The following is a 230,686-nucleotide window of genomic DNA, read 5'->3' as shown; positions in this document are numbered from 1 at the left end:
AAGGTATCTACCCAGTATGCCGGAAGCCTTTTCGAACAATTTCTGCTCCTGCTTAATGATGCCGTTTTTCAGTCACTTTGGAAATTAAGCGGTCAACCTGCAGAAGAACTCTGGAAAAGACACGCCAATCTCGAATAACAATTTAGTTAATTATTATATATCAATACCATCATGGCAAAATTACAAGTAGCAATAGATTTATTAACAACGGAAGAAGCACTGGCATTAGCAGCAAAAGTTGCGCCTTATGTAGATATTATTGAATTGGGAACTCCTTTGATCAAAAATATGGGTTCGACGGTGATTACCGCAATGAAAGCAGCTCATCCTGACAAACTGGTTTTTGCAGATTTAAAAACTGCCGATGCGGGTGAACTGGAAGCTGATATCGCATTTAAAGCAGGTGCTGATTTAGTAACCGTAATGGGTGCTGCAGGAAATGCAACCATTATTGGAGCCGTTAAAGCCGCAAAAGCACATGGCAAAGGCGTGGTTGTAGATACAATTGGTTATCCTGACCGGGTTAAAAGAGCACAGGAAGTGACTGCATTAGGTGTAGAATTTGTAGAACTGCACGCGGGTTTAGATGAACAGTGGACGGCTGGTTATTCTATCCAGGTTTTAATTGATGAGGCTGCAAGAGCTGGTGTTCCGGTTTCAATTGCAGGTGGGGTAAATATCGAAAATGTTGCTGCTGTTATAAAAGCAGGAGCAATGGTAGCCGTTGCAGGTGCTGCCATTTATGGCGCTGAAGATCCGGCTGCAGCCGCCAAAGCACTTCGCGAGGCAATTGATGCTGCATAGCACAAGTTCATGAAGTAAAGGTTTTAACCACAGATGCGCCTAGATAAATACGGATTTTTATAACAGTATTTATCTAGGTGCATTTTTTTTATCTCGCTAAAATCGGGTAAGTTTTGGTTAATTGATATTTAAAATTTGTGTTAATCTTGTTTGGTACAAACCAATAGCAGTATCATCTCCCGAAAAAAAGTTAATATGATATAGTTTAGGTTGAATTAACTTTCGGTTCTTAAAATCTTTAATGGTGGCTGGTTCAAAATACTTCTTGTACTTAACACACCTGTAACCACTACGAGCAATACAATTGAACCGAACAACAATAGGGTTGGCACAAGAGGAGGTATAAAGGCCGCATCGAAAGTATAGTTAGCCAATGCCCAGCTCCCGCCTATGGCCAGAATTAAACCGGCACCTGCCGCAAAAGCACCTAAAAAGAAATATTCGATCGCATTTATTGCTAAAATCTGCTTTCTGCTTGCACCCATGGTTCGCAATAAAATGCTTTCCTTTATCCGCTGGTTTTTACTGGTTAATACCGAAGATATTAAAACAATCCATCCGGTTACCATACTAAAGCCAGCCATAAACTGAATTACGAAACCAATCTTACTCAGCAATTCATCCAGTAATTTCAACACAAGGTCTAAATCAATCACAGAAATATTGGGGAATTTTTGAACCACTTCTCCCTGAAAACGGGCCGAAACTTCGCCCGATGGCACTCTGGTCATCAATACGTGAAACTGTGGTGCCTCTTCTAGCACTCCGGCAGGAAAAACGACCCTGAAATTGGTCTGCATCCTGCTCCAGTTTACTTCCCTTAAACTTCCAACAACTGTAGGGATCATCATGCCCTGAACGTTAAAAAGGATTTTATCATTCAGGCCAACATGAATAGATTGGGCATAACGCTGATCCAGCGAAATATAAACCGTTTCATTAGGTTTTATTTTTCCGGTCCATTTGCCTGCTGTAATTTTCTCTGCTGCCGTTAAAGTATCCTGGTAAGTCGCTCTAATCTCGTTGCGGTAAGCTCTCCTGTTATTGGTGTCTGCACTGGCTTTCTTCCCGTTAATCTCCTCAATGCGCATGGTAATTACCGGTACCTGGTTCATTAATGGTAGTTTGAAAGCTTTGGTTAAACTGTCCAATCCTTCTTTTTGTGTATTCTGGATATCGAACATCACCATGTTGGGCTGGTTGTTGCCAGATGACAGTGTAACACGACTCATTAATATGCCCTGCACAAAAAATAGGGTGCAGATAAATGCAGTTGATAAACCTATAGAAACCGTAAGCATTAAGGTTTGGTTATTTGGACGATAGAGGTTGGCAAATCCCTGCCGCCATAAATAACTGGATGAGTTGGGCAAAAGCTTTCGCACCAGAAACATCAGAATTTTAGATAGTAAAATCAACAGTAAAAAAGCAACGGCAATACTGGCGGCAAATACCAGTGTCTGCAGCCATGTTTTCATCTGCAAATGTGTAAAAGCCATAATAAAGGACGCCATTAGCAGATACACTACCCAGGTTAGCGGATCTCTTTTTCCGCCTGCTTTTTCGAAAGATATCCGGATGGCATTTAATGGCGAAATTTTTCTAACGGATAAAAGTGAGGGAAGGGCGAAGAGTACCGAGATGATCAAACCCAACAAAATACCCTGGCCTACAGCAGGCCACGAAACTTGCATGGTAATCTCGATCGGTAGAAAATCTTTTAATACTAATGGAAGCAAAAACTGTATGCCCGTACCTAAAGCCGACCCTAGTACAGCAGCAATTAAGCCAATAAAAAAGACCTGTATCAAATAGATTAAAAAGGCATGACGGGATTTTAATCCTAAACACCTTAGCGTAGCAATGGCACTTAATTTTTCCTGGATGTATACATGGATAGCACTACCCACACCAACACAACCCAGTAGCAAAGCAATAAAACCAGATAAGGCCAGAAAGCGGTTTACATCTTTAAACGATCTTCCGGTCTGTTCTTTTCGTGATTCTACCGTATCTGCATCAAATCCTTCCTGCTCTAATTTACTATCGTTCTTTTTTACCCACTCATCTATTCCGGACGGGTCATTGTACCTGAAATAAAATTTGTTATTGATCCGGCTTCCGGTTTTAATCAGGTTGGTTTTGTCGAGCGTTTGTAGTGGGATATAAACCGTAGGGGCTATACTGGCACCAATACCGGTTTGGCCTGGTGCCTTGGTTAATGTGCCCAGGATTTTAAAATTAAGATCACCCACTTTAACTGAATCGCCAACTTTTGCATTAAACTGCAGCATCAGGGTTTGATCTACCAAAGCATTTCTTCCGGTTTGAAAGTGCTTGGCTGCCGCCCGCGGAATGGTTTCTATGGTACCATAGTAAGGGTAATTTCCCTCCAGAGCTTTCATTTGTACCAAACGGCTGCCTCCACCTTTCTGAAAATAAATCATGGAGGCGAAAGTTTTCTCCTGAGATCGCTCATCACCAAGCGTATCGAGCATTTTTTGCATGGCTTTGCTTACCCCCTTACGGCTGTCTAAAACCAGATCAGCTCCTGTAAGTTCTTTCGCCTGCGCATCAATATCTTTTTGCAGATTATCTTTAAACGAATAAACGGCAACAAGAGCCGCAATGCCCAAAATGATTGATGAGATGAAAAGAAACAAACGTGCACGGTTTTTCCGGCTATCGCGCCAGGCCATTTTAAACAGCCAGGAAAACGGAACAGATTGTTTTGGAAGGCTATTGGACATAAGTAGAATTTTCGTCTGAAATGATGATGCCACCTTTAATTTTAATGTTTCTTTCCGTTCTGGCAGCCAACTCAAGGTCATGCGTTACGATGATCAAAGTGGTTCCCGCGTCTTTGTTTAAATCAAAAAGCAATTTGATTACTTTTTCACTGGTTTCGGCATCGAGGTTTCCCGTAGGTTCATCTGCGAAGAGCACGGCGGGTTGGTTCGAAAATGCCCTTGCTAGCGAAATGCGCTGCTGTTCTCCACCCGATAACTGGATGGGATAATGATGCGAACGATCGGCCAGCCCAACTTTATCCAGTAGTTCTAAGGCATGTGAACGGATATTTTTTGCACCTCTTAATTCTAAAGGAACCATTACATTTTCTAAGGCGGTTAAAGTAGGTAGCAACTGAAAATTCTGAAAAATAAATCCTATATATTGATTTCTAACGGCGGCGCGCTGGTCTTCGTTTAATTTTTCGAGTGCAATTCCGTTCAGTTCAACTGTTCCGCTGCTGGCCCTGTCCAACCCTGCGCATAAACCTAGCAAAGTGGTTTTTCCGCTTCCCGATGGACCTGTAATGGCTACCGTTGAACCCGCTGTTATCGAGAAATTAATATGATCCAGAACGGTGAGTTGCCGTCCGGCACTTTGGTAAATTTTGCTTACATTTCGGATGTTCAATATGCTTTCCAATAGCTGAATTTTTAGGGTTTGCGTATAGGTGTAGCCAAACATAACAGGGCACTGCCTGTTAAGATAATTAGATACAGATTAATTAGATATGTTACGAAAACGATTAATGGGGCTATTTGTTTTGAGCCTTGTGGTGATAAGCTGCGGAAACCCGAAAAGTAAAAACAATGCGGATAAAACTTTAGATTCAACTGACCAAAAGACTGCTATGGCAACCGAGCAAAAGAATATCCTTTTTTTTGGTACCAGTTTAACTGCGGGTTATGGGCTCGACCCGACAGAAGCTTATCCTGCGTTGATCCAAAATCGGATTGATTCTTTAAAAATGCCTTATAACGTAATTAACGGTGGTTTAAGTGGTGAAACTTCTGCTGGTGGAAAAGCGCGGATTGACTGGTTGCTTAAACAGCGGGTAGATATTTTTGTGCTCGAACTTGGCGCTAATGATGGGCTTAGGGGATTGCCCGTTGCGCAAACCACTCAGAATCTTCAGGCCATTATCGATCGGGTAAAAGCTAAATACCCGGATGTTAAAATGGTATTGGCAGGGATGCAGGTTCCGCCCAATATGGGGGCGAAATATGCTGATGATTTTAAAAACATGTTTCCTGAATTGGCAAAGAAAAACCAAATGGCTTTGATTCCATTTTTATTGGATAAAGTTGGAGGCGTTCCAAAATTAAACCAGGCCGATGGCATTCATCCAACGGCAGAAGGGGATAAGATTTTGGCAGAAAATGTTTGGGTGGTGTTGAAGGGTTTGTTGTAGTTTTTAACCGCAAAGGACGCAAAGAGCAAACGCAAAGGCGCTAAGTAGGATGTATGTTTAAGGAATGTTTTGTGGCTTCAGTGTGTTCGTCGCAAAAAAAAAAGCTGCAAATTATTTAACCAGAGCGGACACGAAGAGAAAGCATGGGGCACAAAGTTACGAGTTACTGTTTGATTTTTAGTAGATATATTTAACTGACTATTTTTTATCCGCAGCCAAAATTATATATTTGATGTATATTTTGGCTGCGGATACATTTTTATCAACAGCCAAAATTATATTTTTTAACTATATTTTGGCTGCGGATGATTAATCTATCCGCTAACTTATAAAAGGACAATGGAATTGCTCATCGGAAGAATTGCTGAAAGAAAAATACTCGAAGAAGTACTCGAATCACCTTCATCAGAACTTTTAGCCATCTTTGGCAGACGAAGGGTTGGAAAAACCTTTCTAATCCGCTCGTTCTTTAAAAAACAACTTATCTTCGAACTTTCGGGCGTTCATAATGCAAATGCTACGGAGCAGCTACTTAATTTTAGCAGATCAATGGCAGAGGCTTTAGGTTCCCGATTGGCAATCGCAACACCAAAAAACTGGACGGAAGCCTTCTGGCAACTCAGGGAATTTGCAACTCCTGTACTCAAAAAAAGAAAAGCAGTAATTTTCTTTGATGAATTCCCTTGGCTAAGCTCACATAAATCAGGTTTTCTTTCTGCATTTGAATATTTCTGGAATCAATGGGCATCACAACAGCCAAATTTAATTGTTGCCATCTGTGGATCTGCTGCCACATGGATGATTAAAAAAGTTGTGAACAGTAAAGGAGGTTTACATAACCGGCTGACGCGAAAAATACGTCTTTTGCCTTTTACATTGCATGAAACGGAGCAGTACCTTAAAAAAAATAATATCCATCTTGACCGTTACCAGATCTTGAATATTTTTATGGCGATGGGCGGTGTGCCACATTATTTAAAGGAACTTAAAAAAGGTGAAAGTGCTATTCAGGCTATCGATAGGCTTTGCTTTACTAAAGACGGCCTGCTATCAACAGAATTTGCAAACCTTTACCGCTCTCTTTTCGAAGCCGCAGACAGGCACATTGCTGTAGTTAAATCGCTTGCCGACAAACCATCGGGATTGACGAGGAACGAAATTATCGCTGCTTGTAACCTAAAAAGCGGGGGAACTACGAGTATCTTACTTGAAGAATTGGTAGAGTCTGGTTTTATTACGCCATATCTGCCTCTCCATAAAAATGCCAATAAAAGCATTTATAAACTTAGTGACGAATACAGCCTTTTTTACCTCAAATTTATCGAACATTCCAGATCTACCGGCGCAGGTACCTGGCTAAAAAAATCATCTACATCTTCCTGGAAAAGTTGGAGTGGCTATGCTTTTGAAGGAATCTGTATGAAACATGTAAGTCATATTAAACAAGCACTGGGCATTTCTGGCGTGTTTACCGAAACTTCAGCCTGGCGACATGCACCAAAAACAGGAAACGGCGCGCAGATTGATCTATTGCTGGATCGACAGGATAATGTGATCAGCATATGTGAAATGAAATTCTCCAATACCGAATTTGCAATAGACAAAGCCTATGCTGCCGAATTACAATACAAACTTGATGCATTCCGCCGGGAGAGTAAAACTAAAAAAGCACTGTTTTTAGCCATGGTTACCACATATGGTGTTAAAAGCAATATGTATACTGTTGGTTTGGTACAGAATGAGGTTACCATGGATGATTTATTCGACTTGTAAGGGAAAGATATCAGAACTCCTGCCTAAAACTTTTAAGTGTATCATCACTGAACTGGATATCGAAAACGCTCACGGGTACCGTTAATACTTCTGGGGAACCAGCGCATATCATTATCCCAGATAGAAATGTAGACTGAATTAGTTGGTACAGCCCCTTCAATCTGAGCTACTTTTTCGTTATAGATTTTAATTACCTGCCATGCATCTTCAAAATGCATTCTGCTTAAAGAGAAGGTTCTGCCTTCGATATCTCTCTACAGCTCGAACCGAATAAGCTCAGCAGCACAACCAGACCATAAAGTTTTCTGAAATTTTTCATTAAAATTCTCCTTTAAGTTCGTTAAGATCGCTTTCAAAGGCAATTTTTTGTGGATTTTCGTTCAGGTAAAAAATAGAAAAATACGGCTGTCTAACACTATCCAGGTCTAGCAGATCTACAATTTTTTTGATGTTTGCCCGGTGCTTCCGGTCAAACTGATCGGTAAATTCGAGTTCAAAATCAACCATCGGTTGCTCGTTGATATACGTGCCGGTCTGGCTGACTTTGATCAGCCTGGCAGTAGTCTGCGTACCTTTAAATTTAATCAGGAATAATTGATCAGGTTTGCCGATAAACTTTTTGGCAATAAAAGCGCCGAAAGCGCGATAAAGAAGCAGCATAAAAGCACAGGTTAATAAAGGGTGGCCAATACCCATAAAACGCCAGCCCATGCCATTGCTTTCTACACTATAAGAATAAACATAATACCAAACAACAAGGCAGGCAAAAGCAAGCCAGGCCAGACTAGTGAGAAATATGGTCATTTTTTTAATGCTGACTTCTGTAGAGGCAAAAATAAAATAAGGAACTTTTTTTACTTCTTTGTCGAGCAAAATGCCAACCGTTTTGCCACCTTCGTAACGGCGTTCATAAGGTTTTGCATCATTTACCATGGCTTTTTGCATAACCATGCTACCCGATAGATTTTTAAACTGCAAGGTGAGTTCATAGGTATCGTAAGCAGCGCCTTTTTGATGTATTCTTGTCGATTCAAATATTTTGGCTTCTCGTGGTTCGCCAGTGGTTTTAAGTTTTTCTATATTATGTTTAATCGAAAAATTACGGATGACCCATTTCTGAAAATAACCGATTAATAATATGGCCCAAAATAGCATGGATATTACAAGTATAGAAAGCGAATACCATGGATTGTCGCTCACCAGGTTAGGTATGCTGTCGTCTTTGGTGTTGTAATAGATGAACATGGGGAACGGAATAGCGAAAAACAGCATGTAAATTATCCAGAATATCGAAAGTCCTTTGTTCATGTTTTTAGGCTGGTCAGGTTAATGTTTTGTCGTATTGTTAAGATGTTTGAGGTTCTGGGTTGATCATCTGCTTGTATAGATGATTTTTTCAATTTCCGCTAAAACTTCTGTTTCAAATGTTGCTTGCCTGTTCTGGCTTTTGCGACTGCTACTAAAGGCCTGGCTGATGGCAAAGCTTTTGCCGAATTTATTCTTTTTATGCGATAAGGCATAGTGTAATAGTCCATCTTCCTGTACATGGAGGATATATACATCCTCAAAAGCCATAATTTTGCGGGTAAATAACCCAGGGATCTTTTTATATACCTGACCTGTGTACTGGTCAAAAATATAGGTGACGTTAAAATGGAATATAAAATCGTAAAGTGCTGTTAGCACCGATACAAACCCAATGGCCATTACACTCCAGTACGTATCCCGATAGAGGTGAAGCATAGGCGTTACCACAAATATTCCTGCCGCGAGGACTACAAAAAATAAAATTTTGCTTTTATAATCCCGTTCAGGCTGAAAACTGAGTTTTCCATTTTCTATTTCTACATTATATGCTGGCATATCTGTTTGTTTCTAATCTTGTGGCAAGCCCATGATCATACTGATTTCTTCACTAAGTCTTTGAAGGGGTTTTGTGGAAAATAAGGTTTGTGCCAATAAAATATGCCTGGTTTTATTATCTTTTCTCATGACCATTACCGCCTGAACCATAACGGTGACGAAATAGCTTTTTTGTTTTGCGATAAGAAAATGGTCAAAATCATCAAAGCTATAGTATGCCGGAGCACTGAAGAAAAAGCGCTTACGCTGTATCTCACGGTTTTGACTGTTGAAAGTGAGAGCACCTGTGGTACGCAGAATGCACATCAGGCCTATAAAAGCAAATAAAGCCACATAAAAAAATGTCGCCTTGCTGGTGCTATACATCAATATGGCTATTATGGCTGCAACACAACCAACAGCTAGGGTATATAATAGTCCCTTTTGTACTTTTAGGTTATAAGTATCTCCTTCTTGTTCAAAATATTTAAATGTTTGCATTTTTTATGATATCTACATTATGAAATGTGCTTCATCACGATCACATTTGCTTTTAGTTATAACTTGAAGTTTAATCTTTGGCTACCCTCAAAAACATGCGGTGATGGCATTTGCCATCACCATTTGCATGACATTTTAAATTTTGAGGCGCATAACTTCATCTTAGTATTTGCCAACAAATGAAGACTTGTCTTCAAACCATTTACCAATAAATGGAACAGGCTTTAATGCACCATTGGCCGCATTGATGATTCCAATGATCCAAAGAATAATAAATGCATAACCCACAAATCCTAAAAAGGATAAACTGGGTACTATGCCAGCAATGATAGTAAAGGCTATGTTGAAAATAATACTTACAATAGCAAGGCCTAAGGATTGTCTTAAGTGATATTTAAGCAAAGTATCAGCTTTATCTTTTCCGACAAAGTAAGCGACTAACCAACCAATAAGGGTGATGTAAGAAACGATTGAAAGGGTTTTGTTGTCCATGATTTCTGTTTTTTAGGTTGAAAATTATTTAGGTCAAATTTGGGATAAACCATCATCATCTAAAAGAATCTGACGCCTACAGAGCATCTACAACGTTTCTGCAAAACGTCTACAATACATCTACAATTTTGTTTAAATAGCTGTATTTCAATTATTTGTGTGGTTTTCTGTTTTTCGGATTTTGTCTACAATTATCATCCAGATCAATCTTTATGTTAATTTTACCCTATGAAACATCAACATGTTAAAAAGATATTTCTATTAATTAGCATTTGCACCAATTGTTTTATAACAAGTGCGCAAACTTTATTGGATAGTACTGTACTTAATCAGTTGAGCGATAAAGATAAACCGGCATTACTAACGCAACTTGCCGAGCGAAATAGAATTAATGGCGATTATAAAACAGCGATACGAAAGGCTCAACAAAGCGCAGCTTTAGCTTTAAAATTTAAAAACCTAACAGAAGTTACGAAGTCCTATACCATACAGGCGAGCATATACGCCACAACCAAAGCTTTTGTGCTATCAAAAAAAGCTAGTGATAGTGCATTGTTTGTAGCGCAGCAATCTCGGCAGTCCATCGCAATGGCCTACGCTTATTATGCACAGGCTTTGTTCTATAATGCGATTGATAATTCGGAGCAGATTACCAAATATTGTGGACTTGCGCTGAAGTTGTTGGAAAAAACAGCCGACCCTTACCTAAGCGCCAAAATATATTACTTGCTTTACATGGTTAATACCCATTGGGATGACGTTAAAAATGTAAATAAATATGCGAGGGCCGCTACCGAAAATGCACTAAAAACTACCGATTATAATCTGTTGGGCAATTGTTATACTGCTTTATCTGTTGCTGCAGATTATAATTACGCCAGCACTAAAAATGAAGTGTTTCGAGACAGTATTATTTACTATTTAAATAAAGCTCAAAACCTTTATCAGCAGTATCCTAAATACGTTGCCCGCAAAACTTATGGTATTGCCTGTATCAATAGTGCAGATTATTACCTGCGTTATTTTTCTGATACCGATCAGGTTGCAAAAGCCAATGCCGTTCGTTATGCTGGCTTGGCCAATGAAGTTATGAAAGGTGCCATTAACGGTGAAGAAATCAGGGCAAGCAGTTTGGGGATTTTAAGTGAGTATGCGAAGAGAAATAAAAATTTTGTGATGGCTGAAGCCTATCTGCAAGAAGCCTATAGCATTTTAAAAACTCAAAAAGTACCTTCCTATTACACTTTAATCAATATTGTAACCGCTCTGTCTAAGTTTTATGAACAACAGGGAAACTATGAAAAGGCCTTGGGATTTCAGAAACGGGTAACCGAATACAATAGCAAATATTTTGATGAAAAACGGACTTTAAATGCTCAAAAATTAGAGGTACAGTACGAGGCCGAAAAAAGAAACAATGAGGTAAAGCTATTAAAGCAGCGCGAACAATATGCGCGACAACAAAAGTATCTCTACATCGGTATTGCTATTGCCTCCATTTTAGGCCTTATATTTATGTTCCGTTCATACCACTTCAGGTTAAGGTACTCTTTGCAGCGCGAAAGGCAATTGCATTTAGAAAAACAGGATGCCGAACTGCAGATGAAATTCGAAAAAGAAGAGCAGGCCAGATTAAAAGCGGAGCAGCTTTTGCTGGAAAGTCAGCAGCAGCAATTGCAGAAAGAGGTAATGGCGAGTCAGTTACAGCTGGAGCATAAAAAGGAAGTGCTGTTTCAGCTTAAGGAAAAACTGAGTGATAACCAAAAGCTCAACATCAATAAAATCTGGAATGAAGAATTGCTGTTGGATAATGATTTCGAAGAAGCCAAATTCCAGATTCAGCAAGTTCATCCGGAGTTTTTTTCTTTGTTAAATCAAAAAGCACAGCAGAGGCTTACCCCTCTTGATTTGAAACTCTGTGCCTACCTTCATTTAAAAATGGATACCAAAAAAATTGCACAGTTGATGCATATTGAAGCCAAAAGTGTACGCATGAGCCGTTACCGGATAAAGCAAAAATTGGGTTTGGGTAAGGATGAAGACCTGAAACTGTTTTTACAGGATATGGGATAGTATGTTCACCTTAATTCAGGTGGTTAACGGAGTTAAACTGTTTTTGTATTTCGGCGAATTTGTTTTCCTTTTTACTAATGAGCTGACGCATTTCCTGTTTTTTATTCAGTAATTGATGCTGTTTTGCCATCGCGCTATCGCGCACCTTTACGGTATTTGTTTTATCCTGGCTTAGCTGCTGAAGGACGATTTCCTGTCTGTCTGAAATTTCCACCTGTTTAACTGCATCATAATAGCTAATTGCAGCTTTCTTTAAAGCATTTCCATATTTAATATCGTTTATTTCCACCGAGTTTATCTCATTAATTACCGCATTAAAAGCCTGTTCCTTATCATCAATCGCCTGCAGGGCGCACTTAAAATTGCCATCGATTAGGCATTGGAGTTTCTTTTCATTAGGCCCGTTTTTACCCACCATTATATTAAATACAGTCCTTTCTGCACGTACAAGGACTGTATTTAAATGAATTGCCTTTTTTGACTGGCAAGAGGTTAAACCAAAAATGAGTAGTATAAAAAGAATATTTCGCATAGCTTTTTTTATTTCCTGTTCAGGTCGGTAATCAATAAAGGGTTATTCTTTTTTAGGTTTTCAATCAGTTCTTCAACAGCTCCAACGGAGGGATTTTTTTTCAGTTCTTCTACTTCGGTATCGGTAATGCCCACCAACTGAAGAAAACTAACTTCGCCATGAGGGGTTTTAATTTTTCCCAATTCCGGATCCAATGCAAATACAAAACCTGTGATCTGCGTATCGGTATTCAGTCTTATTGGTCCATTAGCCGGAATGAAGTGATTTTCCTCGAACCATTTACCACTCGAAAATACATATCTCGCTAAATTATTCATGATCTGAATAGCCCAGATAGGATCTTTTTCATCATCTTGAAATGGTGCTAACCTAAAGGTAAATTCAAAACCCCACTTGCTAAATTCTCCGCCGGCTTTTTCATCATCGTAATAAAGCTCGCTCATGCCATAGCTTACAATATGCCGATGAAAGCTTTGGTGGTTACTATCATAAATACTGGCACCATCTATTGGGTCTGTTCCGCCAGCTACATAATGGATTCCGCACAATGGTGGATAATGCCGGGCTTCGGTAGTACCATAAATTTTTTCCAGTTGATCATCTATCGCCTGCCATCCGGGGCTATCATCTGGTTTAAAATGTTGTTTATATTGCTCAGTAGTCATAATCAGGTTAATTAAGTTTAAAATGCTTTCAAAGATTCTGCCATTTTACAATGTGAGCTATTACATTTTTCACATCTGTAAAACCATAACAAACTCAATTAGAGAAATTGAATTTTCTTTCAAATAGCCGTCCGATTAAAGGAACTGGTTTTTCTAAACCATTATTGGCTGTTACCATACCCAGTAGCATCAATATAAATGGAATTAATAAAATGAGATAAAATACAAAGCCTAATGAAGGGATCATGGTCAGGATAATACTGCTTAAGATACTTAAAAGAATAGCGGTAATGATAATGCCGAGTGATTGCCCCAAATGGTAATTGGCCAATGCACTTTTTTCTTTCGATTTTTTAAATTCGAGATAAGAAATAATCCATCCGATGAGCGTGATGTAGGCAACTACTGCGATTGTTTTCTGTTTCATAAGTTTAAAATTTAATAAATTGAACAATACAAAGTTACCTGTACCTGTATGTTCCGCCAAGAAATGAGAACCTACACTACGACTACCAATTTATCAAATTCCGTCTACAAGGAGACTACAAAAGCCTTTAAGATGGCTTATTTTCGATTAATTGTTGTAATTCTGCCCTTGTAAATGTTTCTTTTCTATTTTTGATTATGCCGCTACCACTGAAAAAATTACCCATTTTACTTTGTCTTTTACTTTTTTTTAAAAGTGCCGAAGCACAAAAGATCTATATCGATTCGTTAAATCATTTGCTGGCCCAGAATAGCATTTCAAAGGAAGAAAAAGCAAATATATACTGCAGACTAGCGAAGGCTAATTTTGAACAAAATCTTCCGCTTTCCTTTCAACAGGCTAACAAAGCACTGAAAATTGCTGAAGGGTTAAAAGATGGGAAAAGTAAAGCCATGGCCTATGCTACACTGGTACATTTATACGTATGGAAAAAAGACCTTAAAAGCGCTTATTCAAGTTTAGATAGTGCACAACATTATGCTCAAAAAACAAAAGACCGTATTGCACTGGGCTTCGTTTGGTTTAGAAGTGGTTGGTTAGACCTGGTAAATGACGAGAATGATAAGTCGGTGCCCAAACTGCTTAAAGCCCTCGATTTTTTTAAAGATCAGCATGCTGATGATTACGAAAGTACCATATATCACTATCTGGCCAGTTTTTATGGCTATGGCAATGATCCATCAAAACAACAGAAATATGCCAGATTATGTTACTTAAGTGCTTTGCAAAGTAAACAGGTTGATCTGTTAAATAATGCTTATTTTACCATCGGACAAAGTTATTTCGACCGTTTTAAAGTAGATACATTAAAACGTAATTTGCTCGACTCGGCTTTATTAATGTATAAAAAGTCACTTCTGCTCTCGAAAGAGCAGGCGGGGCGTATGCTCACCTATAGCAATACGGCAGCAGCATCTTTAAATACCGCTAACATCTATTTTCAGTATTTTCCGGCATCATATCGCGATAGTGCTGAAAAATATGTCGATATCGCCATGGGAATTGCAGTTAAAACAAATTTACTGGAGGTTTTGCTTAACTGCTATGGATTAAAGAGCGAATATGCATTGCGCGACGGTAATTACGACGAAGCAGAAAAAATACTTCTCACGGGACTGGATAAAATTTCCGGTGTGGTGGTAAAAATGCCACTAACGCAGGCCAGAATATATCAGGGACTTGCTAATATTGCTGAAAAAAAGGGTAATCAGCAGGCAGCCTTAAATTATTTAAAGCAGTATTTCAATTATTATAAAAAAGCTTTTGATGAAGAAAAAATAAACAGCACCGTTAGGATAGAAGCGCAGTATCAATCTCAAAAAAAAGAGCAGGAGATTGCCTATTTGCAGCAGCAAACCAAGTATACCAAAAAATTGAATGTTTTTTATATTATTTCGGGATTAACAGGCATTGCCTCATTGCTTTTATTGCTGATGTCTTATAATTATAAGCTCAAAGCATCGATCAGGAAGCAGGAGCTGATTGATCAGGAAAAAAAAGCGGTAGAATTGAGAGCGCAGCTGAAAGAGGCAGAAGCTATGCAGCTTCAAACCGAGCAGGTTTTGCTTAAAGAGCGTCAGGAGCGGTTAGAGAAGGAAGTATTGGCGGGTAATTTACAGATTGAGGAAAAGAATGAACTGCTGGAGCTGATCACTGAAAAGGTAAATCCTGAAAGCCACCTTTCGCTTGATGAGCAGATTAAACGGATTGTGAATCACCAGAAAAAGATGGATAAAGTGTTTGAGGAACATAAGGTAGATTTTTTTGATACCAATCCTGCTTTTTTTGAACGCCTGCAGGAAAAAGCAAACCAGACACTTACCCGGCTCGATTTAAAATATTGTTCTTATATGTTGATGGGGTTGAGCAATAAAGAGGTTTCTGTTCGTTTAGGTATCGAGCCCAAAAGTGTTCGCATGAGCCGTTACCGCATTAAACAAAAGTTAGGTCTGGGTAAAGAAGAAGATTTGAATCTATTTTTACAGCAATTGGGATAATATGGTTATATTCCATAAATAATATTCAATTTTTTTGTTGTAAAACGTCGCATGCCTGAAATATTTATCGGTAGTCTCTTTAACCTGTTTAAAAAAGACTACACTTTTACTGGCTTGCAGCAAGACAGTAATTATTTTTATTAAGTCAAACTATAGAATTTATAGTCTGACTCTTTTAATAATTATTATCCTAAACAAACTTAAAATTTATCAGGCTAAGATTTTGTAAATGATTACTCTATGTTTCTAAACTGCGGTGCAGATGACGAAATTCTTACGTTTTTATGCTCTTCGGGAGAGGAGAACTTATAAAACAAAAGCCAATAAGTGACGGCCATAATCAACATACCTAAGAGCGCACTGATTACATCATTCCTTTTCATACCGCCATTGTAACAAAAATAATGCCGAGCAACAGAAGCTCATGAAATAAATCATTTTTTTTGATCGTGCTTAAATGGAACTTTTTATTTCAAAAAAATGGATGAAAAGTACTCAGTATCAGTTTCAGGCAGTATTGTGCTTCAAATTGTTTGGTAATATGCTGATGCAGAATCGGTGGATGTAGCTTCAGTTGGATAAACCTTCTTTTCTAACTACAAAATTTTGAAAGCTCCCAATTACTTCAGGTACCAAAAAATTGGAAAGCTTAGTTACGATCAATAGCTTCGATAACACACTTTAACCGCTCCGCTACTGTAATATCTCCTTCAATTTTTATAACGGGACAGTTTACGCCTGCCAGCCAGGTTTCATGAATGCCAATATTTCGACCTGCAAAAGAGCGGTCATCATATTTTGATGCCCAATCTATAAACTCCAGAAACAATTTGTTCCGCTGTGGATTATCATAAATATCGTTTCCGTAACGTTCTACTTCTCTTTTCACCAAACGCTCCAACCTGATTTCTTTGGGCAGATAAAGGAAAACGGCAAGGCTGAACATCTGTTTCCATTCCTCGCCCCAGCTTACCAGCGAGCCGCTAACAATGTAGCTTTCTGTTTCGTTTAATTCATCCTTAAGCATTTGGTTACGTAATAGAGGATCTCTTTTTATGGTATAGGGAATAGTCGATTTCTCCCAGAAAAAGTGGTCAGTATCAAAGAAGGGGATATTTAGCGCTGCAGATAAAGCTTCTCCCAAAGTGGTAGCACCTGCACAGGATGCACCTAGGATATGGATTTTCATCGCATAAAGATATTGCAAATTGTTTTATCTGTTGTTAAACCTGTAAATGTTGTGAGAACTAATCGATTTTAAGTGCATTTACCTCAGGTGCGGGTATGTAAAAAATGCTTTTTTATTTACAATACTTCAATAGTAGTTCATTGGCTGTATTCTTTCCCATCTGTTGCAGCTTGGTCCAATCTTCACATGCACCTTTAATGTTGCCGAGTTTCTGTTTACATATGCCCCGGCGATAAAGGCTTTCTTCATCATCTGGTTTTACTTCCAATGCTTTGTCGTAATGATAAAGGGCCAGTTCATAATCCTCTTGATAATAGGCATCATTTGCTTTTTTCGAACTGAAATAGGAGGGTAAGGCAACGGCAGAGCTTAGGTACTGTAGTTTTAAGTTCGTCAACACTTTTACGTTCCGCCCATTGTGCTGCGCAGGTAACCACATGTTTCGTGCAGAATTAAAAGCTTTGATGTATTCTGCATCGAATTTAGCACTTATTCCCTGCAGTATTCTCAAACTGTCAGGCCTTCCTTTTTCATTGATGATAAAGGTTGATATCAATTCGACATCCTTAGGCTCTAATTTCTTTTTACCAACTTCTGTATAGATATACTGTTGAAAAGACGGACCTTGAAACTCAGCATAAATTTTTTGTCCTGATTTATAAATGGTATCACTGCCTGTAATCTTAAAGATATCATCAGGTGTTAAAGGCATCTGCTTTTGGATAAACTTCTCATTAAAAAGGGTATATTTAATGGATTTTGGATCATCGAGTGCGCCTGTTTGCGAACCGCTTATCAGTACAAGTTTATCCTCACTGTTTCCCATAATCCTCAGCGTATTAATCGGCGATCCTGCTTCAGTTCTAATAATGAGCCTATTACCATTCAGCGTAAAAAAGTATCCCATTTCCCGATTTTCATAAGTGCCCGAAATTCCAATCTGGCCATCAGGTGAAAACGTATATTTTACATACTTATATTTTAAGATATTATCGTCGGGTAGGTCTTCGCCACTCAGATAATTTACCTTGGTTGCCACATAAGAACCCACAATCTTGGTTTGTGCGTAGATCGTTACAGATAGCGTAAGAAATAGAAGTGTTAGGAAAAAGGTGTTCGTTGTTGTTTTCATCAGAGCGTATAATAATGCTAAATATAGTGTATCACTTTTTAAATGGATATAAAAAACAACAAATTTTGATTTTTCTTGCAAAGAATCGGGGGCGACTGTCCGTTATATGGAATTGTAATACAGTCGGGTGAGGTTTTTTTATGCTTTAATTGATAGATTATAAACTTGTCATAGCAAAACTCAGCCTGTACAGGTGGGCAAGATCAAATGGTAGATTTAGATGCAAAAGATCCTCCGGCTATATTCCGGTTGAAAACCTGAAGCCCTTTTGTTTCAAGCAAAGGAAATGTAATCCAACCGTATTTTCTTTATAATTTTTTTTTATCAAAAGCTGGTTGTAGGGGAATACTGTTCCTTTTAGCATTTGCTTGAAAATCATTTAAATAGCTGATGCTGATCATATTTTCATCATGGTTTTTTTACAAACTTTATGCTTAATAAACAGTGCGCAATATGAAAAAAATCCTGGTGCCTGTTGATTTCTCTCCAACAGCAGAGAACGCAGCAAATTATGCAACTGATTTAGCCTATAATATCGGGGCAAGGTTAGAACTATTCCATGTTTTTCAGCTTCCTGTAGTATCTCCCGTAGCAGCGTCACTGGTATGGCCTTCCGAAGAATATAAGCAGATGGAAGACGATGCTAAAAAAGCATTGGAGAAACTGCTTCATGAGGTCGAAAAGAAATATGAAGCCACTGATCATGATTATAGCCTTAAACCAGAGCTGTATGTTAAATTCGTTCGTGGAGAAGTAGATGATGAGGTGTATAAATACTTTACTGAATGTAAAATGAACCTTGTTATAATGGGATTGAACAGTGCAAGTAAGTTTTCCAAAATTTTGGTCGGTAGTAATGCCAGAAAAATGATTGAGCGTAGCATACCACTTTTGCTCATTCCTGAAGGCTATCCGTTTAAAAAGCCAAAAAAGATTGCTTTCGCTACCGATTTTAGCCATACAGACATCCCTGTTTTATGTGCGCTTGCCGAATTTGCAAAACCTTTTAATGCTGATATACTCATTATGCATACCAGTCATCCGGCATCAATAGGTTACAAACAAAAAGCCGAAGAATTTTTAAATCGGGTGTCCGATAGGGTCAACTATAAAAATATCTACCACAGGCATGTAAATAGTGAGCAGGTTAAAGATGGACTGGATTGGATCGTAGAAAATGGTCAGATCGACATGCTGGTGATGGTACACCGGAAACAAGGATTTTTTTATCGCCTGTTTAATGGTAGCTATACGCTGACCATGTCTGATCATATTCAGATCCCCCTTCTGGTTTTACCGCCTGAACACCGCATCCCGATGTAAAGCCAGGCTTCTATTTCATAAAAATTATTGTACAATCTATTTCAAATAAAAAACATGTATCCTAAAACAATGAAAGCCGCTGTTGTCCATCAATATGGAGGACCTCTGGCCATAGAAGAACTTAAGGTAAGACCGCTCAATCAATATGAGATTCTGGTAAAAGTAATTTCATGTGGGATATGCCACACCGACCTGCACGCCTGTAACGGAGATTGGCCGGTAAAATCAAAAATGCCATTGGTGCCTGGTCACGAAGCCATCGGCTTGGTAGCCGCAATGGGGCATGATGTTAAAAGTGTTAAAGAAGGCGATGTAGTTGGCGTTCCATGGTTGTACAGTGCCTGTGGTTGTTGCGAATTTTGCTTAACAGGCTGGGAAACATTATGCTATGAGCAGCAAAATGGCGGTTATAGTGTTGATGGCGGTTTTGCAGAATATGTAATTGCGGATTCGAGGTATGTTGCACACTTCCCTTCGTACGTCAATTTTGCAGAAATGGCACCGATTATTTGTGCCGGAGTTACTGTTTACAAAGGCTTAAAAGAAACCGAAGTGAAAGCAGGCGAATGGGTTGCCATATCGGGTATTGGCGGATTAGGCCATTTAGGGGTTCAATATTCAAAAGCCATGGGTTTACAGGTTGCTGCGATTGATGTTTCGAACGATAAGTTGGAAATGGCCAGAAAACTGGGCGCCGACATTGTAGTTAATGCGCTTGAACAGGATCCGGGGGAATTTCTTAAAAAACAAACGGGGGGAATGCATGGCGTATTGGTCACTGCAGTATCGCCTGTTGCTTTCAGTCAGGGGCTTTCCGCATTGCGAAGAAAAGGTACTTTGTCACTAAATGGATTACCTCCAGGCAGTTTCGACCTTCCTATATTTGATACCGTTTTAAACAGAATTACGATCAGGGGATCTATTGTTGGTACGAGAAAAGATATGCAGGAGGCTATCGAATTCGCTGTAGATGGCAAGGTGAGGGCGCAGATTAAATCGGCAAAACTGGAAGACATCAACGCAGTATTTGACCAGATGAAAATGGGAGAGATTGAGGGAAGGGTTGTTTTAGATATTTCTGACACACGGTAACATAAATATTCGATATTAATTTTTTAAAATGTTAGGAAAATTAGAAGAAGAGGATGTTGAAAAGCTCCTTAAAGAACAGTATATCGGTCGTTTAGGCTGCCACGACGAGGGTATGAGTTATATTGTGCCTATTAATTATGTGTATAACAACGACATAGTTTATGCCCATTCCGCTCCCGGAAAAAAAATCAGGATGATGAGAAGCAACCCGAAGGTCTGCTTCCAGGCCGACCAGATCCGTGATACTTTTAACTGGAAAAGCGTGGTGTGCTGGGGCAAATTTGAAGAAATTACCGATATTTCAGAAAAACAAAATGTTTTGCAGGGAATTATTCACCGCATGATGCCTTTAACCAATACGCCATCCGAGCAGCCGTCGCATGGCACAGGCAAAACAGATGCACATGATGATGAAATCATCGTGTTTAAAATTGTACTGAACCTAAAAACGGGCAGATTTGAAGTGAATGACAGGAGTAATTAACAAGTTGACGGAATATGAACCGTATTCGGATTTAGCACAGCATGTTTTAAACGAAAAAAGCCTGAAATCTCTCGATTTCAGGCTTTTTTATGCTGCGGAGAGCGAGGGATTCGAACCCCCGGACCTGTTACAGTCAACAGTTTTCAAGACTGCCGCATTCGACCACTCTGCCAGCTCTCCGCTGCAAAAGTAGGAATTTGGAGCTAATCTGCAAACCTTTTACGATCAAATATTTTAATTAATATTTTAAGTCTTGCTAATCATTTAGTTAGGTTGAAAAAAAAATGCAAAAGCATCCATAAACGGCTATTTCATGCTGTTAATAGTCACAATCGGTTACCATTAATTCTAGCTAAAGTGCCTCTTCAGGGTGAATTTTCTGTCGTTCAACCGATAAATATCCATTCCCTTCAATGGCGAAACAGATTAATCCGGCCAGTACCGAAATCGAAATCCAGAATTCGGAGTAGGGTTTAAAAATTCCTCCGGACATATTGATGAAGAATACGGCACCGATCAAGATCGGTAAATTAATCAGGCAGAATGTGCGTGTATAGGTACCTAACGCAATAGCCAAACCACCAATAATATGTAAAACGATAATAAAGTGTGCCAGCAAGCTGATGCTAATGGCTGTTCCCAGAAAAGCGCCTCTCATTAAATTACTAAAGGCATGCATATTGATATAAAAATCAATCCCCTTCCACATTAAAACGAGCCCTAATAAGATTCTGAAAAAATCAAGCCATTTTGGGTGGTGATGATCGCCCCAGTTTTCGATTTTCTTAATCATGTTCATAACTTCTATATTTAGTTATAACAATTTACGAAAAATAAAGAAAACCAACAATAGTTAACTATTTGATTTTAAGGCTTCTTTTTGTCTGTATTCCTGCCGTTTAAATAATCGGTAGGCGACATGCCAAACTGTTTGGCAAAGTTTCGTCCGAAATGCGATTGCGAACTATAGCCCACCATTTCTGAGATTTCGTAAATTTTCAACAGACCTTCATTTAAAAGTTCAGCAGCTTTTTTTAACCTAGTCAAATTAATCAGTTCATTCGGACTCAGATTAGAAATGGATTTGATTTTCCGGTATAAGGTTGGCCGGCTCATGTTCATCTTTTCGGCCAGGTGTTCCACATCAAGATCCTGATTGTTGATGTTTTGGTTAATGGTATCCTGTAATTTTTCCAAAAACAACTCATCTGCCTTAGAATAGCCCATACTTTTTAGATGTAAGAGCGGTGAACTGGAGAAATATTCTTTGATCTTATTCCTGTTCTTAAGCAGACTGGAAATCTGAACCTGTAAAAACTCGGGTGAAAAAGGTTTTTCTACATATGCGTCGGCGCCGAGTTCTAGACCTTCAATTTTAGATTGCAATGAATTTTTTGCAGTGAGCAAGATCACCGGGATGTGACTAAATTCCATAGTCGATTTTACTTTTTCACAAAATTCGAAACCGTCCATTTCGGGCATCATTACATCGCTAATAATGAGTTGCACAATTTCTCGATTCAAAATTTCCATAGCTTCAATGCCATTTCTGGCCTGTAAAACATGGTATTTTTCTTCAAGATCATCCGTAATGAAATCAAGAATATCTTCATTGTCATCAACCAGTAATACAACAGCTTTTTCTGTATCTTCTGCCGTAAACTTGCCTACAATTTCTTCCATTTTCCGTTCAGGTTAAATTCTATTAATTGATGGATAGGCAATTCCAATACAAAGGTATTAAAGTCGCCATCATCGAAACTTAAATAAAGCTCCCCACTATGCAGTTGCGCAAGCGATTTTGAAATCGATAAACCTATTCCAGTTCCCGCTTTTATTTCTGTTTCCTTCGCCCTAAAAAAAGGCTCAAAGATCTTATCTTCAATTTCTTTCGGAATTCTCTTTCCGTCATTTTTAACCTTCACCACAAACCGATCACTTTCCTGCAATGCTAAGTGAATCTGTACGCTAGCTTTACCGTATTTAATTGCATTATCTACCAAGTTGCTGATTATTTTGTAAAAAGCTTCCACATCAATATACGCATGGAGTTTTTGTTCGGGTAAATGAAGCGTGTACTTGATATTTTGCTGTTCTGCTGCCGGCTGGAACTGTATAAATATATCTTTCAAGATTTCAGAAATATCGGCTTTTACAAAGTTTAATGAAAATTCGCTGGTTTCGGCTTTTCTGAAATCCAATAATTGGTTGGTTAATTTGAGCAAACGATCGGTATTTCGCCCCATAATCCGTAAATTTTTTTCTATTGCAGGAACGGCATCAGCCTGTTTAATCAGTTTCTCCATCGGTCCGATAATTAAAGTAAGCGGTGTTCTGATTTCATGGGCAACATTAGTAAAAAATTCGATCTTCGCCTGATAAACTTCTTTTTGTTTTTCGTGCTCAAAAACTTCCATCCTCCGGCTGTTTTTTGCCGCAATTTTTCTATGATAACTTCGCACCAGGAAGAAAATAATTCCACCAATCGCGATCAGGTAAAGCAAATAAGCCAGAGGGCTTAAATAAAAAGGAGGACGTATTTTAATCAGCAGTTTAGCATTTTTGATGCTCCAGTTGTTACTCCCCTCAACCAATGCTTTTACCTCAAAAATGTAATTGCCAGGAGCAAGTTTGGTAAAGTAAACCTTCCGGTTGGTTTTTAAATATTCCCAGTTTTTATAAAGTCCCGTCATTTTATAAGCATACTCGGTCATTTCTGGCGATAGATAGCTTAATGCCGCAAAATCGATACTGAAAGATGATTGGTTGTAGTTAAGTTCGATGGTGTCAGCATAAACGATCGATTTGTTGGTAATAGAATCTTTTCCGTTTAAACCTATCTCCGAACCATTAACCTGAAATCCGGTTAAAAGTACTGGCGGATTATATTTTGTGGTCTTTAAATTAGCCGGGTTAAAGCTTACTAGTCCTTTTACGCTGCCAAAATAGGTTTGTCCATCTTTGTCCTTGTAGGCAGAACTGTAGTTGAACTGGTCGGTGAGTAATCCGTTGGCTTTAGAATACGTTTTGCTCAAACCCGTAGCGGGATCGAAATGGATAAGCCCTCTGGTACTGCTAATCCAAAATTTATTCAAGGCATCCTCTTCAATGCGGAACAGGTAATTGCTGGGGAAGCCATTTTTTATTCCGTAACGTTTAAATTGATGTGTTTTCTGGTCAAACCTGCAAAGCCCTCCGCCATCGGTAGTTATCCAAATACGGTGTTTACTATCTTCAAAAATACTATTTACGGAGTTATGGCTTAAACTCTTTGCATCCTTAGCGATATTCCTGTAATTTACGTAACCTGGTTTGGATAAATTAAACTGAAATATCCCATCGTTAAAGCTACCTGCCCAAATATTGCCCTTGCTATCTTCCATAACCGAATCATAAAAAATAAAGGGGAGGCCAGCAATAGGGTCGAAATCATCTTTTTTCCGGTTATAACGGTAAATTCCATTAATGGTTCCAACTAAAATTTCACCCGAACGCGTTTTACAAAAAGTAACAATAAAATTGGTCCGTAAGGAGTTTCCAGCACCTGCCTGATAATGTTTAACTACCTTTTCTGTTTTCAGGTCTAAAATATCCAATCCATGTTCAAAAGTACCAATCCAGAGTTTGTCGCCATCAACCAATAAACCGTGGATATTGGAATAAGCAATGCTCCCAGGTTTTCCATCTGGCAAAAAATGCTTAAATATGCCTGTTCTGATGTCCAGTTTATTTAGTCCGGCATCTTCCGTCCCGATCCATAAATTACTGGCCCCATCTTTCGTAATTTCCCTTACATCGCTTCCGCTGATTGAATTCGTGCCATTTTGCGGAAAGTATTTGGTAAATAATGAAGTATGGCTTGAGTAATAATTTACGCCTCCAAAGTAGGTGCCGGCCCAAACGCCTCCTTCACGGTCTGCAAAAATGGTGTAAACCGCATTATCGCTTAAAGAATAATCGTTATTGTATTGCTTTTTGAGGTGGATAATTGCTCCACTCTTGTTATTATAAATGTAAATACCCGATTCTGTGGCAATCCAAAACTCGTGTGGGCCTGTTTTTTTGATATCCCGAACAAAAATTGGCGTTTGGTCATCGTTTAACCTCAGTATATTTTTTGAGGTTAAGGTAACAGGGTTGAAAAGTTTAACGCCTTGATTGGTGGTGCCGACCAATAAATTCCCATCTTCAGTTTCTGCAATTCTGGATACCCAGCCATATTCACTTTTGGCATTTTTTCCATTAATATTAAATTGCTGAAAATGATTCGTTCTGGGATTATACTTCTCCAGCGTTCCCTTTCCGGTACTGATCCATACGCTACCATCTTTTAAAACAGTTACCAGCGAGGCATCAAATGGCGCATTATGGGCAAACGCCTGTATTTTCTTGCTACGCATCTGATACAAGTATATTTTAAATGCAGAAAGGATCCATAAATTCCCCTGCTGATCGCTGGCCAGGTCTGTAATCCGCATTCCTTTAGTCGCCTTAATCATGGCGAAGCTTTCCTTTGCAGGATCGTATTGGTATACACCATTGTTTGTACCTACCCAAAGGGTATGTTGCTGATCGTGGTGGAGGGCAGAAATCAGATCGTTGCCCAAACTACCAGCCTTTTCGGCATCGTGGCGGTAGGTTTTAAAAGTATAACCGTCGAACCGGTTTAAGCCATCTTTTGTGCCAAACCACATAAAGCCATTTCCATCCTGCACACTGCAAAAGGCCGTGTTATTAGACAGCCCGTTTTCTACCTGGTAATGTCTGAAATAGTAAGGCTGTGCCAAAAGCAGGTTAGCCAAAAATAACAGATATAAAAGAATAATGAGTTTTTTCAAGATATATTGGTCGGTAGCTTCAAATATATTAAAGAAATGCTTTGCTTTCAGGCTAAATTGAATTTGAGTGGATCCGTAGAAAGATTGAGACAGATTCTATTTCTATTGTGAAAGCCTTAAAGATCGAAATTCAGTTTTTAGAGATCTGAAACTGCCAACCGCAAACTGTCAACTGAAAACTGCCAACTGATTTGGGCGTTCCCTAAGCTGCGCAAAGGTCGGGCTTTACAGGGCTGCGCTGCGCTCCGGTACCGAGAAGGACCGGTACTGAACCCTTACAATCCGTAACGCAAAACCCACGGCTTTATAAACCTCTAGCTAAACTTGATAAAACGTAAAACTAGGATCCCAATTTTTCATCCAATCGTGTGGACATATCTTTTTTGAAAATAGCTAGGCATTTTGCTAACTGACTTTAATAAAGCACAGGTTTTAGCGAAGTACGCCGTCAATCCCAAGTGGCAGAAGAATCAAAAAAACAGGTGCAATACAGAACAAATGGCACCACCAAACCTGAAACGCAGTGGTTTTGTGTTCATAAACGATAATTAAAAGTATAAAGGAATTGAACACAAAACAAAGTGCCTCTGTTTTTTTGATGAGCATGGGGTAGTGTGAAGCCACCTTGTTGGATTGACAAAGCGCTTTGGGTACTTTGGCGCTCAAAGTACCATGCCCCTGCGGCATAGAGCAGTAGAAGAATGTTATGAATTATATCAAAATGATAGGGTTTTTCATCAGGGGAGGACTTGAAGAGATAGCAGGGCTTCCCTAACCGAAATGTGCCAGCCCTATCATTTCCAAAAAACAATGACCACTTCAGCAACATATCGGTAATGCGACAAAACTGCCAACTGCGAACTGAAAACTGATTTGGGCGTTCCCTAAGCTGCGCAAAGGTCGGGCTTTGCAGGGCTGCGCTTCGCTCCGGTACCGATGAAGGATCGGTACTGAACCCTTACAATCCCTAACGCAAAACCCACGGCTTTATAAACCTCTAGCTAAACTTGATAAAACGTAAAACCGGTGTGCATCTTTTTTATTTGTAGCTAATTTATTGCAAAACGTTACCCTAAGTAAATTATCTGTGTGTATCCTGCTTATCTGTGGTTAATTATATTTCTGTAATCCCTCCACACAAATCGAGACAAAATGGAGAAATATTGATACAAATCCGTATCCAGCACTAATGCTAAAAACCGAATCTTTGGAAAGAATTAAATAGAACTAAAACCATTTACTTCTAGTATTTAACCAAATCCTTAACCAAATATGAAAAGAAGTTTATTCTACTATGAAGGCTTTGTAAGCCCGGATTGGTACTTGCTTCAAAAGCTGTTTTTGAAAAGCAAAATCCTCTCCGCTATTTTTACCTCAATTATCTTACTCTTATTTTCATTTCAGCTTATAGCACAAGAACAAAGTACCGTTACAGGTACCGTGACTGATGAAAAAGGCGAAACAGTTGTGGGTGCCAGCATTAAAATTAAGGGCACCAGCACGGGAGCAACAACTGATGCTGACGGAAAATTTAAAATTCAGGTGGCGGATAAAAATGCGACCCTGATTTTTATTTATGTAGGTTACGTCAATCAGGAAATCGCCCTTGCAGGCCGTTCGCAGGTTAATGTTAAACTTAAACCCTCCAACAACGATCTTTCGGAGGTGGTGGTTGTGGGTTACAACACACAGAAAAAGGAAGCCATAACTGGGGCTATTTCCTCCATCAGCAGTAAAGACCTCGAGAAAGTACATGGCGGTTCAACCGTAAGTACAGGCCTTGCCGGTAAACTGCCTGGCGTATCATTCAGGATGCCCGATGGCAGACCGGGATCGAGTGCCAACATCCAGATCCGTAACATGGGTAATCCGTTATATGTTATAGACGGGATTCAGCAGGATGCTGGTCAGTTTAATAATATTTCTCCCAATGATATCGAAACCATTAGTGTACTAAAAGATGCTTCGGCCGCTATTTATGGTAGCAGGGCTGCCAATGGAGTAATTTTGGTGACTACCAAAAGAGGTAAAAACAGTACGCGCAATACCTTTAGTGTTGATGCTTATACCGGATGGCAGAATTGGGTACGTTTCCCTGAAACTACCGATGCTTACCAATGGATGTTGGGAAAGGCTACCGCAGAATTGAATCAAAACGGCAAAACTGATATTACCCAGGCCGAACTGGATAAATGGAAAGCGGGAACAGAATATGGTTATCAGAGCCAGAACTGGAAAGATATCATCATTGCGCCCAACGCCCCACAATCATCGATTAATTTAAGTGCTTCTGGTGGCAGCGATAAGGTAAATTATTACTTTTCAGGCACACATTTAGATCAGAAGGGGGTGTATGGAAAGGATAGGGAGTTCGATTTTAAAAGAACCAATATCCAGAGTAATATCGAGGCTAAAATAACCGACCGTTTTAAAGTGGGGATGCTCATAAATGGCCGTATAGAAAGCCGCGATCAGCCGGGTGTACCGGGCGGTGACGATTATTTTGCCGCACGTTTTGCGCTTTTGAGAAACAGGCCAACTGAGCAGGCTTATGCCAATGGCAACCCCAATTACCCTAATGATATCGGGCACAATACCGAACAGTTTGCCGTACAGAGTAAAGCCTTAACAGGTTACTGGAAATCAGACTGGAGGGTTCTACAAACCAATTTATCAGCCAGTTATGATACGCCTATTAAAGGGTTGGAAATTAAAGGTTTGTATTCTTATTATATCGCCGATAATGTGATTAATGGCCATGAGTATACCTACAATGTATATGCTTATCACCCGGAAACTGGTGTTTATGAAGAAAAAGTAGGAAGCTCTAATCCTTACAGGGAACGCAGAAACGAAAAGATATACACCAATACCTATCAGGTACAGGCTAACTATAACCGTACTTTCGGTAAGCACACTATTGGAGGTGTTTTGGTAGCGGAGCGTTTAGATCGTTTTAGAACCTATACTTTCCAGCATGCCGTACCACAAACCAATATTTTGCCTGTTTTGCAGTTCGCTGATATGGACGGTCAGGATTTTGCAGACATTCAGGAAGAAGAGGCCCGTATTGGCTACGTAGCCAGGTTAAACTATAATTATGACAACAAATATTACCTGGAATTATCTGGTCGTAGAGATGCCTCATGGAAGTTTGCGCCCGACAGGCGTGTAGGTTATTTCCCTTCAGCATCCATCGGTTGGAGAATTACCCAGGAGAAATTTATAAAATCGCTTTTAGGTGAAAGTACCATCTTAAATGATCTGAAACTTCGGGCTTCGTATGGCGTACTTGGTGATGATGATCTGGGGATCGATCCTTTTGCTTACATTCCGGGATACCGCTACAATCAAGGTACTGTAATTTTGGATGGAAAAAATATTACTACTTCGAGGGATAAGGGACCCGTTATCAATAACCTTACCTGGTTTAAGAGCAAAATTACCGATATAGGTCTGGATTTCTCCTTATTCAATAGCAAACTTAGCGGAACTGCAGATTATTTCTACAGAAAACGTACCGGTTTAAAGCAGGTTAAAAATGATGTATTGGTACCAATTGAACTGGGGTATCCACTGGCCGCAGAAAACCTGGAAAGCGATGCGCAGTTCGGAGCCGAATTTGCGTTGAATTACAGGGATAAGATCGGAGAATTCAACTACAACGTTGGTGGAAATATCTCCATCAGTCGCAGGAAATTTTTAGATCAGTATAAACCGCGTTATGGCAACTCATGGGACAATTACAGAAACAGCTATAATCAGCGTTATACCGATATTTTTTGGGGATATGAAGTAACCGGACAGTTCCAAAACATTGACGAGATCAATAATTATAAAGTAAACATCGATGGACAGGGAAACCGCTCTTTATTGCCAGGTGATTTAATTTATAAGGATCAAAACGGCGACGGTGTGATTAATGACCTGGATCAAAGACCGATCGGATATACCACACAAGGTCAGCCGAACATCGGCTTCGGTTTTACCATAGGCGGTTCTTACAAAAACTTTGATTTTACGGCAGATTTTTCAGGTGGAGCGATGTATTCCTGGAACCAGAACTGGGAACAGCGTTGGGCATTCCAGAATACAGGAGCCTTATTGCAGAATTTTGCTGATGACAGCTGGCACCGTAGCAATCCATACGACCTGAATAGCGCATGGATCCCTGGGAAATATCCTGCATTACGTTTTAACGATGGTGGCCACAGCAATTACAACAAAAATTCTACTTTTTGGCTGCATAATGTGAGGTATTTACGTGCCCGTACGCTTGAGATCGGTTATACCATACCAAAAAGATGGGCCGAAAAAATCAAGATCCAGAATGCCAGGGTTTATGTAAATGGATATAATCTGTTTTCGCTTGATAACCTGAGTGATTATGGGGTGGATCCGGAAATTGCAGACGATAACGGTTTACAGTATCCACAGAACAAGTTTTTTAACATCGGACTTAAATTAACGCTGTAACATGAAAAAGACTAATCAGATGAAAAAAATTATATATGCTTTTGCTGCCATCGCTTTTTTGAGTTTTGCGCAGTCGTGTAAAAAAGATTCAGCATTCTTAGATAAACAACCTACCAGTACCCTGCCCATTGATGCCGTATGGAAAGATCCTAATCTGGTATTAACCGTTGTGGGCGATCTTTACGATCGTTACCCGGATTACCAGACCATTGAAGCCTGGTATACTTTTACCGATTTTGACGAAGGTTTTGCCTCTGCCAGCGGTGATTATTTTCGCCACCAGAATTTAGAGTACGGTTATGATGCTTGGAGATATTGGGATATGGGCGCCTATGGTTACATCCGCGACTTAAATATGTTTATTAAACGCGGACAGGAATCTACCGCTTTAAAAGCAGAAGACCGCGACCGTTTCCTGGCCGAAGCACGTTTTATCAGAGCGGGGGTATATTTCGAAATGGTAAAAAGAATGGGTGGCGTACCGTTGATCACAACCGTTTTAGATTACGATTACAGCGGCGACCCAAGTTACCTTCAGTATCCAAGGGCAAAAGAAACCGAAATTTATGATTTTGTGATTGCTGAATTGGAAGCCGTAAAAACCATACTGCCTGATAATCCATCTGTACAGAGCAGGGCTACAAAAGCTGCAGCACTTGCTATGGAATCAAGAGCAGCCTTATATGCGGGTTCAATTGCCAAATACAGCAATTCGCAGTTAACCTTGCCGGGTGGAGAGGTGGGCATATCATCAAGCCTGGCCAACGGTTATTTTACGAAGGCCTTAGCTGCTGCAAAAGAGATTATTGATGGAGGTAAATATTCGCTATATAAAAAGAACCCTAATTTATCTGAAAATTTTGCTGCGCTTTTTACTGATAAAGGCAGTAATCCGGAAGTGATTTTTGCAAAAGATTTTAAATTAAAAACCAATAAAGCTCATGGTTTTACCATTGATAACCAACCGCGTTCTTCTGCTGAAGAAGCGCAGGGCGGGCGTTTAAATCCATCCTTAAATCTGGTTCAGTCTTTCGAGAAACTGGATAATACCTATGCATCTATGGCTTCTGTAGATGGAAGTGGTAACCCGTTATATTATACCAATATCACGGATATTTTTGCAGGCAGAGATGCACGTTTGGCTGGGACTGTTATTCTTCCCGGAACACAATTTAAAGGTAAAACGGTTGATATATGGGCAGGCTATCAATTGGCCGATGGCTCTATCATAACGGGCGATAATTTCGGACAGAACAAAACAAATGTACTTCCTGGCAATGCGGGTTCAGTACAGGTGGTAGGTGCCGATGGTCCGGTTGATGGATTGGAATTCAGTGCACAATCAGGATTTTATGTCCGCAAATATTTAGATCCGGCAACAGGTTCCGGACAGATTGGTACCCGTAGTGATGTTTGGTGGATCCGCTACCGTTACGCCGAGGTATTGTTAAATGCAGCCGAAGCAGCCTTCGAACTGGGTGATGCCGCTACAGCAGCCAACTACATTAAACAGGTAAGAGACCGTGCCGGTTTAACTACAGCCTTAACGCCTGCGCAAATCACTTTTGACCGTATCGTACACGAGCGTAAGGTGGAATTCGCTTTTGAAGGACATGAACTTTGGGACATGAAACGCTGGAGACTGGCTGATAAAGTTTGGAATGGCAGTAATATGTCGGCAGCTGATTTTATTAATTCAAACAATATTGGTAGCGCAACACGTACCAGTACGCAGGTATTTGGTTTGTGGCCCTACAAATATTACAATCCCGGCAATGCCAACCATTTAAAATATATTTTTAAAGTGATTAAACCAAGCCGCGTAACCGCTGCACACCGTTTCCGTATCGGTAATTATTACTCTTCTATTGGGCAGGATGTGCTTAACGGAAACCCTAAAATTGTAAGAAACCCTAACCAATAAGCAGATATAGATATGAAAATGAGATTTTATTTCATGATAGGGGCACTTATTGCCGTACTTTTTGCTTCATGTAAAAAAGATAATTATGATGCACCCGAAGCTGATTTTAACGGACGGATCGTGTATAAAGGAGAACCCATCAATGTTCAGTATGGTCAGGTGAACTTCGAACTCTGGCAGGCAGGTTTTGGGAACTACTCCGCGTTGAATGTTAACGTGAGCCAGGAGGGGACCTATTCTGCCAAATTATTTAACGGAGATTATAAACTGGTTTTTTCACCAAATCAGGGACCTTTTTTATGGAAAAAGAATGCTGCTGGTAAACAGGATACCATTGTGGTAAACATCAACGGCAGTAAAACCATGGATATCGAGGTGATGCCTTACTACATGATCCGCGGAGCGACGCTCAGCGCTGCAGCAGGCAAAGTAAATGCTTTTTGCAAACTCGAAAAAATCATTACCAATGCAGATGGCAGGGATATAGAAAATGTATCGCTTTATATTAACAAAACACAGTTTGTGGATGGCAGCAATAATATCGCTACTCAACAGATCAGCGGTGCAGCTATCGCCGACCTCAATAACCTGAATATGAGTGTAACGATCCCTGGTATTACGCCTACCCAAAATTATGTTTTTGCAAGGATAGGTGTTAAAATTGCCGGTGTTGACGATTTGATTTTTACTCCGGTAAGCAAAATAAGTTTTTAATTTTTTTAATTGTATCGTCATTCCCGCGCAGGCGGGAATCTTAATGAGCATGTAGCCAATCTTCATTATGCATTAAGATTCCCAATCAGGTTGGGAATGACGATCAATCGAGGTGTGATTGATAATCAGTATCTTACTTTTCAGGTCATATTAAATGAAATATATTTACGCCCTTTTTTTATGCTTTTTACTATGTTTCATTGGCAAAAAAATAGTTGCCAAACCGCTAAACGATACCCTATACCTTGCCGACCCTACCATTTTCGTAGATAAAGGCAGTTATTATTTATACGGTACCAGCAGTGATGAAGGGTTTTTGGTTTATGTTTCAACAGATCTTAAAAACTGGAAGAGAAAGTCAGAAAATAATGGTTTTGCTTTAAAAAAGGGCGATGCTTTTGGGAGCAAAGGTTTTTGGGCACCGCAGGTATTTAAAAGGGCAAATACTTATTATATGGCTTATACCGCTGATGAACAGATTGCCATTGCGCAAAGCAAAAGCCCATCGGGTCCATTTAAACAAGAAACCTTAAAAGCCATTTCAGGCAGTGGAAAACAGATCGATCCTTTCGTATTTACAGATGCTGATGGGAAAAATTACCTCTATCATGTCAAACTCGATCATGGCAACCGGATTTTTGTAACGGAACTGCAGGCTGATTTTTCCGATATCATCCCCAACACGTCCAGACTATGTTTATCCGGTACCGAAAATTGGGAAAACACCGCAAAAACGGATTGGCCGGTAACCGAAGGACCGACGGTTTTTAAAAAGAACAATCTTTATTATCTTTTTTACTCAGCAAATGATTTCAGGAACCCTGATTATGCGGTAGGTTATGCCACTTCAAGCTCGCCAACCGGGCCGTGGAAAAAATATGCCGGGAACCCCATCATCAGTAAAAAATTATTAAAAATAAACGGCACTGGTCATGGCGATTTTTTTACCGGTAAAGACGGGACTTTGCAGTATGTATTCCACACCCATCATAACAATTTAAAAGTGTCGCCAAGAGCTACAGCAATTATAAAAGCAGCTTTTGTGAAAGATATAGATGGTATTGATGAGTTGCAGATAAACCCGGAAAGTTTCCGCTTTTTAATGCAGGACGTAAATTGATTGCTTTTGTAGAAATTTTGAAACAAAAGAAGGCTGGTTTCAGAAAATAAATCACTTTTTTTAAAGATTGAAAAAATGCAATAACCTGGAAAAATAGCAGGTGTAAAGCTTTAGAAATGAATAGATTGAAACTAAAATTACTTTTCGCACTTTGCTTATTGGTAATTGGAGGGTTAAATGCACAGACATTTACCAATCCCCTGTTGCCATCTGGTGCCGATCCTTATAGTTATTATAAAGATGGCTATTACTATTATACCCATACCACAGGTAATCGTGTAGACCTTTGGAAAACCAAAACCTTAGATGGTTTAAAAGATGCCGAACGGAAAACCATTTGGAAAGCACCAACCGCAACGATGTATAGTAAAGAAATCTGGGCACCTGAGGTGATGTTTTTAAGGGGAAAATGGTATGCCTATTTTGCTGCCGATGATGGAAGAAACGAACACCATCGGATGTATGTGTTAGAAAATGCTTCGGCCGATCCGATGAAGGGAGAGTGGGTATTTAAAGGCAAAATTGCCGACCCTACCGACAAATGGGCTATTGATGGCGATGTAATTGATTTTAAAGGTCAACTGTATATGATTTGGTCTGGATGGGAGGGGGATAAAAATGGTAAACAGGAGATATTCATTGCCAAACTTAAAAATCCCTGGACAGTAGATGGGCAACGTGTAAAAATTTCTACTCCAAAATTCGACTGGGAAAAAAACGGGGATTTAGGCGGAGGGGAACATGTTGATGTAAATGAAGGTCCCCAGTTTTTGGTGCATGGCGATAAAGTTTTCATCATTTATTCGGCCAGTGGCTGCTGGACAGATTTTTATGCCTTGGGTATGCTATCAGCATCAGCAAAAAGTAACCTGCTTGATCCTGCTTCGTGGAAAAAGTTTAATCAGCCTGTTTTTCAACAGTCGCCAAAAAATGGTGTTTATGCACCAGGTCATAACTCATTTTTTAAATCGCCAGATGGCAGAGAAGATTGGATCCTATATCACGCCAATGATAAACCGGGCCAGGGCTGCGGAGGTTTTCGCTCGCCACGTGCCCAAAAGTTCTCCTGGAATAGCGATGGTACACCAAATTTTGGGACTCCGGTAAAACCTGGCGAAAGTTTAGCTTCACCATCTAACCGCAATATTAACTAATCAGATACAACCGATATGAACCTAAAAAACTATGTTCTACTTGCTGCAATGAGCCTAAGCATCAGCACGGGCTTTGCACAAAAAACAAAGAAAAGCGCAGAGCCTGCAAAAGTATGGCCGGTAGAGAAAGCAAATGCCTGGTATAGCGAGCACAAATGGCTAACCGGCGCAAATTACATTCCATCTAATGCTATCAACCAGTTGGAAATGTGGCAGGCAGATACCTTTTCGCCCGATCTGATAGATAAAGAACTCGGGTGGGCCGAAGGAATCGGTTTTAATACATTACGTGTATTCTTGTTCAGTAAGGCCTGGAGCCAGGATCCGGCGGGTTTTAAAAAGAGAGTGGACCAATTTTTAACCATTACTCAAAAACATGGTATTAAACCTATGTTTGTTTTTTTTGACGATTGCTGGAATAACACCTCAGCCATTGGCAAACAACCTGAACCGAAAACAGGTATCCACAATTCAGGCTGGTTACAGGATCCCGGTGATCCGGCATTTAAAGAAGAAGCCAATTTTGCCGAGCTTGAAAAATATGTAAAAGACGTGCTCACCCATTTTGCGCATGATAAACGGATTTTGCTTTGGGACTTGTATAATGAACCTGGAAACAGCGGAAAGTTAGAAGCTTCGATCCCTTTGTTAACCAAAACTATCGGTTGGGCGCGTGCCGTTAATCCAGATCAACCCATTTCAATTGGATTATGGAGCTGGGGTTTCGAAAAATTAAATGCCATACAACTGGCCAATTCGGATATTGTAACCTACCATAACTATGAGGCGCCAGAATGGCACCAGCGAACTATTGATCTGCTAAAAGCCAGCGGCCGACCATTAATCTGTACAGAATATATGGCCAGATCGAGGAACAGCCGATTCGCTAATATTCTGCCGATGTTAAAAGAAGAAAATGTTGGTGCTATAAATTGGGGATTTGCTGCGGGTAAAACCAATACGAAATATGCCTGGGATACCCCGCTTGCCGATGGATCTGAACCAATTGAATGGTTCCACGAAATTTTTCAGCCCGATGGTACACCATACCGCCAGGATGAAGTTAACCTGATCAAAAAACTTAATAATAAGTAACGTGTGATTTCGTCATTTCGACCGTAGTGCCTGCCCGTACAGGCGGGGAGAAATCTTTTTTTCTTCATAAAGATCTCTCCATTTCGCTGCGCTACAGTCGAGATGACGACCATTTCTGTCAGAATCTGCGTGTATTATTAGCATGCCGAAAGACAACTATTTTTTTCTCCTTGATTAGCAATACACATCCCCAACCTCAACACTCAAATTTAAACCAATGAATAAAAAAGTATTAATTACCTTATCACTGCTAGGGCTTTCGCTTTCCCTTTTCGCGCAGCAGCAAGACAAATCATGGTCGATGGTAAAAGGCAAAATCTCATCACCATGGGCACAGGAGGTTAACCCTAAAAATGTATTGCCAGAGTACCCACGTCCTCAGCTTGAGCGTATGGGTAACTGGAAAAACCTGAACGGACTTTGGGATTACGCTATTTCTGAAAAATCGCAGCGTCCGGCCATTAACCAGGGGAAAATTTTGGTTCCTTTTGCGGTAGAATCTGCACTTTCTGGTGTGGGCAAAACCGTTGGTAAAGATAGCCTTTTGTGGTATAAAACCGTATTCACGGTTCCGGCGAACATGAAGGGAAAAGAAATTTTACTTCACTTTGGTGCTGTTGACTGGAGATCGACCGTTAGCATCAATGGCAAAGAAGTAGGTAAACATGAGGGTGGTTTTGATCCTTTTAGTTTTAACATTACACCATTTTTAAATAAAAGCGGCAACCAGACCTTAACCGTAGAAGTTTGGGATCCGACTGATGAAGGTCCTCAGCCAAGAGGCAAACAGGTGAAAAGACCCGAAGGCATCTGGTATACGCCGGTAACGGGTATCTGGCAAACAGTGTGGATCGAAGCGGTAAACAAAGCACATATCGATCACATTAAAATCACACCTGATATTGATCAGCAAACAGTATCCGTTACGCCGTTTTTAACAGGTACTGGCGCAGATGAGGTTAAGGTTACCGCATGGGATGGCAAGACTAAAGTGGCTGAACAGGTTGCTGTTGTTAACGGCGCAATCACTTTAAAAATAGCCAGTCCCAAGCTGTGGAGTCCTAAAAATCCGTTTTTATATGATTTAAAGGTAGAATTACTTACCAAAAATAAAAAGGTAGATGAGGTGAAAAGTTATTTCGCCATGCGTAAAAGTTCCATGGGCAAAGATCAGAATGGCATTCAGCGTATGCTGTTAAACAATGAGTTTGTTTTTCAGTATGGCCCGCTTGATCAGGGATGGTGGCCTGATGGTTTGTACACCGCACCAACAGATGCCGCCTTGAAATTCGACATAGATAAAACTAAGGAAATGGGTTTCAATATGATCAGAAAACACATTAAGGTAGAACCAGCCCGTTGGTATTACTATTGCGATAAAGCGGGAATGTTGGTTTGGCAGGATATGCCAAGCGGCGATTTGGGTAACGGCTGGGAAAACCGTCCGGGTGTTTTAGACCACGGTTCGGATCAAAAGAGGACTGCAGAATCAGAAGGATATTACAAAAAAGAATGGAATGCCATTATTGATGCACTTTATAATGTACCTTCAATTGTGGTTTGGACACCTTTCAACGAAGCATGGGGCCAGTTTAAAACCGTAGAAATTGCCAAATGGACCAAGGAAAAAGATCCGTCAAGGTTGGTCAATACGGCCAGCGGTGGTAACTTCCATCCGGTAGGCGATATTATCGATCTGCATAACTATCCGCACCCGGCTATGCCAAGCCCCGATTATTTTGGAAAAGATTATGCCCTGGTATTGGGTGAATTTGGTGGACTCGGATTGCCTATTGATGGCCATGTTTGGCAACAGAAGAATAACTGGGGTTACCAAAGCTTTAAAAACAAAACAGATCTGTTTAACAAATACGCCCAGTTTACGAAACGTTTGCAAGAATTAATTCCGTTGGGGCTTTCTGCCGGAGTATACACCCAAACTACCGATGTTGAAGTAGAGACCAATGGATTGATGACTTACGACAGAAAAGATATCAAGTTTTCAGAAGCACAGATGAAAGCTTTGCATGAGAAATTATATCAGGTTAACGTACCGGTGCAGAAATAAAACGCTATAAAATCGATCTCGACTGTGCTGCTCTTCGCTATCAGACGGCGAAATGGAGAAATCTTTGAACTATTTTAAAAGATTTCTCCACTGCGGTCGAAATGACGCCCCTTGTATATCTGTCATCTATGCTCCGATATATTTGAAAATTCTAGCCTCTATCAATGACAGATTACACTAGTGTGATCGTCATTCTCGCGCATGCGGGAACCACGAAGTGCTCAGCGAAGCTAATCTTAAAGCTTGCATTACGATTCCCATCCGATCTATCGGATCAAGTTGGGAATGACGATTTATAGTAGGGTAAGATTCTGATAAAGAAGCTATTACTCGTGTTGGTTTTATACAATAAATTACACCTCGAAATGAATATTTTCACTTGCATAAATCTATTAATGAGAAAAAAGGTAAAGTTTTCGCAGTATGCTACCTTAGCGGTAATCGCTAAGCTTCTTCTGATTACGAATATGTTATCGGCACAAACCGTAATAGAACCTATAATTGCCGGAGATTTTGCCGATCCTTCCATTATCCGGGCCAACAACCAGTATTATGCAGTGGGCACGTCATCAGAGTGGGCACCTCATTTCCCTATTTATAGTTCAAAAGACCTGCTGAACTGGAAACAAACAGGTTATGTTTTCGAACAGGCACCAGAATGGACATCAGGTTCATTTTGGGCACCAGAATACGATTATCATGATCAAACTTATTTTATATACTATACAGCAAGAAGGAAAAAGGACAATATATCGTGCATTGGAGTAGCTACCTCAAAATATCCGGATAAGGGCTTTGTTGATCAGGGTATTATCATCGATTATGGAAAAGAAGCTATCGATGCTTTTATTTACCTGGATGGTGGCACACGTTACATTACTTTTAAAGCTTATGGTTTAGATAAGCGTCCAATTGAGATTTTAGCGTACAAACTTGCTCAAAACGGACTCAAAGTAGAGGGGGAGCCTTTCTCCTTATTTAAAGATGATGCACATATTGGTTTGGAAGGGCAGAGCATCCTCAAAAAAGATAGTTATTATTATCTTTTTTACTCTGCGGGTAACTGTTGTGGTGTACAATGTGATTACAACGTAAGGGTGGCCAGATCAACATCTTTTGCCGGACCATACGAACCTTATGCTGCCAATCCGCTCTTAATGGAAAATGAATATTGGAAATGTTCAGGGCATGGCACATTTGTTAATGCAGCAGATGGGAAGGATTATTACCTCTACCATGCTTACAATAAAAAAACCAATGTTTTTTCAGGCAGGCAGGGAATGTTGGCGCAATTAAGCTGGCCCCAGAAGGGTGGTTGGCCAGTACTTAAAGAACAGTCAGGCCCAAAGCTTAACCAGGATTTAAAAATAACATTTACCAAACCCGAAATTGATAAAAGATGGCAATGGGATTTCAGGAATTCATCGCCGACAATTAAACAGCAAAACGGTCAGCTTCATTTATCAGGAGAGATGAAAAATAATAACGTTACCGGTATAGCACTAACCATTAGACCTGTATCGGCAACATTTGAAGCAACCACAGCAGTTACCAATAGCACTAGTGCTTTAAAAGGCCTGGTATATTACGGTGATGCAGGGTCGGCCCTGGGCATTGGTATAGCTGGAGATGAAATCGTGTTCTGGAAAGTCGAAAATAAAATAAAAACAATACTTTCAACGCGCAAAGTACCAGCAACAGTTCCTGTAGAGCTTAAAATGAAAACGGCTGATGATTTAAGTGTAATGGTATTTTTTAAGCAGGAAAACCAGGAATGGCAAAATATGCCAGCTAAGGAGAAAATGAAGACTAACTTTTTACCACAATGGGATAGAAGCCCGCGTATTGGTATTCTTTTTAATGGACTTGTTAATCAAGATGCTGATTTTTCTTTTTTTGAATTGAAGTATTGATTGATGTAAAAGCTGCCGACAAGCTAATTTATTTCCGTTCTAATTTTTGTGGAAATGAGCATGTAGTGGTGCTTCGGGAATAGCAGCCCCGTTAATCGCTTTATCCCGATAGAAAGAACCGGGATGCCCGCTACTACCGGGTTTATCAAACGGGGGTTGCTGCACAAAATCCTCAACACTTATTCATCTTTCCCTTCGGAAGAACGAATGAGCGCTAATTGATTGCCAGGAAATTTACCCTATGCCCTGGCCAGCCTAAACTCATTATAACACATAATGATATTAAACCCGAGGAAAATAATGGCTTCCGAACTCACCTTCAATTTATTGATATCAACGCCTAAAATTGAAGAAATAAACAGGGTTGCAAAAACGAGTATCGCACTTAAAAATATACTGATAAAGGCCGACTGCAGCAACATCGTGATTCTGAAAAGATTGTTTTGAAAAAAATATTCAGGACTACGAATCATCTGTGCGAGATTAACGATAATAAAAAAGCCAATAAGCAACACATAAACATTCATATAGGGCGTGGCATTATCCCAGGCCAACAGGTTAAAATAGCCTTTCGAAGCGAAGTAAAGAATAATGGAGATGCAAATTAGGGCTTTGAAAATTATCCAGAATTTTTTATCCGCAAGCAGGAGATACAGTTTAGGGTATTTTATGCTGTCTACACGGTTAGCAATTCCCAGTAACTTAGCAGACGGAGATACGAAAGGATTAAATATACCTAACAGTATCAGCATAATGGTACTCGTAAACTGAAAAATAGCGTCACTGATTAACCGATCCATGTTTTCCTGATTAAGGACTGTATTGTTCGAATAGGTAAATATTGATAAAGAGATCAGTATAATAACCACAAGATGGAATAATACACCAACATAATTGCTTAAACCAGGTTTGTTTAGTTGCAGCCTTTCGGTATGCTGTGGCTTGCTACCTGTGGAGAATTTAGCAGATAGCGCTTTAAGCGAATCGGCCGCGCCTCTTGCCATCAGGGCAATGGCAAGTACAAAAATTCCGATGCCGATAATAAAACAGGCTATACCTGCGGCCTCAAAGCTATGTAGCCCAAGAAGAAAAATAACTGTACCAATGCTAAGTGCTACATGTTTGTACTTGATTTTGGTGAAACCATGCATGTTGAGCAAGAGCGTATAAAACAGTCCAAATGCAGCGCCAATTGCCACTGCCATTAATAGTTTACCTGTAATGTTTTCGAGCATGATGTAGACAAAAATCGGTGGTAGCAGTTGTTAATTTTTTACGCCTTTAATTCCATAGAAAGTACAGGAAAAGGTTTTCCTGCTGCATCCACTTCACTCCGTTCGACGGTTACGAAACCAAGTTTTTGATAAAAGCCTACTGCCTGTTCATTCTGCTCATTTACATCAACCATATAGACATGATGTTCTTGTTTCGCAAAATCAATCAATCTTTGGCCAAGTCCTTTTCCCCTTACATCTGGATGGATAAAAAGCATCTGGATTGATTTTTCGTTAATGCCTATAAAACCCATCATCTCTTCTTCAACCTTAACAGTGTATAACCGTACCTGATCAAAATACTCATTTAAAATTAGCCAACGGTAAGTGATAAGATCTTTTTCAGAAAGAAAATGGTGCGTGGCTCTAACGGAGCTTTCCCAAACTGCAATCAGTTTTTCATAATCTTTTCTAACTGCAGCTACAATTGTTGCTTCTTTCATTCAATAGATATTAAATCATTTGGTTTCCAATACTTATTAGGAAATTTATTTTTTAAACGTTAAATGCCGTGAAAAGTTTGCTAACGAAGATAAAGCAATACGGTTCATGATCTTGGCTTAGCGATCTCAGGTTGTCTAAAGCGGTTTATATCATATGGAATAATTAAAGCCTTAACAGGTTAGCATACTCAATGATTTTTATTGTAATATCAATGCCACATCCATATTCCATTTCACATCTTCCATTTTACGTCTTCCATCTCATCACCTTCAGTTCATCGCCCACACGGATGATCCCGGTTTGTTGATGCAGTAAATTCTGCCCGAACATGATTTTTTTACCTACTGTGCGGTAGCTGGCCAGTGTTCTTAAAGGTTCTGGCCCTTTCTCCCCAGTTTGTTGATCAATTGTAATGAGTACGCATCGCGAGCATGGCTTTACAGCCGAAAATAAGACCTCACCAATATAAAAGTCCTTAAAACTATCCTCAACATGAGGTTCACCTCCGGTAAAAACAAAATTTGGGCGGAAACGGTCCATCCTGATCGGGCTTTGAATCTTTTCATTCAATCCATCCAGAGAAGATTGACCGATAAGAAGGCAAGGGTAACCATCAGCAAAACTCACAACTTCATCATTTAAGGCATATCTGGGATCAACCATTCGTCTTTCCCTTTCCGGCATTTTTACCAGTTTTACTTTAAATTTTAAAAAATCAGAAAACCAGTTGCTTACCTGTACATTTACCTCGAGCGCGGTAGCCGTATCGTTCCAGATTACAACAGGAATTTGTTTTCCAGTATCTTCATCCAAAGAAAAGGATATATGTTGTGCTGGCGATTTTTTATGAGAAACCTTTAGTTTACCATCCAAAATACTTACCTGTAAAAGTGCCAGTTCAAAATGCTTCCGCTGGGTAATAAATATACCTTCCTCATCCGCAAGCATCCATCTTCTATCATATTGTAAACCTCTTTCTTCGAGTTTTGCCTCCTGTAAACTTATTCCTCCCAATGACTTGATGGGATAAATATTCATTTCAGAAAGGACAAATTTGCTCATGTGATCTACAGTTATAAAATTTCAATCCCTTTTTGTTCAAATGCTTCAAAAATCTGTGCATTAATCATACTTTTGGTTAGGTCGGCTTTTGAGATATCCTTACACCAAAAATAAATATTAATCTTACTGTTCAGTTTAGTCACCGGACTGATCATAATTACCGGCTCTTTGCTGATAAATACGTTGTTATTTTCGGCAATGATTTCCCTGATCAGGTTAACCACATCTGTGGTATTAAATGGCTTGGCAATGGATAAGGATATATTAACCCGCATCTGGTTATTGCTCAGTGTCCAGTTAATGATGTTATTAGACAGAATAGCACCATTTGGAATGATGATTTCTGCACCCTCATCGCTCAGTAAGGTACTCGCACGCACACCAATCTCCTTTACACGTCCTTTTTTATCACTGATTTCCACAATATCTCCAATGCGGATTGTTTTGTCAAAAATAAGGATGATTCCCGAAACAAAATTGCTTACAATGTTCTGTAAGCCCAATCCAATTCCAACACCCAGTGCCCCAAGGATCACCGTGATTTTATCAATTGGCAATCCGGAAGCTGCAATAGCAAGGAGAAAACCTCCAATCAATAACAATAAGCGGGTAACCAGTAATTTAGATCGCTCTCCTTTATTATCCTCAAAACTGTCATCACCCGTATCACCAAAGAAATAAGCAATGTATTTTTGCAAAAAGTTAGCAATCCAGATAATGCCTAAAAATAATACAATGCCCCCAAGCGTAAAAGAGAAACTGCCTATGGTTCTTTTTTCAGTTAAGACTTCCATCACCGACTCGTAGAGACCATTAAATATATTCAGATTGGTGGTAAATATGACAAACCATATTATGGTTGCACCAATACCTGTAAGCCTTTTAAGGCCTGCAATTACAGGTTGCCAATCAAAATATTCCGGAAATCCTTTACGGATTCTGCTGCTTTTCATCTGTAGTAAAAAGGCTTCTACCAATACTTTGGCCAGGATGGTTAATGATATGGCATTTAAAAGCGAACTTACCCCGGTTGAATAAAAAATCTGCGTGAGGGTAAAGCGTCCAAATAGATTACAAAACGTGGCGATAATGGCAAAACCAACATAAATAAACCCCGTGATAAGAATCATTCTGTATCTTTTGGTTTTTTCATCAAGTATTTTCCATACCATCATACCATAGGCAACTGAACTGGTGGTGAGGAATAAGAGGAGCCAGCGCTGGTATCTGGGCGGCATACCCAATAGGCGTAAGAATACTGGAGCAAGAAGCAGTATTGCAAATATGCACCAGTAGTAAAACAACTTTGAGTTTAGCTTTTTGCGGAAATATATAGTGAGCAGGATGGCGAGGACAATCTCTACGGCTTCTATATAGAGCGCGGGCGCCCTCAGATCGAAAATAGGCGCCAGTGCAAAGAGCATGATCAAGGTAATTAAATAGGGGTACGGGCTGATGAGCGAAAAACCATCAATTGTTTCTAAACGGCCCCGTTGTTTTACACTTCTAAAGTTGAAGAATACCCAGAAGAAAAATATGGTACAGGTAAAAAGTAATAATAGTCGGCTGCTTCTGGTGTATATAAAATAGTAGCCAGATATTTCTTGCTCTCCCTTAATAAACTTGCGGAAGCCCATGCTTTTATTAGCCTGTTTATTAATCGATTCCCATAAATAACGGCGTTCTTTACCAAAAGCTTTAATGCTAACCGCATCAAGCTGGTTGTCAGTAATATATATCAACTCCTTGATGTTGATGAGGTTGGAAGAGGTTCTGGCCTGTAGGTTATTGATGGATAAAGTTGCTGTTTTCAGCAGGCTATCCATCACTATACGTTTCTTTTTTAGCTCTGCAAATTCACTTTTAAACATCATCTGTACGGCAGGTACTGTAAACATTTTGATCAGTACGGAGTCTTTGCGGAGGTTAAGAATTTCGGTTTTTAAAGCCCGCAATTCCTTTTCATAATCATCAAGGTCTGATAAACAATCTTTGTTGTTGCTTTCTAGTTCTGCCAAAAGCGTCTCGTCCATCAACAGGTTTTGAAGATTTGGAGCTCTGTCGTGCTGTGTTAGGCGGCTTTTAAGTAGTGCCAGTGCAGCCTCGTCCTGGGTTAAATGTGCTGCTATAGGCTTGAGTTTTTTAAATGAACCTACAGTTACCGGAACTTTGTTAATGATTTCAAATACTTTTTCCAGGTGTGCAAGATAATCGCTCTTTGTCAATATTGCAGAATCCGAAAGAATAGCTACATCCTGCCCCTTATACATAGGTTTATCTTTCTGTGCAAATACATGGACAGAAAAAAATAAGAAGAGGATTAATGATATGGCATTCCGGATGGTTGAGTTAAAAGAATTTCTTGTAATCATCTAGCTTAAGCAGTATTGAATATATCTTTTATGAGGCATTTAGTTTTTCAAAAATAGGGATTAGAATTGACTTCTTTATGGCTAATATAATAGCGAATACATGCAGATGGCGAATGTCTAATTTACATTCAACAGGTTACATTTTAGCTGATGACAGTACTGTAGAAAGCTGTTATATTGAGCAGAGCTAAGAAAATATATAGCGCCTAACTTTTGCCAATACATTGAACAAAAAAAAGCGGCAAAATTATTTTTGCCGCCTTTTTCAATTTTATTAAGTAATTATTTTGCTAACGAAGCAGTTTGTGTTGTTTCGGCTGCTGGTGAGCTCATTTGCGTTTTCAGCGCAGCAAATCTGTCTAGATTAAGTTTTGGCGTGCTTCCCATTACCAGGATATGTTCTTGAGTTGCACCACTTAATTTTAAATCTGCACGCCCTTCAATTACAGTATATAAACTTTCTGTATTGGAGTTTATCTCTGCCACAGCATTTCCTTTTAAGAATAATTGCAGGTATTTTGTATCCAGTTTGCCTGTAGTTTTTACTACTGCATTTTCGGAAGCCTGCACTCTATAGATATTCTTTACATACACGGTAATCTTTGCTACATTCCCATCAACTGAAGTGATTTTTAGTGCATGTCCGTCCTGCATCACTTTAACGCTACCGGTGTTATCATCATTATAGCTTACACTTTCTTTTTGTCCTTGTATTAATGTAATTTCTACATTTCCACTAACAATAACCTTGCTGATATTTTTAGGTGCCGACATTTTGATTGGCTGTTTCTCGCCTGCCATTACATTTGTTGAAAAAATAGCAGAAGTTAAAATGATTGCTGCTAACACTGATTTTGTTAAAGTTTTGATGGAGGTTTTCATAATGCTGTTATTTATATTTTTGTATATTTTGTTGTTGTTTTGTAGATAAGACGTCGTTATATACAAAACGTTGCAGCAGAAAATCCTTAATTATACCAACACAGCTTAATTCTCGACGAACGGGTTTAAAAATCGGGCCAACGATGGTCTTTTTTTGAAGGGGTGTTATGATCACGATTAGCCACGGTTAAATAATTAAACTTTATTATAGGAAGGGGCGAATAAATAAATTTAAAACAAAACGGGAGCTTTCTGATCGAAAGCTCCCGTTTTGTTAGATGATAAGTCTGTTATCGATGCATCTACATCAATTCCGATCTAATTGTTAAATTAATGGATCAGTATCCTGATTGCGAGGATTTTGATCAGGAAAACTATTCCGATCAAAATGGTGATGACGATAAAAGTTTGCACGGTCTATCTCTACAATTTCATCTTCCATTCGCAATGCCGCCGGGCTTCCGATGATGTAGCGAATCTCATTTTCCATTTGAGGAGTAACCTCACCAATAATATATCTTGGCATTGCCCTGAATTGATCTAGGTGAATATCCGGTAAAATAACCTCTTTTTTATCTTCACCTAAATTTGCAAGACCAATAGGTATCAGTACAGCTTTTTCATCCAAATCTTCCCCCATATCAACAAGCTCCACAATTACGTAGCGAATTGCATTTTGCTCGGGATCAAACAGGAGATCGCGCACCTTTCCAACTGAATTACCTGCTTCATTTCTTACTGGCCATCCTTTAATGTCGGCCTCGCCGTCTGTTAATTGATAATTACTTTTTGAGAGCTCTTCTAAATTGCTGTATACAATAGTTCCTGAATCCATAATTGCTTTTTTTAAAGGGGCCATTCGTAACCTGAGCCCATTTTTACAACAAGTTTATCAGAAGATGGTTTTTTAAATTGGGGAGGCAGATTACAAAAATAGGACATTAATTGAACATCATAAAGTGATTTTCTATTATTTAAGTGATTGTTATTCAAGATTTTGTGTTATTAATTCTAAGTGTGGAAGGCCACAAAATATTAATTAAAAAAAACAGATGCCTAATAGGAGTTTTACGTTTATTTTGTATAATTTTTAAAAACAAATCAGAAGATAATGAAGAATATAGCTGAATTTAAAAAGTCATTAGAAAAAGACAGTCCGGATAGCCATTTTTCTGTTCAGCTTCGGGCACTCTGGTACGATGCTAAAGGAGATTGGAATGCTGCCCATAACCAGGTTGACCATTTAAGCGATACTTCCTCTGCCCGCATTCATGCCTACCTATACCGTAAAGAAGGCGATTTATGGAATGCAGATTATTGGTACGCCAAAGCAGGAGAGAAAAGGCCGCAATTATCATTGGAGCAGGAATGGGAGGAATTGGTACAGCGTTTTTTCATTAGATAGTATAAACACTTTTCTTTAATCAAAAAGCTGCTAAATTGTATTTTTCTGGCTTGATTCCTAAAATATAGAGACTAGAATTTTATGGATAGTTTTTCTGAAACCAGAACGTTGTTTTTATAATATTCGAAAAACCATGTTCCATTCTTTTTTATAACGATGCCGTTAGCGTTTCCGTTGTTCGAAATATAGCAATCCTCAACTGAGGTTTTGAGTAAGGTCATTACAATTTTTGGTGTTGCATCGATCAGTTGGTAGCCATTACTTATTGCTTGCGCATATAATAGCGCTTCTTGTTTTTCTGTTTTGGTAGCCAAAGGCTGATCAGCAGGTACAGGTATTGTTTTGGTCTCCGTGTTCGTATTGGATGGTACTGCGCTGGTGGTCGGGGTGGGGCTACCTGCTACATACTTCAAATCGTTAAAAGATGTAAAAGCGTCTCTTAAGGCATCATTATAAGAAGTTGCATATTCTTTTTCCCTGCTTTTACCTTCCTTGCTCTTTAGCACTACAGCGCCTTTACAATCTTTAAGTAACAGGCTGACATTGGTCACAAACATGCTGTTTTTTTCCTGCAGGTCTACTACCAGTGCTTTACATCTGTCAGCTGCAATTTCTTCGGGTATTTCAGTATTGTCAAAATATACCCTAAAACCTTTATCTTCAAAAAAAGCTTTCGTAAGGGTATTTAAGCCATATTGGTTAATCTGTTTGAGAAAACTGAATTTCTCTGGTACAATAATATATTTGTAATTCGCGGCGTTAGGCTGTGCATGAACAGAAAAAGAGATTGCTAAAAGGATAATAAAAAGATATCTTTTCATAACGATTAAAGGAGTTGTAAGATTCCGCCTCAATTTATAGATTAACACGGAGAAAATCAAATTTATCGTTCCGTAACACCATCGTATTTTCAATCCGCTAACTGATCAGATCTCACAGGCAAAAGAACAAAGTTTATCGTTAGCCATTGCATTAATCGATTCAATTGTTTATTATTATGGCGTTTAACGATCATCATCTAATGATAACATTGCTTTTTTGCGTGTTACAAAACCAAATATTCCAATAAAAATGGAGGAGCGCCAACTCACTAAATTAGCAGACTGGTTTAAAAAACTGGGTTCCTATTAAAATAGCAGGACATAGTATTTGTAGATGAGATTTTTTGCTAAAAATCTTACTTTATTCTAAAATTTAAACCAATTATAAACTAAATCTGAGCTTATGCTTAACATTCAAACCTCAAAACTATTCTGGGCAAGTTGCCTTGCCTTACTCGTCACCTCCCTTTCTTTCGGTATCCGCGCCGGAATCATGAACCAACTGGGAGTCGATTTTCAATTAAGTACTGCCCAATTGGGCACCATTACGGCTGCTGCCTTTTGGGGTTTCCCACTCGCCATTGTGGTCGGAGGATTTGTAGTTGATATGATCGGCATGAAACGTTTGCTGGTCATGGCCTTTATCTTTCACCTGGCCGGGATTATCCTTACCATTTTTGCGCAGGGTTACTGGAGCCTGTTTTTATCCACGCTGCTTGTTGGTATTGCCAATGGTACTGTAGAGGCTGCCTGTAATCCATTGGTTGCCTCTTTATACCCGGAGAATAAAACAACTAAGTTAAATCATTTCCACTTATGGTTTCCTGGAGGCATTGTAATCGGTACATTGCTGGTTACCCTGTTTGTTCATCTCGGGTTAGGCTGGAAGGTGCAGGTGGCAATGATGATTATCCCTACCTTAATTTACGGATACTTGTTTTCAAAACTGGATTTTCCTGTTACCGAAAGGGTATCATCTGGTTATTCCAGTTCAGATATGTATAAAGCAGTACTTTCTCCCTTGTTTATTTTTATGTTTATCTGCATGTTCGGTACGGCCATTACGGAGTTATTTACAGGGCAATGGATAGGCTTACTGCTTAAAAATGTGACAGACAATGCCATTTTATTACTTACGCTTACAACGGGTATCATGGTAATTGGACGAGGTTTTGCCGAGCCTGTGGTACACCGTCTTGCTCCTCAGGGTGTACTGCTTTTATCTGCCATATTTGCTGCGGCCGGACTTTATATGCTGAGCACTTTTACAGGAAATTCAGTTTTTTTCGCCGCAATTGTTTTCGGTATCGGCGTGTGTTATTTCTGGCCAACTATGATCGGTTTTGTGGCTGAAAATGTTCCTAAATCGGGCGCACTTGGCTTAAACCTAATGGGCGGTGCCGGGATGTTTGCGGTTTCTGTTTATACGATGTTTATGGGTAGTTTTTATGATAGCCTGATTGTTAAACATCTACCAGCTGGTGCCTCGTTTGATGCTTATTTAAAAGCGCCTGAAAATTCTGAATATGCGCTGGCGCTGGCGAATGCCAAAAATCTGGCGGGTCCTGAAATTCTGCGGGCTACATTAATTATCCCCATCATATTAATTGTAGCTTTTGGCGGATTGGTGATATACCTGCGTTCGCGAAAAAAGACCAATGCTGTGGTAGCATAATTAAAAATATTTTAGGATCGTCCTTTCTAAACACAGTATAAAAATAATTGCTACAAGTTGATGATGTTAAGTTTATCATAACTTGTAGCAATTTGTGTTTATTTATAGCTGGCCGTATAATAAATTACAATAGCGAACTGCCGGGCGGACATTCATATGGGGCTTTTTCTGCTTCAAAAATCCTGGTATTTTCACTGCCTTCTGTAGTGATTTTGTCACCCAATATTCTGATCCAGTTGCCTTCGCGTAAGCCTATTACTTTGACGTTATTCTGTGTAAGAAATTCCATAATCCTGGTTTCCCTGGTTTCTCCGTTATGTTTTAATTCCGGATTTGGGTCCAGATAGTGAGGATTAAGGTTAAAAGGAACCAAACCCATACAATCAAAAGAAGAAGGATAAACAATAGGCATGTCATTGGTGGTTTTCATATTTAGTCCGCCGATGTTGCTTCCTGCACTACAGCCCAAATAAGGTTTGCCCTTTCTGATATTGTCACTCAGATGCGCCATTATACCCAGATCATGAAGTGTTTTTACCAGCAAAAAGGTATTTCCCCCACCTGTAAAATATCCATTGGCTTCATTGATTGCGCTAACGGGATTATCAAATTCATGCAGGCCTTTAACGCCAATATTAAGTTGAGCGAAAAAATCTCGTGCTTTAATCGTATATTCTTCATGCGAAATACCTCCTGGCCTTGCAAAAGGGATAAAAATAATTTCATTTATTCCGGCAAAGAGTGTAATTAACTCATCTTTTAGGTATTCGAGGTAATTGCCGCCGAAGAGTGTGGAGGTAGAGGCGAGGATGACATTCATGTTATTTGCTTTATAGGCAATTATAGGCTTTTTCGCTGAAATAAAGTAGTTGGGGCGGTTTAGGATACCATTTTTCATTAAATATGATCGATTTAATGTTGCTCACCATGCTTGATTAAAGATAAATCAGCAATAAATCGGTCAGCATGTTTTGCTTGATCGCGTAGATTCTGGTAAGAAATAGAACAAACTAATGTTGTGGATTTGTTACTGTATTTGGAGAAAAATATTTTCTTCTATCATTCATCCACTCTTTCATTTTCGGAAAAATAAACAGGAGTGCAAAAGCCATTATGGACAACACTAATTGCAATATCAGGTTTATTTTGGTTACCTGGCTGGCATCTACAGCTGAAAACACAATAAATAAACGATGGATGCCTCTTAAAATAATAAGTACTAAAAGATATTTGCTCCATTCAAACCGCCTTTTAATAAGGATAAAGAGCACATAGCGCATGATGAGGATTAAGATAAGTACTACAAATTCTTGCGTACTCTCATAATCATAGAAAAACAAGTTTACTATCCCAATTAAAAATGTAATTAAGATAAGTTTGGAGGATAAGGAATACTTATTCTTCATTAATTTGAACTTTACTAACTTAAAAAGGTTTGATGCGACTAACTATGCAAATGTCTTGATAATTTTTTAAATAAAGTACTTTTGAAGGTTAAAGAATTCTTCAGCTATTGATATAAATCAACTTATGGAAATCGCAAAAAACCAAGCGGATTGCTGTTTGGCAATCCGCTTGGTTTTTTAATTATGAATATGCTATTAAGCTTCCATTACACGGTCTTTAACCTTTATTGCAGGGTTACCCTTGTAAATGCTATAGGGCATTAAGTTTTTCGTTGCAACACTTCCCATCGTTAAAATCGCATGGCTACGGAAGGTTACACCAGGGCCAACTTTGGCGCTGGCACCAAGCCAGGCACCGTCTTCAAGCACAATGGGGCCAGTTATTAAGTCAAAATCGGTACTGGTATAATTGTGATTTCCTGTGATGAGCACGGCTTGTTGTGAAATGCAGCAGTTTTTACCGATTTTGATCTGATCCAGGTTATCTATATAACAATCTGCCAGCCAGCTATAATCACCAATTTCCAGTTTCCATGGATATTTAATATAAATACCAGGTTTTATGCGGACCTCTTGCCCTATTTTTGCTCCGAATAACCGTAATATAAGTACGAGTATTGGACTGATTGGCATTAGCCCACTTTTAAAGAAAAAAATGTTGGTAAAATACCACAAGAATTGCTTCAGTTTGCTGGCGCCAATTTTAAAATTGCCCGTATTAAAGTTTTTATGAAGTTGTGTTTTTAACAAAATATTTTTTTAGCGGTGCAGCTTATGGCTGAACTGTTTTTGATTTATTGTTCCTTTTAATCCAAAAATAAAGCATGGTAAATACACATATATACACAATGATATTAAAAATTTCGTGATGGTAGGTGAAATTGTTCCGCTGCGATTTAAAAACTGCCAATAAAATACCTAATCCTGCAATGCGTAATATATTGAGTATGTAAATGGTTAAGATGCCGATAAACAGCATTTTAAGGGTTGATTTCCATGAAGTTGGAAATGCGAGTACAAATGCAGCTAAAAAACTCATTACACCAAGTCCTAGACAAGAATAGTTAATTCGGAGGTAAGGTCCGGCAACCACCATTACATCCATTTCGTTATAGATGGCATAAAAGCCAAACGCTTTAATAATCCATACGGCGGGTACGATTAATGCTGTTTTTAAACCCTGGATATAGTTAAAGTGGTCGGCAATATAGGCATTGTAGAATTTTGAACCAGGTGTCATTACACTATGCATGAACAAATTGCCCTGGCTAAACAGGATGTACAATATAAAGAGTATAACCAAAAATTTAATGGCCTTTTTATTCGCTTCTTTTTTGGCTTGTCCTTGGATCATATCTAATCGGCATTTACAAGTGTAATTTCTGCTTTTTTATTGCTTTGATTTTTCTATCTACTGTTTTCCTGAACCAGAAACCCTGAAGATAATGAAATTTAATCCCGGTGCGGCCTTCAAATATACCGAGTTTAAAAAACATCCGGTAGCCAAAGTAAAGATAAGGACGGAATCCGAGTGGAAGTTTCCACCACAATTGTTTTAACCAGGCCCGCTTTTCATCAGGACTTCCCCATACATCAGGCTTTAAACTTTGCATACGCAGCTTTAACATCCTTTCGACCTCCTCTTGCGCTACCAGATTACTATAACGTTCATGTTTGGCTTTCCAAAAGGAAATATCGTTTTCTTTTAGGTTTTCTTCCAAAATCCAGCCTTTTTTCCAGATTTCGGTTTTTCCCGGAACAATAAACCTGTGGTCCATATTCTCGTTAAGATCAGAGAAACCAATTCCCGTTCTGAACATCTTTAAAAGATAAAAAGGATAATAAGTGCCAAATCTGATCCATTTCCCCTGGAAAAAGTTTTTCCGGTTAAAATAAATACCATTGATATCACGATGTTCATTATCATTAAAATTAGCGAGCATTTCAAAAAGTTCAGGGGTAACCATCTGATCCGCATCAAGGCCAATTGTCCAGGGTGTTTCTATTTTAAAGTTTTTTAAGGCGAAATCCCACTGTTTCGGGTGGTTTATAAAATGATTTTGTTTTACTTCTGCCCCATAACTTTCTGCAATTTTCAAGGTTTCATCAGTACTTCCGCTATCCAGAATGAATATTTGTGCATTTAATGCTTTAATAGAAGCTAACAATCTGGGCAGGTGAATCTGCTCATTAAAAGTTAAAATGACAAAGCTAAAATTTGGGTTCATTTTAGGTTAAAGGAAATGGAGTAAAAAGAACATTTTTATAGTATTCCACGTATTGTTCAGCCAGGGCACCATCGTTAAAATCAGTATTCACTAATATAGCTGCATTGATTCTGATTTCTTTTCTTTTTTCAATATCATGATATGCCGAAAGGATTCCCGTTTTAATTTCTTCAATATTTAGTCCGGTAATCCATCCCAGGTTTTTATCAGCAACATAATCAGCCAAACCAATAAATTTACTGATCAGTACAGGCGTACCTACGCTTAAACTTTCTACTACAACATTGGCAAAGTTTTCATTATAAGAGGTGAGGGCTGTTAAATCATGTTTGGCCAATAAATTAAATTTATCCTCATTACTTACCTGTCCAATCCAGGTAATCTGTTCATGAATTCCTAATTCCTTTGCTTTACGCTTTAAACTTTGTACATATTCTGATTTTCCTGTACCTGCAATGGTTAATAGCCAGGGTATATTTACGATTGCCAAAGCCTCAAAAAGTAATTCGAGTCCTTTTTTCTCTTCAATGCGGGAGAGGAAGAGCAGATGAAATGTATCGTTAATAAGTTTATGAATATTGGAAACGGGAAATTGAAAACTGACCAGATTAGGAATAACAGTAATGCTTTTTGGTGTAATTATTTTAAGGATATCTTTCTTTTCCTGTTCGCTGGTGGCGTGGATGTGGCAATATTTTAACAACTGTTTGCCGAGTAGGGCATGAATGATTTTTTTTGATAAGGAATTGCGATTACCGAGCGTGTAGGAGGTAAGCATGCCGCGGGGGGAAAGTACTACAGGAACGCGATACCACTTTGCAACGAAGCAACTCAATACCGAAACTAAATTCCACCAGGCATGGATGTGTATAAGGAGTTTAGCGTTTGGCGTTTGGCGTTTGGACATTTCGTTATTGCTGTCATCCTGATGGTTACGAAGGATCCTTTTCCTGAGCCCGAATAACAACCCAAGCGAGAAATGGCTGTGATCTTTTGTTTGGCGCTTAAAATAAGTAACGCTTACACCATTGATCAAAATGGGAGCGCCAATTTTTACATCTAACTCCTTTGTCCCGTTAGCTGTAGTAGTTAATACCTGCAAATCATCGGTCCCTAACCCTTTATCGCTAACCCCTAAACTAACCAATGCCTCACACAATTTTCCAACACTTTGTATTGGCCCACCATAAATGTAGGCTGGCTTATAAGAAGCTGTAATATGAATTACTTTCAATTTTTCGTCTAAAATGCTATTCAAATAACCCTAACCGTTAAACCAATTCAAATAGCTAATCAAACACCGGCTTTAATACTTTTATTGTCCTCAGCAAAGCAAACAGAAACCACATGATCACATAACCCCAAAAAATGTTATTGAACATAAATTCGAAATTATTGCCCCGCCAAAGTCCCTGGAAAATACTATTGAACATGATTACACAGCCCAGTTCGTAACCACCAAATATTTCTTCAGCTTTATCTGATAAATGTTGTACCAACATGCCATAAAGGAACATAAAAAAGAAAACGCCAGGGATACCGAAACTTAAATAGGCATCTACAACAGGTCGTGTTTTTGCGGAGACAGATGACATTTGATGCGCCACACCAGCATCGTAAACCCTTTGCATAGAAACAGTTTCCATATTGGGCTTTCCGGTCCAGAAAATTCTAGGAATCAATCCTTCCAAAGAACTTTCTATTATTTCCCAGTCGTAATATGGGCGGTGGCTGGGCACATAATCTACAAATTGTGTAAACATTTCTATTTCACTTAACCTTCTGGTTAAGAAACTCCAATTCGTTTCTTCAATTTGTTCCTTATTTTTCGAATTCAGGTTTTCAAATGCTTGATCTTGTGCTTCCTCTGCGCTTACCTCACCGCTCCAACTCTGCCGAACGGTATTGTTGTAGGTGGGTAAAAAATAAAGTAATGCATAAGCGGCCGGGATAGCTAAATAAAGGATGAGTTTTTTATAATAGGGAAAAAATACACACGCAATTACAATCATGTTGATGATAATAGGTTCTTTATAACCTGACAGGGAGGCATGTAAAAAGTTAATGATAAAAATGCTGGCACCAATGCCCAGGTATTTCATGTTTTTGGTATTAACCCCCTTAACAAATAGCACTGCTGCGCATGAGATACCAACTATAGTAAGCGGAATGGCAATTTGGTTAAGGCTAGGGAAACGTTGTGTTAATGACCCAATACCAAATACAATGATACTAAGCCAGATGAGGAAATCATCACTTTCAAAAGTTTTCGCGCTTTTAAGCCTAATGCTGTTTTTTTGAACCAACAGCATACCCGTAACCAATGCGGCATGTGCGAGCAAACTCATCCGCTGACAGCTGGCTATCAAGATGGTTTGTTCATTTTCTTTAAATTGGGCGCCGTAATTAATTTCTGTCAAATACCGGTACCCCAAGTGATCCATAAAATAAAATATAGAAGTAACACACATAAAACCGGCAAAAATTAGTTGCAGCAGAAATATGGGCCGCATAATTTGTTTATAGATCGGTAGATCGGTTTTAATAATCGCTGCCGGAGATAATATCGTGGTATAAAAAATAAAAAGAGAACCAAACCAGGCCACAAAATACGAGATGATCGGGCTATTGATCAACATATAAGAGATCAAAACCGGAAAATATAACGTTAATATCAGTTTAGTAGGATTATTATTTTGCATGTTCATTTTGGATGGCATCAACAATCTGGTCCACTTGTTTTTTGAAGGACCAATCTTTAATTATTTCCTGTGAAGCCAATCCCATTTGGGCTAATTTAGTTTTATTTTCAGTTAGTACTTTAAGTTTTTGTTTCAGATCAGTTAAATCACCTGATTTAAATACTTGTCCATTAACTCCCGGGTTGACAAGATCAGCCGCGCAGCCAACCTTATCCGAAAACAATACTGCCTTTCCGGCAGCCATAGCTTCGTTTACGGCCAATCCCCAGGTTTCTCCAGGGCCTTGTGAAGGCAGACAGCATAAATCGCAGGCTTGATACACCATAGGCATTTGACTTTGATTCTGAAAATCCATAAAATGGATTCTTTTTTTTACACTATCCTCCCAACTCATAGCCCTCAACTCCGAACTTCTATCGCCGTCATCCTGTTTTTTAGTTAGATGATCATCATGAGCGTAGTCGAAAGACCTACCACCTGCTAACCCCTCAACTTTTCCCTTTAATATCCCTTCCAAAACCCCGTTTCCAACCAAAAGTAAATGGGTGTGTTCTAAATTAAGATCTATAAAAGCATTCAGCAAAAGTTCAGGATTTTTTTTAGGTGCTAATTTGCCGGCGAAAAGTATTAAAATTTCATCGCTTTGGATATGAAGTTTTGTCCTAAGCGCTTCTGCTGCTACGATATTTTCTTTTGCAAATCTATCGTTATCAACGGCATGTGGTGCAAAAATCAATTGATTTTCTTTTAGACCAAAATGTTTAAAATAGGCTTTGTTGGCTGTACCAACGTAAAAAGCTTTATCAACGTGATTGTAAATCCATTTAAGAAAATATTTCCTCAATAAACGCTTAAACCTTCTTTGTTGATCAATCAAAGTAGAATCTCCTCTAAAGTAAACGGGGATTTTACCTTTGAAAAAACGTAAGATCTTTAAGTGGCTTTTCCACGCCCATCCATAAATTAAAATAGCCTCTGGTTTAAAATCCTGCACCACTTCACAAATCTCAGGGTTGACGATGCCATTGAAATGATGGGTGCCGGGACTTTTTGAAATATTTTCCAAAAACTGATAATCATAACCCGCTAACAAAGGGATATCCCATTCAATTTGCTGACCAAAGCCATGATCATATTGTGATACTGATTGTTCGCCCAAAGTATAAAATACCCGCAGCTGTATTTTTTGAGCGAGCAGTTTAAATACTGGCGCATAATATTGTATGGGGTGCGTGGTAATGATCGCTAGTTTGCTCACTATCGCTTTTGTTGATAAAGATTGATAACCTGTTCGAAAACTGCTGTTTGTTTTGCTGTTAAATAAGAGGCAGTAAAAGGTTTAAAGGCTTCCCAGTTTGTTAATGGCTGCTTCGAAACAGTAACGTCTTCAATGTAAGACCTGAAAGTTTGATAGACAGCCTCCGATCCTTGAGTGATACCAATTACCTGACCAGCCCGACAGTCAGAAAGAATTTTATAGGCGTTGCTCTCCTGATGGAAGATCCCTAGAAGGGGTTTCTTTGCCAATATATATGGATAGAGCTTAGATGCGGTGTAAGAAGCCTGCTCGGATCCGATAATTATTAAACCGTGGGCATGCTGGAGGTGTTTAATACTGTCATAAAAACCGATTCTATCCGTATGCTCTTGGATATAATTAGCTAAACCCATTTGGGTGGCCAAAGGCATAATGGTTTTTACACCTTTTCCTTTAGGAGCATAACTGGTACCAATAAAATGCATTCTAAACTGGTTAAATAATATCGGTTCATGTTTTAGTCCTTGTGCGAAGGCCTTAAAAAGAAGATTTAAACTTAAACTCATGTCATTGCCACCTCTGCCTATATATACCAAGTGTTTAAATCCATCGTCTTTGTTGTATACAATAGTCAAATCATCTTCTTTGGATTTGGCAATGTCGAAATCTGCCTCATAGGCGCCGAACATAATAATTGATGCTGGCTTTTCCTTCAACACCGGATACCTTTCGTGTAGGGTATCTATATAGGCTTCAGAAACGCTGATTAGTCCATCTGCATCTTTTAATGCTTTTGGTTCCAGGTATTTGTTGAGGCGATAAGAAAACCAATATTTTTTTGGGCGCTCTGCCTTTGGTTTGGACTGATAATATTCGGAATGCCAGGGATCTTGTATATCAACGATGTAAGGAATATTAAATCTACGTTTCCAATAAGGACCTAATATACAAACAGGAAACTGAGTAGTTGAGAAATAAATCAGGTCAAAATTTTTGTGTTTTAATAATTGATTCCCCTTTTTCCGGATGGACCATAAAGACCGTAAGGCAATACTACCCAAACCAAATTTGCTAGTCCATTTTTTAGGTAAAGCCTTAACTTTATGTATAGGTACGTCATTCGGTATACACGCTAAAAGCAAAGGATCCTTAACCATGTCTACATAGTTTTCATGTACCATTATTACTTCCGCTTCCCAGCCAGAGGCCTTAAAATAAGGCAGGCTCATTCTAATGCGTTGCATATCTGCAGCATTAACAGGAGGGAAGTAGGGAGAAATAATTAAAAGTCTTTTATTTGCCAATAGTATCTACAATTTTTTTTAGAAATTTCTTCCCTTCGTGCTCCCAGTTTAACTCATTCTGGGCATACTTTAGAGCTTTGGCCTGATGTTCCTCCAATAATTCTGAATTTGATAAATAATTTTGAATGATATTGGTTAACTGGTTAATCTTTGTCTTTTTATATATAAAGCCCATATCTGGATAGCTTTCTAAGAGCCATTTTTGCGCAGAAGTATCAGATGCAATTATAGCTTGACCCGCTTGTATGCAGGTAAATATCTTGTTTGTTAAGCAGATATCCCGATTTAAGGGAAATCCAGTTTCTGTAGCCAAACCAATATCAAATTGAGAAGCAAATTTTATGATTTCATTTGACGGAATAGGGGCATAGTAATAAATGTTTTCGGAACGAAAAGCGCTTTGTTCTGACAGTTTCTTGAAATACTCCTTGATTGATGGCATGCTAAAACCAAGCAAGTGCAGCTCAACATTTTCCTGATAGGCTAAGGAACTAATTACTTCTTCTAAACCTCTGTTTTTTCCAATGTTTTGAGAGAACCAGAATAACTTGAGATTTTTTTTCGTCATTTTTAAGCGTTCTCTTTCAGATGGAAAAACATTCAAAATCGTTTCTGGATGAATTGCCGGGTATAATTTCTTATAATTTTCACTGATTAAGGGGCTAGCGGTAGTTAGATAATCTACCTTTGGCAGATATTTGTCCTCAATAACTTTTTTAAGCTTAAATTCTCGTGAATTTTGATCGTTAGTAACTTCTTGCCTATGGAAATCTTCTGCATCAAAACCGCATTTAGCATGATTGCTTTTAGCAGCTATTATGGCTGCAGGTAGTGCACCCAGATTATGTGCTATATATAAATCTGCCTTTAAACCCTTAACCTTACGCATAAGATTTAGGCTGCCTCTCGCAATGCTTAATTCGGGTAGGCCAAAACGATAGCCAAATTTCGATACGAATATATTCGCTAATTTATGCCTTATTCTACTTGGCCAATATATCCATTTTTCATTCTTTGGATCGCCTGCAACGCGGATTGACTTCCATTTTTTTTGGGGTAGTAATTGCTTATCTAAATCAGTCCCCCAATCGTTCCAATATAAATAGACAACCGTAACGTCGTAACCTGCTTCAAACAAACTATCTGCTTCTTTCACCAAACGAGGGTTAAGTGACGGTTGACCAGAGGTAACCAATACTATTTTTTGCGTTAGGCCCACCTAGTTGAAGACCTTAAATGAAAATCCTTTTGTAAAAAAAGCAAATCTGATTGAAATAATGCCTTATCATAAGGTCTTCTCATCAACGAGCAAATGTCGTAGATCAAGAAATTGTTTTTTTCCATAAATGCGATCACTTCGGCAGCCAATGGTGCACCGTTGTAGATATGTAGAAATGAAACTTCTAATAGAACAGCATTTGCTGATTGAAGCGTTTTTGTAGCGCCTTTAAGTATCTCCAGCTCAAAACCTTGGGTATCTATCTTGATAAAATCTGGCTTACAAAAAGCAGTAGCTGATAAAATATCATCAAGCAATTGCAGTTGCATTTCTTCGATCGACGCTCCCGTTTCGTTATCTTCCTTATAAACCGAACTGGCCGTATTATAAATATTGAATTCAACTGTTTTATTTTCGGCCCCTAACAACGCAATTTTGACTTCAGAATCGGGAAGCAGTTTTTTCTTTTGCAGTAATATCTCTTGTTTTTGCGGTTGACCTTCAATCATCATGATTTTAGACTTGGGGAATGTTTGATTGAAATCTATTGCCCAATTTCCTTCATAAGCACCGATATCAAGTACATAATTAGGATAAAAACCCAATTTTTTGAGTGACTCCAAACTTTTCCTTTGTGAGGGTACGCCTAACTCATCTTTTAGCTTTTGAATAAATTTGGCAGGTATAAATCTGGATACGAGCTTTTTTAACATCTTATAGATTTAGATATTGTTTGGCAATAATTGATACATCGAATTTTTCAAAAGCAAATGCCCTGCAGGCAGTTCGATCAATAGTTGTAATTTCTTGTAGAGACTGAATCATGGCTTCTTTATTTTTAACAATGAAACCATTTTTGCCATTGGCAATTACTTCTGGTACCGAACCGCGTCTAAACCCAATTACTGGTGTTCCGCAGGCCATAGCTTCTACCATTACCATACCAAAGGGCTCATCCCACTCAATGGGAAATAGCAGGGCTTTTGCTTTGCCCAGGTAATGATTTTTTTGCTCATCGTTTAAAGCCCCTAAATAGATGATCTGCTCACCATCAAATTGGGGTTCTAATGTTTCTTTATAATATTGATAATTATCTGCTGTATCAGGAATATTTCCGCCAATCCATAGTTTATTATCGGTTGCTTTGGCAACCTGTATTGCGGTATGTAAACCTTTAATTTTATCTAATCTGCCCAAGAACATGAGTGGGGCATTGGCTTCAACGTTTTTCTGGAGCTTATATTTTGAGAAATCAATGGCATTGTAGACTGTTTCCCATCTTCCGGCCACATTGCCAGTACCTACACAATAGTTGCTGCAAGCCGTAAATATCAAATGCTGATTGGCCATAGCAGTTATATTTTTAATTCCTGCTTGTGCAACAGGTCTACCATAGGTCATTATTTTTTTAACAGAACCGTTTAATATTGGAATTAGATAGGCCAATCGGCCGAAGTTATGAATAAGGTCAAATTGTTTACGTTTTTGATATAAAAACTTCCAAACAAAGAGCAATTCCTTTGTTTTTTGCCATTTTGACCTTTGTAGATTATTTACACCAAAAGTATATACTTTCCCAGATATGACTGAATTTGGCCCAGCCAATAAAGTCACTTCATGCCCCAACTTAATATACTCTTCTGCAAACATGTATACCAATCTCTCATGGCCGCCGTAATTAGGTGGAGGCACTGCAATTCCAGGATCCATGATTAGAAGAATTTTCATGTATTTACTGAATCAAAAATATCAAGATATTTCCTTGCACAGATTTCTAATGTTAGGTTATGAAGAATGTATGATCTTGGTGCAAAATATTCGGCTTTAGTTTTTTTGATAAAGGCATCTAGCACAACTTCAAAAAGCGCCACATTTTCAAACTTTAGGCCACATTTGTCATTCCAATACGGAACAGCACTTACAGGGCCAAACATTACTTTATTGGGAAAATAAGAAGGATCTTGCCAAAAACCACCCCTGTCCCAAGCTAAAATTGGCGTATCGGTTGATAACATTTGTTGGTAGGCGAGACCTTGAGTTTCATGTTCACATAAAAATATTACGGCCTTACACCTTGATAGTTTATCTTTCAGTTCCTCATGATCGTAATAACCGTACCTAATCGTTTCGTAAGACAATCCTTTACCTGATAATTTTGTTTTTATAGGTTCAATTAAATTTTTTTCGAATTCATCATGTAACCATCTCACCTTATCGTAAATTAAAAAATCTGTACTCAATTTATTTGCCTTTATGCTGGGATTCCATTGTTCCGTATCAATTCCAACTGGCCAGGCTACTACCTTATTTTGACCATAGAAAGGATCAAATGCTTCTTTCATCCACTGCCCAGGTACAACTATTTTCTTTATGTTAGGATAAAGTTCCAGCAGATTCGGACAATCAACAGGGTGTGAAAAAATACCAGCGCCAAATATAATTGGATTCTTCCATTCGAATTTTTCTAAAACTTGAGGCTTACCAATTATACAGGCAATTTCTTTAGGGTGTTTTTTAATGTAGCTAAAATCATTGAATCTATATGGAATTCCTATTTTATCCAATCCTTTCATTAATTGGAGCGCTACCATCATAACGCCACCAGGTTGATGTTTACCTCTAAAAATCCTTCGTATAAACTTTCTGGGGTAGCGATCGTATTTAATCCATCTGTCAGGATCAGGTTCCTGGTAAAAAATATTTAACGGTTTAGCTTGTCGCATCATGTATTAACAAGTTTCCATTGGCAAAAGTATCTTGGGCCACAATTTCACTGAAATCTTTTAGATTGATTGGTTCCTCTGGATGTTTAATGAACTTTAGTGGTACTTTTCCATAATAAGAAGCCCACATAGAATAAGTACTCGGCGGGCCGATTATATAGTTGCAGCAACTTAAGGCATAAAGATCTGAGATTGAATTCGGTTCTGAAATCTGGAAAATATCAAAATTACTATAAAAACTTAAGTCTAACTTCTCGTTAGAGCATAATAAAAAAACTACCTTTTTAGCTAATTGATTTTTAATTGTTTCGATAGCTTTTAAGTACACTTTATTATCAAAGTAATAAATTCCATCCAAAAAGTTTTTATAATCACCACGCCTGATATGCACCCCAACAACTGTATCGAATTTTTTAAGTTTTTCGCTAAATTCGTGATCAACCTTTTGCTTATATATTTTTTTTGGCTCAAAAATTTGGATAATTTCTGAATGATATTTTGTTAGAAACAAATTATTTTTTTTGTGGCAGCCGGCTCCAAGAAAAACGATGCTATTTTTTTTATTGATTAAATTATCTCCCCAGTTTTCAGCTTTCCAATTCACTTTATCTACATGAATATTGAAGATTTTAAGAACGCCATCAGGGATAACCCGGATATACCTTAAAAGGACTTTCCTAAAATAAACATCAATTTTGCCTTTTCTGAACCAACCGAATTTTATATTTTCAAAACGATTCAAATTTTCAAACAAATAAAAATTATCTTCAAAGTAAAGTGTAACAAAGGTATTCTGATGTTCTAAACTGGAAGCTATAAATGGCGCATAAGACCATAGCTGGTTACAAAGTTGCCCGGGTTTATCATTAATTATAATCACTTACTCAGATATAAAGGTTAAATTTTTTGCACCGGCCACAAAACCTTCGATATTTATTTTTTCTACAAGCTTGTAATTAGTTTTTGCGCTTAGAATATTTGCCAATGCACTTTCTATTGAGATTTGAAATGGTGTGCCAACTTGTGGTCTAAACATTGTTTTTAATAACTTAATCAAGCCCTTATAACCATTAATACCTCTTCCATAGGCAATCATTTCTTCTACAGCTGATACTAGGATAGCTTCTAAAGTTCTTTTGTTGTTTACAAGATAAGCTCTTGTATTAAAATAAGAGTTAATGCTTTTTTTAATATTGCCCACACCTAAGATTTCTTTCTCTGCCAGAGCTGATAAAAGTATTGCCCTATTGAAATGTTCTGTAGGAGAGTAGCGGCCACTTATTTTGAATACAGGTTGATTATCTGGAAGATGAGATAAATGATTCAAAATAAGCAGCGCTTCGTTTAGCCCCTTATTTCTAAAATTATATTGCGGAGTGTGGATAATATTTAATTTATGAAATGAATTTAATTTTATTCTGTCCGTATCAATTACATCAACAGAATTATCGATTAAATAAATATCCTCAAAACCAACTCGTTTTAGATTGTTTATGGTATCAATTGTTTGTTGATAACGCTCTTCTATATTGAAGAAAGAATAAGCTTCTGGAATTATTGTGCTGGTAATCAGCGCGATCATTTAATTGTTGATTTAATGTTCTGGAGATGTCTGGCTAATTTCCAGCTGATGTTGTTCGCAATATAATTAGAAATTCTACCGCCTATGTATTGTTTGTTGTGTTTATACTTTTGATCTAAGTATTTAGCCCTTTCGATACATTGGCTACTTAATGTATTGTATTTTGGGTAACACTGTATGCCGAGTTTATAATAAGATGCGGCAAATGTTTTTGCATAAAAATCTTTTCCTTTATACTTTTTAAAATGTTCCTCCTTTAAGTTCAATGTTTTGTAGGCACTTTGGAAAGCTTTAAAATTATTTTGAGCAGAAAGGCTTTTATTTGATTTGTATTTTCTATAATAGGCATTAGTATGCTGAACAAATACAACCTCTTCAGATGCTAAAACAACCCGACAAAAATATTCCCCATCATCATCAAGGCTTAGGCTTTCGTTCCAATAGCCTGCTTTATCTAATAAGCCTCTGTGCATAAGCCAGGCGTGAATGGGTACAATGCCTCCATTACCCTTTCTACCATATAAATTCAGTAAAAAATCAGCTGGTTCTTTGGTGCTTTTAAACAAATCCACATCAGTCTTAGATGGTGAGCAGGTGAGTGGATCTGAATCTTCAAAAAAATGTATAGAATTGGACAAAGAAATTTTTCCTGTAAATGCAGAAATCTCTTTCATTTGTAACTCGATTTTGTTGGGACTTAATAGGTCATCGGCATCTAAAAATTGAAAGAAATTGCCTTTTGCCTTTTTTATACCTAGGTTTCTGGCCGCTGCTGCACCTTTGTTTTTTTGCGAAATGATGATTAGACCGTTCTCTGAAAATTGATTGGCTATAGTTAAAGAACGATCAGTTGATCCATCATCTACTAAAATAATTTCCTTGTTCTTCCAGGTCTGATTAATTGCAGATTTAATGGTTTCTGCTAAATTTTTTTCAGCGTTATAGGTTGGAATAATAATCGAAACCAAATCTTGATGCATTATAAACTAATCTTGATTTTCTTTGAGCATTTAATTGATGGTTTTTCAATCAGAAGATAAAAAACATAGGCAATTGCAATTGAAAATAGCACCTGTATAAAAAGTGCAACTAATTGATCATGCATTAGCCATGGCAAAAATCTTTTGAAGATCCCACTTAGATAAAGCAATACCAATGGATGTATTAGATACAGCGAATAAGAAATATTTCCTAGAAAATTCAGCACTAAATATTTTTTGTTGTTTAAAATGATCACCGCAGATGAGGCAATAACGAATCCCAGGGTTAATAAATCAAAATGCACAAAGGTAAAAATTGCACAAATGCCATAGCACAAAATGTAAACATTCTTTTTTGATAGTTGATATTCAATCAGGCTGATGCCCATTGCAAATATCGACGCATAATTAGTTACCAGATAATAAGAATTCGGCAAGTCACTAAAACAACTCAAACTGAAAGCCAATATTAGAATTGCTTTAAACAGCCATTTATTGCTTATAAAATATACTATCCCAATTAAGATATAGAACTGAAACTCTATGCAGAGGGTCCAAAATACATGATTATAAAAAGGCCATTTTGTAAATGGGATTATATAAAACATATGAGCTATAAATTGTTCGAAGATAAATGGGATTACCTTACCTTTAAACGATGTAAAATGGCTAAATAACCAGAAGCTGGTTAATGTTAAAACAATTGTAGTAATATATAATGGGTCTATTCTAATACTTCTCTTAGCTAAAAAAGTGAAAAAATGCCTGACCGCATATTTATTTTTTATCAGAGAGTAGATTATTATATAACCACTAATAAAGAAGAAAACATGTACGCCTAATTGTCCATATATCAGAATGTTCGCAATTTTAGGATGAGAACTTAGGGTAAAAGAGGCATGACAAAGTAATACGGCTAAAGCTGCCAGACCTCTTAAGATCTGCACTCCGGTAATTTCTTTTCTATTTTCCAAGTTCAATTAAAAATTTCTAACCAGCGGTTTTTTAATGTCAAATTCGTTGAAACAGTATTGTTGTTAAGCCATGGCTGTTGTAGGTATTTGACATATAAATCCTGATTTTGATCTATCTCTATAATTTTTTCAATAATAGGAGTGAAATCCAGGTTGTTAAATTGGAGACGCATTTTCAGATTTCTTCCAATTGATTTAACTTTTCTTGTAACTCTATGCCTCATATTGTTATGGAACTGGGGAAGAATATCCGTGAGTGTCATCTGGGCATTTTTTTCTAAAAATTTAATTAGAACTCCATCCGATACATTCACATCATCAGGCACATTTACAAAACTATCTGTATTAAAAATCTGACCAACGAAAGGATCACCACAGTAAATAGGCAAGCTATTACAAAGCATAGAATCATATAACTTTTCTGTCTGGTAGCCAGGATAAACATAGTTTTCGAATGCTATGGTAAACTTATATTCATTTAAAAACTGCCTTTTGCGCTCCCATATGTTTCCCGTATACTTTTCATCGATGGAAGACATATTATTCATCGATTTTCCAGGAGCATCAATCTTTTTGTATTTAGAAAGCAGCTTAAAAAAATGCGCTCTATAAGGAACAGGATTGGAATAAAAGAAGTTACAAAAGCGTTTCTTCTGGTTAATGATATAGTCGATGTCGTTGTCTGATAGATTCTTGATCAGGTTTTTGGGGTTGAGCCCATGCCACTGGATACGCTTATATTTATAATGGTTAATTTCTTCTTCTAAGGGTATTCCAAATGCCCATTCACAAATTGTGAGGTCTGGGATTATATTTTCGCAGAAGTAACCAATCCTGACGTAATCACCTTTTGGTGGAAAATCGTTACCATATGGTCCGAAAAGAATAAAATCTGGCTTACTACTTTCTATAAACTCAAAGGCACCTGTCAATTCATCAAAAATTTCGATGATTGCTGTATTAAAGCTTATTCCGTTCTGGCATTTGATGTAAATTTTCTTTTTGTTTTGCGCTGTCATCTGGCCTTATGCTTCAGCTTTAGGCTGATTAATTCCTTTAAAAAGTTGAAGTGCTTAGAGATCGAAAAATTTTTGAAATACCCCCATTTTATAAATTGCGATAAAATTGAACTTAACGGATATTTTAGAATGTTCATCCGAAAAAAGAAAACTTTTTTGTTTTTCCATTCAATATCTATTAATTTTTTTCTGTCTATATCGCCCAGAGGCAAAATATGCTTCCACTTTTCAGTGAGTCGGATAGAAGCTTCGGCCCAATCCTTACTTAGGCTTCCGGTAGAATAATGCTCTAAAAGCACATCATAGCTTACATAGATTTTGAATTTTTGCCCGATCTGAAAGCAGAGATCCAAGTCGTAACAATGAAATTTGCTTAGCTTTTCGTCAAACTGATGTTGTTTCAAAACATCTTTCCTGGTAAAGAGAAAAACACCATCTAACGTTTTAACTTCCTTATAATTTTCAGGTCCCTCTTTGAATCGGAGGTGCGCCGAAACATGATCTTTTTTATAGTATTGGATGAGGTTATAATAATCAGTATCATATAGGCCATTTGCCCATATGCTTGGCGTTAATGTCTTTACTGTTGAACCCGCAATACCAACAAGTCCGGCTTGAGGATTTTTTTCGAAGAAACTAATTAACTTTGACCCCCATTTATCATTTTTAAATACCACATCTTCATGTACGAAACATAAGAAAGGGAACTTCGCTTTCTCCGCGCCCATATTATAGGCTGTACTTAGTGAATAATTTGAAATGGAATTTTCAATTTTAATAATCTCATAGTCAGTACCCACAGTGGCTTTCAGGCTTTTTTCAAACAAAGAGAATTGAATGTCGTTGATAGAGCAGGTTACAAATGAGATCATGCTAAGAAAGCGTTTTAAGAATGGGTTTTTTAGCTAAATCGTATTTTTTAGTTAATCGTTCCTTTATTCTTAGAAAAGGCTTTTCCCAATAATTATAAGAGATAAAAGAAACGAAGTAGATGGTAGCTAGTTTGTAAAGGGGGACGTTTAAGAGGGAAATATTCTGAAAAATAAAAAATTGTTGCCAAATATAGATGCTGTAAGAGAGCAGCCCGATATGTATAAACAGCTTGCTATTTAGGAGCTTAAAAAAATAATTATTCTGGTATGTAGTGTAACTTAATATGATGTACATAATTGCACTAGCTATTATAGTATTTCCAAAAGGAAGCGCTATAATGCCAAATTTGCCATGTGCAGTGCAATAAGTGAAGAAAATTATCAGTGCAAATGCAATAATTTGGAGGGTGTAGTTGACTAGTCTTTTTTTATTTCTAAAAATCGCAGTGTTTTGAATATTAAATAACGCAGCTAATGCTCCCACCATGATCGGGTCAGATTTAGAAAAAAAACCATACAGGCCCGTGTTGAGATGAAATTTATAGTGTAATACACGTATAACGCACGAATATGCTATCAAAAATATAATTATTGCTTTTAGTCTTTTTTGAAATAAAATGAACAACAATGGCCAAAAAATATAGAATTGTTCTTCAATGGAAAGTGACCATAAATGGCCTAAATACCAATTCGGCGATGAATCAAAATTAGCAGTAAATGTTAGTGCATGAAGGAAATTGCTTGGATTAACCTCTAGATTAAGCTTTTGGTTGATAAGCAGAATAAAGAGAAAATAAATACAGCATACAGGCAAAATTCGAAGAGCCCTTTTTATAAAAAAAAGCTTAATGTTGATCGGATCTGCTTCCTGATATTCGCGTTGTAAAATTTTGGTAATCAGGTAACCACTTATCACAAAGAAAATAGTAACGCCCACGTCGCATTGCCTGGCAAAATCAAATAGAAAACCTGGAAATTGTGGTAGGAACCTAAAATGGCTAAAAACGACTAAAATGATTGAAATAGCTCTAAATCCATCCAGGGAAGCTATTCTATTCACGAATTAGGATAGTTAGGTTCAATATTAACGGCTACACATTTATTTGACCTATATAAAAGCCCTCATCACTAGGTAAGATAATTGGCTGCTCGTTTTTATACCTATGTAAAACATCATTAACGAGCATATCATCCAAATGTTCTTCATAAATGATTTCAAGAAAGTATAAATCGCTGCCATATCGGTTTTGCATATTATACCTTAACATTTTGTTTTTGATACCATAGTTAGGTTTATGCCTTTTCATTCCCCAAATTCCACCCATTATTTTAAAACAGTGTAACTCATGATCTCTGATGATGTGAAGATTCTTATCAGATTCTATCCATAAATCGACCATCTTTTTCTCTCTTAACGAAGCTAGAGAATCAATATCTCTGATTATAACATGAGACACATTTTCGTCATCTAATGGCAAAAATCGCCAGTACATATACCTGAAATCTATTCCACTTCTTTCCATGGTTATAACCTCACAATGATAACCTTTAAGCGTATTTATTACCCTAGCGGGTAAATCAGATGCTACATATATTCTTACAGTCCAATCTGGAAATATTTCATTATAACCTTCTATGCACAATGCCAGGTTGTCAAAATACCTTCTATCATGGCCGTATAAAGAAAAGGAGATAATTTTTTTATCAACACCAGGTGATACAGAAGCCTTAATTTCAGAAAATAAAGACTTGCGGATTAGAAAATTAGATGCTTTCCAATATACATAATTCAATAACTTTCTAATACTATTTTTGAGATTGACCACGTTAAATTATAAATATGCCTGGATTTTGATTGTTGATTTCATCAATCTTTAAATAAAAATAGGAGTATGCTTCAGTGATATCTTCTTTGTATGTTGTATTAGTAGGGATTTTATTTTTAGAATATAAAATTTTGCCAATGTTGATTTTCAATCTCGACCATAGTGTAATTTCTGCGGCATCACCGGGGTAGTTATACATTAACCTGGCCCTTTCTCCTTGATGATGTACGAGTTTCGCATTTTTATTAGCCGATACAGACCCGGCATGTCCAACTGATAGTGCATTGTACCCCGTGAAATAGACGATTTTAGCTCTGAGAAAGCTCATTCTGAGTGCATATTCCCAATCCATCATCACAAAATCTGTATGATACAAGCCTATATAAGAAAGTGCCGATTTCCTAATCAGGATATGAACATCACTAAAGGTAAATGATGCTGTCCTTTTTTGCTTCCAACTTTCGAATTGTGAAAGTCTGCTCGATTTTGAAATTTGTTCCTGATTATTTAACGATGCATTCAATTCATTTGAGATCACCACATCAACCTCAGAATTCGCTAACATAAAATCAGCGCATTTCCGAATGGCTGAATAGTGAAAGACATCGTCATCAATTATTTTTTTTATTATCAATCCTCTTGCCATTAACATAGCCTTATTCCAGCCATGTGCCTGATTGCGATCTGGTTCACTAATAAACTGGTGGATTTTTCCTTCGTTAAAAAGTTGAAGGAGATAATCCTTCGAACCGTCATTACTATCCCCGTCAACAACTACAATTTCTTCTCCTGGATTAAGATTTTGAATAAGTATAGTTAAAGTGATTTTCAGAAAGTTTAGACGATTTCGTGTAGATATAATAAATGAAAGATTAATGTCTAATTTCCCCATGTTTTACGGATCGGTATAATCTTTAAAAGTGTTTTTTCCAGGCATCTCATTGCATTATCAATATTAAAAGTCTGCAAATGATATTCTCGTGCTTTGGGTTCCTCTATAGCCATAATCATTTTATGCGTTAGCGCTTCAACATCATCGGCTTTAAAGTATTCTGCATAATCACCCATAATTTCCCTATGGCCTTCAAGGTCACTTATAATAACAGGGCAACCTAAGTTAGCGGCTTCTAGTGGGGGCATATTAGATGGGCCCAAATAGGTTGGCATAACCAACGCAGCTGCATGTTTATACAAGGTATATAACTCTTCATTTGTTACAAAACCTAAAAAAATAACAGCATCCTGCAAGTTTAGTGCCTTAATATGCTTTTTTATATATGGAAGGTTACCCTTGTCGCTACCTGTTAGAACTAATTTAATACCATGTTCTTCAAAAGGGATTTTGCTAAAAGCATCAATCAAGAGTATGTGGTTTTTGTGTGCCCAAAATTGGGCAGGATAAAGGAAAAATTTTTGTCGAGATACTGATATTTTGCTTAAAAATTGTTCTTGAATTTCTATGTCTACTATTACATCTATTACTGAGCTTGGAAACATTGGCATAACCCCAATTTTATATTCATTCAGGTTGGTGTACCGCATCAATTCCTTTTTTCCACATTCAGTCTCTGTTAAGATATAGAGGGCCTTTTTTAGGGATTTTTCGTAAAATAGTTCTCTTGAATCAAATGAGTTAATAAATTCTGGAAACATAAATGTTGATCGATGACCAATATCCCAGTGAATAGTTATAAAGGGAAAATCGTAATCATTCCCTCCGGGAGTTATATTAAATAGAATGTGAATGTTATTTTCTTCTAACTTTTTTTTAACATTCTTATTTCTAATAAAAGAATGTTTCTCTTCGGTTTTTAGCAATAATGCATTAAAAATTTTAAGCTTCTTAAGCATTTCCAATAATAACTTTCTGGAAAAATCTCTAAACTTAGGTTTTTTAAAAGGGTGAAAGCTTAAGAATTTTTTCTTAAATGGATTTTCTTCTTTGTTCTTAAAGTCAATAAAAACAATTTCTATCTGAGCGTTGAATTCATAGCTGTCTATTGCATCAATCAGTTGAGTAGGATATGAAAAGCTTCCTCCACCATGTAAATCATAGTCTGCTATCGGGATCCCAACCGTTAATTTATACATTCAATTATCATATTTTGATCTTCGATACTTAAACCCAAACCACTAGGTAGATAAAATCCATTTCTGGCCAGTTTTTCAGCTATAGGATATCTCTCATCTTTAAATAACCCCATTTTCTGAAACACGGGTTGCTCATGCATACACCAAAAGAAAGGGCGGGTGCCAATTTTGCTTTTGGTTAAGTGAGTTACTATTTTTTCTTTTTCTTCCGAATTAGGTGCTACTAGGCCAAAAACCCAATAGATATTTTCGCTAAAATCAGTTTTTTCCATTGGTAGCTGGTAACCTTTATCTTTTAAAAAGGAAAGGCCTTTCTGATAAGTTATACCCATGGCTCTTTTTTTTTCAATAAAACTTTCTAACTGTTCCAATTGTGCCACACCTAATGCGGCTTGTAGGTTGGTCATCCGGTAGTTCCAACCTAATTCATAATGTACAAAACGAGGTCCGTTAGGTTCAAAGCAAAGATTGCGAAGCTTTTTGCACCTTTCGGCTAATTCTTTATCGTTGCATAGCAGCATCCCACCTTCGCCTGTAGTAATATGTTTATTCGGATAAAAACTAAAAATGCTGATGTCGCCAAAACTACCACACATTTTGCCTTTATAAGTTTGGCCATGCATTTCTGCAGCATCTTCGATTATTTTAAGCTGACATTTTTTAGCGAGTTCAATTACTGGATCCATATCTACTGGCAGTCCATAAATGTGTACCACCAAAATAGCTTTGGTTTTAGGTGTTATTTTAGCCTCTATCTGGCTAACATCCATATTCCAGGTTAGTGGATCACTATCTACCAATACGGGCAACGCACCGGCAGTAACCACCGATTGAGCTGGAGAGATAATCGTGAAAGCAGGCATAATGACCTCGTCTCCAGGGCCTATGTTTAAAGCTTTAATTGCAATGTCCAATGCGGCAGAACCATTACTCACGGCTATGCCATAATCACAACCGATGTAAGCACTAACTTGCTCTTCGAATTTACTAATAAATGGGCCTTCACTACTAATCCAGCCGGTTTCAATACATTCAGTCAAATATTTTAACTCATTGCCATTAAGTAGGGGCGTATTAACGGGAATTGGGTTCATTATAACTTTTTTAAAATATAGCACACTCCCCAGGTTTCAACAGAAGGTATAGTTTTGCTTAAGAACTCCTCGCTATGGATTACTTCAAATCCTGTAGCATAAGCTAATAATTCGATTTCTGGTCTGGAAAAATAGCGCATTGGGTGCGATTCATCAATATTGGTTATTTTACCATCCTTTAAGTCTTTTACTTCTATGCTGTAATTAACCTCTACTATATTCTGTTCGGTATTAATTATAGGATTTGCGTGCCTGGTAACATGAATGATTTCATTCTGAAGTGTTTTGGTTCGTTTTTCTGGTACCTGAAAATTTACTGCAGAACTATGCCAAACATCGAAAATAAATAGGCCTTTTTCATTTAAATGGCGGTGAACATTTTGGAACGTACTAATTAAGCTTTGATTATCTACAAGATAGCTGATCACATGGAAAAGTGATAGTGCTACATCAAAAGATTGGTTTATCTGAAAATCTGTAATATCTGCTACTTTAAAAGTAATATTTTCAGCTTTCGCTCTATTTGCAATTGCAACCATTTCTGCACTACGCTCCAGACCATACATATTATAGCCTTTATTAACCAACAAATTGGCATGTTTGCCAGTACCAGAGCCTAATTCAAGTATGCTAATATTATTAGGACAATATTGATTGATTAGTTGATGCAGGTAATCCACTTCCGCTTGATAATCTTTATCCTGATACAATAGATCATAATATTGACTATAAAGTTTAAAATTCTGGCTCATTGTTTTTTGGAAATAAGGTTTATTTTTTCAGGACTGTGATCAAATCTAACTTTATCCTCGTCGCCACAGTAGGGACCTTGTTTAATTTCAATAATTTCCGTATCCTCTAAAATTTCGAACCCGTGGCCACCTGCTGCTAATAAAATTACATCTCCTGTTTCCACAATTCTACTTTCTAGATAAGTACGCTCATCACTATAGAAATCTACTCTCACTTTTCCTGATTTAATATATAGGACCTCCTGTGTTAAGGTAACTTTGCGTTCAACTAAATTATGAACATGAGGTTCTATGATATATCCTTTTGCTCGGTTCATATAGCCTAACTGTTGAGAAAAATCGCCAGGAGTGAAAAAGGATATGCCTTCTTTTTTGTAGTTAGCCTTTATTATGATAGCCAATAATAACCCGTGATTTTCAATATTATCGATCATTTAGTGGTAATTTATAATCCCAATAATTTTCTTTTAACACCCAATCTTTTACGTGTCTATTATTATTGAAATGTAGCTGATGAAAATTGTAACCGTCTGCTTCTATTTGTGCTAGATTGTCGAATAATATCTTTATGTCTTTGGGTAACCGTTTTTTTTTGGATGGTGCAAGAAGTTTAATCCATCTATAAAATGGATGCAATCTATCTCTCAGTTTTTTCTTTATTGTCTTTACCTCTTTCCTCTTTTTTTGGATATTTTCTTGAGGATTGTTAGTTATTCTTAAACTTGTGAATGAATTGCATACGCCCTGATAAAAAGCTCTTCTTTTAAAATATTCAAAAGTTAATCTGTTCTTCGCTACGTAATGCTTTAACATTAAGCCAGGGATGTATTTTGTAGATATGCCATTTTTAATTGCCTTCGATGCAAGTCCCGTTTCACCGTCTCCTTGGAATTGCTGTAAATGATCAGGTATACAATCTGGATGAAAGCCTCCAAGATCAATTAAAGTACTTTTTCGGATACAGAAGTTAAGACCCCACATAAACATTGGACTGATATCTATTTCAATATTTCCAAAATCCAATAAACTTAACCACGAACAACATTTACCATACAATGTTTTGTCCCAGAAATATTCAAGCCATTTTGGTGGAGTTATTTCAAATTTAGGAAGACATGGACCTGTAGCGAGATGTATTGATGGATTGTTTGAAAAGGTATTCGCTAGATGTTTTAAATAGTTGGGATTTAAACCTACATCGTCATCCAAAAAACAAAGAATTTCGCCAGACGCTATTTCTGCGCCAAGGTGTCTACCCGTTAATAAGCCAGGCATATCATCAAATTTGTATATTAGATTTGGAATCCGTTTTACAAAATGAATTACCATATCTTTTGTATTGTCATTCGATCCGTTATCAATCACAATAACTTCTATATTATTATTTAATTGCTGGATAGCGATACTCTCCAGTGTTTCGGCTAATTGTAAAGCTCTATTACGAGTTGGTATTATTATCGAGATATTCAAAACATGCTCTAGTTAGCGTGTGTAATCTTAAAAGTTGTAGGTGCAGAAATAAAACCATCACTTTTATAGTAAGGGAATACTCTGTTTTTAGTAGGACTTTGTGTAATCTCAAATACTAATGCATCTTCTTGTCTATCAAAGGTAACTGTATTTTGTGGACCTACCCAAGGACTTACAGAGTAAAAGCCTGGAACTAATCCTGTAAGTTCAATACTTAGGTCAATTTTAATTACTCCTTTTTGGATGTCAATAAACGGAGAAGCTGATGGCATTGATTGAATAATCGTTTTGCCTTGGTCATCTTTTATATCAAAAGTAATGAATGCAGGGGTATAATTATGATCTGCGATTATTTGGACAGCTACATTTAACAAAAGATAAGGTTGTTCCCCTGTAATGTTTATAGCTGCAGATTCAAATCTTGGGAAGTAATTACTTTTCGGATTATCCCACCTTAGTATGTTAGCTTGATTAAATTGTTGATAAATTTTAACTGCATCCTCAACTTTCGAATAAGTTTTCTTCAGACCATTTTCAAGTACAATACCTTTCTTACAAAGCGATGAAATAGCATCCATATTATGGCTCACAAAAAGTACCGTCCGGCCTTCACCCTTGCTCACTTCACCCATTTTGCCCAAACATTTTTTCTGAAACTCGGCATCGCCAACAGCTAACACCTCATCAACAATCAATATTTCACTTTCCAAATGAGCGGCTACAGCGAAAGCCAGGCGGACATACATCCCGGAGCTGTATCGTTTTACCGGTGTATCCAAATATCTCTCTATCCCGGCAAAATCAACAATTTCATCCAGCTTGCGTTGGATTTCTTTTTTGCGCATGCCCAAAATGGCGCCATTTAAAAAGATGTTTTCACGGCCGCTCAATTCGGGATGGAAACCTGTACCTACCTCTAACAGACTGGCTATGCGGCCATGACCAGAAATTTTACCGGTTGTAGGGGCAGTAACCTTGCTGAGTATTTTAAGCAAAGTGCTTTTGCCAGCCCCATTTCTCCCAATAATTCCTACCGCATCACCTTGTTCGATTTCGAAATTAATGTCTTTCAGACTCCATACCACATCGCTTTCACTTTTGGTATTTTGATCATTGCTTTCACCAATACGTAAAAAAGGGTCATCCTTACCACGAATCCTCGCAAACCAGCGCTCCAGATCGCGACTGATTGTACCAGTACCAATCTGCCCCAGTTGATAGGCTTTACTCAGATTTTCTACTTTTATAGCAATATTTTTTGACAACGTTTAAAGATTAGGGTTTAGAGGTTAGGTTTGAGCGTTTAGTTTTTGAAAAACGATTAAGTAAGCTGTGACTTTCTCAATGCACTAAGTTTAGCTGTAATCGTTTCGATCTTACTCCGTGTTGTTAAATAGTCCTGTTCAGAAATATAATCTAAATCCAATGCTGCGATTAAATGGTTTAGTGTTTCCAGTGTTGTGGTGTAAGCCATATTGGTATAATGCGCTTTGTCTTTCGGTGTAATTTTTCCGGAACCTTCAGCTAGACAAGCACCAATGCTGCTTACCGATCTCTTCATCTGGCTAACTAATCCAAATGTTTCTTCTTTTGGAAAATTACTTGTTAAGTGATAGATGTCTTTTCTAAAAGATCTAGATAATAGCCAAACTTCTAATCTTTCAAATGAGTAGGTGTGCATATTCCTTATTTTTTATAGATAAATAAATAAGGGATGATTGGTATAAATATATAAAATTTTGTTAAAATTCAATAACGCCATCTATACATCCTGCACACTAAACCCTACCTCTAACCTTCTTAAACCGTATCAACAAAATTCCGTTCTACCTTATTAAAAACCAACGTACCAAACAATAGTAAAGCTAAAGTTACCATTGTGGCGTAGCCCAAACTAAACCAGCTAAAACTTCCTTCGCCGAGAAAGCCATACCGGAATGTTTCAATAATGGGCGTCATCGGATTATATTCAATGATCCAGGCATATGCCGGATATTTTTTTATGGCTTCAGAAAGCGGATAGATTACTGTAGTGGCATACATCAATAACTGCACCCCAAAACTGATGAGAAAAGCAAGGTCCCTGTATTTTGTAGTCATGGCCGAAATGATCATTCCGGCACCTAAACCCAATAACGCCATTAATATAACAATAACAGGGAAGAGGCAAATGGCCCAGCTCATGCCAAAATGAGCACCAGAGAAATAATAATAAGCCATTAAAATCAGAAACAACACCATCTGTACCCCAAAACGAACCAAATTACTGACTACAATACTCAGCGGCATAATTAATCTGGGGAAATATACCTTTCCAAAAATGGCTGCATTATCCTTAAAAACTGATGAGGTTTTAGTTAAACAATCTGCAAAGTAGTTCCACGCAGTAATGCCGGCCATGTAGAACAGAGGCTTTGGTAAGCTATCAGTTGAGATACCTGCCAAATTGCCAAAAATAAAGGTGAAAATGATGGTGGTAAATAAGGGTTGAATAAAAAACCAAAGCGGACCTAAAATAGTCTGTTTATAGAATGAAACAAAATCTCTCCTGACCAATAACACCAAAAGATCGCGATAAGCCCAAACTTCATGAAGTTTTAGATCAAATAAAGAAGATTTTGCTTCAATCGTCCACTCTTGCTCTTCTTTAAGCATCATGTTGTATTGGTTGTATGTGTTTTATTGTGCTCACGACTTTATTGCTAACACCTAATTCTCTAAACGCTAACCTAAACATTTATACTAAATCGCTACCAATACTATTAAATGATTTCAATCTGATTAATACTGATTTTCCCGTTAAGCAGCAGGTTTCTCAGAGATTTTAGGTATTGTTTATATCCAAAAGCTTGCACGCATTTTTCTTGAAGGTCTTTTTTCTCCTTTTCGGTTTGTGAATGTTTTAGCAGCATAGCCAGGCTGTTTAATATGCCATCTTGATCATCAGGATCAACCAATAAACCAAGTGCTCCGCTCTGAAGGGCATCTACACTGCCATCTTTATTGCCTGCAATTACCCTAAGGCCGCTGGCAAGGGCTTCGATAAATACAATTCCAAATCCTTCTTTTTTACTCGGCAGTATAAACAGATCAGATAGTAAAAAGTGCTCGGTAAGTTCGGCTTCATCAATAAAACCAACCAGCCTGATATGTTCCTGAAGGTGATTTACAGCAATTAGATCATCCAGCCGTTTTTTTTCTACAGTATCCCATTTGCCACCTAACAGGTAAACCAGATTCGGGTACTCCTTCAGTAGTTGTGGCAGTAACTCAATGGTATGGTCATATCCTTTATATTTCTCTGAGGAAGACAATCGGGATAGGGAGAACAGAATTAAATTTTCACGATTTAAATCATATCGATCTAATAAAACCTGTGGTTTATCGAACTCGCTGGGTATATAATAAAAAGGATCGAGGCAATTGTTTAATACTTCAAGCTGAGAAGAAGGAATATGATGCATGTCCATAATCTTATTTGCTGTAAACTGACTTACACAAATAATTTTATCCAACTGATTTAACATCTTAAGTTTAGTGTCTGAAAGCTTTTTCCAAATTTCTATTCCATGGGCCAATAAATAGATTTTTTTACGAGGATGTATTTTTTTGATGAAATAAACAATATTGATCAGATGGATATGACTTAATAAAATCACGTCTGCTTTTAACCCGCTTAAAAAAGATTGTATCACGAATTTTTCTCTGTTTCCATTAAAACCATGAAACTGGCTTTTACTCAAGTATCTGGAATCGCGGTCGGTATTTTTATCATACATGGAATATACCGTTGATTGAATAAGTTCCTCCTCACTTAAATCGTATAACACACGCGATAAACTCCTGCAAACCTTTTCAATGCCGCCCGTAAAACTAAAAGTTTTAAGCGTTAAAAATAGTACCTTAGTTGGCATGATATATTCTATATAAGGCTAAGGCAGAACTCCAGTGTAATTTATTTTCTCTAAAGTTTTGTATAAGCGACTTTGCCCTTTTATTTGCATATCGTGAGGGATCGGCAATTTCGCTGCTTTTTCTCATCCATTCCTGAAACGGAAAGGTAAAACCCATTTTAGATCTTTTCCAGGTTTCTACCGGCAGATCGTCTTTATAAGCTTCTACCAGGATCCGTTTTTTCTGTTCGTAATTAAATTTGATATCATTGGAGATGGAAAGCACGAGATTGATAAAATTCTGGTCCAGAAATGGGACCCTTACCTCAACGCCATGGCTCATGCTCATAAAATCGGTATCCTTTAACAACTGATTTTGCATATACATATTAAACTCAAACCAGCTTGCCCGGGTTTCGTTACTGATTTTTTTGATGCCCGGGAGAAGGGGAATCTCTTCGAGACTGTCGATAACGGTTCTCATATCGATGTCTAGTAAATCTGCAATCACATCTGGCGAGTAAACACCTCTTAAACAAAGGTATTCACCTATAGGAGAATTTAAACTTAGATAATATAGCCGTTTAAACTTAATGTTATTGGAGAAACGCATACTTCTTAATACACTTTTACTCAACCAGTTTAGGTTTTGTATTTTATGTATCCTGTCAAATGACGGGTAACCGCCAAAAAGTTCATCGGCACCTAAACCCGAAAGCACCACTTTTATCCCATGCGCTTTTGCTGTTTTGCAAACAAACCAGGTATTGATCCCATCGTTTGTTGGTTGGTCCATATTAGCCAAAACGGTTTCGAAATTCTGTACAAAATCGCGATAGGTAATAAGCTGTTCAATTTTTTGAATATTTATTTTCTGAAGCAGGCTATTCCGCTGTTTTTTTTCTGAAAAATCTATTTCATTAAAATTGGCCGAAATACTCGATAAGTGATGGTGATTGTACTGATTGGCCAGTATGGTGATGATACTCGAATCGAGACCACCACTGAATAGTACACCAATATCAACATCAGAAATCATTTGCTGTTTAATCGAAGAAGCAAGCTGTTCGCGGATTCTCTCTATAGCGTAGCTTTCATTTTTAATGCTAATGTTGCTTTCAAACTCATGGTACGATTGAATAATATATGCCTTGCTTCCGATGTTGTGTTTCAGAAAACAGCCTTTGCCCAAACTATAAACATTTTTAAGGGTAGTGTAAGGTTCTGGGATATGGCCAAAAGCAAGATAATAGATTCGCCACTTGTCATTTTCTTGCGAGATATCCGCATGCGCGAAGGCTTTTACTTCTGATGCAAAGGTTAAAGTTTCATGGTCAAAATGATAGTAAAGTGGCTTTATTCCGTTTTGATCCCGAACGAGGTACACAGACTGTTTCCGTTTATCGAAAATACAGAAGGCAAAAATACCGTCTAATTTTCCAAAAGCAGCTTCTCCCCAATGCTGGTATGCGTATATGATTACCTCAGTATCTGTTTGTGTTTTAAATAGATAACCTAAATTGATTAATTCGGTTCTAATTTGGAGGTAATTGTAGATTTCTCCATTATAGGTAATCACCAGGTCTTCTTTATGGCTCAACATCGGTTGATGACCGCCTGAACTTAAATCTAGAATAGCTAATCTGCGGTTACCTAAACATAGGGGCATATTTTCAGCAGCATAAAGGCCATGGTCGTCAGGTCCGCCATGTTTCATACTATCGCACATGGCCTGTACCTGTTGATTAACGCTTTCGAAGGATTTTTTACTGTTGATAATGCCTGCTATGCGACACATTCGGTTGTACGGATTTAAACTGCCTGTTCTGTACTTGGTACAGCTTCGCCTCTTCAGTCACATTTTGTTTTTAAAATACGACCAATTAAGCTGTTTTTATAAATTAAGCTGAGCATTATACATCAGCTTATGATGATCTGTTATTCTTACTGTTAACCTATCTCACAACTTCAATCTTCCGTCACTAAAGTGGCGCTATGAAAGCTATAGATGTATTAATATTTATCGAATAACCCATATCCTGTAAACGTAAAATAATACGTTGTTTATTATGTACCGATACCAACTCGGCCCTAATCCCTTTAAAGGGGCCGGCCTTAATTAAAACGCTTTCCCCTGGTTTAATGTCATAATCTATCAGTTCCAGATCAGCTTCTGTAGCGAGCAAGAGCTTAAGGTCATGGATTTGTTGTTCGGGAATAGAAGCAATTCGGTTAGCGAAATAAATAAATCTGGCAACACCATTGGTCATCAAAACTTCCGCATATTCTCTCGCCGAAATATACACAAATAGATAAGATTTAATCAAGGGCTCCTCAACGATTTTTTTACGGTCGCTCCATTGCTTAACTGCCTTTTTAAGTGGTAAATAAGTTTGAATTCCCTTCCTGTTCAGTTCTCCATTCGCTTTTTTTTCTGCTCTTGAATGTGTATAAACCGGATACCACCTGTAATTTTGATCTATCATTTGGCTTAACCTTATCCTAAATCTTTTTAATATTTGCGCCTTTTAACTGTTAATGCACTAAATAATTTGCCATCTAACCCTTTTTCTTCCAAAATTCCCACCACCTTTTCTCATCATCATAATAGCCACTGTTCCCATATCCTGTATAATTGGAATAATAGTATGTTCCGGTATTGCTATGTGCGTAATTGGTGGTATAAATATTTGCATGTAATTTTTCATCACCAAATGAATTTAGGATAATAGCAATATTGTTAAGGCCATATTCTTTTGATAAACGATCGGGAATGGTAGCTGCCCTGAATTTGGAAACGCCCGAACGGATAATAAAGAGATTGATATCAGCTTTTCGGATGAGTGGTACAGAATCTGAAACCAAGCCAACCGGAGCAGTATCAATAATGATGTACTCGTAACTTTCCCTAAGTTTTTCGATCAGCGTTGCCATTGATTTGTGATGGAGCAGTTCTGAAGGATTTGGAGGTACAGGCCCAGAAGTGATATAATCGATATTGTGCCTTTCATCTGTAAATATAATATCAGATAAATTGGCCTGTTTTGAAAGATAATTACTTAAACCAATATGATTGTCAGAACCAAAGGCATAGTGAAGTTTGGATTTTCGCAAATCTGCTGCAATCAGAATCACTTTTTTATCTATAATGGATAGCGTGCCAGCGAGATTTAAACTGACGAATGATTTTCCTTCTCCTGAAACTTCAGAAGTAACACAGATTACCTTGGTATCCTGATCGCTGGCCATAAAACTCAGATTTGTCCTTACAGACCTGACCGATTCGGCAAATATAGATTTGGGACGTTCTATTGATAAAACACTCTCGCCCAGCTGCACTTTCTTAGGATATTTTAAAATTACCCCTATAATAGGTGTTGCCGTTAGGCCCTCAATCGTTTCGATGTCATACAGATAAGGGTTTAATATTCTAACCAATAGGATTAAACCTAAGCCGATAAACAGGCCCATAAACAGGTAAGAAGAATAAATTTTCTTTGGTACCGGAGAAATAGGAAAAAAAGATGGCTGTGCTAAACTGATAATAGTGGCACCTGAAATTACTGCTGCGGAACTAATCTGAGCGGAGAGTTTTCGTTCAAATAACATCGAAAACATCCGTTGGTTGATGTCGAAATTACTCTGCAGTTTGGTGAAATCATTTTGTTTGGCAGGAATACTACCCAAAGCTTGGTTAGCCTGGCCAATTTGCCCTTTAACGTAACTGATTGTTTTTTGATTACGCTCGTGTAGTAAACGAATGTTAGTTACAATGGCCTGCTTTACTTCAGTAATTTGCCGGTTAATATCTTTTATGGGTTGAGCATCAGTATTAAAGTTCTGTAATTTATTTTCCCGACTAATAATAAGCTCGTTAAGTTGTGTAATTAAACCAGTTAGCAGTGTACTGTTTGTACCCTCTAAATTTAGGTTAAGCTGTATCCGTTCTTTATTATTTTTAACCTGGGTTTCTAATTGTTGGATGCCAAGTTCCTGAAGTTGTAATTCTGCAATCTGGTTTTGTAGGTTGCTCAGTTTAGAACTTCCCAATTGCTTATCGGTATTGGGGTCAATGAGTTTATTGTCACTTTGAAAAGTAGAAAGCTTGTTGCCTGCTTTATGTACCTGTGCATCTAAAAATTCGATCTGGCTATCCAGATAATCTATTGTTTGTTTGGCCGATCGTTTTTTAAGCGTGGCATCATTCTTAACATATTGTTTAATGATCTCGTTGAGTACATCAGCAGAAAAAACAGGATTGCTATCGGTATGGGTAACACCCATAATATTGGTGTTTTTCTCTTGCTCAAATACATTTAACCCGCCGGCAGCCCTGCCATATAAATCCCTGATTCCGTTAAATTTGAAACTATAATTTCCCTTTGCAGGGATTTCGGTTTTAACGGTAAATATCATATTTCCTGCATTGATCGCTTGTCCATAACGGTATTTTTTGATATTCTTATTATTGTCATCGCTACTTGATAACTCAAAGGTTTGGCGGTCTATATGCTTAACAGAATAGGTAGCTCTACTGAAATTGACCGAATCTTGGGCAAGAATATCAACCTGAAAAGGCTGTTTCGGGTAAAGTTCTGTTACCCGTACCCTTCCTTCTGAATAGTAACTGATTTTATAATTCAGGTTTTTTAAAGCATTCATAATCACATCTTCCGAGCGCATAATAATGCCTTCGGTTTGGATCTGATTTTGATTAAAGGGACTGTAATTTGTTGCAGATCCGGGTAATGAGGCCATTTGCTGCTGCTGGCCGCCATCTAACTTCAAGGACGCTGAAGTGATATAGATTGGGGTAATGCTTCGTACATACAACCAGGCCAGTACAAAACTGATCAGCACTGTGCCGGCTACCCAATACCACCTACTTAGAAAAATCAATAAAATTTTCCAATAGTTAATGGTCTGGCTCGCTAACTTTCTATTTTCGATTGGTGTAGTTTGATCCATTAGCGGGTAAGGGTAAAGATTAATACGGCCAGGTTAACTACTACAAGAAAAGGTTGCACAATGTTATTTACGCTTGTTAACTTTTCGCTCAATGCCGCGCCCTTGGTTTGTTGTAGTACAATAATATCATTATTCTGCAGCACCAATTTTTTGCTTGCTAAGCTGTTAATGTCGTTCAGATTAACATAGATGATTTCTGGGTGGCTTCGATCACCGCGAATAATTTTAAGGGTTTTAGGGTCTGCTGTTTTGTTAATGCCTCCAGCTTCGCCGATGATATCAATTAAGGTAGTATTTTCGCGTTCCAATAAAAAATTTCCCTGTCTGCTAAATTCTCCCAATAAAGTAACTTTCAAATTTACCACACTGAGCTCTATTATAGGATCACGAAGTAATTTTTTGGCATATAAGTCCTGTATTTTTATAGCGGCTTCCCGTCTGCTAAGGCCTAATACCTCAACTTTTCCGATAGCAGGAAGATTAACTTTACCATCTACATCAACTAAATAAGAAAGGGTGTTGTTAATAGAGCCACTTGCCGCCTGGTTACTGATTGTACTACTGTTGGCTGTAGCCGTTGCCCCAAATTCCTTATTTTGCAAGTTTCGGATGGCCAATTGGTCATTCACCTTTATTTTATAATAGGCATCACTAATCCCCTGATCATTTACTACATAAACCTGTTTAATGGTATCAGTAACTACATCGGTTGGCGCGTTAAACAGACTATGCTCTTTTCTGGCGGCACAGCTGGTAAGCACAATGCCAATAGATAAAAAACAGAGAAATTTTAAAATTATTTTTGTTGAGATCATCGTTTTAATCAGAATGTAAATGAAGCTTGGGAGCACACAAGCAAAAATAAATGTTAAAGATGCTTAAAAAAAATCAATATAGAACTAAAGGCTTCTCATTACATGATAAAAGCAGTGGAGCAAAGTATTTGATTTTTTTAACCGTATAAGTCATTATCTTCCTCATCAACAATATCTTTCGTTTTTTATCTTTCAATATGAAAAATTTATTAATGTACTGAATCGACTCTAAAGCAGTTTTTAAATTGACATAGATCAACCTGAAAGTATTTCTGCGTATCATTTGTGAATGATGTATAACTGATGTCAATTTTAAAACCGGTTATGATTCTTCGAGTAGATAGTTGCATACTGGTTAACTATTATTAACACAAACCCGACTAATAAACCCGCTATTTAAAGATATCTATTTATTCGGTCATTTGCGTTAAATCCGATGCATCTTGCTTCATTCGTTTTAAATAAAAAGGTATTAATGCAATTGAGGACAATAACAAAAAGCCGATAGAATCATCTAACGGGCAGTTTACGGTGAAATTTTCGTAAGATGGGTTATGCACTGTAGATGCATAATCTGTTTTATCCAGGTCACATCCAATCTGAACGTTCCCGGAACCACTTGGGCCAGGTCCGGAAAATACGTTTCCCCCACTGATACATGATTGTGGAACGGAATAGTCTGAACCGAAGATATAGCGGTACTCATTCACATTATTGGCGTTGTTGGCATCATATACATATACATTACGTAAATAGCGTGTGTACATCCTTGATCCGACTAAACAGCCTTGAGGTGGGGGCGGTACTGAAGAAACGGGTATTGAAGCAAAACAAATAGAGACGTGTAAAAAAGATAAAAAGAGGGATATAAGAGCTAGATTAAAAAAAATACGCATCTGAAATTAATAATAGGTGTACGGCTGATTGATGTTTGCACGCAAAGCTATCTTGAAATTTGATATAAAAATTTTTTCGCTTCGATTAGGAGGTATTTTTTGACCCAGGTCAACTACATTATGAAATCAAAATATCTATAAGTGCTCATCCAATTGAGATTAAAATGGCAGTACTGTTGTGCAATTTTATACCGACTGTTTATTTAGTTGATGATAAATGTCAATATATCAATCACAGGTCGTGCCATCGATTCATTTTTCAAAATATCCCTTTAAACACCCCATAGCCAGGATTTTTGTAACAATTTGCACGGGTAAGTAACTTTATTGTCTATCTTTTTAATGTCTGATCATAAAATCAGACTATTTAACGCAATATTTATCACGGATTAATTTACAATATTTGCGGAATATTGTAGTATAAAAAATACTACATAATGTTTTTATGAAGTTTTTATTGTCCGTTTCGATCCTTGTTTCAGGATCTTTTTTTAATCCGTTATTAGCTCAAATTACGGGAAAAGGCTGCAATTTGGGGAATTCTGTGGCTACACAGTTTTTAGGAACAGCAACTTATAATGGTGATCCAAATCTATCTGTAAGGGTTTATAGTTCCAACTCTTCTACCATGGTACCAATCATTACAGGAAATGGCTACGCCGGTTATAGGTGTGGCTATATCAATGTATATCCCGCGGGTAGCCGATACGTTGCCGCATCTAATTCCAGCGTACCTTATAATGCCGCTAATGAGATTACAGCAACTTATAGTGGCAGGTGTGGAACAGCGTCTTCCTTTTCTGCTAATTATGTTAGTAATAGCGGTGGTGCCGAAGGTAGTGAGGAGGTAGCCTACAGATATAACGATCCTGCATATTATGCTGATGCAGATCCAAATTATTCGTGTAATGCACCTACCAACAATCTCCCGGTTGATCAGAATATTATATTTATGCTTTTCCCACTTGGCCTTTTTGGCTTTTGGAAAGTTAAACAGCAACTTGACCACTAATATTGAACCAACGAATGTAGTTATAGTTATCTGCGATAGTAACTTCATGTATCATAATTGCTGATATAGTAGCATGCACTATTAATAACAATACAGCTTTTTATCCAAATAATCTTGGAGATTTTTGTGATGCTCGTTACTTTTGTAGAGTTAGGTTTTTCAATGGCACTTACGTCAATGAGCAACTGGGCTGATCGTTCTGGTTTGGTTTTTGAAACCCATTTGCTTTTGTTTTTTGGCGTTTCCTTAGGAGATATTTACACATTGTTCATTTTATTCGGTGCTTAAAAATAATAATTTTGTAGTTGTAGTTAGATTGATTTCTGTGGGTTCTGAACCTCTTTTTTTCAATTAAGCAATTCATTTATATATTATTTAATTAACCAGCGAAAAAAGTTTTTTACGTTAGTTTTTTATCTGTTCCTTTAATCTGTTTGCTGGCAATCCGGGTCCCAATTACGCGTGTTTTTAGGTATTTGAATAATAAGTTTTATACACACTATTTGAAAGATGCTACCTACCTCGGTAGGGGTTGGGGTTTAAAATTTCCTTATTATGACAATGTTGCTGGTGTAATTAATGGCACATACCAAAATGCCGATGTAATGAAATTAACCCTAATAATCCCTTTGTATGGACTCCCCGTGGAGGTACTTGCTTTATTAATATGGGTGGTAGAATATATCAGGGTAATTTAGGAACTATCAATTATAGTAATTTTAAGCAATGTAATGTTGCTTTGGATGATTCAATTGGGATACTATATCTCGCATCAGTATTACTTGTTCTTATTGTTTTACGAAACAAATAATTGGTTCTTTAGAATTAGATAATTCTAATCTTCAAATTAATACAGTTGTAATATTCAATTCTTACGGTTCCTTTGCTGAACTAAATGAATGTTTGATTACTTATGCTGTTGTTTGGACTTTATTCAACAAATATTTTGTATAAACAGCGTCATTTAAAAATGGCGTAGCTTAGCGGCATATCTTGAACAAAAGGAACAACGAATCCACAATAGAAGCTTACTAATTTTATATCGAATCTATATCGATATGAAATGAAAAGATGCCTGTTTGTCATATTATTGTTTTCTTTAAATGCCCTGAATGTATTTGCTCAGGGGTCTGCTTCTGGTTGCTTACTTCCTGATAATAAAGTTTATACAAATTATTCTTCATTAGCAGGATTTAGACTTTATAGTAGTTCTTCCTCGGCAGTACTTTCTAATAACTATTGCAGTTGGACATCTGCTTCAACTGCACCCTGCACAGTCTGTTTCGGAACTATAAATGTAGCTGGGCTAATGTGTACAGGGGCGGGAGCAGCAACTGTTACAGGACAAGAGGGAATATTCACAATGGTTCAATGCGACCTCGACCGGTATAGCTGGTTTTTTGGTGCAGCTGCCAGTCTCTTCGGTATATTCATGATTAGAAAAAGAGATATACTTTAAGCTAATTTATTAGCATTTTCTTTACAGATCTCTTCTGCGTATCGTTCCTTAATTTTTATATTTACCCAGGTTTCGGCTTTGTGATATTAAAAGCTGCAAATCCCGGTTAACAATGAAAATATCCCTCATCACAGTCGTTTATAATGGTGACACCTTTTTGCAAGAGTGTTTTAATTCTGTAAGGGCACAAACTTATGCTGATATAGAATATATTGTAATCGACGGGGGCTCGACAGACAGAACGTTGGAAATTATTCAAGAAAACCGATCTATCATTGATTATTTTGTTTCAGAAAAAGATAAAGGTTTATATGATGCCCTAAATAAAGGCATTGGAAAAGCGACAGGAGAAGTGGTAGGGATTTTAAACGCTGACGATCTGTTTGCAGGAACTGATGTGCTGGCTGCGGTAGCTAAAACCTTTATCAACCGGCCAGAAATAAATGGGCTTTATGGCGACCTCAATTACATTCATCCTACAGCGCATCATATTATCCGAACGTGGAAATCAAAGCAGCATGTATACGCAGATCTTAAAAAAGGTTGGATGCCTGCACACCCTACGCTGTATTTGAAAAGATCGTTGTTTGAAAAAAACGGTGATTATTCCCTGGATTTAGGTACCGTTGCAGATTATGAATTGGTATTGCGTTACTTTTATACCCATAAAATAGAAGCGATACATATGCCTGTATTAATGGTAAATATGCGTACGGGGGGTGTAAGTAATGGCTCTTTAATTAGCAGAATAGCTGCCTTTGTTAATGATTATAAAGCCCTGAAAAGAAATGGTGTATCTTACCCGCTTTACGTAGTGATAAGGAAAAAGCTGAGTAAACTCCGCCAGTTTTAATGCTTTACTAAGTTTCCTGCCATAGAAAAATTTTCCTTAAGATTGGGTCAAGCCGTCGGCTGAAAATTCCTTTTTGCAACGATGATTTACCGGGGAGATGCGACAGTATCACGATAAGGGCTATCTAATTGACTTATGTCATATTAAAGATATATCAACACTGATTTATGGGTACATTACCTATATTTGTATCTTAAGTCATCATGCTTTGCTTAACGATATTCTAAATACCGATCCACACTATTTCTATATTGTCATATTTATTCTGGCCTTTTCCGCCGTGATCATCAGTATTCCAAGTGTAATTTATACTTCGTTAAAATATGGTCTTTTTGATAAAAACGATCTTTACCGTAAAAACCATAAACGTAATGTTTCCCGTTTAGGTGGCTTGGCTATTGTAGGCAGTTTTACCGTGAGCATCCTGCTTTTTTCTGCCATAATCAATTTTAAAGAGGCTAATGCTTTAATTGCATCCTGTATTATCCTTTCAGCACTTGGGCTAAAAGATGATGTTTACGGTACCAATACCAAAACAAAATTTACCCTGCAGATTGTAGTGGCCTTTATTCTGGTAATTTTTGGCGCTTTTCGTTTAACCAGTCTATATGGTGTATTGGGCATAGGCGATATGGCGCCACTATGGGGAAGTCTTTTTTCGATCGCATTGATTATTTTCTTGAATAATGCTTTCAATTTGATTGACGGTATAGATGGTTTGGCTGGCGGCATTGGCATATTAACAAGTCTGATATTTGGTATTTTATTTTCCTGGATGGGCCAGGTTCCTTATGCACTCATTTCCTTTGCCCTGGCAGGCGCTATTGCAGGCTTTTTAAAGTATAATTGGTTTCCGGCTAAAATATTTATGGGCGATACCGGTGCTCTTATCATTGGGCTTATTTCTGCTGCACTGGCCATTAAATTTATCGAGCTCAATAAATTTACACCGGGAAGTAAACCTGCCTTTTATTCTGCACCTGCAATAGCAGTATCCATATTAATTGTGCCAATTTTCGACTCTCTGAGGGTGTTTACCATCCGTATTTTAAAAGGGCATTCTCCTTTTAAAGGAGACCGCAACCATATCCATCACCGTTTAGAGCGGTTAGGTCTTAAAGCCAGCCTGATTGTAGTTTCTACTGCCGGATTTAACCTTGCCGTAATCGCAGCAACCATTTTGCTTCAGCATTTCGGAAATTTCATGCTCATTTTTCTTATAATCGGTCTTTGTGTGATGTTAAATACATCGCTTACCTTGATCCTGCTGAAAAGGAGAAGACATTAATTTGGTTATTTATTAAAAACAGGCCTTAAATCGCTACGGTTTTGATTGAAAGCATCTGATCTTTTTATCATCGCATCTCCATCTTCTGGTTTCCTCTTTCATTATGGCAAATTAATACTAATTTTGCGCTCTAATTTTTATAATCATGAGGCTGGCAATAAATGGTTTTGGTAGAATAGGAAGAACATTTTTACGCTTGGCATTAGCTGAAGGCTTCGATGTGGTGGCCATTAACGATCTTGCAGAGGCAAAAACAATGGCACATTTGTTTAAATATGATAGTGTTCATGGTGTTTTTTCCGGTAATGTTGCGGCTAAGCCCGATGCATTGGTGATTGATAACCTTTCGATTCCGGTTTTTGCTATTGCAGCAGCTGATGAGTTGCCATGGTCTGCATTACGTGTAGATTTAGTGGTTGATTGTACCGGCAGAAATCTAACAAGAGTGTCAGCCGAAAAACACCTGGCTTCGGGCGCAAAACAGGTCTTGATTTCTGCTCCGGCTGCCGAAGATATTCCCATGGTGGTATTGGGCGTAAATGACAATCAGATTGATTTAAAAAGTCCTGTGTTATCTAATGCCAGCTGTACAACGAATAATATTGCGCCCATGATTAAAATTTTGAATGATCATTGGGGCGTTGAGGAAGGTTATATTACCACCATCCATTCCATGACCGGAGATCAGAATTTGCATGATGCCAACCATAAAGATCTGCGTAGGGCAAGGGCAGCTTCATCTTCCATCATTCCTACAACAACGGGAGCAGCAAAAGCCATTACACATATTTTTCCCGAATTGGATGGCCGTTTGGGTGGGGCAGGCATCAGGGTTCCGGTTTTAAACGGATCTTTAACCGATTTTACCTGCCTGTTAAAAAGGAAAACCACCATCGAAGAAATTAATTCGGCTTTTAAATATGCGGCCGAAAATGAATTGAAAGACCTTATTCAGTATACTGAAGATCCCATTGTTTCGATTGATATTATCAATAATCCACATTCGTGTATATTCGATTCGCTATTAACATCAATTGTTGGCGATCTCGTTAAAGTAGTGGGTTGGTACGATAACGAATATGGTTATAGTAGCCGTTTAATCGATGTAGTGAAAAAAATAGACGCGCTTACTGCAAATTAATTTAGGGCTTTTGGGTTGATTTTAATGCCCAATAAACCAGCGCAGGCTGAAAAAACAGGCGCAATAGGCGTTTACTATCTGTATTAAGGCCAAAAGCACTTCTTTTATTGGTGTATTGGGCAATGTTTCCCGGGAAAACACTAACAAATAAGCCTGCGGCAATTTTGCCTATCAAAGCTTCATGTTTCTTAGGTGCTAATACCAATGCGGTGCCTAATGCAATTTCAACAAAACCCGAATAGACAACGGTATCGTCTTTTTTTAAAGGTACCCAATTTGGTACCTGTGCCTGGAAAGGTTTGCGCGCAAAAGTTAAGTGTCCAATTCCGGCAGTTATTAAACCTGCGCCCAATAATATCCTGGCTGCTGTTTTTATATTTTCTTCTTTCACTTTGTCTATATTAAATTTACAATTCAATCTGTTACTTATTGAACTCTTTCTTTAGTAAGCAACAAGTAAATCGGAAGTCTGTTTGATGTGATATGCATTTAATGGCCGCATCAGCTATGAAAGTCAGTTAAATCGTGTTCACATCAAATTTGCAGTACTTTCTATCCATTAATATTAGCGTGTTTCAATTGCTTTATTAACTTTGCAAACGTTCTCGGTGCAAGTAGTGGCAATATCCCGTTTTGGGTGTCATCTGATGATAATTAAAATATGGTCAAATTTATTCTTCCTGAAGAAGTTCTACCTTTAAGAAGCCTGGTTTTGCGGAATGGCAAACCATTCGAAGTCTGCGTTTTTGAAGGCGACCTGTCCTACGATACCTTTCACCTGGGTTTTTTAAAAGATGGCGGAATAAAATCTATTGCCACATTTATGCGTAACGATTTTTTCCCGGATGAAGGTGAAGGCTATCAGTTACGCGGCATGGCTACGCATCCCGATGAAGGCGGCAGGGGATACGGTGCAGCACTGGTTACCTTTGCTATCGAATACTTAAAAGAATATAAAACCGATTATTTATGGTGCAACGCCCGCTCAACAGCGGCGGCATTTTATAAAAAAATAGGCTTCACTACCGAATCGCCGGAATTTGATATCCCCGGCATCGGTTTCCATTACGAAATGAAATTAAACTTAAATCAAAAATAATTGAACATGAACACCATTGACCAATTTGACTTTAAAGATAAAAAAGCATTAATCAGGGTAGATTTTAACGTGCCTTTGGATGATGAATTTAAAATTACCGACGATAAAAGAATCAGGGCAGCATTACCTACCATTACCAAAATTTTAAAAGATGGCGGTGCCGTTATTTTAATGTCGCACTTAGGTCGCCCAAAAGACGGCCCTACAGATAAATATTCTTTAAAACATATCTTATCTGATTTATCTGCCCTTGTTGGTGTAGACGTTAAGTTTGCTGACGATTGTATTGGCGAAAGTGCAGTAAAACAAGCAGCTGACTTAAAACCAGGTGAAGTTTTGTTGTTAGAAAACCTTCGTTTTTACAAAGAAGAAGAAAAAGGCGATGTGGCCTTTGCAGAAAAGTTGTCAAAATTAGGCGATGTTTATGTAAACGATGCATTTGGAACGGCGCACCGTGCACATGCTTCCACTTCAATTATTGCCCAGTTTTTTCCAGATGCCAAATATTTCGGTTATTTAATGGCCTCGGAAGTAGAAAATGCAGAAAAAATTCTAAATCACGCAGAAAGACCTTTCACAGCCATTATGGGCGGTGCTAAAGTATCTGACAAAATTCTTTTGATCGAGAAATTGTTAGATAAGGTAGATAACTTGATTATTGGTGGTGGTATGGCTTACACTTTTGCTAAAGCACAAGGTGGAGAGATCGGCACATCATTGTTAGAAGCTGATAAACAAGAACTTTCTTTAGAACTGATTGAGAAAGCGAAAGCAAAAGGAGTAAACCTGATTTTACCTGTAGATACCGTAATTGCAGATAAATTTGCAAATGATGCCGATAAGAAAGATGTTACTTCAGGACAGATTCCTGCAGACTGGATGGGATTAGACATCGGTCCGAAAACGGCTGAATTATTCCAGGATGTAATTAAAAACTCTAAAACTTTATTATGGAATGGACCTATGGGTGTTTTCGAAATGGAAAGTTTCCAGGTAGGAACTAAAGCTGTGGCTGATGCAGTTGTAGCAGCTACTAAAGATAACGGTGCTTTTTCATTGATCGGTGGTGGCGATTCGGCTGCGGCGATTGCTAAATTTGGTATGGAAGATGAAGTAAGTTATGTTTCTACCGGTGGCGGTGCTTTACTCGAATATATGGAGGGTAAAGAATTACCAGGCGTTAAAGCCATTAATGGATAAGCGATAATCATACGTTTTAAAGGCCTTGCGAAATCATTTGCAAGGCCTTTTTGTTTAAATGGTGTATTTTCTACTTGAGGTAGGTTGTTCTATATTGCCTAAAAAACTTCCAATCCTGTATTGAGTAATACAATATATACAGCTAAATAACAGACTAAAAACGCGGTTGACAGTGCAAAATATCGTGTTACCTTATGGCTTCCCTTTTTAAAAGGAAGTAAAAATAGAATATTGAACATTTCAGATAACAAAGCGCAAATAAAATTTAAACAGACCATCACGCAGCTAAAAGCCACTACAAAAACGGCTGGCTGAATAATAATTCCAGAAGGCAGACCATATAGCGCGCCCATCACAAAACTAATCGGAAGGATAATCAAAGCATATTTTAGTCCCGATTTAAAATTGATTGCAAAATATTTGCCTGGTTTAGGAAGTGGCATTTTAATTTTCGCAGGTTTTAATTCTTTTTCAGTTAACGAAGTTTCCGATGCTTCCTCTAAAGCTGGCTGATGTTTTTTATGCTTTTTACCTCTTTTTTGCTTTTGATAACGCGGCCACCAGATGATAAATCCGGTAATAAAAAGCGCCAAAGGCATTAACCCGGCAATAAGTGCAATAACCTGTGTTGGCCGGCCACCGAAACTGCCATAATGGATCGGTGTTAGCCAACCCAGGTAGGCATTGCCAACATTTGGAAAATCCCTGCGGCTATTCAACAGAACTTTACCCGTATATTGATCAATAACCAACATTTCTCTTTTTCCCTGTTTAGGCAGGTTTCCGCTCAGGATATCTAAACGGTAAGTCCCTGTTTTATTCGCTGGAAAGGCTATTCCGCCAATATAACCTTCAGGCATTTTTTCCTTTACTGCAGCAACAATCTGGGTTAACGGAAGGGGTATTGCCTGTGCATGCCATGCTGATTTGGCACCTAAGAGTTGGGCAACTCCCTGAGGCGATTTTCCGCTGAGTAAAAACAGCAATGGAATAACGAGCGTAGAAAAAGTAATAGAAAACCCGGTAAGGCTCAATATTGCCACAATAGGAGAGGAATAAAAGCCCAGCGAATTGTGCCAATCGAAATTTTGCCGCTTAAATGATCCGCTAAACCTTACTGTGAGCGCTGATTTTAATTGCTTCCATTTTTTCGGAATCCATAAACGCAGACCCGAAATGGTCAGGATCAAAAGGCAGAGTGAGGCAAGTCCGCAGATATACCTACCGGCTACCGGAATCAGCAATGTTCGGTGCAACTCGGTAACCACATGAATAAAAGAACTGGTATGAATTCTTTTGCCGCCTATTTTTCCGGTATAGGGATTAATAAAAGTTTCTTCATTACTTGTTAAATTCAGCACGCTATAAGCTTCATTAGGATTTTTGAAGTTATTTAGCATCAGGTAATCAATTTTTAGCTTAGGGTAGTTTTTTTTTATAAGTGGCATAATATCTTCCACCGGTATCTTTTGCATTTGCGCGGTCACCTTAAATAAATCCGGATTCAGGGCCCTGTCAATCTCATCCTGAAAAACTAGAATACTACCTGTAAGACCAACAAATGCAACAATTGCCCCAGCAATAATGCCAAGGTAAAGATGCCATTTACCAAACCATCTTTTTTGGTGCTTAGCCCAGTTCAGTTTTTTAGAATTCGGTTCTGATTTCATTTTTGAGCGCTTTATGCTTCTATAATTAGTTAGCTTGTATATATCACAAAGAAATCATTTTAATCGTTGCTGTGCAAATTATATTTAATAAGTCTAAATAATAAATAAGTCAGGTAAGCGAATAAGTTAAACCAGGCAATAGCTCTCTTCTTCTGTTTACCTAATTTCTCGAAATGCTTTTTGTTTATTGGGTTTAATTGTAAGCGTGCGAATGAGGGATCAAATTTGATACACCTAGCGAATAATATCAATTATTAAGGCGCTCATTTTTAGTGTTGTTTGGGTTTTATTTGAAAAATGGGCGAACGTAACACTTTGATATAATTATTTTTTAACCTGCTTATTATCAGTTGTTAGTGGTTTTTGTATTGCATACCTAAGCTTATTGTAGCTATATTGAGAGGCCATAATTGTAACAAAAAAGATGTGGAAAACTTTTTTGTGGTAAAAAGTGGTAAAAAGTGGTAGAACTATTTACTTTTACACTAGATAAAAAGTGTAGATACCACTATGACCCAACTTTTAGGAGAATTCGATTGTAAACTTGACGCAAAGGGCCGCCTTATGGTGCCTGCTGCGCTTAAGAAGCAATTGCCTGAATCTGAGAAAGAAGGGTTGATCATTAACCGTGGATTTGAAAAAAACCTGGTCATCTATCCAAAAAAAGTTTGGGATGCTGTTGTAGCCGATCTGTCTAAGCTTAATATTTACGATCAGGAAAACCGCGCTTTTGTAAGGGCTTTTACGCGTGGCGCAACTGAGATTTCGCTTGATGCTGCTGGCAGGGTGCTTTTACCGAAATCACTGGTTGATTATGCAGGTATTGGTAGTGATCTGGTTTTGGCCTGTCAGTTAGATCGTATTGAGGTTTGGGATAAAAAATCTTACGAAGATATTTTTGATGATGTGCCGGCTAATTTTGCCAGCCTTGCCCAAAAGGTAATGGGTGATAAAAAAGGAGGGGGCGATGGAGAGTAATTATCATGTGCCTGTGATGTTGCAGCCTTGTATTGATGGTTTAAATATTAAGCCTGATGGGGTTTATGTTGATGTAACCTTTGGTGGTGGCGGTCATTCTAAAGAAATTTTAAAACATCTGGGTCCAAATGGAAGGTTAATCGCTTTCGATCAGGATCCTGACGCACAGGCAAATGTTCCTGCTGATGATCGTTTTATTTTTATCGACCAGAATTTTGGTTTTCTAAGAAATAATCTCCGTTTAAAAGGTTTTAGGCGGGTTGATGGTATTCTGGCTGATTTGGGGGTTTCTTCTCATCAGTTTGATGTGCCGGAACGTGGATTTTCAATCCGTCATAACGCCGATTTGGATATGCGCATGGATCAGCACCGCAATTTAACTGCTGCCGAAATATTGAATACCTATTCTGAAGATAAGCTGCATAAAATATTTGGAATTTACGGTGAGGTTAAAAATGCGAAATCATTAGCGCGTGCTATTGTAACTGCGCGTTTAGAGCAGCCTTTTACTGATATCAACAGCCTTAAATCAGCTATATCTGGTTATATCCCCAAAGGAAAAGAAAATAAATACCTGGCGCAGGTTTTCCAGGCGCTTAGGATAGAGGTTAACGCAGAAATTCAGGTGCTTGAAGATTTTTTACAACAAGCTGCAGAGGTGTTAAAGCCTGGCGGTCATTTGGTGGTCATGTCTTATCATTCATTAGAAGACAGGCCAGTAAAAAACTTCATGGCGAAAGGAAAATTTCAGGGTGAAGTAGAAAAAGATTTCTTCGGAAATCAACAAAAGCCATTTAATGTAATTACACGTAAAGCGATTGTGGCAACTGATGAGGAGATTGCGCAAAACAATCGTGCCCGCAGTGCGAAACTTAGGATTGCAGAAAAAATATGAACAGGTTTAGGGAGGAGATAGAAGAGGAGGAAGTTGGACCTGAGCCAGAGTTAAAAGCTGCGCCCAAAAGGCCAAAAACTGCTGAAGAGAAAATGGATAGTAACTCCTTCATTAGTAAGCTTTTTAATGATGGGTTGGTAAGTAAAGAGGCGGCAACCGATGCTTTGCCTTATTTGTGCTTCCTGGCTTTTTTAGGGATGATTTATATCGCCAATAGCCATTTTGCTGTAAACAATGTACGCCGTATTGATAAATTAAATAAAGAAGTAAAAGAATTAAGATGGGAGTATAAGTCCCTTAAAGCCGACCTGATGTTCAAGAGTAAATTGACGGAGGTTGCTAAAAAGGTTGATACCCTTGGAATAAAAGAACTGATTGAACCACCAAAAAAAATAATTGTTAAAAGCGATGAATATTAGAGCAAACATCTTGCTTCGTGTATATCTGGCATTTGGCTTAATTGTGCTTTTTGCTTTCGCGGTGTTTTTACGCCTCGGTCAGGTGCAGTTTGTACAAGGAAAAAAATGGAAAGCTATGGCAGATAGTCTTTCTACGCGTTATGTAAATGTGGAAGCTACCCGTGGGAATATTTATTCTAACGATGGTAGTTTGCTGGCTACATCTATACCAGAGTACGAGCTGCGTATGGATATGTTCGCCGGCGGTATTGCAGATGATAAGGTGTTTAATGAAAAAGTAGATTCGCTGGGATATAAATTATCGCAGATTTTTCAGGATAAAACCGCTAAAGAATATGCCCGTTACTTGCGTAAAGGTCGCCAGGATAGCGCACGTTATTTATTAATTCACCGTAAAGTAGGTTATGCTGATCTTAAAACGATCAGAACTTTTCCGCTTTATAATATTGGTAAGTTCAGTGGTGGTTTAATCGCTGTGCAACAAAATAAAAGGATTCTTCCTTTTCAGGCTTTGGCTGCCCGTACCATCGGTTATAAAAACGAAAATGTGGCAAACGGGGTAGGTTTAGAAGGTGCTTATAAAGAATATATCAATGGCGAAACCGGAAAAAGACTTATGCAGCGCATTGCCGGCGGGGTTTATATTCCGGTGAATGAAGAAGCAGAGGTTGCGCCAAAAGATGGTGCTGATATTATCTCGACTATTGATGTAAATATGCAGGATCTGGCGCAGAGCGCGCTAGAAAAGCAGCTGATCAAATCGCAAGCCGATCACGGTACTGTGATATTGATGGAGGTTGCAACCGGCGAAATCCGTGCAGTAGCCAATTTCTCTAAGGTAGAAGAAGGGGTATATAAAGAAAAGTTTAATTATGCTATCGCCGGTAATCAGGATCCGGGTTCAACTTTTAAACTGGCTTCTTATATGGCGCTTTTAGAAGATAAACTGATCGATACCAATACGATGATCGGAACTGGTTATTACCAGATTCCAGGAAAATTGATCACAGATTCACATCCAAAAATTGAAACGGTTACCGCAAAAAAAGCCTTTGAAACGTCTTCCAATGCTGCAATTGCAAAGCTGATCAATATGCATTATGGTGGCGATCCGATAAAATTTACCGATCACTTGTATGATTGGCATCTGAATAAAAAAATGGATCTACAGATTCCTGGTGAGGCAATGCCAGTGGTTAAAAATCCTAAAACAAACAAAAGCTGGAACAAAAACATGACCCTTCCTCAAATGGCTTATGGTTATGAAATGCAGCTAACGCCATTAAAAATGCTGACCCTGTATAATGCAGTAGCTAATAATGGCAAGATGGTGCAGCCGATTTTCGTAAAAGAGATCAGACGGTTAGGCAACCCGATCGAGCAGTTCAAAGCAAGGGTGATTAATGATAAAATCTGTTCGGATGTTACGCTGAGTAAAATTAAGAAAATGCTTGAAGGAGTGGTAACAGAAGGTAGTGGAAAGCAGGTGGTTTATAATCCATTATATCCGATTGCTGGTAAAACGGGTACCGCCCAGGTGGCTGATGCGAACAAAGGCTATAAAGCTAATAAGCAATATCAGGCTTCTTTTGTAGGGTATTTTCCGGCTGATAAGCCTAAGTATTCCTTGATCGTAGTAATTAACGATCCAAAGGGCGCTTATTATGGCGCTACGGTTTCGGGGCCGGTGTTTAGGGAAATTTCTGACCGGATTTACGCCAGCGACATGCAGATGTATAATGATGTGCCTACGCGTTTGGTTGGTAACACCGGAACGCCGCCAACAAAAGCCGGACAGAGTAAAGCAACTCAGAAAGTATATAAAGCACTTGGATTCAAACCGCTTTTCGCTTCTAAATCCGAGTATTACAATATTATAGATACCAGTGCGGGAACAATTTTTCAGGAAAATAACGAGCGCAAAGGTGTAATGCCGAATGTTGCAGGGATGGGGCTGAAAGATGCCTTATATCTTTTAGGTAATGCTGGTTTAAAAACAAAAGTTTTAGGATCTGGCAAAGTAATCAGTCAGTCTATAGCTGCTGGTACAAAAGTGGGCAAAGGATTAGGTGTACAGATAGAGTTGAATTAAGGTAGAAGGTTTTGGGAGTAGGGTTTAAGGTCTTGATACTTGATTCTAAATACCTGATACTAAAAATAAATAAATGATAAATGAGAGAATTTGAATGATAAATGTTACAGGCTTTAGCCGCATTCTATCATGCTCTAATTCAATCATTCAATAATTAAAAGGAATGCAATTACAAGATTTACTTTACGGCGTAACGATTAAAGAATTGGTTGGTAAAACCGATAGGCAAATCAATGGCCTGAATTTCGATTCGCGTAAGGTAGGTAAAGATGATATCTTTTTTGCGATAGTGGGTACTTTGGCTGACGGGCATCAGTTTATTGAGCAGACCGTTCAGCAAGGCGCAGGGGTAATTGTGTGTGAGAACCTGCCAGAGATTGATGATTATATCGTAACCTATGTTAAAGTAGAAAATACTTCGGTGGCTTTAGGGATCATGGCCGGTAATTATTTTGGAAATCCATCAGCAGATTTAAAACTGATCGGTATTACCGGAACAAACGGAAAGACCACCATCGCGACCATTCTTTTTAAATTATTTAAAGATTTAGGTTATAAAACAGGTCTTTTATCAACCGTAGAGAATTATATTCATGATACTGTTGTACCTGCTACACATACTACACCGAACCCAATTGCCTTAAATCAACTTTTAAGGGATATGGTAAATGCAGGTTGTGATTATTGTTTCATGGAAGTGAGTTCGCATGCAGTAGCACAACACCGGATTGAAGGCTTAGCTTTCTCGGGTGGAGTGTTTTCGAATTTAACGCATGACCATTTAGATTTTCATAAAACTTTTGATGCTTATCTGAAAGCCAAAAAGGCATTTTTTGATATGTTGCCTAAAACGGCATTTGCACTGACCAATATCGACGATAAAAACGGCATGGTGATGTTGCAGAATACCAAGGCACATAAAAAGAGCTATGCCCTTAAACAACTCGCCGATTTCAAAGCGAAAATTATTGAAAACCAGTTTAGTGGCTTGCACTTAGATATCGATAATGAGGATGTTTACTTTAAGTTGGTAGGCTCTTTTAATGCCTATAACTTATTGGCTGTTTATGGAACTGCAATTTTATTGGAGCAGGATAAATTAAAGGTGCTGACGATGCTGAGCCGCTTATCAGGTGCTGAAGGAAGGTTTGATTACATCACTTCTGCTGATAAGATTATTGGTATTGTAGATTATGCGCATACGCCGGATGCTGTTCAGAATGTATTAAGTACCATTGCCAATATCCGCAAAGGAACCGAGCAGGTAATTACCGTAATTGGCTGTGGTGGAGACCGCGACAAAACCAAGCGTCCAATTATGGCGCAGGTAGCCTGCGATTGGAGCGACAAGGTGATCCTAACTTCCGATAATCCACGTACAGAAGATGCCCAAACCATCATTAACGATATGGAAGCCGGCGTTTCGCCCACAAATAAGCGTAAAACATTATCCATTTTAGACAGAAAAGAAGCTATAAAAACGGCCTTTCATTTAGCGCAACCAGGAGATATTATTCTTGTAGCGGGTAAAGGACATGAAAAATACCAGGAGATTAATGGCGTAAGGAACCATTTTGATGATAAAGAGATTTTACTTGAACAATTAAAACCAATCAGCTAATGTTATATTTATTATTCGAATACCTGCATAAGCATTATGATATACCTGGGTTAAGGTTGTTTCAGTACATCACTTTCCGTGCATCCATCTCCATTATTCTTTCTTTGGTCATCACCACCGTCTACGGTCGTAGGTTAATTGATTATTTACATCAAAAACAGGTTGGAGAAACCGTAAGGAATTTGGGTTTAGAAGGCCAGATGCAAAAACAAGGTACGCCAACAATGGGTGGTATCATTATTTTACTGGGTATTCTTATCCCTACCTTGTTGTTTGCCAATATTTCCAATATCTACGTCATCCTGATGATTATTACGACCATCTGGATGGGGGCAATCGGGTTTTTGGATGATTATATTAAAGTATTCAAAAAAAATAAGGAAGGTTTAGCAGGTCGTTTCAAAGTTGTCGGTCAGGTTGGTTTGGGCTTAATTGTCGGCACCACCATGTATTTTCATCCCAATATTGTGGTAAGAGAAACCGTGCAGGATAATGTTAAAAGCACTTCTACAGTTCCGATGGTATTGCGCCAGAAAGGAGAAACCTTTTATTATACACAAGATGTAAAATCGACTAAAACCAATATACCTTTTTATAAGAACAATGAGTTCGATTATGCAAAGGTATTGAAGTTTTTGGGGGCTGATTACCAGAAATATGCATTTTTCATCTTCCTGATTGTAACGGTGTTTATCATTACAGCGGTATCGAACGGGGCAAACATTACCGATGGGATTGATGGTCTAGCTACCGGAACTTCGGCAGTAATAGGGATCACTCTCGGTATTTTGGCTTATGTATCGGGTAATACCATTATGGCCGATTACCTCAATATTATGTATATCCCAAACTCTGCCGAGCTGATGATTTTTGCCGGATCCTTTGTTGGTGCGTGTGTAGGTTTTCTTTGGTACAACTCTTACCCAGCACAGATTTTTATGGGTGATACCGGAAGTTTGGCTATTGGGGGAATCATTGCCTCATTTGCCATCATGATTCGCAAAGAGCTGTTGATTCCGATTTTATGTGGAATCTTCCTGGTAGAACTGGTGTCGGTGATTATGCAGGTTTCTTACTTCAAATATACCAAGAAGAAATTTGGAGAAGGGCGCAGGATCTTCCTGATGTCGCCCTTGCACCACCACTACCAGAAAAAAGGATATCACGAAGCTAAAATTGTTACCCGCTTCTGGATTATCGGAATTATGCTAGCGATTATGACTATAGTAACATTGAAATTGAGGTAAGTTGAAGGTAGAGGGTTCGCAGGCTGAAGGTTTAATGGCCAAATGCCGAAATACTGAAGAAAAAAATAGAATAATAAATAAAAATAAAAAGTGATGGTATTCCTGTCTTGATACTTGATACTCACCACCTGATACTAAAAAAATAAAATGAGCACAAATAATATCACATCTAGCAATTCTAAGTCAGCAATGACCGGGCAGGGCCGTGTGGTTATTCTTGGTGCCGGCGAAAGTGGTGTAGGTGCAGCAAAGCTGGCACAAGCCAAAGGTTTCGAAGTATTTGTTTCAGATTATGGATTAATTGCTGATCAGTATAAAGCTGCATTAGAAAAGCTTGGCGTACCCTTCGAATCCGAAAAGCATACCGAAGAATTAATTCTGAATGCAACGGAGGTAATTAAAAGTCCGGGTATTCCGCCAACAGCGCCAATTGTTAAGAAACTGGCCGCTCAAGGTACTCCCGTAATTTCGGAAATTGAGTTTGCCAAACGATACACCAACGCCAAAACCATTTGTATTACAGGCTCCAACGGTAAATCAACAACAAGCTTATTAACCTATCATATCTTAAAAAATGCGGGTTTAAATGTAGGTTTGGCCGGTAACGTTGGGCAGAGTTTTGCTGCACAGGTGGCTACAGAAGATTATGAATATTATGTGCTGGAAATCTCAAGTTTTATGCTCGATGATATGTTTCAGTTTAAGGCAGACATTGCCGTTCTGTTAAACATTACACCCGATCATTTAGATCGATACGATTACAAACTGGAGAATTATGCAGCATCAAAAATGCGTATCGTTCAAAACCAGACGGCAGATGATGTTTTCATTTATTGTGCAGACGATGAAGAAAGCCTGACAGCCATGGCTATAACTAAACCTCTTGCCAAAACCTATCCTTTTTCTATTGTTAAGCCAGTGGAAAGAGGTGCCTATTTAGAAGCGAATACTTTACATATCCTTACAGAACCTAATAAACAACTAACCATGTCTATTTCAGATTTAGCCTTACAAGGCAAGCACAACATTTACAATTCTATGGCCTCAGGCATTGTGTCTAAAGTTTTAGAATTAAGAAATGAGACCATTCGCGAGAGCATGGGTAATTTCAAGAATATTGAGCACAGGTTAGAGCATGTGGCTAAAATTTCGGGTATCGATTTTATCAACGATAGTAAAGCCACCAACGTAAATTCTACCTGGTATGCTTTGGAGAGTATGACCAGCGATGTTGTGCTGATTATGGGCGGTGTTGATAAAGGTAACGATTATAATATGCTTAAGGATCTGGTTAAAAGCAAAGTAAAAGCCATTGTGTGCCTGGGTAAAGATAATAAACGTATTCACGATGCCTTTGAGGATGATGTGGAGATTATTGTAAATACATTTTCTGCAGAAGAAGCGGCACAGATTGCTTTCCATTTGGCTAAACGTGGTGATGCAGTATTATTATCGCCTGCATGTGCAAGTTTTGATTTGTTTAAAAATTACGAAGACCGCGGTAATCAGTTTAAAGCGGCAGTTAGAGAATTATAATAGGAGACTCCATATATGTTGCAGGCGCTACTTAATAAAACAAAAGGGGATAGATGGATCTGGTTGATCATCATCCTGCTTTCGCTTATATCTGTAATGGCGGTGTATAGCGCAACGGGTACTTTGGCCTATAAAAAAGGAGAAGCTGTAGAAAAACTTTTGCTTACCAAACACCTCATTTTTGTATTGCTCGGTATCGGTATGATTTATATTGCCCACCTGCTCGATTACCGCTATTATGCAGGTATTTCGAAGGTGCTAATGATTGTAACCATTCCTTTGCTGTTTTATACCTTAATATTTGGTACCAACTTAAACGATGCTTCGAGGTGGGTTAAAATACCGGTTATCGGATTAACCTTTCAAACATCCGATTTGGCAAAATTGGCATTAATTACTTTTTTAGCGCGGATGCTCACCAAAAAGCAAGAAAATATTAAAAACGTTAAAGAATCCTTTATACCAATTATGGGATCGGTTTGTGTGGTATTTGTTTTAATCGCACTGGCCAATTTATCTACCGCATTAATGTTGTTTGGTGTAAGTATATTGCTGTTAATTATCGGTAGGATCAGTATTAAACAGATCGCGATTGTTTGTGCAGGCGGTTTTGTCCTGTTGTTGTTCGTTTTCTTTTTGGGGCCAAGGAGAAAAACCTACATGTCGCGTATCAATACGTTTATGCATCCCGAAATGCAGCATTCAGATAAAACTTTCCAGGCAGATCAGGCAAAAATTGCCTTGGCTACTGGTGGTGTTTTTGGTAAAGGACCAGGTAATAGTACACAACGCAATTTCCTACCACACCCGTATTCCGATTTTATTTTCGCCATTATTATTGAAGAATGGGGAACTGTGGGAGGAATTGTAATTATGATACTATACCTGGTGCTTTTATACCGATGTATCAAGATTGTAACGCGGGCACCCAAGGCTTTCGGCGCGCTGCTGGCGGCCGGGCTGAGTTTCAGTCTAACCATTCAGGCTTTTGCAAATATGGCAGTAGCGGTTGGTTTAGGTCCTGTAACCGGGGTTCCGTTACCATTGGTAAGCATGGGGGGTACATCAATGATCTTTACGAGTGTGGCTTTCGGTATTATTCTGAGTGTAAGCCGCGATGTAGAAGAAAATGCTAATGCAGCAACAAAAGAGGATAAAGAAAAAGTTAAAAATAAAGTGATAATAGGTGAAATACCTGCAATAGCTTAAGATTGGTCGTCATTGCGAGGAAGAATGACGAAGCAATCTATTTAAAAATAATAAAGTAAAAAAAAGGTTTAACCACAGAGCACACGGAGGAAAGCACCGAGAACACGCAGAAATATTTTAAGCGCTTGGCTTAGTGTTTTTTGTGGTTAAAAGAAAAGAATAAAAGCTCAGTGCGCTCTGTGAGAACTCAGTGCACTCAGTGGTAAAAAATAGATAAAAAATAAAAATGAATAATTCCCCAAAAATTATCATATCAGGTGGTGGCACCGGTGGGCATATTTTTCCCGCCGTAGCCATAGCCAATGCGCTAAAACGCATGGTGCCAACCTGTGAAATCTTGTTTGTGGGTGCAATAGGCCGCATGGAAATGGAAAAAGTTCCTGCAGCCGGATATAAAATTATAGGCTTAAACATTAGCGGGATGCAACGTGGCTCGATTATTAAAAATCTGGCACTTCCGCTCAAGGTTATCGGTAGTGTGCGTAAAGCCATGCAGATTATTAATGATTTTAAGCCCGATGCCGTAGTTGGTGTTGGTGGTTATGCTTCAGGGCCGCTTTTGTATGCGGCTTCTTTAAAGGGAATTCCTTACCTCATTCAGGAACAGAATTCTTATGCAGGGATAACCAATAAATGGTTAGGTAAAAAGGCTTCGAAAATCTGTGTCGCTTTTGATGACATGGACCAGTTTTTTCCGGCCGATAGGATCTTGAAAACAGGAAATCCGGTACGCCAGGAAGTGGTTGATATTAAAGGCAAGCACTATGCAGGAGCGGAGCTCTTAAAACTAGATCCATTAAAAAAGACCATTATGGTTACCGGTGGAAGTTTAGGTGCGGGAACACTGAACAAGGCAATTGAAAAACACCTTCCTGAGATTCTTGCACAAGATGTGCAGGTAATCTGGCAAACAGGCAAGTATTACTATAAAGGGATTATAGAAAGATTGGGTTTAGCATATCACCCCAATGTTCGGATCCTGGAGTTTTTAAATAAAATGGATCTGGCTTATGCTGCTGCAGATATAATCATTAGCCGCGCAGGAGCTGGAACCATAGCAGAACTTTGCTTAATTAAAAAACCGGTGATATTGGTGCCTTCACCAAACGTGGCAGAAGACCATCAAACCAAAAATGCGGTGGCACTGGTTAAAAATGGCGCTGCAATATTAATTAACGATCGCTCTGCAGAAGATACGCTGGTAAAGGAAGCGCTGGCATTGTTAACCAATAAAGAACAGTGCGAAACGTTAGCTCAGAACCTGGCAAAGATGGCATTGCCAAAGGCAGATGAAATGATTGCGAATGAAGTATTAAAATTGATTAAATAAGAGACATGAGAAACTAGATGTGAAATATGAGATTAGACTATTTGTCTAGTATCTCATATCTCACATCTCAAATCTAATAAAAATGGAATTAAGTAAAATAAATAGGGTTTTCTTTGTTGGTATCGGTGGTATCGGCATGAGTGCGCTTGCCCGTTATTTTGCTAAACGCGGACAGGTAGTTTGCGGTTATGATAAAACCAAAACAAAACTGACCGAAACCTTAACGCAGGAAGGGATTTTGATCACCTATCTTGATGAAACCGCTACATTGCCTAATGAATTTTTAGATCATCAGGATGATACCTTAGTAGTTTATACACCAGCAATTCCAAAAGATTCGAAAATTTTAAACCACTTTTTAGAAAAAGGTTTTGCGCTTAAAAAACGTTCAGAAGTTTTAGGCATTATCAGTAAAGGAATGTTCTGTATTGCTATTGCAGGCACACATGGCAAAACCACAACATCATCTATTGTTGCGCATCTTTTAAAAGATACCGGTTACGATTGTACCGCTTTTTTAGGTGGAATAACCAGCAACTATAACAGTAATGTGCTTTTTGGAGAAAATAATGTGGTAGTGGTAGAGGCTGATGAATACGATCGTTCTTTTCTGACGCTACATCCGGATATAGCAGTAGTTACCTCTATGGATGCCGATCATTTGGATATTTACGGAGATAAAAGTCATCTCGAAGAATCTTTCCGTTTGTTTGCTGGCCAGCTCAAAGCCGAAGGTACACTTTATGCACATGAAGGATTGCCACTTGAAAAAAGCATTAGTTATGCAGCAAGTTCAACGGCAATAGCAAAAGCAGAAAATTTAAGGGTAGAAGGTTCGAAATTTGTTTTTGATTATACCGATAGCATCCATAGCATAAAAGATATCAGTTTAATGCTTCCTGGTAAGCACAATGTCGAAAATACAACCGTGGCCATTGCTATTGCTTTACAACTGGGTATTGATGCAGAGAAAATAAAGCAGGCCATTGCAAATTTTAAGGGAGTTAAACGTCGCTTCGAATATATTGTAAATAATGGCAATCAGATTTATATCGATGATTATGCACACCATCCTGAAGAGCTGAGGGCATGCTTTGATGCCGTGAGGCAATTGTATCCCGATAAAAAACTGACGGTAATTTTTCAGCCGCACCTGTTCACGCGGACAAGGGATTTTGCCGATGAATTTGCAAAAGTTTTAAGCACTGTTGATGAACTGATTTTATTGGAGATTTACCCGGCAAGAGAATTGCCTATTGACGGGGTAAATTCACAGTTTTTATTGGACAAAATCACTTTAGCAGATAAAAAAATATGTGGAAAAGATTTTGTGGTTCAGTATGTTAACGATACCAAGCCTGAATTAATTTTAACCGTAGGAGCGGGAGATATCGACACGATTATCGATCCCCTAAAAAATACTTTGAACAATGCTTAAAAGGATAAACTGGAGCGCAATTTTTACCGGCTTCGCCTGGCTGATTAGCCTGGCCGGAGTGGTGATGCTTTTGAGTTTTATCAATGTGAAAAAACAGACGGTTAAATGTACTGATGTTAAAATCCTGATTCCAGGGGCAGATAATTTTATAGAACGCGAAGAGATCGATGCTATTTTGAAGGAAGATCAGGGTGTGCTTTTAGACCGTAACATCGAAAATATCAATATTCATGAAATAGAGAAAAAGCTGCAGTCTAACCCTTACATCGGTTTTGCCAAAGTATATGTAGAAATGGACGGGGTATTGCACATCGAGGTAAAACAGCGTCAGCCTGTTCTCCGCATATTAAGTGAGAATGGACAAGACTTTTACATTGATAACGATGGACGGAAAATGCCTGTTTCATCAAACTTCACCGCTAATGTGCTGGTGGCAACTGGTCATATTACAGAAGTTTTTGGTAGTAGAGTAGATACGCTACATACGCAATTGGCAAGAGATTTATATAAAACTGCACAATATATTAAGCAAGATACCCTTTGGGATTCTCAGATCGAACAGATTGTGGTGGATCAGAAAAATGATATCGAATTGATACCAAGAGTGGGTAATCAGCGTATTATTTTGGGTAATGCCGATTCGCTTGAAAAGAAAATGAAAAACCTGTTGCTGTTTTATAAAAAGGCCATGCCACAGGTAGGATGGGACACTTATATAACGATCAATATTAAGTATACGAACCAGATTGTTTGTGAAAGAAGAGATTCGACAGAATTAAGGAAAAAAGCTAAAACAATTTCTGCAGCAGATAGTTTGAGGATACAACGAACTGTAGCCGATTCATTAATCAGAAGTACAATCGTAGCCTCAATGGATGATCGCCCTGAAGCCGGTCAGGAAAAAAAAGAAGAACCAAAAAAAACTGAAGTTCGAAAGGTCGAACCAAAAAAGGCTGAGCCTAAAAAAGTAGCGCCGAAAAAAACAGCACCAGTTAAAAAGGAAGTAAAAAAGCCGACAGTTACGTCAGCTACAAAACCAAAGGAAACGAAACCTGCGGATAAAAAAGAAAAGCCGAAGCAAACGGCAACAACACAGCCAAAGCCGGCAAAATCTGAGGCTCAATTGAAAAAAGAGAAAGAAGCGAGAGAGAAAGAAATCAAAGCCCTGGAAAAACAGTATAAAACTCAGCAAAATTAACGAATATGGACAAGGCAAAATTTACCAGTCAGTCGCCCATCGTAGTAGGATTGGATATCGGTACTACAAAAATTTGTGTTATCGTTGGCCGTAGAACGCAACACGGTAAAATAGAAATCTTAGGAATAGGCAAGGCAGAATCGGCGGGAGTAACGCGCGGGGTAGTTTCTAACATTCAAAAAACAGTGCAGGGCATTGCCCAGGCAGTTGAGGTGGCGAGCGGACAATCCAATGTAGAAATACAGGTGGTAAATGTGGGTATCGCTGGTCAGCACATTAAGAGCTTACAGCACAGAGGAATTTTAACAAGAAGAGAATTAAACAACGAAATCGGTAAAAAAGATATCGATAAGTTGATTGATGATATGTTTAAGCTGGTAATGCCTCCGGGTGAGGAGATCATCCATGTATTACCGCAAGAATTTACCATCGATAATGAGCCTGGAATTAAAGATCCGATTGGTATGGCGGGAGTTCGCCTTGAAGCTAACTTCCATATCATCTCAGGGCAGGTTACGGCCGTAAAAAATATCATCAAATGTGTAAACAATGCAGGGCTGCAAACTCAGGATTTAATTCTTGAGCCATTGGCTTCGTCTGAATCGGTGTTGAGCGAGGAAGAAAAAGAAGCGGGTATTGCCTTGGTTGATATCGGTGGTGGTACTACAGATATTGCTATTTTCCACGAAGGTATCATTCGTCATACCGCAGTTATCCCTTTTGGTGGTAATAGTGTTACCGAAGATATTAGAGAAGGTTGCTCTGTAATGCGTAACCAGGCCGAGTTGCTGAAAACCCGTTTCGGTTCGGCATTGGCTGAAGAGAATAAAGAAAATGAAATTATTTGTGTTCCGGGTTTACGTGGTCGCGAACCAAAAGAAATTTCGGTTAAAAACCTGGCCTATGTTATTCAGGCACGTATGGAAGAAATCATTGAACACGTATATTACGAGATCAAATCTTCCGGATATGAGAAAAAACTGATCGGTGGTATTGTAATCACCGGAGGTGGTGCTTTGTTAAAACACTTATCTCAAGCGGTTGAATATGTAACTGGTTTAGATTGCCGTATCGGTTATCCGAACGAGCATTTATCGAAATATGAAGATATGCCTAAAGCCATTTACGATGATCTGAAAAGCCCTATGTATGCAACCAGTGTAGGTTTGCTAATTAAAGGAATTCAGAAAGCAGAAGAGTTAATTGAAGAAATGAAACAACCTGGTGTTTTTGTGGAAAAACCAAAAACAGCCAAAGAAAAAGAGAAACGTGGACCAGGTTTGTTCGATAAATTACTGGCAAAAACAAGAACTTTCATTCAGGATGATATGAATGTGAGTGATGAAGATTACTTAAAAAGTTAATTACTTTTCCACAAAAGATGAGTTTTCCACATTATTAACAGTTGTGGAAAACGTCTGTTGAAAAAGTGTTAATATTACATGGAGTAATGAACAGAATTTAAAATTTTTAAACAACTGATTCATAAAGATATGCAGTTCGAAATGTTAAAAGATAAATCTTCAATCATCAAAGTTATTGGTGTTGGAGGTGGTGGCGGCAACGCAGTGAACCATATGTACCTGTCTGGTATTACTGGTGTGGATTTTATTATTTGTAATACAGATGCCCAGGCTTTGGAATCTAGTCCTATACCTAACAAGGTACAATTAGGTGCCAGTTTAACTGAAGGAATGGGCGCTGGCTCTATTCCTGAAGTGGGTAAAAACTCAGCTATAGAAAATATAGATGATATTAAGGCCATGTTAGGTAGTACCACCAAAATGCTTTTTATTACAGCAGGAATGGGTGGTGGTACCGGAACAGGTGCTTCTCCAATCATTGCGAAAGCTGCTAAAGAACTTGACATTTTAACTGTAGCCATCATTACTACGCCGTTTTCTTTCGAAGGAAAAAGACGTAAACTGCAGGCTGACGAAGGAATGGAAGAGTTGAAAAAATATGTAGATTCTTACCTGGTTATCTCTAACGATCGCCTGCGCGAGATCTTTGGAAACTTAACTTTAGGTTCTGCCTTTGGCCAGGCCGATGATATTTTAACGACAGCTGCGAAAGGTATTGCAGAAATTATTACGGTTCCAGGTTATATCAACGTGGATTTTAAAGATGTGCGTACCGTAATGAAAGATAGCGGTGTGGCCATTATGGGTAGTTTCGCTGCTGAAGGCGAAGATCGTGCATTGCAGGCAGTAGAGGGCGCTTTGGCCTCTCCATTGTTAAAAGATAACGAAATTGAAGGTGCCCGTTATATTTTATTGAACATCAGTTCTGGTTTGCGTGAGGTAACTATGGATGAGGTTTCGATCATTACAGACTATATTCAGGAAAAAGCTGGTTTATCAGCAGACTTAATATGGGGTAACTGTACCGACGAATCTTTAAGCGATAAACTTTCTGTAACCATCATTGCAACAGGTTTCCAAACTTCAGAAGAACGTGTGCATGAAGAAAAAAATAAAAAGAAAATATCACTTTTAACACCAGAAGAAGCGCCACTTGTTCGCCCTGTTGAGCCGGTAAATTCTTTCATTCAACCTAAAGCAGCACCATCTTATGAGCCTGTTTTAAAAACCAAGGAAGAAGTTTCGCAAGCAGATCTTTTTGGTGGCATGTTCAATAAATCAGAGCCGCAAAAAGTTCAGGAGCCAGAAAATAATGTGGTCCGCCATACTTTAATTGAAGAAGAACCTCAGGTGGAAGAAGCAGAGGAAACCGGATTTGAGTTCGAAGTTAAATTGGCAGAAACTAATTTTGTATTCGAAACACCAGCAGCTCCTATGCCGCAGCCTGAACCGGAAATCGAAATGCCGGTTGTTGGATTAGATGACGACAAAAGTGACGAATCTATGGAAGAGCAATTGAAAAAATCTAAAGAGCGTATTCTACGTTTAAAAGATTTGAGCATGAAATTGCGTACAACCAATGGTTTACAGGAACTGGAAAATGAACCTGCTTACAAACGCAAACAAATGCAGTTGCAACAAGTTCAGCATTCTTCAGAATCGCAGGTAAGTAGGTTTACTTTAAGTAACGACCAGGATGGTGGTACAGAGATCAGACCTAACAATTCTTTTCTGCACGATAACGTTGATTAAAACAAACCAAATATAATTATAAAGCCCCGTTGTAAAATCGGGGCTTTTTTGGCATAAAATTAGCGTAGTAAAATCTTAATTCGAATCCTTGAAAAATCCTTGAGTTGATTTTAAGCCGAATAAAGCTTAAATTCGCAAAATTTCATTATAAAAACACATACATACATTGGATATATTTGATAAGATAGCAAAGCACATGGGGCCACTTGGTCAACACCAGAAATGGTCTCATGGGTATTTCTCATTTCCAAAATTAGAGGGAGAAATTGCACCACACATGCAATTTAAAGGAAAAGAGCATTTGGTTTGGAGTTTAAACAATTATTTAGGCTTAGCCAATCACCCGGAAGTTAGAAAGGCAGATGAAGAAGCTGCAGCTCAATATGGTATGGCTTACCCGATGGGTGCCCGTATGATGAGTGGAAATTCTAAGTTTCACGAGCAGTTAGAGCAAGAACTGGCCGCTTTTGTTGGAAAACCTGATGCATTTTTATTAAATTATGGTTATCAGGGAATGGTATCAATTATTGATACCCTGGTTGATCGTAATGATGTAATTGTTTACGATGCTGAATCGCATGCGTGTATTATTGATGGACTTCGTTTGCATATGGGTAAAAGATTTGTCTATCAGCACAATGATATTGACAGTGCCCGTAAGCAATTGGAGCGCGCTACCAAATTGACGAAAGAATCTGGCGGTGGTATTCTTTTAATTACCGAAGGTGTTTTCGGAATGAGCGGTGCACAGGGTAAATTAAAAGAAATTGTAGATCTTAAAAATGATTTTGAATTCCGTATCCTGGTTGATGACGCACATGGTTTTGGTACCATGGGTAAAACTGGCGCAGGTACACACGAAGCCCAAGATTGCATTGAAGGTATTGATGTTTACTTTGGTACATTTGCTAAATCAATGGCGGGTATTGGTGCTTTTGTAGCGTCTACTGTAGAAATTACCAATTTCTTAAGGTATAACATGCGTTCGCAAACTTTTGCCAAAGCCTTGCCGATGCCGATGGTAATCGGATTATTGAAGCGTTTAGAGTTATTGAAAAGCCGTCCGGAGTTAAAAGATAAACTTTGGGAAATTGCTACAACCTTACAAAAAGGACTTCGTGAGCGTGGGTTTGATTTAGGGGTAACCAATTCTGTTGTTACACCGGTTTTCTTAAAAGGAGAACTCTCAGATGCTACAGCCATTACCTACGATTTACGTGAAAATTATAGCATCTTCTGTTCAATCGTAGTGTATCCGGTAATTCCTAAAGGAATGATCGAATTACGTTTAATCCCAACAGCTGTACACACGCTTGAAGATGTACAACGTACTTTGGATGCTTTTAGCGAAGTTGCAGAAAAGTTAGAGAACGGATATTATAAAGAGAATCTTTTCGCTACTGCTTAAGATCAATAGAAATTTTACAAAGCCCTTTAAATATGTTTAAAGGGCTTTTTTTTGTGGCTATTTTTTGCAATCACTTGTTTATCAGTAGTTTGTTTTTTGGTTTTTTAGGGTTATCTGTTTATAAACCCGCTATATGTGGAAAAAAACGGTTTAGTAGGTCGTTTTTTTATTGTTCCAAAATTTTTTTATTTCCTTAAACCCTTTAAATTAGATAATTAAAACTAAAAACCTTAAGAACCATAGGAGTAAGCAAAAATGAAAAAATTCGAAGAAGTAAAAAGTTTGGTTACAGCTTTAGAAGCTGATGCAGACAAATTTTATAACAAAGGTAACAGCGCAGCAGGAACCCGTATCCGTAAAGGTATGCAAGACCTGAAAAACTTAGCCCAGGCGATCCGTTTAGAAGTTCAGGAGGCTAAAAATAAAGCTTAAGCGATTTTAAATAAATATCATACCTAGATGGCCTCTTTATGCGAAGAGGCCATTGTTTTTATTAGACAAATTAAGTTCATCAAGATTCCCTTATCCTTACCATGAAAAAACTAATTCTACTCATGCTGCTTGGTTGCACACAATTGATGTATGCCCAGGAAAATTTAAATTTTGGCCGTCAGAAAGAAATTATATCGCCGCAAACGAATCCTGATGGTACATTTACCTTCAGGCTTAAAGCACCAAATGCCAGGAAGGTAGAAATACAGGGTGATTTTTTGGTTTCGAAGTCAAACACTCCACCCACGCAGGAAATGAAATTGGGAACGGATAGTGTTTGGTCATATACTTCGGCAGTTTTACCCTCCGAACTTTACAGTTACAGTTTTATTGTTGATGGTTTGAAGATCCGGGATCCAAACAATGTTTACCTGATCAGAGATGTATCATCTGTTGTTAATGTGTTTTTAGTGGGAAATGGCAAGGCCGATTTATATATGGTTAAAGATGTACCGCATGGAACGGTGGCAAAACGTTGGTATCAATCTGCCGGACTTAAAACCAGTCGCAGACTTACCGTTTACACGCCGCCAGGTTATGAAGCATCGAAAGGGAATTATCCTGTTTTATATCTGTTACATGGTGTTGGAGGAGATGAAGAAGCCTGGATGCAACTCGGCAGAGCTTCTCAAATCTTAGATAACCTCATTGCTGCTGGCAAAGCCAAGCCGATGATTGTGGTGATGACCAATGGCCACACCAGTAATACCGCTGCACCGGGAGAATCATCAAAAGGACTTTATAAACCGATTATGATGACACCTGATGTTTTTAATGGAGATATGGAATCTTACTTTAAAGAAATTATTGATTTTACAGAGAAAAACTATCGTACCGGTAAAACGCAGAATGATCGGGCCATTGCAGGTTTATCAATGGGAGGGTTTCATTCCCTGTATATATCGGCCAATTATCCTAAAACTTTTGGTTATGTCGGTTTATTTTCTCCGGCGATATTGCCACCGGCCAGTGCAGCAAGCCCTATCTACAAAGATTTGGATTTGAAACTTGAAGCACAAAAGAAAAATGGCTATAACCTATATTGGATTGCGATAGGCAAAACAGATTTCTTATATAAAAATGTGAGTGAGTTTAGAAGGAAGCTTGATGAAATGAGTTTTAAATATGATTATAAAGAAAGTGAGGGTGGCCATACCTGGTCTAACTGGCGGGATTACTTATCAGAATTTACGCCGATGTTGTTTAAATAATTCTTGCCAAACTAAAAAGGCTTCCAAATTTTGAATTTGGAAGCCTTTTATTATTTAGTAATTCAATTAAGCTGTTTGAATGATTTTATCAAGTTCAGCAATAATTAATTGTTCTAAAGATGATGAAGCTTTTATCAGTGGTAATCTCACCGTGTCTCCACAAATACTTAAATGTTTCAAAGCAGCTTTAATTCCTGCCGGATTTCCTTCAGCAAAGGCTAAACGCGTAAACTCTACTAAACTTAAATGGGAAGGACTAGCAGCTTTAAATTCGCCTTGCAAACATAAATTAACCATATCTGTAAAAGGTTTTGGAACTGCATTTGCAATTACGGAGATTACTCCCGAAGCTCCTAAAGAAATCATGGGTAAGGTAATCGGGTCATCACCAGATATTAAAAGAAAATCTGCAGGTTTATCTCTCATAATCTGGTTAAACTGATCAAAGCTTCCTGAGGCTTCTTTAGTCGCAATAATGTTTTTAAAATCATGTGCCAGTCTGCAGGTTGTTTCCGGACTCATATTGCTCATTGTACGCCCGGGAACATTATAGAGGATTAAATCCAATGGCGAAATTTCAGCTAAATGTTTATAATGCTGATAAATTCCTTCCTGGGTAGGTTTGTTGTAATAAGGACTAACGGATAAAATTGCGCTATATCCGGTTGTGTCGAAAGATTTAATATCGTCAGCTACAGCTAAAGTATTATTGCCACCAATACCTGCAACCAATGGTAATCTGTTATTGTTAATTTCAGCAGTATAAGCCCACACCTTCTTCTTCTCGTCCTTGGTCATTGTAGCGGTTTCGCCGGTTGTACCTAAAGAAACGAGGTAATCTATCCCTCCTTCTACCAAATGATTAATCAGGTTTTTTAAGCCATCATAATCAACTGATCCATCTGTGTTGAAAGGCGTAACCAATGCTACACCAGTACCCTGAAATTTGTTCATTTTAATTTATAATTATTGAATTTTAAATTAGTGAATGATAGTATGTAAATATGCTATCATTCGCTAATTCAATTCTTCTCTCACTTTATTTTATCATTTCCAATAGCTCAGCATCGCTAATGATCGGAATGTTTAGTTTGTTCGCTTTTTCCAGTTTAGATGGACCCATGTTATCGCCCGCAACAAGGTAATTCAATTTACCCGAAATACTGCTTAGCATCTTGCCTCCATTGGCTTCAATCATATCCTTAAGCTCATCACGGCTAAATTTTTCAAAAACGCCCGAAATTACGAATGTTTTTCCAATAAGTCGATCACTATCAAGCGTAATTACTTTTTCTTCAATTTCAAACTGTAATCCGGCTAATTTTAATAATTCTACCTGTCTTAAATGCTCAGATTTTCCAAAATATTCAACAATACTTTCCGCAATACGCTGCCCGATTTCATCAATGGCGATCAATTCCTCTACCGTAGCTTTCAATAGATTATCGATATTTTTTACACCAGCAGCAGTTTTCTTTGCAACGGTTTCGCCAACATAACGGATGCCCAAGCCAAAAAGTACCTTTTCGAAAGGCATATCCTTCGATTTTTCAATGCCCTTGAGCATGTTTTCGATTGAACGTTCCCCAAAACGGTCTAAGGTTTTAAGCTGATCAGATTTTTCATGGAGCGTATATAAATCACTGATATGTCTTATAAGCCCATGCTTGTAAAAAGTTTCAATGGTTTCGTCACCAAGTCCATCGATATTCATGGCCTTGCGCGAAATAAAGTGCTGAATTTTTCCGACGATCTGTGGCGGGCAGCCTTCGTCATTAGGGCAATAGTGTACCGCTTCGCCTTCTTTTCTAATCAGTTCGGTTCCACATTCAGGGCAATGATGGAGATAGTGTACTTTTTCTGACCCCGGTAAGCGTTTCTCCAGATTTACCTTAATGATCTTCGGGATAATTTCACCACCCTTTTCAACATAAACCGTATCACCTTCATGTAAATCTAAACGCTCTATTTCGTTAGCATTGTGCAAAGTGGCGCGTTTAACGGTGGTTCCTGCCAATAAAACAGGTGTTAAGTTGGCAACTGGTGTAACCGCTCCGGTTCTGCCCACCTGGTAGGTAACTTTTTCCAGAACGGTTTCAACTTCAGCGGCTTTGTATTTGTATGAAATGGCCCAACGCGGTGATTTAGAGGTAAACCCCAATTCCTGTTGTTGCGCATAACTGTTTACTTTAATTACTATACCATCAATATCGTAACTTAATTTAAAACGTTCGTTTTCCCAATGGTGGATAAATTCGAGAACAGCGTCTATGCCTGAAACGAGTTTCGTATGCTCACAAACATGGAATCCCCAATCTTTTACGGCGTTTAAGCTTTCCCAGTGCGTTTTAAATTCGTTTTTATCTGTGTACAGGAAGTAGATAAAACCATCTAAAGGCCGTTTGGCCACTTCCTTGCTATCCTGCATTTTAATGGTTCCTGAGGCAAAGTTGCGTGGATTTGCATAAGGGATTTCACCGAGTTCTTCCCGGTAAGCATTTAAGCGCAAAAAAGCCGCTTTATGCATAAAAATTTCTCCGCGGATTTCAAAATGTTCAGGTGCTACAGTTGATTTGATTTGATGTGGAATGGTATGGATGGTTTTTACGTTATTAGTCACATCATCACCCTTAGTGCCATCGCCACGGGTAACTGCACGTAAAAGCTTGCCATTTTCGTAAGTAAGGCTAATGGACAGACCATCGAATTTTAACTCACATACATACTGGAAATTGTCGCCAATGGCTTTACGGATGCGTTCATCAAAATCGCGGAGATCCTGTTCATTATAGGTATTCCCCAAAGATAACATGGGGTATTTATGTTTTACAGTAACAAAATTTTTGGTAATATCGCCACCTACGCGCTGGGTTGGCGAATTCGCATCGGCCAAATCTGGATTTGCTTTTTCAAGCGCAGCGAGGTGCTTTAATTTTTTATCAAACTCATAATCACCAATGGTAGGCATGGCCAACACATAATAGTTATAATTGTGCTGGTTTAATTCGGCCACCAGGGCATCCATTTCTTCTTTTATTGCAGTAAGCGACATAAGACAAATATAGAAAAAGGATAAAGCGGTTTTATAGATTGAAAGGCAAAAAAAAGGTATTGATGTTTTTTTGAAGACTGATGTCGTATCTAGAAAATTAATTAAGCCATGGCGCTAATACATAAAGCCAAAAAGCCAAACAGGAATGATATTTCCAAAACCTATTTCGATGCTGTCTTTAGCACCATAAATTTTGTTAAATTTAAAAAGCAATTTTTGTAATTATTGCTTTTTGTAAAAAGCAAATTTACAGTCTGTACATTATTGACGAACAGCATTTATGTAGAGCTTAAGTACCAGGTAGCGGTTTAAATCATAGTTTTTCCTCTATTTCCTTAAAAATATCCATAAAATCTTTCTTCAAGGAAGTTTTGAAAATGCCTAACTCGAAGGTAAGTTGCTGTAGTTGTTTGTCATTCAATGTTTCGGGCCATAAACGCATACAAATTCTATTAAGCGCATAGCTGATATTTTCGAGTTTTTGATAACTTAAGAGGTATTTGCTGCTGATAAACTTTTCCAAAAAATTGAAGAATACCTCGGGAGTTTTAAGGTTGCAATGTTCGAGGAAATCACTCAGCGATTCTTTTTTTACCGCGTTCAGCTGATCATAGAAATGGTTTGCCTGGATTAAGTTGTGCTCAACCAATAAATGATCTAACAATAGCTCCAGACCGATGTGGGCAAGAAAAGAAGGGCGAACCGCGGTATTTTCTACAATAGGTTTAATGAGCTGTTTAAGTTCAGTGGTTTTCTCTAAGAAGAAATTAGAGGAATGAAAAAGCAGGTCGACAGCTAAATGTCTTTTCCAGCCGAATAGCAGCTGTTCTTCATCCAGATTTCCTTTAAACAGAAATTCATTTTTCTGGGGATATAAATTTGCCTCTTTTATGGCGTTTTTGATTAGATCTGGCAAAACCGTTCCCATTACCACATGGGCATTATTACTTGTCCGGTCGAAATAATAATGGGATAAAAAGTTCATCCCGCAAGGTAATATTTTCTCGTATGGTTGTAAAGAACCGATGGTAAAATATTGGTAAGGAATACAAGCCGTATCATCATTTGCGATACCCTGCTTACAAAACCAACTAATTTGCTTTAAACTAAGCTAAAATTTTATCTTTGCACGCACATTATTAAAGTGTTTGTACAATGACGAATTTTGTTGAAGAGTTAAGGTGGCGTGGCATGCTGCACGATATTATGCCGAATACGGAGGAAAAGTTAAACGAAGGTATGACTTCTGGTTATATCGGTTTCGATCCTACTGCAGATTCGTTACACGTTGGTCACTTAACGCAGATCATGACATTGATTCATTTTCAAAATGCGGGTCATAAGCCATTTGCTTTGGTAGGTGGTGCTACCGGTATGGTAGGCGATCCATCGGGAAAATCTGATGAACGCAATCTTCAGACCCCTGAGATGATTGAGCACAACCTGAAAGGGATGAAAAAGCAATTGGCTAAATTCTTAAAATTTGAAGACGGCGGAAACGGTGCAGTAATGGTTAATAATGCCGATTGGTTTAAGGATATGAACCTCTTTACCTTTATCAGGGATGTAGGTAAACACATTACCGTGAACTACATGATGGCAAAAGATAGTGTGAAAAGACGTTTGGAAGGTGATTCTGGTCTGTCTTTCACCGAATTTTGTTATCAATTGATTCAAGGGTACGATTTCTATCATTTGTGGAAAAACGAAAACTGTTTGGTGCAAATGGGCGGCTCCGATCAATGGGGTAATATTGTTACCGGTACAGAGCTGATTAGAAGAAAAGATGCTGGTACCGCTTATGCCATCACTACACAATTGATTAAAAAGGCAGATGGAACTAAATTCGGTAAAACCGAAAGTGGTGCGGTTTGGCTAGATCCGGAGAAAACTTCTCCATATAAATTCTACCAGTTTTGGTTAAATGCGTCAGATGATGATGTGAAAAAATGGATCCGTATTTTTACTTTGAAAAATAAGGAAGAAATAGAGGCCCTGGAAAAGGAACATGATGCTGCACCACATTTACGTATCCTTCAAAAAGCTTTAGCTGAAGATATTACTGTTAAAACCCACTCGATAGAAGCTTTAGAAACGGCTATTAAAACATCTGAGTTTTTGTTCGGAAACGGATCACTTGAATTTTTAAGGGGTTTATCAGATAAAGCCGTATTAGATATATTTGACGGGATTCCGCAATACAAGATTCTGATTGAGGAGCTTGGGGCAGGAATTGATGCAGCCAGTTTACTTGCTGAAAAATCAGCTATATTTCCATCAAAAGGAGAGGCTAAGAAAACCATTCAGGGTGGAGGTGTTTCTGTAAACAAAGAAAAGGTGGCCGAAATGGCTCAAATCTTTACTGCAGATCATTTAATAAACGACAAATTTATTGTGGTGCAAAAAGGAAAGAAAAATTATTTTCTTTTGATCGCTGAATAAATTTTTCAGGCCCATTGAATTAAGATTTATTCATTGGGCCCGAATTTAAAATTGAACTGGAAGCGGATCTCCTTTAGGAGTCCGTTGAATCATATCCCCATGTATCTTGAATGATCATGCAGGTATTTATCTGTATCCAAATATGGTGAAGGTTCCCTCATCTTCTTCATAAGGTATATGCAATTCTGTTAAAAGGTGTTTAAATTCTTTGGTTTCATCAAGTACTTTGGGGGCAATTAAACTTCCCATATGTTCCGCATAAAGCGGCCGTACTTTTATATACTCAATGGTAAAAAACAAATACATACCTTCCTTATAAAACGGTTCCCAATTTCCTAACCAATGTGGAGTCTTACTTATTTTTAGTTCTTCATGAGTATTATCGTTAATAACGAGTTTTTCTATATATGGAGGTGGGAAAGGCAATTGTTTTATTGCATTTTGAAGTTTCAGCCATTTAGTATCGTTCATTACTGATGACAACCCTTTTTTGGTCACTATCTTTCTTATTTTTTCTTTTTCCGCTAAAATATCCGGATCGTTTGAGGTAAAGTATTTATACTTTTCACTTTCAGAAATACCAGGATTACTATATAAATCTCTGTAAAAGTCCTTTTTCTCACTAATGTCCATTTTAAGGCTGGTTTAAAATTTCATAAATATAACTGGGATATGATATCCATTAAAGAAATTTAATATCAAAAATAATAGCCAGAAAAGAAAAAAGCCACTGATGTGGCTTAAATAAGAGTTAACTTAGATAGAGAGCTAATTAAATACGTAAAATTTATTAAAACACTTATAACACTTGTATCTCTTAACTGAAACCCATGGCATCAGGGTTTTAAAGATAAAACCTCTCGGCACCCGATAGGTTTCGAAATTTTTACACTTTGGACAAGACAGTCGGGTCTTAACCAAAGTTAATTCTTCTGAGGATTTCATAATAAGCATGAGTTTGATTGGGTGAATCAAATTTAAACAAAATAAAATATATGAATTCAGTCAGAAAACTACCAATTTATTGATTTCATCTACTTATTTTGCCGTTTTAAAGCAAAATAGCTTCAAAAGGATTCTTAAAGTTGCTTTTTGTTTGGTAATTTTTGATTTCTGTATCAGTTAACAGACAGTATTCCAGAGATTTTTTTAACGCATCACCATTCATTTCCTGTCCTATAAAAACAAGCTCATTTTTACGGTCACCAAAATCGTTGTCCCATTCGGCATCAATTTCAGATCTGTTTTCCAAATAGCCTACGTATTGTTCACGTTCATGCTGGAGCATGCTTGCCCACCATACCCCAGCCAAATCGATACGTAAGGAGCCACCCGCCTGCGAGAAATTAATAGCCTGTTCGGGCATAGCAGCTAAATAGAAAATCCCTTTTGAGCGGATAATATGCTGTGGAAATTCCTTATTGATGTAATGCCATAATCTTTCAGGGTGAAATGGTTTTTTGGAACGGAATACCGTCGAACTTATTCCATACTCTTCAGTTTCTGGCTGATGGACTTCTTCCAGCTCTTTTTTCCATCCGGCTCCATCGGATGCCGATTCAAAATCGAATAAACCCGTATTTAAGATTAAAGCCGGATTTATTTCTCCAAAAAGAGTCTGATATATTTTGGCCGTTGGATTAAGCTTTGCTATTAATGCCTTTAGTACGTTAAGGTCTGCATCGCTTACCAGATCTGTTTTGTTCAATAAAATTACATTGGCAAATTCAATCTGGTCGGTAAGTAGATTTACAATGGTGCGTTTATCCCCCAGGTCATCAACCATCTTACGGTCGGCGAGTTTGTCTGCCGAGCCAAAATCCTGGTAAAAGTTATAAGCATCCACAACGGTTACCATCGTATCTAACTGGCTAAATCTACTGAGGTCTATACCCGAAACTTCATCAATGAAAGAAAAAGTTTGCGCCACAGGAATAGGTTCAGATGTTCCGGTACTTTCAATCAGCAGGTAATCGAAGCGGTTTTCTTTCGCCAATCTTTCCACTTCAATCATCAGGTCTTCGCGCAGGGTACAGCAAATGCAGCCATTGCTCATTTCTACCAGTTTCTCATCTGTTTTAGACAAAGTATGCTGATTTTTAACCAAAGCACCATCAACGTTTACTTCGCTCATGTCGTTTACAATAACGGCCACTTTTAAATCTTGCTTATTTCTCAATATGGCGTTAAGAAGCGTGGTTTTTCCGCTACCTAAAAAACCGCTCAAAACGGTTACGGGTAATTTCTTTATCATTTTAATGCAATTATGTTGCAAATATAACGTTGATTATTTCAAATGCAACTAGATTGCTTTTATATTTGGGGATAAATTTATTGGAATGAAACAAAGGATCTACAAAATCAACCTCGATAGGATAGGCATTACGGCTTCAACACTTTGTGCCATACACTGTGCCGCATTGCCATTTTTAATTACCGTTTTGCCTTTATGGGGGATGGGGTTTTTAGCTAATGAAGCAGTTGAAATTGCCATGATTGCAGTTTCATTGGTTATTGGTATCTGGAGTTTAAGTACTGCATATCGAAAACAGCACCGCCGTGTAATGCCAATGCTGGTACTTGTTACTGGTTTTGCCTGTATAGCTTTTGGGCATTTTTCGGGCATTGAATTATTAGAACCCATTTTAATTCCCATTGGTGGCCTCACCATCGCCGCCGCCCATTATATTAATTTAAGAATGCTTAAAAGCTGTCCATTGGATCATCAATAATCAATTATATCAATGAAATATAAAATCTTATTTATTCCTGCATTATTGTTTATTTCAATGTTAAGCCCTGCCTGTAAACATGGCACAAACGATGGGATAGAACTTTACAGGCGTTATGCGATAAAAAATCTATCGATTAAAAAAGTACAAAAAACAGTACATCATGATTAGGGTTAATTCGTTAGCACATGTTTACGACAAGGGGAGAAGGTTGAAGTTTCCGTGTTGGGAAATCGGCGATATGGAGCAATGGCTTTTACTAGGTGCCTCGGGCAGTGGCAAGAGTACACTTCTTAATATTATTTCAGGTCTTTTAAAGCCGAGCCAGGGTGCAGTTTTAATTAACGGAACCGATTTATATAATTTGCCTGTACGGGGACTGGATAGGTTTAGGGGAAGACATATTGGTATCATTTTCCAAAGACCACATCTTATCCGTTCTCTTGATGTGCTCGATAACCTGGAGCTTGCCGCTGTAATGGCTGGTTTGCCAATAGATCATGAACGAAACCGCTCGCTTTTAGCTGATCTGGGTATTGGCGATCTGGCTAAAAATTATCCCGATCAATTAAGTCAGGGCCAGTTACAAAGGGTTTCGGTAGCGCGTGCATTGGTAAACAAACCAGATCTCTTGATTGCAGATGAGCCCACCTCGAGTTTAGATGATGAAAATGCCAATCAGGTAATCAAAATGCTGACTACCCAGGCCAAAGATAACGGTGCTGCACTGATTATAGCCACACACGATGCAAGGGTTCGGGATCACCTTACTAAAACTTATCTTCTCTAATGAATATCCTTAAAATCAGTAGCAAAAACCTTGTCCGGAATCGGTTAACTACCATTCTTAATATTATTTTAGTTGCCTTTGGTGTAGGCATCCTTTCTGTTCTTTTCCTGGCTTCTACGCAGATCAATAATAAACTGGAAAATAATGCAAAGGATATTGATCTGGTTGTGGGCGCAAAAGGAAGTCCGTTACAGCTGATATTGAGCAGTGTTTACCATATTGATAATCCAACTGGCAATATTCCGGCTAAAGATGCATACCAATTAATGCGCAACCCTATGGTTAAAAGGGCCGTTCCATTGGCTTTAGGCGACAATTATAGCGGTTACCGTATTGTGGGTACTGATAGTAGTTTTACGAACCTTTATGGCTTATCAATCCAAAAGGGGAGTTATTGGCATAAAGATTTAGAAGTAACCCTGGGTAGCAACGTTGCGGTAACATCAGGTCTTAAAATTGGCGATTCTTTTTTTGGTGCGCATGGTTTAACCGGTAGCGGAGATATTCATAAAAAATACGCTTACCAGGTTATGGGAATTTTAAAACCACAGGGAAATATAACTGATAACCTGATTCTCACCAATATTGGCAGTGTGTACAAAATGCACGAAGAGAAGCATACCGAAAACCATAAGCATACCGCTGCAGAAGAAGCCAAAGAAATTAACGATAAGCAGATTACCGCATTATTGATCCAATATAAATCGCCAATGTCGGTAGTTGTTTTCCCGCGGATGGTTAACCATAGTACCAATATGCAGGCAGCCTCCCCAGCAATGGAAAGTGCAAGGTTGTTTTCGCTCATCGGCGTTGGAATTGATACTTTAAAATGGTTTGCCATATTTATTATGGGAGTTGCTGCACTGAGTATTTTTATCAGCCTTTATAACGCAATGAAAGAACGGAAATACGACCTGGCCATTATGCGTTGTTTAGGTGCATCAAAACCCAAGTTATTTTTTTTGGTCATGTTTGAAGGGGTTTTGGTAACATTTATGGGCACCTGCTTAGGATTGTTGATCGGGCATGCTGCGCTAGAAGTAATCGGAATTTATCAGGAAACTTCTCAAGCAAAATTAACTGGGCTAACTGCTTTTCCGCAAGAAATATATTTAATCTGGATCGGACTGTTCATTGGCGCTTTGGCTTCGCTTATTCCAGCCATGCAGATTTACAAAGTTGATATTGCTGCAACATTAACGAAAGACCGTTAAGTGATGAAGAAATTGGTTTTTTTAGTTTTCTTATGTTTAGGTTGCCAGGTATTGGCTGCGCAGGTTAGGGTACATACTGACATGCGCACGCCAACTTGGAATTTAATCGGACTGAGGTACGATGCCGAAATTGCACCCCGCAAATGGGGGAGTGTTTTTCCGCCAGCACTAAAGGCATTAAACAATAAGATAATTGAACTGCCAGGTTATATTATCCCGACCAAGGTAGGGGCGAAATTTAGCGAATTCATGTTCTCTATTGTGCCTATAGCATCTTGTCCTTATTGCGGAGCAGGAGATATTCCATCAATGATACAGGTAAAGATGTTAAATGCGATCCCCATTACAGAAAAACCGATCAAGCTTAGGGGCATTTTCATCATTAACGATTCAGGTGATGACAGAAGTGAATTTTTTCTCTTAAATGCAAAACAGTTATAATCTAAATCGATTATGAAGAAATATATGCTGGCACTTTTGGTTTTAATTTCCATGACTACAGTTGCCCAGGTAGCTGTTCATAGCGAAACGCGCACCGCCACATGGAACCTTATTGGTTTGAAATACGATAAGCAGGTAAAGCCCCTGGTTTGGCAGGCAGTATTTCCATCTGCATTAAAGGCCATACATAATAAGGTAATTGAACTTCCGGGATATATTATTCCCACTAAAGTTGGTAATAGCTTTAACGAATTTATGTTTTCTATGGTACCGGTAGCCTCCTGCCCATATTGTGGTACTGGCGACATTCCATCCATGATTGAAGTAAAGACTTTAAAACCCATCAATTGGACAGAAGAACCCATTACACTTCGTGGAAAATTTATAATTAATGATTCTGGCGATAGCCGATCTATCTTTTTTCTTTTAGATGCAGTTAAAAAATGAAATATTTATGCGTTATTTTCCTTCTGTTTTCAGTTTGCATAGCCACGGCACAAACGCAAAAACATAGTCCAAAAGATCAGTTGCGATCTTTAAACTGGGATGTAATTGCCTCGGTAAAGTTTGAACTGACCGATAAGAATGAACTTTTGCCTCTTTTTACAGAAACAATCAGGCGTTTTGAAAACAGGGAATTTGATTTAACTGGTTATCTGATCCCTATAAAAAGCGGACAGAAACAGCAAAAATTTCTCTTGGCCACTTTGCCCATTAATCAATGTTATTTTTGCGGCCAAAACGGTATTCCGGTAATGATTATGATAGAGATGGCAAATGAAGTGCCTTATAGCGAAAAACCGATTCACGTGCAGGGGATTTTAAAATTAGAAGAAAAGGACGCGAGTTATAAACCACCAATAACCATCAAAAATGCCAAACTCATTTATTAATTGCTTATTTTTGTATTGCTATGGAAGATAATACTGCACGTTTCGAAAAACTTTTGGTTAAGAATGGACTAAAAAGAACTGCTCCGCGTTTGCAGGTGCTGGAAATTTTAAGTGGAAGGGATTCTGCAACATCTCAGCCTTATTTAGAGCAGGTGATGGGAAAAGATGCAGACCGTGTTACCTTATACCGGGTTTTGCAGGCTTTTGAAGAAAAAGGGATTATCCACAAGGTTTTAGACCAGCAGGGAACGGCCAATTATGCCATCTGTTCTGATGGTTGCAGTGCACATGAGCACCATGATGAACATGTACATTTTAACTGCGATAACTGTCATAAAATTTACTGTTTAGATACTGTTAAGATTCCGGCATTAAAAGTTCCGGCAGGATTTAAGGTAGATCATCTTAATCTGATTGCTACAGGTTTATGTGCCAGTTGCTCTGATAAGGTAAACTAATTTATAATTTACCTGCGAAGATTTATTAAAAAATACCGGCTTATTTAATCTCGATTTTTTTTTGAGCGCAAAGCCTTTCAACTTGATTAAAGTAATTCCTGCTCTTCGCTTTACTTCGTGTACGCTTCGATCAGGGCTATATACTTCAGGCAGTGCACGGGAAAACGAAAATAGCAGTAGCGACCCAATTAATCTAAACCCGATCGAAGGAATGCCGTTTTCCCCGGCAGTACGCAGAGCGGGACTGAAATAAACTATGGAATACTGTGGTAGCTTTCCAAAAGAATCAAACACTCTGATTTTATCTGCAATAAATTAAGACCATTTTACTGTACCAATAGATTACATCCCCTGATATCAGCATGATCAAACCGGCCCAATACTTCAAAACTCTGATTGGGATTGATTCTGCCCAGATCTTGTGTGGCAATAAATGAACATGAATTGATATTGGCCAAATCGATCACATTGATCCCACCTGTTCTGCCAGTTTCGATTAAACTTAACGGATCATTGGTATCCCGGATCAATATATGCATCCAGCTTGGGCAGTTGAAAATACCTTCGCCCAAAGAATAGGCTTGAGAAAGCAGTTCGGTCATCCCATATTCGCTATGGATGGTTTTTACACCAAATCCTTTGGTTAACTGTGCATGAAGTTCCTCGCGCACCATTTCTCTACGTTTCCCTTTCATTCCTCCGGTTTCCATTATAATAAGTTCAGGGAAATTGATGTCGTATTGTTCGATAAAATCGAGCAGGGCATAGGTTACACCGATTAAAACTGTTTTCTGTTTTTTTGATTTCAGATCGAGCAGCGTCTGTAACAAGTCTTCATAATTATATAAAAAGTAACCACTTTGCGGGTGGTTGCTCTTTTCGATCAGATCGTTTACCATGTAAATTAATGATGAACCCGACCTTTGCTGATAGGAAGGGAGCAGTGCCAGAAAGCAATATTCAGATACATCTCCATAAAACTGCGCAAAAGCCTGCAGGTAACTTTGTTCGTATAACTTAACATTGGTTACATGGTGACTGCTTTGAATCATACCCGTTGTACCCGAACTGCTGAAAGTAATTTCTACAGGTTCATTACTACTTAGAACAGCATGGCTTTTAAAAAAGCTGATAGGTAAAAAAGGAATCTCTGCAATTTCAGTTACTGCATCGGCATCAACACCTAAGTGAAAGATATATTCGCGGTAAACATTGCAATTTCGGGCTTGTAACTTAAAAATATTTAAGGCAAGTGCGTTAAATGCATGACTGTCTTTTACAGAAAAAATCTCGTTAGCGGTTAAATTCACACGGCAAAAGTACAAAGCATTATGCTATTTTCTCGTCAGTTTTTTTAGCCAGCATCGCCATGCGGAAATGATATCCGCAAAAACCGCTTATTCCGGCCACCAAGCCGCTTAAAATACCCGTAACCAAAAGCAGTGCCCACCATATTTTTATCCCTGTCATCACTGCTACACGCCCAGCCAGCACGTTGTCGTTAGGTAAGCTTTTAAATAGGGCATAGCCGATCCATAGCAGAGAAATCGCAAGAAAAGATTGCCAGAAGGCTATTTTACCCGTTTTCCCGATAATGCCGCAGGTGGCAAAAGAAATTACGATGATGATCCACCAGGGGGCAATCATTTGTAGAAGGAAACAGATTATTAATATAACAATGAAAACCATTTTAACCTATTTAGAAATTTTTAAACGAGAAATAACCTTGCCTGATTGATCGTCAGGACTTTGCATATAAAACAGATCGTATAATTTACCGTTTGCCCAGGTATCGATCATGTTATCATAAAATTTGCTTCCGGGATTACCCGATTGTCCACCCGGATAAACACCGTGCCCTTTTGGCGTTTTACCCAACTCGATCACCATCCGCCATGACGGTCCGTTGGTTTCGCTCAAAGCATTAATGGTGCTTTTGGCGCCACCAATCTGTAAAACCTTTGAGCCGAATCCAGGTATTTTGGCCAGGTGCGGTACATTGGTCTGTTTTACATTTGCCCAGTCCCAATCCTTATTTATCGGGCCAAAGCGCCTTTCTAAACTATCGCAGCTATATTTAAAAGATTCGTTTACCAGATCAGATAACGTTTCTTTTTTGCTGGTGTTGATGTTATCGTACCAGGTTGCGTTAGGTTCTTTTAAGATCATCTCTACCGTACGGTCTCTTGAAGGATAACGCATTGGGATGCCTTTCACTTCAAATTCGTCTGCCCAGATATCATACGATAAGCGTTTAGTCCAAATTTCGAATACGCTGGCCGCAATTTCATGGGCATCATAACGTTTGTTCCATTTTCGTAGGTAAGCCAATGCTTCTTTTTGCGTAGCATTTAACTGTTCATTGTTTAGTAAAGGCAATAAAGCTGGAACCAGGTTCTGTGCCATAATGCTATAGTTGTCAGTCTGCATCAATCGGATACTATCTAGAGTAGCTTTGTTCATTGCCGATAAACGGTCGTTGATGCGTTTGCCCCGCTCGTAAGGAGCAAACTCCCAATTAATATAGTACGGGTAAGTCGTATCGGTAGAAGACTGGTTGGCCGAACTCACAAAACCGCGTGGCGGATTTTTAACCGTTGGATTTTGTGCATTTGGGATCCATCCCTGCCAATCGTAAGCAGGATCGGTTCCATCCAGTATAAATTTACCCTGATCTTTCCACTTTAAAGGAAACTTACCATTTGGTGTAATGGCGATATCATGATCAACACTGGCGAAAACGAAGTTTTGAGCGGGGGCAGTATAAAAAGTTAAAGCCTTGCGGTAATCATTATAGTTTTTCCCCCGGTTAAGGTAATAAAAGGTCATGAGTTCGTTTGATTCATCATGGGCTATCCACCTGAGCGCGTCACCAACAGGTACATTGTCGGCCCTGCCATATTTCGGTTTCTGAAAATACACTACCGGACCATGATGGGTATAATAAACGGTATCTATTTCATCTTTTCCGCCACGTATTTTAATGGTTTCCAGTCTTTTGGTGGTGGCTTTCCATTTATTGTTGTACCAATATTCGTTATGGGTCGAATCCTTAAATTTAATCTGATAAAAATCGAGTACATCAGCAGCCACATTGGTTACGCCCCAGGCTATTTTCTGGTTAAAGCCAATAATTACACCAGGGGCACCAGGTAAAGAAACACCATAGGTATTTACACCGGGTGCATGTAGTTGGATCTGGTACCAAATGGATGGAAGCGTTAAATCTAAATGGGGATCGTTTGCTAAGATGGGATATCCTGAAGCAGTTTTAGCGCCAGACAGTGCCCAGTTATTACTTCCAATTCCTTCTACTTTTTGAGTTGTTTTAACCTCGCCGGTTTGAGCTTGTGTGAAGCTTTCCGGTGTTTTGGGTATTGGTAATGGAGAAAAATCCCATTTTGTGCCAACAGGAATAATCGGATCTTCACGGAAAGGATAATCTGGAAAAAGGTTTTTTGTCACCTCCGGACCGAATTTTTTTAGGATATTGGTCATGTAAAATTCATCTGAACCCATAGCCAACACTGCCGACATCTGTTTTAATAATAAAGCACATTTTACAGGTGTCCAGTTTTCGGGTTTAAAGTCGAGAATTTTATATTCTAAGGGATAATTGGCCTTAGAAAGCGTTTTGATGTAGGCATTGATCCCTTCCGTATAAGCTAAAATCATTTCTTTTGCTTTTGGATCGGCCATCATGCCTTTCAGGGAGTTTTCCGCACCATAAACCATGCCCATCCTGCGCTGATACCGGTCTACCTCTATGGCTTTATCGCCCACTACTTCACTAATTCTTCCAGCAGCAAAACGGGTCTGAAAATCCATTTGCCAAAGGCGGTGCATAGCCGTAACATAACCTTGTGCCAAATACAGGTCATGATCATTCTGCGCAAAAATATGGGGGATCATGCGGTCGTCAAAAACGATTTCAATTTTATCAATCGCCCCTTTTATTTTCGCTTTATGGTTAAACATAAAATGATTGTTCTCTGCATTTTGCCAGAAACCCATAAAAGGATTTAGAAATTTTAACACGGGAGGCGTATTGCCTAATTTGGTATTAAATAAAAAAGCTAATGCGATCGGAATGACGATGCAGAACAGGGCTTTAATTTTATTCATAATGGCTAGCTAACAAGTCTTTCGCGAAGATAGGGCAAAATGACGGTTTATGTCTAATGCAAAATACAACAAACTGTATATCAATCAAAATTATAATTTGTTTTGAAACTATTATGCTTGCATCATTTGCTTAATTGAAAAAAAGAAATTAAGTTTATATAACTAATAATACAAATAACCAAATTAACAATCGCGTATGAGCAGAATTTTTACAAAGATCTTCTATGTGTTATTATTTGTGTTTGCTAGTAATATGGCAGCACGGGCACAGAATATTACGGTGAGCGGAACCGTAAAGGATAAGCAATCTAAAGAAGGATTAGCTGGGGTTAGTTTAACCATCAAAGGCCAATCTGGTGGTACGGCATCCACAGCCAATGGCACTTTTAGCTTTAGTACAACAGCAAAATTACCTTTTACTTTAGTGGCGTCTTATGTAGGCTACGGTACGGTAGAACAGCAGATTTCCGGAAGTACATCAGGTATTAATCTCGAACTCGAAACGGCAGTTGTATTGGGAGGTGATGTAGTAGTTTCGGCTTCGCGTACACCAGAACGTATTTTAGAGTCGCCGGTTTCTATTTAGCGCATGAGTGCGGCCACCATTAGGGAAATTGCTGCGCCATCATTTTACGATGCGCTGAATAATATGAAAGGGGTAGAAAGCAGCATGCAGAGTCTAACTTTCAAGTCTATTAATACCCGTGGTTTTAATTCTAACGGCAATACCCGTTTTAACCAATATATAGACGGAATGGATAACCAGGCTCCGGGACTGAATTTTTCGGTAGGTAATATCGTCGGTATTACCGAGCTTGATGTAGATAATGTAGAACTTTTACCAGGCGCCTCGTCTGCACTTTATGGTGCAGGTGGTATCAGCGGTACGTTGTTAATGACTTCAAAAGACCCGTTTAAATATCCGGGAGCCAGCTTTCAATACAAAACAGGCGTTAACCATGTTAACGATAATAACAGTACAGTACAGCCTTTTAATCAATTGGATGTACGTATGGCCAAATCATGGAACAATAAGTTTGGGGTAAAAGCAGCATTTTCATTCCTACAGGCCAAAGATTGGTTTGGAAACAACTATTCAAATTTCGACCGGGTTGCGAGAACAGCTAAAGCTGGCGACCGTAACAGCGATACGAACTATGATGGAATAAATGTTTACGGAGATGAGCTTAGTCAGAATATGAGGAATGTGGCTCAGAGTGTATTGGCTTCAGGACAGGCAACATATATTAAAAATTACGGGCTTGCTACTGGCGGACAGGTGCCCAGCCCGGCTCAGATCGCGACTTTTCTTTCTACAAATACACAAACGAGACCTTTTTATGTTGGAATAAATACTCCTGGATTAATCCCGAATCAAAATATTACCAGAAACGGTTATAATGAATCAGATCTGGTTGATTATAATACAAAATCGTTAAAGGCATCTGGTGCATTGTATTATAATGTCAGCAATACCGTTCAAGCAACTTTTCTTGCAAATTGGGGAACAGGTACTTCGGTGTACACCGGCTCAGATCGTTATTCCCTCCGAAACTTTAATGTAGGCCAGTACAAGTTAGAATTAAAAGGTGAAGATTTTCTATTGCGCGGATATACTACACAGGAACGCTCTGGTGATTCTTATATATCATCTATCCTCGGTAGCTACATCAATGAAAAAGCAAAAGTTTCGCAGGCCTGGTTTCCCGAATACGTAGGTAATTATGTTGGTGCCAGAGCGGCCGGGCAAACGGATGCGCAGGCCCAGCTAACTGCCAGAACGGCCGCCAATTCTGCGTCAGTAGGTGGTAGCGCTTATTTTCAGCCTGGCTCCCCACAGTTCCTGCAGGCAAAAGATCAGATTATGAATACCACCATCAGTGCTTCCGATCCGTCGAAAGGTATTTATGGGGCAAAATTCGATGATAAATCAAATCTTTATCATTACGAGGGAATGTACAACTTTACCAATCTTTTTGATAAAGTGGTCGAATTTCAGGTAGGAGCATCATACCGTTTATATGATTTAAACTCGGCAGGTACTATTTTTAACGATCTGAATGAATCCATAGATATTAAGGAATATGGTGCATTTGGACAGATCGGTAAAAAACTTTTTAAGGATAAGGTTAAATTTACTTTTGCCGGCCGTTATGATAAAAGCCAGAATTTTGAAGGCCGTTTTACACCAAGAATAACCGGTGTATTTACGGTTGCCAAAAATAACAACATCAGGGTTTCTTACCAAACCGGTTACCGTAACCCAACTACGCAAAACCAGTACATTGATCTTTCAGTAGGCGGTGGTTCGCAAAGACTGATCGGTGGATTGCCGGAAATTATGTTTACTAAATATCACCTCGATAGCAATAAGCCTTACACCGATGTAAGTTACCGTGCTTTTTTAGCTTCTGCTGCTACTACTGGTACCCCTAATCTGACACTTTTACAGCAGTATACTTTCGATCCGAGAGGTGTACGTCCAGAAAGTGTACAATCTTATGAGTTGGGGTATAAAGGCTTGATTTTGCCTAATTTATTGATTGATGCCTACGGTTATTACAATATTTACAAAGACTTTATTACTGCTGTTGACGTTTATCAGAATGTAAACGGAAGCTTTGTTAAATTTGGTGTTCCCGTTAATGCTGCAGGTGAAGTAACCTCTTATGGTGCTGCCTTAGGTCTTGATTACCTGGTAGGAAAATGGAACATGAGTGGTAACGTTTCATATAACCAGATTGGCGATTTGCCGGTTAACTACATCAACGATTTCAATACGCCTAAAATCCGTTATAATCTGGGCTTGGGTAATAAAGAGATTATTAAAAACTTTGGTTTCAACGTTTCTTACCGTTGGCAGGACCAGTTCTACTGGAATTCATCTTTTGCTTCCGGCCAGGTACCTGCCTACAGTTCTTTAGATGCCCAGGTGAGTTTAAGAATCCCTTCAGTGCAATCAGTTGTTAAATTGGGCGGTTCTAACGTGTTGAATAAATATTATATCACCTCTTATGGTAATCCTATGGCTGGTGCGATCTACTATGTCGGATTGACTTTTAATCCATAGGAAATACTCATTAAATTTTGAGCAGCCCGTTGTATATTGATACAATGGGCTTTTTTTTTAAAATGTTTTGAATTTATTTTGTTGTATCTGAAAGCTTGTTTTGATAATTTAAACTATATCCTTTCGGATATAATTCCATTTGTATCTCTTGTTTTTATATTCAATCGGATATAATTTCATGAAATGGCCTGCATTCGGGTTAATCTAAAATTTAATTGTTTACGTTTTATGCACGGTGAAGAAAGATTGACTTAGTGTAAATAATACACTTTAATCAACAGGCCTTGAAAAAAAGCTTGATCCCTTTTAATAAAATATTTGTATTATAGTACTTTCTTAAGCAAATCCCGGTTTAAGAGCTATGAATTTAAAATTTTGAATAAATAAGGATGGAAGCGCAAAACGACAAACCTAGCGAGACAAGTGATCTGATCGAAAAGGAACAGGAAGTACAGCATTTAAACAATCCAGTTGATATATCGGTAAAACCAATTGTTAAACAATATCTTGGCGAGGTAAAAAAAGTAAAGAAAGAGGGCAATCGTTTTTATTTCTCAGACGGTGATGCAAGAGTAGAAATTCGGGTGGTAAGCGATGAGATTATTAGGGTACGCCTGGCGCCACATGGTGTTTTTCTTGATGATTTCTCTTACGCAGTACCAGAGGTAGACCAAAAGGTTTCTGTTTTTAAAATGCAGGAACATGATGATCATTATACCGTTTCTACCCATTCGGTAACCTGTAAAATAGAAAAAGCAAATTTCCATATTTCTTTCCACGATAATATTACCAATGTAATGATGGTTGATGAAGCCAACTCTATGCATTGGGAAGAAAATGTAGATTTTGGTGGTTATTATATCTATGCAACCAAAAAATGTCACCCCGAAGAAAATTTCTTTGGTTTAGGTGATAAATCGGGGAATTTCAACCTACGGGGCAGGCGGTTCGAAAACTGGAATACCGATGCCTATTCGTTTGGATGGAACCAGGATCCGCTATATCGTACCATACCATTTTATATTGGTTTACATAACCAGGCCGCTTATGGTATTTTCTTCGATAATACTTTTAAATCGTACTTTGATTTTGGTTCAGAAGATGTAAATAAAACCAGTTTTTGGGCCGATGGTGGCGAATTACAGTATTACTATATTCATGGCCCACATATTATGGATGTAGTTAAACGTTATGCTACTTTAACGGGTACGCATCCTATGCCGCCAAAATGGACTTTAGGCTATCAACAATGCCGTTGGAGCTACTATCCCGAAGCTAAGGTTAAAGAAATAGCCAGGCAATTTAGGGAGCGTAAAATTCCTTGCGATGCCATTTACCTGGATATTGATTACATGGACGGTTACCGCTGTTTTACCTGGAATAAAAAGTATTTTCCAGATCCGCCGAAAATGATCAAAGAACTTTCGGATGATGGTTTTAAAACCGTGGTAATGATCGATCCTGGAATTAAGGTAGACGATGATTACTGGGTGTTTAAAGAAGGTAAAGAGAAAAGATTTTTCTGTCGACGCAGCGACGATTATTATATGGAAGGGCATGTTTGGCCTGGCCGCTGCCAGTTTCCTGATTTTACCAATCCAAAGGTGCGCACCTGGTGGGGTAATTTATACAAAGAGCTGGTAGACATGGGTGTAGCCGGTTTCTGGAATGACATGAATGAGCCGGCGGTGTTCGGTTCAGGTACCTTCCCGAACGATGTACGCCACAATTATGATGGTTACCGCGGCTCGCACCGTAAAGCGCATAATGTTTACGGCATGCAGATGGTTCGTTCTACTTACGAAGGACTTAAAAAACTGATGCGCAACAAACGCCCGTTTACCATTACAAGAGCTGGCTATTCGGGTATGCAACGCTATGCAAGTGTATGGACCGGTGATAATATTGCCACCTGGGAACACTTAAAGATCGGAAATATTCAGTGCCAGCGTTTATCGGTTTCTGGTGTGCCTTTCTGCGGAACAGATATCGGTGGATTTAGTGGAGAGCCCGATGGTGAATTATTTACCCGCTGGATTCAGCTGGGTACTTTCTCCCCATTTATGCGTGCGCACTCTGCTGGTGATACAGCCGAGCGTGAGCCCTGGAGTTTTGGTGAGTTTTTTGAAAATATTAACCGCAAGTTTATTGAGCTCAGGTACCGTTTAATGCCTTACCTGTATTCAGTATTCTGGGAGCATCACCGTTATGGTTTCCCGATTTTAAGACCATTGGTCATGCTCGAGCAGGAAAACATCAGCAACAGTTTCCGTCAGGATGAATTTTGCTATGGCGATAAACTTTTGATTTGTCCGGTACTGGAGCAGGGGGCCATTTCGCGCAAAGTTTATCTGCCTAAAGGCACATGGTATAATTTCTGGACCAATGAAATTTTAGAAGGTGGTAATGAATATACTGTTGACGCCAAGATAGACAGTATGCCAATGTTTGTGCGCGCCGGTTCTGTTTTACCGGAATATCCGGTAATGCAGTATGTGGATGAAAAATCAATTACTGAAGTGGTTTTAAATATCTATCATAGTGATTACGAAGTAAATTCTTACATGTATGAAGACCATGGTGATACCTTTGCTTACGAGCAGGATATTTATCTCGAAAAGAAATTTACCGTAAAAGGCGATATGCAGGCGATAAAGGTAAACCAACGTATTGAAGGATTGTACACGCCGAATTATGAACTATACGTTTGTAACGTTATCGGCGTAAAGTTCCAGGTGAAAAAAATCATGATCGATAATAAAGAAATCACCGATTTTTATACAGACGATCAGTATGTACTGCATTTCAAATGCAATAAAAACTTCTCCCAGATACAGATTTTGAGTCTGTAAATCTTTTAGCCCCGAATGTTGTTTAGCATTTGGGGCTAAATTTATCTAGCCAAAAAACAGCTATGCCATCAGCCAAAAAAGTTACTTTAAAAAAAACAGCTTTAGCCAAACCCGACCATACAAAAGGGGTTTGGGAACACAGTTTATATACCGATTACGACATTGATCTTTTCCTGGTTGGAAAACATTTCAGGCTCTATGAAAAAATGGGTTCGCATCTGATTACTGTTGATGGTACAGCCGGAACTTATTTTTCGGTATGGGCACCAAATGCCATTACCGTAAGTGTGGTAGGTAACTTCAACGATTGGATCAACACCTCACATGGCTTAAACAAACGATGGGATAAATCCGGTATTTGGGAAGGTTTTATTCCGGGTATAGTCAAAGGCGAAGTTTATAAATACTTTGTAAAAGGCTTTGATGAATCTGAACATTTAAAAGGTGACCCTTATGCGCGCAGGTGGGAGCATCCGCCGCAAACTGCTTCTATTGTTTGGGATACCGATTACACCTGGAAAGATAAGACCTGGTTAAATAAAAGGGCAAAACTGAATGCTTTAGATCAACCTATATCCGTTTATGAAATACATTTAGGCTCTTGGGAACGCGATCCGGACAATCCGGAACGGGTTTTAAACTGCAGGGAAGTGGCCAGCAGGTTAGTGCCTTATGTAAAAGAAATGGGTTTTACGCATGTAGAGCTGATGCCTGTAATGGAGTTTCCATATTTTCCGAGCTGGGGCTACCAGATAACCGGTTATTTTGGGGCAAGCTCGCGCTATGGCTCACCGCAGGATTTAATGTATCTTATTGATGCATTGCATAAAGCCAATATTGCTGTAATATTGGATTGGGTACCTTCTCATTTTCCCGGCGATAGACACGGCCTGTATGAATTTGATGGAACGCATCTCTATGAACATGCCGATATGCGCAAGGGGTTTCATCCTGACTGGAAATCGTATATTTTTAATTATGATAGAAATGAGGTTCGTTCTTTTTTAATCAGTAATGCTATATTCTGGCTGGATCAGTATCATGCTGATGGATTGAGGGTAGATGCTGTGGCTTCGATGTTATATTTCAATTTCTCCAGAGAAGATGGAGACGCTGCAACAAACGAATATGGGGGAAGTGAAAACCTTGGCGCCATACAGTTTTTGCAAGACCTGAATGTTGCTGTTTACGGAAATTTTGAGGGCGTACAAACCATTGCAGAAGAAAGTAGCACTTATCCTGGTGTAACCCATCCGGTACATGCCGGGGGATTAGGTTTTGGTATGAAATGGATGATGGGCTGGATGAATGATACCTTAAAGTATTTTAAGGTAGAAACCCTCGGACGGAAAAACCACCATCATCAATTAAGTTTTAGCATGACTTATGCTTTTACCGAAAATTTCATGTTACCTTTCTCTCATGATGAGGTAGTACATGGTAAATCGCCCATGCTTTATAAAATGCCTGGCGATGATTGGCAGAAATTCGCCAACTTAAGGGCGCTATATGGTTACATGTTTACGCACCCGGGGGCAAAATTGCTATTTATGGGCAATGAGTTTGGTCAAACCAGTGAGTGGAACTTTACGCAATCATTAGATTGGCATTTATTACAATATGCGCCGCATAAAGGTATGCAGGAAACAGTTAAAGCTTTAAATTTTCTGTATCGCAAAGAACCCGCATTATATCACTTCAATTTTAGTCATGAAGGTTTTCAATGGATTGATGCCGACAATACACATGAATCTGTGTTTGTATACATGCGCAAAGGACCAAAGGCTAAAGATACTTTGATTATTGCCATAAACTTAACCCCTGTGGTTCGCGAGAATTATAGAATTGGGGTGCCGTTTAAAACCAAATGGACAGAGATTTTTAATACGGATGATCTAGTTTATTATGGTGGCGGTATCAACAACAGAGGGGATATTGTTCCGGATTTGAAAGATTATAATGGGCAGAAATATTCTATAACTGTTGATCTACCTCCTTTGGCTGTAGTGATTTTTAAAAGTAAATAAAAATTTTATCGGTTGTTATATCCCGCCTAACTATCAACGAATAGTTTGGCGGGATTTTTTTTATCGAACTGAACTTAATTTTTTTTGATTGCATGTATGTCTGTCCGTTAGCTGTTTACGGAACAGGTGTAAGCGAACTGAAGAACACTTCTACGTAATAAGATTTAGAAATCTGATGAGACTATATTAAAGTACTGTCTTAACCATATTACAACTTATGTTATTGCAAAACTTCAAACGTTTCAAGATTTGATGTGAAGAGAAATTATAATGGATGTGCGATTTGATAACCAGCCAGCAAATAATTACCGATTAAAATAAGAAAAGCTTCCCATTACTGGAAAGCTTTCTTAAACTCTGGAGTGGAAGCTTCCAGAGAGGTGCAAAGATACAATAACCATTGTCTCTTGCAAATATATTTTTAAATAATATTTTAAGCATTAAGGGGCTAGTGTTTAATATTGTTATATTTCTTACCGCAACCTTTCAAAACTTTATCCTGAAACGGCTTAACAAAATAACCTGATATTCTGAAGCTGCATTTTTTGTACTCCGTTCGGTTGTTTGATTTTGGTGGCGTTGCATAAACAAAGATAAACTAGGCGTGTTATTAAACCAAAATCAAATCATCATGCAGTCTTTGTACCAAAGGGTTACCCATCAAGAACTAAGTATCGGCCATGAAGTTGATTTATCGGATGACAATTTCCTTTTTACAACATTAGAGGCTTATGATGGTGCTGCATTTAAAGCATTATATCAGAGATACTCGGCAGCAGTTTATGGTAATATCATAAGGTATGTAGGAAATGAAGAAAAAGCTAAACTAATTTTAGAACAAACATTTTGTGAAGCTTGGCGGTCTTTCCCGGAATTTGATCAAACTAAATCCAGAATTTTTACCTGGATAAATCGGTTAGCACTTCAAATTATTAAGCAATCCGCATCTTAATACGTAGCATAATATAGTCACGATAATCTAATATATTTTTATATTTCAATCGAAATCACTATAATTAGGGGTCTAAAGTCTATTCCTATTTGTATATGCTCGAATCCCAGAAGATATTTTTGGTAAACGCTGTCTTAAACTATTTCAGCAAGTTATGCCCTATAACATCAGGGTTTATCAAGAAAATAGAGAAAAATGTGGAGCCTCTTCAAATCATGAAGAATAAGCACATTTTATCACCTATTGATAATAATAATCGTGTTTTTTTTGTGGCCTCAGGTTTGGTGCGGGGTTTTATTAAAGAAGGAAATAAAGAAATTACCACCTGGATTAGCGTAGGAAACGAATTTGTTGGCGCAATTCAACTTCCTGGCGCTCCTCCTAAACCCTCTATAGAATATTTGCAGGCATTATCAAATTCCGAATTAGTGGCCATTCCATATTTATTGATTGATGAGCTTTATGAAAGTTATCAGGAAACAAACATAATATGGCGAAAAATACTTGAGCTCCAGTATCATGCGGCTTCAGAACGATCGATGCTGGCACGCATCCCATCTGCCGAAAGGCGTTACGAGAAATTTATGGAGTTAAATTCTTTTGATGTATCTCAGGTTCCCTTGCGCTGCGTGGCCACTTACCTGGGTATGCGCTTTGAAACGCTGAGCAGAATCAGAAGCAAAATGGTTAAACAACCGGTGTAGTTTGATGAAGTATATAAATTAATAAGGTGACGATGGCACTAGTTTCATTAAATCATTGATTTTTCATTTTGATGTAGTTTGGAAAAAATGAAAGAAATTTCAATTTATCTTAAAATGAATTAAAATCTTCATCAAATCTTAATTTTTCTGTCGTAATATTGTAGACATAAGGGGTGAGAGCCTTATACAACTTCATAAGTTGAGAGCGTTAATTTAGATAAGGATGTAGCCAACTGGTTACATCCTTTTTTCATTTGAATATTATGGGGCAGTCATTTCATTTGAATTATTTAGTCTGAGTGATGCTGTTTGCCTTCATCATGAAATGCCTAGTTAAAAACTTTCTTTATAGAAATTAAAGTTTACTTAGATTACCAATTAATAATCAGTACTGATCGTGCTTTTCTTGCTTAAGAAGTGAATTTATTTCAAGGTCTTTTGAAATAATGGCTAAAATAACTCTGGAAGTAAATGAAGCTAATCTGATATCGGCGGGCTTTCTATTGGTAAGGAAATAAAAAACGAACTGCCCAGATTTTTACCTGCGCTGGTAGCCCATACCTTGCCACCATGCAGCAGCACCAGGGTTTTAACAATATAGAGACCAATGCCATTAGAGCGTTCTTTTGCAGTTGGCACTGATGATAGTTTGGCAAACTTGGTAAATAGTTTGGTGATATCTTCTTTAGTCATGCCTAAACCATTGTCTTTAAATTCGAATATAATATTACTGGCTTCTGCACTGCAGTTGATTTCTATTGTTTCCCCTTCGTGCGAATATTTAATCGCATTACTCAACAGGTTGTTGAATACATCATTAATCCGTTCCTGGTCTACCTGGATGTAACCGTCCGTTTGGCAATTTATTTTCAGCGTTTGCTGTTTTTCTTTCAATGTATAATCGAAAGTTGCAGCCACTGCGTTAATCAGGTTTATTACTTTAACGGTTTCGAATCTGAGGTCTATAGTGGCATGCTCATTTTTGGCTTCACTAAGCAGGTTATTCATCGTTTGCTCAATTTTCCGGCCAGTTTGCTCAATTTTATGGCCTAATGAAGCAAATTTTTCTGGAGAGAGTAAACCTTTGTCTAAAAGTTGGCCAAAAGCAATCAATGAAGTTGCGGGGTTTTTCATATCATGTGCCAAGCGGTGCAAACGGTCATCATAAGCGCGTACAGAAATTCTGTTAATTAGCCGCGACTCGAGTTTTTCCAGGGTAATCCGGGCTAACCAATTCAGTACAATCAGTTGGTCGTCTTCAATATCATACCTTGGCTTATCGTCCATTACACTTACTGCTCCAATTACAAAGCCTTCCATAGTGGTAATGGGTGCAGCCGCATAAAATCGAATACCCTTTTCCATTTTAACGTAAGTGTTATCTTTTACTTCAGCACAGGTTTTGGTATCCTCGATCAGCGTAATCTCTGGCGACTTTGAAGCTACTGTACATAAGCTATCTTCTTTTTTAATTACAGTAACCTGTATAGGGCTGGTGTTTGCCTTAAAGTATACCTGTGTTTCATCAATGAACGAAACAAATGATCCGGCGGCTTTAAAAGTAACTTTTGCTATTTCAGCAATCAGATCGAAAAGAAGTTCTGGAGGGGTATCAATAATGTCGTAGCGCCTCAGTTTATGGAGTCGCTGAAATTCATATTCAGTTGTGGTGTTTGAGGGCTTGTTAAACTTACTCATTAATGGGCAATGCTAAAATTTTTAGATGATCATGGCTACTAACAAATATAAAACAAAGAAGTTTTATTCTAAAAATTAGCTTATTCGGATCAGGAATGTTTCAAATAGGTTAATCGTGATGGTAATTTACTGTCGAGATAAATAAGCATCTAAATTGCTTCAAAGAAATTTTAATTTAGGATGATCATCATTTACGGGCTTTAATTGGTGCGTTCGATCGTTATATGAAAAATAAAAAACATCGTATAAAAGAAAAGAGATACTCCATCCAGACGTATCTCTTTTTTCTAACCAAATATAAACCTGTTATGAGCCAGGCTTTGTCTTTAACTTTCTTTCTAAACCTGGGTTTATCCAGAAAGTGATTTATCTTTTCTATTGATAATAAACATCGTTCCGTTTATTATGATACAAATATAGTAAAAAAATTGATAGTGTAAAAAATACACTAAGAAAATTTTAAGTTTTTTTTTTGTCATTTTTTATTTCCTGGTCTTTTTCGAGGAGATTTTAGAGTTTAAAATGATGATGTCGCAAATATAAGGTAAAAATATGTTAAGGAATTGTTAAATAAAGTTGGTTTTTTAGGTATTCGTCCATAATTATGCTTTATTATAGTTGAAAAATAGATTTTGCATCAATTTAAATCCGTTTTTATCTTTTTAATAATCATTAAGCAGATATGGGGTATCGTATTTTGATAGAATAAATTTATATCACGATTTTAAAATTAATTTTAGGCAGTTAAAATTGGTCTTAAAATAAAAAGGCAACATTAATTGAATAATGTTGCCTTTTATATGATTTGAAAATTAGCTTAAAGCATTTTTTCGTTACAAACTTGCGTAATATTCTACAAATTTAGCTAATGCAGAAGAATATCCCCATTCGTTATCGTACCAAGATACCACTTTAACGAAATTATCATTTAATGAAATACCAGCTTTAGCATCAAAAATCGAAGCATGATCATCGCCAATAAAGTCAGAAGAAACAACTTCATCTTCGGTATAAGCTAACACACCTTTTAATTCGCCTTCAGAAGCTGCTTTCATCGCAGCTTTAATCTGCTCGTAAGTAGCAGGTTTTTCTAAACGTGCAGTTAAATCTACTACAGAAACATCTGCAACAGGAACACGGAAAGACATTCCCGTTAATTTACCTTTTAACTCAGGTAATACCATACCTACTGCTTTAGCAGCACCAGTAGAAGAAGGGATAATGTTAGAAAAACCACCACGGCCACCTCTCCAATCTTTAGCAGAAGGACCATCAACAGTTTTTTGAGTTGCAGTTACCGCGTGAATTGTACTCATTAAACCTTCAACAATACCAAAGTTATCATTTAAAACTTTAGCAATTGGTGCTAAACAGTTTGTAGTACAAGATGCGTTAGAAACAATAGTTTGATCTGCAGTTAATTTATCGTGGTTAACACCCATTACATAAGTAGGGATGTCGCTATCTTTAGCAGGAGCAGAGAAAACTACTTTTTTGGCACCTGCAGCGATGTGTTTTTCAGCGTCAACACGGGTTAAGAATAAACCTGTTGATTCAATTACCACTTCAACACCTACAGCATCCCATTTTAAATCAGCAGGATTTCTTTCTGCAGTTACGCGGATTGTTTTGCCATTAACAACTAAGTTACCATCAACAACTTCAATGGTACCATCAAACTTGCCATGTGTAGTATCATATTTTAACATGTATGCCATATAATCTGGCTCGATCAAATCGTTAATCGCTACAATATCTAATCCTCTTTTTAATGCAGCTCTGAAAACCAGTCTGCCAATACGGCCAAAGCCGTTTATTCCAATTTTGCTCATTGTTTGTTAATTAATGTAATGTTTTAATAAATTTTGTATGGGTTCTTTAATGATGCTTTTAATTTTTAGATCGTACTTGCCAGCCACGAGCCTCAGTCGGTCTTCTAGCTCGGCAGCCACTTTGCCTACAATATGCAGTTCGCTATCTTTGTGCTTTTGCCATGTAGGCACAATATATATATCGAAGTATTTTTCAAATCCCTCATCAATCAGTTTGCAGATATACTCATGTTTGCTGTTATGGGTAATGAAATCGAAAAACGAAGTTAGAAATATATTTGCCTGCGGCTTGTTGTAAATACGTTCTAATATTTGAGGGCGGTCTAAATTGTATGTTAATGTAAATTTGGCCTCTATGTCCTTTGGCATTTTCTGGCTTAAAAATTCTTTCAGCAGTATTTTTCCGAAATAATTAGATGAGCCTTCATCCCCCAGGATATAACCTAATCCAAAATTGTTGTTCAATGGTTTTTTTCCGTCAAAATAGGCACAATGTGCACCACTGCCCAGCATACCAACAATACCAGGTTTGTTATAACAAGCAGCTTTGGCGGCCCCGAATAAATCATTTTCGACTACAATTTTGCTGTATCTGAAAAATGATGCCAGGGTTTTGGCCAGTACCTCTTTTCTATCTGGTGATGATGCCCCGGCTGCAAAAAAATAAATCTTTTTGATATTTTCTGCATGATTGACCAGGACAACCTTTTTATTTAAAATCTGTAAAATTGTTTTCGGATCAACAAAGCAGGGGTTTAGGCCGGTAGTATTACAATGTGCTACTACCTGTCCATTTCGGGTTATTTTCCAAAATGCCGTTTTTGATCCGCTATAAACAACTGCTACCATATTATATTGAAAGTACTTCTGTCATTTCCATTAAATCGGGTTCGAGTTTAAAAGAATGAGCGGTTAAAGCCTCTCTTATGCTGGTTAATTTTATCTCGTTTCCTTTTAAACCTACCATTTGCTCCGTTTCGCCCGCAATTAACGCATTTACAGCGGCAAAACCTAAACGACTGCCCAAAATTCTGTCGAAACTGCTCGGACTTCCACCTCTTTGAAGGTGGCCAAGAATGGTTACTTTGGTATCGTAATGATCGAAAGTTTCTTTTACCTTTTTAGCAATATCGTAAGCACCGCCCTGTTTATGGCCTTCTGCCACGATAACAATACTCGATGATTTTTTTGTTGCTGCACCTAAGGCCAGTTTCTCAATCAATTCATTAACACTTGTTTCCTTCTCTGGCAATAATACGGCTTCGGCACCGCTGGCAATCGAACTTCTTAAGGCAATACAGCCAGAATCGCGGCCCATTACCTCAATAAAAAATAAACGGTCGTGTGCATCAGCAGTATCTCTGATTTTATCAATTGCTTCAATTACGGTATTAATAGCCGTATCGTAGCCTAAAGTAAAGTCAGATCCAACTAAGTCGTTATCAATTGTTCCCGGTATACCGATTACCTTAACCCCAAAAGTTTCCGAAAAGCGCCTGGCTCCGGTAAATGTTCCGTCGCCACCAATGACTACCAATCCGTCAATGTCGTTTTTCTTTAAGTTTTTGTAGGCAATCTGCTGACCTTCGTCTGTTTTAAATTCTAAACAGCGCGCAGTTTTTAATATGGTACCGCCCAAGTGTAAAATATTACTTACAGAACGGGCATCCATTGGTTTTATGTTGTCGGTTATTAAACCTTGGTAACCTTGCATTACCCCAAACATGTTAATGCCGTGGTAAATTCCGGTACGAACAACAGCTCTGATCGCTGCATTCATTCCAGGGGCATCGCCTCCAGATGTTAATACAGCTATATTTTTTATATTTGGCTTCATCTTTATAATACGAATATAGTGTGTATTTTTTACACTAAGTAATTTATTTTATTTTTTTTACTTAATATTGAAAGTCATACCTTTATCTGCTTAAAATAACTAATTTTTACTTTGGAACAAATTTTACCTCATTTAGATTCTGTATTCTCGATAGATTGCGTTTTGTTTGGATTTGATGGTAAGGAATTAAAAATCCTGCTAATTGAAAGGAATGAAGAACCGTTTAAGGATTGGTGGGCACTGCCCGGTAATATTGTTGGTCCTGATGAAAGTTTAGATCAATCAGCCTCCCGGATTCTGTACGAGCTTACCGGTTTACGTGGTATTTATATGGAGCAGTATTATGCTTTTGGTGATCCGGGTAGGCACCCGCAAGGTAGGGTAATTACTTTGGCCTATTATGCATTGATCCGTTTAGGAGGAGATAAAGAATTACGTCCGATCAGTACTTATGCCAAGCGCGCCAATTGGTTGCCCATTACCGATCTGCCCAAATTGGCTTTTGATCACCAGAAAATTTACGATAAGGGATTAGAGAAAATAAAACGCCGGATTAAACACCAGCCTATTGCGTTCGAGCTATTGCCAGAAAAATTTACCTTAACCCAACTACAGCATGTTTACGAACTGGTGCTGGGTAAAAAACTCGATAAAAGGAATTTTAGAAAGAAAATTGTAAGTTTTGGTGTGCTTAAGGAGCTTGATGAAAAACAAAAAGGCGTTTCCTATCGTGCAGCTACCTTATACCGTTTTGATAAACGTAAATACGCCAAGCTTTTTGGCAAGGAGATTTCGTTCTAGGTTAAGATTTTAGAAGTTAGATTTGAGAGAGTGCTAAAAGATTAAAAACGAAAGCAGTATCGTCTGTTATAAATAGAAAAATCCCGGTTTGAATTTCAAACCGGGATTTTTTTGTTTTCTCTGCTTTCAGTAACTGTTAACTCCAAACTGAAAACTCCCAACTGCAAACTAAGCCTTCGGCGCCAACTCCAGGTGGTAATGTACCAAATCATCTATAGGTGAGCGGATTATTTTGCCTACACCCATTTCGTAACGGTCGGCTACAATGCTTAAAATATCGCGGAAACTATAACCTACTGAACCCACACAGTTTAATTTGTGGTCTTTATAGTTTGGATAATGAATGACCAATGCTTCGAAAAATGCGGTAAATGCATAATCAATGGTTGCAAAAGCATAATCTTCGTAGTTATCTTTAAAATCGTATAAGAATTTACTAAAACTTGCACAGAAACGGTTAGGCAGTGGTTTATTGTAAATATTATCGAAAATATCTTCGTTTGTTAAAGCATAGTTATCATAAAAAGCTTCGCGTAATCCTTTCGGCATATAACCTTTCATGTAATCGCTTAAAATACGTTTACCGATGTATGAACCGCTACCTTCATCACCCAGGAAATAACCCAACGAATCGATGTTCATTGTAATTTCAGTGCCATCATAAAGGCATGAGTTTGTACCTGTTCCCAAAATAGCAGCAAATCCCGGCTCGTTTCCAAGGAGTGCTCTAGATGAAGCAAGTAAATCATGACCTACGAAGATATTTGCATTGACGAAGATCTGTTGCATGGCATCGGCTACAATCTTAACATTTGCAGGTGTAGAACAACCGGCACCATAGTAATAAACTGCGGTCAATTTCTCTCTTTCCAAGTGGTCTGGAAGAGTATCATTCAAAGACTTTACAATGTACTCTCCTTTAGAAAAATATGGATTGTAACCTTCGGTGTTAAAGTAAATTTTTCTGCCGGCCTCGTTAATCAAACACCAATTTGTTTTGGTAGATCCGCCGTCTGCAATTACTATCATTTTATTTATTTTTGGTTTTAGCACGATAAAAGTATAAAAAGTCTTATATTTTGTATCCTTTTTTTTAATAATTTTTTAACAATTTGTTATTGCTGAAAATTAAGTGTGTAAAAAATACACTATATAGGGCGTTTAATCGATGAAAAACCTTAAAATTATACCAGAAAGGGCAGTGGTCTTTTTTTTAACGTCAACAATATTTTACAATAAAATAGCGAAATGAACAAGCGATTTTTAGATTTCAGGAGTGATACGGTAACCAAACCAACCGCGGGAATGTTGGATGCCATGATGAATGCAAAAGTGGGGGATGACGTTTTTGGTGAAGATGAAACAGTGCATGCTTTGGAAACAAAACTGGCTTCAACTTTTAACATGGAAGCCGGATTGTTCTGTCCATCCGGAACGATGACTAATCAGATCGCAATCAAGTGTTTTACCCAACCAATGGACGAGGTAATCTGTGATCAGACGGCGCATGTTTATCGCTACGAAATTGGTGGCATTGCTTTCCACTCCGGCGCATCTGTAAGGCTATTGCATGGCGAACGTGGAATTTTAACACCAGAGCTGATCGAACCTGAAATTAATGAAGATAATATCCACTATCCCAGCTCCAGTTTGGTTGTTTTGGAAAATACCGTAAACAAAGGCGGCGGCAGCTGTTATACTTTATCGCAGATTGCGCCCATTCATCACCTCTGTAACATCAAAGGATTAAAACTGCACTTAGATGGAGCGCGTATTTTTAACGCATTGATGGCCACAGGTGATCATGCAGGCGAATACGGCAAATATTTTGATGGCATTTCGGTTTGTTTATCAAAGGGACTCGGTGCACCAGTAGGCTCGGTATTACTAGGCAGTAAACAAATGATCCATAAAGCGCGCAAAATTAGAAAAGCTTTTGGTGGAGGTATGCGCCAGGCAGGTTTTTTGGCAGCAGCAGGTATTTACGCGCTCGATCATCATGTAACACGTTTAAAAAACGATCATGCCCATGCCCAGGCATTGGCCAATGCACTGGCCAGTGCAAAATATGTAAAATCGGTAATGCCGGTTGAAACCAACATCGTTATTTTTGAAGTAGAAAAGGGATCAGCAGAGAAGATCGTATACCAGTTAAAGGAAAAAGGATTGTATTGTAATACCACCAGTGCCAGTACGATCCGTTTGGTAACACATCTGGATCTGAGCGCCGAAATGATTGATCAGGCAATTGAAATAATCTTACATTTGTCTTAGACAGAGTCTGAAGTCGTGAGCCTTTAGTCCCCAGTCAATATGTCTAATGAAATGCTAACCAAAATGCCTGAAAACTCTAAACTCCAAACCCCAATCTCCAAGCTCTTAATCGCTAACCGGGGCGAAATTGCTTTACGTATTATGCGTTCGGCAAAGGAAATGGGAATTAAAACGGTGGCTGTTTTTTCTGAAGCAGACCGGAATGCACTGCATGTGCGCTATGCCGACGAGGCAATTTGTATCGGTCCGGCGCCTTCTAACCAAAGTTATTTAGTTGGTGAAAAGATTATCGATGCCTGTAAACTAACGGGTGCAGAAGCCATTCATCCAGGTTATGGATTTTTGTCAGAAAATGCGGGTTTTGCTCAAATGGTTGCCGATGCCGGACTTATTTTGGTAGGTCCTTCACCACAGGCTATGGAAACCATGGGCAACAAACTATCTGCAAAGGCAGCAGCATTAAAATATAATATTCCCATGGTTCCCGGAACGGAGGAGGCCATTCAAGATGTAAACGACGCCAAGCAGCGCGCAATAAATGTTGGTTTTCCAATATTAATTAAAGCTGCTGCAGGGGGTGGAGGTAAAGGGATGCGTATTGTGGAGCGTGCTGAAGATTTTGAAGAACAGATGCAACTTGCTGTAAGCGAGGCCACCTCGGCATTTGGAGATGGGGCTGTTTTTATTGAACGTTATGTTACTTCACCAAGACACATCGAAATACAGGTTTTAGGCGATACCCATGGCAATATTGTACATCTGTTTGAGCGAGAATGTTCTGTGCAGCGGCGGCATCAAAAAGTGGTTGAAGAAGCGCCATCAGCGGTATTGACTGAAGAGATCAGACAAAAAATGGGCAAATGTGCGGTAGATGTAGCCCGTTCTGTAAATTATACCGGAGCGGGTACGGTAGAGTTTATTTTAGATGAAAATCTTGATTTCTTTTTCCTAGAAATGAATACCCGTCTGCAGGTAGAGCATCCGGTAACGGAACTGATTACGGGGGTAGATCTGGTAAAAGAGCAGATAAAAATTGCATCAGGAGAAAAATTGAGTTTTAACCAGGATGACTTAAAAATTATTGGGCACGCTATCGAACTTAGGGTTTATGCAGAAGATCCGGCCAATAATTTCCTGCCTGATATCGGCACTTTGCACACTTACATTACGCCTAAAGGCACTGGGGTAAGGGTAGATGATGGCTTTGAACAGGGCATGGAAATCCCGATTTATTACGATCCGATGATTGCCAAACTGATTACCTTTGGAAAAGATAGGGAGGAAGCTATAGCGCGAATGGTAAGGGCTATTGAAGAATATGATATTACGGGGATAGAAACTACTTTGGGTTTTGGTAAATTTGTAATGCAGCACGAGGCTTTTAAAACAGGTAAATTCGATACACATTTTGTTGGTAAGTACTTTACAGCAGAAAGTTTAAAGAAACAGGATGGAACAGAAACATTGATTGCCGCTTTAATTGCCGCAAAACTTTTTGAAAAGAAAGAAGTGAAATTAGAGCGTTCTGCAGTTAAAAATAGCTCCAATTGGAGAAAAAATAGATTGAAATATTAACAACTTAGAGAAGTCTTCATTGGGGACGTCATGCTGAACTTGTTTCAGTATCTTTCTCGCTAATAAATAATAATGAGTCCGTCATTTCGAGCTGAGTATAATGCAGCCGAGAAATCTATCTCGAGATAGATCTCTCTCCCGAACGTTCGGGACTACGCTTCAGTCGAGATGACGACCCGTCAAAAACAAAAAAAATGTTCACAGGAATTATAGAAACACTTGGCGAAGTTACTGCCATTAAAAACGATCATACCAATATACACTTTACCATATCTTCGGCAATTAGTCATGAACTGAAAATTGACCAGAGTGTAGCCCATAACGGCGTCTGTTTAACAGTAGTGGCTTTAAATGATGGCACACATACCGTTACCGCTATAGATGAAACTTTGAACAAAACCAATCTGGATGGTTTGAAGGTGGGCAGTAAAGTTAACCTCGAGCGCTGCATGCAGATGAATGCCCGTTTAGATGGACACATTGTACAAGGCCACGTAGACCAGACAGCTGTTTGTGTGAAGCGGGAAGAATTGGATGGTAGCTGGGAATATCGCTTTAAATATGATGCCAGTGCCGGGAATGTAACCGTAGAAAAAGGTTCTGCTTGTGTAAACGGGATTAGCTTAACTGTCGTAAATTCAGCTAACGACGAATTTTCGGTATTTATCATTCCTTATACTTTCGAACATACCAACTTACAAGAAGTTGAAGTTGGTGATACGGTAAATTTAGAATTCGATATTATCGGTAAATATGTTGCCCGGTTGATGAACCGGTAAGTTTTTTTTGGGGGGTAAGTGCTTGACCTTATTTATTGACGTTTATGCCAACGCCAAATTTTTCGTAGCACTATAGGATGGTTAGTTAAAGAATATTTCTGATATTGTAGAGTTAAGATTAAAAATTAGCGCTAACCAATATGAATAAAAATTTCCTCACCTCAGGCAAACTAACTCTCCTTATCTTTTTGTTTTTATTTACTATGAATGCTTTCGGGCAGAAAATCTCGGTAAAAGATTTAACTGTTGAGCATTTAGTAAATCCTTTTAGTATTGATCGTCCTAACCCCAGATTTAGCTGGAAAATGATTTCGGATATAAAAAACACCAAACAGCGCAGTTACGAAATCAAACTGGGTAACTCGCCTAAAATTGAAAAGGTGTTATGGAAAACTACGGTAGATAATGATCAATCGGTGCTTGTGAATTATAATGGACCCCAGTTATCTTCAAAAACTAAATATTACTGGCAGGTTAGGGTAAAAGATAATCATGGAAATACTTCTGCATGGTCGCCGGTACAATATTTTCAAACGGGTTTAAAACCTGAAGATTGGCAGGCGAAATGGATTGCGGTAGCTGGAAAAGATACTTCATTGGCGAGCCCGTTGTTAAGAAAAGAAATTAACCTGAAAAAACAAGTTAGATCTGCAACGGCTTACATTACGGCCAAAGGTTTGTATGAGGCCAGTATAAATGGCAGCCGCGTGGGTAATGCTTATTTTGCCCCAGGCTGGACAAGTTATAAAGACCATATTCAATATCAGGTTTATGACGTTAAAGAATCGCTAAAAAAAGGTGTCAATGTAATTGGCGTGATGTTAGGCGATGGCTGGTACAAGGGGCGTATCGGATTTGGTCATCAAAAACAATTTTATGGCGATACCAGGGCATTGTTAATGCAGCTGGAAGTAGAATATACTGATGGGAGTAAAGAAACTATTGTAACGGATAACAGCTGGAAAACGAGTTATGGCCCCATATTGGCTGCTAATATTTATGATGGGGAAACCTACGATGCCCGACTTGAAATCCAAGGCTGGAATAATATTGGCTTTAAAGAAAATACGAACTGGAAACCAGTACAGGAAATGGCCTTTGGTCCGGAAAAGCTGGTTGGAATGAGCGGACCACAGGTAACCAAACATGAAGAATTTAAAGCCTTAAAAATATTTAAAACACCAAAAGGCGAAACAGTTGTAGATTTTGGTCAGAATTTAGTGGGTTGGGTAATGTTAAAAGCAAAAGGGCCAGCTGGTACAAGAATATCCATCAGCCATGCCGAAGTATTAACCAAAGAAGGAAATTTTTATACTACTAACCTGAGAACCGCCAAACAGCAGAACAATTATATTTTGAAAGGTGAAGCTGAGCAGTTATTCGAACCACATTTCTCTTTTCAGGGCTTTAGATATGTCAAAATAGATGGATATCCGGGCGAATTAAGATTGGAAAACCTTACTGCGGTAGCGGTTTATTCTGACATGAAAACCAGCGGGAAATTCAGTACCTCCAATCCATTACTCAATCAATTACAACATAACATTAGCTGGGGGCAGAAGGGCAATTTTGTTGATGTGCCAACAGATTGTCCGCAAAGAGATGAACGTTTAGGCTGGACCGGAGATGCCCAGGCATTTGCCTTAACTGCAGCTTATAATATGGATGTATCGGGCTTTTTTACCAAATGGCTAAAAGATGTTTCTGCAGATCAGCTCCCCAATGGCAGCGTTCCTTTTGTAGTACCAAATGTGCTGACCCAGAATGATGCAGGTTCTGCAGGCTGGGCCGATGTAGCTACCATTGTTCCCTGGGATATGTATGTATCATACGGCGACCAAGGCATATTAGAATCGCAGTATAATAGCATGAAAAAGTGGGTTGATTATATTTCTTCAATGGCAAAAAATAACCTTTGGAATACAGGTTTCCACTTTGGCGATTGGTTGTTCTACAGGCCTAATGATGACAACGATGGCCGCGCTGCAGTAACCGATAAGTATATGATTGCCCAAACATTTTATGCACATTCTACCCACTTGCTGATCAATGCCGCAGAGGTATTGGGCAAAACAGACGATGTAAAGAAGTACAATGCGCTGTTAGCGCAGATTAAGGCGGCTTACATCAAAGAAAATATGACGCCAAACGGCAAACTGATTTCTAATACCCAAACGGCATATGTTTTAGCCTTGCAATTTGATATGCTGCCTGAGAACTTACGTGCGCAGGCAGCACAGAGACTGGTAGGTAATGTAAAAGATTATGGAAACCACCTCACTACCGGTTTTTTGGGTACACCATATCTTTGCCACGTCTTGAGCCGTTTTGGACATGAAGATGTAGCTTACGATTTGTTACTGCAAGAAAGTTATCCTTCATGGTTGTACCCTGTTAAAATGGGAGCAACTACCATTTGGGAGCGATGGGATGGTATTAAACAGGATGGCACTTTCCAAACCGCAGATATGAATTCTTTTAACCACTACGCTTATGGCGCTATTGGCGATTGGATGTATAAAAACATAGCAGGTATTAATCCGGTTGTAGCAAAACCTGGTTATAAGGCCATTTTAATTGCGCCCAGACCTGGCGGCAAATTAACCAGTGCTTCGGCAGAGCTGGAAACCGTTTATGGAAAAGTTAAATCTTCCTGGACAATTGCAGATGGTATTTTTAAGCTGAATGTAACTGTGCCAGCCAATGCCACTGCAACCATTGTACTGCCTGGTACTGGCAAAAAAAATGAAATTGGCTCTGGCAGTTATCATTTTGAAAGTAAATATTAATCGCTAATATTGCAGCTTTGTAAAAAGACAAGAAAAATCGTCATTCCCAACTTGATTGGGAATCTTAATGCGATGAGTAGTAAGATTCCGTCTGCGCTGGAATGACGATTTAGTTTAATAATAATAAGGCCTCTATCAGATGCTAAAAAAATAAATGTACAGTAAAGAAGAATCGGCCCGTTTGCGCCAACAGTTTTGGATTAGTTTTGGGCAATACATGAAGCCTGTTCCATCAGCGGGCGGTTCTACCGTAAACTGGACAAACTATAAAACCGGCGTAAAGAACATCTTCTTCAAAATGGATGTTGATGGTAAGAAGGCATTTATTAGCATTCAGCTGTCGCATCCTGATCCCGGTATCAGACATCTTATTTTCGAACAGTTTGAAGAATTTAAGCTCCTATTTACCAATACAGTGGGCGAAGAGTGGAACTGGATTAAAGATGCAACCGATGATTTCGGTAAAACGGTATCTCAGATTTCCATCGGCATTACTGGCGTGAGCATTTTTAATCAACAACATTGGCCAGACTTAATTTCCTTTTTTAAACCAAGAATAATTGCCCTGGATGAATTTTGGGATAATGTAAAGCCTGTTTTCGAAAACCTGGTTTAATCGGCAAGGCTTAGCTGAGCAATCCTATCCTTTGAAAATTTAATTTCTTCTTTATCATCTGTTAAACTTGGCTTACTTTTTAAATAAAGGTTATAATATCTGAGTGCATTTTTACCCTGTTTTAAACGGGTATCGTAAAATATGGCTAAACGATAGTACAATGTTGCAGTGGCTTTAAATTGCAGGCCTTTTTTATAGGCCGCGCCTGCCAGGGCCAATTGGTTATTTTCCTCATAAACCAATCCTAATAAAGAATAATAACTGGAAGTATTAGGAGAGATCGCTGCATCGATAGTTTTTTTGGTGTAAAGTGCTGATTGGCGATAATCTTTCAGTGCCCGGTAACTAAGTGATGTGTAGTACAGGGTCGCTTCATTCTCCATTGCAGCTACTTCCAGTTCTTTAAAAAGGGCTATTGCTTTTTGATATTTCTTGGTGTAATAATAGGCTTTTGCCACATCTTTTATTACCCCGGCATCTGCACCATCTTTCAATAATTTCTCACCTGATGCAATCACTTCACTATATTTTTTAAGCTGGTTGGCAATAGGCAGCTTCGCTCTTTGCAGCACCAAATTATCACTATCTCCTTTAATGGCAATATCAAGCACACGATAAGCTTTCTCGTATTGCTGAAAAGAAGAATGAAGCTCAGCAAGGTCGGCAGCAACATCGCCTTCTAATGGATTAATAAAGTTCGCTTTTAAAAGATAGGTAAGTTTAAGCGAATCGTCTTTCGGAGAATGATATAGATGAGCTAACAGTTTATACACATTAAAATTATTACTGTCTATCTTCACAATTTCACCATAATACAGTTTAGCCTTTTCAGTATTTCCTCTTTTGGTGTTAATATTACCGAGACTAAAAAGAATGGATAAGCTGCCTGGTTGCAGGGTGTAGGCCCTGGTATAAAAATTTTCAGCTTCTACCGTATTGCCCGCCATTAAAAAACAATAGCCAATTTGGCTGAGCACTTTAAAATCATTTACTTCTTCTCCATAAATACTTTTAAGGTATTGGGCAGCCTGGTCATAACGCTGGGTTTGGTAAAGGTCGAAGAGTTTCTCCTTATCTACAGTTTTTGCATCTTGTGCATAACTAGTTAAAGTTAAAATGAATAGGACTAATAAACTAAGAAAGCTTTTCATGATCAGTGATTTTTTAACTAATTTATTAGTTATTTTCGATATTTCCAAGTTTGCTAATTAAAGATTGATGAAATCAAACAAAACCGGCACTAAGGGGTTTATAAGGAATAGTTTAACTAAAATAAGAACCTATGAATACTTTAAAGAAGTTTGAATTAATGGAAAAGATTGTGCGTGAATTGGAAGATTTGCAAAATTCTAAGCAGGCACTTATTCAGAAAATTGCTAAAATTGAAGTAGATAATATCGAATTGGGCGACAGTCGTCTGGAAAAAGATCTACCTGATATTCATCAAAATTTAGCAGATAACTTAGATACTATTTCAGGAATTTTAGATTACTTTGCAGGTAAAACACAAAACTTTGGTGATAAAAACAATGTTGATGCTTTAAAAGAACAGGAAGCCATTAACAATGCCACCAGCTAATTTATTGCATATGAAATATTTATCTTTAACCGTTGCCTTTTTGCTGGTTGGCTTATTTGCCAGCGCACAGATATTACCGTCATTCCAGCTGGGTGTTAAAGCTGGCGCAAATTTTTCGAAATTTGATAGTGAAAACACTTTTAACAGTAATAACCGTACTGGTTTTTATGGCGGCCTTTGGGCCAGGGTAGGTGCTGCAGGCGTTTATTTCCAACCCGAACTTTACATATCAGGAAAAAAAGCAGATTTGGTAAGTGATGCAACAGGAGATATAAACAAAGTGCGTTTTACGAGTTTGGATGTACCTTTATTGGTAGGCACGAAATTTGGTGCCGCCGGTGTAGGACTTCGTTTAAACACCGGACCAATGTTCTCCTTGATATTGGATGAAAACCAAAGTTTTGGTCAGGCCGCAGGAAACGTTTTCCGTGCCGACTTTAAAAATCAGGCTTTAGCCTGGCAGTTTGGAGCAGGTTTAGACCTTAAAAAACTAAGCTTTGATGCACGTTATGAACTTGGCCTGTCAAAGATCAACAAATCTGGTTATCCGGGCACTAAGCTCAATTTATTTACCGTTGGTTTAGGTTATAGAATTTTGTAATAAAAATCAATAAAACAGTAAGGTGTTCATTTTTAATGAACACCTTTTTTTATGCCCAAGATTTTGATTTTGCATTTCAGATAAAATTCCTTCCATATTTTGAAGATTAATTTGCTTTTCTAAAATAGTAACGTATATTTGTATCGCAAACGATATAATCGTTTGCGATACAAATTAAATTTAGAGATATGAAAATGTTATATGAAACAAGCGCTACAGTAACTGGCGGACGTAATGGAAAAATAACAAGTGAAAACGGTGTTTTAGAACTTGAAGTGAGAATGCCAAAAGAACTGGGCGGTAATGGCGATGCGTATACCAATCCAGAGCAGCTTTTTGCTGCGGGTTATGCTGCCTGCTTTGATAGTGCATTAAACCTGGTGATGCATCAGGATAAGGTTAAACCTGAACAGCCGTCGTCGGTTAAAGCAAATGTATCGCTACATGCTGATGAAAAAGGTGGCTTCAAATTAGGCGTATCGTTACAGGTGCATATCCCGGGAATAGAAACTACACAGGCTCAGCAACTGGTAGAGAAAGCACATACAATATGTCCATACTCAAATGCGACACGTGGTAATATTGATGTTAAATTGGAAGTGATTTAATTACTGACTCCAGCATGGAACGAGTGGTAGGTGGACTGTCATTCCGGACTACAGTGTTCCAAAGCAAATCCCTAGGATGAGAAATCTTTAACATTACTTAAAGATTTCTCCATCCTTTTCCAGCTAAATAACAACCAGATTTTTGTATTGAACAGCAAATTTCGGAGAAAATGATTTATTTAGCTAAATATTTTATTGTGAAAGAAAATAGGCGATGGAAATAGATGAGTCTTTAAAACTGGAAAATCAACTGTGTTTTCCGCTTTATGCTGCTTCGAGGTTAGTAACCAAATGTTATCAGCCCGTGCTAGATACCCTGGGCATAACCTATCCGCAATATCTGGTTTTAATGGTTTTGTGGGAAAATGATTCAGTTAACTTAAGCCTGCTTTCTGAGAAATTGATGCTGCAATCGAATACCTTAACTCCATTACTTAAGCGGATGCAGGAAACTGGTCTTGTAGAACGCGTTAGATCGTTAAAAGATGAGCGAAGCATTGTTATATCACTTACAGAAAAGGGAATGGCATTGAAAGAAAAAGCACCGGCTTTAAGGGCTCAGCTTGGAGAGCAGCTTGGGATAAGCCCTGAAGAAATAATTCAGTTAAAAAGCCTGCTTGATAAATTGATCCAAAACCTGGCGGTATAACGCCAATTAGTCTTCTTCCTTTTCCTGTCCAATTTCGGTTAGCTCATAAGCAAAAGACCCGTTTTTTGGTACAATAGGAGTGGCGCGTCCAACGCTTAATGCTTTTATAAATGAAGCACCAAAATAGAATATCAATGAAGAGTAAAATACAAAGAGCATAATTACGATAATTGATCCTGCTGATCCATAAATGTTGCTGATATTACTCAACGGCAATAAAATCCTCAAAATGTATTTTCCCGCGGTAAATAGGCATCCGGTTAACAAGCCTCCTGAAATGGCTGCCCGCCAGGTAGGTCGACCATTGGTTAAATACCTGAAAAGTATGGTAAACCACGTGGTTACGATGATCACAAAAACGAGTTGATTAATAATCGAAGTTAAGATTAACTCAAAAGAAGGGGATCCGTTTTTTAGAAAAGCACCTATATAGGCCTGCACACTATCGGCCAGTAGACCTATAAAAAATAATATGCCAGCCAATAAAATAATGGTAACAGATATGGCTCTTGATTTGAGGGTACTGATAATCCCTTTTTTATCTTTCTGGCCAATATTCCAGATCTGTTCTAAGGAGTTTTTAATCACATTAAATAATGTGGTGGCTACAAAAAGAAAAAATATAAAACTAAATAAGGTAACATACCAGGCTTGATTGATCCCACGGATGTTTCTTAATGTATTTCTGATCTGTTGGATACTTTCATTATCGAGAATATTCGCCAAACGTTCAAACAGGTGTGTAGCCAACAACCTTCTATCGGTAAACATGCCGAAAAGCCTGATCAGGATGATTAATATTGGAGGTAAGGCGAAATTGGTAAAAAAAGCGGTAGCACCGGCCAAACGTAAAGGATCATTTTTCTGAAATAAATTAAATGCTTTTCTTATGGTCGAGAAAAAAAACTTCAGATCTGGTATTATCGATGGCATTACTCCTGCGTTAAACTCAAAAGGCCGAAAATAGTAAAAATACTTTATTCAGCCTTTTTATCTTTGTAAAGATTCTAGTTCGTTTTAGTAAAAACCATTAAGGTTTTATCTCCATTTAACAGCTGTAGCTTATTATCAGCTATTCTAGCCCCATTAACCTGGTTAAGGGCATGTAAATAAGCACGTTCAGCAGCATCAGTTTCCTGGCAAAACATTTTTGTACTAAAAACATTTTTAACAGTTATTTTCTGATCAGCAATTTCTGCTTGTCCGCCGTAATTGTTGCAGAACGATTTTCCGCTGATTTTAAGGCTGTCAGCAAAGTTTAGGGTTGCTTTTGCGGTTGAAGGCAAAGTTAACCCCGGCAACGAGGTTAATTCCCATTTGGTATTGGTAAAATTTGCCGGATCTAATTTTTCTTTACAAGAACTGAATAATAAGATCAGTATTCCACAGTAGATAAGGTTTTTCATAACAAAAGGTTTATATAATTTTCTTTTTATCATCAAAAACTAAACCAATAAAAGGTAAATCAGCTTTTGATAAAGCTAACTGACTTTTCAATCTTCATCCAATGGTGTTTTACGCCATCGTAATCGAAGACAGAAATCCGTTTTAAACCCACTTTTTCCAGCACATGGATAGATCCAAAATTATTGATATCTGCAATACCAATTAGCTCATTCAACTTTAGTTCATTAAAACCATAGTCCCGTGCGGCCTTTGCCGTTTCTGTGGCATAACCTTGCCCCCAAAACCGTTTGATGAACCGATACCCCAGATCGTAATAATTAACATGGTTGTTGGTCGTTTCTCTGATGAGTTTTAAACCAGACCAGCCCACAAAATTACCCGTTGCTTTTTCGATAACAGCCCATCTGCCGATACCATTTTCAGTATATTGTTTTCTGATAAATTCAATTTCGGCGATACTTTGCTCAATTGACTTTATAGGTTTGTTGCCAAGATAAAGTTGAACATCTGGATCACTGTTCATTTCAAACATACCCTCCGCATCGGCAGGTATAATCTCGCGAAGGATTAACCGTGCTGTCTCGGCAAAAATCTTCATATTTTTTATAAGCTTATCTTTCAAAAATAAGATAATTTGGTGATCAACTTCAGGCTATCTTTTTAAATTGGTGTATATATTTCAGGCAATGTGGGTTCTTATAACCGGAGTGAGGCCTATCGTTGAAAAAAAAAATTTTTTTTTTACCAAAAAAAAGATTCTATTTAATTAGATTTGAAACTATATCTAAAAAATACTCGCCTTTAAAGAGAACTTTTAATGCCTTATTTAATGATCCGGATTTTCGTAGTTTTTGTATTTCTTTTGGCCTCAATAAATGTTGTTCAGGCTCAGGAGAGCTTTATTGGAGATATCAACTACCAGCTACTGGAAAAGTATGTTGATCTTGCCCTTAAGAATTACCCGAAGCGGAAAATGTACAAGGCCAGTGAACTTAGTGCAAAGGCAAAAATAGGCGTAGCAAGGGCAACCTATCTGGACGCATTTACAGCTTCTTATAACTATAGTCCTAATAATGCAGCCAGGTACAATACCACAAATCCTTATACCTTAAACGGCATACAATTTGGCATTTATCTTAATCTCGGCATTTTATTCCGCACACCAGCGCTGGTAAGGCAGGCTAAAGAAGAACATAATGAGAAGTTTTTTCAGGCTCAGGAATACGACATCCTGCTCAAATCTGAAGTTAAAAAAACATATTTTGAATACCTGCGCGAGAACGCTGATTTACGGGTTAAAGCACAAACGTATATAGACAACAAAGCGGCTAGTGATGGCCTGCGGTACAAATTCGAGAAAGGAGAGGCGAACCTGGATGATTACACCAAGGCAAAAACCTTAACCTCTTATGCGAATTCTGAAAGGCTGCTTGCAGAACTTAATCTTTTAAAAGCTAAGGAAGAGTTAGAAGCCCTTATTGGCGAAGAATTGAAAAATGTGAAATAAGATAAAATGAACATACATAAATCCTTAGATACAGTAAACAAATACAGGTGGATGATCATCGTTATCTTCATTTTGACAGTGGTTGTTGGTTTTTTTATGCTGAGAAATCTCCCAAAAGACTATAAATCTGAAGCAAAACTTTCAACCGGTTTGCTCGATCCATCCAGGCAGCTCGCGCCCGATCGTGCCAGTTATACCGGGCCTGATATCATCATCAAGCTTAATCAGCAGTTTTCAACGATTATGGATGTCATGAGGATGCCCAAAAATATCAGTTTGCTTTCTTACCGCCTGATCTTGCATGATCTGAGGGATAAAAAAGGAACATTTAAACCCTGGAGCGCCGAGCTGAACGCCTTAACCGATGCACAGCGACAGGAAGCGATTAAGCTGTTTGAAGACCGGTTGAACAAAAGGCAAGTGCTTACACCGCTGGATAATGGTAAAATTAAACTCTATCAGATTGTTACCTCAATGGGCTATGATGAAAAGAGTCTGAATAAAAAACTTGACATTAACCATGAGCAAAACAGTGATTTTATCTCGGTAGCCTACACCTCTAATAATACACTGCTTTCTGTTTTTGTTGTAAATACCCTTTCCAGGGATTTCATTAATAACTACAGTCTGGAACAGATCGAGAATAAAAATACAGCCATCGTAGTGCTTGATTCTCTGCTGAAAAAGAAAGAGGCTGATATGAATGAGAGGATAAAGCAATTAAAAGACTATAAAATCCGTAACGGTGTACTAAACCTGGATAAGCAGTCACAAATTGTTTACCAACAAATTACCGATAATGAGAACAGGAGGAACCAGGCCCTGATCGATAGGCAGGCAGCACAGGCAGCATTAAAAAGTGTAAATGATAAACTGGCGAGCAGAACCAGCGATAAATACCTGGGTGCAGAAGTTATTGAGGATAACCGTGCCATTATTAACTTAAAAAATAACGTTCAGGCAGCTGAGGATAACTATTTGCGTAACGGTTACAAACCTGCGGATAAAAAAGTAGTAGATTCATTGCAGCTTTTACTAAGTGCTAAATTAGTCAAGTCTAACGATCAGTACGTAAGTGATCCCCTTATAGCCAAACAGAGTCTTGTTCAGCGTCGTATTTCGCTGGGCATTGAAGTTGAAAGAGCAACGGCTGGGATAAATGATATTGATAAGGAGCTGGCCAAGCTAAATGCCAAATTTACAGGGATGGTGCCTTTTGATGCGGGTGTACAAGACTATGAGCGCAATGCGGATGTAGCAACAAAAGAATACCTCGAAATTTTAGCCCGTTATAATCAAACCAGTCTCGATAAAAATATAGGTTTACGCCTTCAACTCGTACAGGAAGGGATACCCACCCTTCCCGAGTCGTCAAAAAAACTGATATACATTGCGCTTAGTGCTATTGCCAGTTTCGCAATTTGCTTTTGCACTTTGTTTCTATTGTCTGTTTTAGACCATTCGATTAATAAAGGTGCAGAATTAAAGTCTGAACTGAATGCAAAGCTGATTGGTGAACTGGATTTTATCAGAGCCGGTAATGACAATATCGCTCAGATCTGGGGAGCGCAGCACTCCGAAAGTGAATACACGGTTTTTAAGAACCAGTTAAGGGCACTGCGTTTCGAACTTGATAACCTGCTTTTTAGCCACAATCAAAAAGTACTGGGCTTAACCGGTTTTGGACCGTCCGGATCACAGTCATTTACCGTAATAAATTTAGCCTACGCCTTCGCACAACTAAATAAAAAAGTATTACTGATCGGAAATCAGGAATTCGTATCGGCATTACAAAATTTAAAGGTGCCGGTAAATCAATCAATAAAAGCGGTGTTACAAGGTGACCGTATTACTGAGAACAAGCCTTTTACTTTCGTTAATAATGATTTGGAAGGAAAATCGCTTTTGGAAATCAAGGATCGTGAAGCACTTTCGGGAATTTTTGGTACGATCAGGGATCAGTTTGATTTAATTATTGTGACACTCGACCCGCTGGAAGATGGTGTGGATAATAGGGAATGGTTGTCGTTTGTAGGGTTATACGCGGCAGTTTTTGTGGCAGGATCTGCATTGCGTGATAAGCAAAAAACGGCTCTTGTGGCCTTAAACGAAGATGACAAGTTTGCGGGTTGGATTGTTACTGGCGTAAAACAAAAATAGGCAGCAGCTATGCTTGGGAAATTAAATGTGTATCTCGCTGACCACAAGAAAAAGATTATTTTTTTTATGGTTTCCATGTGCCTTTCGGTTCTGGTAGCTGGCTCTACATATTCATTTGGGATTTTAGGGCCATTATTGGTATTGGCTTTCGCTGCAGTGGGCACATTTCTAATCGCACTTTTCCGTAATCCACGCACCGGTTTTTGGGTATATTTAACTTATTGCTTTATCCTGGGTTTTTTAGTCAAATCTTTTTTAAATATTCCCGTGGGTCTTGCGCTCGATGCGATATTGGTACTTACCTGGGTAAGCATGTTGGTTAATATGAATAAATTTAACTGGGATAAACTCAAAAACGAGCATGTTATAATTGCCCTTATCTGGTTTGTTATCAGTTTTTTACAACTCTTAAATCCCTATGGGGGCAGTGTTATAGCGTGGTTTAATGAGTTAAGGTTCACGGCACTTAGCTGGTTGCTGGTTGCACCATTTGCATTTCTGTTGTTTAACCGAATGGCCGATTTAAACAGGTTTATCTTATTAGTACTGTTGTTGTCTTTAGTGGGTACGCTATATGGCATGAAACAGCTCTATCTGGGATTGACACCAGGCGAACAAACCTGGCTTAATGCAGGAAATGCCGGTACACACATTATTAATGGTAAGCTTCGGGTATTTTCCATGTATTCAGATGCTGGGCAGTTTGGAGCCTCACAAGCCATTATGGCTGTTATCGCATTAACGCTGGCCGCGGGCCCGTTCAGCTTTTTCAAAAAATTAATTTTTGCCTGCTTTGCCCTTGCTTTTTTGTATGGTATGGCCATTTCAGGTACAAGGGGTGCGCTATTTGCATTGGCAGCGGGACTCTTCTCTGCGCTTTTTTTAAGCAGGAGTTTCAGCGTTTTAATTATAGGCGTAATAATTTGTGCGTCGGGTTTCAGTGTGTTAAAATATACCACTATTGGCGATCACATCTTTCAGGTGAACCGGCTACGGAGTGCATTGGATCCAAAAGACGCATCATTAGCCGTTAGACTCGATAATCAACATAAACTGAAGAGCCTGCTTGATGACTTACCTTTTGGTGCAGGTTTGGGCATGAGTGGTATGAATGGTACAACCTATAATTTTAATAGACCCATAGCCAATATCCCGCCAGATAGTTATTGGGTAAAGGTTTGGGTGATGTATGGCGTGGTGGGACTGGTAATCTGGTTTGCCCTAACCTGTTATATTATCGGCAAGTGTAGTGGAATTGTCTGGAAAATCCGCAATCCGAAGCTGAGGGTGAAAATGATTGCCCTTACTGCAGGTACCGTTGCCTGCTTTATATGCAGTTATGGCAATGAGGTAATGAATGGCATGCCATCATCAATAATTATGTTTATGTCATGGTCTTTCATCTTCATCGCCCCCGGGTTTGATGAGCAAAAAATGCAGCTGGAATCAAATGGAACTGATATATAAAATTATACACCTGTTGTTCTGGATTCTGGCAGTCTACCTATCGTTTAATTGTCTGTACCTGTTATTTTTTGCAATTGCCGGGCTTTTCCCGTTAGCGGGTGCAGAAAAAAAAAGCAGCACACACAAAAAAATAGTGGTGCTGTTCCCTACCTACCATGCAGATGAAGTGATCATTGATAGTGTACGTGCAGCGCTTGCACATGAGTATAATGGAGTGGCCAATATTGTTGTGATCGCCGATGGGTTATTGTCCCGAACGGTTGAACGGCTTGAAGCGATGGGAGCGGAGGTAATTGAAGTGTTTTTTGAAAAAAGCACTAAAGGTAAAGCCCTGCTTTATGCAATTGAAAAACTCAAAGATCGTGGTTTTGAGGTTGCCCTAGTGCTTGATGTTGATAATTTAATGGGGCCAGATTGTCTTGAGGCTGTAAACAGTTCATTCCAACAAGGACATAAAGTTGTTCAGTTGCATCGCACAGCGAAAAACCTGGATACCAGTTTTGCCTTTCTGGATGCCTGTAATGAAGAAGTTAATAATCAACTGTATCGTAAAGGGCAGGCGGTGCTTGGATTGTCACCTGCGCTAATCGGTTCGGGAATGGCCTTTGATTACAGCTATTTTCATTCGTTATTAAAAAATGTGGGGGAGACCATTGGGGAAGATAAAAAAATGGATTTCCTCATCGCCGGCGATAGGGTTAAAGTTGCCTATTTAAATGATATTTTTGTTTATGACGAAAAAGTGAGCAGTGCCAGTGTATTTACTACCCAAAGAACCAGATGGCTGGCATCGCAGGTTGAGTTTTTGCGTACCTATACAGCAATAGGTATAAAGGAGCTGTTTAAGGGGAATGTAGAATTTTTTAATAAAACGATACAAACAATGTTAATGCCACGTATTTTGTTGCTGGGCTTATTGTTTATAATGGCTCTTCAGTCTTTTTTTAACCCTTTTGGGCCGGGAAAAGGATTATGGCTAACATTATTCATCAGTATATGTGTAACCCTGCTGATTTCAATACCAGTGCGCTTTTACAAAGATAAAAAACTTTATCTTGCCATTTGGCAAATACCAAGGGCAATGATCGGGATGGTGATCGCGCTCTTTAGTATTGGAAAGGTTAAAAAGTCCAATTTAGTAACTCCCCATCAAAATACGAATGCAGGAGGAAATAAAAACTAAGCTATGCCGATATTATTACTGATTATTACTGGTACAATTGCCTGCATTTTTGGTTTCATTAGCGGAATAAAAACACCTAAAAAATAAAACAATGGCTATTTTAAATAACAGGGATATTATCATTGTAGGGCAACAGCCCTGGGATATTCCCATTGGTAGCAATTGTAAGGATTTAGCGCTTGAGTTTAGTAAAAATAACCGGGTATTGTATGTTAATGCGCCACTGGACCGGAAAACGAGTTTATTGCAGCGCGATACAGAAGGTGTAAAAAAACGATTGCAAGTAATAGCCGGCAGGGAAGAGGCCTTTACGGAAGTTTCAGCAAATCTTTGGGTTTATAACCCGCAAATTATTATAGAATCTGTAAACTGGGTGAGGCTTAAGGGGCTGTTCAGGTGGCTAAATAAAATCAATAATGCCAGGTTCGCCAGATCGATCCATGATGCCGCCAGCCAACTTGATTTTAAAAAATTCATCCTTTTTAATGACAATGATATTTTTAGGAGTTTTCATTTAAAAGAGTTTCTAAAACCCGCTTTGAGCATTTATTATTCTAGAGATAATATTGTGGCTACACCTTATTGGAAAAGGCACGGCACCTATATGGAACCCGAACTTATTGCAAAAAGCGACCTCTGCGTAGCCAATTCGGTATACCTGGCAAACTATTGCAGGAGATATAATCCGAATTCTTTTTACGTTGGGCAGGGCTGCGATCTAGAACTCTTCAGTAATGGCGGGGCACTCGAAATACCCGCTGATCTTGCAGTGATCAAAAAGCCAGTTTTGGGTTATGTGGGTGCATTATTATCCATAAGGCTCGACGAAAAGATCCTGCTATATCTGGCAAAAGAAAGACCAGATTGGAATATAGTGCTTGTAGGGCCACAGGATGAAGATTTTAGCAAGAGCGAACTTCATCAGTTAAGCAATGTGTTTTTTTTAGGCCCCAAAAAGCCCGAAATGCTGGCAGCATATATTAAGGGCTTTGATGTCTGCCTTAATCCTCAGGTGATCAATCCGCTTACTATCGGTAATTATCCCCGTAAAATTGATGAATATCTGGCCATGGGTAAGCCTACACTGGCCACCAGAACCGAGGCGATGGACATCTTTGCAGATTATGTTTATCTGGCATCAACAAAGGAAGAATACCTGCAATTAGCCGAAAAAGCACTCGCCGAAGATAGCTCAACCCTGGCCCAAAAGCGGATTTACTTTGCCGGTACGCATACCTGGGAAGCCAATACGCGGGATATTTATAAAGCGATAATTGATGTAGAAGGTGATTTAGTAAGCTCCGCGGATGAATAATAACCCAGCGAATCTTCAAACTTCGTTTGCTAACTTTGTAAATATTTAAGTGAGATATGCCATTGACCTCCATTATCACCGTCAATTTTCATCAGGCGGCAGTAACTATAGCCTTATTGGAATCTATCAGCAGATCATACCGTGCAGAAGATGTAGAGTTAATATTGGTTGACAATGGTGCAGCGCAAGATCAGGCAGGTTTATTCGACCCCTATTTTAAAAATATTAAGTATATACGTTCGGTAGAAAACCTCGGTTTTGCGGGTGGAAACAATCTGGGAATCAGGCAGGCGAAAGGTGATTATATTTTTTTGCTGAATAACGATACCGAAATACCTGCAGGCTGTCTGGAAACGATGCAGGCCGAACTGGCTGCGAATGAGAAAATAGGGTTACTCTCTCCCTTGTTACTTTATTTCGATCAGAAGGATCTGGTACAGTATGCCGGTTTTACGCCCTTAAATTACTTCACGGGTAGAAATGCCTACATCGGTCAGTTTGAACGTGATCATGGGCAGTTTGGGCAGAGTTACAGCACTGCATTCTGCCATGGCGCCGCAGTGATGTGTCGAAGGCAGGATTTGCTGAATGCCGGTTTGATGGATGAAAATTATTTTCTCTACTACGAAGAACTTGACTGGTGTGAAAAATTTAAGCGGATAGGCAAAGAGATTTGGTTTACCGGAAAAACACACGTTTACCATAAGGAGTCTGTTAGTGTGGGAAAGGAAAGCCCACTCAAGGTATATTTTATGACCAGAAACAGGATGCTATTTATCCGCAAAAACACGGGATGGATAACCACCGTGCTGTTTTCGCTATATTTTTGTTTTATCGCCTGCCCGAAAGCGGTATTGACCTATCTTGCCAGTGGAAAGCGCAATTTGGCCAGGCAGGTATTCAGCGGCCTCTGGTGGAACTTTACACATAAAAAGCATAGCAAAAATCTGGGAATAACATTATTCCGGTAACGGCTCATCTTAATCTTTTAAGGCTGGCAGAAACAGCATAGCGCCCCAGCAGAATTGCAGACCGGAAAAAATTTATTCCCTCGCTTTCTCTGAATATTTTCCAGGTATAACCAATTGCTTTAAGTTTGTTGGATGAGACAGAATTTTGTCTTACCCGGTAATAGACGAGCGGTTGGTTAATGCCATAGCCCTGTCCGCACTTTTTTAGCAGTTGGAGTAAAAAGATCCAATCTTCATGGCCTGCCCGGCTAAATTTAATGTCGCCAATGGCACTTTTTAACATCATGGAAGTCGAAAATATTACTACGTTGTGTGCAAGCAAGGCATTGTAATTTACGGTACGTGGCACCGGAATCTGACCAGATATTATTTTGCCTTGTTCATCAATGCGGTTATAGGCACAGAATGTAAGTGGCAGAAGCTCTTTTTCCATATAGCTGACTTGCCGGCTAAGTTTATCTTCAAGCCAGATATCATCACTATCCAGAAACGCAATATATTTGCCTTTAGCTTCTGCCAGGCCGATATTTCGTGCGTTCGATACGCCTCCGTTTTCCTTTAGTGCAACCAGGCGGACGCGGGGATGCCGGCTAGCAAATGCCTCAACGATATCGCAGGTTTCGTCGGCCGAACGGTCATCTACAACAATAAGCTCCCAGTTTGTATATCGCTGGGCAACCACCGCATCAAGCGTTTCTGTTATAAAAGCAGCTGAATTATAGCATGGGGTAACAATAGATACAAGTGGCTCCAATCTCTTTAGGTTATTTCTTTTCGTTTGACCAAAATAGCTAAAATTTTATGATAATACATACAGACCCCGATGATATTCAAATAAAAACCATTACTTTAGGGCAGCTGTTGATATGGATAGAAGACGTTTTGTTGTTAACCTGGTCTCCAATTTTTTTAGTGCACTTTCAGGTGTAGGGATATCTTTCTTTCTTACCCCTTATATTGTGGCGCACCTCGGTAAAGAGGCTTATGGTTTCTTTCCACTCTCCAATAACTTTGTGATGTATGCAGGTATTATTACAACTGCATTAAACTCCATGTCTAGCCGGTACATCACCATAAGTCTCGAAAAAAAAGACATCAGGGAAGTGAACGTCTACTTCAATTCCATCTTGTTTGGTAATATGCTGATATCGCTTGGCTTTATTGTATTAAGCGCATTATTCTGTCTGTTTATCAATAATATACTCGAGATCCCTCCACGCCTTTTTGATGATGTGCGGTTGCTGTTTGTTTTTATTCTCTTTAGTCTTATCATCAATGTGTCCTCTGCTGTTTTTTCGGTTGCTGCATTTGCTGTAAACAGATTCGACAAACTCGCCTATATCAACATTATATCGAACGTGGTAAAACTTTGCGCAGTAGCATTCCTGTTTTATCTTTTTAAGCCTAAAATTTACTTTCTGGGTTTGGTAACTGTGTTAACTGCAATTTATATGTGTGTGGCAAATTACAGGCTTACAAAAAGATTACTGCCTGATGTAGTGATTGATCGATCACTCTTTTCATGGAGTGCACTTTCACTAATTGCGGGTTTTGGAATGTGGAATTCTATTATCGCCTTATCGAATGTGATTAATACACAACTGGATTTATTAATTGCAAATCACTTTTTTGGGGCCTCAGGCATGGGTTTCCTTTCATTAACCAAGTTTATACCCAATGCCATTTACATCCTGCTTGGAATAGTTGTGCCTATATTTCTACCCGAAATGCTAAAAGCCTATGCCCAGGAAGATTTGGAAAAACTAAAAAATACACTCAATCTGTCATTCAAGGCTATTTTTATGGTTGTGCTATTGCCTCTGGCTGTATTTTTTGTTTATGGAGGAGATTTTTTCCGGCTGTGGCTGCCTACTCAAGACTCGGGTGCACTCCATCTGCTATCGGTTATAACCCTGCTACCCTTTATTGTTCATGGCACTGTAGAAACAGTACATCATGTTTTTATCATCACTAATAAATTGAGGATTGCCTCCATCTGGGGGATTTTTATCGCTGTATTAAATTTTGTGCTGGTCATATTACTTTGCCGCTACAGCAGCCTGGGAATATACGCCATACCAATTGCTGCAGCAATAAGTGGCGTATTTAGTCACCTTACTTTTACACCCATTTACGCGGCGCATTGCCTCAATGAGAAAAGGAGTTATTTCTTTTTAAAGATTATCAGGGGATTAACGGGTTTTATCTTTTTAATTGCAGTTACTTATGGCTGGAAAAGAGCTGAGCTGATTACGGTTAACTCCTGGTTTACATTTATCCTGAATTGCATATGTATAGGTTTTATCCTGCTCATCATTACCTTGTTTATGCAGTTTGATCTGTCGACGCTGTCAGATGGTTATAAAAAGATGCTAAAAAAAATTAAGTTATGATACCAAAAGTAATCCACTATTGCTGGTTTGGAAAAGGGGAGAAACCTGCACTTGTGACCAGCTGCTTGGCCTCATGGCAGAAATACCTACCTGATTACCGTATTGTGGAATGGAATGAGGAAAATTTCGACATCAATAGTTACCGGTACAGTGCAGAAGCTTACCGGGAGCATAAATTTGCTTTTGTATCTGATGTGTGTCGCTTATATGCGCTAAAAAGCACAGGCGGGATTTACCTCGATACAGATGTGGAGTTCTTAAAACCACTGGATAAAACAATGCTCAGCAACGTGGCGTTTACCGGCTTTGAAGATAATCTTTTACTTTCTTCTGCCATTATGGGAAGTGTGCCAGATAGCCGATGGATTAACGATTTGCTGGCTTATTATGACAGCAGAAGTTTTTACCTGCCCAATGGAAAACCGGATACCAGGCCAAATACTGAAAGTATTACCGCTTTTATGAGAGAAAAAAAAGGACTGCTGTTAAATAACTCATTTCAGCAGCTGGATAGCTATTGCACCATTTTTCCCAGTGAATTTTTTAGTCCTAAGAGCTGGAAAACGCTTAAGATCAAAGCCACCGCAAATACGTATTGCATACACCATTTTGCGGCCTCATGGATTGCTAATTCAGATTACAGCCTGATGGGTAGATTGTCTAACCGGCTGTTAGGTAAAAGGATTTCCGATTTTTTAGCTAAAATATACAGGAGTCTCTCCAGACGCTAGAATTCACGGTTTATCCACCATTCCTAACCGCAATTTCTTCATTCAGTTCCGACATTACCTGGTTAAGCACATTATTTACCGCTGCAATCATTTCAGCCAATTCTGTGGCGGAAACATTACCCTCTGCTGCAGCTTCAATTTCTCTTATGGTACGTTGAAGTGGTAGGATAGCAAGATGATCGATGGTAGACTTCAGTTTGTGAGCCAGTTTTGATAGCTGCTCCAGATCGCCTTTTGCACTGGCCTGGTTAAGCTGCAACAAGGTATCGGGTATCTGCGCACAGAACATTTCGATCATTTTGGTCACGAAATCCTCCCGTCCTTTACTGATTGTGCGTAAGCCATCAAGGCTGTATAACGGTAAATCGTTATCAGGAGCCACAACAGCGTCGGCAGTTTTCTGGATCCAATTGTCGATCAGGTTAACGAGTAAAGTTTCATTTATCGGCTTGGTAATATAGTCGTCCATTCCTGCCGCTATACACTTCTCTCTTTCACCTTCTATGGCGGAGGCGGTCAGGGCGATGATTGTTCCGGTATAACCGCGTTTCCTGAGTGCTTTGCTGGTATCATATCCGTTGAGTACGGGCATCTGAATGTCCATTAAAATAATATCATACGCTTCATCGGTCAACATATCAAGGGCTTCCTGCCCATTTTCAGCAATCATAATCTGTGGGCCGTAAGCCAGTAAGATCGTACTGGCCACCAGTCTGTTCATTTCGTTATCATCAACAATGAGGAATCTGCGGCCTGCAAACAAATCTTCATGATGATGTACCGATACTTGTTCCGGTACATCTGCCAATTGTCCTTTTTGTAACCTGATGACAAAAGAAATTTCAGAACCCAAACCTTTCTGGCTTTTTACCTTGAAGTATCCGCCCATCTGCGAGACCAGTTTTTGGGAGATACCCATGCCCAGGCCTGTACCACCGTACTTTCGTGTTTCCGATTCAAACTCCTGACTAAAGTCGTCGAACAGATGGCTTAAAAATTCAGGATCCATTCCTATACCTGTATCCTTAACCAATATTTCGATTTCCTGGTCATCTGGTGTATCTTCCAGCACAAGTACTGTTAATTCTACGGAGCCTTTCTCTGTAAACTTGATGGCATTGGTCATCAGGTTTAGCACTACCTGTGTAATCCGGTAAGGGTCGCCCATTAAGGTAGGAGCTATGGTACCATCCTTAGGCGGAAAGTAATTTAGTTCCAATCCGCGCTTAACAGCCTTATGGCTAACAGCCTGTAAAACATCATCGAACAACACAGTGAGGCTGAAGCCGATATGCTCCAGTTTAAGTTTACCCGCATCAATTTTGGAGAGATCTAAAATATCATCAATTATAACCAGCAAACTTTCTGAAGCGGTCTGTATAGTTTGAAGGTAGTATTCCTGGTCTTCCGTGAGTGTAGTTTTAGATAGCAGACCCGTCATGCTCATGATGGCATTCATTGGCGTTCTAATCTCGTGGCTTATATTAGCCAGAAACATTGCCTTAATGCCGGCTCCTTTTTCTGCATCTTTTTTAGCTGTTATGAACTCCTGCTCAAAACCCTGATGTCCGCTGAAGTCAAAACATGTAATTACCCAGCCGGTGTTTTCATTTCTTTCATTATATTTCAGCGCACGTCCTGCCAACCATAGCCTTTGTTTACCCTGTGCATCGGTGAACACTACCTCCTGTAATCCGGCATTTATCTGATCCGAATACACATCATCTTTTGAGAAAAATTTGTTGCCAAACAATAGATCGGGCGTTTGGTTAAGCATTAAGGCGATTGCATATCCTGACATTTCAGAAAACCTGGCATTGGCATATCGTATTCTGCCTTCCAAGTCCATTTCTATAAATCCAAAACCCATGTTTCCGACAATTGCATCTAAGTAATGGACATCCGATGACGGTATCGTTTTTAATAGCGTGTTCCCTGGTATATCTGTGGTCTGCCTGGCATCCTTTTCGTTTTTAGTCTCGGTATTATACTCATCATAGCTTTCGCCTGCGAAAAAGTAACATTCCAGACCGCCGGGTCTTTCCCATCTGCCACGGATCTTTCCACCTGTCTGCCTCACGCCAATAGAAAGGTTTTCTATATCGACTAGCAGGTCATGCAGCATGGACTGCGGGAGATCAAAATGAACGGTCAGGTTTTCGTATTGGCACTCTCTACAGATACTTTTCAGCTTGTCACCGATATGTAATATCTTCATATTCTGGTCAACCAGGATAAAATAAGGGAAGAGCCTGTTTAGCTGGACGTAATTAAAAGATAACGAAAGAGTATTCATGAGGTAAATTTAAATATAGGCTAAATTTATAAAAAATAAGGAGTTTTAAATAGAATCTAGGTAATTTCTGCTGATATCCTGATTGTTTTCGACTATTATTAAATATTTAGTTAGTACATCTTTCCCGACAATATGGAATAATTTCATATGCAGGTCAAAACATAAGCGGATTTTAGGCTGTTAGTTAAGAAAAAGAGCTAAAGGTTCTTAATTTTCCTGATAAAAATCATACTGAATTAATAGGTTTTTTTTATAATTGTATAATGGCATTAACATCATCAGATTTAGACCACAGTTTCACAGTTGGTTTCTGTCTGTAGTTAGGACGACCATCGGAATAACAAAACAGATTCTTTTGAACTGCCTTGTGTTCCGTTTAGGACGTTCGTTTGTAAATGCGTTAAATACGTTCCATAATGACTCAAAATACTAATCCCAAGGCTCGTTTACTCTTAGTTGAGGACGATGAATTTATGCAAGCGATACTGGAGGAAATTCTTGCGGCAAACTACCAGATTGATATCAGGCCGGATGGATTAAGTGCAATGGCATTTCTGCAGAGCGGAAACATCCCAGACCTGGTTATATCAGACCTCAACACGCCCAATATGAACGGGCTTGAATTGATTCAGCAGCTTAAGATCAGCGACTTCTTTCGAACCTTGCCGATTATGATTCTGTCTGGTGAGGAGAGCTCGGATAAGCGTATCAGATGCCTGGATGCCGGAGCAGACGATTTTGTTATCAAACCCTTTAATCCTGCTGAGCTTGAGGCCAGGATTAAAATGGTATTAAGGCGGGCCGGCAAAAATATCTCGTAATGGAAAATGCAGGTAAAAAAGAGCGATTGGACAATCTTATTATTGCACTTGTAGGATTCGAAACGGGTTTTCAGCAAGTTGACTTTGATGGATGCGACTTCAACGGCCTGCAGATCGCCCGCTTTGATAATGGATTAAAGTTGGTAGAGCAGTGGACAGAGAAGGCTTTGAATATCGGAGCAATCATTTCCAATAGTGAAATTCTGTCTAACGGAGGTTTATCACTGCTTCAGACGTTAAAGGAGAGGCAAATGCCTGATGTTCCCTTTTTTCTGGTAGTAAGGTATTTCGATTTAAATCTTAGGATATTGGCATTGACAGGTGGAGTTGCTGATGTTTTTAGGTTACCTATCGATAAAGAGCGCCTCGAAAAACGGCTCGTTTTTCTTGTCAGGAACTGGCCTTCAATTAAAAAGGGAGCAACCGTGGCTGTAAGGCCTGCATACCGTATCGGGTTGGCTAAGAGGCTCTTTGATCTGTTTTTTGCCGGAATTGCACTTCTTCTGTTAATCCCATTGTTTATACTTATAGCCGTACTGATCAGGATGGAATCCAGAGGCCCGGTATTTTATTACTCCCTGCGAAGCGGCACTGGCTTTAAGGTATTCCGCTTCTACAAATTCCGCTCAATGTACGTAGATGCCGATCAGAAGATCAAAGACTTAAAGTATCTGAATCAATATGATACTAACCAGGATAAAACGGAGATCCGCAAGGCAGAGCCTGATTTGTGCAATACATGCCGGCCTTTGGGGAAATGCCAGTACCCGGTGTATGCTGATGGGGCACAGTGGTGTGAAAAGGATGATGCCTATATCCGTTCGCAGAAAAGTGGGTCTGCTTTTTTTAAGATAGCAAACGATCCAAGGGTAACCAGGGTAGGTAACTTTATACGCAACACCAGTATTGACGAATTGCCGCAACTTTGGAATGTGATAAAAGGAGATATGAGCATTGTCGGCAACAGGCCGCTGCCCATTTATGAGGCAGAGAAGCTTACTACAGATAAATATGTATTAAGGTTTGCTGCCCCGGCCGGCATAACAGGTTTATGGCAGGTTGAAAAGCGCGGAAAAGGAGAAATGAGTGAGGAAGAACGCCTGATACTTGATAATACATATGCCCAGAATCAGAGCTTCCGGAATGATATCAGGCTCATACTAAAAACCATACCAGCGCTTTTCCAAAAGGAAAACGTATAGGTCCGATCAAGGCTTCGCGAGTATCCCCAATGCCAGATCGTGTAAGGGAAAATAAAATTCACAACTAGGAGGAATTTCGATATTGTATTCAACTATTTTTTCGATCTTTAAACTCTGACCATCCGTTTGATACACTCATAAAGCATTATCATCCATAAATTTGCTGGTATAAAGTGCTGGTAGCAAAACATCTCCGGTGAGTTTAGAAAGTAAGTATTCAGGAAATGAAAGAAGATCAGGCGGCACATTTAAGACGATCCTATAGTGATGATATTATAGGAAAAAGCCGGGAAAAAATTTTTGACAGAATAGTAGAAATGGCTTCCCTCGCCTGTAACAGCCCGGGTTCGCTGATTTTCTTTTCTGATGGCAGTAGCCCGTGGACCAAGGCTGTTAGCGGACTTTCCGAAAGTGAGCAGGCGACTATCTCTGGTTTATTTGATTTCCTGCTGGATTATAATGAAACTTTAATGGTAAACGATATCACTTCTGACGAACGTCTTCCAGAAGCCGTAATGCTGGTTGATAGAAAAATCGTAGATTCCTTTGTGAGTGTTCCGTTAAAAAATAACAATGGTACTGTTCTGGGGGCACTATTGGTGATGGATGTTAAACCTAAAACACCCACTGTTGAACAGCAAAAGATACTCAAACTGCTGGCAGATGAAATTAATGATCTGATTGAGCAGCGGGTTAAGACGGCCGAAAACAAAAGTATTGAGCATCTTTTCGAGCAGTCTGATGACCTTATCTGTATCCTAGATCAAGACCTTAATTTTAAGCGAGTTAACTCCGGTTTTGATACCGAATTCGGATGGTCAGCTCAGGAGCTGAAATTGAAAACGCTTCTGGATCTGGTTCCTGAGGCTGAGCTTGAACAAGCCGAAATGATCTGGGAAAAGTTAAAAAAACATATTCAACAGGATGATCCCACACACCCCTTAAACATAAAGGGTGGGGGAGTTAGAATGATCGAATGGACAGCCACGGTTGGGGAAAGAGAAGGGGATATATTCGCTATCGGCAGAGATGTAACGGCTGAAATAGAAAAGAATCAAGCTCTAAAGGTCAGTGAGCAAAAACTGAAAGCATTTTTTGAAAGTTCCCAGGGACTAATGTGTACGCATGATATCCAGGGAAATCTCATCTCGCTTAATCCGGCAGGAGCAAGATCCCTTGGTTACCGCAGAACAGAATTGTCAAAGAAAAGCCTTTTTGATATCGTTCCTACTGAAAGGCATCCTGGTCTGCGCCAATACCTAACCGACATTGTGAGCGTGGGGCACTCATCCGGATACATGTATATTAAGCGGAAAACAGGTGAGGAACGCCTCTGGCTTTATTCCAATATGCTCGAAAAAGATCTTTATGGTGAGCCATACGTGGTTGGCAATGCGGTAGATATTACAGATCAAAAAAAGCTGGAAGCAGATCTAATCCATATTAAAGATCTGTTGGAAGAGACCAGCGGTTTGGCAAAAATAGGTGGATGGGAGCTGAATTTGAAGGAACAACAACTTCATTGGTCAAAAATAGCCCGTGAAATTCATGCCGTACCTGAAGAATTTGTACCAACGGTGGAAAATGCCATCGCTTTTTATCCTCCAGGCCCCAATAGGGACAGAGTTCAGGAAGTGGCGAATAATTGCCTGAGTACAGGCAGGGGATGGGATGAAGAACTTCAGATCGTTGATTTTAATGGCAAAGAGTTATGGGTGAGGGCTATAGGTAAAGCGGAAATTGTAAACGGCCAGCCCGTAAGGATATATGGCACGATGCAGAATATTGATGAACAGAAACGGGCACAGCTTGCAGTTATAGAATCCAAAAAATTGCTCGATAAAGTACTTTCTGCAGCCACCGGAGTGAGCATTATTGCGACAGATCTTGATGGCATCATCACTGTTTTTAATAAGGGCTCGGAAAGGATGCTTGGATACTCGGCGGAGGAAATGGTAGGTCTTGCTAGCCCATTGATGTTCCATGATCCAAAAGAGGTTTCGGAGATCTGTACTGATTTCAGTGCCCAATCAGAAAACGAGGTTGTGGGCTTTGGATTTTATGCGCAATGTGCAAATAGCCCCGAGAAAGAAAGAATTTTCACCTTTATAACAAAAGATTCAAAAAGGTTAAGGGTGTCCTTGTCCATTACCTCTATAAAGGATCGTAACGACCAGATAATCGGTTATCTGGGTATATCGGTAGATGTTACACAGAAAGAGGCCATCCAACAAGAACTTGCTATTGAAAAGGCTTTGTTGATCGCTTTTATCGAGAATGCACCGGCATCGGTGGCAATGGTTGATAACGATATGCGGTTCCTGAACGCAAGCAGAACATGGATTAAAGCTTATACCAGAATTGAGGGTAATATTAAAGGTTATTCTTACTATGATCTTTTTCCGGGACTGTCACAGGAACGGAAAGATGTGCATCAGCAGGTCTTGAGGGGCAGGACTGTAAAAAAAGATGAGGACGTTTATACGAATCCGGAAAGTAAAGTAACTCAGCATATCTCCTGGGAAATGACTCCCTGGTATAAAGCAGATGGAGCTATTGGCGGAATGATGATTTTCACCCATGATATTTCCGCTGCTGTTCAGCATCGTCAGGAACTTACGGCAGCCAGGTTGCGCGCCGATATTGCCAATTATGCCAAATCAGAATTCCTCGCCAATATGAGTCACGAGATCAGGACTCCTCTTAACGGCGTGATCGGCTTTACTGATCTGGTATTGAAAACTCAGCTCAACAGTAACCAGGAGCAGTATCTTAAAATTGTTCATCAGTCAGCCAACGCACTATTAGGAATTATAAATGATATTCTCGATTTTTCAAAAATAGAGGCTGGTAAGTTTGAATTAGATGTAGACCGCTGCGACCTTTATGAACTGGCTTGGCAAGCCAGTGATATTACGAATTATCAGATCCATACCAAAAACCTGGAAATGTTATTGAACCTGCATCCTGATCTACCCAGGTTCATCTGGGCAGACGCGATGCGATTGAAACAGGTTTTGATTAACCTGCTAGGTAATGCTGCAAAATTTACAACTGCGGGAGAAATTGAACTTAAGATAGAATCATTGCAGCATGAAGGTAATACTCACCTGTTGAGATTCTCGGTACGTGATACCGGCATAGGCATTGCTAAAGCGAAACAGCAGAAAATATTTGAGGCATTTTCTCAGGAAGATTCCTCAACAACCAAAAAATATGGAGGGACCGGCTTAGGTTTAACGATCTCCAATAAGCTTTTGAATATGATGGAGAGCCGTCTTAATCTTAAGAGTGAGCCTGGCCAGGGCAGCACCTTTTATTTCGATGTCAACCTGCAGGCCGAGCAAGGCAGCCTGATTGAGTGGATGGGAATAGAAAACATAAGCAGGGTGCTAACCGTCGACGATAATGATAATAATAGAAAAATCCTGACCGAAATGCTTGCCCTGAAGAACATTGTTTCTGACCAGGCCAAAAATGGTTTTGAAGCACTCCAGTTGCTTTCTTCAGGAGAAAAGTATGATGTTATTCTACTGGATTACCATATGCAGTATATGGATGGGCTGGAGACTGCCGCCAAAATTAGAGAGAACTTCTCTTCTGGTGAAGCGGAGATTCCGATTATCCTGCTCCATAGCTCTTCAGATGATGGTAAAATTATCAAGGCCTGTAACGACCTTCATATTGATAACAGACTACTCAAACCGATTAAAATGAACGACCTGTATCTTGCATTAACGAGGGTCAAAACGAGGGAGACATTCGATCTGGACACGCAGTTGCCTACCGAGGCTTCAAAGCACGACGGGCATAGATATAGATTTTTGGTGATTGAAGACAATGCTGTAAACAAGTTCCTTGTTCGTTCGCTGCTGGAAGAATTGCGTCCCGGAAGCACAGTAGTGGAAGCAGAGAATGGCATTTTAGGCGCGAAGATGTACAGCAGTCAACCTTTTGACCTTATTTTTATGGACATACAGATGCCCGAAATGAATGGTTATGAATGTGCCGAAAAAATAAGATCACAGGAAACCGACTCAAGGGTTCCCATCATTGCACTTACTGCGGCAAATTTGATTGGAGAGAGAGAGAAGAGCGTTGCCGCGGGCATGGATGATTTTATTACCAAACCAGTGCTTGAGGAGCATATCGCAGTTATACTGGATAAATGGCTGGTGAGCCCGGCGGATGATGGCAAGAAGGGGGATGTCGGTGCCAAAAAAGCTCATTTTAATATCGATAAATTAAACCTTTATTTTAAAGGCGATCGTGTAAAACTGGCAAAAATCATTGCTATAATGATCAGACAACTTCATGCTGCAGCAGATCAGTTGGATAAAGATATTGAACCGCAGGATTATGATATGCTCATTGCTTTAGCGCACAGGCTTAATGGAATGTCTACCTCCGCGGGTCTGGAAAACCTGGCTGATATAAGCAGTAGACTTCAGACCATTCCCCCGCATGAATTTGACGCTATATTAGCGTTGGTAAAAGTGCTAAAAGCAGAAATTAACGAGGTTATCCCTCTACTGGAAACAGATGTGCAGTAGACAAAAATTGCATCACGATTGAAATTTTCGATATATTCTGAGAAATCAGAATTTGCATCCGGTCTAGTAGTGGAATGTTTTGGTGTAACCGGAAATGGTATTCACCCGGAAAGATAAAACCTTAAACTTGGCTCTGGAATCAATTTTCATATAAGTGACAAAAATAGTGGTGCAGTAAGGAAACCTGCATATCAGATTGCACTTTTATTTCTAGCGAGAAAATTCGGTGTGTTTGCCTTTAGTGATCTGTTAATCAAAGAAGCGAATTTAGTTGGCAGTAGTTAATCCGGATGGTAGGTGATGCCAGAATTGTGGTCCTGATAATAAGGAGATAATCGAATAACGGTATGAAATGCGATCTCTTGCACTTTTCAAACAGTCGCCGTAATTTTCTGGTGACTAAGTTAAAAGAAAAGCGATAAAGATTATAAATTAGCGAAAATATATAAATAAGCTATAACATGAAAATTACGCTTTATGCACTCTTATTATCCGTTGTTTTATTTGGCTGCGGAGGCAATTCGGAAAAAACTTTTAAGGCACGCGCATTTGCTGCAGGTGATGATTTCAATGTGTTTCCAAAATCAGCAAAAAACATATTGACCATCGTAAAAACTGATTCCGGAAAAATGGCAGCTGCCGATCGTTTTATCATTAAATCTAAGGATACAGCGATTATTATAGATGATGCGCCAAATGCTGAAACAAAGAAATTTAAAATAGCTTCTTTTATCAATACACAAAAAACGGCGGTATTGGTTCAGAGCGATAATGGAAAGGATAAAATGGATCCTTTTTATATCATTTATGTAAATGGTGGAAAAACGGAAGTGGTGAGCTTAAACAAGCCATCAAAAGGTGCTGAAGATAAACAATATACTAACGGATTAGAAGAGTTAACCAGAAGCAATTTGTTGGTGAACAATGATTTTTTTATCACCACAATCAATTCTAGGGTTTACCCGATTAAGCGTCAAAAGGAAGATGAACGTATCCAGGGAAAATTCTTTATGTATTCTAGTGATAAAACCACATTGGCATTTTTAACGGCAAATGCCTTATATCAGGTAAATACAAAAACCGGAGAAACTTTTAACCTCCCTTTACCAGTATCGCTAACAAATCAACCTGAAACCCTTGTTGGTAATATTCAGAGAGATTATACCTGGGTAGCAAATAAGAACGGAACATCATTTTTAAAGAAAAATGCCGATGATGACCGTATTGTGGATATTAAGGAGTTTAAGCATTAAGATTTTTGTAAGTTACTGGCTATATTGTACCAGTCGGTAACGTTATCAAAGTATTATCAGTATCTTTTCAAAGAGTTTTGTTACGGAAACAAGAAGACTTTTTTCTTCAATGGTTGCCATTGATCAGTCTATAATGAAACTTGTCATTGCGGGGAGAAACGACAGCTTTCCCGACCATTCAGGGAAGCAATCTTTCATGCTGGCAATTCTTAAGATAAAGATTGCCTGCCTGCTGAAAAAGTCTTCTCGCAATGACTATACTTCGCCATATCGCTGTAAAAATCATATGTCACTTGTACTGATTTCATACAATACATTATTTTTTAGTAATTGCTTCAATTATTCATATCGATTAAACCACCATTGTTCTAAAAGTGAGGTTTATCCTGGGCATACTTACCTTTCTGGTGGTGGGTAACCGGTGCAGCCAATTGGTTTGTGTTTCATCTTTCATCACCAGTAAACTTCCATTTTCTAAAAACAGGGTTACCGTTTCTTTAGTTTTTTTATGTTTAAATAGAAATTTTCTCTCTGCACCAAAACTTAGCGATGCAATGGCAGAATCTTTTGCCAATGCCTTCTCGTCATCACTATGGTAAGCCATTCCTTCATCACCATTGTGATATAAATTGAGTAAACAAGAATTAAACGTTGTACCTGCTTGTTCCTCTGATATCTTTTTCAGTTCCTGTAACTCCTTTGTCCAGGGGAGAGCCATTTTTGATTTATTAGAGTAGGTATAAGAATAAGCTTCATCCCCATACCAGGCTACCTTTCTTTTAGTAATGATATGCTTGCCCATAATAAAGGCTTCGTCGTTTTTCCATTCAATCGTTTTCATCAGCACATCAAAATAATGGTTGGCTTCTACATGCTGGAATAATTTGCCATAATAATTCACTGTGCCGTCGTATGGGAGCAGATTTTTGTCAATATCTATTGTGGTGTTGAATAAATCCATTGTTTGTATGTTGTTTTTAAGCAATGTCCACACGGACGATAGCCCATGTTGATTGCTTCTTCTTCAGAACGGAAAAACACACGGTTTTCTTTCTTCATCCGCTTTCCCGATCTACATTTGAGTAGTCCGTAAATTTTTAATCTGGCATTTCCACCTAAGCAAATATCTTTGTTTTTAAAATGCTTTTTTAATTCTTTAGTTGAAATAGCTACATGTTTAATCATATACCCATGTTATCGGCTTTTACTGCTTCCCAACCAATCATGGCTGTTTTTCGGTTCACTCCCCAGTGGTAACCACCCAAAGCCCCGCTTGATTGTATTACCCGATGGCAGGGAATGAGAAAAGCTACTGGATTATCGCCAATGGCAGTACCTACTGCTCTTGACGCATTCGGATTTTGCAGTTGTTTGGCAATGTTGCCATAAGTTACCAATTTGCCCATAGGGATTTTTAATAATGCTTCCCAAACCTTTAACTGGAAGCCGGTACCTTTTAAATGTAGTTTGATCTGCTGTAATTTGCTCCAATCGTGACCAAAAATAGTTAAAGCATTTTGTTGTTCCTCATCCCAAACCTGTTGATATTTAGCCGTTGGGAACTGGTATTTTAGATTTGCCAAAGCAATATTTTCATCTTCATAAAATGCGATATGGCAGATCCCTTTTGGGGTGCTGGCTACGATGATATTTCCAAACGGACTTTCTGCAAAATTGTAATTAATACAAAGCTTTTCGCCGCCATTTTTATATTCGCCGGGTGTCATCCCTTCAATATTTATAAAAAGATCGTGCAGCCTGCTCGTTCCGGATAAGCCGGTTGCTAATGCGGTATCGAATAAACTTTGGTTTTTTTTCAGCATTTCTTTGGCATAACCAATGCTGATGTATTGTAAAAAACGTTTAGGGGTAGTACCCGCCCATTCGCTAAATAATCTTTGGAAATGAAAGGGACTTAAGTTTACTTTTTCTGCAATTTCTGCTAAACCGGGCTGTGTTTTGAAATTTGTTTTGATATAGCTGATGGCTTCAGCTATCCGGTTGAAATTGATTTCTTCTTGTACTTTCATGATCTTGAATAATTAATATTCAAAAGTAGTTTGGAAAGATAGAACAAACTATCCGAACCTTGCTAAGTTTAATCGCGTTTAATATCCTTATTTAATTTCGTTGCAAATTAATTTCGCTGCTCTGGCAAGATCTGTATTTCCATTAATGTCTATCTCAAGAAAATAGGCGGCTTGCCACTGTTGGGTTTTTGCTGCCTGCTTATTGGTTACTACATCCCATGGTGCATAAATCCTGATCCCTCTTTTACCTGCTGTACCATTTGCAGTGATAATTTTATGCTGTGCCAAAATCGCCTTTCAGAAAATGAACTGTCCTGATCGATCAGCATCATTAACAGATATAATCAAAAGGTCAAATTCATCCTGATCAGTAAAAGGAGCCGTAATTCCTGCTTCATTCCGTTTCCAAATGGTTACAAATTGTCCCGCTTTGGTTGGGGTGATTTTAGAAAGGCGGTGTTTGATTTTTAGTTTATTTAATTCAAAAGTACAGGCGCTATATTCCTGACTTTCATCTTCTATTTGCAGGTTGCTTATTCGATAACCTAGCTTACTGTAAACTAAATCAGTTGCGGTTCGTAGTATATATGAAATACCGTTTGGTGCATTTTCGAGCAGCATATTTAACTTTTCTATGTAAAAGAGAAGCTTATTGTTCTTCAATAACGGATTGTCCTTTCGATTTATCTCCTGATGTCCATTGCCAGGTTTCATGAAGTCTAATTTTGCCGTTGGCCAATAACACTGGCTTTGAGCTACAGATGCCGGTCATTAATTCACCTTGTTTGTTTACCTGATGATAGCGTATTTCGATGTTTCCATCATGATCTACCAAGCCAATCAAATGACCGGAAATAATTTTTCCGCCCTCATATTCGGCAGTGAGTATATTTCCTGTTTGTTTATATCTAAAAATGGTTTCATTCAATGTTTCGCCATTTTCCGTATTGTTTACAGGTTTAAAAATCTTATTATCGTAATTTATCATAAGTGGATAAAACTAATCATCTCAGCCTGAATAAAAAAATCCAGATACCAAGCCTTTGTAGGCTTTTGGTATTTAGTACAAACCAATTATTTCCAATAGCTTAGCCCAAGCTTTCTTCTCTTTTGACCAACAGGTAGCTATCATCATTTAACATTAAGTAACCGTATTCATAACAGAAAATATAAGTGTTACCATTTTGGGTTTCGTACCTGGAGGTATAAAATTCAAAATTAAAGCCCGCTGAAACCAGCTTTTTACTGATAACCTTTGTTTTACCGTTTGGATTAAGCGCAGCAAGAATAGCACGATTCTTTTTTAGGATGTTATTTACCCTTTTAATCACGAGATTATCCTCAATATTTAAACGATTGTTGTAATTGCTGCGGCAAGAATCATCGCAGTATTTTTTATCTGCCCTACCTTTTATCAGGCTTCCGCAGTCTAAGCATAAACGTTCCATAATAAGTTCTTTTTTTATTATGGGATGATGATCTAATTTATAAAATAAAACCGTGAATAAAAAAATAAAATGCCATAATTGGGTTTCCAGGGTGTATTATCCGTGTATAAACGTTTATAAACGGCTATAAATGTTTACCATCCGACTAATTTTCGAAGCCGTTTGCAATTTTGTCCTGTCGGTTGTCGGGTTGATGACTGTTCGTTAAACATTTAGAAACTTAAAATTTAAAATTATGGAAAGTGCAGTTAACAAAGTAGTATTGAGCGGATTTGCAGGAGCAGATGCAGAAGTTAAAAATTTCGGAAGTCAAAAATTAGCAAAGGTTAACCTGGCTATAAACGAAAACTACAGAAATTCTTCTGGGGATGAAGTAAAAAGAGTACAATGGTTTAATTTAATTTTCTGGAATGCGAAAGCTGAACTTGCAGAAGCGCAGGTTAAAAAAGGTACAGCTTTAACCATTGAAGGTCGGTTACAAACCAATAGTTATGATGGTGCAGACGGGAAAAAGCGCTATGCAATCGAAATAGTTGTTGGCGATATCATAATTAAAGAAAAAGAAACAAAACAGGCCTTTTAGCTTATAGCTTAATCGCATCATGTAGATAAACAATTTACATGATGCGATTTAATAATTACAATTGGATAGAAAGGCCTGTATAAAAATTAATGCCTGCAGCAGGGTTAAAATATCTTTCATTTGCAGCATTTAAGTCGTTGCCTAAACTGTATTTTGCATTAAGCAGATTGTTTACTCCTGCAAATAGGTCTAAATGGATTTTGTTGATACTTAAATTTCTGATACCCAATTTGCTTTCAACCAAATGATATCTTTTCGCAAAAACGGTATTAGCATCATTCAAAGGAATTGAAGAAGTATAATTATGTTGCACAAAAAGGTAAATAGCTTTTGGAAAGTTAAATTCTAAACTATTGATTAAAACGTTTTCTGGTACTCCGGTAAGTTTGTTGCCGCTAAACGTGCTCATGCCACTTGTAAAATTTTCAAATCTAAAATGGCTATAAGTATAACTGGTTCTCCAATTTAAACCTGTTAAAAAGGAAGCGTTATTTCTGATGATCCAAAGGGCAGTTTCCAATTCAATTCCTTGTTGTGTGGTTCCCCCTGCATTGGTAAAGTACTCGGTGTCGTTTTGATTTAACCTTCTAACAATAGCATCTTCCAAATGGTAACTGAATAGGTTTCCATTAGCGTAAAAGCGATTGTTTTTTGTTTTATAACGTAAACCCAATTCATGATTCCAGCCAAGTTCGGCCTGCAGGTCATTATTGATATTGTTATCTGATGCCCTCACTTCTGCAATAGTTGGTGGCGAATAGCCTTTGCTGATCGAAGCCCTGGCCGAAAAATTAGAAGTGATGAGATAGGATACTGCTGCCTTTGGCATAAACTGGACATCGAATTTTCTTTGTTTTGAGGCAATAACAACCGGGAAATAACTCTCATAGTCGTATCCGTAGAAATTTAAACTCGAAGCAAGCTCAATCAGGAATCTGTTTTTGATGTCGAAGTTTAACCTAAAATAAGCAAAATCCTGACTTGCCTTTAATCGGTCTGAAGCCTGCATTGCGGTAGCTTCACCGCCATTGTTATTAAAATTTTTAATCTGGCTTTTGGTGGCTGAACTTTCCAATCCGACCTGAGCGTTAAACCTTAAATCCTCTTTTACCTGTGTATAATCCAGGAAAGTTCGCAATCCAAGTGTACTTTCGTAGCGTTGCTCATAATTGGTAATAAAAGGGTTTTTGAAATCCGTATATGAGGTAAATAAAGCCACTACGTGTTTCAATCGCTTGCTGATTTGATAAGTATTTGATATTCCCCCGAAAATGGTTTTATTGTAAATAGCAGCTTGCTGCGAAATGGCCCCGGGTAATGTTGAGGTTGCCGGACGTGCAAGTTTGGGATTTTGATCTAATTGCAAAGCCGTTAATCCACCTGGTGTTTGGTACGTTAAATCACTATAGAAAGCAAAAGCCTTTAAACTACCGGCATGGCTATAATCCCATTGCTGCAATGTTTGAAAATATTTTCTATCCATTGCACTGTTTTCCCGATAACCATCACTTCTCTGATATCCTTCGCTAAAACTGAAGCGGTAATTTTTGTATTGCTGTTTGATGCATGCTGTTTGATGGAAAAGGCCATAAGAACCGCCGGTAGCTGAAAAATTAATTTCATTGCGATTTATAATGGGCGGATAAATTAAAATGGCACCACCTGTGTTCGCACCAAAAATATTGGCTTCCGGGCCTTTATAGATTTCCATCATACCTATTGCCGAAGCATCTAAAGCATTTAAGTAAGTATTTCCCCCTGCATCGGTTAGTGGAAAATCATCAATGTAAATTTTAATATTTCGTATGCCGAAAGGGGAGCGCAGTAAACTTCCGCGGAGTGATAGACGATAGCTACCTGGTGAACGTTCCTCCATTCGTAGCCCAGGTACCGTATTTAACATACTCACCAATGAACTGCCGGGGTGGTTTTTTATTATATTACTATCTATCAGGTTTACAGCAGATACTGATCTCAATAAAGTTTGGTTGTTATAATAACCTTTTACGGTAACTTCTTCGAGTTTTTTGATCGAATCGAGTTTGATGGTCTGCGCAAATGCCGTAGAAAAAAGTAAAGAAAACAGTAAGGTAAAGTTCGATTTCAAAATGTAAGAAAGTTAGTATTAAGCCACATATTAGCGAATAAAATTACTGCATATTCTATTAATCTGTGGCTAATTTTAAATTATTTCGCAGCAACTTTCCAGATTACGCCGCTAACATCGTCTGCCACTAATAAAGCGCCATCAGGTGTTAAGGTAACGCCAACCGGGCGACCATATACTTCTGCCTTATCTTTGTCGGCAATAAAACCGGTTAAAAAATCTTCTATTTTTCCACTTGGTTTTCCATCTTTAAAAGGTACAAAAGCTACTTTGTAACCAGAAATAGCCGATCGGTTCCACGAGCCGTGTTGTCCAATAAATGCGCCTCCCTGGTATTTCTGCGGAAACTTGTTGCCTTTATAGAATGCCAACCCTAAAGAGGCAGTATGTGCGCCAACTGCTACATCTGGAGCGATGGCTTTTTTAACCATTTCCAGGTTTTGGCCTTTTAAGCGGGGATCTTCATTTTGTCCATAATAGGAATACGGCCAACCGTAAAATGCACCTTGTTTAACACTTGTGATGTAGTCAGGGACCAGATCATCGCCTAATCCATCGCGTTCATTAACAGCTGTCCACAGCATATTGGTTGTTGGTGCCCAATCTATCCCAACAGGATTTCTCAAACCACTGGCATAAATTTTTTCACCGGTGCCATCAGGATTAATTTCTAAGATATTAGCTCTTCTTACCTCATTTTCCATTCCATTTTCGCCTACATTACTGCCCGATCCAACAGTTACATAAATCTTACTATTATTGGCATTGGCAATCAGGTTCCTAGTCCAGTGATTATTATAACCACCCGCCGGAAGGCTCAGGATCTTTTTACCTGTGGCAGTTATTTTGGTATCGCCGGTTTTATAAGGGTATTGCCAGATGCCATCAGTATTGGCTACATAAAATGAATTGCCGATAACCAGCATGCCAAAAGGCTGGTTCAGGCCATTTAAAAAAGTGGTTACCATTTCCGGTTTACCATCTTTATTTTCATCACGGTAGAGGAGAATGGTATTGGCACTTTTTCCCGGTACTTCAGATTTTGCTTTGCCTGTTACCGTATTGGCCACTGCCTCGACGGTACTTCTTTCCGAGTTGGAAAGTACTACCAATACATCTCCATTTGGTGTGATATAAGTACTGCGTGGGCTTTTAATGTTGGCAGCAAATTTGGTAACCACAAAGCCTTCTGGTGCAATAGGGGTTTTTCCATCTGGCCAGCCAATTACCTTGCTGAATTTGTTTTTAGCAGCATTGGTATCTGGAGCAGGTAAATCTACTGCTCCGGCTTTGGTTGTTATGGTGGTATCTTCTCCTTGTTTTTGCGAATTAGAATTGGATTGACATCCAAATAGGAAAGCGGTAGAAATTACTGATGCGTAAAAAATCTTATTTTTCATGTTAACCGGTTTTTTGATTAGGGATTTTATCTAAAAAATATAACATCGAAAAGGGAGAGAAGTTTTTACTACAAGCATAATTGCCACATCGTCAGGTAATAAAAGGAAAGCACTCTAAAGCACTTTTATAGAGAACACATATTATTTACCACGATTCTCTAGTAATAAAAGGGAAATCTTTATTAAATTTCTTTAAAATCTAGCTGCTAATTGTGAATAGGAGCCTTATCGCCTAAAAGATGATTTATATCCCTATAAAAGGAGTTAAGAAAAAGAATTTAAGCGTTTTACAGCTGCTAATTTGAAAACGTTATTAACCCGATTTATAGTATTTCAGCTAATTTTTGACTTAAATTTTATTAATCATTTTAACACCATGTTGCTGTTATCTAACCAAAGTTTCCTGTAATTTTTGCTCAATATCCTGAGCATTTAACATCAGTGCTGAAAATTGCGGATCAGATTTAACCAACAAGAACTTCCCATTAGGAAGCACAATGGCCGAAGTACCGCAAGTAGTAACCTCTTTAAATAATAATTTTTTAAGAAAATCAGAATCGGTTTCTATTTCCAAGCCTTTCGACTTAATAGGACTGAAACTTTCTCCTTTCTCCCGGTATTGGTAAATGGCAACTTGTGGTCTGGCCTCGGCTTTTTCCTGAATATTCTTTTGAAAGGCCCACCTCACATTATTCAGGAATTCTGCGTTTTGATAGTTCAGGTCATTCCAGCAGCCGTCTTTATTAAAATCATACTTAATGATAATAGTGTCTTTTAAAGTAAGCCTTTCGTTTTGTTTTAAAAAAAGATGCAGCGAATCGATCTGTGCCTCGGATAACGTACCAGCCTGATAACGTTTGTTTTCATCTACATATAATTTGGGGGAACAGGCACATACCAAGACTAAAAGAAAGAGCAGGGTAAATAACTGGAGTTTGATTTTAGAGATATTTTTCATTTTTGCGAGCATTAATATTGTTAAATAAATTTAGAACTAAAAATTTATCCGACAATATTGTTCAATACAAAATTTCGTCATCTCAACTGAAGCCCAACGGGATGGCGGCCCGTACAGGCGGGGAGAAATTCACCTTTATAGATCTCTCGACTACGTTGCACTCCGCTCGAGATGACGACGTCTATGGGAGTAATCTTTACAATTTTTAGTAGTTTATATTTTTTATGAAATAAATTTAAACTCGAATTGATGACTGCGGGATTAACTCAACCTTTCAAAATCTTCACTTTCTCCGCGTCAAATTCTTGCTGTGATAAAATTCCGGCATCTAACAACTCTTTTAAATCCAATAAGGCCTGTTTTTTAGTTGCCATATCGCTTTTGGCTACATCAAAATTAGTTTCTGTTGATGTTACATTGGTATCCTGAACTTTTGAATTTGCCGCAGAGCCATATTTCAACAGGAGTTCTGTGATTTCATTAAAACCTTTAATATTCGAATAATCGATTGCCTTTTGTTCTTTCACATTGACGATGGATGGATCGGCAGCTTGTTCGAGCAAAAACTTAACGGCATCTTTTTTACCATTTGCTGCAGCATAATGTAAAGCCGTATTTCCGCTCTCATCCTGAATATTCACATTAGCGCCTTTTTCTATCAGCAGCTTTAACATACTTAAATGCCCACTTTTAGCGGCTACATGCAGCATGCTTTCGCCTCCGTAATTGTAATTGTTATCAAAAGAGAAACTGGCCGAAATGGAAATGTTATTAGCTGTTTCTACCCACTCCAGGTAGGAATACATGGAATCATCATTACCGGAAAGTGGTTTAGCATAATTTACATCCACACCATTGGCCAAAAATAAATCGACAATTTCTTTTTGGTTATTGGCACAGGCATACCAGATTGGAGATAGGCCATTTTTTGAAGATACAAAAACGTCAGCACCATTTTCTACCAATGTTTTGGTAAGCATTCGGTTAGCATCGTAACAGGCAAGCAATAATCCCGATTCGCCAGCATGGTTGATGTGGTTAATATTGCCTCCTTTTTCAAGAATAAGCGTTACCATGGGCGTATTTTTGGATTTAACCGCGAAAATCAGCGGAGAGTCTCCATTTTTATTGGTGGTGTTGATATTGGCGCCAAAATCCAGCAGTTTTTGCACAATTTCTTTATTTCTCCAGGCCGATGCGATAAGCAGAGGCGTTTCTGCCTCGTTATTTTCATTATCAACATCCAGGCCCTTATCGAGCAACTTTTCTAAAACTTCAATCTGTCCGTTTTGGGCAGTTAAATGTAACAGACTATTGCCTTTAAGATCTTTAATGTCAACTCTGGCGCCTTTATCTAATAAATAAAGTGCAGTTTGTTTCTGTTTTTGCAAGCAGGCAAAATAAAAAGGTGTTTCACCGTTATGGTCTTCGTAATCTAAATCTGCACCCCGTTCGATTAAAATTTTCACCAGATCCAAATATCCATGATGCGCGGCATAATGTAGTGCAGTACGGCCTTTTTCGTCTGTATAACCTACTTCTACTTCATTATTGGACAATAAGAGTTCGGCTATTTTCCGTTTGCCGCTTTCGCAGGCAATAATAAATGACATCGACATATTAAGATTGTTTCATGAGTAGTTCAACAGTTTTTATTTTCAGGTTATCATCCGAAGCCAGCATCAATGCCGTTTGATCCTGATCATTAGTTAGCGTAGTATCCGCACCATTTTCGATCAGGAGTTTTACTTTTCGATAGGTTTCCTTTGCTTTTTCAGGTTCGTAATTTACATTGTATGCGCAAACTTTGTGCAGTAAAGTATTTCCCTGGTCATCAGTTCTGTTAATGTCTAACTGTCCGCTTTCTAAAACAGCCTCCAGGATACTGGCTTTTTTCTCGGCGATTACATCTAAAGGGATTTTATCTGCACCATACCAGGTACTGGGTTGATATAAATCGGCACCATCATTTAACAGTTTTTTAAGGAAGCTGATGCCGCTTTCACTTTCAGACATCATACGCGTGTATTCAAACAACAATGTTTCGCCTTTTTTGTTAACCAGATCAAACGCCGGGGAATCAAAATTGCGTAGGGTATCGTACATGTTTTCACTTTGAGCATGTGCCACTGCATAAAAGAATGCCGAATTACCATCGCGGTCGGTATGGTTCGGATCTGCGCCGTTTTCTAACAAGTATTCGATTAAATTTTTCTTGTTAGATTTTACCGCAATAATCAGAGGGGTTTCCTGTACAATATTGCCTTCATTAATATCAACACCTTCATTAAGCAAAATATCGATATACCCTTTAAGTAAATCAGTGGTTTGTTCATCATTGAGGTTATACCTGCGCAAATTGCTTTTTACTACCTGGTGGATATAGTTTTCTTCTGCATTGTTTTTAAAATTGGTGTTACATCCTGCATCGATACAAGCTTTGATTACGCCTAAACTAACGCCGTTTTCAAAAAGATAACCCAATAAAGTTTTTGTATTTACCTCATCGTTCAGGTTATCGAAGTGACCAATAAATTCGTTGAAGAAACTGATATCTTCCTCCTCGTTGCCGAGATTGCGAACAATACTCTGGAAAATACTTTTATCAAAATTGTCAAATTCATAAACGTCGGTTTCGATGGTTTTATCTTTAACCATCATATTCAGCATTTCGTATTGTTTCTCTTTAATAAGGTTGTCGAAAATAGATGATTTCTGATAATCCTGCAGGTTTTTGGAGAGTTTTTCGCCGTTTTGCATGATGCTTTTGGCTTCGTCAAATTTTCGGGCATTTAACAGTTGATCTAAGGTTATGTCGCTCATTTCAATTAAAATATTTAAGATAGATAGTTACTGGCAATTCCTGCTACAAAAGTTTAGCCAAAGAATCTTTCTAACCGAAAATTATTGGGAATATTGCAGTGAATCAGAATGACAAGGAATGTCTTGTTATAGTCTTTTTTTAGGAAAGCAATTTCAGGCTTCCATAGGTTGATTTCTTCCCGCTCTACCTCCTGCCAAGAAAAATGGCATCCGTTCGATCAGGTTTAGCCTGGTCGTTTTTCTGCTGCTATGCCAGTTTTCCGTGCCACAGACCTAGGTTTATAGCCCTGATCGGAGCGGCATCCCCGATCCTTCATCGGGATAAAGCGCAGAGCAGGAGTCAACTTTAAAAAAAGCGAATGACGTTGCGCTCCAAGTAACCGGCTATCTTAAATTTATGATTTCTGTTTTTAGAAAAGCAATAGCAGTATTCCATAGGTTGTTTTCTTCCCGCTCTACCTCCTGCCAAGAAAAATGGCATCCGTTCGATCAGGTTTAATTTACTCATTTTCTGCTACTATGCCAGTTTTTCGTGCTACAGACCTAGGTTTATAGCCCCGACCGGAGCAGCATCCCCGATCCTTCATCGGATAAAGCGAAGAGCAGGAGTAGCGCTAAAAAAGCGTATGATACTGCGCTCCATAATACAATACCGTATTCTATTATGCTCTTTTACTATTATCAATTTTCTGGCCACTGAATAAATGAATGGCTATTCCAAACCATAAATAACATTACTGTGTTCCTTAATTCATTCGATTATTTTATCTTTAGGCGATTTTAAAAAGATTGGTTTGCAATGCAATAAACCGATCGAATAATTAAACTTAATAAGCAAAATCAATATAACATGTCAAATACATCAAAAATTATCTACACCAAAACCGATGAGGCGCCAATGTTGGCAACCTACTCACTTTTACCTATCGTACAAGCTTTTACCGCTTCAGCGGGTATTGATGTAGAAACCAGAGATATTTCTTTAGCAGGAAGAATTTTGGCCAACTTTCCGGAGTATTTAAAAGACGATCAAAAAATTGGTGATGCACTGGCAGAACTTGGTACTTTAGCAACTACTCCAGAGGCAAACATTATCAAATTACCAAATATTTCTGCTTCTATCCCACAACTGGTAGGTGCAATTACTGAACTTCAGGCCCAGGGCTTTGCTATTCCAAATTATCCTGATAACGCACAGAGTGATGAAGAAAAAGAAATAAAAGCTAAATATGCCAAAGTTTTAGGCTCGGCTGTAAACCCGGTTTTACGTGAAGGTAACTCCGATCGTAGGGCACCTAAAGCGGTTAAAAACTATGCTAAACAAAACCCACACTCCATGGGTAAATGGTCTGCGGATTCGAAAACCAAAGTGGCCAGTATGACTGAAGGCGATTTTTATGGTTCAGAAAAGTCGACCACTGTTGCTGAAGCAAGTCAATTTAAAATAGAGTATGTAGCTGCAGATGGTACGGTAACCGAATTAAAAGGTTTATCGCCGCTAAAGGCAGGAGAGGTGATTGATAGCTCGGCGTTGAGCTTATCAGCTTTGAAAACATTTGTAGCTAAAGACATTGCTGAAGCCAAAGCCGCTGGTGTGTTATTATCTGCACACTTAAAGGCCACTATGATGAAAGTATCTGACCCGATTATTTTCGGAGCCATTGTTGAGGTTTATTTTGCAGATGTTTTTGCTAAATATGCCGATCTTTTCAAGGAATTGAATATTGATACCCGTAATGGTTTAGGAGATGTGTATGCTAAAATTGCGGGCAACCCTAAACAAGCTGAAGTAGAAGCTGCATTAGCCCAGGCCATTGAAAATGGTCCGGCTTTGGCCATGGTAAACTCTGATAAAGGAATTACGAACTTACATGTGCCTAGTGATGTGATTGTTGATGCTTCAATGCCGGCAATGATCCGTACTTCAGGGCAAATGTGGAACAAGGAAGGTAAACCTCAGGATACCATTGCTTTGATTCCAGACCGTTGTTATGCTGGTGTTTACACAGCAACTATTGATGACTGTAAAGCCAATGGTGCTTTTGATGTAACTACAATCGGTTCGGTACCAAATGTTGGTTTAATGGCTCAGAAAGCAGAAGAATATGGTTCGCATGATAAAACTTTCCAGGCTACAGGGGCAGGAACCATCCGCGTTACCGATGCCGATGGCAAAGTATTTTTCGATCAGAAAGTTGAAAAAGGAGATATCTTCCGCATGTGCCAAACCAAGGATGCGCCGATTCAGGATTGGGTAAAATTAGCCGTAAACAGGGCGCGTTTATCAGAAATGCCTGCAGTTTTCTGGTTAGATGAGCAAAGAGCACACGATAGAGAGATTATTGCAAAAGTAAATACTTATTTAAAAGATCACGATACTACAGGTTTAGATATCCGTATTCTGGCTCCGATCGAAGCCACTAAATTTACATTGGAGCGTATCCGCAAAGGTTTAGATACCATTTCGGTTACCGGTAACGTATTGCGTGATTATCTGACGGATTTATTTCCAATTTTAGAATTGGGAACATCTGCTAAAATGTTGTCTATCGTACCTTTAATGAATGGTGGTGGTTTATTCGAAACCGGTGCCGGTGGTTCTGCCCCAAAACATATTGAGCAGTTTATTGAGGAAGGTTATTTGCGTTGGGATTCGCTTGGGGAGTTTCTGGCACTTCAAGCTTCTTTAGAGCATTTATCGCAAACCCAGAACAATGCAAAAGCCCAGGTTTTGGCTGATGCTTTAGATGAGGCTAATGCTAAATTTTTAGCAACAGATAAATCGCCAGGTAGAAAATTAGGTACTATTGATAACCGTGGTTCTCACTTTTATTTAGCTTTATATTGGGCTGAAGCTTTGGCTGCACAAAGCAAAGATGCTGATTTACAGGCAAGATTTGTGCCATTGGCTAAAACCTTATTGGAAAACGAGGCGAAAATTAATGAAGAATTGATCGGTGCACAAGGCAAGCCTCAAAATATTGGCGGTTACTATAACCCTAACGATGACTTGGCCAGCAAAGCAATGCGTCCAAGTGAAACATTAAATACTTCTTTGGCTTCTTTGTAAGTTAATTTGAGTGGTTAACTTTAATATGCTTCTGGCAGGTAAGTTGACAACTCTTATCATATTTTAGCGTCCTGATTTAAAATCGGGACGCTTTTTTTATGATGTAGGTTTTTTAGCTTTAAAAGCTATTTGTTAGAAAGTTGATTGGGTTTGGAAAGCAAATGCAGAAGCTTTTGGGTTGAAACAGTCCCGTTCGCGATGAAGAATCGGTACATCCCGATTGATCGCCGCCTGCAACGGGCAGGAGTTTAGATAGCCAAACCAATAACGCTATGTCAACTTTAATATCCCACGCCTCGGTCTGTGTCCTTATAGAACAAAATAAAAATCATTATCATTATCAGGCCAAAAATAAATGGTAAAAAAGAAAATAGAAGAGGCAATGGTGAGAAAGAAGAGGAGAAAGGAAGTGTTATTGGCATCTTCAGTGTTGTCATAAATGATTAATCCATCTGCATTGATCTGTTGAACTTTAAAATCATTAAATATAAGATTTTTCTTTAGCGAAAGACTGAGGTTTTTGGAAGTTTTTAAACCATCATTCACGGCATCCAGTTCGTTTCTGCTATCGTGGATTTTTTCTAGTCTTTGCTTAATTTCAAATATCTGCCTGTTGTTTTTTAGTTTAAACCTTAAAACGGCAAGCTTGTTGGTATCAGCTGTGTAAGAACGGCTTCTTTGAACAATTACTGTTTCAATATCAACCATTGAATGATCTAGGGCACCATTAGTTTCTTTCGTTGATCTTTTAGAAAAAAGAATATCAACCAAAAAATAAATGGCGAAAATTAAAGTAACGAAACCTAATATTAAAGCCTTGAGGTTTTTCAATGTCGTGGCGTGTTCATTTTGATATTTTACCCTAAATCTAGTAGAATATTTTGCCTTTCAAAAATAAAATTTTGACGTTTTGCCTGCGTGAGGGATAGCAACGGAAAGCCCACAGCCCGGTTTTGCATCGGGCGAGGACTTGAAGTGTATAGCCCGACCCTTGCATAGCTTGGGACACGCCCAAATAATAAGAAAATTATAGGGCTAAAGAAAAACCTTATTTATACCGCTTTGTTATAAGAATATAAATTATAGGAGACCAATACCATGGAAATTAACGAAAATAAAGGATCGCAGGATAAAATACACAGCACTACAGAAAATAGCGAAATCAATAAAGAAAATCTCGCTTATGATGAAAGTAAGCAGAGTTACGAACTTGATGTAAAGGGAACGGATAAAGAATACGATCATCCGATGGGATATGAAACTGTTGCTGCAGGTGCAAGAGATGATGATTCTACATATGATGAGGCAAACCCTTACGTTGGTGATGAATATGCCAGAGATGAGGAGATTGCTGAAGATAATTTAGAGGAACTTGGCATGCATGTAGATAACGGAGAAAGTGTAAAACTTAGTCCGGAGGATGAAATTCTTGCCCGTACGCCAGAAGATAACCGTGATGATCTGGATGAAGAAGGTTATCCGATCAATGATGCGCCAAAAGACTAAATAACGAGTTTTCAGTTGGCGGTTTTTAGTTGCCAACTGAAAATTATAAACTGCCAACTGAGAATTGCCAAACTGATTAAGGATTAATATCTAAATTAAACCTTCTCCGCAATTCATCCAATTTCGGGTTTTTATTGACCAGATAATCATACTTTTCGCGATTACCGTAAAGCCTGTTTTCTATCTTACGCTCGGTTAACTTATAAGTAATCTCGATACCAAAATTTCTAAGTTCATTCCGTAAGAAATTTAAAAGTTCAACAGATTCTTGTTGTACCAGGTGTTCCTGAGTTTTACTCTCTACCGAAATTTCGATCAGCTCAGGTTTTAAAAGTTTTGGCGCAAAATTATTTAAGATCGTGAAAAGATTAATCTTATCGGCGGCCTTCATTTTCTGCGTAAAGGTATTCCATACTTCCAGCAAACGGTCGTAACTAAAAGGCTCCCGGGCTTCGCCGGTTGCTTTTTTCGGACCTTTATCTTCTTCTTCCTTTGCAATACGGTCAAAATCATTCAAAGACGGAATGAGCATACTGGTTGCATTGGCCTTTGGGATATTGATGCTGATGGAAGTTGTAGATGGCGGAGGAGTAGTTACCCGTGTGCTTTCTTTCGCTTTTTCTTCTACAGGAATACTAGGCGGTACAGGGGCAGTTACAACAGGTGCTGGTACGGGAATGGTCTTTTCGCTTTCGGCTGTCAGCTTTGAACTTTCAGCCTGTTCAGCTACGACATTAGTTTTTTTTTTATCCTGATCTACGTCAGTTGCTGTGTTATTAGGGCTTAAAGGCTGTTGTGCTAAATTGACGACCGACCGGATATGGCACATTTTAATTAATGCCAGTTCTACTTGTAAACGTTGGTTTTTAGAGTTTTTGTAGTTTAAATCGCAGGTGTTGGCTAAATTCAGCGCTGTTAACAGAAACGATAATTCTGTTTGCCGGCACTGATCCAGGTATTTTTGTTTGATATTTTCGCTAACTTCTAACAATTTAATGGTAGCTGCATCTTTACCTACCAATAAATTACGGAAGTGACTGGCCAAACCATTGATGAAATTGTTGCCATCAAAACCATTGTTCAAAATTTCATCAAACAGGAGCAGCGTCTGGCTAACTTCTGCTGCGGTTAAATAGGAGGTAAGCTTGAAAAAATAATCGTAATCTAAAATATTGAGGTTATCGATTACCGCCTTATAGGTTATGTTCTTGTTTGCATAACTGGCAATCTGATCGAACATCGAAAGTGCATCGCGCAATCCACCATCTGCTTTTTGTGCAATAATATGCAAACCATCAGTTTCGAAAGCAATGTTTTCGCGTTGGGCTATTTTGGATAGGTGATTGGCAATATCTTCTACCTGGATACGGTTAAAATCAAAAATCTGGCACCGTGATAAAATGGTTGGCAGGATTTTATGTTTTTCGGTAGTAGCCAGGATAAAAATAGCATAAGATGGCGGTTCTTCCAAAGTTTTCAGAAAGGCATTAAATGCACTTTGCGATAACATATGAACCTCATCAATGATATAGATTTTATACTTTCCGGCTTGTGGCGGTATTCTAACCTGCTCAATTAAACTACGGATATCATCAACAGAGTTGTTTGAAGCCGCATCTAATTCGTGTACATTAAATGAATGTCCGTTTTGGAAAGATAGGCAATTGTCGCATTGGCCGCAGGCTTCCATATCGGCTGTAGGGTTGGTACAGTTAATGGTTTTGGCCAGGATCCTTGCGCAGGTGGTTTTACCCACTCCACGTGGCCCGCAAAATAGAAATGCCTGGGCAAGCTGATTGTTTTTAATGGCGTTTTTTAACGTGCCGGTAATATGCTGCTGGCCGACAACGGTTTCGAAGGTGGCTGGGCGGTATTTACGGGCAGAAACGATAAAATTTTCCATCGGCACGAAAATAGGAAAAATTTAGGTGTTGTAAGATTGAAAAGATGGAATGTGGAAAAGTTGAAATGCCGAGATGAATAGTAAAAGATTACGTAACATTTAATAATTAAATCGGTCTAACCGTAAAACTTTATAAATGAGGAAATTAATTTTTATTAGCGCGATATTATTGTCTTTCGCAGGTACTTCGATGGCACAGGTTGACACGATAAATGCTCAAAACCATAAATTGCTGATGAGCAATCTGAAAGAGGGAAAAAACAGTTACCTGGTTTATATGACCGATTCTCTTGAAACGAAACGGACTGTCGGAGATCTATGGGAAAGAACAACCGCTTTTAAAAAAAGAGATGAAATTGATATTGTAGAATTTGGTTGGAAATGGCTCCATAACGATTCCCTTTTTGCCGCAATAACAAATATTTGTGATGTAAAAACGCTTGCACCAATTTATCATTATGCCAGTTATAAACGCAGAGATATTTTTGCCTACGATTATAAAAATGGCTTGATGCAACCATCTGATACCGTAAAAAATAATGATGCCATGAAAAAAGGTCCGGTTAAATTGGATATTCCGATCATTTCGTGGGAGCAGGATTTAGAAACCTACCCATTATTGCCAATTAAAAAGATTGGCCAGCAGTTTGATATTTCCTTTTTTGATCCCAATGAAAAATCAGCTACCTATCATCGGTATGAAGTGATGGGCAAAGATTATCTGAAATTGAATGCAGATATAACAGTTAATTGCTGGCTGCTTAAAATTAATTATAGCAAAGAAAGTTATGCCATTTTCTGGTTGACGGAGAAATCAAAAGAGGTGATTAAAATGAAAGAATATTATAAAGGTAATTACAGGATAAAAGTGAAGCAGTATTAGCATAAACTATTTCATAATTGCTTTAAGCTCGTGCCTATATTCCGAAGCGCTTTTGCCCGTAAACTCCTTAAACAATTTATTAAAATGGCTAAAGTTGTTAAAACCGCTTTCGTAAGAAATATTGGCAATGCTGGTCTGTTTTTCGGCCAAAAGTTTAGAGGCATGCACCACACGGTATTCGTTTACGAAATGTGTAAATGTTTTCTTGGTAATCTTTTTAAAATAACGGCAAAAGGAGGGGACGGTCATGCTCGCCATTTCTGCTACATCTTGTAAACTGATCTGTTCCTGAAAATGATCTTTTACATAGTTAAAAATCATATTAATCCGGTCGTTATCCTGTACCTGCATTTCCATCGAAAATCCATCGGCATTTAAAATCTTATAGTCTTTTGCATGTTCAAGCTCCTTCAATACACTAAGTAGGGATAAAAGCCTTTCAAAAGGCGGTTGATCGTCCATCGTTTCTATCCTGTTGCCTACTGCCCGCATGGTTTCAGCACCAAAGGCTATTCCGGCTTTCGATTTATCGAACAATTCTTGTATTCCTTTAATTTCTTGCAGGCCCAAAAAAATACTGCCCAAAAAATCGGGTTTCATCTGGATAACAGTTTCGTTTTTGTTTCCAGTATTGGTATCCGTAAAGCCGCAATGAGGAAGATTGCTGCCTATAAGGATCAAGTCGCCTTCGGTATAATAAGAAACGTGACTGCCGATCTGTCTTTTCCCGGCGCCGCCGTTAACAAATACCATTTCAATTTCAGGATGGTAATGCCAAAGGTGGGCCATGTTATTGGCATTTTCTACATATTTAGAATAATAAAATGAACTTCCGAAAGAAGGCTCAACAACCTCAAAGCTTGGTTTCATATTCTGATAAATTATTATACTAAAATACACTAAAAATGTGCTTTATTATGGTTTTGGTTAAAATAATTGATAATAGAAGGTAATATAGCATAGATATTGGAAAATATGCAATCAACTATCTGTCAGTTGCCTCCGTACCTTAGTGGTATCATATAATGATTAACTCTTTAAAAATATTGGTTATGAAAAAGTTCTTAAAAATCGGTTTAATAGCAGCGTTATTTTTTACTGCTACGGGTGTACACGCTAACGATGGTGATTTTACTTTAAAAGTAAAAGGTGAAAAGGAAAAATTTATCCGTTTTTCTGTAGATAAAGCAGAAAATATCAATGTATCGCTAATTGATGCGGATGATGAAGTATTGTTTGAAGAGACCATTCATGCTTCGGCTGCTTCCAGCAAAATCTATGATCTGAACGAACTTCCTGATGGAAAGTATACGCTTAAAGCAGAATCGGATGAAAAAGTTGCTAAATACAATGTAGTGATTAAAAATGGTGAAGCGATTGTTTCTGAACCAAAAGTGTCTAATATATTCAAGCCTGTTTATACTAAAAAAGATCAGGTAATTACGCTTAATGTTGAAAACCTGGATAACATTCCGGTAGAAGTTATGGTGTATAATGAATACAATGACGTGGTTTATAATGAGGTATTCAAAGATAAATCTCAACTCGTAAAAAAATTCAATATCAGCAAAACAGATTCGAAAGAATTAACCTTTGTGGTTAAGTACAATGATGATAGTTTTGTGAAAACGATACAAACATATTAAACCTTCAGCTAATTGGTATAGGGAGATTGTCGGATAGATAATCTCCTTTTTTTATGTAAAATGGTTGGTGTAGCATGGATGATGTTGTAAAACTGGTTTTTATTTCCATTTTCCATCTTCCATTTTACATGATGTCTCATAAATTCTTATTAATCATTTGATTTTAAGAAATATATTGCTATTTTTGCATCCCCGTAATATACCTCGGGATTAAAAAAATTAAAAACATAATTTATAACAATGAATCAGTACGAAACTGTTATCGTTCTAACCCCGTTGTTATCTGAAGAAGCTGCGAAAGAGGCATTAGCTAAATTCAAAGCAGTTCTAACTGATAACGGAGCCGAAATTATCCAGGAAGATAATTGGGGTTTGAGAAAATTAGCGTATCCAATTGAGAAAAAATCAAATGGATTCTTCAACTTAACTGAATACAAAGCTTCAGGAGATTTGATCGCAAAATTAGAGCTTGAATTAAAACGCGATGAGCGTGTGTTACGTTTCTTAACTATCCGTTTAGACAAACACGCTGTTGCTTACAATGAGAAAAAGCGTAGTGGTGCTTTTAACAAAAAAACTAAGGAGGTTGCAGCGTAATGGCAAGAGAACAAATACAATACGTAACAGCCCCTAAAGTAGAGGATAACCGTAAAAAATATTGCCGTTTCAAGAAAAACGGAATTAAATACATTGATTACAAGGATGCAAACTTCTTGTTGAAATTTATTAACGATCAAGGTAAATTATTACCACGCCGTTTAACCGGTACTTCGTTAAAATTCCAACGTAAAGTGGCTCAGGCCGTTAAACGTGCCCGTCATATCGGTTTGTTACCTTTCGTTGCTGATCAATTAAAATAGGAGGCTAGAGATATGGAAATTATTTTAAAACAAGATATTAAAGGCCTTGGTGAGAAAGATGATGTAGTTACAGTAAAGCCAGGTTTTGGCCGTAACTATTTAATCCCTCAAGGATTTGCAGCACTAGCTACTTCTTCTGCTAAAAAAGTATTGGCAGAAAACTTAAAGCAAGCTGCTTTTAAACAAGATAAAATTAAGAAAGATGCTGAAGGTGTTGCTGAGCGTTTAGCTGATGTTAAACTTTCAATCGGTGCTAAAGCAGGCGAAAGCGGAAAAATCTTCGGAGCGGTTAACACCATCCAGATTGCTGAAGCATTAAAAGCACAAGGCTTTGATGTAGACCGTCGTCGTATTACTTTCGAAACTGAACCTAAATTTGTTGGCGAATATGTGGCTAACTTAAACTTACACAAAGAGGTTAAAGTTCAGGTTCCTTTTGAAGTAATCGCTGAATAAGCATTCTTTAAAGAATCAATAAAAAGTCCCGATGAAAATCGGGACTTTTTTTATGGAAAATGGCCAAGGTAAGAGGATGATAGTGTGATTTACAGGAACTGATTTGTTAACCATTCGGCATATTCTGCTATGCGCGTTCCCAGGTAGTACGGAAGGTTTAATAACAGATAAGGTTTACCTGATGGTGTAATTGTTTTTTCTAGCTTAAATTCGCCTCCATATACTCTAATGGCAAAGGGATGTTCTGAGATATCTATGAATTGATGAAGTGATCTTAAGCTTCCGGTACTGCCCGATTTTATTTCAATCGGTATTACAATTTTTTTATAGGCATAAATTAAATCAACTTCTGCATCAGACTGTTTTTTTTCTCTTACCCAAAAATTGGGCTTGTGAGAAGATATGCGCTCAGTCGATATCAACTCTTGGGTAAATAAATGTGGAATAACAGCACCTTTGTATGTTGAACTTAAATCGTCTAAGGCAAGCATTTCTCCTTGGATATCCAATGAATAGTTGACTAATCCCGTATCTAAAAATTGTAGTCTCGGTGATTTTTTTAAATCAGGAATAATCGGAACCTCTGTATTTGTAGAGGGATATATTAACCGGATAATTTTTGCATCATCTAATATCCTGAAAGCCTCTCCAACCTCTCTCGATTTATAATTTGAATTGCCGAAACCTTGAAAAATAATACGCTTATCTATAAAAAGATGCGAAGTTCCCATAACGTGATTAATCGTTCTTCTCGCTGTGTCGTTTTGAGTGTATTTTTCTATATCATTTTTGTAGGTTGCCCAAATGCTTTCGTAAACAATAGGTAGATCAGAAAGGTTATGCTCTTCCAAATCAGTTTTTATTATTTCTGGCATGCCTCCAATAATGGCATATCTATGAAAGGCTTTTAATAATAATTTATGGGCAACGGCTTTTATAGGTGTTTGAAGCAGATATTTTAATAGATCATCTTTTTGGTTAGCTTGAAGGTATTCTTGAAAATTTAAAGGATATAAGTATAAAAATTCGACCCTGCCAACCGGAAAACTTTTCACTTTTTGTAATACGAACTCCAGAAGGGAACCTGCACTGATTACATGCAGTTCAGGAATTTCTTCATAAAAATACCTTAGCATTTGTATAGCTTTCGTACTTTCCTGAATTTCATCAATAAAGAGCAAAGTTTCAGCTATTTGATCAGATTGAATCCCATGTCCTAGCAATAGTGCTTCAACAATACTTTGTACATCATCAAAATCATCAAAATATTGACGGTGTGCAGGTTTCTCCAGATTAAGAAAAATAGCATTTGAGTAGCTTTTTGCAAAGCTTTTTATTAGTGTTGTTTTCCAACCTGACGTGCCCCTCTAATAATCAGAGGTTTCCTTTTTTTACTGTTTTTCCATTGATTTAAGTTTTCCTCAATAGATCGTTTAAATGCCATTTTTGATGATTTGTAACAAAGTCAACCCAAATTTATATATTTTTTGTAACAAAGTCAGGGCATTTATATTTTATTTTGTAACAAAGTCAACCCAATTAGTCGTATATTTTGTAACAAAGTCAGGGCATTTGTATTTCTAAAATAATAATTAATACTATAAAATAGGCTAACAATGACGTAATTAACAAAGTCTACGGGAAACAATTAACGCTTCCCGCAGTAAAAATAAAGAACAATTTATTCATGCTGTAGAATTAAACTACATCTTCATTTCATATCTTCCATCCTTACTATCCCTTCGGTGTTGTTGGTCTGATTTCTATCTTGCTGGGTAATGTTCTTGCTGGCATAGCCAATAAATCAACAATCAGTTTGCCCATATCTTCCGGCTGGATCTTCCATGCATCGTTTTCACTATCAGGCTGATGATCGTTAAAGTGGCTCGCTACCGATCCCGGCATAATGGTACTCACCTTTACACCATATTTTCTTAAATCAAGCATAACCGATTGCGTAAAGCCTGTTAAGCCAAATTTACTGGCATTATAAGCCGATCCTCCGGCAAAGAAGTTTGTGCCTGCCAGGCTGGAGATGGTAAAGATATGTCCTCTAGTCTTTTTGATTTCTTCAACCGTAGCTTTAATGCTGTAGAAAACACCTGTTAAATTGGTATCAATGGTTTCTTTCCATAAATTGATATCCAATTCATCAACTGGTGCAAAATGACCAATACCCGCATTGGCAATCAGTACATCCAATTGTCCCCATTTTTCGATGATCAGATTTACAGCATCCTGCTGAGACTTAAAATCTACAACATCTGCTTCAATAGCCAATACATCACCATGTGCTACCAAATGTGATGCAGCCTGGTTTGCGCTGGCAATCGTTCTGCTTGTAATGGCTACTTTATAGCCTTCTTTTAAAAGTGATTCGGCAATGCCGAAACCAATTCCTTTGCTTCCGCCTGTAATTAATGCTACTTTCATGTTCTTTTAACGTATATCTGTTAAAAATGTTTACTTAGATTTTGAAGCGGATGTTATAGGGAGCTGTTTGATTTCGATATCTTTAAAATCTACCGGCTGTCCTTCGCTTTGTAGAGCAATAAAACCAGATTTAAGTGCTTTGCCATCTATTTTAATTTTCGGGTCGTAACGGTTCGCTACGCCTCCGCCAATTTGAGGTTTGCTATATTGTAAAACGGTATCGCCGTTTATAATATGCTTTACAAGCGAATCGCCTAGCACAATCAATTCTGCAGATACCCATTGATCGCCATCGTATGTTTTAGATTTAGAGTCCAGGCAATGTCCATCATATAACTTCCCTTTATAAAAAATATCGGTACCGGGCGAACACATATTTCCTGTGGGGCGGGGGCGACCATCGCTCAAACCACCTAAGAACTGCATCTCAATCGAAATTGGCCAGTCTTGTTCCTTAGGCATTGTTTTCGGATCCTGAGCATGGAACATCACACCGCTATTGCGTAACGTATAATCAGGTGCGCCTTTTTGCAATTCGCCAACGAAACGATATTTTAACTTTAAATGATAATATGAAAAAGGTGTTTTGTAATAAAGGTGGCCGAACTGATCATTAAAATCGCCATATTGATCATATCGAACCTGGATAATGCCATCTTCAACCCTAAAAGTATTGCCGTAATTTACATTATAATCGTGATGGTGGATTTTAACATTCCAATCCTTGATGTCTTTCCCGTTAAAAAGTGTAATCCACTTTTCAGACTTATTATTGATGTTTTTAGTAGTGCTGCAGCCCCATAAGCTAAGGGCAAGAAATAGGTAAGTAAGTTTTTTCATTGGGTTAATCATTCGTGGTTCCAATATTCGGTTTTTCTTGTAGCTAGAGAATGAGAACAGTTGATTCTCTGTTGGTCTAAAATACATAAACAAACTTATTTATCAGCATAAATAACCCTGTTAGGTGTGTGTGCTGAATCAATATAGGCGCAATTAAGGCCGTCATTATCGCTTCATTTTCCATCTCTTTAATTACCTTTGCGCTTATGGCAAAAACGCGGGCAACCAAGACCAGAAGCAAAGCAAAACATCCTCTGCTAAAGAAGATTACCAATGTGGCTACAAAAGTATTTGTATATTTTTTATTGGTTTCTGTATTTTGGGTTATTGCGCTTCGTTTCATCAATCCACCTATTACCCTTTTAATGGTTCTGCGGAATATTGAGCGTAAAGCAGATGGAAAACCTTTTAAAACAGAAAAAAAATGGGTAAAATTTGAAGATATTTCTGATAATATGAAAAGGGCAGCCGTTTCTGCGGAAGATCAGCTTTTTTTAACACATATTGGTTTTGATATGAAAGCCATCGAAAAAGCTTTTGCCAGTAACGCCAAAGGGAAAAAGGTAAAGGGTGGAAGTACCATTTCGCAACAGACGGCTAAAAATGTTTTTCTTTGGCCTGGCCGATCATGGATCAGAAAAGGTTTCGAAGCTTATTTTACTTTATTGATAGAGCTTTTTTGGAGCAAAGAAAGAATATTAGAAGTTTACCTGAACGTAATTGAAATGGGCGACGGAATTTATGGCGCCGAAGCTGCTGCTCAAGCGTATTATGGCAAATCGTGCACAAAATTAACCAAGAAACAAGCTGCTTTAATTGCATCCTGTTTTCCAAACCCCAGAAGGTGGACACCTAAAAATGCAACGCCATACATCAGACATCGCCAATACCTTATCTTAAGAAATATGAACAGGTTAGGACCGCTTGATTTTTAGTCCGCAGTCTAAAGTCCTGAGTCTTCAGTCCATTTATCGACTAAGGACTTTGGACTCCAGACTTGGGACTAAAACTAGTCGTGATCCTTGTTCCACCTGATTTTTATTCCGCCGTTTTCGTCATCAATGGCTTTTAAATGCAATACAATGCCACGCATACGGGCTTCTCTTTTTTCTGATTTGGTTAGGTTCTCATCGCCCTTTGGATTTCTTAGTGGAATGTCCATCTCTACATTTGTACCAGTTCCCAAAGCGTAAATGCCTTTTACGTTAAAGTTTAAAGCGCTTGAGTTTACCTGCATTGGACTGATTTCTACTTTGTCACCGCGCACGTTAAGAGTTCCATCAAGGTTTTTGATTTCAACGTTTGACAGGTTCCTGTTTGCAAAAGCAAATTTTCCAACCTTAACCATCGGCTCGAAATTAACCAGTGCAGCATTGTTCAGGTTGAACACCACTTTACCATTTATCGATCGCGGAAGAATTTTTCCTGTGTGCGATATTTTTCCTGAAATGTTAGCCAACGCTGATAAATAACCTTTTAAATTTTTATTGGTAATGGTATTTTGGCCAAAGTTATCAAACGAATAAAAGAAATCTTTCACGCTTACATGGCTAATTTTCGAATTGATTTTAAAACTGTTCGAGGCTGCTTCCTGCATAATATTCCCATTTAGCGATAATTGTCCGCCAGCATGCATGACGCTTATTTTGTTGAAAAATATCCCCCCACCACGTAAAGAAATGTCGGCATCGAGGTTTTTGGCAAGGAAGTTATCATAAATCGCTTTATCTACGGTTAAACGGATGTTCATTTTGGAGAGCTCTAAGACATTGCTCAGCTCTTTGGAAACGACTTGTTTATTGCTACTTGTCTTTTTCTTTGCTGTTCTTGGTCCTAAGAAGGGTAAAAACTCTTTTAGGTAAAGTTGAGGGCTCGACATTTTTAAATTGACCAATATTTTTTCAGGCGCAGTATAATACAGGTTGGCAAAGTTGGCAATGCTACAGCTTACATTGAGTTCGCTTTTTCCCAATTGGAAATGCCCATTCTGTATGGATAAATCATTTTGGTTAAAATCGATGTCTAAAGCACTTTTTACCAGATGTAGTTTTCTTGGGATGTAAAGAATGTCGGCATCGGCGATTTGTATTTTACCCGAAACAACCGGTTTGGTAAACCTGAAATTATCAATATCAGCCTTGCAGTATAACTTTAAGTTGGCTGTTCCGTTTTTAAATTCAAAATCGTTTGTGCCTAATGAATGGTTTAGATTAGTTAACGGGAATTGCGAGGTGACCAATCCAGTGGCAATCGGACGAGCTAAATTATTTACCGTGAACGTATCGATTTTAAGCGGTGCATTAAAATATTTTGCGGTGAGCTTATGAAACTTAATGGACGAGTTTTCGTCGCCAATAATGCCGCCAACGGTATCGCGATTGGTAAAGGAGCCATCAAAATTACAGGCTGTTAATTTGCCCGCCGGGATAGAAACCACATTATCCCTTACTGTTATGCCAACGTTAATCAAAGGATCTCCATATTTTCCTGACCCGTCGTCGATAATATTTCCCCGGATATTGATCGGTTTTTCAATGCCAAATTTTAGCAGTTTGGAGGAAATATTGGGTGATAAGAGTAAAGCAACATCTCTGAATAAAATATCATCAACAGCAATGCTAATGGCAAAAGCAGATTTAGCCAATTCTATTTTGGCACCGATTTTAAATGGGTGACCACCAATATTCAGGACTTCTGGACTTAGGATAATCGCATCCAGATCACGGCTATAATGCGCATTTAAGGTGCCATCTAAAGTTTTATCTTTCAGAAAGCTACCTTTACGGGTATTAAAGGCAAAGCTATTTACTTTTGTCTGTAACTTAATTTTCCCCGTCCAGCCACTATCCGGATATTCCATCCTACCCTGGATCTGATCAATGTTAAAATTGAACAGTTTAAATCTTTTTTTATTATCCAATACCAAACTTACCTGGTTAAAATCAATCTTTTTAACCTCCAGCGCTGAGGATTTTGGCGATGATTTTTTATCGGTTTTAGGCTTACTTTTAAAGATACTGGTATTGCTATAGCCTGTTGAGTCGGTATAGATATAAATGGAAGCATTATTGATGGCAATCTGCTTAATATTGATATTGCCTAAAATAAGCGAGAGTACATTTAGCGATACATCAATATCCTGTGCTTTTAACAGATCGTGTTTATGCCGCGCCCATAAGCTATCCCTTAACAAAACGCCATTTAACGAAACAGAAACACCCGGAAAGCTTTTTAGCAGCGTAGGCTCCATGCTTGTAGCGGTAATCTGTCCGTTTAAATTTTTATTCAGTTGCGAAAGGATAGAAGACAATACTTCTTTTTTATTTCGGCTGATGTAAAAAGCGCCTGCCAACCAGGTTAAGATAATCAGGATAACGAAAACCGATACGATTTTTAAAGAGATTTTAAGCCAGCGCTTCATAAACATGATTTGATTTAATCAATATAATGTTTTTTGTTAGCTAATTGTTTGGCTTACAATAAAAATAGCTGCAGTAGGAGCAGCTCCAATAAATCAATTTAGCCTAAAAGCGATTCCAGATCAGGATGGTATTGTGAGGTGAAGAAATGTGTAATGGTGAAGTCGGCCAAACGGTGTTTATAAAATGGGTCCTCCATTAAAATTTTCTTTAATTCATTCTCATCTTTAGCCAGGGCCAAAATAATTCCACCAGTTCTGGGCACCTTTCTGCCCGAAGCCACAAAAATATTCTTTTTGTAGTATTTCTTTAAATACTGCACGTGGGCTTCCATATGGGCATCTAACTCGGTTAGCGGAACGATATATTTAAGATCTACAATGAACATGGGCTTATAATAAATGTGCGAAAACAGTAGAATGCCAGCTGTTTTTAAAAGGAACTTCCCACTTCGTTTCAAGCTCCGCCAGGTTTTGAACCATATTGTTAAATACAATAGTTTCTGGTGTTACCTGCTTTATATTTACCAGGGTTTCAAAATCTTCCTTGCTGTTTACCACCACTTCGCCATTTACCTTATAGGCAATATTGAAACGGTTAAAAAGATCTACGTGATATTCCTGTTCAATTTCTTTGATCAGACGAACGGAGCTATCAATAGAACAACCAGTAACACCTGCCTGACTTTCATCAACGGTTAGGACAATAAAAAAGCCATAACGTATTTCTGCTTTTGCAAGCAATTCATTTCCGTGCGCTGTCCATTGGTTCGTAAAAGCCGCTAACTTGTTTAAGATCTCAGTTTCTTCAGTAGAAGTAAATTTGCGATCGCTTTGGTATATCCAAACTCTTGATTGTGGAGAAAAACTCATATACAAATTTACGATTTTAATTAAATTGCTGTGTTTAAAACGCTAACCCGATGAAAAAGTTTACACGCTGCTTGAAAATGTCCCTACTTCCGGCTTGTTGTATGTTTTTATGTGCTTTTTCCGACCCCGAATCCATGGAGCAATGTGCCAGCTATCTCCATAAAACATTTACCGATCATTATGACAACAGCCAGGAAAGCGACCGGATAAAACGCTACGAGTTAAATGTTACCAACAATGGCTTTTGCCGTTACAAGCGATATTTTAATAACGGTAAAACAGAGTATTTCGCATTCAAGCTGTCGAAATTTAAAGATATGGACTATTATGGTACAACCACTTCGGGTAAATTATATATCCATACCAAAGGTGATGATGTGATTGTACAGACGTATAAAGATAAGGGGGGCGATGTAGATTCGATGGCGACCCAGGTTATTATCCCCTTAAAAAATATGGAGGCAGAAGATTTAAATCTCATCCGCGATAACCTGAATAAAATTAATGCAGAGGTTTCGATTCTTCAAAAGCCATAGATAAAGAATTAACATTTGAGATATTGCAATTGCTTTCCAAGAATAAGCGAGATTGCATGGTGATATAAAGATTTTTGGCTGCTTTTGGAGCGCAGTGTCATTCGCTTTTTTTAAAGTTATTCCTGCTCTCCGCTTTATCCCCGATGAAGGATCGGGGGATGCCGCTCTGATTAGGGCTACAAACTTGGGCTTGTGGCACGGAAAACCGGCATAGCAGCAGGAAAATGGCTAAGCTAAACCTGATCGAACGGATGCCATTTTTCATGGCAGGAGGTAGAGCAGGAAGAAATTAGCCTATAGAGAACTGCAATTGCTTTCCTAAAAACTAAGCAAGCACTACAACCGCATGTTGGTCAACAATTAATAAATAAAATTAGAATTGTTGATCGTTTTTTGGAGCGCAATGTCATTCGCTTTTTTTAAAGTTATTCCTGCTCTACGCTTTATCCCGATGAAGGATCGGGGGATGCCGCTCCGATCAGGGCTATAAACCTAAGTCTGTGGCACGGAAAACCGGCATAGCAGCAGGAAAATGGCTAAGCTAAACCTGATCGAACGGATGCCATTTTTCATGGCAGGAGGTAGAGCAGGAAGAAATTAGCTATGGAGAACTGCAATTGCTTTCCTAAAAAATAAGCAAGCACTACAGCCTCTTGTTGGTCAACAATTAATAAATAAAAATTAGAATTGTTGATTGTTTTCGGAGCGCAATGTCATTCGCTTTTTTTAAAGTTATTCCTGCTCTACGCTTTATCCCCGATGAAGGATCGGGGGATGCCGCTCCGATCAGGGCTATAAACCTAAGTCTGTGGCACGGAAAACCGGCATTGCAGCAGAAAAACAACCAAGCTAAACCTGATCGAACGGATGCCATTTTTCATGGCAGGAGGTAGAGCAGGAAGAAATTAGCCTATAGAAAACCGCAATTGCTTTCCTAAAAAATAAAGCATCAGATGATCATTTAAAATTGTTTGTTTTTGAGCAAAGTCATATGTCGTTATTCTTCGTGCAGGCGGGAATTTTAAAGCATTTGCATTAAAATTATTTAGTAATTTTTTTGTTTTTTTTTATTGGTGCTCATGAGTATTACAGGGTTCCAGTCGGGTTAGGAATGACGAAACCTAATCCCCGGGATTAAACTTACAATTACGCTAATGATATAGCTCCTTTATTTAGGTTAAACGATGGCTACAGCCCATTTGCCCTTGCCGTAATCTCTGCAATATCCAATACCTTAACTTCCTGTTCTTTATCTTTTAGCTTAATGCCATCACTTAACATCGTCATACAGAACGGGCAACCCGCTGCAATAACCTGTGGACTGGTTTCTAAAGCCTCATCAATACGTTCTACATTGATGTCTTTATTTCCTTTCTCTGGTTCTTTAAACATCTGAGCGCCACCGGCACCGCAGCATAAGCCATTGCTTTTGCAGCGTTTCATTTCTACCAACTGCGCATCAAGTACCTCTAAAGCTTTTCTGGGGGCTTCGTAAATTCCATTCCCGCGACCCAGATAACATGGATCGTGATAGGTGATTTTTTTGCCTTTGAAACTTTCTCCACCTTCGGCTTTCAGTTTGCCCTCGTTAATTAAATCTTGTATCAGTTGCGTATGGTGGATCACTTCATAAGTGCCGCCTAAACCGGGATATTCATTTTTAATGGTATTGAAACAATGTGGACAACCCGTAACGATTTTTTTGATGTTATAAGCGTTCAATACCTCAATATTGGTCATGGCCTGCATCTGGAAAAGGAATTCGTTCCCGGCTCTTTTGGCAGGATCTCCTGTGCAGCTTTCTTCTGTTCCTAAAACTGCATATTTAATACCTACATGATGTAAGATTTTGCAAATGTCGCGGGTAATTTTCTGCGCTCTTTCATCGTAACTTCCGGCGCAACCTACCCAAAATAATATTTCTGGTTCTTCACCTGCGGCCATTAACTCGGCCATTGTAGGGACTTTAAATTCCATTTGTCTATTATCTAGTATCAAGTATGAAGTATCGGTATCAAGACTTCATGTAATTATTTTAATTTATTTTCAACTGAAAGCTGTTAACTGAAAACTGCCAAATGCTAACTTTCTTGTGCCCAGTTAAAACGATCAGCAGGAGAGTACTTCCATGGTGCCTGGTTATTTTCAATATTGCCCAGCATCGCATTAATACTTCCCGGTGCCTGCGATTCTTCCATCACGGCAAAACGACGTAACTCCATAATAATCTGTAATGGATCTATATTTACCGGACAAGCCTCTACACAGGCATTACAGCTGGTACAGGCCCAGATCTCTTCTCTGCTGATGTAATCGTCCAATAACGATTTCCCGTCCTCATGCGTTGCGCCATGTTTATCAATATTCTGGCCCACTTCGGTAATCCGGTCGCGGGTATCCATCATAATTTTTCTCGGCGATAAAAGTTTTCCTGTAATATTTGCCGGGCATACCGACGTACATCTTCCACATTCAGTACAGGTATAAGCATTCATCAGGTTTACCCAGCTTAAATCGGTTACATCTTTGGCGCCAAATTTACCCGGTTCGGTTTCAGCTGGAACAAACGAAGGATCGAGCATCGCTTTTACCTCATTGGTAACCGAGGCCATATTGGTAAATTCGCCTTTGGGCTCCAGATTGGAAAAGTAGGTGTTTGGAAAGGCAAAAAGAATATGGAAATGTTTCGAATAAGGCAGGTAATTTAAAAAAGCCAAAATACCGATAATGTGGAACCACCAGCAGCTGCGTTCAACAATAACCAACGCACTTTCTGATGATGGTAAGATGTTGATTAAATACTGGCTTACAGGGAATGCACCGGCATTAACATAATGGCTGGCGCCCAAAAGCTGGAGTTTTGCATCTGCTGCATTCATGAACAAAAAAGCACTCATTAACAAAATCTCGGTGATAAGGATATAGTTGGCATCAGATTTTGGCCAGCTTTTCATCTCTACACCACTAAAGCGTTTAAGTTTTAGGATGTTTCTGCGGACAAGAAAAATGGCACAGGAAACCCAAACTGTAAGGGCCAGGATTTCGAAAGAGCCGATCAGAAAGTTATAAAGACCACCTAAACCGTTAAAAATACGGTGGGTGCCGAATAATCCATCAATCATGATTTCCAAAACTTCGATGTTGATAATGACGAAGCCGATGTAAACAAAAAAGTGGAGAAAGGCAGGGATAGGGCGAACAACCATTTTCGATTGCCCGAAAGCTACCCGAATCATGGTCATTAATCTTTTTTGCGGTTGATCTTGTCGATTTACCGGTTTGCCTAAGCGGATATTGCGAATTATTTTACGCAAGTTAACTGTAAACAGCGCAATTGCTGCAAGTGTAAGTACTAGAAAAAGGATCTGTGCTACCATGCAATATTAGATTGTCATGCTAAAATAGGATATTAATCTAAATAAATTACTATGCATGCATAAAAAAATAATAAAAAATATTTGTTTGTATTCATTCTAAAAAACGATTAAGGCCTGCTTTTTGAAAAATTAAAAATTAATTAATTGATAATCAGTGTTACAATGAAATAATCGAAAAAAAGTTTTGCTTTTGAAAAAAGAACACTACATTTGCAATCCCAAACGGATGGTGCCATAGCTCAGTCGGTAGAGCAAAGGACTGAAAATCCTTGTGTCCCTGGTTCGAATCCAGGTGGCACCACTTCCAAAAGCCTTTCAGCAATGAAAGGCTTTTTTGGTTTCTATACTTTGTCTATTATTTCGGAGATTAATTGATCTGATCGCTAAAACCCGTTGGGTTACATTGATTCATAAAATTGGTAGAATAAATAAAAAATTTTTTTGGATGGCATCTTATTGATTGTCAGAAAAATGAAGTTATTCGGTTAAATTGTTCTGTATTTTTTTAAAATAAATTCAAATCCTTTTTTGGAATTGGAAAAAAGAATACTACATTTGCAATCCCAAAAGGGGGTGCCATAGCTCAGTCGGTAGAGCAAAGGACTGAAAATCCTTGTGTCCCTGGTTCGAATCCAGGTGGCACCACTTCTAAAAGCCTTTCAGTAATGAAAGGCTTTTTTGGTTTTTAAGAGATTTTTTAGTCTTATCTTTTTTATTATTTTGAGTTGTTCATCCTTTTTCGGCTATCTCTTTCACTTTAGCTAAGGCTTTTGGCCATGTTTCCTGAAAGTATTCGACCCATTCTTTAACGATGTCCATATCGATCAGTAGCTCGGTTATGCTGTCTTTCTCGTTCAAGGTGTAGTTTTCGAAAGATTCGCCCCAGTTGTGCAACGTTTCTTTCCCATCTTTTATTTCGCCGATGTGTTTAATGGACAGATATTGATGGGGTATATTTTCATGGATTACCGCAAGCATACCATTTCCTTTGCCATCACCAAAAATTGCCCTGCTTCCTTTTTTCCAGTCGGTTTCTACCTGCGATCCTTCAGCAAACACAGCAGTCCATTTGGGGTAAGTTTCTACACCAAAGAGTACTTCCCAAACTTTCTCTTTTGTGGCGTTGATGGTGGTTTTAAATTTAATTTTTTCCATAAGGTATAATTTAGGTTGTCATTGGTTTTTACTAAAACTGAATTAAGACTTACATTTTAATATTTTGATTATTAATTTACTCTAACAAATATGCAAATGATCTGATTGACTGAAGCGGTGTAAAGGCGACAATTTATGGGGGCATAGCGGTTAATACCTGAACACTTTTTAAAATATCTCTTGAAATTTAATAAATATTACAGTGACAAGAATTTAATCGGTAGATTTACGTACTTCATTATGCAGGAATAAACATACAATATTTTGAAAGGAATGAAGTTTTTGGATAGATAAAACTTTATTGTGAACAACCTTAACATTGCCTAATACGTATATTGAACATTATACTACAATAATCTCTATGAGAAATAAGAAATTCTTTTACCTGGTAATACTAGGTTTTTTAAGCTTCGGAGCAATTAACGGCTGTAAAAAGAGCAGTACAGTACCGGAGACCGAAACTCCACCTGTTGTGACAACACCTAGCGGAACGCGGGATGAATTGACTAAAGATTCTATTTTTTTATACGGCAAGGAACTTTATTATTGGAATACTTCGCTGCCAGCGTATGACGTGTTTAATCCACGAAGATTTAGTTCGAATGAAGCTGAACTTTATGCCATGACACAATATTCCTTAGATCCTACAACAGGAAAGCCATATGAATATGTAAGTAATTCTGGTGAACCTAAATATTCGTTTTTCGACTATACTGCAGCTACTACAGGAAAAACAGGGTCGCTTAAAGCAGATGTAAACGGTTCGGCAAATGATTACGGTTTTTCTGTTCAGTACAATTACAATAGTACCACAGACCTGATGGTGAAATATGTTTATCCAAACTCGCCGGCAGCATCGCAGGGTTTAACCCGTGGCTGTAGGATCACCAGTGTGAATGGAAGAACCGATCTGACCTATCCTGGTGCGGTTAATTTTTTAAATAACGCTATTTTTGGCACAAACGCGACGGTTACCTTAGCTTTTAATGATATTGCTGGTAACCCGAAATCAGCTGTTATTTCAAGCGGTACATATACGGTTAATCCGATCTTGTTTACAAACGTTTACACAGCTGGCACCAAGAAAGTAGGTTATATTGTATTTAATAGTTTTACCAATAATGCTTCTTCAGCAATAAGTGCAGTTTTTTCTAATTTTGCAACGCAGGGTGTGAGCGAAGTGGTTGTTGATTTACGCTATAATGGTGGGGGCTATGTTTCAACAGCTATCGAAATGATCAATCTGATGGTCCCCGCCGGTGAAAACGGTAATACGATGTTTACCTCTTATTACAATAACTACCTGCAAACCATTACTACTGCTCAGCGAAAAATCTCTGTTTTGGCACACCAACCGCTATTAGATGATGCAGGTAAATTGCAAACCTTTACTACAGGTGTAAACGGAAAGTATGCTACTTATGCAGATTTAAATTATTCGTCTACAGCAGCCGATAATGTAGAGAAGTTTGCAAAAACTGGCGGTTTAACATTAAACAGGGTTTATTTTATCGTAACGGGGTCTACTGCATCTGCGAGCGAGCTCACAATTAATAGCTTAAAACCGGTAATGGATGTAAAGCTAATTGGGAGAACAACGTACGGTAAACCTGTAGGTTTCTTTCCGATCAGAATAGATAAGGTGGACATGTATATTCCAGAATTTGAAACCAAAAATAAACTTGGTGTTGGTAGCTATTATTCTGGCCTTACCGTTGATAAAGAATCGCCGGAAGATTTAAGCAAAGCATGGGGTGATGAAACCGAGACCTTGTTGAATTACGCATTAACGTATGCTAAGAATGGTAATTTTGTAACTACAGCGAAAAAAACGTCTAGTTTAAGCGCTACAACCACAGCAGTACCAAAATTATCGATAGCTCAATTAAGGGAGCTGGACCAAAAGTTGGATCTAAATGGCTTTAAGGGGATGGTTATGACACCTCATAAGAAATTTTAACAAAGTGCAAATAAAAATGCCCGCTTAACATCTTTAGTTAGCGGGCATTTTTTGTTTAAGATCGTATTTACAATAGTATTTTACTGCTGATGTCTTTATTGATGGTAATGTACCCCGGATATTTAACAGGTGTACTGCCCAGCATAAAGGTTGGTCTTATTTTAATGGTTAATAAACCTAATTTTTCATCTTTTGATGATGACCCTTTTTTTGCAGCCTTAATAATATCGTTAAAAACATTTCCATTAGATATCAAACCATAGATATTGCTCACCAACTGTACCGGAACAGTGACGGTTTGACCTTGGGCAATGCTCACATTCTGATTAACAATGCCTTCTGCCAGATCAGTATTATTAACCAATATTTTATATTCAAACTGGTTTATAGCTGCTAAACTACTAGATGGATTGGTTATTTCTAAATTCAGGTTTGCTCTTAAAGGAATATCTTTTCTTAATAAGCCTAATGCCACCCCAGGTAAGCTGGTTAAACTAAAGCTTTGCTGATCCATTAATGTTTTAACATCAGTACCTGCAATCGATACTTGTTTTACTCCGGTAATCTTGTAGTTGCAGTCTTCCAGGGCTTTTATCTGCTGTGCCTGCCTGTTTATCCCACAGCCAAAAATGCTTATGGTAAATAGGAAAAGCAATAGTTTCTTTTTCATATCATTCATAACGCCAAAATACTAAAACTATTTCAGCTGCAATATGCGTTTAACCAAAATTAACTTAGGCGCTAGGTGTAGCGGTTTCAATATCATCACGCTCATCATCAGCGTCAGTTTTACTTTCTTCAGCTGGTTTTTCCGTCGTATCTGCTTTTTCAACTTGGTCATCAGATTTTGCTTTTTCCTGATCTTCAGCTTCTCCTGTTTTTTGAGCAGATTCACTTGGTTGAGCTGTTTCCTTTTCTGTTGATGGCGTTACAGTTTCTATTTCCAGCTGTACATTATCTGTTGGTTTTGGATGATCGTTGCCCTGTATTGTGTCTTTTTTGTTTTCTTCGTTTTCCATGGTGTAAATCTATTTTAATATTTATAATGGAATTCGATTGTATTTTGTTTGCTTTTATTTTAAAACAATAGGTCGTTTTTTAATTTTACATAAAATTATTAGATATGGCCATAACCCTTAGGAAGATCACTCCAGCAGATAATATTGCTACTGCTTCCATGATCCGATCGGTTTTAAAAGAATTTAAAGTAGACAAGCCAGGTACTGTTTATACCGATCCGACAACCGACGATTTGTCGACACTTTTCGAACACCCTAAATCGGCTTATTGGCTGGCCGAAGAGGATGGGGTTATTATTGGTGGCTGCGGTATTTACCCGACAGATGGCTTGCCGGACGGTTGTGTCGAGCTCGTTAAATTTTATGCCCTTCCAGCCTCTCGCGGTAAAGGTATTGGCAGAATGCTGATGGAAAAAAGCATAACATCTGCACAGCAATATGGTTATAATGAAATTTACCTGGAGTCTTTTCCGGAACTTGCCAAAGCCATTACCATGTACGAAAAGGCTGGGTTTAAAAAACTCGCAGGTCCGCTGGGCAACTCCGGCCATTATGCCTGTAATATTTGGATGTTATTGGTTTTGTAGCTGGTTTAATTATTGAAACGGATTAATCGGTTAACTGTATAACACCAGTTCAGTTAACCGATTTTTTATTTAACTATCGTTCTTAATTTTTGCCTACCCTGTTTTCTTCATCGCTTGTTCCGGTTTGTCTTTTACGGGCAGTTTTGATTTTCATGTTCCCGAATTTATAGGTGAAACTTAAGTTTATCCTGCGGCTTTCCCATTCGTTTTGCCAATAGGTTTTAATGTTATTGTACTCCAGGTTGGCCCTAAATTTACTCGTATTAAAAATATCGTTTACTTTTAGTGCCAGTGTGGCATTTTTGTTCCAGAATGATTTTTTAGCGCCAATATTAAGTTGATAACTTCCTAAGCTTCGGAAAAGGCCGGAAACAGAAGGTGAATCGTAAAAAGCATAAGCCGATAAGCTATAGTTTTTTGGTAAGGTAATGGTATTATCTGTTATTACAGACCAGTTCCAGGAGAAAGCATTGTACCCATTTCCCTGTACGGCTGATTCGGTACGGTTAAATCCCGCAGAAACTTCGGTACTGTTGTTCCACCATTTGGTTACATTAAAAGGACTCCCTGTGGCCATGTAAAAGTTTGTCGTGCGGTTCAGGTTTTCTGGTCTGGAGATACTTTCTTTTGTACTATTGTTCTGATAAACCACTTCCGATATCGAACCATTGTTAACCGAATAACTTAAAGTAAGCACCCTGAAGTTTTTAATCGAGTAATTAAATTCGAAACTATTGGCATATGATGGCTGTAGTAGCGGATTTCCTTGCAGGGCAGTATATGGATCGGAATAAAAGGTAAATGGATTTAAGCTACTATATGATGGCCTGTTGATACTCTTACGGTAGGCGGCTGTGATGAGGTTGTTCGAGTCGAGTTTTAAGGAAACAAAAAGCGTGGGAAAGAGCTTCCAGTATTTTCGGTCGATTAAGGTATTGGTGCCTGATGAGCTGCCATTACCTAAAGTTTGTTCTGCGCGTAAACCTGCTTTGATCTGTATATTTTTAAAACTTTGATCGAGTGAAAGATAGCCTGCATTAATATTTTCGTTGTATAAAAAAGCATTGGTTCTACCGGGATCGTTAATCCATCCTGCTGTTTTTAACGAGTCGAAACGGACATCGCTCTGCGATTTTACCCAGCTGCTTTTCCAACCGGTTTCCATTTTGAGTGTTTTTGAAAAATTTAAGCTATAATCAGCCTTGATGGAGTAGATAGAAACGTTGCCCATGCCTTTATTGCGTAAATCGATAGGATTGCCAATCAACTGGTCGTTTGCATCCAGGTAATTATTGTTGAAAGTTTCGTTTTTACTATTATCGTATTGCACATAATCGGCATCAAAACCCAGTTCTCCTCCTAGTGTATCCGTTTTAAAACGGTAGTTTAGGTTAAAGGCCTGGTTTTTTTCAGTATTGCTTTGTGGATTGAACATGGATGTTCCGCCCATTTTCATACCGGCCGCATTATAATTCACCGAACTGCTGTTTACTTTTGTCTCTTCAGGAGCAGTAAAGCCTTTTACCATTATGCCTAATGTATGTTTCTCGTTGATAAAATAATCGCCGCCGGTAGAATAATTTAAGCTGTTGGTTATCGGGTGCCAGAAATTAAGCTGGTTATATTGTTCATCGCCAATGGTTCTATTTAACGTTAACCTGTTGTATGAGTTAAAATGTCCGGCGTCTAAGCGTACATAAGTGCTTACCTTGCCGATATTGTAATTCAGGTTGGTGCCTGCGTAAACTTTTGCATAACGGCCATAGCCACCACCCAGATTCATATTTCCGTTAAATCCCTGCATTTTATTTCTTTTCAGTTTAATGTTGATGATCCCTGCCGTACCTGCGGCATCGAAAGAAGATGGAGGATTAGAAATCAGTTCTATTTTACTTAATACAGATCCGGGCAGCGATTTTAGGTAAGTGGTTAATTCCAGGCCCGTCATGTAACTGATCTTACCATCAATCATTACATTGATTCCTTTTTTACCTTTCAGAACAATGTTATCGTCCTTGTCGAGTTTTACACCTGGCGACCTGCTGATTACTTCCAATGCATTATCACCTGCGGTATTCATCTGTTCTACGTTTACAATCACCCGGTCTGCTTTTTGATCAATTACCGGCATTTTTGATATAATGTTTACATCTTTCAGATTTTGGGACCGGTCTGTCAGTATGATTGATGGAACTTTAATAGGCATATCTTTTCCTTCAAATGGTGCAGATTGATTTTTACCGTAACCCATCATTAATGCCTTAACGAGGTATTGGCCAGGTTTAACGTTGGCAAACTCATAAATTCCCTGTTGATTGGTAACCTGTAAGGCAACTGAAGCCGAATCGGGTAGGTGGACTAAAGCAACTGAAGCATAATCAAGTGCTTTATTACTTTTATCGGTAACAGTTCCTGAGATTTTAATGTTTTGAGCAATAGCGCTTTGAAGGCTAAAAATAAGCAAAATAAAAAGAGCAGATTTAAATAAGCGGTTCATCATCGTGTTGTTTTATAATTGACGATTCAAAGATGAAACAGTTGCCTATATCTGAAAATTAAATAATCCCAACCCTTTAAAATATTATCCCAATGCTTTTTTTGGCAATAAAAGGTATTGATCCTTAAATTATATAGGTTGGGATAATTATTTGCTGGTTTGGAATAAGAAAATAGGCAGTTAAAAAAGCTTTGTATAGTTTTATGGCATGAAAACAATAAAAATCATGTCCATTCATATTCTCTGCTGGATACTCGTATTAGGCTATTTTTATGGTGGTCATTTAATTGATGGAACAACTTTTAGCAAGGCAGCTTTGAGTATCTCTATGAATTTTATACAAGTGATAGAGTTCTACATCTGTTACTTATGGGTATATCCAAGATTTTTAAAAAAGAATAAAGTCCTTCAGTTAATTGGTGGCATTTTGTTTACCATCGGGGTATTTATTGCACTTAGGTATTTAATAGAAGAAGTGCTTTATTTAAAATGGCTTGGTTTTCATAACTATGATGACCGTACAACTGCCTGGGAATATATCTCAGATAATATTTATTGGAGTATTGGGTTCATTGTCACACCAGCTGCGGTTTATGGTATCGAGCAAAGTTTTAAATCTGAGCAGATGCACAGAAAACTTAAAGAAGAAGTGGTTAAAGCAGAACTCTCATTTCTCAAATCGCAGATCAATCCACACTTTCTGTACAATACTTTAAATTATGTTTATTCCCTGGCTATTCCTGTTTCTGATAAACTGGCCAATGCTGTTTTGCGTTTATCAGATTTAATGCGGTATACACTGAACGATAGCCCGGATGGCAAAGTAAGTTTAGATAGGGAAGTAGAATATCTTGAGAGTTATGTGGCATTATTTAAGATGCGTTTTGAACCCAAATTTTATGTCGACTTTACAACCGAGGGCATTGCCAATCAAAAAATAGCTTCGCTGATATTGATCCCTTTTGTTGAAAATGCTTTTAAACATGGTGTGGTGACTGATGAGGCCCAGCCAGTGCGTATTAGACTCAAAGTACAGAACAAACGATTAAGTTTTGAAGTAAGCAATAAGATCAGCCATGCACAAAAAGACCACTCAAGCGGTATAGGTATGGTAAATATCCACCGGAGGTTAGATCTGATCTATCCCGAAAAACATGAATTGTTAATTTCTAACAATGGTAATACTTATAAAAGCACTTTGATCTTACATCTCTGATGCATAATTTGTATCATTGAAATATTTAGTTCGCCAAACGCTAACCACCAAACCCTAAACTTTTACCTATGATCCGTTGCCTTGCTGTTGATGATGAATCTTATGCCTCAGATATTATTGCTGCCTTTATCCATAAAACCCCATTCTTAGATTTGGTTGGAACCACTACCAATGCTTTTGAAGCACTTAACCTGGTTCAGGAAGGAAAAGTAGACCTTGTTTTTTTGGATATACAGATGCCGGAATTGACGGGAATTCAGTTTTTGAAAATCTGTGGCGGTAAATGCAAAGTAATCTTAACCACGGCCTACCCGGAATACGCTTTGGAAGGCTTTGATCTTGATGTGGTAGATTATCTGCTTAAACCGATCTCCTACGAGCGTTTTTATAAAGCAGCTACGAAAGCGCAACAGATTTTAATGCCAGTAGCGCCTGTTCAGCAAGAAGTTGTTATACAACAGGCCGCACAAGGAAACGATTTTATTTTCATCAAGGGCGATACCAAAAACAAATTTATCAAGGTTAATTATGAAGAAATTCTCTATATAGAGGGGTTGAAAAACTATGTTTCGGTGTATACCGCCAGCCAAAGAATTGTGACTTACCAGGCACTGCGTGAGTTGGAGACTGAACTGCCTCAGCCCCCTTTTTACCGCATACACAAATCGTATATTATTTCTCTCGAAAAGATTAAAATGATAGATGGAAATACTGTTTACATTGGCGATCAAGCCCTTCCCATCGGCGAAACCTATAAGGAAGCGTTTTTTAAAGTGGTGAGAGAGGGGAAGAAGAATGGATAGTTTGGTTAATTGTATAAATCGGTTAACTGGTTAATTGAGGTATAGTTGGTTATTGTTAGATTGTTCAATTGTTGGGATTGATCTCCGGTAAACCGTTTTATATCTTCATGTTCTTAACCCCTTAATGGTAAAAATGTAAAGAGTAAAACTCAAGGTAAATCTTTGCAAATCTGTGTTGCTACAGCAAAAAAACTAACACATAGATTCTGAAATAAATTCAGAATGGCGTGTCTCTTTTAACTCGTGCTTAAAAAACTTAATCCTCTTAATCTTAAAAACGCTGTAATGCTTTGGCTCCTGGAATCATTAAGAAATTAAGGTCATTAAGGATCATACGGCAAATTCAAACTTCATATTCTTCATGGTAGAAAATAATGGCTAAAACTCAAGATAAAAAGTAAATTCCGTGCAATCCGTGTTTCCGTGGCAAAGAAAATAACGATATAAATGAATCTATTAGCCCACTGGTTGGTTTACAATTCAGCAATAAAGCAATTCAAACATCAATTAACCAGTTAACATTCTCACCAGTTTTCAGTTGGCAATTTGCAGATAACAATTTAGCAATCTAACAATTTTTACCACGGGACAATTAACCAGTTTGAACAATCAACCGGTTAACCTGCCAGTGTGCATAAATTCTCCCTAATGTTTCTTTCGTTTTTTTTATGTTTGCTGCATCAAGATCAAATTAAATACCACCATGCAAGAAACAAATTCGCTCAATCAGGTTGCAGAGTTTCACACTACCTTTAAACATCCCATTTTGGAAAATCCGGTAATTCCTTCAAAGCAGCGGGCCAATTTGCGTATTTCGCTTTTAGCAGAAGAGTTGAAAGAATTACAGGAAGCCGTAGAAAATGATGACCTAGTAGAAATTGCGGATGCGCTTTGCGATTTGCAATATGTTTTGGCCGGTGCCATCCACGAATTTGGCCTGGGTGGAAAATTTAAAACGTTATTTGATGAAGTTCACCGCTCTAACATGAGTAAAGCCTGTAAAACGGTAGAAGAGGCCGAACAAACCATCCGGTTTTATTTAGATAAAGACGGAACCGAATCTTATTACAAAGAAATAGACGGACTGTTTTTGGTGTTCAGAAAGTCTGATGATAAGACTTTAAAATCGATCAACTATTCGCCGGCTGATTTAAAGTCACATTTGGTTTAAATTAAAAAGGTAGTATTGAAAAGGCTAAAACAAATTGTAAATCAGCTTAAATTAACACAGGCAACACCTGATGCAGCACTAATGCGCGAATTTATTTTTTATTCGCCCAAAATGCCTTTACGCTTACATCAGGAACAGCTTATTGCTGCATCAAAACAGTTTAGCCTTCCCGTTTTTGATACCTATTTTACTAATTCCAACGTAACTATTAACTACTTTAGCTGGGGAAATGGAAAACGAAAAGTGTTGCTTACTCATGGCTGGGCCTCAAAAGCTTTAGATTTTTATGAACTGATTATTGAACTCCAGAAAATAGAAGACCTGGAGATTATCGCTTTTGATGCACCTGGTAACGGAAGTTCAATCTCCGAGTTTTCCAACCTGATGTTATATGCAGATTCAGTAAAATCGATTGTTTTAAATTATGCACAACCTGATGTCCTGATCGGACATTCACTTGGTGGTATGGCCAATGTGATTGCATTACAGGCGCTTGGTTTAAATCCTCATTTGCTCATTAGCATTGCACCATTAATCAGGTTGAAAGAGAATTTTGAGCAGAGTTTAGACTCGGTAAATATTGGAGTTAAAGATCAGGATGTGTTTTTTAGCAACTTTGCCAGAGAATTTCCCGTGCCTGCCGATCATTTTAACCTGACTGAACTTTATCAGTTAAGTCCTGATTTAGATCATTTTCTGGCTTATGATCCTGCCGATCATATTTCACCATACCCATTTCTAAAAGAATTTTTGGATAAATACCCCACTATTAGTTCAAAACCTTTTGAAGAGGTGGGCCATTATAAAATCCTCAGATCGGTTGATGTAATTGAAGATATTGTAAAGCGAATTTCTTCGCTTCCAGTGCCATAATAGTCATTTTCACCGTTGTAGTACACAGCATATATGGTTTTGCTATACTAAAAAATCATTTATATTGATTAATGGTGTATAAAAAACAAAAATGGAGTTTTAGCTAAAACTTATTATTGATTACTTTTATCATTCAGCTATTTTAGTTTAAATGAGTGAACAGGAAACCGTGCATCCAGTATCAGAACAAAATCCTTACGATTATATTTTAAAGGATTTTAACCTGAAAGATCTCAGCCAGATTGTTATCCTCAGACATCTAAGCGGATTGATCCATACCGATGTTAAAGGCTTTTATCAGCTCTTTCCAGAACAGGTTGAGGTCGATTATGCAGCTTTTAGCGATGGAGCTTCTGGATTGCCTTTTCCAATCGTTCAGGTGCAGCAAAATGAAAACTCGGTAAAACTCTCTTGCCGTTGCGCTACACCGAAACATAAGCTATGCGAACACCAGGCGAGGGTTTTGTACAATATCCTGCAGCGCCAGGATCTGCTTATTTTTTTCGATAGTAACCTGCGTCAACAAAAGCTCGCTAAAATTGCAATCGATTACGGGTTGGAAAAAGAGGCGCATCTCGATCTGCTGTTCAATCTCCGTTACGAAAACGGCCAGGTTGCCATCCGGCCAAAAATGGATGCCCTCCAGCCATTTAACAAAGAGGCCCAGCAAAATTTACAGGAACTTTTATTGCCCGCTAATCAACCTAAAGCAAAATTGCCAATTAAAAGCGATTCAGATCAAATGATCCTGGTTTTTGGGCAGCACCGCTATTATAATCATTTAACGGTAGAATTATTCGAAGCCAAAATTACTAAAAATGGCAAGGTCAAAAATCCTATTAAAGGAATCAATCCGGCTGATTTACTGTTTAAAACTGATGATAATGATCAGATAAAGTTTTATAGCGGCATTGCTGCTTTTCAACAGCATTATAATCAGGATCAAAGTGAGGTAGAAATTGAAGCCTTGAAAGCAATTGTTAAAAATCCGCTACAGATTCCTTTTTACCTGCAAGATAGTAAGCAGGCTGGGACTGTTCAAGCCTCCACCATTACTGCCGTTGATGCACATTTATTGGAAGTAGATTTACACCTTTCAGTAAATCAGCGCGATGATTACTACGAAATTACAGGTCGGTTGATTATCGAAGGAAAATCATACGAGCTGGATAACCTGGTATTGGTACACCAGTATTTTGTGAAACTTCACAACCAACTTTATTTAATCGGCAGGCTAGATTTTTTGCGGGTAATCGGGTTTTTCAAAAAACAGAGTAACAGGTTAATCCTGCATAAAACCAAATATCCAGAATTTCAAAAAGTTATTCTGGTGCCTTTAGAGGGTAGCATCCGTGTTGATTATTCTTATTTAAAACCTGCTACCAAAACCCAGATCGAAGAAAAAGGTTTTGATCTAGAAAACGAGCAGTTAATCTACCTTTCAGAATCTGAAGATTATATTCTCCTTACCCCGGTAATGCGATATGGAAACCTGGAAATTCCTGTGCTTTCTAAAAAGCAGATTCAGGCACAAGATAAACTCGGCAATCTTTTTACCCTGCATCGTGATGAAGCGGCTGAACTGCAGTTTATTGGGGATATTTTAAAACAACATCCACATTTTTATGATCAGGAAACCAACGATTCTTTTTATCTGCACCGTAAACGGTTTCTGGAAGAAACCTGGTTCTTGGATGCTTTTGAAATATGGCGGAGTAAAGGCATTCATGTTTTAGGATTCAACCAGCTCAAAAACAATAAACTGAGCGAATTTCAAGCTAAAATTAATATCGAGGTGCTCAGCGGAACAGATTGGTTCGAAACCAAAGTAAAGGTGAAGTTTGGCAAACAACAGGTGGCGCTGAAACATCTCCATAAATCGATCAGGAACAAAAGTAAGTTTGTAACACTTGATGACGGCACCCAAGGCATACTTCCTCACGAATGGATAGAAAAATTTTCTGCTTATTTTAATGCCGGTGAAGTAACAGAGGATGCCATTCTAACACCAAAAATTAAGTTTGCTTCTATAAACGAACTTTACGAAGATGCTTTGCTGGATGGTGAGGTAAAAAATGAATTAAAACTGTACAAGCAAAAGTTTGACGGTACTAATTCTATTCAAGAAGTAGAGGTACCAAAAGATTTAACCGCAACTTTACGCCATTACCAGAAAGATGGCTTAAACTGGCTCAACTTTTTAGATGACTTTAACTTTGGCGCTTGTTTGGCCGATGATATGGGATTGGGTAAAACCATTCAGGCTTTGGCGTTCATTCTATCACAGCGTGAAAAAGTAAAACACAATACCAATCTGGTGATTGTACCCGCCTCATTAATATTTAATTGGAAGGCCGAAGTAAAGAAGTTTGCACCATCTATAAAGGTAAAAACCATTTATGCTGGCGAACGGACCAAAACCACCGATACTTTCGATGATTACGAAATTATTTTAACTTCATACGGAACGTTGCTTTCTGATATCCGTTTCCTGAAAGATTATCGCTTTAACTATATCTTTCTAGATGAATCGCAGCTGATTAAGAATCCCGATTCGCAGCGTTATAAAGCAGTTCGGATGCTTCAATCGCGAAATAAAGTAGCGATGACGGGAACACCGATTGAGAACAATACCTTTGATTTATATGGGCAGCTGTCATTTGCTTGTCCCGGTTTGTTTGGCAGTAAACAACAGTTTGCCGATTTATATTCAACTCCTATCGATCAGTTTAAGGATAGTAAAAGGGCAGAAGAACTCCAGAAAAAAATAAGACCGTTTATTCTCCGCAGAACCAAAGAACAGGTAGCGAAAGAGCTTCCTGATAAAACTGAAATTGTACTGTATTGCGAAATGGGAGCGGAACAGCGCGAAGTGTACGAAGCGAACAAAAAGGAAATTCAGGATTATGTTTTAGGTAAACAGGAGGATGAGCTGCCTAAAAGTTCGATGCATGTATTGAAAAGTATTACCACTTTAAGGCAGATCTGTAATTCGGCAGCCTTACTGGCTGATGGAAAATCTTATCTGCAGGCTTCTTCAAAAATTGATGTATTAATGGAACAGATCGAAAGTAAAGCCGGTAAGCATAAAATTCTTGTTTTTTCTCAGTTTGTAACCATGCTCGATCTGATTAAAAAGCAATTGGAAAATAAAGGGATCAGGTATGAATACCTCACCGGGCGAACACGAAAAAGAGCTGAAGCAGTTGCATCATTTCAGGAGAATGCCGATATTCCGGTTTTTCTGATCAGTTTAAAAGCCGGTGGTACCGGGTTGAATTTAACAGAAGCGGATTATGTTTACCTGGTTGATCCCTGGTGGAACCCTGCGGTAGAGAACCAGGCCATAGATAGGGCATACAGAATTGGCCAGCATAAAAATGTAATGGCTGTTAGATTAATCTGCCCCGATACGATTGAAGAAAAAATTATGAAACTTCAGGCAACTAAAAAAGATCTGGTTAAGAATCTGATCCAAACAGAGGGTAGTTTCTTTAAAAATTTAACCAAGAAAGAGCTGTTGGGCTTGTTGAGTTAAGTATTTCTATTCTAGATCGATCGTCATTTCGAGCGGAGTTGCAACGAAGTCGAGAAATCTATCGACCTTGATTCGATTACTATTAATTTGTGGTGATAATTTTTAGCCTCTCTAACTTACTCGATCGTCATGCTGAATTTATTTCACTGTTGTCCGGAGAAAATATTTTTGCTTATAAAAAAAGGGTAGCGATAAAAGCTACCCTTTGTGCTGTTATATTTGAGTTACCACACCTAAATACAACATGGGCAAAAATACAT

Annotated in this window: 200 protein-coding genes, 3 tRNA genes and 1 pseudogene (1 of these 204 cut by a window edge); 98 read left to right on the top strand and 106 right to left on the bottom strand. The window is 38.4% G+C overall.

Annotated features, from left to right (window positions below):
• Both hxlB and hxlA read left to right on the top strand, forming a co-directional pair.
• Positions 1–138 carry the final stretch of a 6-phospho-3-hexuloisomerase gene (gene hxlB, locus BLR60_RS10155; protein WP_208600616.1) on the top strand. Its footprint begins 492 nt before the window's first position, so 138 of the gene's 630 nt are visible here — the last part of the coding sequence; its start codon lies beyond the left edge, outside the window; the stop codon is at positions 136–138.
• A gap of 33 nt (positions 139–171) precedes the next feature.
• Positions 172–804, top strand: coding sequence for a 3-hexulose-6-phosphate synthase (gene hxlA / locus BLR60_RS10150; protein ID WP_090499369.1), 633 nt, complete (start codon positions 172–174; stop codon positions 802–804).
• Positions 805–1,019: 215 nt separating this feature from the next.
• Here the strand turns inward: hxlA and BLR60_RS10145 are convergent, their stop codons facing one another.
• Together BLR60_RS10145 and BLR60_RS10140 are read right to left on the bottom strand one after the other, a co-directional pair.
• Positions 1,020–3,554, bottom strand: coding sequence for an ABC transporter permease (locus BLR60_RS10145; protein WP_090499367.1), 2,535 nt, complete (start codon positions 3,552–3,554; stop codon positions 1,020–1,022).
• Entirely contained in the window at positions 3,544–4,278 is a 735-nt protein-coding gene (locus BLR60_RS10140) for an ABC transporter ATP-binding protein (RefSeq protein WP_208600615.1), read from the bottom strand. The genes BLR60_RS10145 and BLR60_RS10140 overlap by 11 nt, the downstream gene beginning before the upstream one ends.
• A 46-nt stretch (positions 4,279–4,324) precedes the next feature.
• On the opposite strand from BLR60_RS10140, the gene BLR60_RS10135 reads away from it, so the two are divergent.
• Both BLR60_RS10135 and BLR60_RS10130 read left to right on the top strand, forming a co-directional pair.
• Complete coding sequence (locus BLR60_RS10135) at positions 4,325–5,005, top strand: arylesterase (protein ID WP_090499365.1); 681 nt, start codon at positions 4,325–4,327, stop codon at positions 5,003–5,005.
• Positions 5,006–5,344: 339 nt separating this feature from the next.
• Positions 5,345–6,778 carry an AAA family ATPase gene (locus tag BLR60_RS10130; protein ID WP_090499363.1) on the top strand — a complete coding sequence of 478 codons (1,434 nt, stop codon included), beginning with the start codon at positions 5,345–5,347 and terminating at the stop codon, positions 6,776–6,778.
• A 44-nt stretch (positions 6,779–6,822) separates the two neighbouring features.
• On the opposite strand, the gene BLR60_RS24835 is transcribed toward BLR60_RS10130, so the two are convergent.
• The 5 genes from BLR60_RS24835 to BLR60_RS10110 form a co-directional block, all read right to left on the bottom strand.
• Positions 6,823–6,996, bottom strand: coding sequence for a hypothetical protein (locus BLR60_RS24835; RefSeq protein WP_167354717.1), 174 nt, complete (start codon positions 6,994–6,996; stop codon positions 6,823–6,825).
• Between the two features lie 100 nt (positions 6,997–7,096).
• Positions 7,097–8,086 carry a hypothetical protein gene (locus BLR60_RS10125; protein ID WP_090499361.1) on the bottom strand — a complete coding sequence of 330 codons (990 nt, stop codon included), beginning with the start codon at positions 8,084–8,086 and terminating at the stop codon, positions 7,097–7,099.
• A 63-nt stretch (positions 8,087–8,149) separates the two neighbouring features.
• The gene (locus BLR60_RS10120) at positions 8,150–8,641 is read right to left on the bottom strand and encodes a hypothetical protein (RefSeq protein WP_090499359.1); all 492 of its coding nucleotides are present in this window, start codon (positions 8,639–8,641) and stop codon (positions 8,150–8,152) included.
• Between the two features lie 12 nt (positions 8,642–8,653).
• Positions 8,654–9,121, bottom strand: coding sequence for a hypothetical protein (locus tag BLR60_RS10115; RefSeq protein ID WP_090499357.1), 468 nt, complete (start codon positions 9,119–9,121; stop codon positions 8,654–8,656).
• A gap of 162 nt (positions 9,122–9,283) precedes the next feature.
• On the bottom strand, positions 9,284–9,613 hold the full coding sequence (locus BLR60_RS10110) for a magnetosome magnetite crystal formation protein family (protein ID WP_090499355.1): 330 nt from the start codon (positions 9,611–9,613) through the stop codon (positions 9,284–9,286).
• Positions 9,614–9,841: 228 nt separating this feature from the next.
• On the opposite strand from BLR60_RS10110, the gene BLR60_RS10105 reads away from it, so the two are divergent.
• The gene (locus tag BLR60_RS10105; RefSeq protein WP_090499353.1) at positions 9,842–11,686 is read left to right on the top strand and encodes a helix-turn-helix transcriptional regulator; all 1,845 of its coding nucleotides are present in this window, start codon (positions 9,842–9,844) and stop codon (positions 11,684–11,686) included.
• 10 nt (positions 11,687–11,696) lie between these two features.
• Here BLR60_RS10105 and BLR60_RS10100 read toward each other — a convergent pair whose 3' ends face one another.
• The 3 genes from BLR60_RS10100 to BLR60_RS10090 all read right to left on the bottom strand — a co-directional run bounded on the left by BLR60_RS10100 (position 11,697) and on the right by BLR60_RS10090 (position 13,310).
• Complete coding sequence (locus BLR60_RS10100; RefSeq protein ID WP_143009059.1) at positions 11,697–12,218, bottom strand: hypothetical protein; 522 nt, start codon at positions 12,216–12,218, stop codon at positions 11,697–11,699.
• 8 nt (positions 12,219–12,226) lie between these two features.
• Positions 12,227–12,883 carry a suppressor of fused domain protein gene (locus BLR60_RS10095; protein ID WP_090499350.1) on the bottom strand — a complete coding sequence of 219 codons (657 nt, stop codon included), beginning with the start codon at positions 12,881–12,883 and terminating at the stop codon, positions 12,227–12,229.
• A gap of 94 nt (positions 12,884–12,977) precedes the next feature.
• Positions 12,978–13,310: a magnetosome magnetite crystal formation protein family gene (locus tag BLR60_RS10090; RefSeq protein ID WP_090499442.1), complete on the bottom strand. Its 333-nt coding sequence runs from the start codon at positions 13,308–13,310 to the stop codon at positions 12,978–12,980.
• Between the two features lie 197 nt (positions 13,311–13,507).
• Between BLR60_RS10090 and BLR60_RS10085 the strand changes: the two genes are divergently transcribed.
• Positions 13,508–15,367, top strand: a complete 1,860-nt coding sequence (locus BLR60_RS10085; protein ID WP_090499348.1) for a helix-turn-helix transcriptional regulator — start codon at positions 13,508–13,510, stop codon at positions 15,365–15,367.
• A 649-nt stretch (positions 15,368–16,016) separates the two neighbouring features.
• Here BLR60_RS10085 and BLR60_RS10080 read toward each other — a convergent pair.
• On the bottom strand, positions 16,017–16,556 hold the full coding sequence (locus BLR60_RS10080; RefSeq protein WP_090499346.1) for an AAA family ATPase: 540 nt from the start codon (positions 16,554–16,556) through the stop codon (positions 16,017–16,019).
• Positions 16,557–16,668: 112 nt separating this feature from the next.
• Complete coding sequence (locus tag BLR60_RS10075) at positions 16,669–17,688, bottom strand: tetratricopeptide repeat protein (protein ID WP_143009058.1); 1,020 nt, start codon at positions 17,686–17,688, stop codon at positions 16,669–16,671.
• A 453-nt stretch (positions 17,689–18,141) separates the two neighbouring features.
• Between BLR60_RS10075 and BLR60_RS10070 the strand changes: the two genes are divergently transcribed.
• The 3 genes from BLR60_RS10070 to BLR60_RS10060 are packed head-to-tail and all read left to right on the top strand — an operon-like array spanning position 18,142 to position 20,587.
• Positions 18,142–19,011 (top strand): universal stress protein, encoded by an 870-nt coding sequence (locus BLR60_RS10070; RefSeq protein ID WP_090499342.1) that lies wholly within the window; start codon positions 18,142–18,144, stop codon positions 19,009–19,011.
• Positions 19,012–19,065: 54 nt separating this feature from the next.
• On the top strand, positions 19,066–20,103 hold the full coding sequence (gene adhP / locus BLR60_RS10065; protein WP_090499340.1) for an alcohol dehydrogenase AdhP: 1,038 nt from the start codon (positions 19,066–19,068) through the stop codon (positions 20,101–20,103).
• A 28-nt stretch (positions 20,104–20,131) separates the two neighbouring features.
• Complete coding sequence (locus BLR60_RS10060; protein WP_090499338.1) at positions 20,132–20,587, top strand: pyridoxamine 5'-phosphate oxidase family protein; 456 nt, start codon at positions 20,132–20,134, stop codon at positions 20,585–20,587.
• A 95-nt stretch (positions 20,588–20,682) separates the two neighbouring features.
• Here the strand turns inward: BLR60_RS10060 and BLR60_RS10055 are convergent.
• The 4 genes from BLR60_RS10055 to BLR60_RS10040 all read right to left on the bottom strand — a co-directional run bounded on the left by BLR60_RS10055 (position 20,683) and on the right by BLR60_RS10040 (position 25,425).
• Positions 20,683–20,767 (bottom strand) — tRNA-Ser (locus tag BLR60_RS10055).
• Positions 20,768–20,939: 172 nt separating this feature from the next.
• Entirely contained in the window at positions 20,940–21,386 is a 447-nt protein-coding gene (locus BLR60_RS10050) for a DoxX family protein (protein WP_090499336.1), read from the bottom strand.
• Between the two features lie 68 nt (positions 21,387–21,454).
• The gene (locus tag BLR60_RS10045) at positions 21,455–22,270 is read right to left on the bottom strand and encodes a response regulator transcription factor (RefSeq protein ID WP_090499335.1); all 816 of its coding nucleotides are present in this window, start codon (positions 22,268–22,270) and stop codon (positions 21,455–21,457) included.
• A complete protein-coding gene (locus BLR60_RS10040) occupies positions 22,255–25,425 on the bottom strand; it encodes a ligand-binding sensor domain-containing protein (RefSeq protein ID WP_090499332.1) in 3,171 nt (1,056 codons plus the stop codon). The genes BLR60_RS10045 and BLR60_RS10040 overlap by 16 nt, the downstream gene beginning before the upstream one ends.
• Positions 25,426–26,697: 1,272 nt before the next feature.
• Here BLR60_RS10040 and BLR60_RS10030 point away from each other — a divergent pair.
• The 8 genes from BLR60_RS10030 to BLR60_RS09995 all read left to right on the top strand — a co-directional run bounded on the left by BLR60_RS10030 (position 26,698) and on the right by BLR60_RS09995 (position 39,889).
• On the top strand, positions 26,698–29,901 hold the full coding sequence (locus BLR60_RS10030; RefSeq protein ID WP_090499328.1) for a SusC/RagA family TonB-linked outer membrane protein: 3,204 nt from the start codon (positions 26,698–26,700) through the stop codon (positions 29,899–29,901).
• A 1-nt stretch (position 29,902) separates the two neighbouring features.
• Positions 29,903–31,825: a RagB/SusD family nutrient uptake outer membrane protein gene (locus BLR60_RS10025; RefSeq protein ID WP_244155632.1), complete on the top strand. Its 1,923-nt coding sequence runs from the start codon at positions 29,903–29,905 to the stop codon at positions 31,823–31,825.
• A gap of 12 nt (positions 31,826–31,837) precedes the next feature.
• Positions 31,838–32,539: a DUF3823 domain-containing protein gene (locus tag BLR60_RS10020; protein ID WP_090499326.1), complete on the top strand. Its 702-nt coding sequence runs from the start codon at positions 31,838–31,840 to the stop codon at positions 32,537–32,539.
• 154 nt (positions 32,540–32,693) lie between these two features.
• Positions 32,694–33,659: a glycoside hydrolase family 43 protein gene (locus BLR60_RS10015; RefSeq protein ID WP_090499324.1), complete on the top strand. Its 966-nt coding sequence runs from the start codon at positions 32,694–32,696 to the stop codon at positions 33,657–33,659.
• A 116-nt stretch (positions 33,660–33,775) separates the two neighbouring features.
• Positions 33,776–34,813, top strand: a complete 1,038-nt coding sequence (locus BLR60_RS10010) for a glycoside hydrolase family 43 protein (RefSeq protein WP_090499322.1) — start codon at positions 33,776–33,778, stop codon at positions 34,811–34,813.
• A gap of 15 nt (positions 34,814–34,828) precedes the next feature.
• A complete protein-coding gene (locus BLR60_RS10005) occupies positions 34,829–35,908 on the top strand; it encodes a glycoside hydrolase 5 family protein (RefSeq protein ID WP_090499320.1) in 1,080 nt (359 codons plus the stop codon).
• Between the two features lie 217 nt (positions 35,909–36,125).
• Positions 36,126–37,976 carry a glycoside hydrolase family 2 protein gene (locus BLR60_RS10000; protein ID WP_090499318.1) on the top strand — a complete coding sequence of 617 codons (1,851 nt, stop codon included), beginning with the start codon at positions 36,126–36,128 and terminating at the stop codon, positions 37,974–37,976.
• A 395-nt stretch (positions 37,977–38,371) separates the two neighbouring features.
• Positions 38,372–39,889: a glycoside hydrolase family 43 protein gene (locus tag BLR60_RS09995; protein WP_167354716.1), complete on the top strand. Its 1,518-nt coding sequence runs from the start codon at positions 38,372–38,374 to the stop codon at positions 39,887–39,889.
• Between the two features lie 239 nt (positions 39,890–40,128).
• On the opposite strand, the gene BLR60_RS09990 is transcribed toward BLR60_RS09995, so the two are convergent.
• The 6 genes from BLR60_RS09990 to BLR60_RS09965 form a co-directional block, all read right to left on the bottom strand.
• Positions 40,129–41,124: a hypothetical protein gene (locus tag BLR60_RS09990; protein WP_090499314.1), complete on the bottom strand. Its 996-nt coding sequence runs from the start codon at positions 41,122–41,124 to the stop codon at positions 40,129–40,131.
• Positions 41,125–41,162: 38 nt separating this feature from the next.
• Positions 41,163–41,606, bottom strand: a complete 444-nt coding sequence (locus BLR60_RS09985) for a GNAT family N-acetyltransferase (protein WP_090499312.1) — start codon at positions 41,604–41,606, stop codon at positions 41,163–41,165.
• 247 nt (positions 41,607–41,853) lie between these two features.
• Positions 41,854–42,669: an MOSC domain-containing protein gene (locus BLR60_RS09980; protein ID WP_090499310.1), complete on the bottom strand. Its 816-nt coding sequence runs from the start codon at positions 42,667–42,669 to the stop codon at positions 41,854–41,856.
• An 11-nt stretch (positions 42,670–42,680) separates the two neighbouring features.
• Positions 42,681–45,041 (bottom strand): mechanosensitive ion channel family protein, encoded by a 2,361-nt coding sequence (locus tag BLR60_RS09975; RefSeq protein WP_090499308.1) that lies wholly within the window; start codon positions 45,039–45,041, stop codon positions 42,681–42,683.
• A gap of 282 nt (positions 45,042–45,323) precedes the next feature.
• A complete protein-coding gene (locus BLR60_RS09970; RefSeq protein WP_090499306.1) occupies positions 45,324–45,923 on the bottom strand; it encodes a GIN domain-containing protein in 600 nt (199 codons plus the stop codon).
• A 325-nt stretch (positions 45,924–46,248) separates the two neighbouring features.
• Positions 46,249–46,782 carry a PRC-barrel domain-containing protein gene (locus BLR60_RS09965; protein ID WP_090499304.1) on the bottom strand — a complete coding sequence of 178 codons (534 nt, stop codon included), beginning with the start codon at positions 46,780–46,782 and terminating at the stop codon, positions 46,249–46,251.
• A gap of 252 nt (positions 46,783–47,034) precedes the next feature.
• Between BLR60_RS09965 and BLR60_RS09960 the strand changes: the two genes are divergently transcribed.
• The gene (locus BLR60_RS09960) at positions 47,035–47,328 is read left to right on the top strand and encodes a hypothetical protein (protein WP_090499302.1); all 294 of its coding nucleotides are present in this window, start codon (positions 47,035–47,037) and stop codon (positions 47,326–47,328) included.
• Between the two features lie 71 nt (positions 47,329–47,399).
• Here the strand turns inward: BLR60_RS09960 and BLR60_RS09955 are convergent, their stop codons facing one another.
• The gene (locus BLR60_RS09955; protein ID WP_090499300.1) at positions 47,400–48,149 is read right to left on the bottom strand and encodes a hypothetical protein; all 750 of its coding nucleotides are present in this window, start codon (positions 48,147–48,149) and stop codon (positions 47,400–47,402) included.
• Between the two features lie 403 nt (positions 48,150–48,552).
• Here BLR60_RS09955 and BLR60_RS09950 point away from each other — a divergent pair, with 403 nt between their 5' ends.
• Positions 48,553–49,824, top strand: a complete 1,272-nt coding sequence (locus tag BLR60_RS09950; RefSeq protein WP_090499298.1) for an MFS transporter — start codon at positions 48,553–48,555, stop codon at positions 49,822–49,824.
• A 124-nt stretch (positions 49,825–49,948) separates the two neighbouring features.
• Here the strand turns inward: BLR60_RS09950 and pepE are convergent, their stop codons facing one another.
• From pepE to BLR60_RS09770, 36 genes are all read right to left on the bottom strand, one after another.
• The gene (gene pepE, locus BLR60_RS09945; protein ID WP_244155631.1) at positions 49,949–50,722 is read right to left on the bottom strand and encodes a dipeptidase PepE; all 774 of its coding nucleotides are present in this window, start codon (positions 50,720–50,722) and stop codon (positions 49,949–49,951) included.
• Positions 50,723–50,834: 112 nt separating this feature from the next.
• Positions 50,835–51,230: a hypothetical protein gene (locus BLR60_RS09940; RefSeq protein ID WP_090499296.1), complete on the bottom strand. Its 396-nt coding sequence runs from the start codon at positions 51,228–51,230 to the stop codon at positions 50,835–50,837.
• 195 nt (positions 51,231–51,425) lie between these two features.
• Positions 51,426–51,980, bottom strand: coding sequence for a WcaF family extracellular polysaccharide biosynthesis acetyltransferase (locus BLR60_RS09935; RefSeq protein ID WP_090499294.1), 555 nt, complete (start codon positions 51,978–51,980; stop codon positions 51,426–51,428).
• 22 nt (positions 51,981–52,002) lie between these two features.
• Positions 52,003–52,584, bottom strand: a complete 582-nt coding sequence (gene xrtY / locus BLR60_RS09930; RefSeq protein ID WP_090499292.1) for an exosortase Y — start codon at positions 52,582–52,584, stop codon at positions 52,003–52,005.
• A gap of 13 nt (positions 52,585–52,597) precedes the next feature.
• Positions 52,598–53,458 carry a glycosyltransferase family 2 protein gene (locus BLR60_RS09925; RefSeq protein WP_090499290.1) on the bottom strand — a complete coding sequence of 287 codons (861 nt, stop codon included), beginning with the start codon at positions 53,456–53,458 and terminating at the stop codon, positions 52,598–52,600.
• Between the two features lies 1 nt (position 53,459).
• A complete protein-coding gene (locus BLR60_RS09920) occupies positions 53,460–54,716 on the bottom strand; it encodes an XrtY-associated glycosyltransferase XYAG1 (protein WP_090499288.1) in 1,257 nt (418 codons plus the stop codon).
• 31 nt (positions 54,717–54,747) lie between these two features.
• Entirely contained in the window at positions 54,748–56,160 is a 1,413-nt protein-coding gene (locus BLR60_RS09915; RefSeq protein ID WP_143009057.1) for an exosortase Y-associated Wzy-like protein, read from the bottom strand.
• On the bottom strand, positions 56,150–57,418 hold the full coding sequence (locus BLR60_RS09910; RefSeq protein WP_090499284.1) for a glycosyltransferase family 4 protein: 1,269 nt from the start codon (positions 57,416–57,418) through the stop codon (positions 56,150–56,152). Before BLR60_RS09910 ends, BLR60_RS09915 begins: the two co-directional genes overlap by 11 nt.
• A complete protein-coding gene (locus BLR60_RS09905) occupies positions 57,418–58,722 on the bottom strand; it encodes a glycosyltransferase (RefSeq protein WP_244155630.1) in 1,305 nt (434 codons plus the stop codon). Before BLR60_RS09905 ends, BLR60_RS09910 begins: the two co-directional genes overlap by 1 nt.
• Complete coding sequence (locus BLR60_RS09900; RefSeq protein ID WP_143009056.1) at positions 58,712–59,878, bottom strand: glycosyltransferase family 4 protein; 1,167 nt, start codon at positions 59,876–59,878, stop codon at positions 58,712–58,714. The genes BLR60_RS09905 and BLR60_RS09900 overlap by 11 nt, the downstream gene beginning before the upstream one ends.
• A gap of 53 nt (positions 59,879–59,931) precedes the next feature.
• Positions 59,932–60,654, bottom strand: a complete 723-nt coding sequence (locus BLR60_RS09895) for an FkbM family methyltransferase (protein ID WP_090499282.1) — start codon at positions 60,652–60,654, stop codon at positions 59,932–59,934.
• 1 nt (position 60,655) lies between these two features.
• On the bottom strand, positions 60,656–61,669 hold the full coding sequence (locus BLR60_RS09890) for a glycosyltransferase family 4 protein (protein ID WP_090499281.1): 1,014 nt from the start codon (positions 61,667–61,669) through the stop codon (positions 60,656–60,658).
• Entirely contained in the window at positions 61,666–62,514 is an 849-nt protein-coding gene (locus BLR60_RS09885) for a glycosyltransferase (protein WP_208600614.1), read from the bottom strand. The genes BLR60_RS09890 and BLR60_RS09885 overlap by 4 nt, the downstream gene beginning before the upstream one ends.
• Positions 62,515–62,650: 136 nt before the next feature.
• On the bottom strand, positions 62,651–63,544 hold the full coding sequence (locus tag BLR60_RS09880) for an alpha-1,2-fucosyltransferase (RefSeq protein WP_090499279.1): 894 nt from the start codon (positions 63,542–63,544) through the stop codon (positions 62,651–62,653).
• Positions 63,545–64,246, bottom strand: coding sequence for a hypothetical protein (locus BLR60_RS09875; RefSeq protein ID WP_090499277.1), 702 nt, complete (start codon positions 64,244–64,246; stop codon positions 63,545–63,547).
• Positions 64,243–65,226, bottom strand: a complete 984-nt coding sequence (locus BLR60_RS09870) for a glycosyltransferase family 2 protein (protein ID WP_090499275.1) — start codon at positions 65,224–65,226, stop codon at positions 64,243–64,245. Before BLR60_RS09870 ends, BLR60_RS09875 begins: the two co-directional genes overlap by 4 nt.
• On the bottom strand, positions 65,226–66,200 hold the full coding sequence (locus tag BLR60_RS09865; RefSeq protein ID WP_167354715.1) for an acyltransferase family protein: 975 nt from the start codon (positions 66,198–66,200) through the stop codon (positions 65,226–65,228). Before BLR60_RS09865 ends, BLR60_RS09870 begins: the two co-directional genes overlap by 1 nt.
• A gap of 2 nt (positions 66,201–66,202) precedes the next feature.
• On the bottom strand, positions 66,203–67,219 hold the full coding sequence (locus tag BLR60_RS09860) for a glycosyltransferase family 10 domain-containing protein (protein ID WP_090499271.1): 1,017 nt from the start codon (positions 67,217–67,219) through the stop codon (positions 66,203–66,205).
• Positions 67,216–68,091, bottom strand: coding sequence for a glycosyltransferase (locus BLR60_RS09855; protein ID WP_090499269.1), 876 nt, complete (start codon positions 68,089–68,091; stop codon positions 67,216–67,218). Before BLR60_RS09855 ends, BLR60_RS09860 begins: the two co-directional genes overlap by 4 nt.
• A gap of 1 nt (position 68,092) precedes the next feature.
• On the bottom strand, positions 68,093–69,151 hold the full coding sequence (locus tag BLR60_RS09850; RefSeq protein WP_090499267.1) for an acyltransferase family protein: 1,059 nt from the start codon (positions 69,149–69,151) through the stop codon (positions 68,093–68,095).
• A 31-nt stretch (positions 69,152–69,182) separates the two neighbouring features.
• Positions 69,183–69,917 (bottom strand): hypothetical protein, encoded by a 735-nt coding sequence (locus BLR60_RS09845; RefSeq protein WP_090499265.1) that lies wholly within the window; start codon positions 69,915–69,917, stop codon positions 69,183–69,185.
• A gap of 1 nt (position 69,918) precedes the next feature.
• Complete coding sequence (locus tag BLR60_RS09840) at positions 69,919–70,809, bottom strand: glycosyltransferase (RefSeq protein ID WP_090499263.1); 891 nt, start codon at positions 70,807–70,809, stop codon at positions 69,919–69,921.
• Positions 70,797–72,008 carry a glycosyltransferase family 4 protein gene (locus BLR60_RS09835; protein ID WP_090499261.1) on the bottom strand — a complete coding sequence of 404 codons (1,212 nt, stop codon included), beginning with the start codon at positions 72,006–72,008 and terminating at the stop codon, positions 70,797–70,799. Before BLR60_RS09835 ends, BLR60_RS09840 begins: the two co-directional genes overlap by 13 nt.
• Entirely contained in the window at positions 71,996–73,102 is a 1,107-nt protein-coding gene (locus BLR60_RS09830; protein WP_208600613.1) for a DegT/DnrJ/EryC1/StrS family aminotransferase, read from the bottom strand. The genes BLR60_RS09835 and BLR60_RS09830 overlap by 13 nt, the downstream gene beginning before the upstream one ends.
• Complete coding sequence (locus BLR60_RS09825; RefSeq protein WP_090499259.1) at positions 73,102–73,854, bottom strand: class I SAM-dependent DNA methyltransferase; 753 nt, start codon at positions 73,852–73,854, stop codon at positions 73,102–73,104. Before BLR60_RS09825 ends, BLR60_RS09830 begins: the two co-directional genes overlap by 1 nt.
• Positions 73,851–74,288 (bottom strand): cupin domain-containing protein, encoded by a 438-nt coding sequence (locus BLR60_RS09820; RefSeq protein WP_090499257.1) that lies wholly within the window; start codon positions 74,286–74,288, stop codon positions 73,851–73,853. The genes BLR60_RS09825 and BLR60_RS09820 overlap by 4 nt, the downstream gene beginning before the upstream one ends.
• A complete protein-coding gene (locus BLR60_RS09815; RefSeq protein WP_090499255.1) occupies positions 74,278–75,324 on the bottom strand; it encodes a glycosyltransferase family 2 protein in 1,047 nt (348 codons plus the stop codon). The genes BLR60_RS09820 and BLR60_RS09815 overlap by 11 nt, the downstream gene beginning before the upstream one ends.
• A gap of 8 nt (positions 75,325–75,332) precedes the next feature.
• Positions 75,333–76,589, bottom strand: coding sequence for an ABC transporter ATP-binding protein (locus BLR60_RS25200; RefSeq protein WP_244155629.1), 1,257 nt, complete (start codon positions 76,587–76,589; stop codon positions 75,333–75,335).
• A gap of 56 nt (positions 76,590–76,645) precedes the next feature.
• A complete protein-coding gene (locus BLR60_RS09805; protein ID WP_090499253.1) occupies positions 76,646–77,005 on the bottom strand; it encodes a four helix bundle protein in 360 nt (119 codons plus the stop codon).
• 119 nt (positions 77,006–77,124) lie between these two features.
• Positions 77,125–77,982: an ABC transporter permease gene (locus tag BLR60_RS09800; protein ID WP_090499252.1), complete on the bottom strand. Its 858-nt coding sequence runs from the start codon at positions 77,980–77,982 to the stop codon at positions 77,125–77,127.
• Positions 77,983–78,086: 104 nt separating this feature from the next.
• Positions 78,087–79,238: a glycosyltransferase family 4 protein gene (locus BLR60_RS09795; RefSeq protein WP_090499250.1), complete on the bottom strand. Its 1,152-nt coding sequence runs from the start codon at positions 79,236–79,238 to the stop codon at positions 78,087–78,089.
• Positions 79,228–81,015, bottom strand: coding sequence for an asparagine synthase (glutamine-hydrolyzing) (gene asnB / locus BLR60_RS09790; RefSeq protein WP_090499248.1), 1,788 nt, complete (start codon positions 81,013–81,015; stop codon positions 79,228–79,230). Before asnB ends, BLR60_RS09795 begins: the two co-directional genes overlap by 11 nt.
• Positions 81,016–81,199: 184 nt before the next feature.
• Positions 81,200–81,703, bottom strand: coding sequence for a UpxY family transcription antiterminator (locus tag BLR60_RS09785; protein ID WP_090499246.1), 504 nt, complete (start codon positions 81,701–81,703; stop codon positions 81,200–81,202).
• Between the two features lie 73 nt (positions 81,704–81,776).
• Positions 81,777–84,185, bottom strand: a complete 2,409-nt coding sequence (locus tag BLR60_RS09780) for a GumC family protein (protein WP_090499244.1) — start codon at positions 84,183–84,185, stop codon at positions 81,777–81,779.
• Entirely contained in the window at positions 84,185–85,000 is an 816-nt protein-coding gene (locus tag BLR60_RS09775) for a polysaccharide biosynthesis/export family protein (protein WP_090499242.1), read from the bottom strand. The genes BLR60_RS09780 and BLR60_RS09775 overlap by 1 nt, the downstream gene beginning before the upstream one ends.
• Positions 85,001–85,410: 410 nt before the next feature.
• On the bottom strand, positions 85,411–85,767 hold the full coding sequence (locus BLR60_RS09770; protein ID WP_090499240.1) for a hypothetical protein: 357 nt from the start codon (positions 85,765–85,767) through the stop codon (positions 85,411–85,413).
• Between the two features lie 574 nt (positions 85,768–86,341).
• Between BLR60_RS09770 and BLR60_RS09765 the strand changes: the two genes are divergently transcribed.
• The 5 genes from BLR60_RS09765 (at position 86,342) to gap (BLR60_RS09740) (ending at position 91,649) form a co-directional block, all read left to right on the top strand.
• On the top strand, positions 86,342–86,908 hold the full coding sequence (locus BLR60_RS09765; RefSeq protein WP_090499238.1) for a hypothetical protein: 567 nt from the start codon (positions 86,342–86,344) through the stop codon (positions 86,906–86,908).
• 503 nt (positions 86,909–87,411) lie between these two features.
• Positions 87,412–87,606: a hypothetical protein gene (locus tag BLR60_RS09760; RefSeq protein WP_090499237.1), complete on the top strand. Its 195-nt coding sequence runs from the start codon at positions 87,412–87,414 to the stop codon at positions 87,604–87,606.
• A gap of 873 nt (positions 87,607–88,479) precedes the next feature.
• Positions 88,480–89,220 (top strand): glycosyltransferase family 2 protein, encoded by a 741-nt coding sequence (locus tag BLR60_RS09750; protein WP_090499233.1) that lies wholly within the window; start codon positions 88,480–88,482, stop codon positions 89,218–89,220.
• A 97-nt stretch (positions 89,221–89,317) separates the two neighbouring features.
• Positions 89,318–90,508, top strand: coding sequence for an MraY family glycosyltransferase (locus BLR60_RS09745; protein WP_090499231.1), 1,191 nt, complete (start codon positions 89,318–89,320; stop codon positions 90,506–90,508).
• Between the two features lie 145 nt (positions 90,509–90,653).
• Entirely contained in the window at positions 90,654–91,649 is a 996-nt protein-coding gene (gene gap, locus BLR60_RS09740) for a type I glyceraldehyde-3-phosphate dehydrogenase (protein ID WP_208600612.1), read from the top strand.
• 1 nt (position 91,650) lies between these two features.
• On the opposite strand, the gene BLR60_RS09735 is transcribed toward gap (BLR60_RS09740), so the two are convergent.
• Positions 91,651–92,040, bottom strand: coding sequence for a DoxX family protein (locus tag BLR60_RS09735; protein WP_090499227.1), 390 nt, complete (start codon positions 92,038–92,040; stop codon positions 91,651–91,653).
• Positions 92,041–92,310: 270 nt separating this feature from the next.
• On the opposite strand from BLR60_RS09735, the gene BLR60_RS09730 reads away from it, so the two are divergent.
• A complete protein-coding gene (locus BLR60_RS09730; RefSeq protein WP_090499225.1) occupies positions 92,311–92,748 on the top strand; it encodes a GNAT family N-acetyltransferase in 438 nt (145 codons plus the stop codon).
• A 6-nt stretch (positions 92,749–92,754) separates the two neighbouring features.
• Entirely contained in the window at positions 92,755–93,948 is a 1,194-nt protein-coding gene (locus BLR60_RS09725) for a phosphoglycerate kinase (protein WP_090499224.1), read from the top strand.
• Positions 93,949–94,046: 98 nt separating this feature from the next.
• Here the strand turns inward: BLR60_RS09725 and BLR60_RS09720 are convergent, their stop codons facing one another.
• A complete protein-coding gene (locus BLR60_RS09720; protein WP_090499222.1) occupies positions 94,047–95,618 on the bottom strand; it encodes a PepSY-associated TM helix domain-containing protein in 1,572 nt (523 codons plus the stop codon).
• A 510-nt stretch (positions 95,619–96,128) separates the two neighbouring features.
• Here BLR60_RS09720 and mraZ point away from each other — a divergent pair.
• From mraZ to BLR60_RS09640, 16 genes are all read left to right on the top strand, one after another.
• Positions 96,129–96,596: a division/cell wall cluster transcriptional repressor MraZ gene (gene mraZ, locus BLR60_RS09715; RefSeq protein ID WP_090499220.1), complete on the top strand. Its 468-nt coding sequence runs from the start codon at positions 96,129–96,131 to the stop codon at positions 96,594–96,596.
• Positions 96,586–97,491 carry a 16S rRNA (cytosine(1402)-N(4))-methyltransferase RsmH gene (gene rsmH / locus BLR60_RS09710; protein WP_090499218.1) on the top strand — a complete coding sequence of 302 codons (906 nt, stop codon included), beginning with the start codon at positions 96,586–96,588 and terminating at the stop codon, positions 97,489–97,491. Before mraZ ends, rsmH begins: the two co-directional genes overlap by 11 nt.
• A complete protein-coding gene (locus tag BLR60_RS09705; protein WP_090499216.1) occupies positions 97,488–97,910 on the top strand; it encodes an FtsL-like putative cell division protein in 423 nt (140 codons plus the stop codon). The genes rsmH and BLR60_RS09705 overlap by 4 nt, the downstream gene beginning before the upstream one ends.
• Entirely contained in the window at positions 97,900–100,002 is a 2,103-nt protein-coding gene (locus tag BLR60_RS09700; RefSeq protein ID WP_090499214.1) for a penicillin-binding protein, read from the top strand. The genes BLR60_RS09705 and BLR60_RS09700 overlap by 11 nt, the downstream gene beginning before the upstream one ends.
• Before the next feature lie 163 nt (positions 100,003–100,165).
• Positions 100,166–101,623, top strand: a complete 1,458-nt coding sequence (locus tag BLR60_RS09695; RefSeq protein ID WP_090499212.1) for a UDP-N-acetylmuramoyl-L-alanyl-D-glutamate--2,6-diaminopimelate ligase — start codon at positions 100,166–100,168, stop codon at positions 101,621–101,623.
• The gene (mraY, locus tag BLR60_RS09690) at positions 101,623–102,870 is read left to right on the top strand and encodes a phospho-N-acetylmuramoyl-pentapeptide-transferase (RefSeq protein WP_090499210.1); all 1,248 of its coding nucleotides are present in this window, start codon (positions 101,623–101,625) and stop codon (positions 102,868–102,870) included. Before BLR60_RS09695 ends, mraY begins: the two co-directional genes overlap by 1 nt.
• Positions 102,871–103,017: 147 nt before the next feature.
• Positions 103,018–104,406: a UDP-N-acetylmuramoyl-L-alanine--D-glutamate ligase gene (murD, locus tag BLR60_RS09685; RefSeq protein ID WP_090499208.1), complete on the top strand. Its 1,389-nt coding sequence runs from the start codon at positions 103,018–103,020 to the stop codon at positions 104,404–104,406.
• Positions 104,407–104,421: 15 nt separating this feature from the next.
• On the top strand, positions 104,422–105,615 hold the full coding sequence (locus BLR60_RS09680; protein ID WP_205056697.1) for an FtsW/RodA/SpoVE family cell cycle protein: 1,194 nt from the start codon (positions 104,422–104,424) through the stop codon (positions 105,613–105,615).
• Between the two features lie 226 nt (positions 105,616–105,841).
• Positions 105,842–106,945, top strand: coding sequence for an undecaprenyldiphospho-muramoylpentapeptide beta-N-acetylglucosaminyltransferase (gene murG / locus BLR60_RS09675; RefSeq protein WP_090499206.1), 1,104 nt, complete (start codon positions 105,842–105,844; stop codon positions 106,943–106,945).
• Positions 106,946–107,027: 82 nt separating this feature from the next.
• Positions 107,028–108,383, top strand: a complete 1,356-nt coding sequence (gene murC, locus BLR60_RS09670) for a UDP-N-acetylmuramate--L-alanine ligase (RefSeq protein ID WP_090499204.1) — start codon at positions 107,028–107,030, stop codon at positions 108,381–108,383.
• Positions 108,376–109,581 carry a cell division protein FtsQ/DivIB gene (locus BLR60_RS09665; RefSeq protein WP_090499202.1) on the top strand — a complete coding sequence of 402 codons (1,206 nt, stop codon included), beginning with the start codon at positions 108,376–108,378 and terminating at the stop codon, positions 109,579–109,581. The genes murC and BLR60_RS09665 overlap by 8 nt, the downstream gene beginning before the upstream one ends.
• A 5-nt stretch (positions 109,582–109,586) precedes the next feature.
• On the top strand, positions 109,587–110,945 hold the full coding sequence (gene ftsA / locus BLR60_RS09660; RefSeq protein WP_086545007.1) for a cell division protein FtsA: 1,359 nt from the start codon (positions 109,587–109,589) through the stop codon (positions 110,943–110,945).
• A 129-nt stretch (positions 110,946–111,074) separates the two neighbouring features.
• Positions 111,075–112,697, top strand: a complete 1,623-nt coding sequence (ftsZ, locus tag BLR60_RS09655; RefSeq protein ID WP_090499200.1) for a cell division protein FtsZ — start codon at positions 111,075–111,077, stop codon at positions 112,695–112,697.
• 166 nt (positions 112,698–112,863) lie between these two features.
• Positions 112,864–114,105, top strand: a complete 1,242-nt coding sequence (locus BLR60_RS09650) for an aminotransferase class I/II-fold pyridoxal phosphate-dependent enzyme (protein ID WP_090499198.1) — start codon at positions 112,864–112,866, stop codon at positions 114,103–114,105.
• A gap of 255 nt (positions 114,106–114,360) precedes the next feature.
• Positions 114,361–114,537, top strand: a complete 177-nt coding sequence (locus tag BLR60_RS09645; RefSeq protein ID WP_090499196.1) for a histone H1 — start codon at positions 114,361–114,363, stop codon at positions 114,535–114,537.
• Between the two features lie 101 nt (positions 114,538–114,638).
• Entirely contained in the window at positions 114,639–115,808 is a 1,170-nt protein-coding gene (locus tag BLR60_RS09640) for an esterase (protein ID WP_090499194.1), read from the top strand.
• A gap of 66 nt (positions 115,809–115,874) precedes the next feature.
• Here BLR60_RS09640 and dapA read toward each other — a convergent pair whose 3' ends face one another.
• The 3 genes from dapA to BLR60_RS09625 all read right to left on the bottom strand — a co-directional run bounded on the left by dapA (position 115,875) and on the right by BLR60_RS09625 (position 119,845).
• Entirely contained in the window at positions 115,875–116,762 is an 888-nt protein-coding gene (gene dapA / locus BLR60_RS09635; RefSeq protein ID WP_090499192.1) for a 4-hydroxy-tetrahydrodipicolinate synthase, read from the bottom strand.
• A gap of 85 nt (positions 116,763–116,847) precedes the next feature.
• Positions 116,848–118,860, bottom strand: coding sequence for an NAD-dependent DNA ligase LigA (ligA, locus tag BLR60_RS09630; protein WP_090499190.1), 2,013 nt, complete (start codon positions 118,858–118,860; stop codon positions 116,848–116,850).
• A 313-nt stretch (positions 118,861–119,173) separates the two neighbouring features.
• Entirely contained in the window at positions 119,174–119,845 is a 672-nt protein-coding gene (locus BLR60_RS09625; RefSeq protein WP_090499188.1) for an ACP phosphodiesterase, read from the bottom strand.
• A gap of 170 nt (positions 119,846–120,015) precedes the next feature.
• Between BLR60_RS09625 and tyrS the strand changes: the two genes are divergently transcribed.
• The gene (gene tyrS / locus BLR60_RS09620; RefSeq protein WP_090499186.1) at positions 120,016–121,302 is read left to right on the top strand and encodes a tyrosine--tRNA ligase; all 1,287 of its coding nucleotides are present in this window, start codon (positions 120,016–120,018) and stop codon (positions 121,300–121,302) included.
• A gap of 126 nt (positions 121,303–121,428) precedes the next feature.
• On the opposite strand, the gene BLR60_RS09615 is transcribed toward tyrS, so the two are convergent.
• On the bottom strand, positions 121,429–121,935 hold the full coding sequence (locus BLR60_RS09615) for a DUF6678 family protein (RefSeq protein WP_090499185.1): 507 nt from the start codon (positions 121,933–121,935) through the stop codon (positions 121,429–121,431).
• A gap of 418 nt (positions 121,936–122,353) precedes the next feature.
• Entirely contained in the window at positions 122,354–123,556 is a 1,203-nt protein-coding gene (locus tag BLR60_RS09610; protein ID WP_090499183.1) for a GTP-binding protein, read from the bottom strand.
• Between the two features lie 85 nt (positions 123,557–123,641).
• Between BLR60_RS09610 and BLR60_RS09605 the strand changes: the two genes are divergently transcribed.
• Genes BLR60_RS09605 through BLR60_RS09575 form a run of 8 tightly spaced genes read left to right on the top strand, consistent with a single transcriptional unit; the run spans position 123,642 to position 127,830 of the window.
• Positions 123,642–124,034, top strand: coding sequence for a MerC domain-containing protein (locus tag BLR60_RS09605; protein ID WP_090499181.1), 393 nt, complete (start codon positions 123,642–123,644; stop codon positions 124,032–124,034).
• Between the two features lie 12 nt (positions 124,035–124,046).
• Complete coding sequence (locus BLR60_RS24830; protein ID WP_167354714.1) at positions 124,047–124,205, top strand: hypothetical protein; 159 nt, start codon at positions 124,047–124,049, stop codon at positions 124,203–124,205.
• Positions 124,198–124,824, top strand: coding sequence for an ABC transporter ATP-binding protein (locus BLR60_RS09600; RefSeq protein WP_090499179.1), 627 nt, complete (start codon positions 124,198–124,200; stop codon positions 124,822–124,824). Before BLR60_RS24830 ends, BLR60_RS09600 begins: the two co-directional genes overlap by 8 nt.
• Complete coding sequence (locus tag BLR60_RS09595; protein WP_090499178.1) at positions 124,824–126,038, top strand: ABC transporter permease; 1,215 nt, start codon at positions 124,824–124,826, stop codon at positions 126,036–126,038. Before BLR60_RS09600 ends, BLR60_RS09595 begins: the two co-directional genes overlap by 1 nt.
• Before the next feature lie 3 nt (positions 126,039–126,041).
• On the top strand, positions 126,042–126,479 hold the full coding sequence (locus BLR60_RS09590; protein WP_090499176.1) for a hypothetical protein: 438 nt from the start codon (positions 126,042–126,044) through the stop codon (positions 126,477–126,479).
• Between the two features lie 12 nt (positions 126,480–126,491).
• Complete coding sequence (locus BLR60_RS09585) at positions 126,492–126,926, top strand: hypothetical protein (protein ID WP_090499175.1); 435 nt, start codon at positions 126,492–126,494, stop codon at positions 126,924–126,926.
• On the top strand, positions 126,923–127,372 hold the full coding sequence (locus BLR60_RS09580; protein ID WP_090499173.1) for a hypothetical protein: 450 nt from the start codon (positions 126,923–126,925) through the stop codon (positions 127,370–127,372). The genes BLR60_RS09585 and BLR60_RS09580 overlap by 4 nt, the downstream gene beginning before the upstream one ends.
• A gap of 20 nt (positions 127,373–127,392) precedes the next feature.
• Positions 127,393–127,830, top strand: coding sequence for a Fur family transcriptional regulator (locus BLR60_RS09575; RefSeq protein ID WP_090499171.1), 438 nt, complete (start codon positions 127,393–127,395; stop codon positions 127,828–127,830).
• Positions 127,831–128,156: 326 nt separating this feature from the next.
• On the opposite strand, the gene BLR60_RS09565 is transcribed toward BLR60_RS09575, so the two are convergent.
• From BLR60_RS09565 to BLR60_RS09555, 3 genes are read right to left on the bottom strand one after another with little or no spacing between them, the layout of a single operon-like run.
• Positions 128,157–129,140 carry a LuxE/PaaK family acyltransferase gene (locus BLR60_RS09565; RefSeq protein ID WP_167354713.1) on the bottom strand — a complete coding sequence of 328 codons (984 nt, stop codon included), beginning with the start codon at positions 129,138–129,140 and terminating at the stop codon, positions 128,157–128,159.
• Between the two features lie 19 nt (positions 129,141–129,159).
• Positions 129,160–129,519 (bottom strand): hypothetical protein, encoded by a 360-nt coding sequence (locus BLR60_RS09560; protein ID WP_090499165.1) that lies wholly within the window; start codon positions 129,517–129,519, stop codon positions 129,160–129,162.
• 6 nt (positions 129,520–129,525) lie between these two features.
• Positions 129,526–131,955, bottom strand: a complete 2,430-nt coding sequence (locus tag BLR60_RS09555) for a penicillin acylase family protein (RefSeq protein ID WP_090499163.1) — start codon at positions 131,953–131,955, stop codon at positions 129,526–129,528.
• Positions 131,956–132,151: 196 nt separating this feature from the next.
• Between BLR60_RS09555 and BLR60_RS25195 the strand changes: the two genes are divergently transcribed.
• The 6 genes from BLR60_RS25195 (at position 132,152) to BLR60_RS09530 (ending at position 141,560) form a co-directional block, all read left to right on the top strand.
• Complete coding sequence (locus BLR60_RS25195) at positions 132,152–132,541, top strand: carboxypeptidase-like regulatory domain-containing protein (RefSeq protein WP_244155628.1); 390 nt, start codon at positions 132,152–132,154, stop codon at positions 132,539–132,541.
• 3 nt (positions 132,542–132,544) lie between these two features.
• Positions 132,545–135,025 carry a TonB-dependent receptor domain-containing protein gene (locus BLR60_RS09550; protein ID WP_244155627.1) on the top strand — a complete coding sequence of 827 codons (2,481 nt, stop codon included), beginning with the start codon at positions 132,545–132,547 and terminating at the stop codon, positions 135,023–135,025.
• Between the two features lie 389 nt (positions 135,026–135,414).
• Complete coding sequence (locus BLR60_RS09545; protein ID WP_090499162.1) at positions 135,415–137,877, top strand: glycoside hydrolase family 31 protein; 2,463 nt, start codon at positions 135,415–135,417, stop codon at positions 137,875–137,877.
• 62 nt (positions 137,878–137,939) lie between these two features.
• A complete protein-coding gene (glgB, locus tag BLR60_RS09540) occupies positions 137,940–139,904 on the top strand; it encodes a 1,4-alpha-glucan branching protein GlgB (protein ID WP_090499160.1) in 1,965 nt (654 codons plus the stop codon).
• Between the two features lie 604 nt (positions 139,905–140,508).
• Positions 140,509–140,856, top strand: coding sequence for a sigma factor (locus BLR60_RS09535; RefSeq protein ID WP_090499158.1), 348 nt, complete (start codon positions 140,509–140,511; stop codon positions 140,854–140,856).
• Positions 140,857–141,071: 215 nt separating this feature from the next.
• Positions 141,072–141,560 (top strand): Crp/Fnr family transcriptional regulator, encoded by a 489-nt coding sequence (locus BLR60_RS09530; protein ID WP_143009055.1) that lies wholly within the window; start codon positions 141,072–141,074, stop codon positions 141,558–141,560.
• 477 nt (positions 141,561–142,037) lie between these two features.
• On the opposite strand, the gene BLR60_RS09525 is transcribed toward BLR60_RS09530, so the two are convergent.
• The 4 genes from BLR60_RS09525 to pfkA form a co-directional block, all read right to left on the bottom strand.
• On the bottom strand, positions 142,038–143,258 hold the full coding sequence (locus BLR60_RS09525; RefSeq protein WP_090499154.1) for a GAF domain-containing sensor histidine kinase: 1,221 nt from the start codon (positions 143,256–143,258) through the stop codon (positions 142,038–142,040).
• A gap of 833 nt (positions 143,259–144,091) precedes the next feature.
• Positions 144,092–145,090: a type I glyceraldehyde-3-phosphate dehydrogenase gene (gap, locus tag BLR60_RS09520; RefSeq protein ID WP_090499152.1), complete on the bottom strand. Its 999-nt coding sequence runs from the start codon at positions 145,088–145,090 to the stop codon at positions 144,092–144,094.
• Positions 145,091–145,096: 6 nt separating this feature from the next.
• Positions 145,097–145,939 carry a hypothetical protein gene (locus BLR60_RS09515; protein WP_090499151.1) on the bottom strand — a complete coding sequence of 281 codons (843 nt, stop codon included), beginning with the start codon at positions 145,937–145,939 and terminating at the stop codon, positions 145,097–145,099.
• Between the two features lies 1 nt (position 145,940).
• Positions 145,941–146,927 (bottom strand): 6-phosphofructokinase, encoded by a 987-nt coding sequence (pfkA, locus tag BLR60_RS09510; protein WP_090499149.1) that lies wholly within the window; start codon positions 146,925–146,927, stop codon positions 145,941–145,943.
• Positions 146,928–147,038: 111 nt separating this feature from the next.
• On the opposite strand from pfkA, the gene BLR60_RS09505 reads away from it, so the two are divergent.
• Entirely contained in the window at positions 147,039–147,728 is a 690-nt protein-coding gene (locus BLR60_RS09505; RefSeq protein WP_090499147.1) for an NUDIX hydrolase, read from the top strand.
• A 168-nt stretch (positions 147,729–147,896) separates the two neighbouring features.
• Here the strand turns inward: BLR60_RS09505 and BLR60_RS09500 are convergent, their stop codons facing one another.
• On the bottom strand, positions 147,897–148,757 hold the full coding sequence (locus BLR60_RS09500; RefSeq protein WP_090499145.1) for an N-acetylglucosamine kinase: 861 nt from the start codon (positions 148,755–148,757) through the stop codon (positions 147,897–147,899).
• Positions 148,758–148,976: 219 nt separating this feature from the next.
• Between BLR60_RS09500 and BLR60_RS09495 the strand changes: the two genes are divergently transcribed.
• From BLR60_RS09495 to BLR60_RS09475, 5 genes are all read left to right on the top strand, one after another.
• The gene (locus tag BLR60_RS09495) at positions 148,977–150,002 is read left to right on the top strand and encodes a threonine aldolase family protein (RefSeq protein ID WP_090499143.1); all 1,026 of its coding nucleotides are present in this window, start codon (positions 148,977–148,979) and stop codon (positions 150,000–150,002) included.
• A 63-nt stretch (positions 150,003–150,065) separates the two neighbouring features.
• On the top strand, positions 150,066–151,577 hold the full coding sequence (accC, locus tag BLR60_RS09490) for an acetyl-CoA carboxylase biotin carboxylase subunit (RefSeq protein ID WP_090499430.1): 1,512 nt from the start codon (positions 150,066–150,068) through the stop codon (positions 151,575–151,577).
• Positions 151,578–151,771: 194 nt separating this feature from the next.
• Entirely contained in the window at positions 151,772–152,356 is a 585-nt protein-coding gene (locus tag BLR60_RS09485; protein ID WP_090499141.1) for a riboflavin synthase, read from the top strand.
• A gap of 140 nt (positions 152,357–152,496) precedes the next feature.
• Positions 152,497–155,145, top strand: a complete 2,649-nt coding sequence (locus BLR60_RS09480) for a glycoside hydrolase family 78 protein (protein ID WP_090499139.1) — start codon at positions 152,497–152,499, stop codon at positions 155,143–155,145.
• Positions 155,146–155,299: 154 nt separating this feature from the next.
• Positions 155,300–155,761 (top strand): DUF4268 domain-containing protein, encoded by a 462-nt coding sequence (locus tag BLR60_RS09475; RefSeq protein WP_090499137.1) that lies wholly within the window; start codon positions 155,300–155,302, stop codon positions 155,759–155,761.
• Here the strand turns inward: BLR60_RS09475 and BLR60_RS09470 are convergent.
• Positions 155,758–156,912: a tetratricopeptide repeat protein gene (locus BLR60_RS09470; RefSeq protein WP_143009054.1), complete on the bottom strand. Its 1,155-nt coding sequence runs from the start codon at positions 156,910–156,912 to the stop codon at positions 155,758–155,760. The two genes, BLR60_RS09475 and BLR60_RS09470, sit on opposite strands and share 4 nt — an antisense overlap.
• 131 nt (positions 156,913–157,043) lie before the next feature.
• Between BLR60_RS09470 and BLR60_RS09465 the strand changes: the two genes are divergently transcribed.
• The 4 genes from BLR60_RS09465 to BLR60_RS09450 all read left to right on the top strand — a co-directional run bounded on the left by BLR60_RS09465 (position 157,044) and on the right by BLR60_RS09450 (position 159,198).
• Positions 157,044–157,340, top strand: coding sequence for a hypothetical protein (locus BLR60_RS09465; RefSeq protein ID WP_090499133.1), 297 nt, complete (start codon positions 157,044–157,046; stop codon positions 157,338–157,340).
• 10 nt (positions 157,341–157,350) lie between these two features.
• Positions 157,351–157,941, top strand: a complete 591-nt coding sequence (locus tag BLR60_RS09460) for a porin family protein (RefSeq protein WP_090499428.1) — start codon at positions 157,351–157,353, stop codon at positions 157,939–157,941.
• 188 nt (positions 157,942–158,129) lie between these two features.
• Positions 158,130–158,549, top strand: coding sequence for an organic hydroperoxide resistance protein (locus BLR60_RS09455; protein WP_090499131.1), 420 nt, complete (start codon positions 158,130–158,132; stop codon positions 158,547–158,549).
• A 214-nt stretch (positions 158,550–158,763) separates the two neighbouring features.
• Entirely contained in the window at positions 158,764–159,198 is a 435-nt protein-coding gene (locus tag BLR60_RS09450) for a MarR family winged helix-turn-helix transcriptional regulator (protein ID WP_090499129.1), read from the top strand.
• A gap of 6 nt (positions 159,199–159,204) precedes the next feature.
• Here the strand turns inward: BLR60_RS09450 and BLR60_RS09445 are convergent, their stop codons facing one another.
• From BLR60_RS09445 to BLR60_RS09435, 3 genes are all read right to left on the bottom strand, one after another.
• Positions 159,205–160,131, bottom strand: coding sequence for a YihY/virulence factor BrkB family protein (locus tag BLR60_RS09445; RefSeq protein ID WP_090499126.1), 927 nt, complete (start codon positions 160,129–160,131; stop codon positions 159,205–159,207).
• Positions 160,132–160,205: 74 nt separating this feature from the next.
• Positions 160,206–160,604 (bottom strand): META domain-containing protein, encoded by a 399-nt coding sequence (locus tag BLR60_RS09440; protein WP_167354712.1) that lies wholly within the window; start codon positions 160,602–160,604, stop codon positions 160,206–160,208.
• Positions 160,605–160,663: 59 nt separating this feature from the next.
• Entirely contained in the window at positions 160,664–161,203 is a 540-nt protein-coding gene (locus tag BLR60_RS09435; protein ID WP_090499122.1) for a GNAT family N-acetyltransferase, read from the bottom strand.
• A 231-nt stretch (positions 161,204–161,434) separates the two neighbouring features.
• On the opposite strand from BLR60_RS09435, the gene BLR60_RS09430 reads away from it, so the two are divergent.
• The 6 genes from BLR60_RS09430 to BLR60_RS09405 all read left to right on the top strand — a co-directional run bounded on the left by BLR60_RS09430 (position 161,435) and on the right by BLR60_RS09405 (position 169,208).
• Positions 161,435–162,112: a TolC family protein gene (locus tag BLR60_RS09430; RefSeq protein ID WP_167354711.1), complete on the top strand. Its 678-nt coding sequence runs from the start codon at positions 161,435–161,437 to the stop codon at positions 162,110–162,112.
• 6 nt (positions 162,113–162,118) lie between these two features.
• The gene (locus BLR60_RS09425) at positions 162,119–164,272 is read left to right on the top strand and encodes a GumC family protein (RefSeq protein WP_090499118.1); all 2,154 of its coding nucleotides are present in this window, start codon (positions 162,119–162,121) and stop codon (positions 164,270–164,272) included.
• 9 nt (positions 164,273–164,281) lie between these two features.
• Positions 164,282–165,739, top strand: a complete 1,458-nt coding sequence (locus tag BLR60_RS09420) for an O-antigen ligase family protein (protein ID WP_090499116.1) — start codon at positions 164,282–164,284, stop codon at positions 165,737–165,739.
• Positions 165,723–166,922, top strand: coding sequence for a glycosyltransferase family 2 protein (locus BLR60_RS09415; protein ID WP_167354710.1), 1,200 nt, complete (start codon positions 165,723–165,725; stop codon positions 166,920–166,922). Before BLR60_RS09420 ends, BLR60_RS09415 begins: the two co-directional genes overlap by 17 nt.
• Positions 166,923–167,013: 91 nt before the next feature.
• A complete protein-coding gene (locus BLR60_RS09410; RefSeq protein WP_090499112.1) occupies positions 167,014–168,237 on the top strand; it encodes a glycosyltransferase in 1,224 nt (407 codons plus the stop codon).
• A 56-nt stretch (positions 168,238–168,293) separates the two neighbouring features.
• Complete coding sequence (locus BLR60_RS09405; protein ID WP_090499109.1) at positions 168,294–169,208, top strand: glycosyltransferase family 2 protein; 915 nt, start codon at positions 168,294–168,296, stop codon at positions 169,206–169,208.
• A 4-nt stretch (positions 169,209–169,212) separates the two neighbouring features.
• On the opposite strand, the gene BLR60_RS09400 is transcribed toward BLR60_RS09405, so the two are convergent.
• Entirely contained in the window at positions 169,213–169,962 is a 750-nt protein-coding gene (locus BLR60_RS09400; RefSeq protein WP_090499107.1) for a glycosyltransferase family 2 protein, read from the bottom strand.
• A gap of 112 nt (positions 169,963–170,074) precedes the next feature.
• Here BLR60_RS09400 and BLR60_RS09395 point away from each other — a divergent pair, with 112 nt between their 5' ends.
• Both BLR60_RS09395 and BLR60_RS09390 read left to right on the top strand, forming a co-directional pair.
• The gene (locus BLR60_RS09395) at positions 170,075–171,601 is read left to right on the top strand and encodes a lipopolysaccharide biosynthesis protein (protein ID WP_090499106.1); all 1,527 of its coding nucleotides are present in this window, start codon (positions 170,075–170,077) and stop codon (positions 171,599–171,601) included.
• The gene (locus tag BLR60_RS09390; RefSeq protein WP_090499105.1) at positions 171,598–172,332 is read left to right on the top strand and encodes a glycosyltransferase family 32 protein; all 735 of its coding nucleotides are present in this window, start codon (positions 171,598–171,600) and stop codon (positions 172,330–172,332) included. The genes BLR60_RS09395 and BLR60_RS09390 overlap by 4 nt, the downstream gene beginning before the upstream one ends.
• Before the next feature lie 10 nt (positions 172,333–172,342).
• Here the strand turns inward: BLR60_RS09390 and BLR60_RS09385 are convergent, their stop codons facing one another.
• Entirely contained in the window at positions 172,343–174,628 is a 2,286-nt protein-coding gene (locus tag BLR60_RS09385; RefSeq protein ID WP_090499104.1) for an ATP-binding protein, read from the bottom strand.
• A gap of 416 nt (positions 174,629–175,044) precedes the next feature.
• Here BLR60_RS09385 and BLR60_RS09380 point away from each other — a divergent pair, with 416 nt between their 5' ends.
• The 4 genes from BLR60_RS09380 to BLR60_RS09365 all read left to right on the top strand — a co-directional run bounded on the left by BLR60_RS09380 (position 175,045) and on the right by BLR60_RS09365 (position 182,457).
• Positions 175,045–175,449: a response regulator transcription factor gene (locus BLR60_RS09380; RefSeq protein WP_090499102.1), complete on the top strand. Its 405-nt coding sequence runs from the start codon at positions 175,045–175,047 to the stop codon at positions 175,447–175,449.
• Positions 175,449–176,651 carry a sugar transferase gene (locus BLR60_RS09375; protein ID WP_143009053.1) on the top strand — a complete coding sequence of 401 codons (1,203 nt, stop codon included), beginning with the start codon at positions 175,449–175,451 and terminating at the stop codon, positions 176,649–176,651. The genes BLR60_RS09380 and BLR60_RS09375 overlap by 1 nt, the downstream gene beginning before the upstream one ends.
• Positions 176,652–176,875: 224 nt before the next feature.
• Positions 176,876–181,204: a PAS domain S-box protein gene (locus tag BLR60_RS09370; protein WP_090499100.1), complete on the top strand. Its 4,329-nt coding sequence runs from the start codon at positions 176,876–176,878 to the stop codon at positions 181,202–181,204.
• 461 nt (positions 181,205–181,665) lie between these two features.
• On the top strand, positions 181,666–182,457 hold the full coding sequence (locus BLR60_RS09365; protein ID WP_090499098.1) for a hypothetical protein: 792 nt from the start codon (positions 181,666–181,668) through the stop codon (positions 182,455–182,457).
• A 352-nt stretch (positions 182,458–182,809) separates the two neighbouring features.
• Here BLR60_RS09365 and BLR60_RS09360 read toward each other — a convergent pair whose 3' ends face one another.
• The 6 genes and pseudogenes from BLR60_RS09360 to BLR60_RS09335 form a co-directional block, all read right to left on the bottom strand.
• Entirely contained in the window at positions 182,810–183,418 is a 609-nt protein-coding gene (locus BLR60_RS09360; RefSeq protein ID WP_090499097.1) for an alpha-ketoglutarate-dependent dioxygenase AlkB family protein, read from the bottom strand.
• The gene (locus BLR60_RS09355) at positions 183,394–183,642 is read right to left on the bottom strand and encodes an Ada metal-binding domain-containing protein (RefSeq protein ID WP_090499095.1); all 249 of its coding nucleotides are present in this window, start codon (positions 183,640–183,642) and stop codon (positions 183,394–183,396) included. Before BLR60_RS09355 ends, BLR60_RS09360 begins: the two co-directional genes overlap by 25 nt.
• Positions 183,639–184,487 carry a bifunctional helix-turn-helix domain-containing protein/methylated-DNA--[protein]-cysteine S-methyltransferase gene (locus BLR60_RS09350; RefSeq protein ID WP_090499093.1) on the bottom strand — a complete coding sequence of 283 codons (849 nt, stop codon included), beginning with the start codon at positions 184,485–184,487 and terminating at the stop codon, positions 183,639–183,641. The genes BLR60_RS09355 and BLR60_RS09350 overlap by 4 nt, the downstream gene beginning before the upstream one ends.
• 87 nt (positions 184,488–184,574) lie before the next feature.
• Positions 184,575–185,108: pseudogene (locus tag BLR60_RS09345) on the bottom strand (MepB family protein).
• Between the two features lie 28 nt (positions 185,109–185,136).
• Positions 185,137–185,475, bottom strand: coding sequence for an avidin-fold protein (locus tag BLR60_RS09340; protein WP_090499091.1), 339 nt, complete (start codon positions 185,473–185,475; stop codon positions 185,137–185,139).
• Positions 185,476–185,575: 100 nt separating this feature from the next.
• On the bottom strand, positions 185,576–185,935 hold the full coding sequence (locus BLR60_RS09335) for a hypothetical protein (RefSeq protein ID WP_090499089.1): 360 nt from the start codon (positions 185,933–185,935) through the stop codon (positions 185,576–185,578).
• 235 nt (positions 185,936–186,170) lie between these two features.
• On the opposite strand from BLR60_RS09335, the gene BLR60_RS09330 reads away from it, so the two are divergent.
• Positions 186,171–186,518 carry a single-stranded DNA-binding protein gene (locus BLR60_RS09330; RefSeq protein ID WP_090499087.1) on the top strand — a complete coding sequence of 116 codons (348 nt, stop codon included), beginning with the start codon at positions 186,171–186,173 and terminating at the stop codon, positions 186,516–186,518.
• Between the two features lie 55 nt (positions 186,519–186,573).
• On the opposite strand, the gene BLR60_RS09325 is transcribed toward BLR60_RS09330, so the two are convergent.
• The 5 genes from BLR60_RS09325 to BLR60_RS09305 all read right to left on the bottom strand — a co-directional run bounded on the left by BLR60_RS09325 (position 186,574) and on the right by BLR60_RS09305 (position 193,806).
• Positions 186,574–188,625, bottom strand: coding sequence for a TonB-dependent receptor (locus BLR60_RS09325; RefSeq protein ID WP_090499084.1), 2,052 nt, complete (start codon positions 188,623–188,625; stop codon positions 186,574–186,576).
• A gap of 80 nt (positions 188,626–188,705) precedes the next feature.
• Positions 188,706–190,025 (bottom strand): PQQ-dependent sugar dehydrogenase, encoded by a 1,320-nt coding sequence (locus tag BLR60_RS09320; protein ID WP_090499082.1) that lies wholly within the window; start codon positions 190,023–190,025, stop codon positions 188,706–188,708.
• 385 nt (positions 190,026–190,410) lie between these two features.
• Positions 190,411–190,983, bottom strand: a complete 573-nt coding sequence (locus BLR60_RS09315; protein WP_090499079.1) for a hypothetical protein — start codon at positions 190,981–190,983, stop codon at positions 190,411–190,413.
• A gap of 266 nt (positions 190,984–191,249) precedes the next feature.
• Positions 191,250–192,602, bottom strand: coding sequence for an ankyrin repeat domain-containing protein (locus BLR60_RS09310; RefSeq protein WP_090499077.1), 1,353 nt, complete (start codon positions 192,600–192,602; stop codon positions 191,250–191,252).
• 1 nt (position 192,603) lies between these two features.
• Positions 192,604–193,806, bottom strand: a complete 1,203-nt coding sequence (locus BLR60_RS09305; protein ID WP_090499075.1) for an ankyrin repeat domain-containing protein — start codon at positions 193,804–193,806, stop codon at positions 192,604–192,606.
• Positions 193,807–194,656: 850 nt separating this feature from the next.
• Here BLR60_RS09305 and BLR60_RS09300 point away from each other — a divergent pair.
• Entirely contained in the window at positions 194,657–196,876 is a 2,220-nt protein-coding gene (locus tag BLR60_RS09300) for an NADP-dependent isocitrate dehydrogenase (protein ID WP_090499073.1), read from the top strand.
• 309 nt (positions 196,877–197,185) lie between these two features.
• On the opposite strand, the gene BLR60_RS09295 is transcribed toward BLR60_RS09300, so the two are convergent.
• Positions 197,186–197,707, bottom strand: a complete 522-nt coding sequence (locus BLR60_RS09295) for a hypothetical protein (protein ID WP_090499071.1) — start codon at positions 197,705–197,707, stop codon at positions 197,186–197,188.
• 267 nt (positions 197,708–197,974) lie between these two features.
• On the opposite strand from BLR60_RS09295, the gene BLR60_RS09290 reads away from it, so the two are divergent.
• The gene (locus BLR60_RS09290) at positions 197,975–198,382 is read left to right on the top strand and encodes a hypothetical protein (protein ID WP_090499069.1); all 408 of its coding nucleotides are present in this window, start codon (positions 197,975–197,977) and stop codon (positions 198,380–198,382) included.
• 76 nt (positions 198,383–198,458) lie between these two features.
• On the opposite strand, the gene BLR60_RS09285 is transcribed toward BLR60_RS09290, so the two are convergent.
• The gene (locus tag BLR60_RS09285) at positions 198,459–200,285 is read right to left on the bottom strand and encodes a DNA polymerase III subunit gamma/tau (protein ID WP_090499067.1); all 1,827 of its coding nucleotides are present in this window, start codon (positions 200,283–200,285) and stop codon (positions 198,459–198,461) included.
• 136 nt (positions 200,286–200,421) lie between these two features.
• On the opposite strand from BLR60_RS09285, the gene BLR60_RS09280 reads away from it, so the two are divergent.
• Positions 200,422–201,168, top strand: a complete 747-nt coding sequence (locus BLR60_RS09280; RefSeq protein ID WP_090499065.1) for a DUF3108 domain-containing protein — start codon at positions 200,422–200,424, stop codon at positions 201,166–201,168.
• Between the two features lie 6 nt (positions 201,169–201,174).
• Here BLR60_RS09280 and BLR60_RS09275 read toward each other — a convergent pair whose 3' ends face one another.
• Complete coding sequence (locus tag BLR60_RS09275) at positions 201,175–202,038, bottom strand: AraC family transcriptional regulator (RefSeq protein WP_090499063.1); 864 nt, start codon at positions 202,036–202,038, stop codon at positions 201,175–201,177.
• A 182-nt stretch (positions 202,039–202,220) separates the two neighbouring features.
• Here BLR60_RS09275 and BLR60_RS09270 point away from each other — a divergent pair, with 182 nt between their 5' ends.
• The 4 genes from BLR60_RS09270 to rplI all read left to right on the top strand — a co-directional run bounded on the left by BLR60_RS09270 (position 202,221) and on the right by rplI (position 204,130).
• Positions 202,221–202,814 carry a hypothetical protein gene (locus BLR60_RS09270; protein ID WP_090499061.1) on the top strand — a complete coding sequence of 198 codons (594 nt, stop codon included), beginning with the start codon at positions 202,221–202,223 and terminating at the stop codon, positions 202,812–202,814.
• Between the two features lie 240 nt (positions 202,815–203,054).
• Entirely contained in the window at positions 203,055–203,411 is a 357-nt protein-coding gene (rpsF, locus tag BLR60_RS09265; protein WP_086545075.1) for a 30S ribosomal protein S6, read from the top strand.
• Positions 203,411–203,674: a 30S ribosomal protein S18 gene (rpsR, locus tag BLR60_RS09260; RefSeq protein ID WP_010599582.1), complete on the top strand. Its 264-nt coding sequence runs from the start codon at positions 203,411–203,413 to the stop codon at positions 203,672–203,674. Before rpsF ends, rpsR begins: the two co-directional genes overlap by 1 nt.
• 12 nt (positions 203,675–203,686) lie before the next feature.
• On the top strand, positions 203,687–204,130 hold the full coding sequence (gene rplI / locus BLR60_RS09255; protein WP_090499059.1) for a 50S ribosomal protein L9: 444 nt from the start codon (positions 203,687–203,689) through the stop codon (positions 204,128–204,130).
• An 89-nt stretch (positions 204,131–204,219) separates the two neighbouring features.
• On the opposite strand, the gene BLR60_RS09250 is transcribed toward rplI, so the two are convergent.
• The 3 genes from BLR60_RS09250 to BLR60_RS09240 form a co-directional block, all read right to left on the bottom strand.
• Positions 204,220–205,422, bottom strand: a complete 1,203-nt coding sequence (locus tag BLR60_RS09250; RefSeq protein WP_244155635.1) for an ATP-binding protein — start codon at positions 205,420–205,422, stop codon at positions 204,220–204,222.
• 442 nt (positions 205,423–205,864) lie between these two features.
• A complete protein-coding gene (locus BLR60_RS09245) occupies positions 205,865–206,563 on the bottom strand; it encodes an SDR family oxidoreductase (RefSeq protein WP_090499057.1) in 699 nt (232 codons plus the stop codon).
• A 30-nt stretch (positions 206,564–206,593) separates the two neighbouring features.
• Entirely contained in the window at positions 206,594–207,403 is an 810-nt protein-coding gene (locus tag BLR60_RS09240) for a 3-keto-disaccharide hydrolase (protein WP_090499055.1), read from the bottom strand.
• Between the two features lie 206 nt (positions 207,404–207,609).
• Between BLR60_RS09240 and mtgA the strand changes: the two genes are divergently transcribed.
• Complete coding sequence (gene mtgA / locus BLR60_RS09235) at positions 207,610–208,338, top strand: monofunctional biosynthetic peptidoglycan transglycosylase (RefSeq protein ID WP_090499053.1); 729 nt, start codon at positions 207,610–207,612, stop codon at positions 208,336–208,338.
• A 74-nt stretch (positions 208,339–208,412) separates the two neighbouring features.
• On the opposite strand, the gene BLR60_RS09230 is transcribed toward mtgA, so the two are convergent.
• From BLR60_RS09230 to BLR60_RS09220, 3 genes are all read right to left on the bottom strand, one after another.
• Positions 208,413–210,824 (bottom strand): AsmA family protein, encoded by a 2,412-nt coding sequence (locus tag BLR60_RS09230; RefSeq protein ID WP_167354709.1) that lies wholly within the window; start codon positions 210,822–210,824, stop codon positions 208,413–208,415.
• A 98-nt stretch (positions 210,825–210,922) separates the two neighbouring features.
• Complete coding sequence (locus tag BLR60_RS09225; protein ID WP_090499049.1) at positions 210,923–211,210, bottom strand: YciI family protein; 288 nt, start codon at positions 211,208–211,210, stop codon at positions 210,923–210,925.
• Positions 211,211–211,214: 4 nt separating this feature from the next.
• The gene (locus BLR60_RS09220) at positions 211,215–211,694 is read right to left on the bottom strand and encodes an ABC transporter ATPase (RefSeq protein ID WP_090499047.1); all 480 of its coding nucleotides are present in this window, start codon (positions 211,692–211,694) and stop codon (positions 211,215–211,217) included.
• Positions 211,695–211,744: 50 nt separating this feature from the next.
• Here BLR60_RS09220 and BLR60_RS09215 point away from each other — a divergent pair, with 50 nt between their 5' ends.
• Positions 211,745–212,230 carry a hypothetical protein gene (locus tag BLR60_RS09215; protein WP_090499045.1) on the top strand — a complete coding sequence of 162 codons (486 nt, stop codon included), beginning with the start codon at positions 211,745–211,747 and terminating at the stop codon, positions 212,228–212,230.
• A 1,188-nt stretch (positions 212,231–213,418) separates the two neighbouring features.
• On the opposite strand, the gene BLR60_RS09205 is transcribed toward BLR60_RS09215, so the two are convergent.
• Positions 213,419–214,207 (bottom strand): (Fe-S)-binding protein, encoded by a 789-nt coding sequence (locus BLR60_RS09205; protein ID WP_090499041.1) that lies wholly within the window; start codon positions 214,205–214,207, stop codon positions 213,419–213,421.
• Positions 214,208–214,311: 104 nt separating this feature from the next.
• A complete protein-coding gene (locus tag BLR60_RS09200; RefSeq protein ID WP_090499039.1) occupies positions 214,312–215,607 on the bottom strand; it encodes a 4Fe-4S dicluster domain-containing protein in 1,296 nt (431 codons plus the stop codon).
• Between the two features lie 228 nt (positions 215,608–215,835).
• Between BLR60_RS09200 and BLR60_RS09195 the strand changes: the two genes are divergently transcribed.
• Positions 215,836–215,908: transfer RNA gene (locus BLR60_RS09195), tRNA-Phe, on the top strand.
• Positions 215,909–216,179: 271 nt separating this feature from the next.
• Positions 216,180–216,252, top strand: a tRNA-Phe gene (locus tag BLR60_RS09190).
• Positions 216,253–216,336: 84 nt separating this feature from the next.
• Here the strand turns inward: BLR60_RS09190 and BLR60_RS09185 are convergent.
• Complete coding sequence (locus BLR60_RS09185; RefSeq protein ID WP_090499037.1) at positions 216,337–216,762, bottom strand: SRPBCC domain-containing protein; 426 nt, start codon at positions 216,760–216,762, stop codon at positions 216,337–216,339.
• A gap of 361 nt (positions 216,763–217,123) precedes the next feature.
• Here BLR60_RS09185 and BLR60_RS09180 point away from each other — a divergent pair, with 361 nt between their 5' ends.
• The gene (locus BLR60_RS09180; RefSeq protein WP_143009052.1) at positions 217,124–218,722 is read left to right on the top strand and encodes a S41 family peptidase; all 1,599 of its coding nucleotides are present in this window, start codon (positions 217,124–217,126) and stop codon (positions 218,720–218,722) included.
• A gap of 67 nt (positions 218,723–218,789) precedes the next feature.
• Here BLR60_RS09180 and BLR60_RS09175 read toward each other — a convergent pair whose 3' ends face one another.
• Positions 218,790–219,392 (bottom strand): Rossmann-fold NAD(P)-binding domain-containing protein, encoded by a 603-nt coding sequence (locus BLR60_RS09175; protein WP_090499422.1) that lies wholly within the window; start codon positions 219,390–219,392, stop codon positions 218,790–218,792.
• A 64-nt stretch (positions 219,393–219,456) separates the two neighbouring features.
• Positions 219,457–219,741, bottom strand: a complete 285-nt coding sequence (locus tag BLR60_RS09170) for a hypothetical protein (RefSeq protein WP_090499035.1) — start codon at positions 219,739–219,741, stop codon at positions 219,457–219,459.
• Positions 219,742–219,845: 104 nt separating this feature from the next.
• Between BLR60_RS09170 and BLR60_RS09165 the strand changes: the two genes are divergently transcribed.
• Complete coding sequence (locus tag BLR60_RS09165; protein WP_090499033.1) at positions 219,846–220,328, top strand: GNAT family N-acetyltransferase; 483 nt, start codon at positions 219,846–219,848, stop codon at positions 220,326–220,328.
• 82 nt (positions 220,329–220,410) lie between these two features.
• On the opposite strand, the gene BLR60_RS09160 is transcribed toward BLR60_RS09165, so the two are convergent.
• Positions 220,411–222,828, bottom strand: coding sequence for an outer membrane beta-barrel family protein (locus tag BLR60_RS09160; protein WP_090499031.1), 2,418 nt, complete (start codon positions 222,826–222,828; stop codon positions 220,411–220,413).
• 205 nt (positions 222,829–223,033) lie between these two features.
• Here BLR60_RS09160 and BLR60_RS09155 point away from each other — a divergent pair, with 205 nt between their 5' ends.
• The 5 genes from BLR60_RS09155 (at position 223,034) to BLR60_RS09135 (ending at position 230,426) form a co-directional block, all read left to right on the top strand.
• On the top strand, positions 223,034–224,041 hold the full coding sequence (locus tag BLR60_RS09155; protein WP_090499029.1) for a sensor histidine kinase: 1,008 nt from the start codon (positions 223,034–223,036) through the stop codon (positions 224,039–224,041).
• A 68-nt stretch (positions 224,042–224,109) separates the two neighbouring features.
• On the top strand, positions 224,110–224,844 hold the full coding sequence (locus BLR60_RS09150) for a LytR/AlgR family response regulator transcription factor (RefSeq protein WP_090499027.1): 735 nt from the start codon (positions 224,110–224,112) through the stop codon (positions 224,842–224,844).
• Positions 224,845–225,547: 703 nt separating this feature from the next.
• Positions 225,548–226,015 carry a pyrophosphohydrolase domain-containing protein gene (locus BLR60_RS09145; protein ID WP_090499026.1) on the top strand — a complete coding sequence of 156 codons (468 nt, stop codon included), beginning with the start codon at positions 225,548–225,550 and terminating at the stop codon, positions 226,013–226,015.
• Between the two features lie 15 nt (positions 226,016–226,030).
• A complete protein-coding gene (locus BLR60_RS09140) occupies positions 226,031–226,888 on the top strand; it encodes an alpha/beta fold hydrolase (RefSeq protein ID WP_090499024.1) in 858 nt (285 codons plus the stop codon).
• A gap of 151 nt (positions 226,889–227,039) precedes the next feature.
• Positions 227,040–230,426 (top strand): DEAD/DEAH box helicase, encoded by a 3,387-nt coding sequence (locus tag BLR60_RS09135; protein ID WP_090499023.1) that lies wholly within the window; start codon positions 227,040–227,042, stop codon positions 230,424–230,426.
• Positions 230,427–230,686: the final 260 nt, after the last annotated feature.

Origin of the sequence: Pedobacter terrae, assembly GCF_900100705.1 — a bacterium.
In the GTDB taxonomy this organism is placed as follows: domain Bacteria; phylum Bacteroidota; class Bacteroidia; order Sphingobacteriales; family Sphingobacteriaceae; genus Pedobacter; species Pedobacter terrae.
Note: the sequence above shows the minus strand (reverse complement) of the source record. Positions and strands in the feature narration are given on the sequence as shown.

Coding starts and splice junctions, on each gene's coding strand:
- BLR60_RS09415 (WP_167354710.1), top strand. CDS start 165,723: ATGGAACTGATATATAAAATTATACACCTGTTGTTCTGGATTCTGGCA.
- ligA (WP_090499190.1), bottom strand. CDS start 118,860: ATGTCGCTTACTGCAATAAAAGAAGAAATGGATGCCCTGGTGGCCGAA.
- BLR60_RS09995 (WP_167354716.1), top strand. CDS start 38,372: ATGAGAAAAAAGGTAAAGTTTTCGCAGTATGCTACCTTAGCGGTAATC.
- BLR60_RS09525 (WP_090499154.1), bottom strand. CDS start 143,258: ATGAGTAAGTTTAACAAGCCCTCAAACACCACAACTGAATATGAATTT.
- asnB (WP_090499248.1), bottom strand. CDS start 81,015: ATGTGTCGCATAGCAGGCATTATCAACAGTAAAAAATCCTTCGAAAGC.
- BLR60_RS09890 (WP_090499281.1), bottom strand. CDS start 61,669: ATGAAAATTCTTCTAATCATGGATCCTGGAATTGCAGTGCCTCCACCT.
- BLR60_RS09305 (WP_090499075.1), bottom strand. CDS start 193,806: ATGAGCGACATAACCTTAGATCAACTGTTAAATGCCCGAAAATTTGAC.
- BLR60_RS09575 (WP_090499171.1), top strand. CDS start 127,393: ATGGAAGATAATACTGCACGTTTCGAAAAACTTTTGGTTAAGAATGGA.
- mraZ (WP_090499220.1), top strand. CDS start 96,129: ATGACCCAACTTTTAGGAGAATTCGATTGTAAACTTGACGCAAAGGGC.
- BLR60_RS09230 (WP_167354709.1), bottom strand. CDS start 210,824: ATGAAGCGCTGGCTTAAAATCTCTTTAAAAATCGTATCGGTTTTCGTT.
- BLR60_RS09550 (WP_244155627.1), top strand. CDS start 132,545: ATGAGTGCGGCCACCATTAGGGAAATTGCTGCGCCATCATTTTACGAT.
- BLR60_RS10005 (WP_090499320.1), top strand. CDS start 34,829: ATGAACCTAAAAAACTATGTTCTACTTGCTGCAATGAGCCTAAGCATC.
- BLR60_RS09725 (WP_090499224.1), top strand. CDS start 92,755: ATGAACACCATTGACCAATTTGACTTTAAAGATAAAAAAGCATTAATC.
- BLR60_RS09330 (WP_090499087.1), top strand. CDS start 186,171: ATGGAAAGTGCAGTTAACAAAGTAGTATTGAGCGGATTTGCAGGAGCA.
- BLR60_RS09480 (WP_090499139.1), top strand. CDS start 152,497: ATGAATAAAAATTTCCTCACCTCAGGCAAACTAACTCTCCTTATCTTT.
- BLR60_RS09385 (WP_090499104.1), bottom strand. CDS start 174,628: ATGAATACTCTTTCGTTATCTTTTAATTACGTCCAGCTAAACAGGCTC.
- BLR60_RS09135 (WP_090499023.1), top strand. CDS start 227,040: ATGAGTGAACAGGAAACCGTGCATCCAGTATCAGAACAAAATCCTTAC.
- pfkA (WP_090499149.1), bottom strand. CDS start 146,927: ATGAAGCCAAATATAAAAAATATAGCTGTATTAACATCTGGAGGCGAT.
- BLR60_RS10025 (WP_244155632.1), top strand. CDS start 29,903: ATGAAAAAGACTAATCAGATGAAAAAAATTATATATGCTTTTGCTGCC.
- BLR60_RS10085 (WP_090499348.1), top strand. CDS start 13,508: ATGCCGCTACCACTGAAAAAATTACCCATTTTACTTTGTCTTTTACTT.
- BLR60_RS09455 (WP_090499131.1), top strand. CDS start 158,130: ATGAAAATGTTATATGAAACAAGCGCTACAGTAACTGGCGGACGTAAT.
- BLR60_RS09500 (WP_090499145.1), bottom strand. CDS start 148,757: ATGATAGTAATTGCAGACGGCGGATCTACCAAAACAAATTGGTGTTTG.
- murG (WP_090499206.1), top strand. CDS start 105,842: ATGAATAATTCCCCAAAAATTATCATATCAGGTGGTGGCACCGGTGGG.
- BLR60_RS09615 (WP_090499185.1), bottom strand. CDS start 121,935: ATGGACATTAGTGAGAAAAAGGACTTTTACAGAGATTTATATAGTAAT.
- rplI (WP_090499059.1), top strand. CDS start 203,687: ATGGAAATTATTTTAAAACAAGATATTAAAGGCCTTGGTGAGAAAGAT.
- BLR60_RS09485 (WP_090499141.1), top strand. CDS start 151,772: ATGTTCACAGGAATTATAGAAACACTTGGCGAAGTTACTGCCATTAAA.
- BLR60_RS10060 (WP_090499338.1), top strand. CDS start 20,132: ATGTTAGGAAAATTAGAAGAAGAGGATGTTGAAAAGCTCCTTAAAGAA.
- BLR60_RS09580 (WP_090499173.1), top strand. CDS start 126,923: ATGAAATATTTATGCGTTATTTTCCTTCTGTTTTCAGTTTGCATAGCC.
- BLR60_RS09350 (WP_090499093.1), bottom strand. CDS start 184,487: ATGAAAGTACAAGAAGAAATCAATTTCAACCGGATAGCTGAAGCCATC.
- BLR60_RS09545 (WP_090499162.1), top strand. CDS start 135,415: ATGGAAGCGCAAAACGACAAACCTAGCGAGACAAGTGATCTGATCGAA.
- BLR60_RS09840 (WP_090499263.1), bottom strand. CDS start 70,809: ATGGGGAAATTAGACATTAATCTTTCATTTATTATATCTACACGAAAT.
- BLR60_RS09785 (WP_090499246.1), bottom strand. CDS start 81,703: ATGATAGATCAAAATTACAGGTGGTATCCGGTTTATACACATTCAAGA.
- BLR60_RS10130 (WP_090499363.1), top strand. CDS start 5,345: ATGGAATTGCTCATCGGAAGAATTGCTGAAAGAAAAATACTCGAAGAA.
- BLR60_RS09340 (WP_090499091.1), bottom strand. CDS start 185,475: ATGATAAATTACGATAATAAGATTTTTAAACCTGTAAACAATACGGAA.
- BLR60_RS09185 (WP_090499037.1), bottom strand. CDS start 216,762: ATGGAAAAAATTAAATTTAAAACCACCATCAACGCCACAAAAGAGAAA.
- BLR60_RS09275 (WP_090499063.1), bottom strand. CDS start 202,038: ATGAAACCAAGCTTTGAGGTTGTTGAGCCTTCTTTCGGAAGTTCATTT.
- BLR60_RS09285 (WP_090499067.1), bottom strand. CDS start 200,285: ATGGAAAATTTTATCGTTTCTGCCCGTAAATACCGCCCAGCCACCTTC.
- BLR60_RS09470 (WP_143009054.1), bottom strand. CDS start 156,912: ATGAAAAGCTTTCTTAGTTTATTAGTCCTATTCATTTTAACTTTAACT.
- BLR60_RS10045 (WP_090499335.1), bottom strand. CDS start 22,270: ATGGAAGAAATTGTAGGCAAGTTTACGGCAGAAGATACAGAAAAAGCT.
- BLR60_RS09205 (WP_090499041.1), bottom strand. CDS start 214,207: ATGGAATTTAAAGTCCCTACAATGGCCGAGTTAATGGCCGCAGGTGAA.
- BLR60_RS09375 (WP_143009053.1), top strand. CDS start 175,449: ATGGAAAATGCAGGTAAAAAAGAGCGATTGGACAATCTTATTATTGCA.
- BLR60_RS24830 (WP_167354714.1), top strand. CDS start 124,047: ATGAAATATAAAATCTTATTTATTCCTGCATTATTGTTTATTTCAATG.
- BLR60_RS09160 (WP_090499031.1), bottom strand. CDS start 222,828: ATGATGAACCGCTTATTTAAATCTGCTCTTTTTATTTTGCTTATTTTT.
- BLR60_RS09720 (WP_090499222.1), bottom strand. CDS start 95,618: ATGAAATCAGAACCGAATTCTAAAAAACTGAACTGGGCTAAGCACCAA.
- BLR60_RS09380 (WP_090499102.1), top strand. CDS start 175,045: ATGACTCAAAATACTAATCCCAAGGCTCGTTTACTCTTAGTTGAGGAC.
- BLR60_RS09680 (WP_205056697.1), top strand. CDS start 104,422: ATGTTGCAGGCGCTACTTAATAAAACAAAAGGGGATAGATGGATCTGG.
- dapA (WP_090499192.1), bottom strand. CDS start 116,762: ATGAACAAATTTCAGGGTACTGGTGTAGCATTGGTTACGCCTTTCAAC.
- BLR60_RS09955 (WP_090499300.1), bottom strand. CDS start 48,149: ATGAAAAGATATCTTTTTATTATCCTTTTAGCAATCTCTTTTTCTGTT.
- BLR60_RS09800 (WP_090499252.1), bottom strand. CDS start 77,982: ATGATGCTTAAAGAAGAGCAAGAGTGGACGATTGAAGCAAAATCTTCT.
- BLR60_RS10140 (WP_208600615.1), bottom strand. CDS start 4,278: ATGTTTGGCTACACCTATACGCAAACCCTAAAAATTCAGCTATTGGAA.
- BLR60_RS09425 (WP_090499118.1), top strand. CDS start 162,119: ATGAACATACATAAATCCTTAGATACAGTAAACAAATACAGGTGGATG.
- BLR60_RS10070 (WP_090499342.1), top strand. CDS start 18,142: ATGAAAAAAATCCTGGTGCCTGTTGATTTCTCTCCAACAGCAGAGAAC.
- BLR60_RS09440 (WP_167354712.1), bottom strand. CDS start 160,604: ATGAAAAACCTTATCTACTGTGGAATACTGATCTTATTATTCAGTTCT.
- BLR60_RS09335 (WP_090499089.1), bottom strand. CDS start 185,935: ATGGAACGTTTATGCTTAGACTGCGGAAGCCTGATAAAAGGTAGGGCA.
- BLR60_RS09180 (WP_143009052.1), top strand. CDS start 217,124: ATGAGAAATAAGAAATTCTTTTACCTGGTAATACTAGGTTTTTTAAGC.
- BLR60_RS09870 (WP_090499275.1), bottom strand. CDS start 65,226: ATGCATCAAGATTTGGTTTCGATTATTATTCCAACCTATAACGCTGAA.
- ftsZ (WP_090499200.1), top strand. CDS start 111,075: ATGCAGTTCGAAATGTTAAAAGATAAATCTTCAATCATCAAAGTTATT.
- BLR60_RS09450 (WP_090499129.1), top strand. CDS start 158,764: ATGGAAATAGATGAGTCTTTAAAACTGGAAAATCAACTGTGTTTTCCG.
- BLR60_RS09835 (WP_090499261.1), bottom strand. CDS start 72,008: ATGTATAAATTAACGGTTGGGATCCCGATAGCAGACTATGATTTACAT.
- BLR60_RS10015 (WP_090499324.1), top strand. CDS start 32,694: ATGAAATATATTTACGCCCTTTTTTTATGCTTTTTACTATGTTTCATT.
- BLR60_RS10115 (WP_090499357.1), bottom strand. CDS start 9,121: ATGCAAACATTTAAATATTTTGAACAAGAAGGAGATACTTATAACCTA.
- tyrS (WP_090499186.1), top strand. CDS start 120,016: ATGACGAATTTTGTTGAAGAGTTAAGGTGGCGTGGCATGCTGCACGAT.
- BLR60_RS09390 (WP_090499105.1), top strand. CDS start 171,598: ATGATACCAAAAGTAATCCACTATTGCTGGTTTGGAAAAGGGGAGAAA.
- BLR60_RS09795 (WP_090499250.1), bottom strand. CDS start 79,238: ATGCCAACTAAGGTACTATTTTTAACGCTTAAAACTTTTAGTTTTACG.
- BLR60_RS09280 (WP_090499065.1), top strand. CDS start 200,422: ATGAGGAAATTAATTTTTATTAGCGCGATATTATTGTCTTTCGCAGGT.
- BLR60_RS09560 (WP_090499165.1), bottom strand. CDS start 129,519: ATGGTTTTCATTGTTATATTAATAATCTGTTTCCTTCTACAAATGATT.
- BLR60_RS09245 (WP_090499057.1), bottom strand. CDS start 206,563: ATGAAAGTAGCATTAATTACAGGCGGAAGCAAAGGAATTGGTTTCGGC.
- rpsR (WP_010599582.1), top strand. CDS start 203,411: ATGGCAAGAGAACAAATACAATACGTAACAGCCCCTAAAGTAGAGGAT.
- BLR60_RS09605 (WP_090499181.1), top strand. CDS start 123,642: ATGAAACAAAGGATCTACAAAATCAACCTCGATAGGATAGGCATTACG.
- BLR60_RS09300 (WP_090499073.1), top strand. CDS start 194,657: ATGTCAAATACATCAAAAATTATCTACACCAAAACCGATGAGGCGCCA.
- BLR60_RS09530 (WP_143009055.1), top strand. CDS start 141,072: ATGAAGAATAAGCACATTTTATCACCTATTGATAATAATAATCGTGTT.
- BLR60_RS09420 (WP_090499116.1), top strand. CDS start 164,282: ATGCTTGGGAAATTAAATGTGTATCTCGCTGACCACAAGAAAAAGATT.
- BLR60_RS09370 (WP_090499100.1), top strand. CDS start 176,876: ATGAAAGAAGATCAGGCGGCACATTTAAGACGATCCTATAGTGATGAT.
- xrtY (WP_090499292.1), bottom strand. CDS start 52,584: ATGATCCAAGGACAAGCCAAAAAAGAAGCGAATAAAAAGGCCATTAAA.
- BLR60_RS25195 (WP_244155628.1), top strand. CDS start 132,152: ATGAGCAGAATTTTTACAAAGATCTTCTATGTGTTATTATTTGTGTTT.
- BLR60_RS09925 (WP_090499290.1), bottom strand. CDS start 53,458: ATGAACCCAAATTTTAGCTTTGTCATTTTAACTTTTAATGAGCAGATT.
- gap (WP_208600612.1), top strand. CDS start 90,654: ATGAGGCTGGCAATAAATGGTTTTGGTAGAATAGGAAGAACATTTTTA.
- BLR60_RS10095 (WP_090499350.1), bottom strand. CDS start 12,883: ATGACTACTGAGCAATATAAACAACATTTTAAACCAGATGATAGCCCC.
- BLR60_RS09780 (WP_090499244.1), bottom strand. CDS start 84,185: ATGGATCAAACTACACCAATCGAAAATAGAAAGTTAGCGAGCCAGACC.
- BLR60_RS09240 (WP_090499055.1), bottom strand. CDS start 207,403: ATGAAAAAACTTACTTACCTATTTCTTGCCCTTAGCTTATGGGGCTGC.
- BLR60_RS09750 (WP_090499233.1), top strand. CDS start 88,480: ATGAAAATATCCCTCATCACAGTCGTTTATAATGGTGACACCTTTTTG.
- BLR60_RS10030 (WP_090499328.1), top strand. CDS start 26,698: ATGAAAAGAAGTTTATTCTACTATGAAGGCTTTGTAAGCCCGGATTGG.
- BLR60_RS09465 (WP_090499133.1), top strand. CDS start 157,044: ATGAATACTTTAAAGAAGTTTGAATTAATGGAAAAGATTGTGCGTGAA.
- BLR60_RS09165 (WP_090499033.1), top strand. CDS start 219,846: ATGGCCATAACCCTTAGGAAGATCACTCCAGCAGATAATATTGCTACT.
- BLR60_RS10125 (WP_090499361.1), bottom strand. CDS start 8,086: ATGAACAAAGGACTTTCGATATTCTGGATAATTTACATGCTGTTTTTC.
- mtgA (WP_090499053.1), top strand. CDS start 207,610: ATGGCAAAAACGCGGGCAACCAAGACCAGAAGCAAAGCAAAACATCCT.
- BLR60_RS10090 (WP_090499442.1), bottom strand. CDS start 13,310: ATGAAACAGAAAACAATCGCAGTAGTTGCCTACATCACGCTCATCGGA.
- BLR60_RS09825 (WP_090499259.1), bottom strand. CDS start 73,854: ATGAGCCAGAATTTTAAACTTTATAGTCAATATTATGATCTATTGTAT.
- BLR60_RS09225 (WP_090499049.1), bottom strand. CDS start 211,210: ATGTTCATTGTAGATCTTAAATATATCGTTCCGCTAACCGAGTTAGAT.
- BLR60_RS09355 (WP_090499095.1), bottom strand. CDS start 183,642: ATGATTAAACATGTAGCTATTTCAACTAAAGAATTAAAAAAGCATTTT.
- BLR60_RS24835 (WP_167354717.1), bottom strand. CDS start 6,996: ATGCATTTTGAAGATGCATGGCAGGTAATTAAAATCTATAACGAAAAA.
- BLR60_RS09695 (WP_090499212.1), top strand. CDS start 100,166: ATGCAATTACAAGATTTACTTTACGGCGTAACGATTAAAGAATTGGTT.
- BLR60_RS09970 (WP_090499306.1), bottom strand. CDS start 45,923: ATGAAAACCTCCATCAAAACTTTAACAAAATCAGTGTTAGCAGCAATC.
- BLR60_RS10010 (WP_090499322.1), top strand. CDS start 33,776: ATGAATAGATTGAAACTAAAATTACTTTTCGCACTTTGCTTATTGGTA.
- BLR60_RS10110 (WP_090499355.1), bottom strand. CDS start 9,613: ATGGACAACAAAACCCTTTCAATCGTTTCTTACATCACCCTTATTGGT.
- BLR60_RS09640 (WP_090499194.1), top strand. CDS start 114,639: ATGAAAAAACTAATTCTACTCATGCTGCTTGGTTGCACACAATTGATG.
- BLR60_RS09445 (WP_090499126.1), bottom strand. CDS start 160,131: ATGCCATCGATAATACCAGATCTGAAGTTTTTTTTCTCGACCATAAGA.
- BLR60_RS09990 (WP_090499314.1), bottom strand. CDS start 41,124: ATGCTCGAAAACATTACAGGTAAACTATTAATGGCAGTGGCAATTGGC.
- BLR60_RS09170 (WP_090499035.1), bottom strand. CDS start 219,741: ATGGAAAACGAAGAAAACAAAAAAGACACAATACAGGGCAACGATCAT.
- BLR60_RS09770 (WP_090499240.1), bottom strand. CDS start 85,767: ATGTACACACGCTATTTACGTAATGTATATGTATATGATGCCAACAAC.
- murD (WP_090499208.1), top strand. CDS start 103,018: ATGAGCACAAATAATATCACATCTAGCAATTCTAAGTCAGCAATGACC.
- BLR60_RS09975 (WP_090499308.1), bottom strand. CDS start 45,041: ATGATTACAAGAAATTCTTTTAACTCAACCATCCGGAATGCCATATCA.
- BLR60_RS09625 (WP_090499188.1), bottom strand. CDS start 119,845: ATGAACTTTTTATCCCATTATTATTTCGACCGGACAAGTAATAATGCC.
- murC (WP_090499204.1), top strand. CDS start 107,028: ATGGAATTAAGTAAAATAAATAGGGTTTTCTTTGTTGGTATCGGTGGT.
- BLR60_RS09315 (WP_090499079.1), bottom strand. CDS start 190,983: ATGAAAAATATCTCTAAAATCAAACTCCAGTTATTTACCCTGCTCTTT.
- BLR60_RS09365 (WP_090499098.1), top strand. CDS start 181,666: ATGAAAATTACGCTTTATGCACTCTTATTATCCGTTGTTTTATTTGGC.
- mraY (WP_090499210.1), top strand. CDS start 101,623: ATGTTATATTTATTATTCGAATACCTGCATAAGCATTATGATATACCT.
- BLR60_RS09875 (WP_090499277.1), bottom strand. CDS start 64,246: ATGATCGCGCTGATTACCAGCACAATAATTCCAGAAGCTTATTCTTTC.
- BLR60_RS09395 (WP_090499106.1), top strand. CDS start 170,075: ATGGATAGAAGACGTTTTGTTGTTAACCTGGTCTCCAATTTTTTTAGT.
- BLR60_RS09960 (WP_090499302.1), top strand. CDS start 47,035: ATGAAGAATATAGCTGAATTTAAAAAGTCATTAGAAAAAGACAGTCCG.
- BLR60_RS09150 (WP_090499027.1), top strand. CDS start 224,110: ATGATCCGTTGCCTTGCTGTTGATGATGAATCTTATGCCTCAGATATT.
- BLR60_RS10145 (WP_090499367.1), bottom strand. CDS start 3,554: ATGTCCAATAGCCTTCCAAAACAATCTGTTCCGTTTTCCTGGCTGTTT.
- BLR60_RS09435 (WP_090499122.1), bottom strand. CDS start 161,203: ATGAAGATTTTTGCCGAGACAGCACGGTTAATCCTTCGCGAGATTATA.
- adhP (WP_090499340.1), top strand. CDS start 19,066: ATGTATCCTAAAACAATGAAAGCCGCTGTTGTCCATCAATATGGAGGA.
- BLR60_RS09705 (WP_090499216.1), top strand. CDS start 97,488: ATGAACAGGTTTAGGGAGGAGATAGAAGAGGAGGAAGTTGGACCTGAG.
- glgB (WP_090499160.1), top strand. CDS start 137,940: ATGCCATCAGCCAAAAAAGTTACTTTAAAAAAAACAGCTTTAGCCAAA.
- rpsF (WP_086545075.1), top strand. CDS start 203,055: ATGAATCAGTACGAAACTGTTATCGTTCTAACCCCGTTGTTATCTGAA.
- BLR60_RS09950 (WP_090499298.1), top strand. CDS start 48,553: ATGCTTAACATTCAAACCTCAAAACTATTCTGGGCAAGTTGCCTTGCC.
- BLR60_RS09940 (WP_090499296.1), bottom strand. CDS start 51,230: ATGAAGAATAAGTATTCCTTATCCTCCAAACTTATCTTAATTACATTT.
- BLR60_RS09460 (WP_090499428.1), top strand. CDS start 157,351: ATGAAATATTTATCTTTAACCGTTGCCTTTTTGCTGGTTGGCTTATTT.
- BLR60_RS09200 (WP_090499039.1), bottom strand. CDS start 215,607: ATGGTAGCACAGATCCTTTTTCTAGTACTTACACTTGCAGCAATTGCG.
- ftsA (WP_086545007.1), top strand. CDS start 109,587: ATGGACAAGGCAAAATTTACCAGTCAGTCGCCCATCGTAGTAGGATTG.
- BLR60_RS10050 (WP_090499336.1), bottom strand. CDS start 21,386: ATGAACATGATTAAGAAAATCGAAAACTGGGGCGATCATCACCACCCA.
- BLR60_RS09410 (WP_090499112.1), top strand. CDS start 167,014: ATGGCTATTTTAAATAACAGGGATATTATCATTGTAGGGCAACAGCCC.
- BLR60_RS09515 (WP_090499151.1), bottom strand. CDS start 145,939: ATGGTAGCAGTTGTTTATAGCGGATCAAAAACGGCATTTTGGAAAATA.
- BLR60_RS09220 (WP_090499047.1), bottom strand. CDS start 211,694: ATGAGTTTTTCTCCACAATCAAGAGTTTGGATATACCAAAGCGATCGC.
- BLR60_RS10075 (WP_143009058.1), bottom strand. CDS start 17,688: ATGAAAACAACAACGAACACCTTTTTCCTAACACTTCTATTTCTTACG.
- BLR60_RS09645 (WP_090499196.1), top strand. CDS start 114,361: ATGAAAAAATTCGAAGAAGTAAAAAGTTTGGTTACAGCTTTAGAAGCT.
- BLR60_RS09215 (WP_090499045.1), top strand. CDS start 211,745: ATGAAAAAGTTTACACGCTGCTTGAAAATGTCCCTACTTCCGGCTTGT.
- BLR60_RS09590 (WP_090499176.1), top strand. CDS start 126,042: ATGAAGAAATTGGTTTTTTTAGTTTTCTTATGTTTAGGTTGCCAGGTA.
- BLR60_RS09555 (WP_090499163.1), bottom strand. CDS start 131,955: ATGAATAAAATTAAAGCCCTGTTCTGCATCGTCATTCCGATCGCATTA.
- BLR60_RS09730 (WP_090499225.1), top strand. CDS start 92,311: ATGGTCAAATTTATTCTTCCTGAAGAAGTTCTACCTTTAAGAAGCCTG.
- hxlA (WP_090499369.1), top strand. CDS start 172: ATGGCAAAATTACAAGTAGCAATAGATTTATTAACAACGGAAGAAGCA.
- BLR60_RS09805 (WP_090499253.1), bottom strand. CDS start 77,005: ATGCACACCTACTCATTTGAAAGATTAGAAGTTTGGCTATTATCTAGA.
- BLR60_RS09290 (WP_090499069.1), top strand. CDS start 197,975: ATGGAAATTAACGAAAATAAAGGATCGCAGGATAAAATACACAGCACT.
- pepE (WP_244155631.1), bottom strand. CDS start 50,722: ATGAAAAATGGTATCCTAAACCGCCCCAACTACTTTATTTCAGCGAAA.
- BLR60_RS09700 (WP_090499214.1), top strand. CDS start 97,900: ATGAATATTAGAGCAAACATCTTGCTTCGTGTATATCTGGCATTTGGC.
- BLR60_RS09860 (WP_090499271.1), bottom strand. CDS start 67,219: ATGACAGCGCAAAACAAAAAGAAAATTTACATCAAATGCCAGAACGGA.
- gap (WP_090499152.1), bottom strand. CDS start 145,090: ATGAGCAAAATTGGAATAAACGGCTTTGGCCGTATTGGCAGACTGGTT.
- BLR60_RS10105 (WP_090499353.1), top strand. CDS start 9,842: ATGAAACATCAACATGTTAAAAAGATATTTCTATTAATTAGCATTTGC.
- BLR60_RS09830 (WP_208600613.1), bottom strand. CDS start 73,102: ATGAACCCAATTCCCGTTAATACGCCCCTACTTAATGGCAATGAGTTA.
- BLR60_RS09430 (WP_167354711.1), top strand. CDS start 161,435: ATGATCCGGATTTTCGTAGTTTTTGTATTTCTTTTGGCCTCAATAAAT.
- BLR60_RS10100 (WP_143009059.1), bottom strand. CDS start 12,218: ATGCGAAATATTCTTTTTATACTACTCATTTTTGGTTTAACCTCTTGC.
- BLR60_RS09895 (WP_090499282.1), bottom strand. CDS start 60,654: ATGTTAAAAAAGCTCGTATCCAGATTTATACCTGCCAAATTTATTCAA.
- BLR60_RS09175 (WP_090499422.1), bottom strand. CDS start 219,392: ATGAAAAAGAAACTATTGCTTTTCCTATTTACCATAAGCATTTTTGGC.
- BLR60_RS09475 (WP_090499137.1), top strand. CDS start 155,300: ATGTACAGTAAAGAAGAATCGGCCCGTTTGCGCCAACAGTTTTGGATT.
- BLR60_RS09495 (WP_090499143.1), top strand. CDS start 148,977: ATGAACAAGCGATTTTTAGATTTCAGGAGTGATACGGTAACCAAACCA.
- BLR60_RS09310 (WP_090499077.1), bottom strand. CDS start 192,602: ATGTCGATGTCATTTATTATTGCCTGCGAAAGCGGCAAACGGAAAATA.
- BLR60_RS09980 (WP_090499310.1), bottom strand. CDS start 42,669: ATGAGCAAATTTGTCCTTTCTGAAATGAATATTTATCCCATCAAGTCA.
- BLR60_RS10135 (WP_090499365.1), top strand. CDS start 4,325: ATGTTACGAAAACGATTAATGGGGCTATTTGTTTTGAGCCTTGTGGTG.
- BLR60_RS09985 (WP_090499312.1), bottom strand. CDS start 41,606: ATGAAAGAAGCAACAATTGTAGCTGCAGTTAGAAAAGATTATGAAAAA.
- BLR60_RS09405 (WP_090499109.1), top strand. CDS start 168,294: ATGCCATTGACCTCCATTATCACCGTCAATTTTCATCAGGCGGCAGTA.
- BLR60_RS09665 (WP_090499202.1), top strand. CDS start 108,376: ATGCTTAAAAGGATAAACTGGAGCGCAATTTTTACCGGCTTCGCCTGG.
- BLR60_RS09775 (WP_090499242.1), bottom strand. CDS start 85,000: ATGATCTCAACAAAAATAATTTTAAAATTTCTCTGTTTTTTATCTATT.
- BLR60_RS09855 (WP_090499269.1), bottom strand. CDS start 68,091: ATGATCTCATTTGTAACCTGCTCTATCAACGACATTCAATTCTCTTTG.
- BLR60_RS09600 (WP_090499179.1), top strand. CDS start 124,198: ATGATTAGGGTTAATTCGTTAGCACATGTTTACGACAAGGGGAGAAGG.
- BLR60_RS09585 (WP_090499175.1), top strand. CDS start 126,492: ATGAAGAAATATATGCTGGCACTTTTGGTTTTAATTTCCATGACTACA.
- BLR60_RS10080 (WP_090499346.1), bottom strand. CDS start 16,556: ATGAAAATCCATATCCTAGGTGCATCCTGTGCAGGTGCTACCACTTTG.
- BLR60_RS09360 (WP_090499097.1), bottom strand. CDS start 183,418: ATGGATTTATTCAACACCACAATAGATATTGACAAAAATCTGCTCCCA.
- BLR60_RS09885 (WP_208600614.1), bottom strand. CDS start 62,514: ATGAAAGGATTGGATAAAATAGGAATTCCATATAGATTCAATGATTTT.
- BLR60_RS09155 (WP_090499029.1), top strand. CDS start 223,034: ATGAAAACAATAAAAATCATGTCCATTCATATTCTCTGCTGGATACTC.
- BLR60_RS09820 (WP_090499257.1), bottom strand. CDS start 74,288: ATGATCGATAATATTGAAAATCACGGGTTATTATTGGCTATCATAATA.
- accC (WP_090499430.1), top strand. CDS start 150,066: ATGCCTGAAAACTCTAAACTCCAAACCCCAATCTCCAAGCTCTTAATC.
- rsmH (WP_090499218.1), top strand. CDS start 96,586: ATGGAGAGTAATTATCATGTGCCTGTGATGTTGCAGCCTTGTATTGAT.
- BLR60_RS09145 (WP_090499026.1), top strand. CDS start 225,548: ATGCAAGAAACAAATTCGCTCAATCAGGTTGCAGAGTTTCACACTACC.
- BLR60_RS09765 (WP_090499238.1), top strand. CDS start 86,342: ATGAAGTTTTTATTGTCCGTTTCGATCCTTGTTTCAGGATCTTTTTTT.
- BLR60_RS10000 (WP_090499318.1), top strand. CDS start 36,126: ATGAATAAAAAAGTATTAATTACCTTATCACTGCTAGGGCTTTCGCTT.
- BLR60_RS09915 (WP_143009057.1), bottom strand. CDS start 56,160: ATGCAAAATAATAATCCTACTAAACTGATATTAACGTTATATTTTCCG.
- BLR60_RS09745 (WP_090499231.1), top strand. CDS start 89,318: ATGCGACAGTATCACGATAAGGGCTATCTAATTGACTTATGTCATATT.
- BLR60_RS09270 (WP_090499061.1), top strand. CDS start 202,221: ATGAAAAAGTTCTTAAAAATCGGTTTAATAGCAGCGTTATTTTTTACT.
- BLR60_RS09320 (WP_090499082.1), bottom strand. CDS start 190,025: ATGAAAAATAAGATTTTTTACGCATCAGTAATTTCTACCGCTTTCCTA.
- BLR60_RS09965 (WP_090499304.1), bottom strand. CDS start 46,782: ATGGCCCCTTTAAAAAAAGCAATTATGGATTCAGGAACTATTGTATAC.
- BLR60_RS10020 (WP_090499326.1), top strand. CDS start 31,838: ATGAAAATGAGATTTTATTTCATGATAGGGGCACTTATTGCCGTACTT.
- BLR60_RS09610 (WP_090499183.1), bottom strand. CDS start 123,556: ATGATAAAGAAATTACCCGTAACCGTTTTGAGCGGTTTTTTAGGTAGC.
- BLR60_RS10120 (WP_090499359.1), bottom strand. CDS start 8,641: ATGCCAGCATATAATGTAGAAATAGAAAATGGAAAACTCAGTTTTCAG.
- BLR60_RS09595 (WP_090499178.1), top strand. CDS start 124,824: ATGAATATCCTTAAAATCAGTAGCAAAAACCTTGTCCGGAATCGGTTA.